The sequence below is a fragment of the Salmonella enterica subsp. arizonae genome (genome assembly GCF_008692845.1).
Classification (GTDB): domain Bacteria; phylum Pseudomonadota; class Gammaproteobacteria; order Enterobacterales; family Enterobacteriaceae; genus Salmonella; species Salmonella arizonae.
In genome coordinates this window covers 1-230,686 of sequence record NZ_VXJW01000006.1, presented here as the reverse complement: position 1 = coordinate 230,686, position 230,686 = coordinate 1, and the positions used below count along the sequence as shown (strand labels likewise).

The 230,686-nt window shown below is 51.9% G+C and carries 198 protein-coding genes, 2 tRNA genes, 16 pseudogenes and 1 other annotated feature (1 of these 217 cut by a window edge); of the genes and pseudogenes, 87 read left to right on the top strand and 129 right to left on the bottom strand.

Annotated elements, in window-relative coordinates; genetic code table 11:
- Positions 1-1,283 carry the 5' portion of a signal recognition particle-docking protein FtsY gene (ftsY, locus tag F4V61_RS13530; protein WP_001040603.1) on the bottom strand. Its footprint begins 181 nt before the window's first position, so only the first 1,283 of its 1,464 coding nucleotides appear in the window; its start codon is at positions 1,281-1,283; its stop codon lies beyond the left edge, outside the window.
- A 148-nt stretch (positions 1,284-1,431) separates the two neighbouring features.
- On the opposite strand from ftsY, the gene rsmD reads away from it, so the two are divergent.
- Positions 1,432-2,028, top strand: a complete 597-nt coding sequence (gene rsmD / locus F4V61_RS13525; protein WP_000753480.1) for a 16S rRNA (guanine(966)-N(2))-methyltransferase — start codon at positions 1,432-1,434, stop codon at positions 2,026-2,028.
- On the top strand, positions 2,018-2,287 hold the full coding sequence (locus F4V61_RS13520) for a DUF1145 family protein (RefSeq protein WP_000906761.1): 270 nt from the start codon (positions 2,018-2,020) through the stop codon (positions 2,285-2,287). Before rsmD ends, F4V61_RS13520 begins: the two co-directional genes overlap by 11 nt.
- A gap of 21 nt (positions 2,288-2,308) precedes the next feature.
- Here F4V61_RS13520 and F4V61_RS13515 read toward each other — a convergent pair whose 3' ends face one another.
- The gene (locus F4V61_RS13515; RefSeq protein ID WP_000042866.1) at positions 2,309-2,680 is read right to left on the bottom strand and encodes a DUF2500 domain-containing protein; all 372 of its coding nucleotides are present in this window, start codon (positions 2,678-2,680) and stop codon (positions 2,309-2,311) included.
- 141 nt (positions 2,681-2,821) lie between these two features.
- Between F4V61_RS13515 and F4V61_RS13510 the strand changes: the two genes are divergently transcribed.
- From F4V61_RS13510 to tcp, 3 genes are all read left to right on the top strand, one after another.
- Positions 2,822-3,448: a lysoplasmalogenase gene (locus F4V61_RS13510; RefSeq protein WP_080160969.1), complete on the top strand. Its 627-nt coding sequence runs from the start codon at positions 2,822-2,824 to the stop codon at positions 3,446-3,448.
- Positions 3,449-3,528: 80 nt separating this feature from the next.
- Entirely contained in the window at positions 3,529-5,727 is a 2,199-nt protein-coding gene (zntA, locus tag F4V61_RS13505; RefSeq protein ID WP_080160968.1) for a Zn(II)/Cd(II)/Pb(II) translocating P-type ATPase ZntA, read from the top strand.
- A 195-nt stretch (positions 5,728-5,922) separates the two neighbouring features.
- A complete protein-coding gene (tcp, locus tag F4V61_RS13500) occupies positions 5,923-7,566 on the top strand; it encodes a methyl-accepting chemotaxis citrate transducer (protein WP_038397449.1) in 1,644 nt (547 codons plus the stop codon).
- A gap of 23 nt (positions 7,567-7,589) precedes the next feature.
- Here tcp and tusA read toward each other — a convergent pair whose 3' ends face one another.
- A complete protein-coding gene (tusA, locus tag F4V61_RS13495) occupies positions 7,590-7,835 on the bottom strand; it encodes a sulfurtransferase TusA (RefSeq protein WP_038397893.1) in 246 nt (81 codons plus the stop codon).
- 169 nt (positions 7,836-8,004) lie between these two features.
- On the opposite strand from tusA, the gene F4V61_RS13490 reads away from it, so the two are divergent.
- Both F4V61_RS13490 and F4V61_RS13485 read left to right on the top strand, forming a co-directional pair.
- Positions 8,005-8,670, top strand: coding sequence for a 7-cyano-7-deazaguanine/7-aminomethyl-7-deazaguanine transporter (locus F4V61_RS13490; protein WP_024132095.1), 666 nt, complete (start codon positions 8,005-8,007; stop codon positions 8,668-8,670).
- A 72-nt stretch (positions 8,671-8,742) separates the two neighbouring features.
- The gene (locus tag F4V61_RS13485; RefSeq protein WP_058819698.1) at positions 8,743-9,300 is read left to right on the top strand and encodes a DcrB family lipoprotein; all 558 of its coding nucleotides are present in this window, start codon (positions 8,743-8,745) and stop codon (positions 9,298-9,300) included.
- 2 nt (positions 9,301-9,302) lie between these two features.
- Here the strand turns inward: F4V61_RS13485 and F4V61_RS13480 are convergent.
- A pseudogene (locus F4V61_RS13480) lies at positions 9,303-10,525 on the bottom strand (MFS transporter).
- Between the two features lie 88 nt (positions 10,526-10,613).
- Between F4V61_RS13480 and F4V61_RS13475 the strand changes: the two are divergent.
- The 3 genes from F4V61_RS13475 to nikR all read left to right on the top strand — a co-directional run bounded on the left by F4V61_RS13475 (position 10,614) and on the right by nikR (position 12,785).
- Positions 10,614-11,663, top strand: coding sequence for an AI-2E family transporter (locus F4V61_RS13475; protein ID WP_080160967.1), 1,050 nt, complete (start codon positions 10,614-10,616; stop codon positions 11,661-11,663).
- A gap of 51 nt (positions 11,664-11,714) precedes the next feature.
- Entirely contained in the window at positions 11,715-12,293 is a 579-nt protein-coding gene (gene acpT, locus F4V61_RS13470; RefSeq protein ID WP_000285801.1) for a 4'-phosphopantetheinyl transferase AcpT, read from the top strand.
- 90 nt (positions 12,294-12,383) lie between these two features.
- On the top strand, positions 12,384-12,785 hold the full coding sequence (gene nikR, locus F4V61_RS13465) for a nickel-responsive transcriptional regulator NikR (protein WP_012210843.1): 402 nt from the start codon (positions 12,384-12,386) through the stop codon (positions 12,783-12,785).
- A gap of 80 nt (positions 12,786-12,865) precedes the next feature.
- Here nikR and F4V61_RS13460 read toward each other — a convergent pair.
- Both F4V61_RS13460 and F4V61_RS13455 read right to left on the bottom strand, forming a co-directional pair.
- Positions 12,866-13,066: pseudogene (locus F4V61_RS13460) on the bottom strand (hypothetical protein); the annotation flags it as partial.
- A 287-nt stretch (positions 13,067-13,353) separates the two neighbouring features.
- The gene (locus F4V61_RS13455) at positions 13,354-14,550 is read right to left on the bottom strand and encodes an NAD(P)/FAD-dependent oxidoreductase (protein ID WP_000439217.1); all 1,197 of its coding nucleotides are present in this window, start codon (positions 14,548-14,550) and stop codon (positions 13,354-13,356) included.
- A 230-nt stretch (positions 14,551-14,780) separates the two neighbouring features.
- On the opposite strand from F4V61_RS13455, the gene pitA reads away from it, so the two are divergent.
- On the top strand, positions 14,781-16,277 hold the full coding sequence (gene pitA / locus F4V61_RS13450; protein WP_080160966.1) for an inorganic phosphate transporter PitA: 1,497 nt from the start codon (positions 14,781-14,783) through the stop codon (positions 16,275-16,277).
- Positions 16,278-16,396: 119 nt separating this feature from the next.
- On the opposite strand, the gene uspB is transcribed toward pitA, so the two are convergent.
- The gene (gene uspB / locus F4V61_RS13445) at positions 16,397-16,732 is read right to left on the bottom strand and encodes a universal stress protein UspB (RefSeq protein ID WP_000626192.1); all 336 of its coding nucleotides are present in this window, start codon (positions 16,730-16,732) and stop codon (positions 16,397-16,399) included.
- Between the two features lie 391 nt (positions 16,733-17,123).
- Here uspB and uspA point away from each other — a divergent pair, with 391 nt between their 5' ends.
- Together uspA and dtpB are read left to right on the top strand one after the other, a co-directional pair.
- Positions 17,124-17,558 carry a universal stress protein UspA gene (uspA, locus tag F4V61_RS13440; RefSeq protein ID WP_000331312.1) on the top strand — a complete coding sequence of 145 codons (435 nt, stop codon included), beginning with the start codon at positions 17,124-17,126 and terminating at the stop codon, positions 17,556-17,558.
- A 320-nt stretch (positions 17,559-17,878) separates the two neighbouring features.
- The gene (gene dtpB, locus F4V61_RS13435; protein ID WP_001098264.1) at positions 17,879-19,351 is read left to right on the top strand and encodes a dipeptide/tripeptide permease DtpB; all 1,473 of its coding nucleotides are present in this window, start codon (positions 17,879-17,881) and stop codon (positions 19,349-19,351) included.
- A gap of 97 nt (positions 19,352-19,448) precedes the next feature.
- On the opposite strand, the gene F4V61_RS13430 is transcribed toward dtpB, so the two are convergent.
- Complete coding sequence (locus F4V61_RS13430) at positions 19,449-19,952, bottom strand: RrF2 family transcriptional regulator (protein ID WP_012210840.1); 504 nt, start codon at positions 19,950-19,952, stop codon at positions 19,449-19,451.
- A 232-nt stretch (positions 19,953-20,184) separates the two neighbouring features.
- Between F4V61_RS13430 and F4V61_RS13425 the strand changes: the two genes are divergently transcribed.
- Positions 20,185-21,387, top strand: coding sequence for an NAD(P)/FAD-dependent oxidoreductase (locus F4V61_RS13425; protein ID WP_000553936.1), 1,203 nt, complete (start codon positions 20,185-20,187; stop codon positions 21,385-21,387).
- A gap of 27 nt (positions 21,388-21,414) precedes the next feature.
- Here the strand turns inward: F4V61_RS13425 and rsmJ are convergent, their stop codons facing one another.
- From rsmJ to F4V61_RS13410, 3 genes are all read right to left on the bottom strand, one after another.
- Complete coding sequence (gene rsmJ / locus F4V61_RS13420; RefSeq protein WP_038397444.1) at positions 21,415-22,164, bottom strand: 16S rRNA (guanine(1516)-N(2))-methyltransferase RsmJ; 750 nt, start codon at positions 22,162-22,164, stop codon at positions 21,415-21,417.
- 8 nt (positions 22,165-22,172) lie between these two features.
- Positions 22,173-24,215, bottom strand: a complete 2,043-nt coding sequence (gene prlC / locus F4V61_RS13415; protein WP_000184167.1) for an oligopeptidase A — start codon at positions 24,213-24,215, stop codon at positions 22,173-22,175.
- A 181-nt stretch (positions 24,216-24,396) separates the two neighbouring features.
- Positions 24,397-25,668 (bottom strand): acid phosphatase, encoded by a 1,272-nt coding sequence (locus tag F4V61_RS13410; protein WP_058344932.1) that lies wholly within the window; start codon positions 25,666-25,668, stop codon positions 24,397-24,399.
- Positions 25,669-25,878: 210 nt separating this feature from the next.
- On the opposite strand from F4V61_RS13410, the gene F4V61_RS13405 reads away from it, so the two are divergent.
- Positions 25,879-26,721 carry a 23S rRNA (adenine(2030)-N(6))-methyltransferase RlmJ gene (locus F4V61_RS13405; protein ID WP_038397441.1) on the top strand — a complete coding sequence of 281 codons (843 nt, stop codon included), beginning with the start codon at positions 25,879-25,881 and terminating at the stop codon, positions 26,719-26,721.
- A 104-nt stretch (positions 26,722-26,825) separates the two neighbouring features.
- Complete coding sequence (gene gorA / locus F4V61_RS13400) at positions 26,826-28,178, top strand: glutathione-disulfide reductase (protein ID WP_000160762.1); 1,353 nt, start codon at positions 26,826-26,828, stop codon at positions 28,176-28,178.
- A gap of 46 nt (positions 28,179-28,224) precedes the next feature.
- On the opposite strand, the gene fraE is transcribed toward gorA, so the two are convergent.
- The 5 genes from fraE to F4V61_RS13375 all read right to left on the bottom strand — a co-directional run bounded on the left by fraE (position 28,225) and on the right by F4V61_RS13375 (position 33,481).
- Positions 28,225-29,268: a fructose-asparagine asparaginase gene (gene fraE / locus F4V61_RS13395; RefSeq protein WP_000702754.1), complete on the bottom strand. Its 1,044-nt coding sequence runs from the start codon at positions 29,266-29,268 to the stop codon at positions 28,225-28,227.
- A 58-nt stretch (positions 29,269-29,326) separates the two neighbouring features.
- Positions 29,327-30,646, bottom strand: a complete 1,320-nt coding sequence (locus tag F4V61_RS13390) for an anaerobic C4-dicarboxylate transporter family protein (RefSeq protein ID WP_000498941.1) — start codon at positions 30,644-30,646, stop codon at positions 29,327-29,329.
- Positions 30,647-30,699: 53 nt separating this feature from the next.
- Positions 30,700-31,545 carry a fructose-aspartate kinase gene (gene fraD / locus F4V61_RS13385; RefSeq protein ID WP_000028443.1) on the bottom strand — a complete coding sequence of 282 codons (846 nt, stop codon included), beginning with the start codon at positions 31,543-31,545 and terminating at the stop codon, positions 30,700-30,702.
- A gap of 63 nt (positions 31,546-31,608) precedes the next feature.
- The gene (fraB, locus tag F4V61_RS13380) at positions 31,609-32,586 is read right to left on the bottom strand and encodes a 6-phosphofructose-aspartate deglycase (protein WP_077905518.1); all 978 of its coding nucleotides are present in this window, start codon (positions 32,584-32,586) and stop codon (positions 31,609-31,611) included.
- A 175-nt stretch (positions 32,587-32,761) separates the two neighbouring features.
- Positions 32,762-33,481, bottom strand: coding sequence for a GntR family transcriptional regulator (locus F4V61_RS13375; protein ID WP_000572573.1), 720 nt, complete (start codon positions 33,479-33,481; stop codon positions 32,762-32,764).
- Positions 33,482-33,807: 326 nt separating this feature from the next.
- On the opposite strand from F4V61_RS13375, the gene F4V61_RS13370 reads away from it, so the two are divergent.
- Positions 33,808-35,457, top strand: coding sequence for an alpha,alpha-trehalase (locus F4V61_RS13370; protein ID WP_000934254.1), 1,650 nt, complete (start codon positions 33,808-33,810; stop codon positions 35,455-35,457).
- Positions 35,458-35,469: 12 nt separating this feature from the next.
- On the opposite strand, the gene F4V61_RS13365 is transcribed toward F4V61_RS13370, so the two are convergent.
- Positions 35,470-37,059, bottom strand: coding sequence for an STY4199 family HEPN domain-containing protein (locus tag F4V61_RS13365; RefSeq protein WP_038397436.1), 1,590 nt, complete (start codon positions 37,057-37,059; stop codon positions 35,470-35,472).
- 279 nt (positions 37,060-37,338) lie between these two features.
- Between F4V61_RS13365 and F4V61_RS13360 the strand changes: the two genes are divergently transcribed.
- Complete coding sequence (locus F4V61_RS13360) at positions 37,339-37,689, top strand: glycoside hydrolase family protein (protein WP_001120245.1); 351 nt, start codon at positions 37,339-37,341, stop codon at positions 37,687-37,689.
- A gap of 11 nt (positions 37,690-37,700) precedes the next feature.
- Here F4V61_RS13360 and F4V61_RS13355 read toward each other — a convergent pair whose 3' ends face one another.
- Positions 37,701-38,303 (bottom strand): response regulator transcription factor, encoded by a 603-nt coding sequence (locus tag F4V61_RS13355; RefSeq protein WP_038397435.1) that lies wholly within the window; start codon positions 38,301-38,303, stop codon positions 37,701-37,703.
- 629 nt (positions 38,304-38,932) lie between these two features.
- Between F4V61_RS13355 and F4V61_RS13350 the strand changes: the two genes are divergently transcribed.
- The 3 genes from F4V61_RS13350 to F4V61_RS13340 all read left to right on the top strand — a co-directional run bounded on the left by F4V61_RS13350 (position 38,933) and on the right by F4V61_RS13340 (position 42,550).
- On the top strand, positions 38,933-39,832 hold the full coding sequence (locus tag F4V61_RS13350) for a LysR family transcriptional regulator (protein ID WP_024132094.1): 900 nt from the start codon (positions 38,933-38,935) through the stop codon (positions 39,830-39,832).
- 61 nt (positions 39,833-39,893) lie between these two features.
- On the top strand, positions 39,894-40,922 hold the full coding sequence (yhjD, locus tag F4V61_RS13345) for an inner membrane protein YhjD (RefSeq protein ID WP_000191283.1): 1,029 nt from the start codon (positions 39,894-39,896) through the stop codon (positions 40,920-40,922).
- A gap of 305 nt (positions 40,923-41,227) precedes the next feature.
- Entirely contained in the window at positions 41,228-42,550 is a 1,323-nt protein-coding gene (locus F4V61_RS13340) for an MFS transporter (protein WP_038397434.1), read from the top strand.
- Positions 42,551-42,652: 102 nt separating this feature from the next.
- Here F4V61_RS13340 and F4V61_RS13335 read toward each other — a convergent pair whose 3' ends face one another.
- Together F4V61_RS13335 and pdeH are read right to left on the bottom strand one after the other, a co-directional pair.
- The gene (locus F4V61_RS13335; RefSeq protein WP_058344925.1) at positions 42,653-44,713 is read right to left on the bottom strand and encodes an AsmA family protein; all 2,061 of its coding nucleotides are present in this window, start codon (positions 44,711-44,713) and stop codon (positions 42,653-42,655) included.
- A gap of 110 nt (positions 44,714-44,823) precedes the next feature.
- On the bottom strand, positions 44,824-45,591 hold the full coding sequence (gene pdeH, locus F4V61_RS13330; RefSeq protein WP_000595632.1) for a cyclic-guanylate-specific phosphodiesterase: 768 nt from the start codon (positions 45,589-45,591) through the stop codon (positions 44,824-44,826).
- A gap of 227 nt (positions 45,592-45,818) precedes the next feature.
- On the opposite strand from pdeH, the gene F4V61_RS13325 reads away from it, so the two are divergent.
- The gene (locus tag F4V61_RS13325; RefSeq protein WP_000037589.1) at positions 45,819-46,748 is read left to right on the top strand and encodes a sugar kinase; all 930 of its coding nucleotides are present in this window, start codon (positions 45,819-45,821) and stop codon (positions 46,746-46,748) included.
- 51 nt (positions 46,749-46,799) lie between these two features.
- Here F4V61_RS13325 and F4V61_RS13320 read toward each other — a convergent pair whose 3' ends face one another.
- From F4V61_RS13320 to bcsR, 9 genes are all read right to left on the bottom strand, one after another.
- Complete coding sequence (locus tag F4V61_RS13320) at positions 46,800-48,287, bottom strand: M16 family metallopeptidase (protein WP_001163175.1); 1,488 nt, start codon at positions 48,285-48,287, stop codon at positions 46,800-46,802.
- Positions 48,288-48,507: 220 nt separating this feature from the next.
- A complete protein-coding gene (dctA, locus tag F4V61_RS13315) occupies positions 48,508-49,794 on the bottom strand; it encodes a C4-dicarboxylate transporter DctC (protein WP_000858225.1) in 1,287 nt (428 codons plus the stop codon).
- Between the two features lie 157 nt (positions 49,795-49,951).
- Positions 49,952-51,958 (bottom strand): biofilm formation regulator HmsP, encoded by a 2,007-nt coding sequence (gene hmsP, locus F4V61_RS13310; RefSeq protein WP_001266341.1) that lies wholly within the window; start codon positions 51,956-51,958, stop codon positions 49,952-49,954.
- A gap of 159 nt (positions 51,959-52,117) precedes the next feature.
- Positions 52,118-55,660, bottom strand: coding sequence for a cellulose synthase complex outer membrane protein BcsC (gene bcsC, locus F4V61_RS13305; protein ID WP_080160965.1), 3,543 nt, complete (start codon positions 55,658-55,660; stop codon positions 52,118-52,120).
- Entirely contained in the window at positions 55,642-56,751 is a 1,110-nt protein-coding gene (bcsZ, locus tag F4V61_RS13300; RefSeq protein ID WP_080160979.1) for a cellulose synthase complex periplasmic endoglucanase BcsZ, read from the bottom strand. Before bcsZ ends, bcsC begins: the two co-directional genes overlap by 19 nt.
- A gap of 3 nt (positions 56,752-56,754) precedes the next feature.
- Positions 56,755-59,049 (bottom strand): cellulose biosynthesis cyclic di-GMP-binding regulatory protein BcsB, encoded by a 2,295-nt coding sequence (bcsB, locus tag F4V61_RS13295; RefSeq protein WP_080160964.1) that lies wholly within the window; start codon positions 59,047-59,049, stop codon positions 56,755-56,757.
- Positions 59,050-59,059: 10 nt separating this feature from the next.
- Entirely contained in the window at positions 59,060-61,684 is a 2,625-nt protein-coding gene (gene bcsA / locus F4V61_RS13290; protein WP_001275336.1) for a UDP-forming cellulose synthase catalytic subunit, read from the bottom strand.
- Positions 61,681-62,433 carry a cellulose biosynthesis protein BcsQ gene (gene bcsQ, locus F4V61_RS13285; RefSeq protein ID WP_000986110.1) on the bottom strand — a complete coding sequence of 251 codons (753 nt, stop codon included), beginning with the start codon at positions 62,431-62,433 and terminating at the stop codon, positions 61,681-61,683. The genes bcsA and bcsQ overlap by 4 nt, the downstream gene beginning before the upstream one ends.
- 11 nt (positions 62,434-62,444) lie before the next feature.
- Positions 62,445-62,633 carry a cellulose biosynthesis protein BcsR gene (gene bcsR / locus F4V61_RS13280; RefSeq protein ID WP_000282620.1) on the bottom strand — a complete coding sequence of 63 codons (189 nt, stop codon included), beginning with the start codon at positions 62,631-62,633 and terminating at the stop codon, positions 62,445-62,447.
- Between the two features lie 244 nt (positions 62,634-62,877).
- Between bcsR and bcsE the strand changes: the two genes are divergently transcribed.
- From bcsE to bcsG, 3 genes are read left to right on the top strand one after another with little or no spacing between them, the layout of a single operon-like run.
- Positions 62,878-64,449 (top strand): cellulose biosynthesis c-di-GMP-binding protein BcsE, encoded by a 1,572-nt coding sequence (gene bcsE / locus F4V61_RS13275; RefSeq protein WP_080152408.1) that lies wholly within the window; start codon positions 62,878-62,880, stop codon positions 64,447-64,449.
- A complete protein-coding gene (gene bcsF, locus F4V61_RS13270; RefSeq protein WP_000988321.1) occupies positions 64,446-64,637 on the top strand; it encodes a cellulose biosynthesis protein BcsF in 192 nt (63 codons plus the stop codon). Before bcsE ends, bcsF begins: the two co-directional genes overlap by 4 nt.
- Positions 64,634-66,313 carry a cellulose biosynthesis protein BcsG gene (gene bcsG / locus F4V61_RS13265; protein WP_080160963.1) on the top strand — a complete coding sequence of 560 codons (1,680 nt, stop codon included), beginning with the start codon at positions 64,634-64,636 and terminating at the stop codon, positions 66,311-66,313. The genes bcsF and bcsG overlap by 4 nt, the downstream gene beginning before the upstream one ends.
- 81 nt (positions 66,314-66,394) lie before the next feature.
- Here the strand turns inward: bcsG and F4V61_RS13260 are convergent, their stop codons facing one another.
- Positions 66,395-66,502 (bottom strand): type I toxin-antitoxin system toxin Ldr family protein, encoded by a 108-nt coding sequence (locus F4V61_RS13260; protein WP_000176739.1) that lies wholly within the window; start codon positions 66,500-66,502, stop codon positions 66,395-66,397.
- Between the two features lie 372 nt (positions 66,503-66,874).
- Between F4V61_RS13260 and F4V61_RS22420 the strand changes: the two are divergent.
- A pseudogene (locus tag F4V61_RS22420) lies at positions 66,875-67,027 on the top strand (PLP-dependent transferase); the annotation flags it as partial.
- 117 nt (positions 67,028-67,144) lie between these two features.
- Positions 67,145-68,443 (top strand): aromatic amino acid transport family protein, encoded by a 1,299-nt coding sequence (locus F4V61_RS13250; protein WP_079798643.1) that lies wholly within the window; start codon positions 67,145-67,147, stop codon positions 68,441-68,443.
- Positions 68,444-68,485: 42 nt separating this feature from the next.
- Here F4V61_RS13250 and dppF read toward each other — a convergent pair whose 3' ends face one another.
- From dppF to F4V61_RS13210, 8 genes are all read right to left on the bottom strand, one after another.
- Positions 68,486-69,499, bottom strand: a complete 1,014-nt coding sequence (gene dppF / locus F4V61_RS13245) for a dipeptide ABC transporter ATP-binding subunit DppF (protein ID WP_000103569.1) — start codon at positions 69,497-69,499, stop codon at positions 68,486-68,488.
- The gene (gene dppD, locus F4V61_RS13240) at positions 69,496-70,479 is read right to left on the bottom strand and encodes a dipeptide ABC transporter ATP-binding protein (RefSeq protein ID WP_001196447.1); all 984 of its coding nucleotides are present in this window, start codon (positions 70,477-70,479) and stop codon (positions 69,496-69,498) included. Before dppD ends, dppF begins: the two co-directional genes overlap by 4 nt.
- Positions 70,480-70,489: 10 nt before the next feature.
- Entirely contained in the window at positions 70,490-71,392 is a 903-nt protein-coding gene (dppC, locus tag F4V61_RS13235; protein WP_000084686.1) for a dipeptide ABC transporter permease DppC, read from the bottom strand.
- A gap of 9 nt (positions 71,393-71,401) precedes the next feature.
- Positions 71,402-72,421 (bottom strand): dipeptide ABC transporter permease DppB, encoded by a 1,020-nt coding sequence (gene dppB / locus F4V61_RS13230; protein ID WP_000938838.1) that lies wholly within the window; start codon positions 72,419-72,421, stop codon positions 71,402-71,404.
- A gap of 157 nt (positions 72,422-72,578) precedes the next feature.
- Positions 72,579-74,186: a dipeptide ABC transporter periplasmic-binding protein DppA gene (dppA, locus tag F4V61_RS13225; protein WP_058819689.1), complete on the bottom strand. Its 1,608-nt coding sequence runs from the start codon at positions 74,184-74,186 to the stop codon at positions 72,579-72,581.
- 701 nt (positions 74,187-74,887) lie between these two features.
- A tRNA-Pro gene (locus tag F4V61_RS13220) sits at positions 74,888-74,964 on the bottom strand.
- Between the two features lie 91 nt (positions 74,965-75,055).
- Positions 75,056-76,747 (bottom strand): kdo(2)-lipid A phosphoethanolamine 7''-transferase, encoded by a 1,692-nt coding sequence (gene eptB / locus F4V61_RS13215; RefSeq protein WP_012210828.1) that lies wholly within the window; start codon positions 76,745-76,747, stop codon positions 75,056-75,058.
- A 230-nt stretch (positions 76,748-76,977) separates the two neighbouring features.
- Complete coding sequence (locus F4V61_RS13210) at positions 76,978-77,682, bottom strand: autotransporter outer membrane beta-barrel domain-containing protein (RefSeq protein ID WP_038397421.1); 705 nt, start codon at positions 77,680-77,682, stop codon at positions 76,978-76,980.
- A gap of 156 nt (positions 77,683-77,838) precedes the next feature.
- On the opposite strand from F4V61_RS13210, the gene tag reads away from it, so the two are divergent.
- Positions 77,839-78,420 carry a DNA-3-methyladenine glycosylase I gene (gene tag / locus F4V61_RS13205; RefSeq protein ID WP_038397420.1) on the top strand — a complete coding sequence of 194 codons (582 nt, stop codon included), beginning with the start codon at positions 77,839-77,841 and terminating at the stop codon, positions 78,418-78,420.
- Positions 78,398-78,838 carry an N-acetyltransferase gene (locus F4V61_RS13200; protein WP_000619906.1) on the top strand — a complete coding sequence of 147 codons (441 nt, stop codon included), beginning with the start codon at positions 78,398-78,400 and terminating at the stop codon, positions 78,836-78,838. Before tag ends, F4V61_RS13200 begins: the two co-directional genes overlap by 23 nt.
- Here F4V61_RS13200 and F4V61_RS13195 read toward each other — a convergent pair.
- On the bottom strand, positions 78,807-81,140 hold the full coding sequence (locus F4V61_RS13195) for a molybdopterin guanine dinucleotide-containing S/N-oxide reductase (protein ID WP_079832549.1): 2,334 nt from the start codon (positions 81,138-81,140) through the stop codon (positions 78,807-78,809). The genes F4V61_RS13200 and F4V61_RS13195 overlap by 32 nt on opposite strands.
- A gap of 152 nt (positions 81,141-81,292) precedes the next feature.
- Between F4V61_RS13195 and F4V61_RS13190 the strand changes: the two genes are divergently transcribed.
- Complete coding sequence (locus F4V61_RS13190; RefSeq protein WP_080160962.1) at positions 81,293-81,955, top strand: OmpA family lipoprotein; 663 nt, start codon at positions 81,293-81,295, stop codon at positions 81,953-81,955.
- A 152-nt stretch (positions 81,956-82,107) separates the two neighbouring features.
- Positions 82,108-82,571, top strand: a pseudogene (locus F4V61_RS13185) (NAD(P)-dependent oxidoreductase); the annotation flags it as partial.
- A gap of 49 nt (positions 82,572-82,620) precedes the next feature.
- Here F4V61_RS13185 and F4V61_RS13180 read toward each other — a convergent pair.
- Positions 82,621-83,331: a DUF3053 domain-containing protein gene (locus F4V61_RS13180; protein ID WP_000190526.1), complete on the bottom strand. Its 711-nt coding sequence runs from the start codon at positions 83,329-83,331 to the stop codon at positions 82,621-82,623.
- Between the two features lie 437 nt (positions 83,332-83,768).
- Here F4V61_RS13180 and F4V61_RS13175 point away from each other — a divergent pair, with 437 nt between their 5' ends.
- The 3 genes from F4V61_RS13175 to cueP all read left to right on the top strand — a co-directional run bounded on the left by F4V61_RS13175 (position 83,769) and on the right by cueP (position 85,273).
- Complete coding sequence (locus F4V61_RS13175; RefSeq protein WP_000455790.1) at positions 83,769-84,059, top strand: HTH-type transcriptional regulator; 291 nt, start codon at positions 83,769-83,771, stop codon at positions 84,057-84,059.
- Between the two features lie 289 nt (positions 84,060-84,348).
- Positions 84,349-84,561 (top strand): transcription antiterminator/RNA stability regulator CspE, encoded by a 213-nt coding sequence (cspE, locus tag F4V61_RS13170; protein ID WP_000014593.1) that lies wholly within the window; start codon positions 84,349-84,351, stop codon positions 84,559-84,561.
- Between the two features lie 172 nt (positions 84,562-84,733).
- Positions 84,734-85,273 carry a copper-binding periplasmic metallochaperone CueP gene (gene cueP / locus F4V61_RS13165; RefSeq protein ID WP_080160961.1) on the top strand — a complete coding sequence of 180 codons (540 nt, stop codon included), beginning with the start codon at positions 84,734-84,736 and terminating at the stop codon, positions 85,271-85,273.
- A 371-nt stretch (positions 85,274-85,644) separates the two neighbouring features.
- On the opposite strand, the pseudogene F4V61_RS13160 reads toward cueP, so the two are convergent.
- From F4V61_RS13160 to F4V61_RS13120, 8 genes and pseudogenes are all read right to left on the bottom strand, one after another.
- A pseudogene (locus F4V61_RS13160) lies at positions 85,645-85,851 on the bottom strand (GNAT family N-acetyltransferase); the annotation flags it as partial.
- Positions 85,838-85,960: pseudogene (locus F4V61_RS13155) on the bottom strand (DUF1778 domain-containing protein); the annotation flags it as partial. The pseudogenes F4V61_RS13160 and F4V61_RS13155, both read right to left, overlap by 14 nt.
- 291 nt (positions 85,961-86,251) lie before the next feature.
- A complete protein-coding gene (locus tag F4V61_RS13150) occupies positions 86,252-87,064 on the bottom strand; it encodes an LPO_1073/Vpar_1526 family protein (RefSeq protein ID WP_001071989.1) in 813 nt (270 codons plus the stop codon).
- Entirely contained in the window at positions 87,039-87,251 is a 213-nt protein-coding gene (locus tag F4V61_RS13145) for a hypothetical protein (RefSeq protein ID WP_000895345.1), read from the bottom strand. Before F4V61_RS13145 ends, F4V61_RS13150 begins: the two co-directional genes overlap by 26 nt.
- A gap of 323 nt (positions 87,252-87,574) precedes the next feature.
- Positions 87,575-88,002, bottom strand: a pseudogene (locus F4V61_RS22415) (transposase); the annotation flags it as partial.
- Positions 88,003-88,266: 264 nt separating this feature from the next.
- Positions 88,267-90,336, bottom strand: a complete 2,070-nt coding sequence (gene glyS, locus F4V61_RS13130; protein WP_058344912.1) for a glycine--tRNA ligase subunit beta — start codon at positions 90,334-90,336, stop codon at positions 88,267-88,269.
- Positions 90,337-90,345: 9 nt separating this feature from the next.
- The gene (gene glyQ / locus F4V61_RS13125) at positions 90,346-91,257 is read right to left on the bottom strand and encodes a glycine--tRNA ligase subunit alpha (RefSeq protein WP_058344911.1); all 912 of its coding nucleotides are present in this window, start codon (positions 91,255-91,257) and stop codon (positions 90,346-90,348) included.
- A gap of 138 nt (positions 91,258-91,395) precedes the next feature.
- Positions 91,396-91,698: a YsaB family lipoprotein gene (locus F4V61_RS13120; protein ID WP_058344910.1), complete on the bottom strand. Its 303-nt coding sequence runs from the start codon at positions 91,696-91,698 to the stop codon at positions 91,396-91,398.
- Positions 91,699-91,866: 168 nt separating this feature from the next.
- On the opposite strand from F4V61_RS13120, the gene F4V61_RS13110 reads away from it, so the two are divergent.
- Positions 91,867-92,862, top strand: a complete 996-nt coding sequence (locus F4V61_RS13110; protein WP_079827432.1) for an acyltransferase — start codon at positions 91,867-91,869, stop codon at positions 92,860-92,862.
- Positions 92,863-92,884: 22 nt separating this feature from the next.
- On the opposite strand, the gene F4V61_RS13105 is transcribed toward F4V61_RS13110, so the two are convergent.
- From F4V61_RS13105 to xylA, 3 genes are all read right to left on the bottom strand, one after another.
- The gene (locus F4V61_RS13105) at positions 92,885-93,238 is read right to left on the bottom strand and encodes a YiaA/YiaB family protein (protein ID WP_079781297.1); all 354 of its coding nucleotides are present in this window, start codon (positions 93,236-93,238) and stop codon (positions 92,885-92,887) included.
- A 174-nt stretch (positions 93,239-93,412) separates the two neighbouring features.
- On the bottom strand, positions 93,413-94,867 hold the full coding sequence (gene xylB, locus F4V61_RS13100; RefSeq protein ID WP_079903607.1) for a xylulokinase: 1,455 nt from the start codon (positions 94,865-94,867) through the stop codon (positions 93,413-93,415).
- Between the two features lie 99 nt (positions 94,868-94,966).
- Positions 94,967-96,289: a xylose isomerase gene (gene xylA, locus F4V61_RS13095; protein ID WP_001149556.1), complete on the bottom strand. Its 1,323-nt coding sequence runs from the start codon at positions 96,287-96,289 to the stop codon at positions 94,967-94,969.
- A 362-nt stretch (positions 96,290-96,651) separates the two neighbouring features.
- Between xylA and xylR the strand changes: the two genes are divergently transcribed.
- Complete coding sequence (gene xylR, locus F4V61_RS13090) at positions 96,652-97,830, top strand: D-xylose utilization transcriptional activator XylR (RefSeq protein ID WP_038397417.1); 1,179 nt, start codon at positions 96,652-96,654, stop codon at positions 97,828-97,830.
- Positions 97,831-97,900: 70 nt separating this feature from the next.
- Here xylR and F4V61_RS13085 read toward each other — a convergent pair whose 3' ends face one another.
- Positions 97,901-98,725, bottom strand: a complete 825-nt coding sequence (locus F4V61_RS13085; protein ID WP_024132090.1) for a protein bax — start codon at positions 98,723-98,725, stop codon at positions 97,901-97,903.
- 316 nt (positions 98,726-99,041) lie between these two features.
- Here F4V61_RS13085 and F4V61_RS13080 point away from each other — a divergent pair.
- Both F4V61_RS13080 and avtA read left to right on the top strand, forming a co-directional pair.
- A pseudogene (locus tag F4V61_RS13080) lies at positions 99,042-99,323 on the top strand (alpha-amylase); the annotation flags it as partial.
- A 193-nt stretch (positions 99,324-99,516) separates the two neighbouring features.
- The gene (avtA, locus tag F4V61_RS13075; protein ID WP_000144375.1) at positions 99,517-100,767 is read left to right on the top strand and encodes a valine--pyruvate transaminase; all 1,251 of its coding nucleotides are present in this window, start codon (positions 99,517-99,519) and stop codon (positions 100,765-100,767) included.
- Positions 100,768-100,803: 36 nt separating this feature from the next.
- On the opposite strand, the gene F4V61_RS13070 is transcribed toward avtA, so the two are convergent.
- From F4V61_RS13070 to aldB, 3 genes and pseudogenes are all read right to left on the bottom strand, one after another.
- On the bottom strand, positions 100,804-101,277 hold the full coding sequence (locus F4V61_RS13070) for a 4Fe-4S dicluster domain-containing protein (protein WP_001078808.1): 474 nt from the start codon (positions 101,275-101,277) through the stop codon (positions 100,804-100,806).
- Between the two features lie 137 nt (positions 101,278-101,414).
- Positions 101,415-101,492, bottom strand: a pseudogene (locus F4V61_RS22410) (hypothetical protein); the annotation flags it as partial.
- 77 nt (positions 101,493-101,569) lie between these two features.
- Positions 101,570-103,108: an aldehyde dehydrogenase AldB gene (gene aldB / locus F4V61_RS13065; RefSeq protein WP_000183996.1), complete on the bottom strand. Its 1,539-nt coding sequence runs from the start codon at positions 103,106-103,108 to the stop codon at positions 101,570-101,572.
- 168 nt (positions 103,109-103,276) lie between these two features.
- Here aldB and F4V61_RS13060 point away from each other — a divergent pair, with 168 nt between their 5' ends.
- A complete protein-coding gene (locus tag F4V61_RS13060; RefSeq protein WP_080160959.1) occupies positions 103,277-104,158 on the top strand; it encodes an ROK family protein in 882 nt (293 codons plus the stop codon).
- 71 nt (positions 104,159-104,229) lie between these two features.
- On the opposite strand, the gene yiaY is transcribed toward F4V61_RS13060, so the two are convergent.
- The 10 genes from yiaY to F4V61_RS13010 form a co-directional block, all read right to left on the bottom strand.
- The gene (gene yiaY / locus F4V61_RS13055; protein WP_000741490.1) at positions 104,230-105,381 is read right to left on the bottom strand and encodes an L-threonine dehydrogenase; all 1,152 of its coding nucleotides are present in this window, start codon (positions 105,379-105,381) and stop codon (positions 104,230-104,232) included.
- 177 nt (positions 105,382-105,558) lie between these two features.
- The gene (selB, locus tag F4V61_RS13050) at positions 105,559-107,418 is read right to left on the bottom strand and encodes a selenocysteine-specific translation elongation factor (protein ID WP_080160958.1); all 1,860 of its coding nucleotides are present in this window, start codon (positions 107,416-107,418) and stop codon (positions 105,559-105,561) included.
- Positions 107,415-108,806 (bottom strand): L-seryl-tRNA(Sec) selenium transferase, encoded by a 1,392-nt coding sequence (selA, locus tag F4V61_RS13045; RefSeq protein WP_058344906.1) that lies wholly within the window; start codon positions 108,804-108,806, stop codon positions 107,415-107,417. Before selA ends, selB begins: the two co-directional genes overlap by 4 nt.
- Positions 108,807-108,904: 98 nt before the next feature.
- Positions 108,905-109,513, bottom strand: coding sequence for a glutathione S-transferase (locus tag F4V61_RS13040; RefSeq protein ID WP_000766676.1), 609 nt, complete (start codon positions 109,511-109,513; stop codon positions 108,905-108,907).
- 77 nt (positions 109,514-109,590) lie between these two features.
- Positions 109,591-109,884 carry a DUF202 domain-containing protein gene (locus F4V61_RS13035; protein ID WP_000522189.1) on the bottom strand — a complete coding sequence of 98 codons (294 nt, stop codon included), beginning with the start codon at positions 109,882-109,884 and terminating at the stop codon, positions 109,591-109,593.
- Positions 109,875-110,255: a YidH family protein gene (locus F4V61_RS13030; protein WP_000056963.1), complete on the bottom strand. Its 381-nt coding sequence runs from the start codon at positions 110,253-110,255 to the stop codon at positions 109,875-109,877. The genes F4V61_RS13035 and F4V61_RS13030 overlap by 10 nt, the downstream gene beginning before the upstream one ends.
- A complete protein-coding gene (locus F4V61_RS13025) occupies positions 110,239-111,120 on the bottom strand; it encodes a MurR/RpiR family transcriptional regulator (protein WP_000115714.1) in 882 nt (293 codons plus the stop codon). The genes F4V61_RS13030 and F4V61_RS13025 overlap by 17 nt, the downstream gene beginning before the upstream one ends.
- A 45-nt stretch (positions 111,121-111,165) precedes the next feature.
- Positions 111,166-112,029: an aldose 1-epimerase family protein gene (locus F4V61_RS13020; RefSeq protein ID WP_000455436.1), complete on the bottom strand. Its 864-nt coding sequence runs from the start codon at positions 112,027-112,029 to the stop codon at positions 111,166-111,168.
- A 9-nt stretch (positions 112,030-112,038) separates the two neighbouring features.
- Entirely contained in the window at positions 112,039-113,766 is a 1,728-nt protein-coding gene (locus tag F4V61_RS13015; RefSeq protein WP_080160957.1) for a sulfatase, read from the bottom strand.
- 13 nt (positions 113,767-113,779) lie between these two features.
- Entirely contained in the window at positions 113,780-115,318 is a 1,539-nt protein-coding gene (locus F4V61_RS13010) for a PTS transporter subunit EIIC (RefSeq protein ID WP_000088636.1), read from the bottom strand.
- A 290-nt stretch (positions 115,319-115,608) separates the two neighbouring features.
- On the opposite strand from F4V61_RS13010, the gene F4V61_RS13005 reads away from it, so the two are divergent.
- On the top strand, positions 115,609-115,950 hold the full coding sequence (locus tag F4V61_RS13005) for a hypothetical protein (RefSeq protein ID WP_232081985.1): 342 nt from the start codon (positions 115,609-115,611) through the stop codon (positions 115,948-115,950).
- A gap of 35 nt (positions 115,951-115,985) precedes the next feature.
- On the opposite strand, the gene F4V61_RS13000 is transcribed toward F4V61_RS13005, so the two are convergent.
- Both F4V61_RS13000 and F4V61_RS22405 read right to left on the bottom strand, forming a co-directional pair.
- Entirely contained in the window at positions 115,986-117,659 is a 1,674-nt protein-coding gene (locus tag F4V61_RS13000; protein ID WP_080160956.1) for an aryl-sulfate sulfotransferase, read from the bottom strand.
- 147 nt (positions 117,660-117,806) lie between these two features.
- Positions 117,807-117,923: pseudogene (locus F4V61_RS22405) on the bottom strand (hypothetical protein); the annotation flags it as partial.
- A gap of 546 nt (positions 117,924-118,469) precedes the next feature.
- Here F4V61_RS22405 and mtlA point away from each other — a divergent pair.
- The 3 genes from mtlA to mtlR all read left to right on the top strand — a co-directional run bounded on the left by mtlA (position 118,470) and on the right by mtlR (position 122,248).
- Positions 118,470-120,383 (top strand): PTS mannitol transporter subunit IICBA, encoded by a 1,914-nt coding sequence (gene mtlA / locus F4V61_RS12995; RefSeq protein ID WP_000093295.1) that lies wholly within the window; start codon positions 118,470-118,472, stop codon positions 120,381-120,383.
- 129 nt (positions 120,384-120,512) lie between these two features.
- Positions 120,513-121,661 (top strand): mannitol-1-phosphate 5-dehydrogenase, encoded by a 1,149-nt coding sequence (gene mtlD / locus F4V61_RS12990; RefSeq protein ID WP_024132088.1) that lies wholly within the window; start codon positions 120,513-120,515, stop codon positions 121,659-121,661.
- Positions 121,658-122,248: a mannitol operon repressor MtlR gene (mtlR, locus tag F4V61_RS12985; RefSeq protein WP_000983430.1), complete on the top strand. Its 591-nt coding sequence runs from the start codon at positions 121,658-121,660 to the stop codon at positions 122,246-122,248. The genes mtlD and mtlR overlap by 4 nt, the downstream gene beginning before the upstream one ends.
- 9 nt (positions 122,249-122,257) lie before the next feature.
- On the opposite strand, the gene F4V61_RS12980 is transcribed toward mtlR, so the two are convergent.
- Positions 122,258-122,467, bottom strand: coding sequence for a hypothetical protein (locus F4V61_RS12980; protein ID WP_001062564.1), 210 nt, complete (start codon positions 122,465-122,467; stop codon positions 122,258-122,260).
- A gap of 289 nt (positions 122,468-122,756) precedes the next feature.
- Between F4V61_RS12980 and F4V61_RS12975 the strand changes: the two genes are divergently transcribed.
- From F4V61_RS12975 to trmL, 5 genes are all read left to right on the top strand, one after another.
- Entirely contained in the window at positions 122,757-123,119 is a 363-nt protein-coding gene (locus tag F4V61_RS12975; protein WP_080160955.1) for a YibL family ribosome-associated protein, read from the top strand.
- A gap of 272 nt (positions 123,120-123,391) precedes the next feature.
- The gene (gene lldP / locus F4V61_RS12970; protein WP_080160954.1) at positions 123,392-125,047 is read left to right on the top strand and encodes an L-lactate permease; all 1,656 of its coding nucleotides are present in this window, start codon (positions 123,392-123,394) and stop codon (positions 125,045-125,047) included.
- The gene (gene lldR, locus F4V61_RS12965) at positions 125,044-125,820 is read left to right on the top strand and encodes a transcriptional regulator LldR (RefSeq protein WP_038397403.1); all 777 of its coding nucleotides are present in this window, start codon (positions 125,044-125,046) and stop codon (positions 125,818-125,820) included. Before lldP ends, lldR begins: the two co-directional genes overlap by 4 nt.
- The gene (gene lldD / locus F4V61_RS12960; RefSeq protein WP_001635973.1) at positions 125,817-127,007 is read left to right on the top strand and encodes an FMN-dependent L-lactate dehydrogenase LldD; all 1,191 of its coding nucleotides are present in this window, start codon (positions 125,817-125,819) and stop codon (positions 127,005-127,007) included. The genes lldR and lldD overlap by 4 nt, the downstream gene beginning before the upstream one ends.
- A gap of 64 nt (positions 127,008-127,071) precedes the next feature.
- Positions 127,072-127,545, top strand: coding sequence for a tRNA (uridine(34)/cytosine(34)/5-carboxymethylaminomethyluridine(34)-2'-O)-methyltransferase TrmL (trmL, locus tag F4V61_RS12955; protein WP_038397402.1), 474 nt, complete (start codon positions 127,072-127,074; stop codon positions 127,543-127,545).
- Positions 127,546-127,612: 67 nt separating this feature from the next.
- Here the strand turns inward: trmL and F4V61_RS12950 are convergent, their stop codons facing one another.
- A complete protein-coding gene (locus F4V61_RS12950) occupies positions 127,613-128,617 on the bottom strand; it encodes a LacI family DNA-binding transcriptional regulator (protein ID WP_001537635.1) in 1,005 nt (334 codons plus the stop codon).
- A 317-nt stretch (positions 128,618-128,934) separates the two neighbouring features.
- On the opposite strand from F4V61_RS12950, the gene F4V61_RS12945 reads away from it, so the two are divergent.
- Positions 128,935-130,131 carry an L-talarate/galactarate dehydratase gene (locus F4V61_RS12945; RefSeq protein WP_079781307.1) on the top strand — a complete coding sequence of 399 codons (1,197 nt, stop codon included), beginning with the start codon at positions 128,935-128,937 and terminating at the stop codon, positions 130,129-130,131.
- Positions 130,132-130,204: 73 nt separating this feature from the next.
- The gene (locus F4V61_RS12940; RefSeq protein ID WP_079827435.1) at positions 130,205-131,515 is read left to right on the top strand and encodes an MFS transporter; all 1,311 of its coding nucleotides are present in this window, start codon (positions 130,205-130,207) and stop codon (positions 131,513-131,515) included.
- Between the two features lie 82 nt (positions 131,516-131,597).
- On the opposite strand, the gene cysE is transcribed toward F4V61_RS12940, so the two are convergent.
- The 5 genes from cysE to F4V61_RS12915 form a co-directional block, all read right to left on the bottom strand.
- Entirely contained in the window at positions 131,598-132,419 is an 822-nt protein-coding gene (gene cysE / locus F4V61_RS12935) for a serine O-acetyltransferase (protein WP_001112111.1), read from the bottom strand.
- Between the two features lie 77 nt (positions 132,420-132,496).
- On the bottom strand, positions 132,497-133,516 hold the full coding sequence (gpsA, locus tag F4V61_RS12930) for an NAD(P)H-dependent glycerol-3-phosphate dehydrogenase (RefSeq protein WP_001076596.1): 1,020 nt from the start codon (positions 133,514-133,516) through the stop codon (positions 132,497-132,499).
- Positions 133,516-133,983 carry a protein-export chaperone SecB gene (gene secB, locus F4V61_RS12925; RefSeq protein WP_000003370.1) on the bottom strand — a complete coding sequence of 156 codons (468 nt, stop codon included), beginning with the start codon at positions 133,981-133,983 and terminating at the stop codon, positions 133,516-133,518. The genes gpsA and secB overlap by 1 nt, the downstream gene beginning before the upstream one ends.
- A 43-nt stretch (positions 133,984-134,026) precedes the next feature.
- Positions 134,027-134,278 carry a glutaredoxin 3 gene (grxC, locus tag F4V61_RS12920; RefSeq protein ID WP_001273795.1) on the bottom strand — a complete coding sequence of 84 codons (252 nt, stop codon included), beginning with the start codon at positions 134,276-134,278 and terminating at the stop codon, positions 134,027-134,029.
- An 85-nt stretch (positions 134,279-134,363) separates the two neighbouring features.
- A complete protein-coding gene (locus F4V61_RS12915; RefSeq protein ID WP_001156179.1) occupies positions 134,364-134,795 on the bottom strand; it encodes a rhodanese-like domain-containing protein in 432 nt (143 codons plus the stop codon).
- Between the two features lie 247 nt (positions 134,796-135,042).
- Between F4V61_RS12915 and gpmM the strand changes: the two genes are divergently transcribed.
- From gpmM to F4V61_RS12900, 3 genes are read left to right on the top strand one after another with little or no spacing between them, the layout of a single operon-like run.
- Positions 135,043-136,587, top strand: coding sequence for a 2,3-bisphosphoglycerate-independent phosphoglycerate mutase (gene gpmM / locus F4V61_RS12910; protein ID WP_000116580.1), 1,545 nt, complete (start codon positions 135,043-135,045; stop codon positions 136,585-136,587).
- A 33-nt stretch (positions 136,588-136,620) separates the two neighbouring features.
- A complete protein-coding gene (gene envC, locus F4V61_RS12905) occupies positions 136,621-137,880 on the top strand; it encodes a murein hydrolase activator EnvC (RefSeq protein WP_232081987.1) in 1,260 nt (419 codons plus the stop codon).
- 3 nt (positions 137,881-137,883) lie between these two features.
- Complete coding sequence (locus F4V61_RS12900; RefSeq protein ID WP_079903615.1) at positions 137,884-138,846, top strand: divergent polysaccharide deacetylase family protein; 963 nt, start codon at positions 137,884-137,886, stop codon at positions 138,844-138,846.
- Here the strand turns inward: F4V61_RS12900 and F4V61_RS12895 are convergent.
- The 3 genes from F4V61_RS12895 to kbl all read right to left on the bottom strand — a co-directional run bounded on the left by F4V61_RS12895 (position 138,833) and on the right by kbl (position 142,392).
- On the bottom strand, positions 138,833-139,867 hold the full coding sequence (locus F4V61_RS12895) for a glycosyltransferase (protein WP_080160953.1): 1,035 nt from the start codon (positions 139,865-139,867) through the stop codon (positions 138,833-138,835). The two genes, F4V61_RS12900 and F4V61_RS12895, sit on opposite strands and share 14 nt — an antisense overlap.
- A 293-nt stretch (positions 139,868-140,160) precedes the next feature.
- Positions 140,161-141,186: an L-threonine 3-dehydrogenase gene (gene tdh, locus F4V61_RS12890; protein ID WP_000646000.1), complete on the bottom strand. Its 1,026-nt coding sequence runs from the start codon at positions 141,184-141,186 to the stop codon at positions 140,161-140,163.
- Between the two features lie 9 nt (positions 141,187-141,195).
- Complete coding sequence (kbl, locus tag F4V61_RS12885; RefSeq protein ID WP_001213790.1) at positions 141,196-142,392, bottom strand: glycine C-acetyltransferase; 1,197 nt, start codon at positions 142,390-142,392, stop codon at positions 141,196-141,198.
- 202 nt (positions 142,393-142,594) lie between these two features.
- Here kbl and rfaD point away from each other — a divergent pair, with 202 nt between their 5' ends.
- The 4 genes from rfaD to rfaL are packed head-to-tail and all read left to right on the top strand — an operon-like array spanning position 142,595 to position 146,783.
- Positions 142,595-143,527 carry an ADP-glyceromanno-heptose 6-epimerase gene (gene rfaD, locus F4V61_RS12880; RefSeq protein ID WP_000587783.1) on the top strand — a complete coding sequence of 311 codons (933 nt, stop codon included), beginning with the start codon at positions 142,595-142,597 and terminating at the stop codon, positions 143,525-143,527.
- A 2-nt stretch (positions 143,528-143,529) separates the two neighbouring features.
- Positions 143,530-144,576, top strand: a complete 1,047-nt coding sequence (rfaF, locus tag F4V61_RS12875; RefSeq protein ID WP_000699212.1) for an ADP-heptose--LPS heptosyltransferase RfaF — start codon at positions 143,530-143,532, stop codon at positions 144,574-144,576.
- Positions 144,576-145,529: a lipopolysaccharide heptosyltransferase RfaC gene (gene rfaC / locus F4V61_RS12870; RefSeq protein ID WP_001264625.1), complete on the top strand. Its 954-nt coding sequence runs from the start codon at positions 144,576-144,578 to the stop codon at positions 145,527-145,529. The genes rfaF and rfaC overlap by 1 nt, the downstream gene beginning before the upstream one ends.
- 39 nt (positions 145,530-145,568) lie before the next feature.
- On the top strand, positions 145,569-146,783 hold the full coding sequence (gene rfaL / locus F4V61_RS12865) for an O-antigen ligase RfaL (RefSeq protein ID WP_080160952.1): 1,215 nt from the start codon (positions 145,569-145,571) through the stop codon (positions 146,781-146,783).
- Between the two features lie 116 nt (positions 146,784-146,899).
- Here the strand turns inward: rfaL and F4V61_RS12860 are convergent.
- From F4V61_RS12860 to F4V61_RS12810, 11 genes and pseudogenes are all read right to left on the bottom strand, one after another.
- A pseudogene (locus tag F4V61_RS12860) lies at positions 146,900-147,056 on the bottom strand (UDP-glucose--(glucosyl)LPS alpha-1,2-glucosyltransferase); the annotation flags it as partial.
- Between the two features lie 115 nt (positions 147,057-147,171).
- The gene (gene waaZ / locus F4V61_RS12855) at positions 147,172-147,981 is read right to left on the bottom strand and encodes a 3-deoxy-D-manno-oct-2-ulosonate III transferase WaaZ (RefSeq protein WP_000536005.1); all 810 of its coding nucleotides are present in this window, start codon (positions 147,979-147,981) and stop codon (positions 147,172-147,174) included.
- Positions 147,982-148,130: 149 nt separating this feature from the next.
- Entirely contained in the window at positions 148,131-148,829 is a 699-nt protein-coding gene (gene rfaY / locus F4V61_RS12850) for a lipopolysaccharide core heptose(II) kinase RfaY (protein ID WP_058344892.1), read from the bottom strand.
- 22 nt (positions 148,830-148,851) lie between these two features.
- Positions 148,852-149,862: a lipopolysaccharide 1,2-glucosyltransferase RfaJ gene (rfaJ, locus tag F4V61_RS12845; protein ID WP_079827437.1), complete on the bottom strand. Its 1,011-nt coding sequence runs from the start codon at positions 149,860-149,862 to the stop codon at positions 148,852-148,854.
- Between the two features lie 17 nt (positions 149,863-149,879).
- Positions 149,880-150,893 carry a lipopolysaccharide 3-alpha-galactosyltransferase gene (waaO, locus tag F4V61_RS12840; RefSeq protein WP_058344890.1) on the bottom strand — a complete coding sequence of 338 codons (1,014 nt, stop codon included), beginning with the start codon at positions 150,891-150,893 and terminating at the stop codon, positions 149,880-149,882.
- Between the two features lie 5 nt (positions 150,894-150,898).
- Positions 150,899-151,978, bottom strand: coding sequence for a lipopolysaccharide 1,6-galactosyltransferase (gene waaB / locus F4V61_RS12835; RefSeq protein ID WP_058344971.1), 1,080 nt, complete (start codon positions 151,976-151,978; stop codon positions 150,899-150,901).
- Between the two features lie 85 nt (positions 151,979-152,063).
- Positions 152,064-153,005 carry a glycosyltransferase family 52 gene (locus F4V61_RS12830; RefSeq protein ID WP_109462752.1) on the bottom strand — a complete coding sequence of 314 codons (942 nt, stop codon included), beginning with the start codon at positions 153,003-153,005 and terminating at the stop codon, positions 152,064-152,066.
- Between the two features lie 36 nt (positions 153,006-153,041).
- Positions 153,042-153,839 carry a lipopolysaccharide core heptose(I) kinase RfaP gene (rfaP, locus tag F4V61_RS12825; protein ID WP_000229820.1) on the bottom strand — a complete coding sequence of 266 codons (798 nt, stop codon included), beginning with the start codon at positions 153,837-153,839 and terminating at the stop codon, positions 153,042-153,044.
- A complete protein-coding gene (locus tag F4V61_RS12820) occupies positions 153,832-154,956 on the bottom strand; it encodes a glycosyltransferase family 4 protein (protein ID WP_001261574.1) in 1,125 nt (374 codons plus the stop codon). Before F4V61_RS12820 ends, rfaP begins: the two co-directional genes overlap by 8 nt.
- A complete protein-coding gene (gene rfaQ / locus F4V61_RS12815) occupies positions 154,953-156,023 on the bottom strand; it encodes a lipopolysaccharide core heptosyltransferase RfaQ (RefSeq protein WP_071820944.1) in 1,071 nt (356 codons plus the stop codon). The genes F4V61_RS12820 and rfaQ overlap by 4 nt, the downstream gene beginning before the upstream one ends.
- A gap of 182 nt (positions 156,024-156,205) precedes the next feature.
- Positions 156,206-156,394 (bottom strand): hypothetical protein, encoded by a 189-nt coding sequence (locus tag F4V61_RS12810; protein WP_058344887.1) that lies wholly within the window; start codon positions 156,392-156,394, stop codon positions 156,206-156,208.
- A gap of 36 nt (positions 156,395-156,430) precedes the next feature.
- On the opposite strand from F4V61_RS12810, the gene waaA reads away from it, so the two are divergent.
- Both waaA and coaD read left to right on the top strand, forming a co-directional pair.
- Entirely contained in the window at positions 156,431-157,708 is a 1,278-nt protein-coding gene (gene waaA / locus F4V61_RS12805) for a lipid IV(A) 3-deoxy-D-manno-octulosonic acid transferase (protein ID WP_000891590.1), read from the top strand.
- A gap of 8 nt (positions 157,709-157,716) precedes the next feature.
- Positions 157,717-158,196, top strand: coding sequence for a pantetheine-phosphate adenylyltransferase (gene coaD, locus F4V61_RS12800; RefSeq protein ID WP_001171889.1), 480 nt, complete (start codon positions 157,717-157,719; stop codon positions 158,194-158,196).
- A gap of 23 nt (positions 158,197-158,219) precedes the next feature.
- Here coaD and mutM read toward each other — a convergent pair whose 3' ends face one another.
- From mutM to radC, 4 genes are all read right to left on the bottom strand, one after another.
- Positions 158,220-159,029, bottom strand: a complete 810-nt coding sequence (gene mutM / locus F4V61_RS12795) for a bifunctional DNA-formamidopyrimidine glycosylase/DNA-(apurinic or apyrimidinic site) lyase (protein WP_058344885.1) — start codon at positions 159,027-159,029, stop codon at positions 158,220-158,222.
- A 97-nt stretch (positions 159,030-159,126) separates the two neighbouring features.
- Positions 159,127-159,294: a 50S ribosomal protein L33 gene (gene rpmG / locus F4V61_RS12790; RefSeq protein WP_001051798.1), complete on the bottom strand. Its 168-nt coding sequence runs from the start codon at positions 159,292-159,294 to the stop codon at positions 159,127-159,129.
- A gap of 13 nt (positions 159,295-159,307) precedes the next feature.
- Positions 159,308-159,544, bottom strand: a complete 237-nt coding sequence (rpmB, locus tag F4V61_RS12785) for a 50S ribosomal protein L28 (protein ID WP_001519051.1) — start codon at positions 159,542-159,544, stop codon at positions 159,308-159,310.
- Positions 159,545-159,760: 216 nt separating this feature from the next.
- On the bottom strand, positions 159,761-160,426 hold the full coding sequence (radC, locus tag F4V61_RS12780; RefSeq protein ID WP_000380122.1) for a RadC family protein: 666 nt from the start codon (positions 160,424-160,426) through the stop codon (positions 159,761-159,763).
- 175 nt (positions 160,427-160,601) lie between these two features.
- Here radC and coaBC point away from each other — a divergent pair, with 175 nt between their 5' ends.
- From coaBC to slmA, 3 genes are all read left to right on the top strand, one after another.
- A complete protein-coding gene (gene coaBC / locus F4V61_RS12775; RefSeq protein WP_164967348.1) occupies positions 160,602-161,822 on the top strand; it encodes a bifunctional phosphopantothenoylcysteine decarboxylase/phosphopantothenate--cysteine ligase CoaBC in 1,221 nt (406 codons plus the stop codon).
- Positions 161,800-162,258: a dUTP diphosphatase gene (dut, locus tag F4V61_RS12770; protein WP_000976080.1), complete on the top strand. Its 459-nt coding sequence runs from the start codon at positions 161,800-161,802 to the stop codon at positions 162,256-162,258. The genes coaBC and dut overlap by 23 nt, the downstream gene beginning before the upstream one ends.
- A 107-nt stretch (positions 162,259-162,365) precedes the next feature.
- Positions 162,366-162,962, top strand: coding sequence for a nucleoid occlusion factor SlmA (gene slmA, locus F4V61_RS12765; RefSeq protein WP_000818592.1), 597 nt, complete (start codon positions 162,366-162,368; stop codon positions 162,960-162,962).
- Between the two features lie 83 nt (positions 162,963-163,045).
- On the opposite strand, the gene pyrE is transcribed toward slmA, so the two are convergent.
- Positions 163,046-163,687 carry an orotate phosphoribosyltransferase gene (gene pyrE, locus F4V61_RS12760; protein ID WP_000806153.1) on the bottom strand — a complete coding sequence of 214 codons (642 nt, stop codon included), beginning with the start codon at positions 163,685-163,687 and terminating at the stop codon, positions 163,046-163,048.
- 78 nt (positions 163,688-163,765) lie between these two features.
- The gene (rph, locus tag F4V61_RS12755; protein ID WP_038397385.1) at positions 163,766-164,482 is read right to left on the bottom strand and encodes a ribonuclease PH; all 717 of its coding nucleotides are present in this window, start codon (positions 164,480-164,482) and stop codon (positions 163,766-163,768) included.
- Between the two features lie 125 nt (positions 164,483-164,607).
- On the opposite strand from rph, the gene F4V61_RS12750 reads away from it, so the two are divergent.
- Positions 164,608-165,471, top strand: a complete 864-nt coding sequence (locus F4V61_RS12750; RefSeq protein ID WP_000621354.1) for a YicC/YloC family endoribonuclease — start codon at positions 164,608-164,610, stop codon at positions 165,469-165,471.
- Positions 165,472-165,520: 49 nt separating this feature from the next.
- Here the strand turns inward: F4V61_RS12750 and F4V61_RS12745 are convergent, their stop codons facing one another.
- Positions 165,521-166,423 (bottom strand): LysR family transcriptional regulator, encoded by a 903-nt coding sequence (locus F4V61_RS12745; RefSeq protein ID WP_001050853.1) that lies wholly within the window; start codon positions 166,421-166,423, stop codon positions 165,521-165,523.
- Between the two features lie 73 nt (positions 166,424-166,496).
- Here F4V61_RS12745 and F4V61_RS12740 point away from each other — a divergent pair, with 73 nt between their 5' ends.
- On the top strand, positions 166,497-167,378 hold the full coding sequence (locus tag F4V61_RS12740; protein ID WP_058819826.1) for an HARLDQ motif MBL-fold protein: 882 nt from the start codon (positions 166,497-166,499) through the stop codon (positions 167,376-167,378).
- 250 nt (positions 167,379-167,628) lie between these two features.
- Positions 167,629-168,246, top strand: a complete 618-nt coding sequence (locus F4V61_RS12735) for a trimeric intracellular cation channel family protein (RefSeq protein WP_000924335.1) — start codon at positions 167,629-167,631, stop codon at positions 168,244-168,246.
- Here F4V61_RS12735 and ligB read toward each other — a convergent pair.
- Positions 168,243-169,928 carry an NAD-dependent DNA ligase LigB gene (ligB, locus tag F4V61_RS12730; RefSeq protein WP_080160951.1) on the bottom strand — a complete coding sequence of 562 codons (1,686 nt, stop codon included), beginning with the start codon at positions 169,926-169,928 and terminating at the stop codon, positions 168,243-168,245. The two genes, F4V61_RS12735 and ligB, sit on opposite strands and share 4 nt — an antisense overlap.
- Positions 169,929-170,184: 256 nt before the next feature.
- Here ligB and gmk point away from each other — a divergent pair, with 256 nt between their 5' ends.
- The 5 genes from gmk to recG all read left to right on the top strand — a co-directional run bounded on the left by gmk (position 170,185) and on the right by recG (position 176,297).
- The gene (gene gmk / locus F4V61_RS12725; protein WP_000046966.1) at positions 170,185-170,808 is read left to right on the top strand and encodes a guanylate kinase; all 624 of its coding nucleotides are present in this window, start codon (positions 170,185-170,187) and stop codon (positions 170,806-170,808) included.
- Between the two features lie 54 nt (positions 170,809-170,862).
- Entirely contained in the window at positions 170,863-171,138 is a 276-nt protein-coding gene (rpoZ, locus tag F4V61_RS12720) for a DNA-directed RNA polymerase subunit omega (RefSeq protein WP_000135058.1), read from the top strand.
- An 18-nt stretch (positions 171,139-171,156) separates the two neighbouring features.
- Positions 171,157-173,268 (top strand): bifunctional GTP diphosphokinase/guanosine-3',5'-bis pyrophosphate 3'-pyrophosphohydrolase, encoded by a 2,112-nt coding sequence (gene spoT, locus F4V61_RS12715; protein ID WP_000280481.1) that lies wholly within the window; start codon positions 171,157-171,159, stop codon positions 173,266-173,268.
- Positions 173,269-173,520: 252 nt separating this feature from the next.
- Positions 173,521-174,210 (top strand): tRNA (guanosine(18)-2'-O)-methyltransferase TrmH, encoded by a 690-nt coding sequence (gene trmH, locus F4V61_RS12710; protein WP_080160950.1) that lies wholly within the window; start codon positions 173,521-173,523, stop codon positions 174,208-174,210.
- 5 nt (positions 174,211-174,215) lie between these two features.
- Positions 174,216-176,297: an ATP-dependent DNA helicase RecG gene (gene recG, locus F4V61_RS12705; protein WP_080160949.1), complete on the top strand. Its 2,082-nt coding sequence runs from the start codon at positions 174,216-174,218 to the stop codon at positions 176,295-176,297.
- Between the two features lie 35 nt (positions 176,298-176,332).
- On the opposite strand, the gene gltS is transcribed toward recG, so the two are convergent.
- Complete coding sequence (gene gltS, locus F4V61_RS12700) at positions 176,333-177,538, bottom strand: sodium/glutamate symporter (protein WP_000462243.1); 1,206 nt, start codon at positions 177,536-177,538, stop codon at positions 176,333-176,335.
- Between the two features lie 227 nt (positions 177,539-177,765).
- Here gltS and xanP point away from each other — a divergent pair, with 227 nt between their 5' ends.
- The 3 genes from xanP (at position 177,766) to F4V61_RS12685 (ending at position 186,654) form a co-directional block, all read left to right on the top strand.
- Positions 177,766-179,157, top strand: a complete 1,392-nt coding sequence (xanP, locus tag F4V61_RS12695) for a xanthine/proton symporter XanP (RefSeq protein ID WP_080160947.1) — start codon at positions 177,766-177,768, stop codon at positions 179,155-179,157.
- A gap of 120 nt (positions 179,158-179,277) precedes the next feature.
- Positions 179,278-180,969: an AsmA family protein gene (locus F4V61_RS12690; RefSeq protein WP_080160946.1), complete on the top strand. Its 1,692-nt coding sequence runs from the start codon at positions 179,278-179,280 to the stop codon at positions 180,967-180,969.
- Positions 180,970-181,215: 246 nt separating this feature from the next.
- Entirely contained in the window at positions 181,216-186,654 is a 5,439-nt protein-coding gene (locus tag F4V61_RS12685) for an Ig-like domain-containing protein (RefSeq protein WP_080160945.1), read from the top strand.
- 71 nt (positions 186,655-186,725) lie between these two features.
- Here the strand turns inward: F4V61_RS12685 and yicI are convergent, their stop codons facing one another.
- Together yicI and F4V61_RS12675 are read right to left on the bottom strand one after the other, a co-directional pair.
- Positions 186,726-189,044, bottom strand: a complete 2,319-nt coding sequence (gene yicI / locus F4V61_RS12680) for an alpha-xylosidase (protein WP_080160944.1) — start codon at positions 189,042-189,044, stop codon at positions 186,726-186,728.
- 11 nt (positions 189,045-189,055) lie between these two features.
- Positions 189,056-190,438 carry a glycoside-pentoside-hexuronide family transporter gene (locus F4V61_RS12675; RefSeq protein WP_000834265.1) on the bottom strand — a complete coding sequence of 461 codons (1,383 nt, stop codon included), beginning with the start codon at positions 190,436-190,438 and terminating at the stop codon, positions 189,056-189,058.
- 287 nt (positions 190,439-190,725) lie between these two features.
- Here F4V61_RS12675 and F4V61_RS12670 point away from each other — a divergent pair.
- Positions 190,726-190,820 (top strand) — tRNA-Sec (locus F4V61_RS12670).
- Between the two features lie 228 nt (positions 190,821-191,048).
- Here F4V61_RS12670 and cigR read toward each other — a convergent pair.
- The 5 genes from cigR to F4V61_RS12650 form a co-directional block, all read right to left on the bottom strand.
- Positions 191,049-191,528, bottom strand: a complete 480-nt coding sequence (cigR, locus tag F4V61_RS12665) for an anti-virulence regulatory inner membrane protein CigR (protein ID WP_000044637.1) — start codon at positions 191,526-191,528, stop codon at positions 191,049-191,051.
- Positions 191,529-191,663: 135 nt separating this feature from the next.
- Positions 191,664-191,750 carry a magnesium transporter protection protein MgtU gene (mgtU, locus tag F4V61_RS22615; protein WP_253260563.1) on the bottom strand — a complete coding sequence of 29 codons (87 nt, stop codon included), beginning with the start codon at positions 191,748-191,750 and terminating at the stop codon, positions 191,664-191,666.
- Positions 191,751-191,762: 12 nt separating this feature from the next.
- On the bottom strand, positions 191,763-191,855 hold the full coding sequence (mgtR, locus tag F4V61_RS12660; protein ID WP_103143127.1) for a protein MgtR: 93 nt from the start codon (positions 191,853-191,855) through the stop codon (positions 191,763-191,765).
- Between the two features lie 20 nt (positions 191,856-191,875).
- A complete protein-coding gene (gene mgtA / locus F4V61_RS12655) occupies positions 191,876-194,602 on the bottom strand; it encodes a magnesium-translocating P-type ATPase (RefSeq protein ID WP_000131305.1) in 2,727 nt (908 codons plus the stop codon).
- A gap of 217 nt (positions 194,603-194,819) precedes the next feature.
- Positions 194,820-195,515: an MgtC family protein gene (locus tag F4V61_RS12650; RefSeq protein WP_012210793.1), complete on the bottom strand. Its 696-nt coding sequence runs from the start codon at positions 195,513-195,515 to the stop codon at positions 194,820-194,822.
- 507 nt (positions 195,516-196,022) lie between these two features.
- Here F4V61_RS12650 and F4V61_RS12645 point away from each other — a divergent pair.
- Together F4V61_RS12645 and F4V61_RS22400 are read left to right on the top strand one after the other, a co-directional pair.
- Positions 196,023-196,583, top strand: a pseudogene (locus F4V61_RS12645) (DMT family transporter); the annotation flags it as partial.
- Positions 196,573-196,785, top strand: a pseudogene (locus F4V61_RS22400) (recombinase family protein); the annotation flags it as partial. The pseudogenes F4V61_RS12645 and F4V61_RS22400, both read left to right, overlap by 11 nt.
- A gap of 194 nt (positions 196,786-196,979) precedes the next feature.
- Here the strand turns inward: F4V61_RS22400 and F4V61_RS12635 are convergent.
- Positions 196,980-197,660, bottom strand: a complete 681-nt coding sequence (locus F4V61_RS12635; protein WP_079827443.1) for a hypothetical protein — start codon at positions 197,658-197,660, stop codon at positions 196,980-196,982.
- Between the two features lie 133 nt (positions 197,661-197,793).
- Between F4V61_RS12635 and F4V61_RS12630 the strand changes: the two genes are divergently transcribed.
- Entirely contained in the window at positions 197,794-198,711 is a 918-nt protein-coding gene (locus F4V61_RS12630) for an EamA family transporter (RefSeq protein ID WP_079827444.1), read from the top strand.
- Positions 198,712-198,986: 275 nt separating this feature from the next.
- Here F4V61_RS12630 and F4V61_RS12625 read toward each other — a convergent pair whose 3' ends face one another.
- The 8 genes from F4V61_RS12625 to rbsK all read right to left on the bottom strand — a co-directional run bounded on the left by F4V61_RS12625 (position 198,987) and on the right by rbsK (position 207,932).
- Positions 198,987-199,439, bottom strand: a complete 453-nt coding sequence (locus F4V61_RS12625; protein WP_079828971.1) for a DUF1198 domain-containing protein — start codon at positions 199,437-199,439, stop codon at positions 198,987-198,989.
- Positions 199,440-199,600: 161 nt separating this feature from the next.
- A complete protein-coding gene (gene uhpT, locus F4V61_RS12620) occupies positions 199,601-200,992 on the bottom strand; it encodes a hexose-6-phosphate:phosphate antiporter (protein ID WP_000879181.1) in 1,392 nt (463 codons plus the stop codon).
- 142 nt (positions 200,993-201,134) lie between these two features.
- On the bottom strand, positions 201,135-202,463 hold the full coding sequence (uhpC, locus tag F4V61_RS12615; RefSeq protein WP_080160943.1) for an MFS transporter family glucose-6-phosphate receptor UhpC: 1,329 nt from the start codon (positions 202,461-202,463) through the stop codon (positions 201,135-201,137).
- A gap of 9 nt (positions 202,464-202,472) precedes the next feature.
- Positions 202,473-203,975: a signal transduction histidine-protein kinase/phosphatase UhpB gene (gene uhpB, locus F4V61_RS12610; RefSeq protein ID WP_079827447.1), complete on the bottom strand. Its 1,503-nt coding sequence runs from the start codon at positions 203,973-203,975 to the stop codon at positions 202,473-202,475.
- Positions 203,975-204,565 (bottom strand): transcriptional regulator UhpA, encoded by a 591-nt coding sequence (gene uhpA, locus F4V61_RS12605; RefSeq protein WP_000633682.1) that lies wholly within the window; start codon positions 204,563-204,565, stop codon positions 203,975-203,977. The genes uhpB and uhpA overlap by 1 nt, the downstream gene beginning before the upstream one ends.
- A gap of 74 nt (positions 204,566-204,639) precedes the next feature.
- Complete coding sequence (locus F4V61_RS12600) at positions 204,640-205,653, bottom strand: aldose 1-epimerase family protein (RefSeq protein ID WP_079827448.1); 1,014 nt, start codon at positions 205,651-205,653, stop codon at positions 204,640-204,642.
- Between the two features lie 11 nt (positions 205,654-205,664).
- A complete protein-coding gene (gene fucP, locus F4V61_RS12595; protein WP_000998360.1) occupies positions 205,665-206,981 on the bottom strand; it encodes an L-fucose:H+ symporter permease in 1,317 nt (438 codons plus the stop codon).
- 30 nt (positions 206,982-207,011) lie between these two features.
- Positions 207,012-207,932 carry a ribokinase gene (gene rbsK, locus F4V61_RS12590; protein WP_058344871.1) on the bottom strand — a complete coding sequence of 307 codons (921 nt, stop codon included), beginning with the start codon at positions 207,930-207,932 and terminating at the stop codon, positions 207,012-207,014.
- A 324-nt stretch (positions 207,933-208,256) separates the two neighbouring features.
- On the opposite strand from rbsK, the gene F4V61_RS12585 reads away from it, so the two are divergent.
- The gene (locus F4V61_RS12585) at positions 208,257-209,042 is read left to right on the top strand and encodes a DeoR family transcriptional regulator (protein ID WP_000448650.1); all 786 of its coding nucleotides are present in this window, start codon (positions 208,257-208,259) and stop codon (positions 209,040-209,042) included.
- A gap of 1 nt (position 209,043) precedes the next feature.
- On the opposite strand, the gene ilvN is transcribed toward F4V61_RS12585, so the two are convergent.
- From ilvN to ivbL, 3 genes are all read right to left on the bottom strand, one after another.
- Positions 209,044-209,334, bottom strand: a complete 291-nt coding sequence (ilvN, locus tag F4V61_RS12580) for an acetolactate synthase small subunit (protein ID WP_001171828.1) — start codon at positions 209,332-209,334, stop codon at positions 209,044-209,046.
- A 3-nt stretch (positions 209,335-209,337) separates the two neighbouring features.
- Positions 209,338-211,026, bottom strand: coding sequence for an acetolactate synthase large subunit (ilvB, locus tag F4V61_RS12575; RefSeq protein ID WP_079798670.1), 1,689 nt, complete (start codon positions 211,024-211,026; stop codon positions 209,338-209,340).
- 106 nt (positions 211,027-211,132) lie between these two features.
- Positions 211,133-211,231: an ilvB operon leader peptide IvbL gene (gene ivbL, locus F4V61_RS12570; RefSeq protein WP_012210789.1), complete on the bottom strand. Its 99-nt coding sequence runs from the start codon at positions 211,229-211,231 to the stop codon at positions 211,133-211,135.
- A 445-nt stretch (positions 211,232-211,676) separates the two neighbouring features.
- On the opposite strand from ivbL, the pseudogene F4V61_RS12560 reads away from it, so the two are divergent.
- The 4 genes and pseudogenes from F4V61_RS12560 to emrD all read left to right on the top strand — a co-directional run bounded on the left by F4V61_RS12560 (position 211,677) and on the right by emrD (position 214,217).
- Positions 211,677-211,791: pseudogene (locus F4V61_RS12560) on the top strand (hypothetical protein).
- Positions 211,788-211,877, top strand: a complete 90-nt coding sequence (gene tisB / locus F4V61_RS12555) for a type I toxin-antitoxin system toxin TisB (RefSeq protein ID WP_000117642.1) — start codon at positions 211,788-211,790, stop codon at positions 211,875-211,877. Before F4V61_RS12560 ends, tisB begins: the two are co-directional and overlap by 4 nt.
- A 92-nt stretch (positions 211,878-211,969) precedes the next feature.
- Entirely contained in the window at positions 211,970-212,830 is an 861-nt protein-coding gene (locus tag F4V61_RS12550) for a DMT family transporter (RefSeq protein ID WP_079827450.1), read from the top strand.
- A gap of 202 nt (positions 212,831-213,032) precedes the next feature.
- Positions 213,033-214,217 (top strand): multidrug efflux MFS transporter EmrD, encoded by a 1,185-nt coding sequence (gene emrD / locus F4V61_RS12545; protein ID WP_079798671.1) that lies wholly within the window; start codon positions 213,033-213,035, stop codon positions 214,215-214,217.
- Here emrD and F4V61_RS12540 read toward each other — a convergent pair.
- Positions 214,144-215,217, bottom strand: coding sequence for a cellulase family glycosylhydrolase (locus F4V61_RS12540; RefSeq protein ID WP_080160942.1), 1,074 nt, complete (start codon positions 215,215-215,217; stop codon positions 214,144-214,146). The genes emrD and F4V61_RS12540 overlap by 74 nt on opposite strands.
- Positions 215,218-215,404: 187 nt before the next feature.
- On the opposite strand from F4V61_RS12540, the gene dsdA reads away from it, so the two are divergent.
- On the top strand, positions 215,405-216,727 hold the full coding sequence (dsdA, locus tag F4V61_RS12535; RefSeq protein WP_079827451.1) for a D-serine ammonia-lyase: 1,323 nt from the start codon (positions 215,405-215,407) through the stop codon (positions 216,725-216,727).
- 56 nt (positions 216,728-216,783) lie between these two features.
- On the opposite strand, the gene F4V61_RS12530 is transcribed toward dsdA, so the two are convergent.
- From F4V61_RS12530 to F4V61_RS12520, 3 genes are read right to left on the bottom strand one after another with little or no spacing between them, the layout of a single operon-like run.
- Entirely contained in the window at positions 216,784-217,314 is a 531-nt protein-coding gene (locus F4V61_RS12530) for a radical SAM protein (protein ID WP_038397369.1), read from the bottom strand.
- The gene (locus tag F4V61_RS12525) at positions 217,311-217,673 is read right to left on the bottom strand and encodes a DUF202 domain-containing protein (protein ID WP_038397368.1); all 363 of its coding nucleotides are present in this window, start codon (positions 217,671-217,673) and stop codon (positions 217,311-217,313) included. The genes F4V61_RS12530 and F4V61_RS12525 overlap by 4 nt, the downstream gene beginning before the upstream one ends.
- Positions 217,663-218,010, bottom strand: a complete 348-nt coding sequence (locus F4V61_RS12520) for a YidH family protein (RefSeq protein ID WP_000703966.1) — start codon at positions 218,008-218,010, stop codon at positions 217,663-217,665. The genes F4V61_RS12525 and F4V61_RS12520 overlap by 11 nt, the downstream gene beginning before the upstream one ends.
- A 95-nt stretch (positions 218,011-218,105) precedes the next feature.
- Between F4V61_RS12520 and F4V61_RS12515 the strand changes: the two are divergent.
- Positions 218,106-218,554 (top strand): annotated as a pseudogene (locus F4V61_RS12515) (hypothetical protein).
- Positions 218,555-218,601: 47 nt separating this feature from the next.
- On the opposite strand, the gene F4V61_RS12510 reads toward F4V61_RS12515, so the two are convergent.
- Positions 218,602-220,095, bottom strand: coding sequence for a sulfatase-like hydrolase/transferase (locus tag F4V61_RS12510; RefSeq protein ID WP_038397367.1), 1,494 nt, complete (start codon positions 220,093-220,095; stop codon positions 218,602-218,604).
- Positions 220,092-221,807: a solute:sodium symporter family transporter gene (locus F4V61_RS12505; RefSeq protein WP_001056754.1), complete on the bottom strand. Its 1,716-nt coding sequence runs from the start codon at positions 221,805-221,807 to the stop codon at positions 220,092-220,094. Before F4V61_RS12505 ends, F4V61_RS12510 begins: the two co-directional genes overlap by 4 nt.
- 167 nt (positions 221,808-221,974) lie before the next feature.
- On the opposite strand from F4V61_RS12505, the gene F4V61_RS12500 reads away from it, so the two are divergent.
- Positions 221,975-222,838 carry an AraC family transcriptional regulator gene (locus F4V61_RS12500; RefSeq protein ID WP_038397365.1) on the top strand — a complete coding sequence of 288 codons (864 nt, stop codon included), beginning with the start codon at positions 221,975-221,977 and terminating at the stop codon, positions 222,836-222,838.
- 33 nt (positions 222,839-222,871) lie between these two features.
- Here F4V61_RS12500 and F4V61_RS12495 read toward each other — a convergent pair whose 3' ends face one another.
- Together F4V61_RS12495 and dinD are read right to left on the bottom strand one after the other, a co-directional pair.
- The gene (locus F4V61_RS12495; protein WP_080160941.1) at positions 222,872-224,533 is read right to left on the bottom strand and encodes a putative transporter; all 1,662 of its coding nucleotides are present in this window, start codon (positions 224,531-224,533) and stop codon (positions 222,872-222,874) included.
- A gap of 136 nt (positions 224,534-224,669) precedes the next feature.
- Positions 224,670-224,827: pseudogene (dinD, locus tag F4V61_RS22395) on the bottom strand (DNA damage-inducible protein D); the annotation flags it as partial.
- 196 nt (positions 224,828-225,023) lie between these two features.
- Between dinD and F4V61_RS12485 the strand changes: the two are divergent.
- Positions 225,024-225,770 carry an ADP-ribosyltransferase gene (locus F4V61_RS12485; protein ID WP_080160940.1) on the top strand — a complete coding sequence of 249 codons (747 nt, stop codon included), beginning with the start codon at positions 225,024-225,026 and terminating at the stop codon, positions 225,768-225,770.
- 311 nt (positions 225,771-226,081) lie between these two features.
- Here the strand turns inward: F4V61_RS12485 and ibpB are convergent, their stop codons facing one another.
- Both ibpB and ibpA read right to left on the bottom strand, forming a co-directional pair.
- Positions 226,082-226,510, bottom strand: a complete 429-nt coding sequence (gene ibpB, locus F4V61_RS12480; RefSeq protein WP_001246917.1) for a small heat shock chaperone IbpB — start codon at positions 226,508-226,510, stop codon at positions 226,082-226,084.
- Between the two features lie 108 nt (positions 226,511-226,618).
- The gene (gene ibpA / locus F4V61_RS12475) at positions 226,619-227,032 is read right to left on the bottom strand and encodes a small heat shock chaperone IbpA (protein WP_023186035.1); all 414 of its coding nucleotides are present in this window, start codon (positions 227,030-227,032) and stop codon (positions 226,619-226,621) included.
- Positions 227,026-227,099, bottom strand: a sequence feature (ROSE (Repression Of Heat Shock gene Expression) occurs in the 5'-region of heat shock genes and acts as an RNA thermometer to modulate expression.). It overlaps the preceding gene by 7 nt.
- Before the next feature lie 242 nt (positions 227,100-227,341).
- Between ibpA and F4V61_RS12470 the strand changes: the two genes are divergently transcribed.
- Positions 227,342-227,674, top strand: coding sequence for a YceK/YidQ family lipoprotein (locus tag F4V61_RS12470; protein WP_109462764.1), 333 nt, complete (start codon positions 227,342-227,344; stop codon positions 227,672-227,674).
- Position 227,675: 1 nt separating this feature from the next.
- On the opposite strand, the gene F4V61_RS12465 is transcribed toward F4V61_RS12470, so the two are convergent.
- The 3 genes from F4V61_RS12465 to dsbE all read right to left on the bottom strand — a co-directional run bounded on the left by F4V61_RS12465 (position 227,676) and on the right by dsbE (position 230,661).
- On the bottom strand, positions 227,676-228,902 hold the full coding sequence (locus F4V61_RS12465) for a DUF3748 domain-containing protein (RefSeq protein ID WP_000809931.1): 1,227 nt from the start codon (positions 228,900-228,902) through the stop codon (positions 227,676-227,678).
- A 167-nt stretch (positions 228,903-229,069) separates the two neighbouring features.
- Positions 229,070-230,107: a cytochrome c-type biogenesis protein CcmH gene (locus F4V61_RS12460; protein WP_080160939.1), complete on the bottom strand. Its 1,038-nt coding sequence runs from the start codon at positions 230,105-230,107 to the stop codon at positions 229,070-229,072.
- Positions 230,104-230,661, bottom strand: coding sequence for a thiol:disulfide interchange protein DsbE (gene dsbE, locus F4V61_RS12455; RefSeq protein WP_079903695.1), 558 nt, complete (start codon positions 230,659-230,661; stop codon positions 230,104-230,106). The genes F4V61_RS12460 and dsbE overlap by 4 nt, the downstream gene beginning before the upstream one ends.
- Positions 230,662-230,686: the final 25 nt, after the last annotated feature.

Below are 230,686 nucleotides of genomic sequence, written 5' to 3'. Positions count from 1 at the left end.
ACCGCTTCATGGAACAGTTTGGCCTGACTTACCGCGTTCTGCCCGGTGCTGGCGTCAATGGTCAGCATAACCTCATGCGGCGCCTCTTCGTCCAGCTTTTTCATGACGCGAACGATTTTTTTCAACTCTTCCATCAGGTGCGATTTGTTCTGCAAACGTCCTGCCGTGTCGGCAATCAACACATCCACATTACGCGCCTTCGCGGCCTGGATAGCGTCAAAAATCACCGAGGCGGAGTCCGCGCCGGTATGCTGGGCGATAACCGGAATATTGTTGCGCTGTCCCCAAACCTGTAGCTGTTCGACAGCCGCCGCGCGGAAAGTATCCCCCGCCGCCAGCATCACTGATTTACCCTGCTGCTCAAACTGACGCGCCAGTTTACCGATAGTGGTGGTTTTACCCACGCCGTTCACGCCAACCATCAGAATAACAAAAGGCGTTTTACCTTCAATAGTAAGCGGTTCGTCTACCTTCGCCAGAATCTCGCCCATCTCGTCTTTCAGCAAGCCATACAGCGCCTCAGCATCTTTAAGCTGTTTGCGGCTGGCGCCTTCCGTCAGGTTAGCGATAATTTTACGCGTGGTTTCCACGCCGACATCAGCGATGAGCAACTGCTCTTCCAGCTCCTCGAATAAATCATCGTCGATTTTCTTACCGCGGAACAGGCTGATAAATCCGGAACCGAGATTTTCTTTTGTTTTCAGCAGGCTGCGTTTCAGACGGGCAAAGAAACCTTCTTTAGTCGGTTTTTCTTGCTCCTGTGCGATCGCTTCCACCGGCGTTTCTTCTTCCGCCACAGGAACGACCATCACCGCGTCTTCCGTCGCCTGGGCTGCCAGCGCCTGCGCTTCCAGCTCTTCGTCGGTAAATTTCGCAGCTTTTTCGCCCTCTTCTTCCACCGCTTCAATAACTTCTACGGTTTCCGCTTCGGCCTGCCACTCTTGCGGCGAAATCGTTTCGACCTGCGCCTCTTCTACCGCTTGCTGAGACACGTCTTCCGGCAACGGTAGTTCTTCACGCTCAATGGCCGCCGCGACAACGGTCGGTTCTGGCTGCGAAGGCTGCTTTTCGCTTTCGGCAACCTGTTCCGTCACGTCCACGACTTCAGCGGCAAATGCCTCGGACTCCGCCTCGGTATGCGTTTTGGGCGCGTGAACCGCTGCCGCTTCCTCCACAACCGATTGTTTATCTTCGTTTTTTACTTCTGTCTCGTTTTCTGGTGCCTGCTCTTTTTGACCAAAGCCCAGCCAGGAAAAAAAGCCACGTTTTTTCTCTTTTGCCATTTGCGACCACACTCCCCGCTGTTGCTTCATGGCACAGCGTCAACGCTATGTACATAGCAGCTAAAAAAATGATGAAATAGTCTATCACTTAACTTAATTTACATCACCGCCTGGAATGACATGTAACGGGCGGTTTGAGCAATTACTAATGAAAAAAACAAATCACTCAGGCAGCGGCCAAATCCGCATTATTGGCGGGCAATGGCGTGGCCGTAAACTCCCGGTTCCGGACAGTCCCGGTCTGCGCCCTACCACCGACCGGGTGCGAGAAACGCTGTTTAACTGGCTGGCTCCCGTAATGGTAGATGCTCGCTGCCTGGATTGCTTCGCCGGCAGCGGCGCGCTGGGGCTGGAAGCCCTGTCTCGCTACGCCGCCGACGCCACCCTGCTGGAGATGGATCGCGCGGTTTCACAGCAGCTACAAAAGAACCTTGCTACGCTCAAGGCAGCCAATGCCCGCGTGGTCAACGCCAATACGTTGGCTTTCCTGGCGCAACCGGGAACGCCGCATCACGTCGTCTTTGTCGACCCGCCGTTTCGTAAAGGGTTACTGGAAGAGACGCTACAATTGCTGGAAACCAAAGGATGGCTGGCCGACGACGCGCTCATCTATGTAGAAAGCGAGGTGGAAAACGGTCTGCCGCCCGTTCCGGCGAACTGGGCATTATACCGTGAAAAGGTGGCCGGGCAGGTCGCCTATCGTCTGTATCAGCGCGACGCGCAAGGAGAAAATGATGCTGATTAATCTGGGGCGCTTGTTAATGCTCTTCGTTTGGGCGTTTTTGATTCTTAATCTGGTGCAACCCTTCCCGCGCCCGCTGAACATCTTCGTCAACGTGGCGTTGGTGTTTATGGCGCTGATGCACGGTATGCAGTTAGCGCTGCTGAAATCAACGATACCAAAAGATGGCCCGCAGATGACGACGGGAGAGAAAATCCGCATTTTCCTGTTCGGCGTGTTTGAATTGCTGGTCTGGCAGAAGAAGTTTAAGGCCCAAAAATAACGTTTGTTGCCGGATGGCGGCTTATCCGTTATCCGGACTACGGACAACAAACTCGACGAACCGCGTGCCCTTATAGCTCAGCGTTCCTTTATCCCCTACCGTTAAAGCATGATATTGCTGCGCGTCGAGGCGAAAAGTCATTTCCAGACCGCCGCTTTGCGGTTTAAAACTGACCTCATAGCGCATACTGACGCCCGCTGGCGTGACTTCCTGCTGACGCGAACGCCTGTCATTAACCGGCTTTTCCCGTTTATTGCTTACTACAACCTGTTTTTGCCGTAACGGCGCCGCATCATTAGCGGCTTTTTCTCGTCGTTGCTGAACGAAGCGAAACGACGCAGCAACCACGATTAATGCAATGATTACAATGAAGAAAAGTGGTGGTTTACTCATAATGTTAACCTGTCGGAAAATACGGAAATAAGCATACCCTGCCCGTTATGGTGTTGTCATCTGACCGTCACGGCCTCTACACTGAATAATAGAGCCGCAAGCATACCGTTTGCGAAAGAATAACGAATTCAAGGAATTAAGATGCTTTGGTCGTTTATCGCTGTCTGCCTGTCCGCATGGCTGTATGTGGACGCCTCCTATCGCGGGCCAGCCTGGCAACGCTGGGTTTTTAAGCCCGTCACATTATTACTGTTACTGTTACTGGCCTGGCAAGCGCCGATGTTCGACGCCATCAGCTACCTTGTGCTGGCCGGTCTGTGCGCCTCGCTGATCGGCGATGCGTTAACGCTCTTGCCGCGTCAACGCCTGCTGTACGCCGTCGGAGCATTTTTCTTATCGCATCTGCTCTACACCATTTACTTTGCCAGCCAGATGACGTTGTCGTTCTTCTGGCCGCTACCACTGGTGTTACTGATCGTCGGCGCGTTACTTATCGCCGTTATCTGGACGCGGCTGGAGGAGCTGCGCTGGCCGGTAGGCACTTTTATCGCCATGACGCTGGTCATGGTCTGGCTGGCGGGCGAACTGTGGTTCTTCCGCCCAACAGCGCCAGCCCTTTCGGCCTTTACCGGCGCGACGCTGTTGTTCATCGGCAATATCGTCTGGCTGGGTAGCCACTATCGTCGCCGTTTCCGGGCGGATAACGCGATTGCTGCCGCCTGCTACTTTGCCGGACACTTCCTGATCGTTCGCTCGCTGTACCTTTAAATAATAGTGCTTGACTCTGGAGTCCACTCCAGAGTGTATCCTCCGGTTAATGAGAAAATTATCATCAACCGGAGGACGTTATGTCGACCCCTGATGCCGATGGCAAAAAAGTCCCACCCTTTTCATCTTTCAGATTAGCCCCGGCTACACAGAAGGCCGATAGCTGTTGCTGTGAAGAACATTGCATAACCAGCGCGCCTGTTTCTACTGCCGTGGTGGGCACGCGCTATATCTGGAAAATCGCAGGTATGGACTGCGCCGCCTGCGCCCGAAAAGTGGAGAATGCGGTACGCCAAATCCGCGGCGTCAACCAGGCGCAAGTGCTGTTCGCCACCGAAAAATTAGTGGTCGATGCCGACGTCGACCTCCGCGCGCAAATTGAACGCGCTGTACAGAAAGCAGGTTATACCTTGCATAGCGAAGATTCACGCGACGCAGCGCCTGAATCTCGCCTTAAAGAGAACCTGCCGCTTATTACGCTGATCATTATGATAGCGATAAGCTGGGGGCTGGAGCAATTTAACCACCCGTTCGGCCAACTGGCCTTTATCGCCACCACCCTGGTCGGCCTGTATCCTATTGCCCGCCAGGTGCTGCGGCTGATGAAAAGCGGCAGTTGGTTCGCTATTGAAACGCTAATGAGCGTCGCCGCCATTGGCGCGCTGTTTATTGGCGCGACGGCGGAGGCGGCAATGGTATTGCTGCTGTTCCTCATCGGCGAACGCCTGGAAGGATGGGCTGCCAGCCGTGCCCGTAAAGGCGTCAGCGCGTTAATGGCGCTTAAACCGGAAACGGCTACCCGCCTGCGCCACGACGTGCGGGAAGAGGTCGCTATTAATACCCTGCGACCGGGCGATATTATCGAAGTCGCCGCCGGGGGGCGTTTACCCGCCGACGGTAAACTGGTCTCCGGTTTCGCCAGCTTTGATGAAAGCGCGCTCACCGGCGAGTCTATCCCTGTGGAGCGCGCAACGGGCGACAAAGTCCCGGCAGGCGCGACCAGCGTTGACCGTCTCGTCACCCTGGAGGTGCTATCTGAACCTGGCGCCAGCGCGATTGACCGTATCCTGAGGCTGATTGAAGAGGCGGAAGAGCGCCGTGCGCCCATTGAGCGGTTTATTGACCGTTTCAGCCGCATCTATACGCCAGTCATTATGGTCATCGCTCTGCTGGTGACGCTTATTCCGCCGCTGATGTTCGATGGCGGCTGGCAGGAGTGGATTTATAAAGGGCTGACGCTGCTGCTAATCGGTTGCCCGTGCGCGCTGGTGATCTCCACGCCCGCGGCCATTACCTCCGGGCTGGCGGCGGCGGCACGGCGCGGCGCATTGATTAAAGGCGGCGCAGCGCTGGAGCAACTGGGCCGTATCACGCAGGTCGCCTTTGATAAAACCGGTACGTTGACCATCGGTAAACCACGGGTGACGGCGATTCATCCGGCAAGCGGCGTCGGCGACGCTGAACTGTTGGCGCTGGCGGCAGCCGTAGAGCAAGGCGCTACGCACCCGTTGGCGCAGGCTATCGTCCGCGAAGCGCAGACACGCGATCTCGCGATCCCGACGGCGGAATCTCAGCGAACGCTGGCTGGCACCGGGATTGAGGCGCAGGTTAACGGCGAACGTATTCTGATTTGCGCGGCAGGAAAGCAGCCTGCGGCGGCGTTTGCCGGGCAAATTAGCGAGCTGGAAAACGCCGGGCAGACGGTGGTTATGGTGCTGCGTAATGAAACTGTTCTTGGCATACTTGCCCTCCAGGATACACTGCGTGACGATGCGCGCGACGCCATCCGCGACCTGCATCAGTTAGGCGTTAACGGCGTGATTCTGACCGGCGATAACCCGCGGGCGGCGGCCGCGATTGCCGGCGAGCTGGATCTGGCGTTTAACGCCGGGCTACTGCCGGAAGATAAGGTGCGGGCAGTCACCGCCCTTAACCAACAAGCGCCGCTGGCAATGGTGGGCGACGGCATTAACGATGCGCCCGCGATGAAAGCCGCCAGTATCGGAATTGCGATGGGCAGCGGTACTGACGTCGCGCTGGAAACGGCTGACGCCGCCCTTACTCATAACCGTCTGCGCGGGTTAGCGCAGATGATTACGCTGGCGCGCGCTACCCACGCGAATATCCGGCAGAACATCACCATTGCGCTGGGGCTGAAAGCCATTTTCCTGGTGACGACGCTACTTGGTTTTACCGGGCTATGGCTGGCAATCCTGGCGGATACGGGAGCCACGGTATTGGTGACCGCCAACGCGCTACGTTTGCTGCGTAAAAAATAATCTTCTCCCGCCCGGCGGCATCGTAGCCGCCGGGTTCTTCCCCGCAGTATTTCTTCCTTTTCGCATATTATTCACGCAAAAATTTTTTATTACTTATCAAATAATTAATCACAAATAAGGTGATTTGATGTAAGGTTAATTTTTATCCAACCGATATTGATCATACCGTCTACAAAATAAGGAATGTTAGGCACTATGAAAAATATCAAAGTCATCACCGGCGTTATTACGACGCTGGGCATATTTAGCGCCTTATTGCTGGTAACAGGAATACTGTTTTATTCCACCGTCAGCAGCGATCGGCTGAATTTTCAGAATGCGAGCGCATTAAGTTATCAACAACAGGAACTGGGCGGCAGTTTTCAGACATTGGTTAAAACCCGCGTCACCATTAACCGCGTGGCGATACGCATGTTAAAAAATCAGCGCGATCCCGCCTCGCTGGACGCCATGAACACTCTGTTAACCAACGCTGGCGTGTCACTAAACGACGCGGAAAAACATTTCAACAATTACGCAAACTCCGAAGCGATCGCGGGCAAAGATCCGGCGTTAGATGCCCAGGCGGAAGCCAGCTTTAAGCAGATGTATGACGTTTTGCAGCAGTCTATCCGCTATCTCAAAGCCGATAATTACGCCGCCTACGGCAACCTTGACGCCCAAAAAGCGCAGGATGACATGGAGCAGGTATATAAACAGTGGCTCTCTCAAAATACGCAATTAATAAAATTAGCTGGCGATCAGAATCAGAGCAGCTTTACCCAGATGCAATGGACGCTGGGGATTATCTTACTTATCGTGCTCGTCGTGCTGGCGTTTATCTGGCAGGGACTTCAGCGCGTTCTACTACGCCCGCTGCAACGGATTATGGCGCACATCCAGACTATCGCCGACGGCGATCTTACCCATGAGATAGAGGCCGAAGGACGCAGCGAAATGGGCCAGTTGGCCGCCGGTCTCAAAACGATGCAGCAGTCGTTAATCCGTACCGTCAGCGCGGTGCGTGATAACGCGGACTCTATCTATACCGGCGCAGGCGAAATTTCCGCAGGCAGCAGCGATCTCTCTTCCCGTACTGAACAACAGGCCTCGGCGCTGGAGGAGACCGCCGCCAGCATGGAACAATTAACCGCCACGGTACGGCAAAATACCGATAACGCCCGACAGGCGACCGGCCTTGCGAAAACCGCATCAGAAACCGCACGTAAAGGAGGACGCGTGGTGGATAACGTCGTGAACACCATGACCGATATCGCCGAAAGTTCGGAAAAAATTGTGGACATCACCAGTGTGATTGACGGTATCGCCTTCCAGACCAATATCCTGGCGCTGAACGCTGCGGTAGAAGCCGCCCGCGCTGGCGAACAGGGACGAGGATTCGCGGTTGTGGCCGGAGAGGTACGCACTCTGGCCAGCCGTAGCGCGCAGGCCGCCAAAGAAATTAAGGTGTTGATTGAAAACTCCGTGTCGCGCATTGATACCGGCTCTACACAGGCACGCGAAGCTGGGGAGACCATGAAAGAGATCGTCACCGCCGTGACCCGCGTGACCGATATTATGGGCGAAATCGCCTCTGCCTCCGATGAGCAAAGCAAAGGCATAGAACAAGTGGCGCAGGCGATATCGGAAATGGATAGCGTGACGCAACAAAACGCCTCGCTGGTAGAGGAATCCGCGGCGGCGGCGGCGGCGCTGGAAGATCAGGCTAACGAACTTCGTCAGGCGGTCGCCGCGTTCCACATCCAAAAACAGCCGCGTCGTGAGGCATCACCGACGCCGTTAAGCAAGGGCTTAACGCCGCAACCCGCCGCAGAACAGGCGAATTGGGAAAACTTCTAATCAGAATGAGATCTGCCGTGCGGTTAATGCGCTTTACGCAATAAATAGCGGTACGGCAGCCCCTCCGTCTCTTGCGCCAGCAGCTCGTGTTCCATAAAGGTACAGAACCCCGGAATGTCGCGCGTCGTCGCCGGATCGTCGGCGATAATTAACAATGTTTCGCCAGTTTGCATGTTGCGCACAGTTTTGCGCACCATCATTACCGGTTCAGGACAACGCAGCCCCAGGGCGTCAAGCGTATGGTCAGGGGAGAAAAACAGATCGCTCATCTTCGTCTCAATCGTAAAAAAACGGCGGTATTTTACGCCCATCTTCGTCAGTAAGCCAGGCAGGTTAACGATTGCGTGAAAATTAGCCATTGCAATGCCCGCGCAAAACAGTATTATGCGGCGGTTCTTTATTGGGTTCCCTCACCCCATCCAACAAAAAGGTCACAATATGACTCCGTTTACACAATCACAACGCATAAAAGCGTTGTTCTGGCTATCGCTATTCCATTTACTGGTGATCATTTCCAGTAACTATCTGGTGCAACTCCCCATCACTATTTTTGGTTTCCACACCACCTGGGGTGCCTTTAGCTTTCCTTTTATTTTTCTCGCCACCGATCTCACCGTGCGTATTTTTGGCGCACCGCTGGCGCGCCGCATTATCTTCGCAGTCATGATCCCGGCGCTGCTGGTGTCGTATGTGGTGTCATCGCTGTTCTATACGGGCGCCTGGCAAGGTTTCGCCGCGTTGGCGAACTTTAATTTGTTTGTCGCCCGTATCGCCGCCGCCAGCTTTATGGCCTATGCGCTGGGACAGATCCTGGATGTTCATGTGTTTAACCGTCTGCGTCAAAACCGTCGCTGGTGGCTGGCGCCGACCGCCTCAACATTGTTTGGCAACATCAGCGATACCCTTGCCTTTTTCTTTATTGCATTCTGGCGAAGCCCTGATGCCTTTATGGCCGAACACTGGATGGAAATTGCGCTGGTAGATTACTGCTTCAAGGTACTCATCAGCATTATTTTCTTCCTGCCGATGTACGGTGTTTTACTGAATATGTTGCTGAAAAAGTTGGCAGATAAATCTGAAATCTCCGCATTACAGCCAAGTTAAAGGTTCGGTTTCCGAGTTGTGATAAGATGAGCGAATGAGCCGTTATGGCCGTTTATCGAAAGGAAAAAGTCAATGCGCAATTTGGTTAAATATGCCGGTATTGGCCTGCTGGTTATGGGGCTCGCGGCCTGTGATAACAACGATACAAAAGCGCCGGCAGAAGGCGCCGCCGCAGAAAGTCAGGCCTCCGGGCAGCCTGTCAGCCTGATGCAGGGCAAACTCAGCTTCTCACTGCCGGCGGATATGACTGACCAGAGCGGTAAGTTGGGCACCCAGGCCAATAACATGCACGTTTATTCTGACCCAACGGGGCAGAAAGCGGTGATTGTCATCGTCGGCGATGATACCAATGAAGCGTTGTCGGTGCTGGCGAATCGCCTGCTTGAGCAACAGCGTAGCCGCGACCCGCAACTTCAGGTAGTCACCAATAAGTCTATTGAACTCAAAGGCCATACGTTGCAACAACTGGATAGCATTATCTCCGCGAAAGGCCAGACGGCGTATTCCTCCATCGTGCTGGGCAAAGTGGATAACCAATTGCTGACGATTCAGGTCACGTTGCCTGCGGACGATCAGCAAAAAGCGCAAACGACGGCTGAAAACATCATCAATACGTTAGTTATCAAGTAACCTTAAGACGATGATGCGCCCTCCGGCAGTGCAGACGGAGTCCGTTTTTTTAAGCGCCAGGTAAGCAATAGCGCCATCACTACCAGCCCGACCGCCGCCAGATAGATTACCGGCACGCCCGCCCAGGTCATCACCAGCCCTGCCAGCGGTCCGGTAATCCCCAAAGATATATCCATAAACACGGTATGGGTCGCCAGCGCCGCGCCCTGGTTATGCGGCGGCACCGCTTTGCGCCACCACGCCCTGCGCCGGAAAGACCAGCGAAAACCCCATACCAGTTATCAAAACGCCGATTTTCGCCATCCACGGCATGACTGCCGTCCCAACCAGTAACAGACCAATGATCTCCCAAAGCAATCATCGCTACATTCAATACGCCTAAGATATTGATACTTTTAAGAAAAGGCAAACGCGCGCCAACAAATGCGACGCTAAATAACGTGAGCGCAAAGGCGGCGCCATCCCAGCCTTTAGCATCATAAAATAAGGCAATAAACGTCGCGATGACGCCAAACCCTGCCGACGCCAGCGCCAGGGCCATACCATACAACCAGACGCGTCCCAGCACCGCGCGAAACGACAGCGGGTTGCCTTTGTTCGTCTTCACCGATGGGCGCGGAAGCGCCAACAACGCTACACCCATCACCGTTAGCGCCAGTCCCTGTAACCCGCCCCAGGCAAAACACAGCACGCCAAGCGGCGCGCCCATCGCCATTGCGCCGTAGGTGACGATACCGTTCCAGGAGATGACCCGACTACGCCGACGCCCCATAATGTCGAACCGGTGCCGGCAAAACTTTGCCCAATCCCCAAAATCACGCGACCAAGACCCAGTAACAATAAACTGATCATGGGCATGGCGCTGACGATACCCGCCAGCAGATAGCCGAGGCCGCTTAAAAAACAGCCGAATAAGCCAAAGACAACGATTTTTTTCGGTCCTAATACATCTGCATACCGCCCGGCATGAGGACGGCTTAACAGAGTAGCGAAGTATTGCAGGCTGATAATAAGCCCCGCCCAGAATGCGCTGAATCCCATCGTATCATGCGCATAGCCGGGCAAGACGGCGAGCGGCAGGCCGATAGTCAGATAGCAGGGCAAAGTTAAACATCACAATGGAGACAATACGCAGATTGAGGCGCAATCCATTTAGCGCCGGTTCAGCGACAGGTTCGGGCATGAGAATCGCCGCACTTTTACAACATGTTTTCATTTCTATCATGGTGCGTAGTGAAAATCAGTAGTGAGTTTCAGATTATCGGTATCAGGTCAGCCGCTACACTTAGAAAAAACACAACAAGGAAAACTTCATGACAACCGCTCAGTCCGACAAAACGGGTATGCATATTCTGCTGAAACTGGCATCCCTGGTCGTCATTCTCGCAGGGATTCATGCCGCGGCGGATACTATTGTACAACTCTTACTGGCGCTCTTTTTCGCCATCGTCCTTAATCCATTAGTGACTTGGTTTATTCGCCGGGGCATGAAACGCCCGCTGGCTATTACTATCGTGGTGGTCGTCATGCTGATCGTGCTTACCGCGCTGGTGGGCGTGCTTGCCGCATCGCTTAATGAATTTATCGCCATGCTGCCTAAATACAGCAAGGAGTTGACGCGCAGGGTCTTACATCTTCAGGAATTAATGCCCTTCCTGAATTTACATATGTCGCCGGAGCGTATGCTTCGCGGGATGGATTCCGATAAAATTATGCTCTTTACCACGACATTAATGACCGGCGTGTCGGGTGCGATGGCAAGCATTGTGCTGCTGGTGATGACCGTGGTTTTTATGCTGTTTGAGGTGCGACACGTGCCTTATAAGTTACGCTTCGCACTTAACAATCCACAAATCCATATTGCCGGTCTACACCGCGCCCTGAAAGGCGTCTCGCACTATTTGGCCCTAAAAACGCTGCTCAGTCTGTGGACGGGCGCGATTATCTGGCTGGGGCTGGCGTTAATGGATATTCAGTTTGCGCTAATGTGGGGCGTACTGGCCTTTTTGCTTAATTACGTTCCTAATATCGGCTCGGTGATTTCCGCCGTTCCGCCAATGATTCAGGCGTTGTTATTTAACGGATTTTACGAATGCGTACTGGTCGGCGCGCTCTTTTTGGTAGTTCATATGGTGATTGGCAACATTATGGAGCCACGCATGATGGGACATCGTCTGGGAATGTCCACGTTGGTGGTATTTCTCTCGTTGCTGGTCTGGGGATGGCTGTTAGGCCCGGTCGGTATGCTCCTATCCGTTCCGTTGACCAGCGTCTGCAAAATCTGGATGGAAACCACTAAAGGCGGCAGCAAACTGGCTATCTTACTGGGGCCGGGCCGACCGAAAAGCCGTTTACCGGGATGAGGCGACAGATGCTACAATCTCCCCTTCTTAATATGCAACGTTGGCCCTGATATGTACCGGATCGTTCTGGGAAAAGTCTCCACATTAAGCACAGGTCAGTTACCCGACGCGTTAATCGCTCAGGCGCCGCAGGGCGTTCGCCGGGCAAGCTGGCTGGCCGGGCGCGTGCTGCTTTCCCGTGCGCTCTCGCCGCTACCGGAAATAGTTTATGGCGAGCAAGGTAAACCGGCTTTTTCCACCGGAACGCCATTGTGGTTTAACCTCAGCCATAGCGGCGACAATATTGCTCTGTTACTCAGCGATGAAGGTGAAGTCGGCTGCGATATTGAAGTGATCCGTCCGCGCGATAACTGGCGATCGCTGGCAAATGCAGTATTCAGCCTCGGCGAGCACGCTGAAATGGAAGCGGAACGTCCGGAGCGGCAACTGGCGGCATTCTGGCGTATCTGGACGCGTAAAGAAGCCATCGTAAAACAACGCGGCGGCAGCGCCTGGCAAGTCGTCAGCGTGGACAGCACATTGCCCTCTGCGTTGTCGGTCAGTCAGTGTCAGCTCGATACGCTCAGCCTGGCGGTTTGCACCCCAACGCCGTTTACGCTGACTTCGCTGACGATAACGGAAGTGCAATGACACATTAATTTTCCCTCTGACACCGGACGTGTGTTACAAAATGCGGAGCCTCCCATGCGCCGACGCGCCATACCAAAAGGTTTAAGTCAGATGCAACGTGTCACCATCACCCTCGATGACGATTTACTGGAAACGCTGGACAGCCTGAGCCAGCGACGCGGCTATAATAACCGCTCCGAGGCGATCCGCGATATTCTGCGCGGCGCTCTGGCGCAGGAGGCCACCCAGGAACACGGTACTTACGGTTTTGCGGTACTCTCGTATGTTTATGAACATGAGAAACGGGATTTAGCCAGCCGTATCGTCTCCACTCAACATCATCATCATGAGTTATCCGTCGCCACGCTACATGTCCATATCAACCACGATGACTGTCTGGAGATTGCCGTCCTGAAGGGCGACATGGGCGACGTACAGCATTTTGCCGATGATGTTATCGCCCAGCGAGGCGTGCGCCATGGCCACTTGCAGTGTTTGCCGAAAGAAGATTAACGCCCCTGCGCCTTGCCGGAGGCGCTTCGCTTGCCCGGTCTACGCCCGCACGCTGATAGGCCGGATAAGACGGCGACATGTTATGCCATCGTCCCAATCGTTTTTCTGAAGCGTAATAGCGCTATCAGGAAGAACACGCCGCCTATCGCTAACAGAATCAGGAACTGCGGCTAAGCGATATTAAAACCTGCGCCGCGGTAAAGGAGGGTTGGGCAAGGCTGACAAAATGCGTCGTCGGTATGCACCGCCTGCGGGATACTTTCGCGCGGCGTGGAATCGCCGTAATCCCTGTTGTCTAACAATGCGTGTCACAAAGTCCGCCGGACACGCGCTCAGCGGAGGTTTCCATCTGGGATATGAAGGGAAAAGGGGCCAGACGACGAACAGTCACCAATAAAGCGCTCGCCGTTAAAGGGAGTGAATGATGTAGATACCCGAAAAAGAGGGAGTAATGTTGCCATCATCAGCATTCCTGGCCGTAAATGAAACACGCATACTCATAACTACCATAAATTGATACTAACACCTCTGTCCGGGATGTCTATTCGCTTATTATTTGTAATGGTACTTATCTTTTTGCCGCCAAATCCTGCGCGCAGGCCCAGGCGCTCGACCAGGCCCACTGGAAGTTATAGCCACCTAACCAGCCGGTGACGTCCATCACTTCGCCGATAAAATAGAGTCCCGGCACGCGGCGCGCTTCCATCGTGCGCGATGACAACTCGTTGGTATCCACGCCGCCAAGCGTCACTTCCGCTGTCCGGTAGCCTTCGGTGCCGTTGGGTTGCACCTGCCAGGCAGTAAGCGTGTCAACCAGCGCCTGCTGGTCGCGGACGTTCAACTGCCTGAGCGTTACATCCGGGATCTGCCCCAACTGTTGTAAACATTCCACCAACCGCTTCGGCAGATGCATCGCCAGCGTGTTCTTCAGACTCTGGTTCGGGCGCGCGTTACGCTGTTCATTGAGAACATCATCCAGCGAGAGGTCCGGCATTAAATTAATGCTCACCAACTCGCCCGGTTGCCAGTAGCTCGAAATCTGTAAAATGGCAGGTCCGGACAGCCCGCGGTGGGTAAAAAGCAGGTTTTCCCGAAATACCGTGCCATTGCGGGCGGTAATCACGCAGGGAACAGACACGCCAGACAGCGTCTGGAGCTGTTCCAACAGCGGCTTATGCAGCGTAAAGGGCACCAGCCCGGCGCGAGTCGGTAACACCTTGAGACCAAACTGCTCGGCAATTTTATAGCCAAACGGCGATGCGCCAAGCCCCGGCATCGACAGGCCGCCGCTGGCGATCACCAACTTTTGCGTAGCGACCGTCTCGCCGTTCAGCGCCAGCACGAAATCCGACGCCTCACGCGCGACGCTCACTACCTCGCTACGCAGGCGCATCGTTACGCCGCCTTTGTCGCACTCGGCAACCAGCATATCGACAATGCGTTGGGCAGAATCATCGCAAAAAAGCTGTCCCAGCGCTTTCTCATGCCAGGCTATCCCATATCTGCTGACCAGATCTATAAAATCCCACTGTGTATAACGGGCTAACGCTGATTTGCAAAAATGAGGGTTCTGGCTCAAATACGCAGCAGGATCAACATAAAGATTAGTAAAGTTGCAGCGCCCGCCGCCGGACATGAGGATTTTACGTCCTGGCTTCTTGCCATTATCGATGAGCAGCACGCGGCTACCCGCCTGTCCTGCCTGCGCCGCGCAAAACATGCCTGCTGCGCCAGCGCCTATAATAACGGCATCAAACCTTTCCACATGACTTTCCTCTCTCAAACCTGGGCGGGAATTGTAAAGTTTCCTCAGTGGTCGCACCAGCGCGAAAAGCGCCTGAAAATGGTATTTATCTGAAATATATAAGATAATTCTTTAGTGGCATAAAACAAAGCACGAAGTACATCAAAAAAAGTCTATATTTCACTTTGCCCGCGCCGCCAAAGTCACTGATAATGCGCCGCGTTCATGTCCTCAAAATGGCGTAACGTCCTATGCTACATTTGTTTGCTGGCCTGGATTTACATACCGGGCTTTTATTATTGCTTGCTCTGGCTTTTGTGCTGTTCTACGAAGCGATTAACGGCTTTCATGATACAGCCAATGCAGTCGCAACCGTGATTTATACCCGCGCGATGCGTTCGCAATTGGCGGTTATCATGGCTGCGGTGTTTAACTTTTTTGGCGTTCTGCTGGGAGGTCTCAGCGTAGCGTATGCCATTGTGCATATGCTGCCGACGGATCTCCTGCTCAACATGGGGTCCGCGCACGGCCTCGCCATGGTCTTTTCCATGTTGCTGGCGGCGATTATCTGGAACCTCGGTACCTGGTATTTCGGGTTGCCTGCTTCCAGTTCCCACACGCTGATTGGCGCGATTATCGGCATCGGTTTAACCAATGCGATGATGACTGGCACATCAGTGGTGGATGCGCTTAATATCCCGAAAGTTATCAATATATTCGGTTCCCTCATCATCTCCCCTATTGTCGGTCTGGTATTCGCCGGCGGTCTGATTTTCTTGCTGCGTCGCTACTGGAGCAGCACCAAAAAACGCGCCCGTATCCACCTGACGCCAGCCGAACGTGAAAAGAAAGACGGTAAGAAAAAGCCGCCGTTCTGGACGCGTATCGCGCTGATTCTCTCGGCTATCGGCGTGGCGTTTTCACATGGCGCGAACGATGGTCAGAAAGGCATTGGCCTTGTCATGCTGGTGCTGATTGGCGTAGCGCCTGCGGGGTTCGTGGTCAATATGAATGCCTCCAGCTACGAAATCACCCGTACACGCGATGCTATTAACAATGTCGAAACCTACTTTGAACAGCGTCCTGACCTGCTGAAAGCCGCCACCGGCGTTGACCAACTGATTCCGTCTCCGGAACCGGGCGCGACGGAACCGGCTGAATTCCACTGCCATCCGGCTAACACCATTAACGCGCTTAACCGTGCGAAAGGGATGTTGGCAAATGTGGAAAGCTACGACAAGTTAAGCATTGAACAGCGTAGCCAGTTGCGTCGCATTATGCTGTGCATCTCCGACACGACCGACAAAGTCGTGAAATTGCCTGGCGTAAGCAGCGATGACCAGCGGTTGCTGAAAAGGCTGAAGACAGATATGTTAAGCACTATTGAGTATGCCCCGGTGTGGATCATCATGGCGGTGGCGTTGGCGCTGGGTATTGGTACGATGATCGGCTGGCGTCGCGTGGCGACCACTATCGGCGAGAAAATTGGTAAAAAAGGCATGACGTATGCGCAGGGGATGTCGGCGCAGATGACGGCGGCAGTCTCTATTGGTCTTGCCAGCTACACCGGTATGCCGGTTTCTACCACCCACGTACTCTCCTCTTCAGTAGCGGGTACTATGGTCGTTGATGGCGGCGGATTGCAGCGTAAAACCGTGACCAGCATTCTGATGGCTTGGGTATTTACTTTACCGGCGGCGATTATTCTTTCCGGTGTGCTGTACTGGCTTTCCCTGAAAATTATTTAAACCAAATGTGCCGGATGGCGCTGTCGCTCATCTGGCCTACCAGGGTGAAATAACGTAGGCCTCTCATCCGGGAGGCTTGTCTAACACGAGCGGGCCAGGAAACTGGCCAGCTTTTTTGTTCAGTGCCAAATCATGAGCGCAATCAGACTCACCACCACCAAACCGCATAACGCGCTGGTCAGCAGAAACTGACGGCGCACGCGTTCACAACGGCGAATAAATTCTTCATCATGATGATCGCGATAGCGCTGAGCGTAGATATACCATACCAGGCGCATCTGTTTATTGGGCTGACCATGCGTGGTAAAGAAGCCGCCGCCATCGACATATTGATAGAGCAAAGGATCGCAACCACGAAGTACCACTAACAGTGCGCGTAGCGATGAGAAATAGCGCGCCATATTAACAATGCAAACGACACATAAAGCCCAGAATAGTGAGACGGTGCTTATCATATCTCCTCCCCGGCGACCTGCCCACGGATTCCTCCCCGGGACTACCGCTCCCCGATACCCTGCCAGACAATCAGTGAAAGAGTACTGCGAAAGCCGCCCGTGTTAGCGCTCCGCCTTCGGACGGCTCTTATACATATTGTAGGAGATCAGTTAATTTTTTTACCAGAAGGTTAATCACTATCAATACAATTCATTGAAAATTTTGTTTAACTACCTGGCAAGCAAGCCAGATTGACGGATTATCCTGGTCGCTATAATGTAAGGATAGTATCTATATGGTAAACGGCTGAGCTAGCCCCGCGCATATAGTTCGCAGGACGCGGGTGACGCGGCGGCATAAGAAACGCCAGTAGCTCAATGGTCATCGATAACTTATGGAAGGAGTAACACTATGGCTTATCAACACATTCTTATCGCAGTTGATCTCTCCCCGGAAAGTAAAGTTCTGGTTGAAAAAGCAGTCTCTATGGCGCGCCCCTACAACGCGAAAATCTCCCTGATCCATGTTGACGTGAATTACTCTGATCTGTATACCGGCCTGATTGACGTCAATCTGGGCGACATGCAGAAACGTATCTCCGAAGAAACCCACCAGGCGTTGACAGAACTGTCTACCAATGCTGGCTACCCTATCACTGAAACCCTGAGCGGTAGCGGCGATCTGGGCCAGGTACTGGTTGACGCCATCAAGAAATACGATATGGATTTGGTCGTTTGTGGTCATCACCAGGACTTCTGGAGCAAACTGATGTCCTCTGCGCGTCAGCTTATCAATACCGTTCACGTTGACATGCTGATTGTTCCGTTGCGCGACGAAGAAGAGTAATACGTACCGGCCGGGTGGCGGATAATACCTTATCAGGCCTATAGTCAAGCAGGTAAGCTTGAACCATCAGGCAAATTCCGGCAAGCAACAATAACGCCCGCTTATGTGGGCGTTTTTTTATTCCCTCTTTTCCACAGCTCTCAGTACATCATTTCATCACATCAAACATAATTAGTGTGATCCACTAATTAGTTTGCATATCATTTGTATAATAACCTATTAATCCGGTTAATAACCGCAGTCTATATCAGCAAGATTTTTCGGCGCGTTTTGTTATAGGCGCTCATACGTTTCGGGACGGCATTGAAAGGCGAAGGAATATGAATACAACTGCACCTACGGGATTGCTGCAGCAACCTCGTCCATTCTTCATGATCTTTTTTGTAGAATTATGGGAACGATTTGGCTATTACGGCGTCCAGGGCATCCTGGCGGTTTTTTTCGTTGAACAACTTGGCTTTTCTCAGGAACAGGCCTTTATTACCTTTGGCGCTTTTGCGGCGCTGGTTTATGGCCTGATTTCCATCGGCGGCTATGTTGGCGACCATCTGTTAGGGACTAAACGCACCCTGGTACTAGGGGCGATTGTGCTGGCAACAGGCTATTTTATGACCGGCATGTCGCTATTAAACCCCGATCTGATCTTTATTGCGCTGGGCACGATTGCCGTGGGTAACGGGTTATTTAAAGCCAATCCCGCCAGCCTGCTCTCTAAATGCTATCTTCCTAAAGATCCCCGGCTGGATGGCGCTTTCACCCTATTTTATATGTCGATTAACATCGGTTCTTTGCTATCGCTATCGCTGGCGCCGGTAATTGCTGATAAATTTGGCTATACCGTTACCTATAATCTGTGCGGCGCCGGTTTAATTGTTGCGCTTCTGGTGTACTTCGCCTGCCGTGGCATGGTGAAAAATATCGGTTCTGAACCGGATCATAAGCCGCTACGTTTTCGCAATTTGTTGCTGGTATTACTTGGCACCGTCGTCATGGTTTTCCTCTGCGCCTGGCTGATGCACAACGTTAAGATTGCCAATCTGGTTCTCATCGTCCTTTCCATCGTCGTGACCATTTTCTTCTTTCGCGAAGCGTTTCGTCTGGATAAAACTGGTCGCAATAAAATGTTCGTGGCGTTCATTCTGATGATTGAAGCCGTGCTGTTTTACATTCTGTATGCGCAGATGCCTACTTCGCTGAACTTCTTTGCTATTAATAACGTTCATCATGAAATTCTTGGATTCGCCATTAACCCGGTGAGTTTTCAGGCGCTGAACCCATTCTGGGTGGTTGTCGCCAGTCCGGTACTGGCAGCGATTTATACCCGACTGGGTAGCAAAGGCAAAGACCTGACCATGCCGATGAAGTTTACGCTCGGCATGTTCCTCTGCGCACTGGGTTTTCTGACCGCCGCCGCAGCCGGAATGTGGTTCGCCGATGCGCAAGGACTGACGTCGCCGTGGTTTATCGTGCTGGTGTATCTGTTCCAGAGTCTGGGCGAGTTGCTGATCAGCGCGCTGGGACTGGCAATGGTCGCCGCCCTGGTGCCGCAGCATTTGATGGGCTTTATTCTGGGGATGTGGTTCCTGACCCAGGCCGCCGCTTTTCTGCTCGGCGGTTATGTGGCGACCTTCACCGCCGTACCGGAAAACATTACCGACCCGCTGCAGACGTTGCCAATTTATACCGACGTCTTTAGCAAAATTGGTCTGGTAACGCTGGCAGTTGCAGTGGTGATGGCCATTATGGTGCCATGGCTAAACCGGATGATTAATACTCCGGATAGCGCCCGTTGAACGTTAATGCCGGATGGCGACGCAAAGCGCCTTATCCGGCCTACAGGCACCGATCGTAGGCCCGATAAGCGCAGCGCCATCCGGCATGCCATCATAATTAGCTTTTTCGCGCGTCGATCCACGCTTGCACTTCAATCACAAAAGTATCCGGCGCTTTACGATACATTTTACGCGCCAGATCGAGAATAGTATGTTGCTCCAGCGCCTCTTCCATGCGCTGCTGCGCCATATCCATCACTGAGCGTACGCCGCAAATCCCTTCGCAAGCCCATGCGGGGGGCTGTTCATCAAATACCGTCAGCCGCTGGCGAATCTCGCGGCATTCAAAAATCCGTTTATCACCGTCTATCGCGTTGACTACGTCGAGCACTGTAATATGCTCGGCAGGTTTGGCAAGCTGAAAACCGCCCCCCTTCCCTTCAATGCTACGCACCAGACCAGCCTTCGATAAACGGGTAAAAATCTTGGCCAAATAGTCATAAGGCACGCTTTGCAGGTCCGCAATCTCGCGAACGCTCATTTCTCGGGCATCTCCCTTACTGTCCACCATGCACATCAGACTATGGATGCCGTACTCAACCCCGGAACTGTAGAAAGCCATACTCTTATCTCAGCCAAATTGATTCTGAGTTATTTTAGCTTTTTCATCAATACCATGCCAGTTCATAAGAAATATCACATAATAAAATTAAAATTTATTATTTATTTTTCAAATGGATAATCATATTTTGCAAATATAAATGCAAAACACAAACAAAATGACATTGCTTCCTTTAACTAGGACCAATAAAATCCGAGTAAATAAATAATATTCGTTAACAGGTGAAACCAAAATGCATCAACATATTCTGATTGTAGGGGCGGGATTTTCCGGGATGTGGGCAGCGCTCAGCGCGGCTCGTCTGGTAGATAAATATCAAAGCGAGAACATTAAGATCACCGTCATCGCACCTCAGCCTGAACTACGCATCCGCCCCCGTTTTTATGAAAATGCGGTGTCAACGTTGGTTGCGCCACTTCAGCCGCTGTTTGATATCACCGGCGTTAACTTCCTGCGCGGAACGGTGCGGCAAATCCTTCCGGATTCAAAAGAGGTGAGGTGGACAGATGCCAGCGGCGAAACGCGCGTAAGCCGCTACGATCGCATGGTGCTTGCCAGCGGTAGCCACGTAGACCGCTCACAGGTGGCTGGCGCTCAGACACATGCCTTCGATCTGGATCAACTGGAAAGCGCGGCAGTTCTTGAGCGGCATCTGCAAGGCCTGGCTTACCAGGCTGAAAGCGAAGCGCGTAATACCGTGGTTGTGTGCGGCGGCGGTTTTACGGGTATCGAGATGGCGCTTGAACTGCCTGGTCGCCTGCGCGATATCCTCGGTGTCGATGCTAAGACAAGAGTAGTCGTAGTTGAACGCAGCACGGAACCGGGCGCATGCTATAGTGAAGCATTGCGTAACATCATCATTGAAGCCTCTGCGGAACTGGGCGTGGAGTGGATCGTTAACGCAGAAGTAGAAAGCGTGGATGCCGTCGGCGTGACGCTGAAAGATGGGCAGACGATTGCATCGCAGACAGTGATCTGGACGGTTGGCGTACAGGCCAACGGCCTGACGGCGCAGATTGACGCTCCGCGCGATCGCTTGGGGCGTCTGCATGTGAATACCGAACTTCAGGTGTCAGGTCACGAAGATATCTACGCCACCGGCGACGTAGCCTATGCCACGACCGACGATGAAGGCCATCACGCGCTAATGACCTGCCAGCATGCGATTCTGTTAGGCAAGTTTGCCGGTAATAACGCTGCTGCCAGCCTGCTCAAAGTCACGCCCCTGCCATATCGTCAGGAAAATTACGTTACCTGTCTGGATCTTGGCGCCTGGGGCGCAGTCTATACAGAAGGATGGGATCAACAGGTGAAACTGACGCGCGCCGAGGCGAAGAAACTCAAGATGTCGATCACCAGCGAGCTGATCTACCCGCCAAAAGCAGACCGCGCAGTGGCGTTTAAAATTGCCGATCCACTGGCGCCGTTTGTTTAATGGATATTGCCGGATGGCGTATCCGGTCTACGGCGTTCCCGCGTAAATATCGAACCGGTGGCCTTTGGTGACGATAGCGTTAGGCGTCGCGATATCCGCCAACGGCGGCGCATAATCGGGACGTTTAACCACCACGCGTTTGGTAGCCAACTGACGCGCCGGTTCCAGCAGCCCGTCGGCGTCTAAATCCGGCCCCACCAGCGACTGAAACACCCGCATCTCTTTTTTCACCAGCGCGCTTTTCTGTCGGTGAGGAAACATTGGATCGAGGTAGACCACCTGCGGGCGCGGAGTGATATCAGTCAGCGCCGTCAGGCTGGAAGCATGAATCAACTGTAAACGTTGCCGCAACCACGGGCCAATATCCGCATCGGCGTAACCGCGCGCCAGACCGTCATCCAGCAAGGCAGCCACCACAGGATTACGCTCCAGCATTCGCACGCGGCAACCAACGGAAGCCAGTACAAATGCATCGCGCCCCAGCCCCGCCGTGGCATCGACTACATCCGGCAGATAATCGCCCTTAATACCGACCGCCTTCGCTACCGCTTCGCCGCGCCCGCCGCCAAACTTACGTCGATGGGCCATCGCGCCGCCGAGAAAATCGACGAAAATGCCGCCGAGTTTTGGTTCATCGCGCTTACGTAGCTCCAGATGTTGCGGCGTCAGTACCAGCGCCATCAGGTTGTTTTCATCATGCTCCAACCCCCAGCGGGCAGCCAGAACAGATAAGGCGCCGTCTCCGGCGCCCGTTTCATCAAGTAAACAAATTTTCACGCGAACAATCAGCCCTTGATGCCGTAATGCGCCAGCATGGCATCGAGTTGAGGTTCACGACCGCGGAAGCGTTTAAAGAGCTCCATCGGCTCTTCAGAACCACCGCGAGTCAGGATGTTATCAAGGAACGACTGACCGGTATCACGGTTGAAAATGCCTTCTTCCTCAAAACGGGAATAAGCGTCCGCCGCCAGCACGTCGGCCCACAGATAGCTGTAATAACCTGCCGCATAACCGCCAGCAAAGATGTGGCTGAACGCGTGCGGGAAACGCCCCCATGTCGGTGATGGCACCACGGCGACCTGTTTTTTGATTTCAAAAAGCGTCTCAAGAATTTTCGCCCCTTGCTGCGGGTTAAATTCCGCATGCAGACGGAAATCGAACAGACCGAACTCTAGCTGACGCAGAATAAACAACGCCGCCTGATAGTTTTTCGCCGCCAGCATTTTATCCAGTAGTTCCTTCGGCAACGGCTCGCCGGTTTCATAATGGCCGGAGATAAACGCCAGCGCGTCCGGCTCCCAACACCAGTTTTCCATAAACTGGCTTGGCAGTTCGACCGCATCCCACGGCACGCCGCTGATACCGGATACCCCGGCAGTTTCAATGCGGGTCAGCATATGGTGCAGGCCATGACCAAACTCGTGGAACAGGGTGATCACTTCATCATGGGTAAACAGCGCGGGTTTACCGTTTACCGGACGGTTGAAATTACAGGTCAGATAAGCGACCGGCTTTTGCAAGGTGCCGTCCGCTTTACGCATCTGCCCGACGCAGTCATCCATCCACGCCCCGCCGCGTTTGTTTTCGCGCGCATACAGATCAAGGTAGAAGCTGCCACGCAGCTCGTGGTTCTCGTCATACAGATCAAAGAAACGAACATCCGGATGCCACACCTCCACATCAGTGCGCTCTTTCGCAGTAATGCCGTAAATGCGCTTCACCACTTCAAACAAGCCATTCACGGCTTTGTTTTCCGGGAAGTACGGACGTAACTGCTCATCGCTGATGCTGTAAAGATGCTGTTTTTGCTTTTCACTATAGTACGCGATATCCCACGGCTGCAGCTCGTCGACGCCGAACTCCGCTTTAGCGAAGGCACGCAGTTGCGCCAGCTCTTTTTCCCCCTGCGGACGGGCGCGTTTCGCCAGATCGGTTAAGAAATCAAGCACCTGCTGTGGATTTTCCGCCATTTTGGTGGCCAGCGATTTATGGGCATAATTTTCGAAGCCCAGCAGTTGCGCCAGCTCATGGCGTAGCGCAAGAATTTCTTCCATCACCGGACTGTTGTCCCATTTCCCCGCGTTTGGCCCCTGGTCGGAGGCGCGAGTGGAATAGGCGCGATACATTTCTTCGCGTAACGCCTGGTTGTCGCAGTAAGTCATCACCGGCAGGTAGCTTGGAATATCCAGCGTCAGCAGATAGCCTTGCTGCTCTTTCGCTTCGGCCTGCGCTTTAGCGGCGGCGAGCGCGCTTTCCGGCATCCCCGTCAGTTCGGCTTCGTCGGTGATCAGCTTCGTCCACCCCATCGTTGCGTCAAGCACGTTATTGCTGTACAGGTTGCCCAACTCAGACAGGCGAGTGGCGATTTCGCCGTAACGCTGCTGTTTCTCTTTCGGCAGACCTATGCCGGACAGTTCAAAATCACGCAGCGCGTTATCGACCGCTTTCTTCTGTGCGGTATTCAGCGTGGCGTAATAATCGCCGTCGCGCAGGTCGCGATACGCGTTGTACAACCCCTCATGTTGCCCAACCCAAGTGCTGTATTCAGACAGCAGCGGCAACGTCTGTTCGTAGGCTTCGCGCAGTTCCGGGCTATTTTTCACCGAGTTAAGGTGACTCACCGGGGAGAAGATTCGTCCCAGCGCGTCGTCTGCTTCCGCCAGCGGCTGGCAAAGATTTTCCCAGGTATACGGCGCGCCATGCGCCACAACGCCTTCTACCGTCGTCCGGCAATCGGCCAACGCTTTGATGACCGCAGGCACCACATGCTCCGGTTTAATTGCAGAAAAAGGCGGTAGTGAAAAAGACGTCAGTAATGGATTGGTCATATGCGCAGTCCCGTAGAAGAAGGTGAGTGGAGCGCGCTTTTGGCGCTCTCGCGATGAGATCTAGAATGGGGGATAGTTGGGGGAATTTCAATGATGGACAGTGAGCAGACGTGGGTATCGCTGCAATAAGCCGCCCCTTATACCTCATCCCGGCTTATGCCTGATAAGCCGGGTGATAGCGTTAGCGCGTTTTTCTTGCCATCTCGTAAGCAGCGGATAAATCCAGACGCTGCCAGAACTGTTGATCATCAGTCTCGCCCGATAACGGATATCCTGCCGGTAACGCCGTCTCTTCCATGAGCGCCTGGCGCTGTGCCGTCGAAAAATTCGGTAGCGCGGCCTGCAGCAAAACATCGGCGCCTTTTGGTACTTTCAGCGGCTGATGCTCGCTTTTCTGTTGCGGCAGGTTATAGGTCATGGTGAAACGGTAAAAAGTATGCATAGCCGGATCGCGGTACGGATCTTCTTTTTCGGTTGATGCCGCGCATTCAACAATTGTCGTACCACACTCTTTCATCAACGCCTCACGCAGTTGAATGCGAGCTTCGTTGAACAATGTTCGATAATGCGGATCGTTAAGATAGTGCGCGACATTACGCTGCGCGACCATACGCGCGCCGATCACATCCAGCGGATAGTGTACGCCGAGTACCAGGCGGGAATAGCCATAGCGCGCGCCGCGAATCACCAGCGCATCAAAGCGCTCCGGAAGCATTTCCGCCATCAATAGCGCATCCGTATAACCGACGTTCGTGTGACCGCTGGGGAAAGAAGCGCCATCCGCAGTATAAGGATGACCATCTTTTACCACCACATCGTCCGGCGTCAGATGGATAGTATTACCCGGTACCTGGAAAGGACGCGGATAGTGAAAATATTTTTTCGCCGCGCTGGTGCTAACTTCCGATGCTTTAATCAGCGCCGCCGCTTTGCCAAGCTCGCCTTTATCATAAGCGGTAAGAAATGCCCGTCCCAGCCGCGGCCCCATCGCACCGCTCAGGAAATAGAGATAGCCCACGCTTTCCGCATCCGCCAGCGCCTGGTGACGGGTATTAACATCGGCATCATGGTTAATCGCCGTTACCATCGCCAGATTGTCTTTCAATACCGCTTCCGGCAATGTATTGAAGGCGGAAAGCAGGGTAATTCCCACCTGTTGATTATCACTGGTCTGAAAATCATAACCGCTAGCCTGTAGCCAGGCAGTATCCGCCTGACCAGGATTCTGTTGCATCTGGATCAGATCGTCGCGGGTCAACGCTGCGCCATCGCCTTGTAATGCCTTGCGCAACTGTGCCAACCATTGAGACTCAAGGCTCTTAAAGGCGTCGCTCGTCGAGTTCGGCGTCACGCTTTTTGCTATTAACTCCGCCTGGGACAGGGAAATATCTTTCGCCAGTGCCGGCATCGCCAGCATCAGAGATGACGCCAGTACAGTAATGTGTAGTTTCATTATTGTTCCTTTCATTAAAAATAACGCCAGGTCAAAACCACTACGTTGCCCTCAGGCGATGCTGGCCTGCTCATTTGACGATTTGATGATACGAACATGTCTTGCAATACTTTCACAACAGGCGAAACAACATGGCGGTACGGGGGTAATCTGCGCGGATCTGCGGTAAACTATCGGTTAACTTGTTTACTTCCCGGAATATCTGCATCCATGCTCAGTTATCGTCACAGCTTTCACGCAGGCAACCACGCCGACGTCCTTAAACATACCGTTCAGAGCCTGATCATCGAGTCGCTAAAAGAGAAAGAAAAATCGTTTCTCTATCTGGACACGCACGCGGGCGCGGGGCGCTATCAGTTGTGCTGCGAACATGCTGAACGTACTGGAGAGTATCTGGAAGGTATTGCCCGTATCTGGCAGCAGGACGACCTGCCCGCCGAGCTGGAAACGTATATTGGCGTCGTAAAATATTTCAACCGCAGTGGGCAGTTACGCTACTATCCGGGTTCTCCGTTAATCGCCCGCCAGTTGCTGCGTGAGCAGGACAACCTGCAGCTCACGGAATTGCATCCCAGCGACTTCCCGCTTTTGCGCGCGGAATTTCAAAAAGACAACCGCGCCCGCGTGGAACGCGCCGACGGTTATCAGCAACTGAAAGCCAAATTGCCGCCGGTTTCCCGCCGCGGCCTGATTCTCATTGACCCGCCTTATGAAATTAAAACTGACTACCAGGCAGTGGTCAGCGGCATCAGCGAGGGTTATAAACGTTTCGCCACCGGTACATACGCGCTATGGTATCCGGTGGTGCTCCGTCAGCAGATTAAGCGCATGATTCATGATCTGGAGGCCACCGGCATCCGTAAAATCCTGCAAATTGAGCTGGCGATCCGCCCGGACAGCGATCAGCGCGGGATGACGGCGTCCGGTATGATTGTGATTAACCCGCCGTGGAAACTGGAGCAGCAGATGAACAACGTGCTACCGTGGCTACACAGCAGGCTGGCGCCGAACGGTCACGGGCATACCTCGATAAGCTGGATCGTGCCAGAGTAATCACAGCCATCGGTGGAAGCTTTCACTTTCAGGTATACAATCGCGAATATTTTGGCGGGTAGCGCAGAATCTATCCGCCCGACAACGCATATAAAGGAGCGGTCATGACCAAACACTATGATTACATCGCTATCGGCGGCGGCAGCGGCGGTATCGCCTCGATTAACCGCGCCGCCATGTACGGCCAGAAATGCGCGCTCATCGAAGCCAAAGAACTGGGCGGCACCTGCGTCAACGTGGGTTGCGTGCCAAAGAAAATCATGTGGCATGCCGCGCAGATTCGTGAAGCCATTCATCTGTATGGCCCGGACTACGGTTTTGACGCCACGATTAATCAGTTCGACTGGAGCAAGCTAATTGCCAGCCGTACCGCGTATATTGACCGCATCCATACTTCATACGACAACGTGCTGGGCAAAAATAACGTGGATGTGATTAAAGGCTTTGCCCGCTTTGTCGATGCCAAAACCATTGAAGTGAACGGCGAAACTATCACCGCCGACCATATTTTGATCGCTACCGGTGGCCGTCCGAGCCATCCTGGGATTCCAGGCGTGGAATACGGCATTGATTCCGACGGTTTCTTTGCGCTTTCTGCCTTGCCGGAGCGCGTCGCGGTGGTAGGCGCAGGTTATATCGCCGTTGAACTGGCTGGCGTTATCAACGCGCTGGGGGCGAAAACGCATCTGTTTGTCCGTAAACATGCGCCGCTGCGCAGTTTTGACCCGATGATTAGCGAAACGCTGGTTGAGGTGATGAACGCCGAAGGCCCGCAGCTACATACTCACGCAGTGCCGAAAGCGGTGGTGAAAAACGCCGACGGCAGTCTGACTCTGGAACTGGAAGATGGCCGCACTGAAAACGTTGATTGCCTGATCTGGGCCATTGGTCGCGAACCGTCGACCGACAATATTAATCTGGCGGCAGCGGGCGTTAAAACCAATGAAAAAGGTTACATCATCGTCGATAAGTTGCAGAACACGAACGTAGAGGGCATTTACGCCGTTGGCGATAACACTGGCGCGGTGGAGTTAACGCCAGTCGCGGTCGCCGCTGGTCGCCGTCTCTCCGAACGCCTGTTTAACAACAAGCCGGACGAGTATCTGGATTACAGCAATATCCCGACCGTGGTCTTTAGTCATCCGCCTATCGGCACTGTCGGTTTAAGCGAGCCGCAGGCGCGCGAGCAGTACGGCAACGAGCAGGTGAAGGTCTATCAGTCATCGTTTACCGCCATGTATACCGCGGTAACGACACACCGCCAGCCGTGCCGTATGAAGCTGGTCTGCGTCGGGCCGGAAGAAAAAATTGTGGGTATCCACGGTATCGGCTTCGGCATGGATGAAATGTTGCAGGGCTTCGCGGTGGCGCTGAAGATGGGCGCTACCAAGAAAGACTTCGATAATACCGTCGCCATCCACCCGACCGCGTCGGAAGAGTTTGTGACCATGCGTTAATATCTTGTGCGCCCACCTTAAAGGATGGGCGCACAGGCCTTCATGATTAATACGTACTGAAATAATTCTGAATCAATTCCGGCTTGTGCGTCTGAGTTAATGCCGTCATCAGCAATACCCGCGCCTTCGCCGGGTTGAGCGAATCAGACACCAGCCCTGGCTGTCCTTTATCCAGCGGTACTACGCCATTTCCGGCGCGGGAAGCGCGCACCACGATAATCCCGGCTTTCTCCGCTTTTTTAATCCCCGCGTCGCTGCGTACCGAGACCGAACCTGCGCCGGTTCCGGCATAAATAATACCGTCCGCGTGATGGGCGATCGCCGCATCATACATATATTCCGGGTCGTCCTGATAGCCATAAATAATCACCACATTGGGTAATTTTTTGATATTACGTACGTCAAAAACAGAGCGCAGGGTATGAATTTTTTCCACTCGCGTTTCGAACTGTGGCTGACCATTAACGATGACGCCCAGATAGCCCTCTTCCGGCGCTTTAAAGGTATCCAGAGTCGTGGCATTAGTTTTCGTCACAAAGCGCGCCGAACCAATTCGATCGTTTAAAACAACCATTACGCCGCGTCCCTTCGCATTCGGGTCAGCAGCCACCGTGACCGCTTCCAGCAGGTTCATTGCACCATCGGCGCTGATTGCCGACGCGGGCCGCATTGCAGCGGTAAACACCACCGGTTTGTCACTTTTCACAGTCAAATTAAGAAAGTAGGCGGTTTCATCGAGCGTGTCAGTGCCGTGAGTAATGACCACACCGTCAACATCGTCCCGCGCCAATAACGCATTCACCTTCTGTGAAAGTTTCAGGATAATATCGCTGGTCATATTTTCGCTACCAATATTCGCCACCTGCTCGCCGTCAACGCGAGCGATATTATTCATTTCCGGTACGGCATTTATTAATGTTTGCACGCCAAGTTCACCGGATTTATATCCCGCAGTTTGTGTATTATTTGCTGCCGTCCCGGCGATAGTACCGCCTGTCGCGAGAATAACAATATGTGGTAGTGACGTTGTGCTAAATACACAGTGGCTGATGAGCAGCAACACTGTGGCCATGAAAACCCTGATTTTCATTTTCTTCCTCTGAATTAAAAATAATAAGTGACGTGTGCTATAAAAACATTAATAACAATCAGGCCAGAACCATTTTTCCTATTAACAGCCCGACAATGACCGAGACAATCACGTTAACTAATCCCGGACGCATAAAACTATGGTTAAGCACATATTTGCCGATACGCGTCGTACCGGTATCGTCAAACGCCAGCGCCGCCAGACACTGCCCCGCCACCGGAATAAAGAAATAGCCGTTAACGGCAGGCCAGGAGCCGATTAATGCATAAGCGGGCAACCCTAACGCCAGCCCCAGCGGCAACAGAATTAACGTCGTTGCCGCCTGGCTGCTGACCATAGCGGACACGAAAAACATCATAATGGCGATAAGCCAGGTATGCTGTTGCAATAGAGTTTGCACTTCTGCCTTAATCAAAGCGATATGACCATTCACGAACGTCTCACTCATCCAGGCCAGGCCGAAGGCGCAGACAATCGCCAGCGCGCCCGCCCGAAATACCGTACCGCTGATAATCTGATCGACCTGCGGTCGGCATAACAACACAATCAGGCAGGCAAAAGAGAGCATCGTAATCTGGATAGCGGCGGACATCGAAAGCGGTTGTAGCCCTTTCGCTGTTTCCACCATTGGTCGCAGCGCCGGAATCAGTCCCAGCAGAACGATAACGATCGCACTGGTCAGAAATAATGCCACCGACAATTTGGCGCGCGAAGTGACCACCGTATTTTTGCTTTCTTTCTGCGTAGGTTTAATTAACCCTTCAGCAAGCCGACGTTGATATTCCGGATCGTCTTTTAACTCTTTTCCTTTATTAAAGGTCGCTATTGCCCCCATCGCTACGCCGATTAACGTGGCGGGTACGCAAATCATCATAATGGTTGAAATAGAGACGCCCAACGGCGCCATTAAACCAATCATCGCCGCCATGGCGGCAGATATAGGACTGGCGGTGATCGCCTGTTGCGATGCGATAACGGAAATAGATAAAGGACGTTCCGGTCGAATACCTGAATCCCGTGCGACTTCAGAAATAACCGGTAGCAAGCTATAAACGACATGCCCCGTTCCTGACATAAAAGTGAAGATATAACAGATAAACGGTGCTAATAACGTAATGTAACGGGGGTGACGACGCAGAATTTTTTCCGCCAGTTTGACCAGTAAATCCAGCCCGCCGGAGGCCTGTAAAGAAGCAGCCGCTAAGACAACAGAAAGAATAATCAGAATCACATCAATCGGCGGCGTAGAAGGCGTCAGGCCAAAAATAAAAACCATCACGCCGACGCCTAATCCGCCGATCATCCCCAAAAATACGCCGCCGATCCTGGCGCCTATCATTAGGGCCACAAGGATAATACATAATTCCGTCCAAAACATACTTCCTCCTGGGTTATCTGGAGTGAGTGTCGCTTTACATTGAGGGACGTAACCTACTGTGCAAACGGTTTACCAAAACCAAATGCACCGTAATGAGATAAAACCTGCGCCGCCGATTTCCCGCCCTGCCGCATGGCGCGTAACACGCTTTCTTTATCGGGTTCCGCCATACCCGATTGCAAAATGGAAAGCAAAAAACCGGTTAAGAAGGCGTCGCCTGCGCCCAGCGTATCGATAGGTTCGATATAAACAGGTTGCCACTCCAGATAATCCGCGCCGGAAAAATAATAAACTTTTTCATGCCCGCAGGTGGCAATAATATGCCGACAGCCATAGCGGTAAAGTTTATTTAGTTTTATTTTGATTTCATCTGGCGATAAACCGCTACAGGAGATAAATCCGTAATCTACCCACGGGCACACCTTTTCAAAATATTCGTCTGTACCGCGCCCGGAAAAATCAAAAGAGAGTAAGACGGTTTGTTGTTTAATTTTCTCCAGTTCCGATTCCAGGTGGCCGTTAATGCTGGAATGGACTAAGGTAAATTGTGATATATAGCGAAGATCGACGTCAGACAGACTAAAAGGATGTTCCCGCAATACGCCGTTTTTGTTGCTGGCGACAAATTGCCGATCGCCATGCGTGAGACGGATACAGGCATATCCATTTTCGCCGGTATAATGGCGGCAGTGAGAGATATCTATCTGTAGCTGGCGTAATACATCCTGTACGTGCCGCGCTGCGTCGTCATTGCCAAACGCCCCCATAAACGCGCTGGGGATATCTGCTAATTTCGCATAGACAGAAAAATTTAATGCATTACCGCCGGGGTACATGATACCGGAATGCAGGTATTTATCGACAACGTTGTCGCCAATACCCAATACGCTGATGCTCATCTTTATTCCTTGTTTGTCTTTACAATAAAAAGCGTCCCTGCTTTTTTATCCATCCTGATTTAATTAATATTCCACTTTCCACATATAGCGGCGCGTAGTTAACGGATGCTGGCGCACCTCAGCTAACGCCCGATTGTAAACGGGATAAACATTATTAAAGAGAGAGTGGTTAAAGTAATCAATAACCGTGGTTTTAATGGTCGATAACCCCAGCTCTTTCGCATCGACAACTTCAATCCGGCGGCCATATTTTTTCAGGAAGTTTAACGCGCGTTCATCCACCGCCCGCGTATTGCCCTCGGAAAACTGGAAGAAGAAAGGCGTATTCGCATCGGTAATTTCAAACGGCCCGTGGAAAAACTCACCGCTATGAATACAGGCGGAATGTATCCACTGCATTTCCATAAAGATACAGATGCTCTGTAGGTAGGCTGCGCCATAGCCCGCGCCGCTGGCGACGGTGTAAATGACTTTATCGTCTTTATATTCCTGAGCGAACGCCTGCGCGCGTTCCGCAACCTGCTCGCAAGCGCGCCAGACGATACGGTTGATTTTGCTGACGCCATCCTGAAAATCATCGTAGTGCGCGTACCCTTCCGTCTGCTGGAGCAGTTCGACCGCACTCAGCAGGCCTTTCATCGTTTTCTCTCCGGCAATATCTTTACCGTCGCCAAACGTGTACGTTTCCACATAGTCGCAGTGCGCCACCAGCGGTGAATCCATCACCCAGGTTAAACCAATGACCGGCGTGCCGTGCTGACGGGCGATTTCAGCCGCTTTAATTGTCTCTGGCGTATTACCTTTGTGGGAGGCGACAACCACAACGGCATTTTCTCCCAGCGCTACCGGCGGATTGTTAATAAATTCTCCGCTGTTATACAGACCGACAGTCAACGCTTTCGCTTCTTTTTCTAAAAATGCTTTCGCCGGATAGAACGCCGCATAAGAACCGCCGCACGCCACGTAATAGACGTGTTTAACGCCCCCTTTCTCTGCCTGGCCGGCCACAATATTGCTAACTGTCTCTTTCATACCCATCATGCTTTCCTCTGGTTCCATCAATGATACAGGCGAGGACTCGCCATAAATGACTCAAAATGTATTATCATTTTTATATGACATTTAAATACATTTGATCAAGATGAAAACCAAAAAAAATCGGGATCCGCGATCTGGATCCCGATTCAGCCTGCTCTCCGTTACCGTAACGCTGACATCATACGGTAAAGCGTATTTTATCGCCGACAATCAACTGTTGCGAAACGCAGGAGAGTTCTCCTTTGTTATCAATCATTTCACTTTTTATCAGGATCAGCGGATAACCCTCGTTGACGCCAAGATAATGGGCAACTTCAAAGCTCGCATAAACCAGTTCGATCATCTTACGAGAGTGGATAAACCATAAATGGTATTTCTCGCGTAAGCATTCATACAAAGAGTGATTATTAAGATCTTCTTCCAGCAAAAACGCGAAACGTGGGGGAAGATGTACGGTTTCCAGCGATACCGCCACATCGTCGGCATAGCGGATACGTTCAATGACGACCGCTTTTTCGCCATTGTTCATATTCAGTAACGCTTTTGTCTCATCGTCTACCGATTCAAAAACAGATTTGATGGTGCGTGACCCCGGGCGACGTCCCTGGGACTGGCATAACTCGCTGAAACTCATGATGCCGGTCATACTGCGCTGAAATTTCTCACTGGAGACAAAGGTGCCTTTGCCGGACACACGGGTCAGCAAATTTTCACGCGTCAGCGCATCCAACGCCTTACGGACCGTGACCCTACTCACCTGCCAGCGCGCGCTCAGCTCATTTTCCGTCGGGATCTGCTGGCCTGGTTTATACTCTCCACGCGCAATGGCCTCTTTTAAAGCGGCTTCAAGCTGCTTATAAAGCGGTTTGGCGCTATTACTGTCGGGTTGCTCGATCATTTGTATCCATTTGTATTATTTTAATGCCATAGCCTGTATTATAACTATTTATGTTACCTTTGCTTGTGAATCCACGCCATTCGGTTACCTAGTTATACCGCTGCTAAACGAATGTTCTGATTTTGGGGCTAAGGAAGGCGTCATGAAAACAAATTTTTCACAATAAGATTCAGTAAATTAGCTAACGATTTTTCTTATCGGACAAACGGTAAAGTGTGATCTATCGCACACTTTGCAACTCATGTATCGAAGCGAATGTCTACGCTTAATAGACACCCGGGCAACCCCCGTATCTTTTACGACGCAAGCCGGAGGTCCTTGTCATTATGCTCAACCAGAAATTAAACCCCACGCCCTCTGAAGATCTGACTATTGATGTCGATCTGCTTTATGAAACAGACCCGTGCGAGTTAAAGCTGGATGAAATGATCGAGGCGGAACCGGAGCCGGAAATGATCGAGGGGCTTCCGGCCTCTGACGCCCTGACCCCTGCCGATCGGTATCTCGAACTGTTCGAGCATGTACAGTCAACAAAGCTGTTTCCAGACAGTAAAACGTTCCCGGACTGCGCGCCGAAGATGGACCCGCTCGATATCCTGATCCGCTACCGTAAGGTCAGACGCCACCGCGATTTTGACTTACGCCGCTTCGTCGAAAACCATTTCTGGCTACCGGAAACCTTATCCAGCGAGTATGTCTCTAACCCCGAAAACTCGCTCAAAGAACATATTGACCAGCTTTGGCCTATACTGACGCGCGAACCGCAAGATCATATTCCGTGGTCTTCGCTGCTGGCGCTGCCGCAATCTTATATCGTGCCGGGAGGCCGTTTTAGCGAAACCTATTATTGGGACTCTTATTTTACCATGCTGGGTCTGGCGGAAAGCGGGCGCGAAGACTTACTTAAATGTATGGCGGATAATTTCGCCTGGATGATTGAAAACTATGGTCATATTCCCAACGGCAACCGGACCTATTACCTGAGCCGCTCCCAGCCGCCGGTTTTCGCCCTGATGGTAGAACTGTTCGAAGAAGATGGCGTGCGCGGCGCGCGGCGTTATCTCGACCATCTCAAAATGGAATATGCCTTCTGGATGGACGGCGCCGAATCACTGGCGCTCAACCAGGCTTATCGCCACGTTGTGCGGATGCCGGACGGTTCCCTGCTGAACCGCTACTGGGACGATCGCGACACGCCGCGCGACGAGTCATGGCTGGAAGATGTCGAAACCGCGAAACATTCCGGTCGTCCACCCAATGAAGTCTACCGGGATTTGCGCGCCGGGGCGGCATCCGGCTGGGACTATTCTTCACGCTGGCTACGCGATGCGGGCCGGCTTGCCAGCATACGCACGACTCAGTTTATCCCCATCGATTTGAACGCTTTTCTGTACAAACTGGAGAGCGCCATCGCCAATATTTCAGCGCTGAAAGGCGAACGTGACACTGAAGCGTTATTTCGCCAGAAGGCCAGCGATCGCCGCGCCGCCGTGAACCATTACCTATGGGATGACGAAAACGGTTGTTATCGGGACTATGACTGGCGACGCGAAGAAATGGCGCTCTTTTCCGCCGCCAGTATCGTACCGCTGTATGTGGGCATGGCGAATCATGAACAGGCCGACCGCCTGGCAAATGTGGTACGCAGCCGCCTGTTAACGCCCGGCGGAATTATGGCGACCGAATACGAAACTGGCGAACAGTGGGATAAGCCGAACGGCTGGGCGCCGCTGCAATGGATGGCTATCCAGGGCTTCAAACTGTATGGTGACGATATGCTGGGCGATGAAATCGCCCATAACTGGTTAAAAACGGTGAACCATTTTTATCAGGAGCACCATAAACTGATTGAGAAATACCATATTTCCGGCGGTACACCCCGCGAAGGCGGCGGTGGCGAATATCCGCTACAGGATGGATTCGGCTGGACCAACGGTGTGGTGCGCCGCCTGATTGGCCTTTACGGAGAACCTTAACCTGCTCCGGCCTCAGTGAATCGCATCATAAATGGCTGACTGAATTTTCAGCCATTTGTTATTGTCTGCGCTGGGTCGGGCCTGAGCGCGTAATCGGGCCTGCTCCGTATCGTACTCCTGGCGCGTTACAACGGCCGGAACGGTGCAAAACGTTTGCAAATAGGTTTTATGCATCGCGGTCAATGGCGCGCCGCTCGACATTGCGTGGCTTAACGTCGTGATAAATCGCCGGCAGGGTTTTACCTCATCCATCAACGCGGAATAACGCAACAACAGTTGTAACACCTCGGTATGTCTCGCCGCAAACGCCTGCTCCGTCCACGCGAGTTGCCAGTTCATTCCGCCCTGTAGGAACAGCGCCGTCACCCGCGTATCATTGCGATCTATCGCCGCCCGCATATTATACGTATCCCAGGTAATGCCCATATGGGTGATCGTTTCCCGCGCGGAGGGTGCCTCACGCGGCGGCTCATCCTGCGCAATCGCGGGAGATTGCGCGGCCCCGGAGCCTGGCGGCAGCGTGCTGAACAGCCAGAATGCGCCCGCCAGTATCGCCAGCGTCATTACGCAGACCCCGCCCCACAAAACGCCGGAAATCAGTTGATCACGTTCTTCAGGCGTGCGCGGCGGCCGTTTACGCGGCGGCTCTATGCTCTCGCTAATCTCATGCTTATCTCCCCCGGCCTGCCGATCTTTAAGCCGCGCGATTTGCCAGAAGTGCCGTAATTCCCGTTCATCCGCCAGCAGAAACGAAGCGGGATTCACGCGGGTACGTTTTTCGGCATAAGCGCGCTGGATAGGCCGAACGATTTGCTGATACTGAACGTTTAGCAGCATAAGCCGTGCTGAGGTGAGCGGCTGTCTGGCGATAACTTCGTTTCGCGCGAGGCGGCAATCATCCAGAAACATGCGCAGCGTCGTGCGCGGCTCGACGAACAGCGTCAACGCTGAGGCGTCATTAAAAATGCTGACGTAATGACGGGCAAATAATTTCTTATCGACCACCATGAGAGCCAGCTCGCTGAACAACATACCTTCCAGCGCGTGTTGATCTTCTCCCTGTTTTACCCACTGCCGCAAACGGTCCGGGCCGAAATGTTGTTTGAGGTAGTGATTCAGGGACGCCCGATCCGGCCATGCGCGCGCAATAAGCGCTTTTAACGTCAGTTCTATCGCCCGAAGCTGACGCTGCGCCTCAAGATGCGCCTCCTGGTCGGGCTCTTCCAGTTCAGTTTGATACAACAATAGCGGCTGTTGCTGACGTAGCTGTTCCAGCGAGGTGACAAAACGCAACGCGGCAATAAGTTGATTTTCACTGACCTCTTGCCCGCTATCATACTGGGGGACCTGCTGCTGAAGGTGACGCAGTTGCAGCATAAACTGACTCAACTGCGCGTCGTTTATCCGTAATTTTTTCGCCACCGCGCCCCAACCTCCCAGGTTAAGGCGCGCCTGCTCAAGCTGTTCCATGAACCACCGGGGCTCTTTTCCCTCTGCGGTATGAATACCAAGCAGCAGCAGTATTTCCATTGATGCCTGGCGGATAATCCCCAGGCTATGTTCAAAAGGCGCACATGTCGCCTGCGAAGCGCTATTCGTCATTATCTTCCCTAAAAGACGATCCCGCGTCGAGATCTTAGTGTTCTTTTAATTATGTTTTTTCATAGATATAACAGATTTAGTCACATTTCAGTGAGTTAATCTCAATCATTGCAAATTTATAAGAAGATCGGTTGCTAACCTAAAACATCAGCTTTTCATTCTGTCAACACGACGTTACGGTGAACGGCATAGACCTTTTCCCTGTCTGCGCCTGGCCGCCTGACCGCTAGCCACGCTTGCTGCACACCTTATAATCGCGCTTTTTATGAGAAAGACGCCATGCCGCACATTTCATCTCGCTTTAGTTCCGCCTGCATCGCGTTTATTAAACAGGGGCAGGGTCTGTCGCTGGAAAAGTATCGCGACCGGCAGGGTAAATGGGTGATTGGTTACGGGCATATATTGACGCCGGATGAGACGCTGACGTTCATTACGCCCGAACAGGCGGAGGCATTCTTGCTGGATGACCTCAATAACTGCGATAAACTGTTACAGACCTGCCTGCCGGAACTTCATGATCGGTTTCAACGTGAAACGCTTATTGCGCTGATGTTCAGCATCGGACACCAGCGTTTTTTATCATTAATCAATACGAGTGATATTTCACAATCTGGAATCAGCGTGCTGTGAATTTAACATCGTTAATTCGATTCATTTAACATCATGGCGGCCTGAGTACGATTTTTTACATCCAGCCGCCGATAAAGCGACTCAAGATGCGCTTTTACCGTCCCGGTACTAATATTTAACGCCCGACCAATTTGTTTATTTGATTCACCTGCGGCAAGCATCTTTAAAATTTCCCGCTGGCGGGCGCTTAGCGCTTTTATATCGCGAGACGCCAACTCCGTTGAATTTAACCAATCCCCCGGTAAAAACATCATCCCGCGAGAGACAGTATTGAGCGCAAGAGCAAAGGTTTCGGCATCAGAGTCACGTGGCACCACAGCCTGAACATTAAATTGCATCATTTCATGTAACCACCTTTGACTGCCTTCCATCGCTGTGATAATAATCCTCACCTCAGGAAATAGCCGTGCGGTTTTTTGTAACACCTCGCGGCAAAATTCAGCATCCAGGCCGCCATCCAGCATGACCAGCGCATCCGGCGCGCTTTCTACTTTTTGCCAGAGTTCTTCTGTCTGACAGACACTCTGAATACTTACTCCTGGAATACGCTGCTGCAAACTGATTTTCATTCCATGAATAAATATTGACTGCCTGTCAAACATGATTACCTGCATTACTTTTCTCCGCTTGGGTAAGATAATAGTCTCAAGATGAGGAAGGGTATTACCCGTAGGGTAAAATAAGAAGTCGCCATTTGGCATAGGCCATTTTACCGATAGCCATTGATTAAGAAAGAGAGAGGTTATGAATATTTACAGCTTCAACATCATGATTACAGAATTAGCTAAAATTAGCGATTTGACTTAAGGAACATCTTATTATCACAAGCGAACAACGTTAATTTGAATATTAATTTATAAGAAGAGTACGCCTGGCGCGCCACAAAGGAAATATCTGTCTCCCATCTGGTATGTTACAAAATATAAATTGGCACACCATGTTAAAAAATAGTCAGTCAGCCACGATAACCGAACGACAAGTCAAATACACTACCGTCTATGCACGCGCATTCTCCGTCCCGCCACCCCGCTTTTATCGACGCTTTCTACCGCCATCGTCTCGTTTGACGGCTGTTTGACGCTGCAACACCTGGCTGGAAGGGGATAAACCCGACGCGCAACGTTATCAAACGTATCAGTCACACGGACAATGATTGCGAAAGCGCCTATTAGATGCTAGAAAATCAATAAAATCGGCCGTTTAAGCGTCACTGTTTCAATAAAAATAATAATAGAGCCTGATGATGGATAAAATATATGCAATGAAATTGTTTATACACGTGGCGGAACGGGAAAGTTTTTCTCGCGCGGCAGAGGAGGTCGGCCTCCCCAAAGGCAGCGTTTCACGGCAGATACAAGCGCTGGAAAATCAACTGGGCACACGCCTGCTTCATCGCACCACCCGACGGGTACAGCTTACTCAGGATGGAATGGCTTACTACGAGCGGGCAAAAGATCTGTTGAGTAACCTGGATGAACTGGAAGGCCTTTTCCAGCCTGACCCAGCCAGCATCAGCGGTAAAATACGGGTAGATATACCGCCGGGTCTCACAAACAGCTTGATCATGCCGCGCCTGTCTACTTTTTTACATCATTATCCCGGCATTGCGCTGGAACTTTGTAGTAGCGATCGACAGGTTGATTTACTACGGGAAGATTTCGACTGCGTGGTGCGTACAGAGCCGCTACACGCGCCAGGGATACTGACACGCCCGCTTGGCAAACTCACCAGAGTGAACTGCGCCAGCCCACAATACCTGGCGCGTTTTGGGTATCCGGAAAGCCTTGACGACCTAGCCTTACATGCGATGGTGCATTATTCATTAACGCCAGGAATCTCTTCACCGGGTTTCTCCTTCGAAACCCCCCACGGTATGCAATGGGTAAAAACCGGCGGAATGTTAACCGTAAACAGTACGGAGACCTGGCATACGGCCTGTCTGGCAGGGCTAGGGATCATTCAGACGCCACGCATTACTGTGCGCGAGGCTTTACGCGCCGGAACGCTCATTGAAATTTTGCCGCAATATCGCGCCAGCCCATTGCCGGTGACGCTGCATTATCCCCATCGCCGTAATCTTTCCCGCCGGGTACATCTGTTTATGGTATGGCTGACTGAGACCATCAACAATGCCGCGTTTTAAGCATCAGCCAGGGAGAAGCTATACTGACATATTCTATTAATGATGAAGGACTACCGACCTGATGACGCAGGAAAATAACGTAAAACGCCCTATTCAGGAACTGGAGCACGATCCGATACAAAAAATAGAAACGCAGCCGCATGACCCGCCGGAAAAAAACGAAAAGGCAAATCAGGCGTTGCATTCCGTTACCACCCTGATGCAAAAAATTCAGCGCCAACCGATGGTGGCCCACCTCATTCGCGCGACCGAACGTTTTAACGATCGATTAGGCAATCAATTTGGCGCGGCTATCACCTACTTTTCGTTTCTGTCGATGATCCCGATAATGATGGTGTCCTTTGCTGCGGCGGGTTTTATCCTCGCATCGCACCCGAATCTGCTGGAAGATATTTTCAGCAAAATATTGATGAATGTGAGCGATCCTACGCTGGCGTCCACGCTTAAAAACACGATTAATACGGCGGTTCAACAGCGTACCACGGTAGGGCTGGTCGGACTGGGTATCGCGCTCTATTCCGGCGTTAACTGGATGGGCAACCTGCGGGAAGCGATTCGCGCCCAGTCGCGGGACGTCTGGGAGCGAACACCACAGGATCAGGAGAAAATCTGGCTCAAATATCTGCGCGATTTTATCTCGCTAATCGGATTATTGGTCGCTTTAATCATTACGCTTTCCATTACTTCCATCGCCGGTTCCGCCCAGCAGATGATCATCTCCGCCTTGTATCTTGACAGCATCGAATGGTTAAAACCGGCCTGGCATTTGATCGGTCTGGCAATCTCTATTTTTGCCAACTATCTGCTTTTTTTCTGGATTTTCTGGCGACTGCCTCGCCATCGCCCACGTAAAAAGGCGCTGATTCGCGGGACATTTATTGCCGCTATCGGTTTTGAAGTGATTAAAATCATTATGACCTATACGTTGCCATCGCTGGTGAAATCGCCTTCCGGCGCGGCGTTTGGTTCCGTACTTGGTCTGATGGCATTCTTCTACTTTTTTGCCCGCCTGACGTTATTCTGCGCGGCCTGGATAGCGACTGCCGAATACAAGGACGACCCGCGAATGCCGGGTAAAACACAACGCTAATCTACGGCTTGATGCCGGATGGCGCGCGTGGCGTCGTCATCCGGCAATACGAACAGGCACATCCTTCCGCCACATCCCATTTTTTTAGTATACAAATCCAATAATTAACTTTTGTTTAACCACAAACCAGTTTTATCATCCAATTTTAAAATTATGTGAAGCATTTCATAGAAGCGAAATTTCTGGCCTAAACATTATCCTCTTTTTGCACATTTTTTGACCACTTTTTGCTTTTGTTACACATTGAAATATGACTTTTGCTGTGCGTAATATGACTATTCGTTCGCCAAAAATAAGAAAATAGTATGCAAGCAACCGCCACAACACTCGACCATGAGCAGAAACATGTACCGGTAAACTCACGCAATAAAGTCCTTATTGCCTCGCTTATCGGTACCGCAATTGAGTTCTTCGACTTCTATATTTACGCCACCGCAGCGGTGATCGTGTTCCCTCATATCTTCTTCCCCCAAGGCGATCCCACCGCAGCAACGCTACAATCGCTCGCCACTTTCGCTATCGCGTTTGTGGCGCGTCCGATTGGATCTGCGCTATTCGGACATTTCGGCGACCGGGTAGGCCGCAAAGTCACCCTGGTGGCTTCGCTGCTGACAATGGGGATCTCAACGGTCATTATCGGTCTGTTGCCAGGCTATGCGACGATGGGTATTTTCGCGCCGCTGCTGCTGGCGCTGGCACGTTTCGGCCAGGGGCTGGGGCTGGGCGGCGAATGGGGGGGCGCGGCGCTACTGGCGACAGAGAACGCGCCGCCGCGTAAACGCGCGCTGTATGGCTCCTTCCCGCAGTTGGGCGCGCCAATCGGCTTCTTTTTTGCCAATGGCACCTTCCTGCTGCTCTCCTGGCTACTGACCGATGAGCAGTTTATGAGCTGGGGCTGGCGCGTGCCGTTTATCTTCTCGGCGGTACTGGTGATTATAGGCCTGTATGTGCGCGTGTCGCTGCATGAAACGCCGGTGTTTGCGAAAGTAGCCGCGGCTAAAAAACAGGTGAAAATTCCGCTGGGTACATTGCTGACGAAACATGTTCGCGTGACCATTCTCGGCACGTTTATCATGCTGGCGACCTACACACTGTTCTATATCATGACCGTCTATTCCATGACTTACAGCACCGCCGCAGCGCCGGTGGGGCTTGGCTTGCCGCGTAATGAAATACTGTGGATGCTGATGATGGCGGTGATTGGTTTCGGCGTGATGGTGCCCGTCGCCGGCCTGCTGGCGGATGCATTTGGCCGTCGGAAAAGCATGGTCATCATTACCACGCTTATCATCCTCTTCGCGCTGTTCGCCTTTACTCCGCTGCTGGGTTCAGGCAATCCGGCGTTGGTGTTCCTGTTCCTGTTGTTAGGTTTGAGTCTGATGGGGCTGACCTTCGGCCCAATGGGGGCGCTACTGCCGGAACTGTTTCCGACAGAAGTGCGCTATACCGGCGCGTCGTTCTCCTACAATGTGTCATCGATTCTGGGCGCTTCCGTCGCGCCGTATATAGCCACATGGTTGCAAAGCCACTACGGGCTGGCAGCGGTAGGGGTTTACCTGGCGTCAATGGCGGCGCTTACGCTGATTGCGCTGCTGTTAACCCATGAGACGCGTCATCAGTCGCTGTAATAGGGCGTTACCGAATCGCGCTACGTTTATCCGGCCTACGATGCGGGCATTACGTAGGCCGGATAAGACGCTTTGCGTCGCCATCCAGCGATACATGGCACGTTACTGCTTCATCTGCGTTAAAATCGTTCGACACTGATTGGCTTCGCCTTCAGACGGTGAGATTAGCGCCAGTAGCGCGGCGGCGGGCGTCACCAACGTCGCCAGCGCTGCCGCAACCGCGCCGCGCGCAATCAGCGGGCCGGGCTTCACGCCCGCCTGCGGATTTTTAAATGTCCCACGCACGTAAAGCGGCGATCGCAACGTGATAATGCGAATCCCTTTACTTTCCGGATCAATGGTTAAATCGATCTGTTCAGAGGCGAAACTCGCCGTACCGGTCACATTAATCAACGCATTTTCAGTATCGAAAGCAAAAAGTTGCGGTCGTGCCACGCCGTTCGCAATATTGAGGTTCGCCGCCGCGCAGTTGACCCGCACTTCGTCATCGCCAAAAATCTGCCCGACAATATAGTTGCCGACGTTCAGCCCTACGATCTCCATCAGGTTGCGGCTAATCAACCCGTCATTCATCAACAATTTGAGATTACCGTTACTGTTGCCAAGCAACGCGGCGACCGAATTGCCCGTACCACGAATATCCGCATCGCCGTTCAGTTCGCCAAGCGTTTTCTGCATCAGCTCCACATCCGGCATCAGTTCTTTAAGTTTCAGTCGACGCGCCTGGATATCCGCCCGCCCCTGCATCGGCTTTTTATTCCCTTCCAGATGAATATTGGACACAATACTGCCGCCTGCCAGACCAAACTTCAGCGGCTGTAAACGTAAGTCGGCGTTTTTCAGAATGATATGGGTCGAAAGATCGCTAATCGGCAGACTACCGCCATGCTCAATACGCCGACCTTTAAAACGGACATCGGCGTCCATGACATCCCATTTGTCGGTTTCGAAGCGATCGTAAGGCAACACTTTATCCGCTGGCTGAACACTCTTCTCCCCTTTATGCTGTTCAGAGCGTTTCGACTGCTCAGCGCCTTTCCCGGAATCCACGCCAATCAGCGGCCCAAGGTCCGCCAGTCGCAACTGGCGCGATTCGACATCGCCTGCCAGCTTAGGGCGTGGTTTACCGGTGGTATAGGTGAGAGAGCCGTGGATATCACTGTCGCCGATACGCCCGTTAAAGCCGCGATAATCAAATACCGACGACTTTTCGGCGTCAATTTTCGCCACCAATCGCCCATCAGTTTCAAACGGCGGCGTATCCGGCAGCAGCACGCCGGTTAAGTCATATAAATCGCCCAATGAATCACCGGAGAATTTAAGCCGCAGATCGACGCCGCCCATTTTCATCGGTTCGTTCACTACGCCGCTGAAAGCCACCCGCGTATTGCCAGAGCGGAAATCGGCCTGTACGGGAAAAGGCGTACTTTCGCTGCGTAGCGCCAGCATACCGCCTATTTTTCCCGTACCGGTCAACGGTTCCCCGTTATAACGTCCCTGCGCTTTCAGTCCGAAGACATAGTCACCTACGCTGGTTTTATCCTCTTTGCCTTTCGTTCCCGTCACCTCACTGAACGGCAACGGTTTGCCTAACGGATCGATCAGAATAGTGATATCCGCTTTGCTGACCTTATCATCGATCGCGATTCGCCCCTGGTCGAAGAGAATATTATCCAGCCGGAAGGACCAGGCGGAAGGTTTAGCATTGGGGTCCAGGTTCTCGTCCTGTGCGAGGTTAAAGGTCCAGTTATTGGTTTTCCCGGACAGGCGAATAAGACGCGCGTCGGGTTGCACCAGTTTGATCCACGGCAGCCAGACGGTTTTGGTCAGTAGCGCCAGAGGGGCAATCGTCGCTTCAACGCGCGGCAGATGCACCATCGTCACTTCAGGAATATCCGGCGGATTGCCGAGAATGATGTCTTCCGCGTGGACATGGGGCCACGGTACCCAGCTTCGCCAGCCGGTCTCCTGTTTTTGGCGTTCCCACACCACGCCTAAATCACCGCGAATAGCGAAAGGCCGGTTCAATTCGGTAGAGACTTTCTGGTTGATGGTCGGTTTGAGGCGGTTCCAGTCAAATGTTGCGATCAACACAATCACTATGACGATCAACAACAAGAAAGTCCCTGTAATAGCGGCGGTTATTTTGCCTGCTTTAGTCATCTGTTATTTCCTCACGTCTTCCCTTGCCTGTCCTAAAGATAGTCCAGCCAGACGAAAAAGGAGGATGACCGCGCCTCGTAATACCACGTATTACGGGGAACAGTCTGGCGTTACAGGGTCAGAATCACCTCTTCGAGCGATATCAGCGGCACGGGTCGGGAAAGGAAATAGCCCTGGGCGGCAAATGCGGGCGAGCGCTGTACATCACGCCACTCTTCCAGCGTCTCCACGCCTTCGACAATAATGCCGCGGCAGTAGCGGTTCATCAGTTGCAGCAGCAGAATAAACAGGTTTCGCCCTTCCGGCGTCTGACGCAGCATGACGAACAGATCCCGCGCCACTTTAATGTAGTCATACCGGACTTCACTCAGCGCCGAAAAGTTGGCCATACCAGTACCAAAATCATCCAGCCATAGCGGGCCGAACTCACACATCGAGGCGAAAGAGGAGTCTTTTGGCAAACGAATATGTTCGACCAGCTCGAAACGCAGCCAAGGTAAGCGCTCCATCGTTTCCAGAATGTCCGGCTGTCGTCGCATGGCAATCAGCGTAGGGCCGTCGACATTGACCGATGCCAATAAGTGATGGCGAGTGAAAAAATCTGTTTTTTGTTCAAGCTGATGAAGTTGCTCTTTCACTACTTCAATGCGGTGTTGGACCGCTAATTCCGCAAAATAACGATCCGGGGCAATACGTCTGGAAGGGTTATCAGGATGGGTAACGATTGTCAGAAGTTCTACTGCCATCAGACGACCATTCGTCTGATATATCGGCTGGTAAGTATAGGCACGCTCGCATTGCAGCCAATAGCGCCGTTCCTGCAAGTTTTCTATACCTGCATTAGGGACGCTTAACTGCTGGATAACCTGCTTTATCATCTCAGTTGTCCTGTTAATGGGAGTGTGACTGTCCGGACTCGTCAAAGGTTATCGGCGTTCAGGAAGAGAACTTTACCCCAGGTCCCCGGCAAATAAAAACCGTCATGAAAATCTCTCAGTAATACGTCATTGCTCAAAAAAATAATGGAACAACGTTTTAATATTATTGACCACTAAACATCCACAGCGCACACTAACGCTAATTTTTACAGATCAGGTTCACGACTATGTCTAAAAAGATTGCCGTGATTGGCGAATGCATGATTGAGCTGTCGCAGAAAGGCGCTGATGTTCAGCGCGGATTCGGCGGCGACACGTTGAATACCTCCGTTTATATTGCCCGTCAGGTCGATTCTGCCGCCTTGACTGTTCACTATGTGACGGCACTGGGTACCGACAGTTTCAGCCAACAGATGCTGGATTCATGGCAGGGAGAAAACGTCGATATCTCTCTGACACAACGTATGGAAAACCGTCTGCCAGGCCTCTATTACATCGAAACCGACGACACTGGCGAACGTAACTTCTACTACTGGCGTAACGAGGCGGCGGCGAAATTCTGGCTGGAGAGCGAGCAGACTGCGGCTATCTGCAAAGCGCTGGCGTCCTTCGATTATCTCTACCTGAGCGGCATTAGCCTCGCGATTTTAAGCCCGGCCAGCCGTGATAAGCTGCTGTCTTTATTGCGTGAATGCCGCGCCAACGGCGGAAAAGTGATTTTTGATAATAACTATCGCCCGCGTTTATGGACAAGCCGCGAAGAGACGCAGCAGGTCTATCAAAAGATGCTGGAATGCACCGACATCGCCTTCCTGACACTGGATGATGAAGACGCGCTATGGGGTAAAAAACCGGTGGAAGAGGTCATTGCCCGCACCCATACGGCAGGCGTACACGAAGTCGTGGTAAAACGCGGGGCGGACTCTTGCCTAGTTTCGACTCAGGGCGAGGCGCTCGTTGACGTTCCGGCGGTAAAACTCCCGAAAGAGAAAGTGATAGACACCACTGCCGCAGGCGACTCCTTCAGCGCCGGTTATCTGGCCGTTCGTTTAACGGGCGGTAGCGCGGCGGATGCCGCGAAACGCGGGCACCTGACGGCCAGCACGGTGATTCAGTTCCGTGGGGCGATTATTCCGCACGACGCGATGCCGCAGTAAGTATTTGCTTTTGCCCGGTGGCGCTGCGCTCCCCGGGCATAAAACAACAGGTTACTGCGCTGTCGGAATGTCCGACACTTCCGGATGCGCCTCATCCGTTTCAACAGCGGCGGCAGTCGCGGGGGCCATAATTTCATCCCACGTCGCCTTTAACGCCTTCATATTAAACTCCGGCTCGCCTTGCGGCTGTAGCAAAATTAACGCCATCTCCTGCGATAGCTGTTGGCGTAGATTCTGATTGAGCATATCGACGGTCAGTCTGTTGAGGAAATTCTGACGTAGCTTCTGATACTGCTCCGGCGCGATATCCACCACCTGATTCTGCAGCGAGCGCATACGCTGCCCAATCAATATGTTGGTATCGGTACGGGCATAAGTGGCGAACAACTTTTGCAGTTCGAGATTCTTTTGCGCCACCAGCGCAGTAAACTCCTCTTCCGACAGCCCCTTGTCGCGTACTTTCGCCAGTTCATTCGCCACCAGGCTCAAATTGTTATTGAGCTTATCATTAGGGGATTCAATATTGATGGCGCACTGCGCGCGCAGAAACAGAACCCGGCAGTCAAATCCCAGACCAATATCTTTCGCGTTATTTTTAGTTAACTCCTGCTGGATATGCCAGAACAGCGCTTCTCGCGCCAGATCCGCCTGCCAGTAGCGCAACAGCGCCGCCGATTCGCGAATCGGTTGCCACGGCGTATCCCACATAATGGATAGGCGATCCTGGCGTACCGCATCAGTCATAATGCTCACCGATTCCGCCCGCAACGGCGAAAGCGTCGGCACCGGGGCAGGCGTTTCACGTTTACCTTTCAACGTACCGAACGTTTTATTGATCTGCTCGGCGACGGAGCGTGCATCGATATTGCCGACAATGATCAGCGTCATTGCGTCCGGGGTGTACCATTTTTCATAGAAAGACTGAATCTTAGCTGCATCTACCGGCTGCTTTAACGGTTCCGCAGGATCGTGTCCTAATAACGCCGACCCTTTCAGCCGGTAACGCCACCATCCCTCTTTAGTATCTGCCGGCCACGTCGCGACCATATCTTCGCTGCTTAACGCATGATTTACCGTCACTGGCGTAATGGTTAATTTACCGGAAATGTTGGCCAGATAAGTCAATGCTTCTTTCAGCAGGTCGTTACGGTTATTGGGTAAACTGAGGTTATAGAGCGTGGAATCATAAGAAACAATAACGGGCGGCATGGGACGTTTAGGATCAACCCCCTGCTGCCATAAAGAACGTGCCTGCGCGGCGTCCAGACCACCGCTTTGCGTCAGCGCGATACGGGGAATCGCATGGCTGAATCCGCTCTGTTGCGTACTTTCGGTGAGCGAACCGGTATTAACCTGCAGACGAACTTCAATACGATCGCTGGGGCGCTGGGGCGTCGCCAACACTTGCCAATGTAACCCATTAGCCAGTGTCCCCTGCTGCCATGCCGGATCGGGCTGGAGCGCATCTGCCTGCACATAGCCGGCAGAGGCCAATATCAACAGACTGCCCGCTAAGAGTCGAATTTTTGTGCCCTGCATGTGAACCCCTGATCAACAATCCTGGTAATAAAAAGACAGCCCCGACAGAGGATGCCTGAATATGACGTAAAAACACTTCGTGTTAGACCGCAAGAACCTAAAAATGTCGCGGAAGAAGTGAAATAATCCCTAAGCATCATGCTGTATGCTTTGGGCACAGGGGTCAATTATGCGCAAACACCCGCAGTCCTGGAAGGGACTACGGGCATAAGTGGCGAGATTAGGATGAAATTTCGTGCGTTTTGCCATCCGGCGCACGATTATTAAGCACATCGTCCAGTTTTTGGCGATCTAACTCTTTCACCCATTTGGCAACCACTACCGTCGCCACGCCATTACCCACCAGGTTAGTCAACGCGCGCGCTTCGGACATAAAACGGTCGATACCGAGGATTAACGCTAGCCCCGCAACCGGTAAATGGCCCACGGCGGAGATAGTCGCCGCCAGCACGATAAATCCGCTTCCGGTCACGCCCGCGGCGCCTTTTGACGAGAGCAGCAACACGACCAGCAACGTTATCTGGTGGAAGATATCCATATGACTGTTGGTCGCCTGGGCGATGAACACCGCCGCCATCGTCAGATAGATAGAGGTGCCATCAAGGTTGAACGAATACCCCGTCGGGATCACCAGTCCAACCACCGACTTACGGCAACCCAGTTTTTCCATCTTATCGAGCATACGCGGCAGAGCTGACTCGGAAGAGGAGGTGCCGAGCACAATCAGTAATTCTTCACGGATATAGCGAATAAATTTAAAAATGCTAAAGCCCGTTACCCGTGCAATCGTCCCCAGCACCACCACCACGAAAAGAATACAGGTGATATAGAAGCAGATAATCAACTGCCCCAGTTGCACCAGAGAACCGACGCCGTATTTACCGATGGTAAAGGCCATCGCGCCAAATGCGCCAATCGGAGCCAAGCGCATGATCATGTTGATGATGCCGAAAATAACCTGCGAAAAACTCTCAATCACATTGAAAATTAGCTGACCTTTACTGCCCAAACGGTGCAACGCAAAACCAAACAGCACCGCAAACAGTAAGACCTGCAGAATATTGCCGCTGGCAAACGCGCCGATCACGCTGCCCGGTATGATATCCATCAGGAAGGCGATAATGCCCTGCTCCTTGGCCTGCGCGGCATAAACGGCCACGGCCTGCGCATCCAGCGTTGCCGGATCGACGTTCATCCCGGCGCCAGGTTGCACAACGTTGACGATGATAAGACCGATAATCAACGCAATCGTACTGACAATCTCAAAGTAAAGCAGCGCTACCGCGCCGGTACGGCCCACCGCTTTCATGCTTTCCATGCCTGCGATGCCCGTTACGACAGTACAGAAGATGACAGGAGCGATAATCATCTTAATGAGCTTAACGAACGCGTCGCCAAGCGGTTTCATTTGTGCGCCCAGTTCAGGATAGTAATGGCCAAGGAGAATACCAATAGCGATTGCTGTCAGGACCTGAAAATAAAGACTTTTGAACAGAGAGGTTTTCATAGAGTGTCCTTGAAGTAAAAACCACAGGTCTTGTAAGGTTATGAGTAACCTGCGGCCCTAAAATAACACTCACACAACATGACAGAAATGCACTCAGATCATAATTGAAACAAAAATGTTAAGAAGTTTGAGCTGGCTCGCACAAGCGTAACCTTTTTTAACTTTTGTAATCAGGATTTACGTGCGGCAGATACCGTTCTTCAAAAAGATCCGCGGGAACGGGACGGGCAAACAGGAAGCCTTGCGCCACGTCGACCCCAGCCTGTTCCAGCCACGCGCGCTGCGCCTCGTTCTCCACGCCCTCGGCTATCAATTGTAAATTAAGACTGCGGGCCATCAGGATAATCGCCGTCACCATATTGTGATCATCTGGTAACCCATCGACAAACATTTTATCAATTTTAAGGATATCCACCGGTAGCGACTTCATGTGCTGTAGCTGGCGCAGCCCCGCGTAACCCATACCAAAATCATCCAACGCGATACGCACGCCTGCATTACGTAACGGACGTAAGATGGCGACAGCAGCGTGCGGATCGTCGATGCGGCGGCTTTCCGTGACTTCAAGGATCAGAGTACCCGGTTGAATACGATAGCGGCTTAACAACTCAAGCAGCTCCGATACCATGCCAGGGTGCATCAGTTGTAACGCGGAAAGATTGACGGAAAGCGGCAATATCACGCCTCGCTCCTGCCAGGCGGCAAGCAGGCGACAGGACTCTTCCAGCACCCAATAACCCACCGTGACCATCAGACCACAGGACTCAATACGCTCAATCAGCCCCTCCGGTAATTCCCAGCTACCGTCCGGCTGCTGCATACGTAACAAGGCTTCGGCGCTTAATACGTTGCCGCCGCGCATCCCGACCTGCGGCTGTAGCCAAATCGCGAATTGATGGTTATCCAACGCGGTAAGAATATCGCTCTCTTCGGTAAGGCGCTGTTGAGCGGCCTCCATCTGCGCCGGATCAAAGAACTGAATCTGATTTTTCCCCTTTCGACGCGCGGTAAACGCGGCAGAGACGGCGCGACCATAAAGCTGTTCGGCGGTCAGATCGCCATAATACATCGCGATACCAATACTGCAGCTTGGGCGCAGTTGAATACGTTGGATGGGAAGCCGCTCATTAATGATAGTGAGTATTTGCTGACCTAAAGTGATGGCGTGCCACGGCTCTTTTACGCCGTGGGCGATAATGGCAAAGTCATAACCGCTGACCTGCGTAAGCACCATACGCGGCGCCAGCACCGACTTCAGCTTCTCAACCAGCGTCAGCAAGAGAATCTCCCGCTGCGTCTCTTTCAGAACGCCTGCCGTATCACGCAAAGTTTCACACGTCACGATGATAAGCGCGGTGGTCTGTTGGCGAGTAGCAACCTGTTCCAGCAGCCCCATTAAAAAGGCTTTATTGGGCAGATCGGAAACCGGAAACCGCATCGCGTTGTCCGTTTGCTCCGCGCTTTGACGCTGCATAAGCTGCTGGTTGAGGTTATAACTACGCACCAGCATTCCAATCTCATCGTCCTGATGCAAACGCGGCAACGCCAACTGATGTCCAATCAACTCCTGCTGCGGAATGTCGTTCAGCTCGCGGGCGATTTTACGCAGCGGATGCACGATCAGGCGGTTTACGCACCAGGCGATCGCCACCGTCAGCATCAGCGACAAAAGTAAGTAAATGGTCACTAACGTAGAGAGCGCGCTCATGACGAACTTATACATGCGGTACGAATCCGCCTGCAATACAAGGTAAGCCAACGGTTGAGGATTGGCCGGTCGCTCCAGCGAGTAAACCGGCAGAGAAATTTGTACCGGTAGTTCGAACAGACGCGTCACCATAACCGGGACGGGACGTTCAGGGATAAAGCGCTTGCGCAACGCCTGAAATTGATTTGGCAATACCACATCGGCGCGACTCACTACGCCCGCAGGTTTAATACTTTCCAGAATGGTTTCCGCGCCGGGGAGATCCGCTTTTAAAATAGCGGAAGAAAGGGGTTCCCGGACAGAGCGCGCGATGCTTTCCAGTTGCGTAGCCGTGTTGTAGCGGTTCTGCTGTACCAGATGGAATAGCAGAACAGTACAAAAGACAAAAATAAACACCATGACAACGGCCGCAACCATTGCCATCTGTTTAATTGTTAACGAGCGGCTGACGCGCAAATTGACTCTCCATGGATATCCCGGACTGCCGCCTGAGTATACCCGATTGCAGCGGCATTAAGAGAGGCTGTATCTGAAAAGGACTTTTCTGAATAACGATTAATTATAGCGCCTGATGGCGCTGCGCTTATCGATGCATAGATAGGCCGGACGCAATGATTACCAGTCGGCATAAGGCACCAGAGGCTGCGGCGGTAAATCCATATCCCCCTGCCAGCCTGCCGCGGAATAACGGACATACAGCAGTAGATGACTTGGGGTATAGTCTTTCGCCTGCTGAATATCGACTGCCGTACCAATAAACCAGTTGGCAGTAACCCGGCGTTCAATGAGCGCCCGCGCGGTATAACCAAATCCCTGGCTGCTGCCGCCGCCGTTGGTCTGGTCACGCGCATCCTCCTGATAATCCGCCGGGATCAAATTCATCAGCGGATAACGCGGCATGGTGCGGGTACGGGAGTGCGACCAGGATACCGAGCCGCCTAATTCCCACGACCAGTTTTCCGTGCGCTGCCGCCACATCACCGGCACCGCAAACGACAGATACTCCTGCGGGCTATAATAACCGCCCTGACCCAACGAGTAACCGCTCAAATCCTTATCGTAATGCCAGATCATATTATTCAGCCCGACGGTAACGCGGCGGTTATTCTCGTTAATCACCTTATAGTAATAACCGGTCATCCAGCGCACGCGCCAGTTATCTTCCACATTTTTACCACTCAACTGATCGCCGCTTAGCGACGCCCAGACACCGTTTGCTTCGCCTTTATCATAGCTGAGACTGACGCCGCCGCCGTTGGCCCGCACGCCGCCCCATTTGGTGCCGGTATTACTGCTGGCATCCTTTTGCCCGCCAAACGCCAGCAGCGAACTGGAGATCGGGCGACGGTGCGCGTTCAGGGTGTAACCCAACGGCCCGATATCGTCGCTATAGCTGACGCCGCCGACCACATCGACGACATTAAAACCCATCGGCGTCGTGCCGATATCCCAGCGCCAGGTCTCGTTCTGCCAGCCGACCGCCACGCTCGCGCCCGTATCGGCCTGGCTACGGTGTCCGCTGCATTTCTCCAGCGTACAGGTGCCCCAGTTATTATCGTATTTCCCGTCCGCATCCGTAGAGAAGTGACCAACATCCATATTGACCATATCAGTACGAAAGAACGCCCGCCCGTCCGACCAGGGCGCATCCACCTGAAGCATGGTAGTATGCGCTTTCAGATCGGAGTAGCCGCCAGTACCGCTCGATCCCCAATAATCGTGCGCCAACGTAACATTGAGATCCTGCTGACGGTACAACTCCGCCGCATCGCTACGCACGCCGCGTTTTAACCAGTCATCTTTTTCATCGTTGCGCGTCAGGCGGGTAAAAGTATCGTTATTCTGTGGACGAACCGGCGTAATCGCCGCCGCGACCATCGCATCTTTGTAGGTTTCCAGCGCTCGCTGCGGCTCGCCTGTTTGCGCCTGAAAACCGGCGGCGTCACGCAATACCATCGCGCTTTCCATTGATGGCGGCTGTGCTTTTGCCTGCGGCGCAATGCGGTTGAAGGTCCGCGCCGCCGCCGTGATATCGCCAAGCTGGAGCTGCGCCAGCGCGACGCGGCGCTGCATGTTAATAGAGGTGATTTGCGACGCAGGCAGCGCCGCCAGTTTAGCGCGCGCCGCGGCGTTATCGCCCTGTGCGATGTCGATTTCCACCCGCCCCAGCATGGCATCGACATTACCTGGTTCACGCGCCAGAACGGCGTCATAAGCGGCGCGAGCCGCCGCATTATCGCCACGCTGCTGCGCCCAGTCCGCCAACGTTAACGCAATGCGCGTAGAGGGCGGCTGCTGACGTAACAACACTTCCGCTTCGCGTTCTTTGCCGCTATCGCGCAAGCGGTTAGCGCTTGCCAGAGCCTGGTTACTTTGTAATCGGCCCGCCAGTTCCTGAATATTGCTGTTCCACTGGCTGGTTGGCAGGGTATTGAGATGCGCCAGCGCCGCCCGGTCCCGATCGCTGCCGGAAAGATAAAGCCCATAAGCATAGACCTGTTCCGGATCGTTTGGCTTCTGCTGCGCCAGAGAGCGCATTTGCGCATCGGCCTGGGCGTGCTGCCCGGCCTGCCACAGATCGCGTGACAGTCGGTACGTTACCCACACGCTCCCCGGATCTAATGCCAGTCGACGACGGTGCAGTTCTGCGGCCTGCGTCCATTTGCCCTCGCTTTCCAGCGTTTCCGCCTGCTGCGCCAGACGGTCATTTTCCAGACTGCGTTCGATATCGTCGATACTGCGTCGCTGGCTGGCGGAAAGAGAAGCGATAAACGCAGCGGCTTTTTGCGGCGACTGCTGACGATAGAGATTCGCCAGCCCGCGCACGGCATTAGTATTGCTGCTATCCATACGCAGCGTCTGCTGATAATAACGTTCGGCGGCGGCGTTATCTTTGCGCGCCATCGCCACATCCCCCAGCCCCAGCACCGCGTAGCTGTCGGTGTTATCCACCGCTCGCGCCTGCTGATAAAAACGCTCCGCCTGGGCCAGATTATTCGCTTTTAAGGCAGCGTCGCCCTGCTGAATTAACAGCCAGTAGCGATTGACCTTCAGCAGACTCTCCCACTTATCGCGGCTGCTGCTGTGCGGCGCCATCGCCAGCGCTTTTTCAAACTGCGCGACGGCGCGGGCGCGATCGCCGCGCTGTGAGTAGGCCTGCCCCAGCGCGCCGACTGCCTCGCTGTCGTCCTGCCGGGCGCTCACCGCCTGCTGCAATTGCGCAATGGCTTTGCCGCCTTCTCCGGCATTAACCGCAGCGATACCTTGCGTTCGCGCGCGAAATGCCGGGTCGGCCAACTGTTTTTGCTGCTCGCCAAGCTGGGTACGGGCGGCAGCCACACTATCGCCTTCGCTAAACTGCGTCAGATAGTCTTGTAACGCTTTTACGCTGGCATCGCTAACCGGGAGATCTTTTATCTGCTGATACCAGATGGCGGAGGCCGCGCCGCGTCCCGTACTGGATTTCGCCATCTGTTTTAGCACCGCGAATCCCTCATCGCGCCGCCCGCTGGCGAACAACAGTTGCGCCAGCGCATTTTGCAGAGCGTTATTACCCGGACTGACGGCATTGATTTTCTGTAGCTGTTTAATCGCTTCGTGACGGCGGGCGGGCAATTTCGCCACGGTCGTCCAGTATTCAACCGCCATTTCGCCCTCCGGCGGATAACCTTTAAACAGCTTATCGTAGCGGGCGATCGCTTGTTCAGTATGGCCGGTCGTCGCCAGTAAACGCGCCTCCTGCAAAGCCTGCCGTCCTTGCGGCGTGGAGAGCAGCATCGCGGTGCGGGAAGATTGGTACGCCGTTGAATCCGGCGCCAGTTGCGCCAGCCGGTCAAGCAACTTCTGCGCCCCGTCGCTATCTCCCTGCCGCAGCAGATAACGAAAACGGGCGGCGATGACCTGCGGATCATTCGGGTCGATTAGCTCCAGGCGATAGAGCGACTGACGGACTAAGTCCTCACGATGCGTGGCCTCTCCCAGCCGAACCTGCTCCAGCAACTGTTGCTGCGCGGAGGTCGCCGCGCCGGCAAGCGGTGTTAGCGCAATACCAAGCGATAAACCCAACAATGCCCGATAAACGCCCCTTTTACCGGGTAAGGCATTTCTACCGCCATCCGGCAAAAAGAGTTGCATGAGACTTAACGTGAACTTACGCATTCCTGGCCCCAGTCAGGTAATAATTCACCTTTAACGGTGAAGCGAAAACGGTGCTGATCCCATCCTTGTCCAAAGAGAGTCAGTACATAGTTGTAATAGGCATCGCTGCCAGGGAAATGGTCTGCGACCCGCTGCCGCTGCACGGCCTGGGCATCACGGTTTTGCAGGAAGGGCAGCAAGGCGGCGGAAAATCCGACCGGCCCCGTCCCCTGTGCGTTACCGCTGGCGACATCGACTTTCTCCGGCGGAACGCCGTTTTTCATCGTCAATGTCGCCATCGGTTTAAATTTCGCCAGTAAACGCGCTTTTTGCGGATCGCCGTCATGCATCATTCCCGCCCACAAATAGACGCGAATCGCATCGTAGCTACTGATAAGCGTTTTTTCCGCTTTCAACTGCCAACCCTGCTTTCTTTCATAACGCACCCAGTCCGGCGAGAAACCTTTCGGCGCGGTTTCCAGCAAAAGCCGCAAATTGGTTTCCCGTAGCGTCGACCACGGCGCGCCAAAACGGCTGAAGTATTGCGCCAACTGCGGCGGCAGATAGCTTGGGTTAAAACGCCAGCTATTCGCCTCGGCAAAGCCGATTTTGCCAGGTAGCAGCATTGAGCCCAGCCCCGGCACATTCACGACCTCTTCACGGGCGATGCGTTTTAGCAACGCCGAGCCCACCTCGGTATAACGCGTCTCTTTCCACAGACGACCGGCCTCCAGCAGCGACCATGCCATCCAGATATCGCCGTCGGACGCGGAGTTGCTGTCCAGCACCGACCAGGTGTCGGGATCTTTTTGCCCCCATAGCCAGGCGGGCAGATGTTCACGTAGCGATCCCTGCGCCAGATTGTTTTGCGTCCAGTTAAACAGTTGCGCGAACGCCGGTCGATCGTTCGCTGCCAGGGCAAAGAACATGGCGTAGCTTTGCCCTTCGGAGGTGGTAATTTTTCGCGCATCGCCCGGATCGATAACGCGCCCCTGCGGGCTGATGTAATCTTTCTTGAACTGTTCCCACGCAGGCCAGCTACAGGCCGCCTGCGCATTTATTGCCATCAGCATGACGATAATCGTTATCCATCCGCGCAGCATAGTCATCATGCATTACTCATGGTCAGAGTCGAGACGGCGGCGACTGAGAATACGTAGCAGACGCCACAATACCCACGCCAGTAATACCACACTGAGGGCCGCCAGTACCGCCAGCAGCACCGGGTGATTCGCCAGCGCATACCACAGCCGCTCAAACCACGGCAGGTGTCCGACGTAATAGATATCGCCAACGCGCAGACTGTGAACGCCGGACTCGCGGATCACCGCCACGGAACCAAACATCGCGGCGCGTTTACCGCTGTCATTCACGGCGTCGTTCAGTAGCTGGTAGCCGCGCGGGCTGTCAGCCAGCAGAGCAATCACGCTGCGCTGATCATTAAACGGCGACTGGAAGCCCACCACTGCCGCCATCGGGCCGCTGGCGGTGACGGTGGATTGCGCATCCGCCGCGCGATCGGCTTCATCCGGCATAATCGGCGGGAAAGCCGTCTGGCGCATCGGGGTTTTTACCCAGCTTTGTGTCGCCTGCACCAACAGATCGATACGCTTATCGTCTTTTAGCTTGTCCGGAATAGCGCCAATAATCAGCAGATCGGCGTCTTTGTCGGCTATCTGAGCGCTATCATCGGTGATTGTCAGATTAATTGCCGGGAAACCGGTCTGCCCGCCAATAGCGCCGACCGTATTCAGCAGCGTTTCCATTTGCGCTTCGGTTGGGGTCTTCGGCATCACCGCCAGCGTGTCAGACAGGTCGGCCATCCGGCTGAACGGGAAGCCGGCATTGGCGAACGCGCGTAGATCCGGCATTGCGATAAAGTGGTAATATTTCGAAAAATCGATAGTGGAGTCATCCCCTATCACCACATGATTCTGTACCGGCTGGAAGGTGATACAGTTATCCACCGACCCGCCCGGCATTGGATTCATATACTGGAAGTCAAAACGTAGCTGGTTCATCGCCCCCAGTTTTAGCGCCGGAATCGACACATCCGTTTTACCATCCAGCAACCCCTGAAGTACCGGCAAGCGCAACAGGAGTCGATTAGTTTCCTGCGTGCTGCTAAGGCTAAAAGCTTGCAGGAACTGGTTGTTCAGGCTGATATCCAGCCGCGAACTGTCTTTGGTCGGCGGCGAGGTATAACGGTAGTTGAGATCCATATCAATACCGTTGCTACGCAGCAAATAGAGGTCCGGCGGCAGATTCAAAGAAACGTTGATGGGCGCCGGCTCCAGCCCACTCGACTGGAGCTGCTCTTCATAGGTTTTCAGCTCGCCAAAAGTGACCGGGCGATCGGTACGCACCCAGTTCGGCGCATCATACGGTTTGCGCGCCAGCAGCGGTTTTACATCGTTGACCACCACGCTGGAACCACGGAAGAGAATATTCCCTTGCGCGATACCTTTTGCCGCCTGCAACAGATCTTTATCATCACGACCAAACACGACCAGCAACTTCACATACGGATTATCCGGATGGCTCATCATCTCGATAACCGGCGCGTTAACCGCAGGATGATCGCGCAGGAAATCGGGGCGTCGATCGTTGGTGGCGAACACGATCGCATTGCGATCCGGCAGGTGATTATACAACACCGGGAAGCGCTGACCGCGCCAGCCCGCCCGCGAGCCAAACCAGGACGCGACAATAGAAGCCGCCTGCTGCTGCGCCAGATCCGGCACGTCAGCAAACACCATCGGCAACGTCACCGGACGGTTATCCCGCGGATCGAAAAACGGCACCGGGAAGTGGGACAGATCGTTATTCACCGCCAGCATGCTATAGGTCAGATCCAGGGCGCTATTTCGCCCGATATCCAACCACAGAGTACTGCTGGCCGGGTTTTCACATACATCGCGATAGTGGCCGACGAACTCCAGCCGCACCCGGTTAAAGTCGGTAATAAACAACGGATTGATAGGTACCTGCGCCAGCGTCTTTTTCCCCAACTGCTCTTTTGTCACCGGCAGTACGCCCATCAGTTCATCATTGAGATAAACCTTGAGCTGCGACTGAACCGGCAGGAGCGACGGCGAGGGCGTATATTCCAGATTCAGCACCGCTTTCGACGCCACTTCATCGCTGCGCATACCAAATTCAATGCCGCCGTTAGGGTTAACGCCACGCAGCGCCATACTGCCCGGCGGCGGCGCGATTTGCGCGAAGGTCAGCTTGACCTCGCGCGAAGGCGCGGTTTGCGCCACGACTGGCGCCTGATTTGCGGGCGCAGGCTCGGTGGGTTCAGCATTTATCAATGGCGGCGTAGCAGGCGCCGCCGCCGTCATGAAAGCGGGAAACGCGCTTAATCCTATTACCGCTGCACAAATCCAGGACAATTTTCTTTTCATCGCATTATCATCATTGTTGAGCCTGAGCCATAACCCGATCCGACGGCTGTATCGCCGCTTGCCGCTCCGGGCGACGCGGAATAAACGATACAATCCAGGCAATTAACGCCGTCAACGATCGGAAAATTACTTTTACTGAAGGCGGCGCGAACTCCGCGAGATGGCGATAGCCGCGGAAGCCCAGCTTCAGAATATCCAGCAAGCTTTCCAGCGGCTTATCTTCCGGGAAGCTATCTTGCCAAAGCGCCCACGTATCGGCGCGAGCGAAAGTACACTGAACAAAATCAATATGTTGTTTGGTGGTGAGCGGCATCAGTTGCAGCCCGACCTCATTGCCCGTTACGCGCACCACCTGCGTTGGAAAGACATACTCCTGCTGCCCGCGTTTAAGCAACAGGTTCACTTTCTGTCCTTCCAGCACCTGCGCCTGACCATTGATCTTGATGCCTAACCCGCCATCGGAGAAGTCATGCACGGTACAGGAGAACAAATGGCCATCTTCGCGGGCGATGGCCCCAGGCATGGCAATCTCTACCCGATGCGCACGCCTGACCTGTTTACTTTCTACCGAAACCGCAACCGCGCCGCCGAGAATGACCAGGTTGTAGAAGACCCACACCAGGCTAACGATGACGGTCAGCGTTTCATTTTCCGGCCCGTAATAGTATCGCCATACGCCCGCCGCCACGCCGAGCAGGTTAAGCAAGACAAGGAAGATATACGGACGCGAGATGACCCAGTCGACGTACTTCTCTTCCACCAGCCCGCCTTTCGCCGTGACGTTAAATTTCCCTTTGTGCGGATTGATCAACGCGACCAGAGTCGGCGGCGCGATATACCATGCCAGTACCGTTTCATAGATTTCGCTCCAGAAAGAGTGACGATACTTGCCCTGAATCTTCGAGTTAGTCAGGCTGGCGTGGATCATGTGCGGTAAAACAAATAGCGCAATCATCAGCGCAGGCGCATAAATGATATAGGCGTGCAGCAGCAGAAAAGCCAGCGGCGCGGTCAGAAAGATCAGGCGCGGAATGCCGGACAAGAAATGGAACATCGCATTGAGGTAGCACAGCCGCTGCGCCAGTTTTAAGCCTTTACCAAACAGCGGGTTATCGAGACGGAAAATTTGCACCATGCCCCGCGCCCAACGAATACGCTGCCCGATATGCGCCGACAGGCTTTCCGTCGCCAGCCCCGCCGCCTGCGGAATGCGCATATACGCTGAGGTATAACCTCGCCGGTGCAGCCGGAGCGAAGTATGCGCATCTTCCGTCACCGTCTCAACGGCGATACCGCCAATTTCATCCAGCGGCTTACGGCGAATCACCGCGCACGATCCGCAAAAGAAAGTGGCGTCCCACATATCGTTACCGTCCTGCACCAGTCCGTAAAACAGCGTGCCTTCGTTAGGCGTTTTACGAAAACGTCCCAGGTTGCGCTCAAACGGGTCCGGGGAGAAGAAATGATGCGGCGTCTGCATCATCGCCAGTTGTTTCTCTTTCAGGAACCAGCCCATCGTCATTTGCAAAAATGAGCGCGTCGGCACATGGTCGCAGTCGAAGATCGCCACAAACTCGCCTTTCGCGTGTTTTAGCGCATTGTTGATGTTGCCGGCTTTGGCGTGTTCATGCGTGGCGCGGGCAATGTAATGCACGCCAACGTGGCGGGCAAACTGACGAAATGATTCACGCCCGCCGTCATCAAGAATCCAGATATTCAGCTTGTCTTTCGGCCAGTCAATGCCCAGCGAGGCGTAAATGGTATTTTTTACAACGTTAAGGTCTTCGTTGTAGGTCGGCACAAAAATATCCACCGTCGGCCACTGCGACATCTCCTTCGGCAACGGCACCGGTTGACGATTCAGCGGCCACACCACCTGGAAGTACCCCAGCACCAGCACAATCCAGGCGTAGGTTTCCGCGAAGAGCAAAATCAATCCGCACACCAGACTTACCGGGTCGTCCCAGTTTAGCGTCGAGGTATAACGCCACCAGATATAACGACAGGAGACCGTCAGCGACAGCACGATGAGCATCAGCGCGGAAAACCGTCCCGGCATACGTCGTACCAATAGCGCAACGCCCCACAGCAACACCAGGAAGATAAATTGCGATAGCGGGTTAAATGGCTGGGTAATACAGATCAGCGCCAGTATCAGCGAAAAGGTGACGATAACGCCGAGAATAAAACGTCGGACGCCGTTGCTAAGATGTCCCAGCTCTTTTTCCTTTTCCAGGTGCGTTGTCTTTTGGCGCACCCGTTCCGGTAAGGTATCCATCCATTGATGGTAACGTCCCCGAACGCCCTGCAAGCGCGCAAATGACCGCCAGCGCGGTTCATGACGTTCTTTAGCCGACGAGATCATTACCAGCCAGAGGGTCTGAATGAGATATCGAGCCGGGTCCAGCGGGCGCGGGCGGGCGGCGTTAATATGCGGATAAAGCGCTTTATGCCCGGCGCGAATACGCTGCCAGCGCGGATGCTCAAGCGGAAACACTATCCACGCCAGAATCGTCCACAGGCAGCCGAGCGCTGCGCTAAATGGCGACGCGCCGTGGCGGCGGTAACCCTGATAGCGCTCGCTCAAACGCGCGCTAACCGGCGGGATAAGCAGCCACCGGGAAAGGGCGCTCATAACGGGCTCCCGGCGGACGTTTTGTCGCCCGCATCGTGCAACAGGCACCAGTTCGCCAGCGTTAACACCTCTTCGGCGGCCAACGAATCGCTGCGATATTCGCCTAACGGTTGCTTCGACGCCATGCACTCCGCCATCGCTTCATCGCGATGGATCACGACAGGCAGTAATCGGCGCTGGCTTTGCAGCCAGACCTGGTACAGATCGTCCTGTAACTGGCTGCCGATACGTAAATCATTGATCAGAATATGCGCTCCGGCAGGCAACGCCTGTTGATGAAGGCGAATATGGCAGTTGGCGTCAACCCGGGCTATCGCCAGCGTATGGTCGCAGAGGCTCACCAGCTGCCGTGTCAGTGGTGACGCGCCGTAGGGTAAGTCCAGTAAAATCCAGCTATAACGCCTGCTCGCTTTCAGCGCCTGGATAGCAGATCCGATCTCTCCCAGCGTCTCCTGCCAGGCCTGCGGATTTTCCCGCTCTTTCGCGGTGAGCTGTCCAAACGGCAGCAGATCAAGCTGCGAGGTATAACGTAACCCGGCATCACGCCAGTCCTGGCCGTCCAGCAACGATCGCGCCCAACCGCCCTGATGGACGAAGTCGACGTTAAACGACATGCGCAGCAGGTTATCGGGGCTGGCGTCAATCACCAGGACATTTTCCCCTAAGATTTGTAACGCCCAGGCGAGTGCTGAGGTGATAGATGTGGTTCCCACCCCACCGCGCACGCCCTGCAATCCCAGAATCGCCATTCATGGCTTCCTTAATGTTGTTGCGCAAATTCAGCCAGGAGCGGCCATCTTTTAATCGCCGTCGCCAACTGTTCGCGCTGGGAAATATCGGTATAATCTATTTCAGGTAGTGAAAACGCTTGGCTTAATGCCAGAAAATCATTTTGAAAAGTGTAGCCCAACGTTGGATCGGACTGAGCGCCAGGTTCATTGTTATACATTCTGGTTGCTCCCTTTTAAATATTTCTAACTGGCAGCGTTACGCCCCGTCGTCAATACGGGAGAACGCTAATTTTTCGCCTTTCCGTGACATCATTTATAATGTGTAAAAATGCAAAGCGCAGAGTTACAGGGCATCCTGCCGGACAAATTGATTCACATGCTAAATCTGATGCGTTTTAATTTCAATGTTAGGTTTATTTCTGTGCTTTCGCTAGTAAACTGATAAATAGTTAAAATAATGACATGAGGGACACTGTGGACCCTGTATTTTCTCTCGGCATCTCATCATTATGGGATGAACTGCGCCATATGCCAATCGGCGGTGTCTGGTGGATTAACGTCGATCGCCAGCAAGATGCCATCAGCCTGGTGAATCAAACGATTGCGTCACAAACAGAGAATGCAAACGTTGCCGTCATCGGCATGGCAGGTAATCCTGGCAAAGTCATTAAATTAGATGAATCTCACGGGCCGGATAAAATCCGCTTATTTACCATGCCGGTCTCAGAAAAAGGGCTATACTCTTTGCCTCACGATTTACTTTGTTCTGTAAACCCGACGCATTACTTCTTCATTCTTATTTGTGCAAATAATACGTGGCAAAATATTACGTCAGAAAGCCTGCATAAATGGCTGGAAAAAATGAATAAATGGACTCGCTTTCATCACTGTTCATTGTTAGTTATTAACCCTTGTAATAATAGTGATAAACAGTCCTCGTTGCTGATGGGCGAGTATCGTTCACTTTTCGGCCTCGCCAGTTTACGTTTTCAGGGTGACCAACATTTGTTCGACATTGCCTTCTGGTGTAACGAAAAAGGCGTCAGCGCCCGACAGCAGTTATTGCTCTGTCAGCAGAACGAACGCTGGACGCTATCCCATCAGGAGGAGACGGCAATTCAGCCGCGTAGCGACGAAAAACGCATTCTCAGCCACGTCGCCGTCCTTGAAGGCGCGCCGCCGCTCTCGGAACACTGGGCGCTTTTCGACAATAACGAAGCGCTATTCAACAACGCGCGTATGGCGCAGGCCGCGACGATTATTTTTTCGCTGACGCAGAATAACCAAATCGAACCGCTTGCTCGTCGCATCCATACTTTGCGGCGCCAGCGGGGAAGCGCGCTGAAAATTGTCGTGCGTGAAAATATCGCCAGTTTGCGCGCCACCGATGAGCGCCTGCTGCTGGGTTGCGGCGCCAACATGATCATTCCCTGGAACGCCCCGCTTTCACGCTGTCTGACGCTTATTGAAAGCGTGCAGGGGCAGCAGTTCAGCCGTTACGTACCGGAAGACATCACCACGCTACTGTCGATGACGCAGCCGTTGAAACTGCGCGGTTTTCAGCCGTGGGATACCTTCTGCGATGCCGTTCATACGATGATGAGCAACACTCTGCTCCCCGCCGATGGGAAAGGCGTTCTGGTCGCGCTGCGTCCGGTGCCGGGCATTCGGGTTGAGCAGGCGTTGACATTATGTCGGCCAAACCGAACCGGCGATATTATGACCATCGGCGGCAACCGTCTGGTGCTGTTTTTATCATTCTGCCGGGTGAACGATCTGGATACCGCGTTAAACCATATTTTCCCTTTGCCCACAGGCGATATTTTCTCTAATCGTATGGTCTGGTTCGAAGATAAGCAAATCAGCGCGGAGCTGGTGCAAATGCGCTTATTGTCGCCGGAACTGTGGGGAACGCCGCTACCGCTGGCGAAACGCGCCGACCCGGTCATAAATGCCGAACACGATGGTCGCATCTGGCGTCGTATTCCTGAACCCCTGCGCTTGCTCGACGACACCGCGGAGCGTGTATCATGATGACCATCAGCGATATCGTGCAAATTATCCTTTTTTGCGCGCTGATTTTCTTTCCGCTGGGGTATCTGGCGCGTCATTCGCTACGCCGTATCAGTGACACTACCCGGCTGTTATTTGCCAAACCTCGCTATGTAAAACCAGCCGGAACTCTGCGCCGCGCTACGAAAGTCAAGGCAGACAAAAAATGACTCAACATACTCAAACTCCCTCAATGCCTTCTCCGCTCTGGCAATACTGGCGCGGTCTTTCCGGCTGGAACTTCTATTTTCTGGTGAAATTTGGCCTGCTGTGGGCAGGCTACCTGAATTTTCATCCTTTACTGAATCTGGTATTCATGGCGTTCCTGCTGATGCCAATACCAAAATATCGCCTCCATCGGCTACGCCACTGGATTGCTGTTCCGGTCGGCTTCGCGCTGTTCTGGCACGATACCTGGCTGCCCGGCCCGCAAAGCATTATAAGCCAAGGTACGCAGGTGGCGGAGTTCAGCTCCGGTTATATGCTCGATCTGATTACCCGTTTTATTAACTGGCAAATGATCGGCGCCGTCTTCGCACTACTGGTCGCCTGGCTATTTTTGTCACAGTGGGTTCGGGTCACAGTGTTTGTGGTCGTCATCATGGTATGGCTGAACGTCCTGACATTAACCGGCCCGGTTTTTACGCTGTGGCCGGCAGGCCAACCAACCGATACAGTGACGACGACCGGCGGTAATGCGGCCGCTACCGTCGCGACAGCAGGCGATAAGCCGGTCATTGGCGATATGCCTGCGCAAACCGCGCCGCCGACGACCGCGAATCTGAACGCCTGGTTGAACACCTTCTATACCGCGGAAGCAAAGCGGAAAACGACGTTCCCTGCGCAGCTTCCGCCTGACGCACAGCCGTTCGACCTATTGGTAATCAATATTTGTTCGCTTTCCTGGTCGGATGTCGAAGCGGCAGGCCTGATGTCACATCCGCTATGGTCGCATTTTGACATTTTGTTTAAACACTTTAATTCCGGTACGTCTTACAGCGGCCCGGCGGCCATTCGTCTGCTGCGCGCCAGTTGTGGTCAACCATCGCATACCCGGCTTTATCAGCCAGCCGATAACGAGTGTTATCTGTTCGATAATCTGGCGAAACTGGGCTTTACTCAGCATCTGATGATGGATCATAACGGCGAATTTGGCGGCTTCCTGAAAGAAGTTCGCGAAAACGGCGGTATGCAGAGCGAGCTGATGAACCAGTCCGGCCTGCCGACCGCCCTGCTGTCATTCGACGGCTCGCCGGTCTATGACGATCTGGCGGTACTGAACCGCTGGTTGTCAGGGGAAGAGCGTGAAGCCAACTCCCGTTCCGCGACCTTCTTTAACCTGCTGCCGTTACACGACGGCAACCACTTCCCCGGCGTCAGCAAAACGGCGGATTATAAAATCCGCGCGCAGAAACTGTTCGATGAACTGGACGCCTTCTTTACCGAGCTGGAGAAATCCGGGCGTAAGGTGATGGTAGTGGTCGTACCGGAGCACGGCGGCGCGCTGAAGGGCGACAGAATGCAGATCTCAGGCCTGCGCGATATTCCCAGCCCCTCCATCACCAACGTCCCGGCGGGCGTGAAATTTTTTGGCATGAAAGCCCCGCATGAGGGCGCGCCGATTGATATTAACCAGCCGAGCAGCTACCTGGCGATTTCCGAACTGGTCGTACGCGCCGTGGATGGTAAGCTCTTTACCGAAGACAGTGTGAACTGGAACAAGCTGACCAGCAATCTGCCGCAAACCGCGCCGATTTCAGAAAACGCCAATGCGGTGGTGATTCAGTACCAGGGTAAGCCCTACGTTCGTCTGAATGGCGGCGACTGGGTGCCTTACCCGCAGTAAACCGAAAAAGGCCGCAAGGTTTCCCCTGCGGCCTGGTTCGGGCGCATGTTGCCATTACGGCGGACAGACGCTCAAAACGCGCTACTTCCTGTCACGTAGCCAGTTGACGATCAAACTGGCGATAATGCCAGCAATGATCGGCGCCGCCAGATCGTGCCAGAAGGCCACGCCCAACTGCGTAAGCGTCATATAGCCGCCTTGTTGCAATGGCAACCGTTCGCGGCTATCCTTAAAGTGTTTGGGTTCAAGTTAGCCCCCGTCAGGTTGCCAGGTTTATACCAGTCAACGTGCGGGGGTTTTCTCTATCCAGCAACCTATGCCGCCGGGGATCAAGCCCCCGCAACATTGCGCCTCACCGGGTACACCCAGCTTGCTGCTGATATTACGGTAAAACACCCGCCCCGGCACGGCGCTAACCTGCAATCTGCGTGACGCTTCGCAGACGACTACTTTTATTTGCCAGAATACATTCAGCATTTCTGAGGCTGGCAGTCAGCCGCTCAATTCTGTAAATTATGCCTCCTCGCGGCCAGTCCCGGTGATACCGAAACCCTCGTTCAGCATCCTGCGTCTATGACATATTCGCCTGTTGCGCCAGAGGAATGGCTAAAAGCAGGTATTACCGACGAACTTATCCGTCTTTCAGCGGGACCTGAAGATCCCGACGATATTATTCATGACCTTGAACGCGCCAGCAGAAAAGCAGCATTCTGACGATTGCGCGGCGAACCGCTGTCACCGGTTTGCCGCATCGGGTATCAAGGCACTATAGCCTGGTTATAGGCAGCATTCTTTATGAGAGAGCTACGTATATTTTGGGCAGGGGGCTCTATGCAGGACGACACATTACAATTAAATAACAGTAAAGCAACGACCACACCGCTTTCAACGAGATTACCGTTTACAAAATATGATTTTGGCTGGGTACTCTTATGTATCGGTATGGCGATCGGCGCCGGTACCGTCTTAATGCCAGTGCAAATCGGTCTCAAGGGGATCTGGGTTTTTATTACCGCTTTTATCATCGCCTATCCCGCTACCTATATTGTGCAGGATATTTATCTAAAAACGTTGTCTGAAAGCGAAACCTGTGACGATTATACCGACATTATCAGCCACTATCTTGGCAAAAACTGGGGCGTTTTTCTCGGCGTAATCTACTTTCTTATGATTATTCATGGGGTGTTTATTTACTCCCTGTCGGTTGTTTTCGACAGCGCCTCCTATATAAAAACCTTCGGCCTTACTGAGGCTGATCTTTCGCAGTCTATTATCTATAAAGTTGCGATTTTCGCCGTGCTGGTCGCGATTGCCTCCGGTGGGGAAAAACTATTATTTAAAATTTCCGGCCCGATGGTGGTGGTGAAAGTCGGGATCATTCTGGTATTCGGTTTTGCGATGATCCCGCACTGGAACTTTAGCAATATTTCCGCCTTTCCCGCCGCATCGGTTTTCTTTCGCGACGTACTACTCACTATCCCATTCTGCTTCTTTTCTGCGGTCTTTATTCAGGTGCTAAACCCAATGAACATCGCCTATCGTAAGCGCGAGCCTGACCGTGTGCAGGCCACCCGGATGGCGATTCGCACGCACCGCATTAGTTATATTACGCTGATTGCCATTATTCTCTTTTTCTCGTTTTCATTTACTTTCTCCATTAGCCATGAAGAAGCGGTGTCAGCATTTGAGCAGAATATTTCCGCCCTGGCGCTGGCAGCTCAGGTAATTCCTGGCCAGATAATCCACATTACCTCTACTATCCTCAATATTTTTGCCGTACTTACCGCATTCTTTGGTATTTATTTAGGTTTTCACGAAGCGCTTAAAGGTATTGTCCTGAATGTATTGAGTCGCGTTATGGATATCAAAAACGTCAACCCACGGTTACTGACCTCAGGAATCTGCGTCTTTATCGTTATCACTCTGGTTATTTGGGTTTCGTTTCGCGTCTCGGTACTGGTCTTTTTCCAGTTGGGCAGCCCGCTTTATGGTATTGTCGCGTGTATCATTCCCTTTTTTCTCATTTATAAAGTCACGCAACTGGAAAAATTACGCGGTCTGAAAACCTGGCTTATTTTGTTATATGGAATATTGTTGTGTTTGTCGCCGTTATTAAAATTGATTGAATAGCGACGGAAAGAAGACCGGAATGGTTCCGGTCTTCTTCGGGAATTACAGTGCCGGCTTCTGCGAATTTTCGTCCTGATCGACGGCAAAGCAGGCCACCAACTGGCCGCCGTACTCTTTGAGCTGCGGCTGCAACTGCGTACAGGGCCCGAAGCGGCGGCGGCAGCGGGCGTTGAAGGCGCAGCCCGGCGGCGGATTCAGTGGACTCGGCAGCTCGCCCGTCAGCTTGATACGCTCACGGCGATCGTCCGGATTCAGCCGCGGCGTAGCAGAGAGCAACGCCTGGGTATACGGATGACGTGGATTATTAAAAATCTGCTCTTTGGTCCCTTTCTCCACGCAGCGGCCTAAGTACATTACCATCACTTCATCGGCGATGTGTTCCACCACCGACAGGTCGTGCGAGATAAAGACATAAGACAGCCCCATATCCTGTTGCAAATCCATCATCAGGTTCAGCACCTGCGCGCGCACCGACACGTCGAGCGCGGAGACCGGTTCATCGGCAATCACTACGTCCGGATCAAGCATCAGACCGCGGGCGATAGCGATACGCTGGCGCTGACCACCGGAAAACATATGCGGATAACGGTCGTAGTGCTCGGTTTTCAGCCCCACCTTCGCCATCATCGCCAGCGCTTTTTCACGACGCTGCGCTTTACTCAGGCTGGTATTGATCAGCAACGGCTCTTCCAGAATTTGCCCCACTTTCTTACGCGGGTTTAGGGAACCGTAGGGGTTCTGAAACACAATCTGGATTTTCTGCCGACGCAGCTTCTGCGCATGCGGATCGTGTTTGAGCAGATCCTGCCCCTGATAGTACAGCTCGCCGCCGGTTGGCGTTTCAATCATCGTCAGCAGACGGCCCAGCGTGGATTTTCCACAACCGGACTCCCCCACTACGGCCAGCGTTTTACCGCGTTCGAGGGTAAACGACACGCCATCCAGCGCTTTCACCAGTCGTTCCGGAGAAAAAATCCCCTTCTTTACCGGGTAGTGTTTTTTCAGGTCGATAGCCCGCAACAGCGGCTGTTGCAAGGTGGCCTCATGCGTACTCATAGTGTGGGCCTCCCGGCATCATCGAGTGGGTAGTGACATTTTGACTGACGTCCATCGTCCAGTTGGTTGAGAGCAGGTTCTTCCGCACGACATCTGTCCGTGGCGTAAGGACAGCGCGGGTTAAGCAGACAGCCCGTCGGGCGGTCATATTTCCCCGGCACCACGCCCGGCAGCGAAGCCAGACGCGCTTTATCTTGCGCAAATTCCGGCAACGCGCGTAGCAGTGCCTGCGTGTAGGGATGTCTCGGCGCACGAAAAATATCCTGCGCATCGCCGGTTTCGACCACCTGACCGGCGTACATGACGATAATTTTGTGCGCCGCTTCCGCCACCAGCGCCAGGTCATGGGTAATGAGCACCAGCGCCATGTTCTCTTTTTGCTGCAACTCCAGCAGCAGTTCAATGATTTGCGCCTGAATGGTCACATCCAGCGCCGTGGTCGGTTCATCGGCAATCAACAGCTTTGGTCGACAGGCTATTGCCATCGCAATCATCACGCGCTGACTCATGCCGCCGGAAAGCTGGTGCGGATAGACATCCAGACGCGAAGCCGGATCGGGAATGCCCACTTGGTTCAGCAGGTCAATCGCTCGCTGACGACGGGTTTTCTTGTTCCCGCCCTGGTGTACCTTGATGGCTTCCATAATCTGAAAGCCAACGGTATAGCAAGGATTGAGGCTGGTCATCGGGTCCTGGAAAATCATCGCCACTTCAGCGCCCACCAGGTTGCGACGTTCCTTCTCGGAAATGCGCGTCAGATCCTGTCCGTTAAAGAGCAGGTTTTCCGCCATCACGCGGCCTGGGTAATCGATAAGCCCCATAATCGCCAGCGAGCTGACGGATTTGCCGGAACCGGACTCGCCGACAATGCCGACCACTTCGCCCTGCTTCACGCTGTAGCTGATGCGGTCGACGGCTTTGAACGGTGTCCCTTCGTCGCCGAAATGCACCGATAATTGATCTATATTTAATAACGCCATCTCGAACCTCTTACTGCTTCAGTTTGGGATCGAGCGCGTCACGCAGACCGTCACCCATCAGGTTAAATGCCAGCACCGTCAGCAGAATCGCCAACCCCGGGAAGGTCACGACCCACCAGGCGCTTTGCGCGAACTGCAACACGTCAGAGAGCATGGTCCCCCACTCCGGCGTTGGCGGCTGCGCGCCCATGCCAAGAAAGCCGAGGGCGGCCATATCGAGAATGGCGTTAGAGAAACCCAGCGACGCCTGAACGATCAGCGGCGCAAGGCAATTCGGGAAAATATTGATGAACATCTGACGCATTGCGCCTGCACCTGCCACGCGAGAGGCGGTGACATAATCGCGGTTCACCTCTACCAGAACCGCCGCACGGGTTAAGCGGACATAGTGCGGCAGCGCTACAAATGTCAACGCCAACGCAGCGTTGCCGATGGAGGGGCCGAAGATCGCCACCAACACCAGCGCCAGCAGCAGACTCGGCAGGGCCAGCATGATATCGACAACACGCATGATAATGTTATCGACAAGACCGCCGAAATAGCCCGCGACTAGTCCGAGGACAATTCCCATCACCAGCGACAGAACGACCACCAGACAGCCGACCAGCATTGAAAGACGCGCGCCATACATCAGGCGCGAGAGTACATCGCGGCCGACATCATCCGTTCCCAGAATATGCGCCCAACTGCCGCCTTCCTGCCAGACCGGCGGCACCAGTAGCGCATCGCGGAACTGCTCCGCCGGGTTATGCGGCGCAATAAAGTTGGCAAACACCGCAATCAGAATCATGATGATGACATATGCCAGTCCAACGACCGCGCCTTTATTGCGTTTGAAATAGTGCCAAAACTCCCGCAATGGCGTCATGGGTGCCGGTGCGGCAATAACATTATTTTCAGTAACCTGTGACATGATGGCCCCTTACTTCTTATGCCGGATACGCGGGTTCACCACGCCGTACAGCAGGTCTACCAGCAGGTTGACGAGAATAATCATCGTCGCTACCAGTAACACGCCGCCCTGAACTACCGGATAATCGCGGCGCTGCAGCGCATCGATCAGCCAGCGCCCCAGACCGGGCCATGAAAAGATGGTTTCTGTCAGAATCGCGCCTGCCAATAACGTTCCCACCTGCAAACCAATCACGGTGACAACCGGCAGCATCGCGTTACGCAGAGCATGGATGATAATGACCCGCATCCTTGTCAGACCTTTGGCGCGCGCGGTACGGATGTAATCCTCCCCCAACACTTCCAGCATTGAGGAACGGGTCATACGCACAATCACGGCCAGCGGGATCGTGCCGAGCACTATCGCAGGCAGGATCATATGCGCCAGCGCATCAATAAAGTTACCCTCTTCGCCCCAGATAGCGGTGTCGATCAGCATAAAGCCAGTCAACGGATTGGTGTCATCAAGAAACACCATATCGCTCACACGCCCGGAAACCGGCGTCAGGTTCCAGTGGACGGAGACCAGCATGATCAGCATCATGCCCCACCAGAAGATAGGCATAGAGTAGCCGGTCAACGCCAGGCCAACGGCAGTATGGTCGAAAATGGAGCCGCGTTTGACGGCAGCCAGCACGCCAACCGGAATCCCCACCGCAGTGGCGAAAATCATGGCGCAGACGCCAAGTTCCAGCGTCGCTTTAAAGCGAGGTACAAACTCGTCCCACACGGGGATTCGGCTTTTCAAGGAAATACCTAAATCGCCATGCATAACCCCCCAGATATAATGGAGATATTGCTGCCACATCGGTTTATCAAGACCGAGTTCAGCCAGCAGTTGAGCATGACGCTCAGGGGAGATGCCTCGCTCACCCGCCATGATCATCACCGGATCGCCGGGGATCATATGGACAAAGGCAAAGGTGAGAAGGGTAATACCGATAAACGTCGGGATGACGAGTCCCAAACGTCGGAGAATGAACTGCAACATAACCCGGATTCTCTCTCATGACGCACGGACTGGAACCGTGAGTCTGTATTGCTCACAAATCTTATCCCACTCAAAAACAGCCGAGGAGCGAAGCATAGTTGCCGGATGGCGCTACGCTTATCCGGTCGACAAAGGCCGGGGCGTAGCGCTATTTTAATTATTCGACAGAGACGTTTTCGAAGTGGTGCTTGCCTAGCGGATCAACCACATAGCCTTTGACTTCTTTACGCACTGGCTCATAAACCGTGGAGTGAGCGATGATCAGCGCTGGCGCCTGGTCATGCATCACAACCTGGGCCTGTTTATAGAGTTCAACACGCTTGTTGTGGTCATCGGTCGCACGCGCTGGCTGAATCAGATCTTCAAACGGCTTGTAGCACCATTTTGAATAGTTAGAGCTTTGCTGCGCGGCATCGCAACTGAACAGAGTGGCGAAGAAGTTATCTGGATCGCCGTTATCACCGGTCCAGCCCATCATCACCGTCTGGTGCTCGCCATCTTTAGCACGCTTGAGGTATTCGCCCCATTCATAGGTGACGATTTTGGCCTGAACGCCAATTTTCGCCCAGTCCGCCTGGATCATTTCCGCCATACGGCGCGCGTTCGGGTTATAGGGTCGCTGTACCGGCATCGCCCACAGATCCAGGGTGAAGCCTTTTTCCAGACCGGCTTCTTTCAGCAGCGCCTTCGCTTTTTCCGGATCATAGCCGTATTCTTTAATATCGTCGTTATAGCCCCACATCGTCGGCGGGATCAGGTTTTTCGCGGCAACGCCCGCACCCTGATACACGGCTTTGATGATCGCCTCTTTATTCACTGCATAGGTCAACGCCTGGCGAACTTTGACGTCATCCAGCGGTTTTTTCTGTACGTTATAGGAGAGATAGCCAACGTTCAGACCCGCCTGCTCCATCAGATTGATGTTTTTATCCTGCTTCATACGGGCGATATCAGCCGGGTTCGGATACGGCATCACCTGACACTCATTTTTTTGCAGTTTAGCGTAACGCACGGAAGCGTCAGGCGTAATGGAGAAAACCAGGCGGTCAATTTTCGGCTTCGTGCCCCAGTAGCCGTCAAAGGCTTTGTAGAGAATGCGGGAGTCTTTCTGATATTGCACCAGTTGGAACGGGCCAGTGCCGACTGGGTTCAGATCCACTTTTTCCGGCGTACCGGCTTTCAGCATGTTGTCGGCATACTCTCTGGAAAGAATGGAGGCGAAGTCCATGGCTAAATCAGCAACGAACGGCGCTTCCGGACGCGTCAGTACAAATTGTACGGTGTGATCGTCTACCTTCTTCACTTCGCTAATCAGATCCGGCAGGCCCATGCCTTCAAAGTATTCATAGCTGCCGCCAGACACTTTATGGTACGGGTTCTGCTCGTTTTTCTGTCGGTCGAAAGAGAACACGACATCATCGGCGTTAAGCTCGCGCGTGGGTTTGAAATCCTTGCTGGATTGCCATTTCACCCCTTTACGCAGGTGGAACGTATAGGTTTTACCGTCTTCGCTGATATCCCACTTCTCAGCAAGCCCAGGGACCACTTCCGTGGTGCCGATTTTGAATTCCACCAGGCGGTTGTAAATTGGCACCGAGCTGGCGTCATAAGTGGTGCCGGAAGTAAACAGTTGCGGGTTGAATCCTTCGGGTGATCCTTCTGAACAATAAACCAGAGTTTTAGCCTGTACGCTTGCTGCAACGGTCATGGCTATCAGGCTCAAACCAAGCTTCAGCATCCCTGACTTCTTCAAGGAAATACTCATTCTTCTGCTCCAATTGTGATGTATATTGTTTTGCCCTTTGCAGTGGCTTTTACCGCCCGGCCTTTTTTGTTTTTTACCTGGTCAGGTCAGTAGTGAGAGGTGAGGATTCCGTTCGCATAAACGACTGAGTTGCAGTGCGGATTCTCCATAAAATGCCCCTCATTCCCTACAATCTGTCAACAGAATGTCAAAACGTCAATACAGGTAACCAGCTTTTACAACAACGGTGAGAATTAACAAACAAAGATTAAAAAAAGTTCAGAAGGGTATTTTCAGCAGGGAAATTTGTGCTACGCCGGAGTCGTCAGAATAATTACCTTAATATTTAGAAACATTTAGTGTTTAACTTTTATGTCGTAAACGCAAAAATTTTTAAAATATGGCGTATATATGAGTGATTAATACCATGTACGTTAAAGCGTACAGCGAAAAATGCCAGGTACGGCAGCCAGTAACGCAAAAAGTGACTTACGCAAACGGCGGCGAAAGCAATGGAATATATCAGCAATTAGCAAGTAGACACCAGGAAGTGGGGGCGAATTTTTTATCAGTCCATTCAACTCGTTCCGCCCGTAGGCCGGATAAGGTGCTTGCGCCGCCATCCGACGATGTCAGGTTTGGTACAGTAAGTTGCCTAATGACGCTTCGCTTATCACGACTACAACGAAAAAACCCTGCTCACTGAGCAGGGTTTCTAAATTTGGTCGGTGATAGAGGATTCGAACCTCCGACCCCTTCGTCCCGAACGAAGTGCGCTACCAGGCTGCGCCAATCACCGAATTGCGGGCGCATCTTACTGCTCAGGCGCACGCCCGTCAATCCCTTAGTCGCAAAATACGATTTAATCGGCGAGAAAGTCGGCAGACGGCTTACTCCGCGACGACTTTCTGCGCATCGGGAATATGGCACCAGTTGTTGTTCTGGTTAATGCCGCCATTCGGCGATGTATACCCCAGGCAACCCATTATCGTGTCGTACAGCTCCACATGACGCCGAGGCACTTTGATCTCCGCCTGTTGTTTCAGGTGAGCGAACATCTGCGCATGCTGCGGATTGGCAAGATATTTATCCGACATCCATACCAACATCGGAACGCGGAACTGCTCCGGCGGCGCCATGTTGCGCGGCGTACCGTGCAAATGTTCACGTTCGTTAATCGACTCTCCGTGATCGGCTGCGTAAAACACAATCGCTTTTTTATCACGTAGCTTTTCGAACACGCTGGTAATAAAGTGATCAACATAGGTCACGGAGTTATCGTAAGAGTTGATCATCTGCGCTTTCGTGCAGCCGCTATCGACTCCTATACACTCAGGCTTCCACTGAGCGTAGCTGCGCGGATAACGTTGCGTATAGTTAAAATGCGACCCCTTGGTATGCAGAATAATCAGATGCTTACCATCCGGATTCCGGGCAAGTGAGTTCTGCATCTCATCAATCAACAGCATGTCATCAACCGTTTTACCACGGTTACGCGGCTCCGCGCCGATCTGCTCGCGGTAGGAGATATTATCCGCCATGGTATTGCTATAGAACCACATCTCGCTCTGCATGGCGTACAGATCGGAAGTGAACCCAAGCTGTTTGAGTACGGCAAAAACATTCTGCTCTTTTAGCGTACGCTGCGGGTTATTATCAGCCCCGCCTTCCCGTACAAACATACAGCGTAAAGAAAGTTTCGTCGCGGTATCGCAGGAATACCCCCGGAACGCCGCCAGATTTTTTTCCTGCGCTAGCTTCGGCGTGGTGTTGCGCTCGTAGCCGAAAATTCCCATGTGATCCCAGCGGGTGGTTTCACCGATAATGAAAACAACATAGGTGTCATCATTATCCTTTGGCGCAACATAGGTAAATTTCTTTGCCGGGTTTATTAATGAATTATTGTCCGATGACTCATCCACCTGTGCCCAGGCATACAGTCCTAGCGCAGATAACCAGTTTGAGGGCAGATAGGAGTTCGCCACCACGCCGCCATAGCTGGGTAAATCGATTCCTGTCGCCCGTTCAACCTTTTTCTGCTGGACGTCCAGCAAGCGGATAGGCGCCCACACCATCACGCCAGCCAGTACCACCGCAGCGGCGCTGCGAAAACGCTGCCCCGGCGTGCGTAACTGTCGCAACAACGTATAGCGACAGCGGTTACTCCAGATAAAAATCAGCGGAAGCACGCTCACGGAAATCAGCCACAATACGAAGTGCAGACCCACCACCTCTTTCGAGAGATCGATGTCGGTGGTCATAACAGACGCAATAATGCCGTAGCCAATCACCACATTTAGGAAAGTCATGTAATAACTGGCGCCAGCGGAAAACAGCACCACCAGCGTGGCCAGCACGCGCCAGACGCGTCGGCCAAATAGCGAAAGAAGACGGAGTAAGAAGAAAGTCACCAGCACCGTGGCGCCAAGTTCGACAACCGCGGAGATTCCCTTCCAAAGGGTAAATTCTTGCGCATAGCTGCCGAAACGGCGGTAAAACACGGCGCAGTTCATAAACAGGCCGATATAGAGCGCAAGCAAGAAACTAAGTTTCTGCTGCGTCATTGATTTAATGTATCTCATGCAAACAAACCCTGGGAATCGGGATAAAAACGACCTGTACAACGATTCTTTAATCAAACAGGTAAATATGCGGCTAATGCAGATGTGAGAAAGTCTACCAGCGCGGCTAAGTAGACCACAGGAAGCGCAAAAAGTGTCTATAGAGAATGTGATTGACCTAGATATTTTTGTAAATATATAGACAGGGTATTAGCCGAACTTCTAATAAACCCAGACGGCGGTTTATCTCGTTAAAAGCGGGCGCTCACCCCCAGGGTATATAAATAATCGCTATCCGTAGCGCTATTTTCCGCCTGGGAAAACGCCGCATACGCCGCCAGGTGCGGGTTCAGCAGCACGTCCGTGCCTACGGTGACATCCAGCCAGTTTCCCTCCTGATTTACTGCGGTCATACGGCTCAATCCAGACTGCGCTTTCCAGATATTTTCCCCAAACTGCTGGTTATAGCTGATTTGCGCCCAGGGACGGATATCGCCGAACTGCGAGTTTACCCGCCATCCTATCGTACTGACGCTGGCATGCCATAACGGATCGGTGAATGCTAATGTCGTCGCGCTATCGCCATATTCGTTATACATTGATGAAGTCGAACCGTCGTAATGCAGCGCCGCTACCGGCCCGGTGGTCACACGCCTGGAAAGCGGAAAGTTCCAGCCCATACTGATACCGCTGGTCGCATCAAGCGGGGTTTCATCCGCCAGGCTAAGTACCGGACCAACCGTATTCTGCGTAGACTGAATGCGTTCGGCCAGAATGTCGTTGTAATTCGGTTGGTGATCGCTGTCCCAGGTATAGCGTTCCGTCGTATGCCCCGGAGCCGCTTCAGCGATATATTCTTGTTGCCAGGCATACGCAGTATTGATAAAAAACGAACAGGCCACAAGGCCCGCCAGACGACGCAATGTCCGGCAACCACGGCGTTTTTTTACAATCATCAACGCGACTCCAGAGTAGAGCCGAATTCGGCGATATTATTGTCATTGAATGAAGGATGTCGGGCATTAGCCCTGTATTAACTATTGTCCTTTTAGCGGGTCCGTCAAGACGGGTTGAAGAAAATTTTCGCGGTAACCACAATAACGAGGAAATCTATGCAGCGTTGCGGCTGGGTCAGCCAAGAGCCCCTTTATATAGCCTATCATGACAACGAGTGGGGCGTACCGGAAACTGATGGCAGAAAATTGTTTGAAATGATCTGTCTTGAAGGTCAACAGGCCGGTTTATCCTGGATCACCGTGCTTAAAAAACGGGAGAACTACCGCGCCTGTTTTCATCAATTTGACCCGGTACGCATCGCAACTATGCAGGAGCAGGATATTGAACGCCTGCTGCAGAATACGGGGATTATACGACATCTCGGGAAAATTCAGGCTATTGTCAGCAACGCCCGCGCCTGGCTTGCGATGGAGCAAAACGGCGAACCTTTCGCCGATTTTGTCTGGTCATTCGTTGATGGCCAGCCGCAGATCACACAGGCAGCCAGTCTGGATGAGATTCCCACCTCAACACCCGCGTCCGATGCGCTTGCTAAGGCATTGAAAAAGCGAGGTTTCAAGTTTGTCGGTACGACTATCTGCTACTCCTTTATGCAGGCGTGCGGACTGGTCAACGACCATATTACCGGCTGTTTTTGCCATCCGGGAGAAAAACATGATTCGCAAATCCCAGAGTGAGGACATGGCGTCTATTCTGGCGCTGTGGATGAAAAGTACCATTTATGCCCATCCCTTTATCGAAGAACGTTACTGGCATGAGAGCGAAGCGATTGTGCGCGATGTCTATTTACCCGCCGCGCAAACCTGGGTATGGGAGGAAAGTGGGCAACTGAAAGGCTTCGTTAGCGTGCTGGAAGCCTGTTTTGTCGGGGCGCTGTTTGTCTCCCCCGACGCGTTAAGACACGGCATTGGTAAAGCGCTTCTGGAATATGTACAGCAACGTTTTCCTCTGTTGAGCCTTGAGGTTTACCAGAAAAATCAATCAGCCGTAAACTTCTACCATGCGCTCGGTTTTCGCATTGAAGATAGCGCCTGGCAGGAGGATACCTCCCATCCCACCTGGATTATGAGTTGGCAGGCGGATCAAATGCCGTAAGCGGTAGCGCCGGGCCGGTATATTTCTCGAACCACACCAGCGCGGTGTTGCCCGCACAACCGTTACCCAGCCGTGAGCTGGCAAGATCTTTTGTCAGGATGTTTACCGCGCCGTTTTTACATATACCGCCTGCGGTAGGTTCAGGATCCGGCCATGCGCCTTCGTGAATACAGACGACGCCGGGGCGAATCCCTTCGGTAACGACCGCGCCCGCCAGAATCTGCCCGCGATGATTCCAGACGCGTACCGTATCGCCGTCGATGATTCCACGCGCTGTCGCATCCTGCGGATGAATCGTCATTGGTTCACGTCCGGCTACCGCATACCGCTCCCGTAACGAACTGTAGTTAAGCTGGCTATGCAGGCGATGCGCCGGATGCGCGGAAAGTAGCTGAACCTGTCCCGCGTCGGCGTTCCCGTGCCACTCATCCGGCACAAGCCACATTGGATGGCCGGGGCAATCTGCGTAACCATAACTGGCAATGCGCGCAGAATAGATTTCGATTTTGCCGCTGGCCGTTTTTAGCGGATGATTATCAGGATCGCGGCGAAAATCCGCGAAGCGCACAAACTGCGCGTTGGCGGGATTTTCCGGCATCTCCAGTAAACGGTTAGCCTGCCAGAATGCGCTAAACGGTGGTAACGTCACCCCCTGACTGGCGCCACGCTGGGCGGCAATATTGTAGAAAGTTTCCAGCCACGCCAGCTCGCTTTTTCCCTCTGTAAACCGTGCGTAACCGCCAGATTCCCATCGTTCGCTCAGTTCAGCAAACACATCGAAATCATTTCGCGCTTCATACTGCGGCAGCACAACCTGCTTCATCGGCGCCAAATGCTGATGACTATAGTCGCCGGTCATGGTCAGATCGTTACGCTCATAGCTGGTGGTCGCGGGCAGAACAATATCCGCGTGTTTTGCGGCGGCCGTCCAGAAACATTCAGAGATGACAACCAGATCCGGCTTTTGCCACGCGCGAATCAGACGGTTGGTATCCTGATGATGGGTAAAGTTCGCGCCGCCCGCCCACCAGATAAAACGAATATCCGGGAAGCGACGATCCATACCATTGTGCTGGTAAAACCCACCGGGGTTTTCCAGCGCCTCGACGATACGCGCCACCGGTATTTTATCTACCGCATCAACGCCGCCTGTGATGCTCTCCTGCATCGATGCTAACACAGCGGCACGACGCGTCGGATTGCCGCCGTTGGCAAAGTGATAAGAAAAACCAAACCCGCCGCCTGGCGCGCCAATTTGCCCCAACATCGCGGCAAGCGTGACGATCATCCAGTGCTTTTGCTCGCCGAATTGCTGGCGCTGCATTCCCCAACCGGCCATCAGCATGGTGGTATTATGGTGAAATATTTCCGCCAGTTCACGAATTTTCCCTGCAGAAACGCCACAAATTTCCGCCGCCCATTCCGCTGTTTTAGCCGTACCGTCGGTCACGCCCAACAGATAGTCGGCGAAGACGTCATAACCCGTCGTGCAGCGGGCAAGGAACGCCTCATCCTGCCAGCTATTTTCCACCAGCGTATGGGCGATCCCCAACATTAACGCCACATCGGTGCCCATATGCGGGGCGATCCACTCCATCTTATCGCCAAAAAAGTCGACGCTTTCCGATCGCATCGGATCGATGCAGATCAGACGCTTACCGCTTTTTCGCAGCGCCGCAAAATACTCAAGTCCCTGTTCATCCGAGGCGTTCCAGGCAATTTTCAGAGTATTAAGCGGATTCGCGCTCCAGAGCACCACGACGTCGCTGTGTTCCAGCACCACCGGCCAACTGGTCTGTTGCTGGTAAACTTCGTTGCCGCCCACGACATAAGGCATGATAGCCTGTGCCGCGCCGGTGGAATAATCGCCAAGATGGCCGGTATACCCTCCCGCCAACGCCATGTAACGCTGCAATAGCGTGGCCGCTTTATGCAATACGCCATTTGAGCGCCAACCGTAGGAACCGGCGAAGATGGACGAAGGTCCATAATTTTCGCGAATACGTTTGTGCTGAGCGTGGATCAGATCCAGCGCGTCATCCCAACTTACGCGAACAAACTCATCCTGCCCGCGTACGCCTTGCGGCTTATCGGGAGAAGCCAGAAACCCTTTACGTACCATCGGGAAGCGAACCCGCGTTTTACTATACACCTGCTCATGCACAACGGTTTGCAGGGAGTTTTGGTGTGTCGTCGGGAGTTCGCCATATGAGGCAAAAATGCGTTCTCCGTCGGTTTCAACGCGGACTGGCCCCCAGTGTGCAGCGGTCAATACCGAATGGCGCGATGGTGCGTGGGTCAAGGTTCGCTCCTGAATCATTGGGGTTATTTAATTTACCAGTCAATGTTACTTACAAATTTCAGAGTTTTCCCTGGAATTTTCTTCATGTGCAGACGTCATAATCAACCGCCACGGTCGCTGTGGTAACAATAAAAAAGTGATAAGGATTTAAGATGAAAAAACGTGTATTTGTGATTGCTGCCATCGTGAGCGGCGCCCTGGCAGTATCTGGCTGCACAACAAACCCTTACACCGGCGAACGCGAAGCAGGTAAATCCGGCATTGGCGCGGGTATCGGATCGCTGGTCGGCGCAGGTATCGGCGCGCTCTCCTCCTCTAAAAAAGATCGCGGTAAAGGCGCGCTGATTGGCGCAGCGGCGGGCGCAGCGCTGGGCGGCGGCGTCGGTTACTACATGGACGTACAGGAAGCGAAACTACGTGACAAAATGCGAGGCACAGGCGTAAGCGTGACGCGAAGCGGCGATAATATCATTCTGAATATGCCGAATAATGTCACCTTCGACAGCAGCAGCGCGACGCTGAAACCGGCAGGCACCAACACGTTGACCGGCGTGGCGATGGTACTAAAAGAGTATCCCAAGACCGCCGTCAATGTGGTGGGCTACACCGACAGTACCGGCAGCCACGATCTGAATATGCGCCTGTCGCAGCAGCGTGCCGACTCCGTGGCCAGCTCGCTGATCACGCAGGGCGTCGACGCCAGCCGCATCCGTACCAGCGGAATGGGCCCGGCGAACCCGATCGCCAGCAACAGTACGGCAGAAGGTAAGGCGCAAAACCGTCGCGTCGAAATTACCTTGAGTCCATTGCAATAAACCACTGTGCCGGGTAAAGCGATACTGCTTTACCCGGCACGCATGACTCCCTCGCCAGACCGGATAAACGTCGCCTTATTCGGTATTCATTCATCCTTCACCACGACACGGCTGCCGGCAGAGTGGAAATCGGCTGGTCGATCATTACTAAGCCTGTTCTTTACAACGCTCGCCGGCGGCATCAGGAGGCGGAAGACCGGTTTAACGCCCGCTACTGCGATCTGGATACGTTGTTGCAGGAGGCCGATTTTGTCTGCGTGGTCCTGCCGCTAACAACAGAAACGCGGCATCTGTTTGGCGCCAACCAGTTTGCCAGAATGAAATCGTCCGCCATTTTCATTAATGCCGGACGCGGCCCGGTAGTTGATGAAAACGCGCTGATTGCCGCGCTGAAAAACGGTGAAATATATGCGGCAGGCCTGGATGTCTTTGAATACGAACCGCTATCCGTGGATTCGCCGCTGCTGGGCATGTCTAACGTCGTCGCGGTGCCGCATATCGGCTCGGCAACACATGAGACGCGCTACAATATGATGGCCTGTGCGGTGGATAATTTGATTGATGCGCTGCAGGGAAAATAGAGAACAACTGCGTGAATCCGCAGGCGGCGGGTTAATACTACAGGCCCGATAAGCGCTGGCTTGCGCTTATCGGGCAGAGTGTCATTACTGGGTTGCGTTTACCGCCGCCGTCCAGGCCTGATTAAACGCCTGATGCTGCGAGGCCAACGGCCCAATCAGCGCGTTATATTGGCTGGCCTGCTGTGAGGTCGGAAACTGAATGCCGTTCGCGACAAAGCTCACCTGCTCGCCCTGTTGCGCAATAAAATCGCCTACTTGTACCAGTTGCTGCGTAAAGATCTGCGCCGCCGGGATCAGCGGTTGCAGAGCATCTGCCGGCACGGTGACCACTTTTTTGTAGACCTGATCGAACACAGGTTTCAGCTCATCGGTCTGTTTTAGCGCGCCATGCGCGGCATCAGCCTGCAATTTTGCGTTCTGCAACTGTTGCGCCAGTACGCCTAACGAACCATTTGCCTGCCGCAGCGGCTCACGTTGCGTCATATAATCCTGCGGAACGCGGATGGCGTTAACGCTATCGACCACCGGGCGCAGACCGGAATCCATCGCCTGGTTTACCTGCTGCGAGTAGCCGTACAGTATCGCGTAATCAGACACGAACGGACCAAACTGTTTTTTTTGATCGGCCGTCAGCGTTGGTAAACGCTCTCCGCTACGCATTGCTGTATTCTGCAGGAAATCGACAAACGCTTTGCGCTGATCGCCTTCTTTATCAAAACACCCGCTCAGGCTAAACACCATTAATAACGCCACAACAGGCGCAAACCAGCGAGAGCAGGACTTACCTGTCGCCATTGTTAATACTCCTTTCACCCAAAAATGCGCACAACGACACCTGCGTGCCCGACGGCTTACAAGGATAGTCCAGGTCAGGCTTGCAGGATACCCTTTCCACGCGATCTTATAGTGGAAAATTACGTTTATCTGCATCAGCGCTTAATTTGTTATTTTATTGTTAATTTTTGACTTGGCACTTCGATAAAAAGCGCGGCAAGAAAGCTTTCCAGCAAGTAATGAAATATTTTTTAATCTTTACAATTGTTTTGTGAAAGACGGATATATCTTGCTGGATCAAATTGTTAGCTCCCTAAAAGTCACGTCGCGCAAGTCATCGAAACGACTCGATAACGCTTCCTGACGACGCGTCTCCCCCCACCCGGAATTTTCCTGACTATTCTTAATAGGCTTCGATGCATTTCACGATCCCGCTGTGTGATTTACAGGAGTTCTCAATGGAATATAAAGATCCGATGTTTGAGCTGCTGAGCAGCCTGGAACAAATTGTTTTTAAAGATGAAACGCGAAAGATAACCCTGACGCAAAAACCCAATCCTTTTACCGAATTTGAACAGTTACGGAGAGGAACGGGGCTAAAAACAGATGAATTCGCCAGAGCTCTGGGCGTAACGGTTGCCATGGTTCAGGAATGGGAATCGAAACGCGAAAAACCCACGCCAGCAGAGCTCAAGTTGATGCGCCTGATACAGGCGAACCCACGATTAAGTAAGCAATTGATGGAGTAACTTTTACCACTTTCTGTTTTAACGGTCCTGCGTAGGGACCGTTTCCCCCACACAATTCTCGCCCCCGGAGAAATAAAGTAAAATAAAAGTTGCATCGCCCGGCATTACATGAGTTAATGTGTCCAACGGTTTGACGTACAGACCATTGAAGCAGTTTAGTAAGGCAAGTCCCCTTCAAGAGTTATCCATTAGATACCCCTCGTAGTGCGCATTTCCTTAACGCTTAAAAAATCTGTAAAGCACGCCATAACGCCGAAAGGCACACTTATTTTTTAAAAGGTAATACACTATGTCCGGTAAAATGACTGGTATCGTAAAATGGTTCAACGCTGATAAAGGCTTCGGCTTTATTACTCCTGATGATGGTTCTAAAGACGTGTTCGTACACTTCTCCGCAATTCAGAACGATGGTTACAAATCTCTGGATGAAGGTCAGAAAGTTTCCTTCACCATCGAAAGCGGCGCTAAAGGCCCGGCAGCTGGCAACGTAGCCAGCCTGTAAGCTTAAAAAGCTCAGAATTGAAGATCCCTGCCTGATGGCGGGGATTTTTTTATTCCAATTTCCCCCTCTCCCCCTGCATAACTTTGCATTACTTTACCCTGCGTCCCTTTGACCTTTCCCTTAGGGGAACCCCTATAGTGGGCAAGGATATTGTTCACAAGGAATTGAAGTTATGTCGAAAGCATCATGGTTATTACTTTTGGGTTTATGCGCCAGCGGCTCCGCGCTTGCGGCATCCTCAGAATCCGCTTTTCTGGCGCAACACGGGCTTGCGGGAAAAACGGTTGAGCAGATCGTGGATACGATTGATCAAACGCCGCAGAGCCGTCCTTTGCCTTACTCCGCGTCGATTACCAGTACCGAACTCAAATTATCTGACGGAGAGCAGATTTATACGCTACCGTTAGGCGACAAATTCTATCTCTCTTTTGCGCCCTATGAATGGCGGACACACCCCTGTTTTAACCACAGCCTTTCCGGCTGTCAGGGAGAAATGCCGAACACGACTTTCAATGTAAAAGTGACGGATAACAAAGGTGATGTCATCATGCAAAAAGCGCTGAGGAGCTATCAAAACGGCTTTATCGGCGTCTGGCTTCCGCGCGACATGGAAGGAACGATCGAAGTGAGCTACAACGGCAAAACAGCGTCACATGCTATTGCCACAAAAGGTGACAGCCAGACCTGCCTGACGGAATTACCATTACGTTAAAAAAATGCCCGATAACATAATGGGTTATCGGGCCTATAAAACGCCAACAAGATAAAATTAACAGAGTGCCTTGAGAATGCATAGCGCCACAAGAATGGCAGAGGTGGGCTCACTTTGTACTGACCCCAAAAACCTGGACAGATTAACCGAGGCATCAGCGAAAGAGTCCATTTAATACATGGGCTCTTTTTTGTTTCTGGCTATAACTAAATAACATTGTCCGCAATCGAATTATCCATTCCGTTGCTTTCTTGCATCACGCGGATTCCTGTCTCATCAATATTTTGTTCGTCGTATTCTTCCTGAATTTAACCTTAGACGTTCTATCAAATTATCGCTTATAGCGATTTGAACATAACAGTCTTTGCATTCTATTGAGGGAGCCTAAGGAACAATGTTCGCTGCTGAGTTTGTGATGATTTGAAACCATGGTGAATGTAGAAATTTTTGGCTTCTTCGGTAAGTGCATGAACCATGATTGCACGTACACCAATATTCTCGGCAACCCGATAGCAACGAAGCACTGCATCATGAAGTAAATCAGCACCAAGCCCTTTTCCATGGAATGAAATCTGTACGTGACTTGTGAAGGATTTCCGCAGCTGCATCAATGAGCGCCCGCTGCGATTCCTTAGCTCTAAGGTTAAGTTGAACATCTGATTTCATGAGACACCCTTTGTATAGCATTTGCTTTACAAGAATAGCACAACCACCATGTATAGCAAACGATATACATCAAGTCGTCGTTTTTCATTTTTTGAATACTGATGTCCGCTTTGTGCCATGAGCGGATGTCAAGCACGTCTAAGAATGTTAATAGATGGCGAACATATCATATTTCAAAAATTGAATGGACCAATTTTCCTGATATTATATAAACTTGTTAGGGCTGCTGCAGTAGCCCTATTTTATAAGATAAGTAGAAATAGACAACATCCCAAATATACTAATCGGCATGGATCTAGTCAATGCTAAGATTTACTGTAAAAAATCGCGCAAATTCATTGAAGGAAATATTTTTGCCAGCATTTTGATGGCTATTACTTGGCCCGGTGTAGTGAGCGTGAGTTGGTGCAAGTCTTTTTGATCATAGAAATTTAAAGCTTGATACATTCTCGGATATTTCAATTCTGCATCAATCCCTTGTAGGTAATTATTTTTTTCCTTCATACCTTCAAAGGTATTGCTTCCCATAATATTGACGTAACTTCCCACCCCAATAGAGGCCATTGTCTTGAGTTTCGAACGTGACATATCGTCACCTCGCGACAAAAAATGATCATAGATTAAGCCATAAACATTATCAACTTCAGCAGGGTTACTCCAAGTAAGTGATTGAATAAAATGCAATGCTGGCAAGATTGCTAGCATATCACTAGTTAATTTTGGTACCATCTCCACTGCCGCTTCAATACAATTATCTATGTAGTCAGTACTGTCTTTTTCGATTCTGGATTCCAACAATTCGGCCAATAAATCGATATCTATTTTGGTACCTTTTCTTGCAACACCTTGAACTGCGTTGTTAAATGTACTTTGTACATCGGGCTGAGCAAGTTTTTCTACGCTGATTTGATCAATCTTTGAATCAATTTTTTCGAATGTCGCCTTGACTAATGCGTCAACATTTTCCTTGGCTGTTGAGGCAGCAATAGCTTCGAGTCTTGGGAAATTTTCTGTTAGCAATAAATTAAATAATCGTTCACACTCAGCAAAGCTGATTCCTTGAGTTAAGTTTCCCGCAATCTGTATTACAGTCGAATTTTCATTTGCTTGAGCTTTTTGATTCATTATCCTTTCCTCCTTGAAAATCACCTCCAACCTGAATAACTATGCCTCCGTTGACTTTTGCTTTTTGGGAAATTGACTTATTTTTTAGTACTTTTTTCCCTCCCCAAATTAATGACAGGATCGCTAGAAGTACTCCGAGGTATGTAGCCCAATCAGTACCTATGTGGTTATTTAACCATTCAAGCATACCAACACTCCTTTTTTATTTAAAAAAAAATCAATGTATTACTCGCATTTGCCATTGAATTTAGCAAAAACACTAAGTATTTGAAAGCATTTTGGAACCTTAATTTTTATATTAAACTATTCAATGATCAAGAGTAAAAATCCCTACTACTAGATAAAATCTTGGCTTTGAAAGCCTAAATGTGTACACGGTTTACGTGCTTTTTAAGCTACTGCCACCTTGACCTGTCACTGGCGAAGTCCGCTTATCGCTTATAGCAGACATTTGCGTGAGCGTATCCACCGACGTTCAGGTTTCCTGATAGCATCCCTGTACAGACCTTGTTAATTTCTGCCTGGATAGCTCTTTAGGCGGTATTCAACCGGGCTGAGTACGTTAAATCTAAGGCTAATTCGTCGGGTATTGTAGTATCATATGTAATCCTCAATAGCTATCTTAAGTTCATCAATATCCTTAAATTTACTGGTGTAAAAACTTTCTGATTTTAAAGTCCCGAAAAAAATTCTGCACAGGCATTATCAAGGCCGTTGCCTTTGCGGGACATACTTTGGATGATGCCAAACTCTCGTAACTGATACTGGTACCATTGATGACGGTATTGCCAGCCCTGATCTGAATGAAGAACCGGATTGGTACTCGCATCAAGTCTGGCAAATGCCTTCATGAGTATGTCATCGATCATCGGCATGGTTGGACGTTCTGAAATACTGCAGGAGATCACTTCGTTATTGAAGAGATCAATAATGGGTGCTGTGCACTTTTGATTTATAGTCAGGTGGAGCTTTTCTCTCTCTGCCTTTTGGTGAATACCTGAGACAAACAGTCTCAAGCACCCGCAGCTATTCTAACGCCAATATCCGTACCGCCAGCGTTAATGTATTCCTGAAATATTTTTTGCCAATCAATAGAAATAACCGCATCTATGAGTTACAGAATTATTAGCGAATCGACTGATACTATTTATGTTATAAAAAAACCTGCCCGAGAGCAGGTTTTTGTTTAATTAACTGAACGCTTATTGCAGTAACGAAATATCCGCAACCTGCAGGAACAGTTCGCGTAGTTTCGACAACAGCGTCAGACGGTTGATACGGATATCTTTCTCTTCCGCGTTGACCATTACATTTTCGAAGAATTCATCCACCGGAGCGCGCAGAGCGGCCAACTCAATCAACGCTTCCTGATAACGGCCATCGGCAAAGTACGGCTGAAGCTTATCACGCAGCACAACCAGATGTCTGGCCAACTCAATTTCCGCCGCTTCTTTCAGTACGGAGGCGTGGACGATATCATTCAGCGGCTCAGTGGCTTTCGCCAGGATGTTGGAGACGCGCTTGTTCGCCGCCGCCAGCGCAGAGGCTTCTTCCAGGGTACGGAAGTGAGACACCGCCTTCATGCGGGCATCAAAATCAGCCGGACGGGTCGGACGACGCGCCAGTACCGCCTGGATGGTATCAACGGTGTAGCCTTCGTCCTGATACCAGGCGCGGAAGCGACCCAGCATAAAATCGATCACATCATCGACTACATTGGCGTTGGTCAGCTTATCGCCATACAGACGTACAGCCTCTTCCGTCAGCGTTTGCAGATCAAGAGCGAGGTTTTTCTCAACGATGATGCGCAGCACGCCCAGCGCGGCGCGGCGTAACGCAAACGGATCTTTGTCGCCTTTCGGATGCTGACCAATGCCGAAGATACCCGCCAGGGTATCCATCTTATCAGCGATTGCCAGCGCGCAGGCCACCGGGTTTGACGGCAGGTCATCCCCGGCAAAACGCGGCTGATACTGTTCGTTCAGCGCCACGGCAACATCTTCCGCTTCGCCATCATGGCGCGCGTAGTGCATCCCCATCACACCCTGAGTATCGGTGAACTCAAAGACCATGTTGGTCATCAGATCGCACTTGGACAGCAGGCCTGCGCGGGTGGCGTGGTTCACGTCAGCGCCAATCTGACCGGCAATCCAGCCCGCCAGCGCCTGAATGCGATCGGTCTTGTCACGCAATGTACCGAGCTGTTGCTGGAACAGGACGGTTTGCAGACGCGGAAGATGGTCTTCCAGGCGTTTTTTGCGGTCGGTATTGAAGAAGAACTCAGCATCCGCCAAGCGTGGACGAACTACTTTCTCGTTACCGGAAATGATTTGTTGCGGGTCTGTCGACTCAATGTTGGCGACGAAGATAAAGTTCGGCAGCAGCTTGCCCGCGTTATCATAAACCGGGAAATACTTCTGGTCGCCCTTCATGGTGTACACCAGCGCTTCGGCAGGCACAGCGAGGAATTTTTCTTCGAATTTCGCCGTCAATACCACCGGCCATTCCACCAGCGAGGCGACTTCTTCCAGCAGGCTTTCGCTCAGGTCGGCATTGCCGCCAATCTTGCGCGCCGCCTCTTCCGCATCCGCTTTGATTTTAGCTTTACGCGCTTCGTAGTCCGCAATAACTTTGCCGCGTTCCAGCAGAATTTGCGGGTACTGATCGGCAGTATCGATGGTGAACTCCGGCTCGCCCATAAAGCGATGGCCGCGAATCACGCGGTCAGACTGAATGCCCAGAATAGTCGCCGGAATAACGTTATCGCCCAGCAGCAGGGTCACGGTGTGAACCGGACGCACGAAGTGAACGTCGGACGCGCCCCAGCGCATCAGTTTCGGAATAGGCAGTTTCGCCAGCGAGGTGGCTACCATGTTCGGCACCAGCGCTTCGGTACTTTCGCCCTTCACGTGGGCGCGATACAGCAGCCATTCGCCTTTGCCGGTCTTCAGACGCTCGGCCTGATCAACGGTGATCCCGCAGCCGCGCGCCCAGCCTTCTGCCGCTTTGCTCGGTTTGCCTTCGGCGTCGAACGCCTGAGCAATCGCCGGACCACGTTTTTCGACTTCGCGATCGGGCTGAGATTCAGCAAGATTCGCCACTTTCAGCGCCAGACGGCGCGGGGCGGCAAACCATTCAACCTTGCCGTGCGCGAGGCCAGCGTTATCCAGCTCCGCAGTAAAGTTCGCAGCAAAGGACTCCGCCAGGCTGCGCAGGGCTTTTGGCGGCAGCTCTTCAGTGCCGATTTCCACCAGAAAAGTTTTCTCAGACATGGCCGCCTCTTATTCCTCTTTGTTGCACATCGGGAAGCCGAGGGCTTCACGGGAAGCATAATAAGCTTCCGCCACTGCTTTGGTCAGGGTGCGAATACGCAAAATGTAGCGCTGACGTTCAGTGACGGAAATGGCTTTACGCGCATCCAGCAGGTTAAAGCTATGGGCGGCTTTCAGAATACGCTCGTAGGCCGGGAGCGGCAGCGGGTTTTCCAGCGCCAGCAGTTGCTGCGCTTCTTTTTCATACTGCTCAAAGCAGGTGAACAAGAAATCCACATCGGCGTATTCAAAGTTATAGGTGGACTGCTCCACTTCATTCTGATGGAACACGTCGCCGTAAGTGGTTTTACCCAGAGGGCCGTCGCTCCAGACCAGATCATAAACGCTGTCTACGCCCTGGATGTACATTGCCAGACGTTCCAGACCGTAGGTTATTTCCCCGGTCACAGGTTTACATTCCAGACCACCAACCTGCTGGAAGTAGGTGAACTGCGTCACTTCCATGCCGTTCAGCCACACTTCCCAGCCCAGCCCCCAAGCGCCCAGCGTTGGGTTTTCCCAGTTATCTTCCACGAAACGGATATCGTGAATGGTTGGGTCCATACCCAGTTCTTTCAAAGAACCGAGGTACAGCTCCTGAATGTTCTCCGGAGACGGTTTAATCACCACCTGAAACTGATAATAGTGCTGTAAACGGTTCGGGTTTTCGCCATAGCGACCATCGGTAGGACGACGAGAAGGCTGCACATAGGCAGTCGCCATCGGCTCTGGCCCCAGCGCGCGCAGGCAGGTCATTGGGTGAGAGGTTCCCGCGCCGACTTCCATGTCCAATGGTTGAACAATGGTACAGCCCTGGCGAGCCCAGTAATCCTGTAAGGTCAGGATCAAGCCCTGGAAGGTCCTGGTATCAAACTTTTGCATATTATTTCGTGCTGGATACGTGTGGATTTAAAGGAAGGAGCCAGTATACCCGCTGGATGCGAGATATACAGTATGAAACAGGTTTGTTTAGCGAAAAATGCCCGGATTCGCGGTATCACACCTCACCAGAGGCGGCTTTTACCGCATAGAAAGATGTAAAAACTGCCCATCTGCATCAAAAGAGCAGACAAAACTCTCTTTACGGAAGGTATTACCACGCATTTCATAGCTCCCCTGAAACTGTTCGAAGCCGGTAACATCAATTTTCTGTGCGTCAGTATTGTAACGTCGCGCCGCCTGATTTTTACACAAGGCTTCCATATCCAGCGTGCGTGTCGGACTAACTTTACTTTGCTGGGCTTTCTGCGTCGGCGGTTGCGTCTCTGTGCATCCCACCAACGCGATGGCTATCATCACAGGAAAGAAATACTTCATCGTCATTTTTATTACCGTCTGGTTTGCCGATCAGTCTTATTATTATTAAGGTTTGTGGTTAACAGACGCATTGTGCGAATCTCCTTACGCCATCACAAGGTGTAGCGTAAAAAGTCAGATTTTTCCAGTTCGCCACCGCGCTGGAACCCTATTGAAACGGAAGCTGAGGAACTGATGCAGCCTAAAATTAACTGGATTGATAACCTGCGAGGGATCGCCTGTTTAATGGTGGTGATGATCCATACCACAACATGGTACATCACTAATGCCCACAGCGTCAGCCCGTTAAACTGGGATATTGCGAACATCCTGAATTCGACTTCGCGAGTTAGCGTTCCCCTGTTTTTTATGATTTCAGGCTATCTTTTTTTTGGCGAGCGAAGCGCGCAGTCGCGGCATTTTTTACGTATCGCCCTCTGCCTTATCTTTTACAGCGTTGTCGCCCTGATTTACATTTCACTTTTTACCTCGATCAACGCCGAGCTCTCGCTAAAAAATTTGCTGCAAAAACCCGTGTTTTATCACCTGTGGTTTTTCTTTGCGATTGCGGTGATCTATCTGGTATCGCCATTAATCCAGGTAAAAAATGTGAGCGGCAAAATGCTCCTGACGATGATGATGGTCATTGGCATTATTGCTAATCCGAATACTGTGCCGCAGAAAATAGGCGGCGTTGAATGGTTGCCCATCAACCTGTATATCAGTGGCGACACGTTCTATTACATTCTCTACGGTATGCTGGGACGCGCCATTGGAATGATGGAGACGCAAAAGCAATCGCTGACGCTTATCTGCGCCGCCCTGTTCATCATCGCGGTATTTATTATTTCTCGCGGCACATTGCATGAATTACGCTGGCGTGGAAATTTTGCCGATACCTGGTATCTGTATTGCGGCCCCATGGTGTTTATTTGCGCTGTTTCACTGTTCACGGTGGTTAAAAATAAGTTGAATGCGCGAACTTTACCTGGACTGGGGCTTATCTCCCGCCACTCGTTGGGTATTTATGGTTTTCACGCGCTGATTATCCATGCGCTACGCACCAACGGACTGGAATTAAAACGTTGGCCACCGTTGGATATCGGGTGGATTTTTTCCGCTACGGTGGCAGGAAGCCTGCTACTTTCCATGCTGTTACAGCGCATTGATAAACAGAAATGGGTCAGCTAAACAACGATGATGGCTCCGGCCATCATGCATCATCACTATAAGTCGCGTAAATATCCGTTCCGTAGAGACTGAATCCCAGCGCCACCAGACAAAGAATTTTCAGCGCTCCTGCCAGTTCCAGATTAAATACGCCGACCGCGACCATACCAACGCCAAGCAGCAGCAAATATTTGCAACGAGAAAGCAGGCGGTCATTACCCGTATGTTCCTGGCGAATTAAGAGCGGAAAACCGCACATAACCATTGCCGCAAAAAAATAACCCTTTTCGCTTAATGTATGACAGGCTGGCCAGAGTCCCACCAGGTATACCACTGCACCGACGACTAACATTCCCAAACCGAGTACCCGTTTTCTACGCGTAACGTTATCGTCCATATCACTCTCCTTGTGGTTGAGTGAAACACATTAAGCGAAGAAATAGCGATGAAAAAGGCACCTGCTCAGCAATAATATAAAAATCAGAAAACACACATACTTTCTTCAATATAACTCAACAGAATCAATAATTATGAAAAATGCCTTTCAGCCAAAACCGAAAGGCATTCTGACTTATGACATCAACGGCAACAGTTGCAGATAGAGTCGGCGGAAGGTTTCACGACGCTGTTGATAAACCGTATGACGCTGCACATCAGGGTAATGTGCCTGCTCCAGCGGCAACTGCGGCAGCATATCGGCAAGCGGCATCTGTCTATTTACCGCAATTTGCGCCAGACGCGCCGCGCCCAGCGCCGGCCCTACATCGCCGCCAGTACGATAATCAAGCTGTAGCCCGCTAATATCAGATAGCATCTGACGCCAGTATTCGCTGCGCGCCCCGCCGCCGATAAGCGTCACGCTGGCGGGTCTGACGCCACAGGCGTGAACCGCATCCATGCCGTCCGCCAGGGCATATCCCACGCCTTCTAACACCGCACGCGCCAGTTCCGCCGGGCCGTGCTGATGGGTTAAACCAAAGAAAACGCCTTTTGCCTGCGGATTATTGTGCGGCGTGCGCTCGCCGGAAAGATACGGCAAAAACCAGACCGGATCGGTATGCTCATCCGCCTGCTGTGCGGCGGCAATTAGCGCCGGCACGCTCGCCTGCCCGGTGAGTTTAGCCGCCCAGTCCAGACAAGAGGCGGCGCTCAACATCACAGACATTAAATGCCAGCGTTCCGGCAAGGCATGGCAAAAACTATGTACTGCGCTTTCTGGTTTACTGAGAAAGCCGTCGCTGACGGCAAAATAAACACCCGATGTTCCGAGCGAGAGTATCGCCTGTCCGGCATCGATCATCCCTACGCCAACCGCGCCTGCCGCATTATCGCCGCCGCCCGCAACCACGGGTACTGATGGCATTCCCCATGCGCTGGCTACTTCCGGCAGCAACGTTCCGGTTATTTCACTACCTTCAAATAGCTCAGGCATCTGCTGTCGGGTTAAATGACAAGCGCTGAGCATAACGTCGCTCCAGTCGCGCTTTTTCACGTCCAGCCACATCGTTCCCGCCGCATCCGACATATCGCTGGCAAAGACGCCCGTCATTCGCAGCCGCAGAAAATCTTTCGGCAGCAGGACCTTATCTATCTGGCGGAAAATATCCGGCTCGTGGCGCTGCACCCATACTAATTTGGGCGCGGTAAAACCGGGCATCATCAGATTACCGGTTATCGCACGCGACTGCGGCGCCTGTTTTTCCAGCCATGCGCACTCTTCGCTACAGCGTCCATCGTTCCATAAGATCGCCGGACGCAGAACCTGCTGTCGGCTATCAAGCAACGTCGCGCCATGCATTTGTCCCGCGATACCCAACGCCCGAACGCCATTTAACGACTGTTGCCGACCTAAACTTTTGACCGCGCGATCCGCCGCCTGCCACCACTGCTCTGGCTCCTGCTCGGACCATAAAGGATGGCGACGCGATACAGTCAGTTTTTCAGTATGCGTAGCCAGCACATCGCCCTGCTCATTCAACAGGATGGCCTTTACACCCGATGTACCAAGATCGATCCCGATATACATATTGTGGGTTCCTTTACTGAAAGCGCCCGGCAGCGCTACGCTTACCGGGCTATCAACCACCACTGGCCGGGCTAACGCAGAGTTCCCCGACAAATATATTTATTTATCAAATAGATAACGGTTAACCAGATTTTCTAACAGTTCCTGATGACCGCTTTGATGTACCGGTGCCAGGTTGTGCTGCTCCGCATACTGCGCCAGCTCGCCTAAGGAGAGCTGCCCTTTCAGGATTTGCTGTCCCAGTTCGCCATTCCAGCCGGCGTAGCGCTTCGCCACGCGTTTATCCAGTTCGCCGTCTTCGACCATACGCGCGGCGATTTTCAGCGACAGAGCCATTGTATCCATCGCGCCGATATGACCGTAGAACAGATCGTATTTATCGGTACTCTGGCGACGGACTTTGGCGTCGAAGTTGAGGCCGCCCGTGGTGAACCCGCCCGCTTTCAGAATTTCGTACATCACCAGCGCGTTCTCTTCAACGCTAATGGGGAACTGATCGGTATCCCAGCCCAGTTGCGCATCGCCGCGGTTGGCGTCAACGGAGCCAAAAATACCCAGCGCGATAGCAGTGGCGATCTCATGGTGGAACGAGTGGCCCGCCAGCGTCGCATGGTTCGCCTCAATATTCACTTTGATCTCTTTTTCCAGACCGAACTGTTTAAGGAAACCATAGACCGTTGCAACATCATAATCATACTGATGTTTTGTCGGTTCCTGCGGTTTCGGTTCAATCAGCAGCGTCCCCTGGAAACCGATTTTATGCTTGTGCTCGACCACCATTTGCATAAAACGGCCAATCTGTTCGCGTTCCTGGCGCAGATCGGTATTCAGCAACGTTTCGTAGCCTTCGCGTCCGCCCCACAGTACGTAGTTTTCGCCGCCCAGTTTATGCGTGGCGTTCATTGCCGTTACCACTTGCGTCGCAGCCCAGCTAAAGACATCCGGGTCCGGATTAGTAGCGGCGCCTGCGCCATAACGCGGATTGGTAAAGCAGTTCGCCGTTCCCCACAGCAGTTTTACGCCGCTCTGCTCCTGTTTTGCCGCCAGTACATCCACCATCTGCGCGAAGTTGTTTTTATACTCTTTCAACGACGCGCCTTCTGGCGACACATCCACATCATGGAAGCAATAAAAAGGCACATTCAGTTTATGGAAAAATTCGAACGCCACGTCCGCTTTGCGTTTCGCCAGTTCCAGGGCTTCACCCGGTTGCTGCCACGGACGATTAAACGCTCCCACGCCAAACATATCCGCGCCGTTCCAGCAGAAGGTATGCCAGTAACAGGCCGCGAAACGCAGGTGATCTTCCATACGTTTGCCTAAAACCAGCTCATCGGGATTGTAATGACGAAATGCCAGCGGGTTAGTCGATTGAGGGCCTTCATAGCGAACGCGATCGAGTTGGTCAAAATAAGCCTGCATAGTGAGCTCCATAATCAGATAATACGGCAAGTAAACGACATAGCGTCATACTGGAATTTCCTGATTTATTGCTCAATTACGTTATTTCACACCGCTATTGAGAGAATACCCAAATGTGCTCTGGCTCTCAAAATAACGCTGAAAACCGCAGGAGAAAAAAGCGATCGCGCTCGAATCCTGGAAAATAAACAAAAAACCGTAATACGTAGATAAGAAATGACAATTGTCATCCGCCGTTTGCTGTGATGAATTTCGCATAACGCTTCAGGCGCGAAATAATTTGCCATCATTCGCCAGGCCGTTATGTCAGCCGTTTTGATAGTATCCACGAGTCCGGTTTCACTTTTGCAGGATATATCCTCATGTTTGATAAACGTCATCGCATTACTCTGTTATTTAACGCGAATAAAGCCTACGACCGTCAGGTAGTGGAGGGCGTGGGTGAATATTTACAAGCCTCACAATCCGAATGGGATATATTTATTGAGGAAGATTTCCGCGCCCGTATCGATAACATTAAAGAGTGGCTAGGCGACGGCGTTATTGCCGATTACGATGATGACCATATCGCGCAATTATTGGCCGATGTCGACGTACCGATTGTCGGGGTCGGCGGTTCTTACCACCTTGCTGAAAATTATCCCGGCGTTCATTACATCGCCACCGATAACCATGCGCTGGTTGAAAGCGCTTTCCTGCATTTAAAAGAAAAAGGCGTCAACCGCTTCGCGTTTTACGGCTTACCCGCCTCCAGCCGCAAACATTGGGCGGCGGAACGGGAATATGCCTTTCGCCAACTGGTCGCCGAGGAAAAATACCGTGGCGTAGTCTATCAGGGGCTGGAAACCGCGCCGGAAAACTGGCAGCACGCGCAAAATCGTCTCGCCGACTGGCTTCAGACGCTGCCGCCGCAAACCGGCATCATTGCCGTGACGGATGCCCGCGCCCGTCACGTATTGCAGGTCTGCGAACATCTGCATATTCCGGTGCCTGAAAAACTTTGCGTTATCGGCATTGATAACGAAGAGTTAACCCGTTATCTGTCACGCGTCGCGCTTTCTTCCGTCGCGCAGGGGGCGAGGCAAATGGGCTATCAGGCGGCGAAACTGCTGCACCGTTTGCTGGCGCGTGAAGAGATGCCTTTACAGCGCATTCTGGTGCCGCCGGTGCGCGTCATTGCGCGCCGCTCGACAGACTACCGCTCCCTGACCGATCCGGCGGTTATCCAGGCGATGCACTTTATTCGTAACCATGCCTGTAAGGGCATTAAAGTCGAGCAGGTGCTGGACGCGGTTGGGATTTCACGTTCAAACCTGGAAAAACGTTTTAAGGAAGAGGTTGGCGAGACGATACATGCCGTGATCCACGCCGAAAAGCTGGAAAAAGCGCGTAGCTTGTTGGTTTCCACCACGTTGGCGATAAACGAAATTTCGCAAATGTGCGGCTACCCGTCGCTGCAATATTTCTATTCGGTGTTTAAAAAAGAGTACGACACCACGCCTAAGGAGTATCGCGACCTGCATAGTGAAGTGTTGTTGTAGTTGCCGGATGGCGGCTTTCCGGTCTACAGATCGCTTTGTAGGCCTGGTAAGCTGCCTCCGGCATACAGAATTACATATGCGCGGCGATCAGGCGCTGGTTGTCCTGATACATTGCGAACAGATAGTTGTTATAGCGCGCCCCTTGGGTAGAATACCCCTTCAGCTTATGAATCATCGCCGTGGCGGTGACTTCCTGATCCGCCTTACGCAGTTGGGCGCGCGACTTACGGAAAGAGGAATAAGCCGGATGCGTGTTCAGGTTGGTGACATAAGCGCTAACCGATTCCTTAACCGACGCGAATTGCGAATAACCTTTCACCTTGCCTGGCGCATTGGCACAATGCCCTTTCGCGCACTTCATACCGAACAGGTTATTGTTGCTACGCGCCAGCTTAGAGGTTCCCCACCCGCTTTCCGCTGCCGCCATCGTCGCCACCATACTGGCTGGAATAATGTCGACACGCTCCAGCAACGTATTCCACGGAATACGACGCGTGTTGCCGGACCAGCGCACTTTATAGCGCTTTGCAATATCTTTCATACGCGCGCGTTCAGACGGCGACCAGCGGTTCTGATACTGTTTTGAAATTAGCCAGTTACGGTCCGCGGTAATAGCGGCATTTTGGCTGGTGATGTAAGGCATAACGGTCCGGAGAAATGCTTTCTTTCTGGGGGTTCCGGAAGGGTATTTTCGCAAATCAGGAAGTGAACTACTCTTTGCACTATTGCGAGAATACTCTTGTTTACTGCTAACCTGTTTATAACTTGTCTCGGTTACGTGGGACTTTTGACTCGTTTGCATTGCGTGCGTCTTTGCCAGCACCTCACCCGAAAATACGATGGTGAGTAACATAAGAATCATTGCCCCATATCGTCGCATGGGAGTCAATATCATTAGGTCTCCTGGTCGGATTGATTCATTCCAACACCTTTTATTTTTCACGAATTTAAGGCACGAACCCCAAATTCTAGCAAAAATAGACTTAAAAAGCACCTCATGGAATAGTCTTAATCCGAAACTATGTCATTGATTAACGATAACCAACAGCAATCATGCCAATAAAATGTGTCGCTTATCGCAAATAGACGCGTTTTTTTTGCGCCTCGTCGCTCACCCTCGCGCCTCCTCCTGCGTGACTCGCTGTCTGGGAGGCGTTCATTCGCCTAAAAACCAGGCACCCTGATGAATATTGCCCACAAAGGATAGCGTGATGAAACTTGCCGCCTTCGCTCTGACGCTGATACCTGCAATCGCGTTCGCCTCATCATGGACCTCGCCTGGCTTTCCAACGTTCTCGGCGCAGGAAACCGGACGCTTTACCAGCCAGTCCGCGTTAACAAAAGGTACGCGCGCTTTAACGCTACACATTGACCAGCAATGCTGGCAGCCCGCCGATGCCATTAAACTCAACCAGGTGTTGTCGTTAAAACCCTGCGAAGGCGCGCCGCCGCAATGGCGTCTATTTAAAGATGGCGACGATACCGTGATGGTCGTCTGGGCGGGCCGCCCTAATCGTGACGCTACCGGAATCTTCGCGCGCCGGTAGCCTCTTCAAAATAAAAAACCAACCTGGAAAAAATTTGTAGCATAAAACATCAATACCACCGCTACCCTCTCATTTGCGCCCCGCCATTTGTAGCGTTATGGTTATCCACTTTGACAGACAGTTCGATAGATCACCCTTTATGACATTTTCACTTTTCGGCGATAAATTTACCCGCCATTCAGGCATTACCCGCCTGATGGAGGATCTCAACGACGGTTTACGCACGCCAGGCGCCATCATGCTTGGCGGCGGTAACCCGGCGCACATTCCTGCCATGCAGGATTATTTCCAGACGCTACTGGCAGAGATGGTAGAAAGCGGCAAAGCCGCTGATGCGCTTTGTAATTATGACGGTCCACAGGGAAAAACGGCGCTACTGACAGCGCTGGCCGCACTGCTACGTGAAAAACTGGGATGGGATATCGAACCACAGAATATTGCGCTGACAAATGGCAGTCAGAGCGCGTTTTTCTACTTGTTTAATCTCTTCGCCGGACGCCGCGCCGACGGCAGTACGAAAAAGGTGCTATTCCCGCTCGCGCCGGAATACATCGGCTATGCGGATTCCGGTCTGGAAGACGATCTCTTCGTCTCGGCGCGCCCTAATATTGAGCTGCTGCCGGAAGGTCAGTTTAAGTATCACGTCGATTTTGAGCATCTGCACATCGGTGAAGAGACAGGGATGATTTGCGTCTCGCGCCCGACCAATCCAACAGGTAACGTCATCACCGACGAAGAGCTGATGAAGCTGGACAGACTGGCGAATCAGCATCACATTCCACTGGTGATTGATAACGCTTACGGCGTGCCGTTTCCTGGCATTATCTTTAGCGAGGCGCGCCCGCTATGGAACCCAAATATTATCCTGTGCATGAGCCTCTCGAAACTGGGGCTGCCTGGCTCTCGCTGCGGCATTATCATCGCCAATGATAAAACGATTACCGCCATTGCCAACATGAACGGCATTATCAGCCTTGCGCCCGGCGGCATAGGTCCGGCGATGATGTGCGAAATGATTAAGCGTAACGATCTGCTGCGGCTGTCGGAAACGGTTATCAAATCTTTCTACTATCAGCGCGTTCAACAGACGATTGCGATCATTCGCCGCTACTTGCCCGAAGAACGCTGCCTGATTCATAAACCGGAGGGCGCTATATTTTTGTGGCTGTGGTTTAAAGATCTGCCGATTACCACCGAGTTGCTCTATCAGCGCTTAAAAGCGCGCGGCGTGTTGATGGTGCCGGGCCACTATTTCTTTCCCGGTCTGGATAAACCCTGGCCGCATACTCACCAGTGTATGCGGATGAACTACGTGCCTGAACCGGACAAAATCGAGGCGGGGGTAAAAATTCTGGCAGAAGAGATAGAATGCGCCTGGCGTGAAGGCTGACGGCTATTCCGGCCTTCGCACAGGCCGGAACGACGTTCAGAACGGTTGAGAATAGAGGCGCTGGCGCTGCACTTGTGTTGCGTCAACGCACTGTAACGCTCTGGTCGGGCAGGCTTCCACGCACGCTGGCCCCGCTTCCCGATGCCAGCAAAGATCGCATTTAATCGCCTGTGCGCCTGATGCGGACGCCACCACGGTCATCGCGCCAAACGGGCAAGCCAGCATACAGCTTTTACAGCCGATACAGCGTGATGGCGTCACGAAGATATGTCCCCGATCGCGGTGAATAGCCTGTACCGGGCAAACATTCGCGCACGGCGCATCCTCACACTGATGGCAGACCGTCGCCGTGGTGAGGCTATCCTCTTTTATCACCCGGATACGCGGCACAAAGTCCGCCGTCTTCACCGCCGCGCTATTCTGCTGTTCCTGATGCGACACCACGCAGGCGACCTCGCAGGTACGACATCCGATACACGCCGACGCATCCGCCATAATAAACCGGTTCATTGTTCTTCCCCTGCGTTAAAACATCAGAATGCCAGAGAGCAATTCCCCGCCGCTTTGATCCCACTACGGAAACGGACAAATTTTGTCAGATACCTGATAAAACCTGGCGGACTGTTTTATTCTCGAACGGTAAATCCCAGCTCATCGCACATCGCTGGTAAACCGGTAATGGTATTGCGGGTCAGCGGCTGGATCAGATCTATATGGCTTTCCCAGCGCGTAGACCTGATAAGCACAGAGCACTGTTATACCGGCTATCTGCCGGGCGCTACTGCCCGGCAGGAGAACACCATTAAAACAGTCCCAACGGCTTATCGGAATAGCTTACCAGCAGACATTTGGTCTGCTGGTAATGTTCAAGCATCATTTTGTGAGTCTCACGGCCAATGCCGGACTGTTTATATCCGCCGAACGCCGCATGTGCCGGGTAAGCGTGATAGCAGTTCGTCCATACGCGCCCGGCCTGAATCCCGCGCCCCATTTTATACGCCAGCGAACCATTACGGCTCCAGACGCCTGCGCCGAGGCCATACTGCGTATCGTTAGCGATTTCCAGCGCCTCCTCCATGGTTTTAAAGGTGGTTACCGCCAGCACCGGGCCAAAGATCTCCTCCTGAAAGACGCGCATGTTATTCTTACCAAACAGGATAGTGGGCTCAAGGTAATAGCCCTCTTTAAGTTCGCCATCCAGTTCCTTGCGTCGCCCACCGGTCAGAATATCGGCCCCCTCTTTTTTACCGATATCGATATAATTGAGGATAGTCTCAAGCTGGCCGTGAGAGACCTGTGCCCCCATCTGCGTACCGCTATCCAGCGGGTTCCCGCTGCGGATATTCTCCACCCGGCGAATAGCGCGCTCCATAAAGCGCTCATAGATGGATTCCTGGACCAGCGCACGGCTTGGACAGGTACATACCTCGCCCTGGTTAAAGGCAAACAGGGCAAACCCCTCCAGCGCTTTATCAAAAAACGCATCTTCCTCATCCATTACGTCAGCAAAGAAGATATTTGGTGATTTACCTCCTAACTCCAGAGTCACTGGAATAATATTCTGCGTGGCGTACTGCATGATCTGTTGACCTACTTCCGTCGAGCCGGTAAACGCCACCTTCGCGATACGTTTCGAGGTCGCCAGATATTCGCCAATCTCGCCGCCCGCGCCGTTAACTACGTTGACGACGCCCGGCGGTAACAGATCGCCAATGACTTCCATTAACAGCAGAACGGAAAGCGGCGTCAGGCGTGCCGGTTTAAGCACCACGCAGTTGCCCGCTGCCAGCGCTGGCGCCATTTTCCAGCTTGCCATCAACAACGGAAAGTTCCATGGGATTATCTGCCCCACGACGCCAAGCGGTTCATGAAAATGATAGGCTACGGTTTCGCTATCAACTTCGCTGATTCCGCCCTCCTGAGCACGTATGCAGGAAGCAAAATAGCGGAAGTGATCGATCGCCAGCGGTACGTCGGCAGCGCTGGTTTCACGAATCGGTTTACCGTTATCCCAGGTTTCCGCTGTCGCCAACAGTTCGAGGTTTTGTTCCATCCGATCGGCGATCTTAAACAAGATAGCGGCACGGTCTTGTACTGACGTATGCGCCCACTTATCTTTCGCCTTATGCGCGGCGTCGAGCGCCAAATCAATGTCTTTTTTACCGGAGGAAGCGACTTCACACAGCGGTTGGCCAGTCACTGGCGTCAGGTTTTGGTAATATTCGCCCCCGGCGGGCGCAACCCAGTTACCGCCAATAAAATTGTCATAGCGGGCTTTTAACTTCAGTGGGTACCCGTATTCACCTGGCTGAATACGCGTTGAAGGGGGATTGTTCGTCATGACCAACTCCTTATTGTAAAGGTACTCCACAAGGGTAGACGGTACTGGTGAATTTTTCGCCAATGGTTTCCCGCTTTACGACAGCAATCACGAATTACTTTCCTTTACGTTTCTCCGTCTGGTTTTAGCCATACTAAACAGGTGCCTGTTTAACGTACGGAGAACACTATGCAGCAATATATCGGTATTGATGTAGGAGGAACTCACGTCAAATATGGCGTGATTAACAGTGACGGCGAAGAATTAACCCATCATCAATTCGATACGCCAGAGGACGCCTCTACGTTTACCCACAAGTGGCAGGATATGGTGGCACGTTGCCAGCAGGATTATGACATTGCGGCAATCGGGGTCAGTTTCCCTGGCCATATTAACCCCCATAACGGTCATGCGGCGAAAGCGGGCGCGCTGGCTTACCTGGATGACGTCAACCTGATGGAGTTGTTCAGCGGGCTGACCGATCTGCCTCTGGTCGTGGAGAACGACGCGAACTGCGCGGCGCTGGGCGAAATGTGGCGAGGCGCCGGGCGGCATTATGAAAATCTGGTCTGCATTACTATTGGAACCGGCATTGGCGGCGGTATTATCGTCGGGCGAGAGCTGTGTCGCGGCGCGCATTTCCATGCCGGTGAATTCGGCGTCATGCCGGTCGGCAATAGCGGCGAAAGTATGCATAAAATCGCGTCGACCAGCGGATTAATGGCGTCGTGCCGCCAGGCTCTGGCGCTGCCCGCTGAAGAGATGCCGCCTGCGGATGTGATCTTCGAACGAATGGCGACCGATGTTCATCTGCGTGAGGCGGTCAATGACTGGGCGCGTTATCTGTCACGCGGCGTTTACAGCGTGATCTCGATGTTTGATCCGGGCGTGGTGCTGATCGGCGGAGGAATAAGCGAACAGGAAAAGCTCTACCCGCTCCTGACGCGGCATCTTGAAACGTTTGAAATGTGGGAGGCGCTCCAGGTGCCGATTCAGCCCTGCCAACTGGGAAATCAGGCGGGCAGGCTGGGCGCCGTCTGGCTGGCGCAGCAAAAGCTCGACCGAAGCTAAAGTGTTACGCCTTATCCGGCCTGCATCGTCTACGCAGGCCCGGTAAGCGTCCGCGCCACCGGGCAAAAGCGTTACATCGCCGCGCGATAAATTTCCACAATCTCATCGTGAGTAGCCTGAATCGGGTTCGTCAGGCCACAGGCGTCTTTGAGAGCATTGGTCGCCAGAACCGGGATATCCTCTTCCTTCACGTTTAGCTCACGCAGTCCTGCCGGAATATTGACTTTCTGCGACAGTTGGCGAATGGCCGCCACACATGCCTGCGCGCCCTCCGCTTCGTTCATGCCTGATACATCGACGCCCATCGCCGCTGCGCAATCACGCAGGCGAGCCGCCGCCACCTGGCTGTTAAATACCTGCACATGCGGCAGCAGAACTGCGTTACATACGCCATGCGGTAGGTTGTAGAAACCGCCAAGCTGGTGCGCCATAGCATGAACGTAGCCCAACGACGCATTGTTAAACGCCATTCCCGCCAGGAACTGCGCATAAGCCATCGCTTCACGCGCCTGGACATTGCTCCCCTCTTCAACCGCAACGATCAGATTTTCCGCAATCATCGTTACCGCTTTCAGTGCACAGGCGTCGGTAATAGGCGTTGCCGCAATGGAAACATAAGCTTCAATCGCGTGGGTTAACGCATCCATACCGGTCGCCGCCGTCAGGGACTTCGGCATACCAACCATTAAAGAGGAGTCGTTGACAGAGAGTAGCGGTGTAACATGTTTATCGACGATGGCCATTTTAATATGCCGCTCTTCGTCGGTGATGATGCAAAAACGGGTCATTTCAGACGCGGTGCCGGCGGTCGTGTTAATCGCAATCATCGGCAACTGCGGTTTCGCGGAGCGGTCAACGCCTTCGTAGTCGCGAATATCGCCGCCGTTTGCCGCCACCAGCGCAATACCTTTCGCGCAGTCGTGCGGGGAACCGCCGCCCAGCGAGATAACGCTGTCGCAGCCATTTTCTTTCAGAAGCTTCAACCCGGCCGCCACATTGCTGGTAGTAGGGTTAGGCTGCGTACCATCATAAATTACGCTAAAAATATCACGTTTCTGTAGCGCTTTTTGAATATCGCCCGCCATCCCTAATTTTGTCAGCATGGCATCCGTGACAATTAATGTACGGCGAAAACCATATTCCGCCATCGTATTCATTGCGTCCTTTAATGAATCGGCACCAATTACATTCACGGAAGGAATAAAAAATGTTGAAGCTGCCATAATACTGTCCTTAATTACCTGAATAAGGCGCAAAGAATACGGGCGAAATTACCCTAATAATATGATCGCGGTAGCTATTTTAAGAAGCCAGAAAAATAAAAAGCACATCAGGTTCATTCCCTGATGTGCTTTTTATAAATCAACTCAATAATTGTATTTATTCATTTCTTATTTAAATTAAACATTGCATTCTTTTTGTTGAAATAATAACGCATCACGTAATAAATGATCATTCCCACGACGACGTGTAAATCCAATCCGGTCAAAATATTCAAGGATCTGAATAGCCAATTTCCGCCCTACATTCAGCCTATCGCGAAAATCCGCCGCGCAGGTCGATCCTCTCTCTTGATCCAGCTCGCGGATCATATTGGCGAAAGCGACAATCCGATCGTTACGATAGTACCGATCTTTGACGATCGCGGTAATGATGCCTTGCTGTGCCGCCTGCCGCAGCGCCAGCCGCATTAATTGTTCCTCCGTCCCGGTCTCTCTCGCCAGATCCCGTACCCACCAAGGCTCATCGCCAAATAACGGCTCGACTTTTTGCCAGACGGCCTGCTGCTCATCGCTAAATCCCGCTTTATGATCCGGCAGATGCAACCAACCGTGATGGCTATGAATCAGGCCGTCGTCGCGCATCCGCTCGATCAGCATCAGGACCAGCGCTTCATCCTCCATCGGCAGGGCCATGCGGCGTAAACGCTCGCGTCCCGGCCCCGGTTCATCGCGGTGCTGTTCGTGGTAGGTCGCCAGCGTATCGAGAATTTTACGCTGCCAGCGGGCGGCGACGGGCGCGCTTAACAGATTGTCTCCGGCCTGGATAAAACCATGCTGCTCAATAAGTTGACGCATACCGGGATGATTAAGCTGGCGCGCCCAACCGAAATCCGGCAGGTTGACGGCGCCGCGTTCCAGATGAATGGCCAACGCCGCGCTATCGTCCTTCGCGGCGGCAAGCGTTGAAAGCCACTGCAAATAATCTGGCTTACGTTTACCGCGACGCGGCGCGTTAAGCGTCACCACGCGCGCGCCGGCAAGGGTGGCGCGTGCGGAAATATCACGCAACACCAGTCTGTCATTATCGGCCAGCCACAACGGCGTATCAAAAATCAGCTCTGCCAGCGCGCCTTCCAGCAAAGAGACGCGACCAGTCACATGGCTGGCGGCATGGTGAATATGTAGCGGTTGCCATTGGGAAAGCGGCGCATGAAGCGCCAGAGAAACGATCACCCGGGAAAAAGCCTCCCCCGCCGGCGCATCGGAAAGCAGCCAGTCGCCGCGGTTAAGCTGCTCCTTCTCCGCATCGCCCGCAATATTGAGCGCAATACGTTGCCCGGCATACGCATGGTCGGTGGGCTGATTTTGCGCGTGTAGACTTCGTACGCGCATCGGCGTATTAACGCCGGTCAACCATAGCGTATCGCCAACTTTCACTTCTCCGCTCAGCGCCGTTCCTGTCACTACCAGCCCTGCCCCTTTCACCGTAAACGCACGGTCGATAGCCAGGCGGAAGCGATGCTGCGCAGCGTGCAAACGTGCGGGAAGTTGCTGTAAATGGGCGCGAAGGACTGCAATACCGCGTCCTTCATTGGCAGCGGTGACAAATAAAACGGCATCGGCGAAACCATAGTTGTCAAGCGTCGCCAGTACCTCTTCACGAACTTCACGGATACGCGCCTCGTCCACGCGATCGGCTTTGGTCAGCGCGACGGTGAGCTGAGGATTACCCGTCAGTTGCAGGATCTGTAAATGCTCGCGCGTTTGCGCCATAACGCCATCATCACAGGCGACCACCAGCAAAGCGTGATCGATACCGCCTACGCCCGCCAGCATGTTGGAGAGAAATTTTTCATGTCCGGGCACGTCGATAAAACCCAGCACACGACCATCCGGCTGCGGCCAATAGGCATAGCCCAAATCGATAGTCATACCGCGTTTTTTCTCTTCCGGCAGGCGATCGGCATTGACCCCGGTAATCGCCTGGAGCAACGTCGTTTTACCGTGGTCTACGTGTCCGGCAGTTGCAATAATCATTTCAGCATCATCTCCATAAACCGGCTTTCGTCTTCAAGACAGCGCATATCCAGCCATAAACGGCCATCATAAATTCGGCCAATGATCGGTACAGGCAACGTGCGCCAATGGGCCGCCAACGCCTCCAGCCGGCTACCGCGCCCGTCGTGCGGGGTAAAGGTCATGGCGGCGCTGGGGAGGCGGTCTACCGGTAATGAACCGCTACCGATTTGCGACAGGCAGGGCTTAACCTCCAGCATAAATTCGTCGCCGTAACGCGCTACCAGCCGCGCCTGTAACCGTTGCGCCTGCTCGCGAATTGACGCTTCACTGCGGGTTAACAGACGCAGCGTGGGTAATTTCTCCGACAACGCCTCTGGGTGCAGATACAGACGTAACGTCGCCTCCAGCGCCGCCAGCGTCATTTTATCCGCGCGCAGAGCGCGTTTCAGCGGATGGCTTTGCAGTTGGGCAATCATCGCTTTTTTGCCGACGATGATCCCAGCCTGCGGCCCGCCCAGCAGCTTGTCGCCGGAGAAACTCACCAGACTGACGCCAGCGGCAATTAACTGCTGCGGCATCGGCTCCTTGGGTAAGCCATATTGACTCAAATCTACCAGCGAACCGCTGCCCAGATCCGCCACCACCGGAATATCCAGCTCTCGCCCGATTTCCGCCAGCTCGGCTTCCTCTACCGCTTTGGTAAAGCCTTCAATGCTGTAATTACTGGTATGCACCTTCATCAACAGACCGGTATTTTCATTTACCGCCTGACGATAATCTTTCGCGTGCGTCCGGTTCGTGGTGCCCACTTCGTGCAGCGTACAGCCCGCCTGGCGCATGACATCCGGGATACGAAACGCGCCGCCGATTTCGACCAGTTCGCCACGCGAAACCACCACCTCTTTGCCGCTGGCAGTCGCCGCCAGCATCAGCAATACCGCTGCTGCATTGTTATTGACGATACAGGCGTCTTCCGCCCCGGTTATACGGCATAACAGCGTCGCCAGCGCCCGGTCGCGATGCCCCCGCCCGGCGCCGTCCAGATCGTATTCCAGCGTTACCGGCGCGCGCATCGCCTGCGTTACCGCATCAATCGCTTCTTGCGCCTGCCAGGCGCGGCCAAGATTGGTATGCAGCACCGTCCCCGTCAGGTTAATGACCGGGCGCAGCGCGCTTTGCGCCGCTTTTTCCAGCCGAAGGTTTGCCTCTTGCGCCCAGTCTGCGCACCAGTCGGGAAGCGTCTGCGTATTCCGTATGACGTCGCGCGCGTCGTCGAGCATTCGCCTAAGCAGATCAACCACCTGAGTATGGCCATACTGATCGCACAGAGAAAGAAAGGCGCTATCGTGCAATAAGCGATCGATAGCAGGGAGCTGGCTGTAGAGTGTACGCGTTTCGCTTGTCATGAAAATGCCCGGCGGTTGGTGGCCCTCTCCTGGCTGGAGAGGGATATCGACATGAGGGGGATTGTAACGTGAGTTTGCTCAGGCGGACATAATGCGCGTCAAGCCTTCGGCGCTTCGGTGCGGGCAAAGCTTTCGCGTTGAAAAAGCGTTTCGACCAGCTTGACCAGGTGGTGGCGGCCAACGCACCAGCCCGGCGCGACCCGGCGGAAGTTGAGATAGCCTACCGCACAGGCAATCGCGATGGTCGCCAGATTCACTGTATCCGTTTTTAATGTCCCGTCGGTCAGATAGCTTTCTAGCATATCCAGACTGCGGTTAATTTTTTCCCGCTGGCGCAGCAGTTCCGTTTCCGATTGCTGCGCTACCGGACGCGCCTGTTCGCGCACAGAGACCAACGCGGCATCCATAATGCCGTCAGCCAACGCTTCTAACTGACGCACCCTGAGCGATGCCAGAGGATCGGCGGGTAACATCGCAGGGGCGATACCCTGCAGCTCAATATATTCCGCAATAATCGGCGAATCGAACCAACATTCCCCTTTCTCCGTCACCAGCGTCGGCACCTTGCCCAGAGGGTTGTACTGCGCCACGCCATTATCCGCCTCGTAGGGTAGTTCGTTAACAAATTCAAAGGTGATACCCTTTTCCAGCAACAGAATGGAAATTTTGCGCACAAAAGGGCTGGTATAGCTGCCGATGAGTTTCATGCCGTGTCCTTTTTGCCAACAAAAAATTAAACGAAACCTTACCCAGCAGGTGAGTAAGGGTCTTCAGCAAGTATGGCTCAGACGCCAATAAAAAGGCGAAAAATGAAGAGCAATCCCAACACCAGGCTGCTGGCAACAACAGAGAATGAGACATATAGCTGATTTTTATAGCGTTGATCCAGCAGGACGAGTAGTGCGCAACTTATCAGTAGGAGACCAGCAACCGCATAAGGCCATTCGCCATAATGAAACCAACTCCGCAAGGTTAAAAAAGCAGGGATCAGCATCGAAAATGCTGTACGTCGCCAGGACAGCTCGGTACGTTCAGGCTGTAAGCCGGCATCGCGGATAGTTTGAACCTCTAGCCCCACAACATTACCCCAAGTAATAGCGCCATGATGATAAGAAACAGGGATAGCGCACAGATAAAACGGCTGTAATACAACTGCTGGTCAAGACGCATCGCATACTCGTTATGCCGCCAGCGACGCCACGCCTGCCCACCAAGTACCGCCCCAGCGACGACAAGACATAACGCCAGAGAGTGCCTTAAAAACGGAGAGGAAAGTTGTGGAGAAAACTGTTCGATCCCTACCGCCCCTGCCATTAATGCGAGCGCCGTGCGGATCCAGGCTAAAAACGTTCGTTCATTGGCGAGGGTAAAACGATAATCGGGTTTTTTACCCGCCAGCCACCATTTACCAGCAGGTTTTGGAGCAAAGTCATTATCCTGAAGACTCACGTTTAATCCTTTCTTTTATCAAAATTTCTTTTATCGATAAGCCAGTCATACCACTGTCGCGCAGATTGTGGCGCGTAATTTCGGTACATAAGAACTCAATAATAAAAAGCTGAGAAATACGCGTTGAGATAGAATCTCCCTGCATAGGACCTGCTTCTCCGCTGGTCAGCCAGAAAGTGTTGGCAAGTTCATTAAGCGGTGAGTGAGGACTATGTGTGATCGCCAGCGTATATGCGCCTTTTTTCTGCGCAAGGCGAAACGCGTTAACTACTTCCGGCGTCTCTCCGGAGTGTGAAAATGCTACGACCAGGTCATCCCTTTTCAGATTGGCGAGTTTTAGCGTCATCGTGAAACGATCGGTAAAGGCGTCTGAATCAATGCCCAGCCGATTCATTTTGTCGCGGGCTTCGAGCGCCGCTAATCCTGATGCGCCAAACCCAACGAACATAACCCTGCGGGCAGAAAGAAAACGCTCTACCACTGGCTTGACGATTTTCATATCCAGCAGCCCTATCGTTTCCCTGGCTGAGGTTTCAATAGTCAGAGCAATTTTCTGCGCCACATCATTACGTGAATCATCAAGAAAAATGTCAGGAGAAGAGGGTAACGATAAATCATTTTCCGCCAACAGTTCCCGTTTAAGATCCGCTTTCAGATTAAGCAATCCACCATAGCCAACTTTCTTGCAAAAACGCACGATGGTCGCCTCGCTGACGCCAATTTCCTGTGCCAACTTTTTGACAGGAAATTGCACCACGAGCCCCGGTTGTTGCAGGATATAACCGGCGATTTTTGCATCAGTTTCCCCCAGACTACCGAGAATATTGGCAAGATATACGCGCACGTTTTCTTTATTCACACTCATTACGGGCTCCCCTGACCGTGAGATAAGTCAGGTAGTTTATCCCGCTTATTGTTCGGTGTCTGCCGGGAACCTGACAGAGATCCAATGGCGATGTTGCTCGCCCGAACGCAACCATTGAATGCCGCGTTTATGGGCGACCTGCCCATCAAAATGCGGATCATCCGTCGTCCCGGATAACGCCTCGACACACAGCAAATCTGCGCCAGGCACGCCCCACAGCGCAAGCCAGGGCGAGCTGGCGGAAAACACGATCTGCTCATGTCCCAGGGGCGAACACACCGCCCATTGATTCTCCTCACCCGGAACTAAATAGACTGCTCCACTAACAAACGTCTGCGGCTGGAGCTGAAAAAGTGTCGACGTGGCGGGTGTCCTGGGGATCTCCAGCGTTCGGTTAACGGTGGGAAAAGGCCCCTGACAAGGATGGTTGAATCGCACCTGCCAGCCAGGTTCACTGGCTACCGGCAGCGCGAAACCCGGATGCCAGCCAAGCGAGTAACCCCATGCCTGATGGTCTTCGTTAAGCACCTTCCAGGTGACGTTCAGCCCCTCATCCTCTAATGACCAGTCAAGTTGAATACGCCATTTGAAAGGCCATACCTCTCGCGTGTCATTGTTATCGCTAACCTCAAGCCGCAGGTGTGTAGCATCATGTGCCAGGCAACGAAACGTTTGCTGGCGTAGAAAACCGTGCGCGGAAAGAGGGAAAAAGCGCTCATCCTGCCATAATCCGCCGTGAATCAATTGCCCTACCACCGGAAAGAGCTGCGTCGCCGAGTTATTCCACACCCCAGGCTGGGGTTGCCATATCCAGTTGCGCTGGCGATGTTTGTCCCAAAGCAGCGTCAGCTCCGCGCCGATGTCCCTGACCATCATCCGAAAACGGGCATTTTCTAAATACCATTCCATATCGGCGCCTTAGGCAGTACGTAATAACAGACGCGTCTGGTAAACCATCGCGCGATGCTTATCACCATGGAATAAGGTATCTATAAGTTTATAGATGTCCGCCTCCTCAACTGGTTTATCATGGCGTAGCGTGAAGGCATCCGCCGCGCTATTGCGTATCAGAAAAGACAAGGCCTCAGCCACACCGGGATGCGCACATTCATAACCGTTGCACTTTTGCTTCTGGCGGCAGGCGAAATCTGCATCACGCTCAGGAGATAGCGGGTCCAGTTCAAAACGGGTATACAGCTCTGGCGGCGCATCATGCTGTTGCATCAACGGGATCATGGCGCTGGCATAGCGATGAGACAGCGCTTCATCGTTGAGTGGGTGACATTGTTCGGGATCGTTCTTAAGGTCGAAAAGCTTATCGCCAAACCGCCACGGATTAAGATAACCAAAGGTCGCCGGTATTTGCATCACTTGGGTCCCTTGGGTGAAATCAAAGCCAGGGTGAATGCGGATATCCTTCAGCTCATCAATTTTGAACGGACTGTCAATGCGCGTCGGCATCAGCGTGTATTCATACAGATTCGCTTTATGTTGCTCACGCGGGCATCGCATATAGACGTACTCACCGTCGGTGATGTTGATATGACCACCGAAATAACCAAACAGAGCATAATCACGAACAGGCTTATCACGCTCAATGGCTGAGCGAAGCGGTTGTCCGGTCATTGTTGCCGGTCTGGGTATCTCAAAATACTCCATCAGAGTAGCGGGGATATCCACGGTTTGCGCCAACGCCTGACGTCGGACACCGCGTATTTTGCATCGCGGGTCACGGATGAAAAACGGTGTATTGGCGATCTCGTTATACACCGGCATGATGTTTTTACCCCACCATTGATGCTCGCCCAATAAGAAACCGTGATCGGTACAGACAATAAATAGCGTGTCATCCCACAAATTGAGCGCCTTGAGCTTATCCATCACCTGTCCAAGGTAATCATCACACATAGTGATCAAGGCCTGGTAGAATTTGCGGACCTTTTCATCATCCTTACCGCCCGGCGCACCGCAGTAATAAGGAACCCAACCATCAAACTCTTCCGGCTTACAGCCGTATTGCGTGAGATATTTTTCCGGGACAAAAAAGGGTTCATGCGGATCAAAACATTCAATTTGCAGAAACCAGTTATCCTGCTCACAGTTGTTTTGAAGGAACTCCATCCCGGCGCTTATCGTACGATGAGTAAAATGTTCCTGTTGGGTTGGCATGGCCGCTCGATTGATCAGATCCTGGGTCATGCGCCCAGCACGGCGGCGTAGCGTTTCTTCATCTTCATTGCCCTGCCAGCGAATCACTGGTTTCTCTACCTGTCCTTTCCAACAGTCGCCCTCCTGACCGCGAATAAATTCAAAGGTGGAGTAGCGCGTGTGGTAGGTCGCCCCGCCATCTCGCCAGTAGTGCTTATGGTCAGTCACCATGTGTGTATGCACGCCATGCTGACGCAGCGCCTGCATCGCGGAAAAGTCAAACGGCTCCAGCGGCCCCCAACTGCGATGCAGGAAGTTGTAGCGTCCCGTATGCAGTTCACGGCGGGCTGGCATGCAGGGCATACTGCCGACATAGAAATTATCGAACTGCGCAGACTCCTGAGCCAGGCGCGTAAAGTTAGGCGTGATTGCATCGCCGCCATAGGGGGCAAGATGATTGCGCGTCAGGGTGTCAAACATCAACATAACTGCTTTCATAAGACATCTCTCTTTATGAACCGATAAATTCTTCAACTTCGTTTTTAATCAGCGTGACATGTGGGCCATACACAACCTGTACTCCCTGACCGCGAATAAAAGCGCCTTTACTCCCCAAGGACTTAAAGCGCTCCAGATTAACCTTTTCCGGCGTATTGACGGTTATACGTAACCGCGTAGCACAGCAGTCAACATCAGCAATATTATTGCGACCGCCTAATGCCTCAACAATGCCCGCAGCGCGCGTATTGCTGCCCACGTCAGCGGTGACGATATCTTCAGATTCATCTTCCCGACCTGGCGTTTTTAGCTGCCGCCACTGGATCAAAAAACGGAACGTGAAGTAGTAGACGCAGAACATGACCACACCCAGCGGGAATATCATTATCCAGTTTGTTTTGGCATTACCTTGCAGTACGCCGAAGAGTAGAAAATCCACCAGCCCGCCAGAGAAGGTCTGCCCAACGGTAATTTCGAGAATATGCGAGAACATAAACGCGAAGCCGGTTAACACGATATGCACCACATACAGCAGCGGCGCACAAAACATAAAAGCGAACTCCAGCGGTTCGGTAATACCCGTTACAAATGCAGTTAACGCCGCGGAAAGCATCAGGCTGGCGACTTTCTTTTTGTTCTCAGGTTTTGCGCAGTGATAGATAGCCAGCGCGGCGCCCGGCAGGCCAAACATAAAGTCAGCAAAGCGCCCGGCCATAAAGCGTGAAACGCCGATGTAGTACTGCGTGACTGAAGGATCGGCCAATTGAGCGAAGAAGATTTTCTGCGTGCCTTCAACAACGTGTCCATTGACGACCGCTTCACCACCGACGCTGGTTAACCAAAAAGGCATATAGAAGAGATGATGAAGGCCGAGGGGGATCAGACACTTGAGGATTATGCCGTAGATCAGCGTACCGAGATAACCCGTGCTTTCCACCAGAATGCCGAGGTAAGAAATACCAGCCTGAATATGCGGCCACACCCAAAACAAGACGATGCCAAGAAAAATGGCGAAAAACGAGGTCATGATAGGCACAAAGCGTGAGCCGCTGAAAAATGCCAGCATATTAGGCAACTGCGTTTTACCATACCGACCATGCACCCATGATGTCAGCAAACCACACATTACCCCACCCAGAACACCAGTTTGCAGCGTGGTAATGCCCAAAACGCTGGCTTGCCCTACGGCGGCTAAATTCTCTGTCGCCAGCGTGCCAGTCAAAAGCAATAAGGCGTTGATGGCTTTATTCATCATCAGAAAACACAGCACGGCCGCCAGTCCGGCAGTCCCTTTGTCGCTGCGCGCTAGGCCAACGGCAATTCCCACCGAGAACAACAGTGATAAATTGTCAAAAACCACACTGCCGCACAGGCGCATAATGGTAAAAATCGCCTGAACGATTTCGTTGTTCAAAAAAGGGTAAGTCGACACCGTAATGGGGTTGGTAAATACGCCACCGAATCCCAGTAACAAACCGGCGGCGGGGAGAATAGCGATAGGTAACATAAACGACTTACCCAGATTCTGTGCTCCAGAAAATAACCTGCTCATACGAATCCCTGATATTGGTAAATGAAGTTTTAATTTCACGAATATAATTATTTAATGAAATTATTGTTCCAACCATTCGCTCACTTTGTCAACGAAAGACGCTGAAATAGTGACGCTCGTCACCAAATATTTTCTGCCGCCGTAACGGAGAGTTGTATGCAGCGCCCTTTTAACTTGATGGGAAAGTTTTTACTTATCAATGGAATACGTTTTTTATTACTGGTTTATCTGAGGACAGGATATGGCGCACTGGAACCGCCACAGCCGTAGCGCCATATGGATGAAAAGATATGGATGAAAAGATGGGGAACATGACATCAGTTAGTACATCGCCGCGCATCCCACTAACGAAATTGGATTTACCTGGCAAGGCGGCGATGTCGATTGTTGCGACCACTATGTTTACCCTGAACATCATCCGGGGAGTTTACGCTGCGAATGGCGATTCACCTGTCATGGTGGTTACCCTAAGCATCGTATCTGTTCTGCAGCTCATCGCTGGCATAACCTGTGATTATGAAGGTTATAAAGCGATGTTCAGTCATATGGCCCCTTATATGCGATTTATGGCGGCACAAATACAGCGTCAACAACCGCCTGCCGCCATCATGGAATTTCCCTCGACACTTTAAAGTAAGCCAAATAGGAAGAAAACATCCCGGTTCGATTAAGCAGAATAAATATTTATGTTTTCAGGATACATTGGGGCACGGGTTGCTTTAAAATTGAAGTAAACAAAATAAGGAGTTAACTCCCAAGAAAATTCCATTCCCCAAATAATCTCTTTTGTTTCTTTCAGAACTTCATAAACACAAGCGTGAGGATAAATATCATTAAGGATAAGCTCATTATCAGGATCGCCATAATGTGTACCCACGTTGATGCCTTCACCATTCAGGCAAATTCCCCCCGCATTGACGATATAGGTAGTATCATGATCGCGCACGCTACCAACGAATGAACCATAGTGTCCGCTTCCGAGTTCTTGTCCAAACGTCCAAACTTTCTGAATCGTCATAGTGCTACGATTAATGCGATAACGTGAGCACTGTGAATAATTTGAGGAAGCCGGAACAGCCAGTGTCTGATCATAACTGCGATAGTTACCATTATTAAAAATGATATAATCTGCAAGGTTATCATCTTCCGGCTGATCGGCGGGGATTGAAACAGAATGCTGCCCCCAGTTCCAAAACTCCAGATTAGCAGTAGTATCATCAATAATGTTTCCATTCTCATCAATAGGTGTTAGCAATTTACTCTGGTAAGCCTCGACCCAATTATCATGAGGACCCATAATCCAGTTAATATCATCTAACTCTAATGTATGATCGAGTTCTGCGGCTGTCTGCATAAAAGAAATTATAGCATCCTGATGACGCCCTGAAACAATAAAGCTCTGGTTTCTTACGTCATAAACAGAACGGTTATTATGAAACCAATCTTTATCGTCATTATCACTTTGTGCATTCACATTAGGAATAGCCACGCGTGTAGTATCCAGCACTTCACGCATTCTTAACTGATAAACAGTATCTGAAGATTCGGGATAATTGATAACTTCCGACACATCCATGACAAAGTTATCAGGATGAGAATCATCCTCGGTAGTAATCAGTAATTGACCGTTATCGAGTTCGAACCAATCATGATGCATACGGGAAGTTAAAATAGTTTGCTTCAGGCATCGTCCCAGTATATCTACTTCACGAAGTTCATAAAAACCGAAACTGATAAGAAAATTACCGTTTGCTAGACGCTCAATATCCGACCATTCAGAATTAACATAGTCCCCCTGTAAAATCCAGCGTACGTTACGTTTACTGTCTACACCAAAAATATAGGCGGACTGCGGGGCCATAAACGTAAGTCCTTCTGCCATAAGATCAAATTTTTCTGTATATTCGAAATTTTCTATTTTGCCTAACACTGGCATTAATACAGGGACGTCAGGTAAAGCTTGTGTTTGAATAGTGTAATTTTTAGTTTCAACGGTGCCATCTTCATAACTTACTGTAACATCAACCTTATTAGCGCTATCAGGATAAAGACCTGCAATAGGTATAAAATGATCCAGATGCCATTGACCTTGCTTAGAAAAATCAAAAGCGATATCTGTTTGTGTATCACCAATACCTATCGTAATACTAATTTGCGCTGGACTCTCTGTTCTAAAACAAAGTAAAGCTGAAAGCATATTGCACCGATAGGGGTCGGTAATAATTAAAGGAGTATCAATGGTAGGAGCAAATTTATTATATTTCATATGAATTTGCTGCCAAGCAGAATCATGTTCTAACTTCAGATTGCGGAGAATCGTTCGTGTTGTATTACCAGACATATAACCACCTTGTTAATTACGTAAATAAGTCACCAGTACGTTCGTATATAGATGATATTTAACCTACGCCTGAGACCGTAATAACAGAAATAAAACAATATAAAATAACCATAACATTCAGAATTTATATTTCTCCTTCCGAAGAAATCAATGATCAAGGCAGAAATAGTACATCCAACTGGTCATACGCAGCAGAACTTTGCGCATCACCGAAACATGGCTGAAATGGTCGAAGTAGCCCGCCACTTGGGCGTAAACTCCATTTAGAAACCTATTTGCACCGGATTCATGCTAATAGGCGTTTCCGGATGGCAGGCAGCCGATGCAATGCTGGCTGATATTTTTAACATAATTCGGGTTGGCGAGTTTCGCCATTACACTAACTTAACGTTTTTCACGACGAGAGGTTGCTCGATTACATTGCAAATTGCTGTCAGGCGAAGAACGTGTCCAGAATCGCTTTAACGCGCTGGCCACCAAAAATATCCTGTGATTAAGATCACAAAAATTCAACAAAGCACCAAAATAAAAATGTGAAACATATCACATAAAATTGTCATTTAAGGTCTGAAAATCGGATTAGTTGTTTTTTTACACAGTAAATTTGCGATCAACATCACATCAATTACCTCCCTACCCCCTATATTTATGTGATCTAAATCACACTAACTACCACTGTCTGGACAGTTGAACGATTCAGTGCCAGATTGCGCAGTATCTACACTACAGGGTCCGGCTACCTCTGCCGCTACATTAACAAACCTCGGGCTTTTCAGCCTGCGCGAGAGCAACATAAGAAGGGGTGTTTTTATGTCATCCGATATTAAGATCAAAGTACAAAGCTTTGGTCGATTCCTCAGCAATATGGTGATGCCTAATATCGGCGCGTTTATCGCGTGGGGTATTATCACCGCATTATTTATTCCGACAGGGTGGTTGCCTAACGAAACGCTGGCGAAACTGGTCGGTCCGATGATCACCTACCTGTTGCCGCTGCTGATCGGTTATACCGGCGGTCGTCTGGTTGGCGGCGAACGCGGCGGCGTGGTGGGCGCTATCACTACCATGGGCGTTATCGTCGGCGCGGATATGCCGATGTTCCTCGGCTCTATGATCGCAGGTCCGCTGGGCGGATACTGCATTAAGAAATTCGACAGTTGGGTAGACGGTAAGATCAAATCCGGTTTTGAGATGCTGGTGAACAACTTCTCCGCTGGCATTATCGGTATGATCCTCGCCATGCTGGCGTTCCTCGGCATTGGCCCGGCGGTTGAAGTTCTGTCCAAAATTCTGGCGGCGGGCGTTAACTTCATGGTGGCGCACGATATGCTGCCGCTGGCATCCATTTTTGTTGAACCGGCGAAAATCCTGTTCCTCAATAACGCGATTAACCACGGTATCTTCTCGCCGCTGGGTATCCAGCAGTCCCATGAGATGGGTAAATCCATCTTCTTCCTGATTGAAGCTAACCCGGGTCCGGGGATGGGCGTCCTGCTGGCGTACATGTTCTTCGGTCGCGGCAGCGCTAAACAGTCTGCGGGCGGCGCGGCAATTATCCACTTCCTGGGCGGTATCCACGAGATCTACTTCCCGTATGTGCTGATGAACCCGCGTCTGATTCTGGCGGTAATTCTCGGCGGTATGACCGGCGTATTCACCCTGACCATCCTGAACGGCGGTCTGGTCTCTCCCGCCTCTCCGGGTTCCATTCTGGCGGTCCTGGCAATGACGCCAAAAGGCGCTTACTTCGCTAACATCACTGCCATCGTGGCGGCAATGGCGGTCTCCTTCGTGGTCTCTGCGATTCTGCTGAAAACCAGCAAAGTGAAAGAAGAAGATGACATTGAAGCGGCTACCCGTCGTATGCATGACATGAAAGCGCAGTCCAAAGGCGCCTCTCCGCTGGCGGCTGGCGATGTCACCAACGACCTCAGCCATGTACGTAAAATCATTGTCGCCTGCGATGCCGGTATGGGTTCCAGCGCGATGGGCGCAGGCGTGCTGCGTAAGAAAGTACAGGATGCGGGTCTGAGCCAGATCTCCGTCACCAACAGCGCCATTAACAACCTGCCGCCGGATGTCGATCTGGTCATCACCCACCGCGATCTCACCGAGCGCGCGATGCGCCAGGTACCGCAGGCGCAGCATATTTCGCTGACCAACTTCCTGGATAGCGGCCTGTACACCAGCCTGACCGAACGTCTGGTTGCCGCACAGCGCCACAATACCAATGAAGAGAAGGTCCGCGATCATCTGAAAGACAGCTTTGAAGAGGGCGATAACAACCTGTTCAAGCTGGGTGCGGAGAATATCTTCCTCGGACGTAAAGCGGCCACGAAAGAAGAGGCGATTCGCTTCGCTGGCGAGCAGTTGGTGAAAGGCGGCTACGTACAGCCGGAATATGTCGACGCGATGCTGGAACGTGAAAAACTCACCCCGACCTATCTGGGCGAGTCTATCGCAGTGCCGCACGGTACGGTGGAAGCGAAAGATCGCGTACTGAAAACCGGCGTGGTGTTCTGCCAGTATCCGGAAGGCGTGCGCTTCGGCGAGGAAGAAGATGACATCGCGCGTCTGGTCATCGGCATCGCCGCTCGTAATAATGAGCATATTCAGGTGATTACCAGCCTAACTAACGCTCTGGATGACGAGTCCGTGATTGAACGTCTGGCGCACACCACCAGCGTCGATGAAGTGCTGGAACTGCTGGCAGGTCGTAAGTAAGTTCTGTTTGCCCGGTGGCGCTATGCTTATCGGGCCTATGGTTTCCTCTCCCGCAAGGGAGAGGGTTAGGTTGAGGGGAAAGCCTCACCCCAGCCCTCTCGGGTAAAAACATTAATGAAGGTTAATACTATGAAAGCATTACATTTTGGCGCAGGTAATATCGGTCGTGGCTTTATCGGCAAATTGCTGGCTGACGCGGGGATACAACTGACGTTTGCGGATGTCAATCAGGTGGTGCTTGACGCCCTGAATGCCCGTCATAGCTATCAGGTTCATGTTGTGGGTGAAAATGAGCAGGTGGATACGGTTTCCGGCGTTAACGCGGTAAGTAGCATCGGCGATGAGGTGGTGGAGTTGATTGCCAGCGTCGACCTGGTGACGACCGCTGTCGGCCCGGTGGTGCTGGAACGTATCGCTCCGGCTATCGCTAAAGGGCTGGCAAAACGTAAGGCGCAGGGCGTGGATGCCCCGCTGAATATCATCGCCTGCGAAAATATGGTGCGCGGCACCACGCAGCTCAAAGGTCATGTGATGAACGCGCTGGCGGATGGCGATAAAGCCTGGGTTGAACAGCACGTCGGTTTTGTCGATTCCGCCGTTGACCGTATCGTGCCGCCTTCCGCTTCCGCCACCCATGACCCGCTGGAAGTAACGGTAGAAACCTTCAGCGAGTGGATCGTCGATAAAACCCAGTTTAAAGGCGCATTGCCGACCATTCCGGGAATGGAGTTAACGGATAATCTGATGGCCTTTGTCGAGCGTAAGCTCTTCACGCTGAACACCGGTCATGCTATAACCGCGTACCTCGGCAAATTAGCCGGTCATCAGACCATTCGCGACGCTATTCTCGATGAGAGTATTCGCGCGGTGGTTAAAGGCGCGATGGAAGAAAGCGGCGCGGTGCTGATCAAACGCTACGGTTTTGATGCCGACAAACATGCGGCATACATTCAGAAAATCCTCGGTCGTTTTGAAAACCCGTATCTGAAAGATGACGTCGAACGCGTAGGCCGTCAGCCGCTGCGTAAGCTCAGCGCAGGCGACCGTCTGATCAAGCCGCTGCTCGGCACCCTGGAATATGGTCTGCCGCATGTGAATCTGGTGAAAGGGATCGCGGCGGCGATGCATTTCCGTAGCGATGAAGATCCTCAGGCGCAGGAGCTGGCGGATATGATTACCGAAAAAGGCCCGCTGGCCGCGCTGGCGCAAATCTCCGGGCTGGATGCCAATAGCGATGTGGTGGCGGAGGTGGTTAACGCATATAACGCGACCAAATGATGCAGAACCCGGCGCAGGTTAGCCTGCGCCCGGATAACAGATTGTCAGATATGCAGGCAATAATGGAACAAACCCAGGCCTTTGAAAATCGTGTGCTTGAGCGTCTGAATGCTGGCAAAACCGTACGGAGCTTCCTGATCACCGCCGTCGAGTTATTGACCGAAGCGGTGAATATTCTGGTGCTTCAGGTGTTTCGCAAAGACGACTATGCCGTGAAATACGCTGTGGAACCGTTGCTGGACGGCGACGGGCCGCTGGGCGATCTTTCGGTACGTCTGAAACTTATCTATGGTCTGGGCGTACTCAGCCGCACCGAATATGAAGATGCGGAGCTGTTAATGGCGCTGCGCGAAGAGCTGAATCACGACGGCAATGAATACGCCTTTACCGACGATGAGATCCTCGGGCCGTTTGGCGAGCTGCACTGCGTCATGGCGCTACCGCCGCCGCCGCATTTTGATACGTCCGACGCGGCGCTATACGCCATGCAAATTCAGCGCTACCAGCAGGCGGTGCGTTCGACAATGGTCCTCTCCCTGACCGAGCTGATTTCTAAAATCAGCTTAAAAAAGGCCTTTCAAAAGTAAATCCCGCCGTTAGCCTCTTTCTTCTTCTTTTGGTCGGTACAGCCGCCGGTAATATTCCAGGCGCTGCAAAAAAATGGGCGCGCTCTCCGGCGGCACTTCGGAAGGAACATAGTTATACGGCGGCGTTTTATTCAGGTACTCACGGAACGCCTGGCTGGACGCCATAAAATCGACGGCTTTATCAATAAGAAGTGGTACGCTCTCACCTATTTTTGCCATGATAGATCCTCCATGGGTGACCCGCGTTTAATTCCCGCGGCCGCTTATTTGAGTTTAGGATCGATTTAGCATGGTCATTGAGGAAAATGTGCTTAATCGCTTTTCTTACCAGCAAAAAGGCGCTTCGTCTTTTCTTTCGAAAAAAGGACTTTATTCTCAAATAGATAGATAAATTATTAGTGGTATAATGCTTATCGTAACTGATTATCTTTATGCCATGAGTTGTGAAGAATCGCCCACTGCGCGCATACTATAGGGTATCTACCCCATTTCTGTCAGAAGCTATCCAATGAAAGAAGTCGAAAAAAACGAAATTAAACGCCTGAGCGATCGTCTGGACGCTATTCGCCACCAGCAGGCAGGTCTCTCGCTGGTTGAATCCGCTGATAAATATGCGGAGCTGGAAAAAGAAAAAGAGACACTGGAAGCAGAAATCATCCGTCTGCGCGAAGTACACAACCAGAAACTGAGTAAAGAAGCGCAGAAGCTGATGAACCTGCCGTTTCGCCGCGCCATCACTAAAAAAGAGCAGGCCGATATGGGCAAACTCAAAAAAAGCGTACGCGGTCTGATCGTGGTGCACCCGATGACGGCGCTGGGCCGGGAAATGGGGCTCAAAGAGATGACAGGCTTTAGTAAAACGGAATTCTAAACATTGACCGGGCGGCGCTTTCGCTTACCCGGTTCTTCCCTTCTTACTGGCCGGGCTATTGGCCCTACCAATCCCTACCGAATCCGACCAATGGTTCACATTTCATTAAATTAACTCTACACTACCGTTGCCAATAAGTAACACTTGGTTAACTATTCGTTGTCATTATCCATACACAACAATATTGGCAGGACCACTTTTACACATAATGTGACCCAACGAGATGAGCAAAGATTCATCCCATTATGCGTGTGGTTCTCAGGAGACCTGCAATGAATCTCTGGCAACAAAACTATGACCCGGCGGGTAATATCTGGCTTTCCAGCCTGGTAGCATCGCTCCCGATCCTATTTTTCTTTTTCGCCCTGATTAAGCTCAAGCTAAAAGGCTATGTTGCCGCCTCGTGGACGGTGGTTATCGCACTCGCCGTCGCGCTGCTGTTCTATAAAATGCCGGTGGATCACGCGCTGGCATCGGTCGTGTATGGCTTCTTCTACGGGCTATGGCCGATTGCCTGGATCATTATCGCCGCGGTCTTCGTCTATAAAATTTCGGTAAAGACCGGGCAGTTTGACATTATCCGCTCGTCAATTCTGTCGGTGACGCCCGATCAACGCCTGCAAATGCTGATTGTCGGCTTCTGCTTTGGCGCGTTCCTTGAAGGCGCGGCGGGTTTCGGCGCGCCGGTGGCGATTACCGCCGCGCTGCTGGTAGGGCTTGGCTTTAACCCGCTATATGCGGCAGGACTGTGCCTGATTGTAAACACGGCGCCGGTCGCATTTGGCGCAATGGGAATCCCGATTCTGGTTGCCGGACAGGTCACCGGCCTGGACAGCTTTGAAATCGGTCAGATGGTCGGTCGTCAGCTACCGTTCCTGACCATTATCGTCCTGTTCTGGATTATGGCGATTATGGACGGCTGGCGCGGCGTGAAAGAAACCTGGCCTGCGGTGATGGTCTCTGGCGGTTCATTTGCTATCGCCCAGTATCTCAGCTCCAACTTTATCGGGCCGGAACTGCCGGACATTATCTCTTCGCTGGTCTCTCTGGTGTGTCTGACGCTGTTCCTCAAACGTTGGCAGCCGGTGCGCATCTTCCGCTTCGGCGATATGGGCGCGTCGCAGGTCGATCAGACGCTGGCCCGCACCCGCTATACGAAGGGGCAAATTGTTCACGCGTGGTCGCCGTTCCTGTTCCTGACCGCCACGGTCACTCTCTGGAGCGTACCGCCGTTCAAAGCGCTGTTTGCCCCCGGCGGCGCGCTGTATGACTGGGTAATTAACGTTCCGGTACCGTATCTCGATAAACTGGTCGCCCGTATGCCGCCGGTCGTACACGAAGCGACCGCTTACGCTGCGGTGTATAAATTTGACTGGTTCTCCGCCACCGGCACTGCGATCCTGTTTGCCGCGCTGTTGTCTATCGTCTGGCTGAAAATGAAACCCTCAGCCGCAATCCAGACCTTTGGCAGCACGCTGAAAGAGCTGGCGTTGCCGATTTACTCCATCGGCATGGTGCTGGCGTTCGCCTTTATCTCGAACTATTCCGGGCTTTCTTCTACGTTGGCGTTAGCGCTGGCGCACACCGGCGGCGCCTTCACGTTCTTCTCGCCGTTCCTCGGCTGGCTGGGCGTTTTCCTGACCGGCTCGGATACCTCGTCTAACGCGCTGTTTGCCTCCCTACAGGCTACCGCTGCGCAGCAAATCGGCGTCTCTGATGTGCTGATGGTGGCGGCGAATACCACTGGCGGCGTAACCGGGAAGATGATCTCGCCGCAGTCTATCGCTATCGCCTGCGCGGCGGTGGGACTGGTAGGGAAAGAGTCCGATCTGTTCCGTTTTACCGTCAAACACAGCCTGATCTTCACCTGTATGGTGGGCGTGATCACCACGCTTCAGGCCTATGTTTTAACCTGGATGATTCCGTGATTGTAATGCCAAAACGCCTGTCAGACGAGATTGCCTCTCGTGTGCGGGCGCTGATTGAAGAACAAAACCTGGAGGCGGGAATGAAATTGCCCGCCGAGCGCCAGCTAGCTATACAGCTTGGCGTATCACGCAACTCTTTACGCGAAGCGCTGGCGAAGCTGGTCAGCGAAGGCGTGCTGGTGAGCCGTCGCGGCGGCGGGACATTTGTCCGCTGGCAGCACGAAACCTGGTCTGAACAGAATATCGTGCAACCGCTGAAAACGCTGATGGCGAACGATCCAGACTACAGTTTCGACATCCTGGAAGCCCGCCACGCCATTGAAGCCAGTACGGCCTGGCATGCCGCTATGCGCGCCACCGCCGCCGACAAAGAGAAAATCAGAATCTGCTTTGATGCGACGCTCAGCGAAGACCCGGATCTCGCCTCCCAGGCCGACGTGCGCTTTCATCTGGCGATCGCGGAAGCCTCGCACAATGTGGTGCTGTTGCAAACCATGCGCGGTTTCTTCGACGTCCTGCAATCCTCCGTCAAACAGAGTCGCCAGCGTATGTATCTCGTTCCGCCCGTATTTTCAAAGCTGACGGAACAACATCAGGCGGTAATGGACGCCATTTTGGACGGTGACGCCGACGGCGCGCGTAAAGCGATGATGGCGCACCTCAGTTTTGTCCACACCACCATTAAACGATTTGATGAAGACCAGGCCCGGCAGGCACGTATTACCCGCCTGCCCGGCGACCATAATGAGATGACCAGGGAGAATAAATCATGATTATTTCAGCAGCCAGCGATTATCGCGCCGCAGCTCAGCGCACGTTGCCTCCTTTCCTCTTCCACTACATCGACGGCGGCGCGTATGCGGAATATACCCTGCGCCGAAATGTGGAAGACCTGTCGCAAGTCGCTCTGCGCCAGCGCGTGCTGAAAAATATGTCCGATTTAAGCCTGGAAACGACCCTGTTTAACGAAACGTTGTCGATGCCAGTGGCATTAGCGCCGGTAGGTCTGTGCGGCATGTACGCCCGTCGCGGCGAAGTACAGGCCGCCGCCGCCGCGGACGCAAAGGGTATTCCGTTCACCCTTTCCACCGTCTCCGTCTGTCCGATAGAAGAAGTAGCCCCCACGCTTAAACGCCCCATGTGGTTCCAGCTCTACGTATTACGCGATCGTGGTTTTATGCGCAACGCGCTTGAACGTGCGAAAGCGGCGGGCTGCTCCACGCTGGTCTTTACCGTGGATATGCCGACGCCGGGCGCGCGCTACCGTGACGCCCACTCCGGGATGAGCGGCCCAAACGCGGCCATGCGCCGTTACTGGCAGGCGGTCATGCACCCTAAATGGGCGTGGGATGTCGGTCTGAACGGTCGTCCGCATGATTTAGGCAATATTTCCGCCTATCTGGGTAAACCGACCGGCCTTGAAGACTACATCGGCTGGCTGGCAAATAACTTCGATCCGTCCATCTCCTGGAAAGATCTGGAGTGGATACGCGAATTCTGGGACGGCCCAATGGTGATCAAAGGGATCCTCGATCCAGAAGATGCCCGCGATGCGGTACGTTTCGGCGCTGACGGTATCGTGGTGTCGAATCACGGCGGCCGCCAGCTCGATGGCGTGCTCTCTTCCGCCCGCGCCCTGCCCGCCATTGCCGATGCGGTGAAAGGCGATATCGCCATTCTGGCGGATAGCGGGATTCGTAACGGGCTGGATGTCGTGCGTATGATTGCGTTGGGGGCCGATACCGTACTGCTGGGTCGGGCCTATCTCTACGCGCTGGCGACGGCAGGAAAAGCCGGCGTCGCCAACCTGCTGGATCTGATCGAGAAAGAGATGAAAGTCGCCATGACTCTGACCGGCGCGAAATCGATTAGCGAAATCAGTGGAGATTCACTGGTGCAGGAACTGGGGAAAAGTTTGCCCGCCGCGCTGGCGCCAATGAGCAAAGGCGATGCCGCCTGAACGCCTGGCGCGTGAGAGCCCGCTAAATTTCTGCTATTCTGCCCCCCGCATTTAAGGGGGCATCATGCTTAACATCGTACTCTTCGAACCAGAAATCCCGCCGAATACCGGCAACATCATCCGTCTTTGCGCCAATACCGGCTTTCGTCTGCATATCATCGAACCGATGGGGTTTACCTGGGATGATAAGCGCTTACGCCGCGCAGGGCTGGACTATCACGAATTCGCCGCGGTTCAGCGCCATCACGATTATGCCGCCTTTATCGCCGCCGAAAATCCGCAGCGCCTGTTTGCGTTGACGACAAAGGGTACGCCCGCCCATAGCGCCGTAAGCTATCATGATGGCGATTATTTGATGTTTGGCCCGGAAACGCGCGGCCTGCCCGCCAGCATTCTCGATGCGTTGCCTAAAGAGCAGAAGATTCGCATTCCGATGATGCCGGATAGCCGTAGCATGAACCTGTCGAATGCGGTGTCGGTGGTGGTGTATGAAGCGTGGCGCCAGTTAGGATACTCCGGCGCGGTATTGCGGTCGTAATATATTCAATGCCGGATGGCGGCTAACGCCTGCTCCGGCCTGGCCGATCCCGATGGCATGTTCCCGTTTATGCGGACTCTCGCTCAATCAAATGAAAACCAATATCCACAATAGCTTCTGCGCACGGTTTCTGTTCAATACGATCGGCCAACAACGTAGCGGCGCGCTGGCCAATGGCGCGTCTGTCAACGCTTACGGTAGTAATTGACGGTCGATTGCTGGCGGCAAAATCAAGGTCGCCAAAACCAATAACCGCTAAATCATGCGGGATGCGCAAACCACGGCTTTCCGCCTCCATCATCGCCCCCTGTGCCAGGGTATCAGAACTGCAAACAATGACATCAAACGTCCCTTCGTCAAAAAGCTGGCTTAAACCGCTGCGCCCCAGCGAAAGCGATGCCGGAAGGGGGACATCTACCTGCGGTACGGCATGAATAGCGTGGCGTTGAAGAACACTACATAACCCCTGCTTACGTTGCGCGGCTCGGCGATCGGCAGTCCACAACAAGCCGGGACGACGATAGCCCTTACTCAGAAGATACTCCCCCGTCGCCTGCCCGACTTTTTCATGGGAAAAACCGACCAGCATATCAAGCGGCGTGGGCGTTAAGTCCCAAATTTCCACCACCGGAATAGCCGCGTTCAGGATGACCTTTTTCAGTTCTATCGTGTGATGGATCCCGGTAAGCACCACGCCATCGGGGCGGCGGGAAAGCAGTGTCGCCACCAACTCCGCTTCCGTTTGTTCGGTATATCCCGCCACGCACAGCAATATGTGATATCCGCGTCGGGCCAGTTCATCGCTCAGCGACTGGATGGTATCGACAAACATGTTGTTGTTAATTTGCGGCACGACGACAGCGATTAATTTACTCCGTCGCGACGCCAGACCACCGGCTAACGCGTTGGGTATGTAGCCTGTGACGCGAACCGCCTGCATGACTTTCTCAACCGTTTTGGGGCGAACCAGTTGTGGCGAATTCAATGCCCGGCTGACTGTCATCGGAGACAGCCCGGCGCTACGTGCTACATCTTCCAGCGTCGGCGCACGAGGTGATTTGGTTCTCTTCACGTCTGATGCCCCTGCAAAGATTGGCTGATTTATCCGCGCATTATTCATCATGCCTGCGGCTATTGCCAGCTTCGCATCAGGAAAGGCCGTAAATACAGTAGCTTATCAAGCTCAGTCATTACAAAATGATAGCGCCATCATTTTGTATTATGCATTTCCCCAGATATTTTTGGATCGTGATCCATTTTGCAATAAATCCTGCTTTTTATACGACATATGTGATCAAATGTTCAAATCAACATCAACTTTCTGGATCCTGCGCTCGCTTAATAATAAAAATGTTAGCGCAATCATTTTGTGATTATCAGGAGAAAAAAATGGCTTTAAGCACGAATTCCGACGCCGTAACGTATGCAAAAGCGGCGAATACCAGAACCGCGGCAGAAACCGGCGATCGTATCGAATGGGTGAAGCTATCACTGGCTTTTCTACCGCTGGCGACGCCAGTGAGTGACGCGAAGGTACTGACCGGTCGCCAGAAACCTTTGACCGAAGTGGCAATCATCATTGCCGAAATCCGCAGTCGCGATGGCTTTGAGGGCGTTGGTTTTAGCTACTCCAAACGTGCTGGCGGCCAGGGTATTTATGCTCACGCCAAAGAGATAGCCGATAATCTACTGGGCGAAGATCCCAATGATATCGACAAAATATACACTAAGCTGCTGTGGGCCGGAGCCTCGGTGGGGCGTAGCGGGATGGCGGTACAGGCTATCTCCCCTATCGATATCGCCTTATGGGATATGAAGGCTAAACGTGCCGGTCTGCCACTGGCAAAACTGTTGGGCGCGCACCGCGACTCCGTTCAGTGTTACAACACCTCAGGGGGGTTCTTGCATACACCGCTCGATCAAGTGCTGAAAAATGTGGTGATTTCCCGCGAAAATGGCATTGGCGGTATTAAGTTGAAAGTCGGACAACCCAACTGCGCTGAGGATATTCGCCGCTTAACCGCAGTACGTGAAGCGCTTGGGGATGAGTTCCCGTTAATGGTTGACGCTAACCAGCAGTGGGATCGCGAAACGGCTATCCGCATGGGGCGTAAAATGGAACAGTTCAATCTTATCTGGATTGAAGAACCATTAGATGCTTACGACATCGAAGGCCACGCCCAGCTTGCTGCCGCGCTGGATACGCCTATCGCCACCGGGGAAATGCTGACCAGTTTCCGGGAACACGAGCAGTTGATTCTGGGCAATGCCAGCGATTTCGTTCAGCCAGATGCGCCGCGTGTCGGCGGTATCTCTCCGTTCCTGAAGATTATGGATCTGGCGGCGAAACACGGGCGTAAGCTGGCGCCGCACTTTGCGATGGAAGTACACCTGCACCTTTCCGCAGCGTATCCCCTGGAGCCGTGGCTGGAACATTTCGAGTGGCTGAACCCATTATTCAACGAGCAACTTGAGCTGCGCGATGGCCGCATGTGGATTTCCGATCGTCATGGTCTGGGTTTCACGCTCAGTGAACAAGCGCGCAGCTGGACACAATTAACATGTGAATTTGGCAAACGCCCTTAACCCGACTGGCGGGAATCCGTCCCGCCTCTCTTACCTTACAGGATGCATTCTGCCCTTATCTGAGGAGTAGATAATGAACACAATAATAAAGCGCACAAAAGTGCGTCATACCATTCTTATATTTTTATTTCTTGCTACCGTATTTAATTATGCGGATCGCGCAACTCTATCCGTAGTTGCCCCAATAATGAGTAAAGAATTAGGTTTTGATCCGGAAGCAATGGGCCTGGCCTTCTCCTCATTTGGTATTGCCTATGTCATTATGCAACTACCCGGCGGTTGGCTATTAGACCGCTACGGTTCACGACTGGTTTACGGTTGCGCATTGATTGGCTGGTCGTTAGTAACCATGTTTCAGGGAACGATCTATCTGTATGGCAGCCCATTAATTGTACTGGTTATTCTACGTCTGCTGATGGGCGCGATTGAAGCACCTGCCTTTCCGGCGAACAGTCGTTTAAGCGTACAATGGTTTCCCAATAATGAACGAGGTTTCGTTACTTCAGTTTATCAGGCTGCGCAATATATCTCTCTGGGCATTATCACCCCGCTAATGACGATCATTCTGCATAATTTAAGCTGGCATTTTGTCTTCTATTATATTGGCGCTATTGGTGTGATGCTCGGTATATTCTGGTTAATGAAAGTCAAAGATCCGATGCACCACCCAAAAGTTAATCAAGCGGAAATTGACTATATTCGTAGCGGTGGTGGCAAGCCCTCTCTGGGCTGTAAAAAGGAGCCGCAGAAAATAACGTTCGCGCAGATTAAAACCGTCTGTGTTAACCGGATGATGATCGGTGTTTACATCGGGCAATTCTGCGTCACCTCTATCACCTGGTTCTTCCTGACCTGGTTCCCGACCTACCTGTACCAGGCGAAAGGCATGTCGATTCTGAAAGTCGGTTTTGTGGCCAGTATTCCAGCCATTGCCGGTTTTATTGGCGGCCTGCTCGGCGGCGTGTTCTCCGACTGGCTGCTCAAACGCGGCTATAGCCTTACCATCGCGCGGAAACTGCCTGTTATCTGCGGTATGTTGCTCTCTTGCGTAATAGTGATCGCCAACTACACCTCTTCAGAATTTGTGGTCATTGCGGCGATGAGTCTGGCCTTTTTTGCCAAAGGGTTTGGTAACCTGGGCTGGTGCGTACTCAGCGACACCTCGCCGAAGGAAGTTCTGGGTATTGCCGGCGGCGTATTTAACATGTGCGGCAATATGGCAAGCATCGTTACGCCGCTGGTCATCGGCGTGATTCTTGCCAATACTCAGTCGTTCGACTTTGCCATTTTATACGTTGGCTCGATGGGACTTATTGGTCTCATTTCATATCTGTTTATCGTCGGCCCGCTGGATCGCATCACGCTGACATCATCCGCAGCCTGATTGTCCACATTGCGAATTCTTCGCTCCGCTGTTCCGGGATTGCACTCCATCGGAACAGCGTTTTTTAGTTGTACCGCGCAATTCAGATGCCGTCGCCATACTCAAACGTATGGTGTATCCCGTTGAAATGCTGGTCCATATCCATCGACGGCTTATCGCTGCCCGGCTTGCCGACAATACGCGCCGGAACGCCTGCGGCGGTAGTGTGCGGCGGGACAGGCTGTAAAACAACGGAACCTGCGCCAATTTTCGCGCCGCGCCCCACCTCGATATTGCCGAGAATTTTCGCGCCGGCGCCAATCATCACGCCTTCGCGGATTTTAGGATGGCGATCGCCGCTGGTTTTCCCGGTACCGCCCAGGGTGACGGATTGCAGGATCGACACATCATCCTCAATAACCGCCGTCTCCCCCACCACAATACCGGTGGCATGGTCGAGCATAATCCCGCGGCCAATTTTCGCTGCCGGGTGAATATCCACCTGAAACGAGACCGAAATCTGATTTTGCAGGAAGATAGCCAGCGCGCGGCGACCTTTATTCCACAGCCAGTGGCCGATGCGATAGGCCTGTAGCGCATGAAAGCCTTTCAGATATAACAGCGGCGTGGAGTATTTATCCACCGCCGGATCGCGAGTGCGCACTGCCTGAATATCGCAGGCTGCCGACGCGATCATTTCCGGGTCGGCGGCATAGGCTTCTTCAACCACTTCACGGATAGCGATAGCGGGCATGATGGGCGAAGCCAGTTTATTTGCCAGCATATAGCTCAGCGCACTGCCCAGATTTTCATGCTTGAGTAGCGTGGCGTGATAAAAACTGGCCAACATAGGCTCACAGTCAGCTAAAGCGCGGGCTTCAGCTTTAATATTCTTCCAGACGATTTCCAGTTCTTCACACGGCATGGCTTACTCCAGACGGGCAGAAAACGACCAACCCGTTCTGTGCGGGTTGGGTCGTTTATGCGAACAGTTCCTTACGGCTAGTGGCGACTCAGCTCTTCCTTGCGGGCGCGACCTAATAACGTTAATGCTGCCTCGCGCGCGTTTTTTCCGCAATACAATACTTGATAAATTTCCTCGGTTATTGGCATTTCAACACCAAAACGGTGCGCCAATTCACGAACTTCTTTCGTATTGCGATAGCCTTCGACCACCTGGCCAATCTTATCCTGCGCGCCTTTAACGTCCATGCCCTGGCCAAGCATCATGCCAAAGCGGCGGTTGCGCGACTGGTTGTCGGTACAGGTCAGCACCAGATCGCCTAAGCCCGCCATCCCCATAAAGGTGGCGGGATCGGCGCCAAGCGCTGCGCCAAGCCGCGACATTTCGGTCAGTCCACGCGTGATTAGCGCCGTGCGGGCGTTCGCGCCGAAGCCGATGCCGTCAGACATCCCCGCGCCAATCGCAATCACGTTTTTCACCGCGCCGCCCAGCTGCACGCCGATAAAATCCGCATTGATATAGACGCGAAAACTTTTTCCGCAGTGCAACAGTTGCTGGAGATCGTCGGCAAAGGTCTCATCGGTTGAGGCCAGCGAGATTGCCGTCGGCAAACCCGCCGCCAGCTCTTTAGCGAACGTCGGACCGGAAATCACCGCCAGCGGGATTTGATCGCCTAACGCCTCGCGAGCGACATCCTGCAACAGGCGCCCCGTTTCCGCTTCCAGGCCTTTGGTCGCCCATACCAGACGCGCATCCGGACGCATCAGCGGTTTAATCTGCCGCAGCACGTCGCTGAAAACATGGCTTGGCACCACCACCAGAATGTTACGACTGGCCGCCAGCGCGGTTGCTAAGTCGCTTTCCAGGTGTAACGTATCGGGAAAAGGCACATCGGGAAGGAACGCGACGTTGCAGCGATCGTGCTCCAGGGTCGCGATATGTTTTGGGTCGTGGCCCCACAGGACAACCTGGTGGCCGTTTCTCGCCAGAGTGATGGCGAGAGCGGTGCCGTACGAGCCGGCACCGATGACTGTCATTGACGCATTACTTTGGTTCATCAGGCATCCTGATGTTCTTCAGTACCTTCGCCAGCCTGCTGCTGCAAATAGTTCATGAACAGCGCATCAAAATTGACCGGCGCAAGGTTCAGTTGCGGGAACGTACCGCGTGAAACCAGGCTGGTGATGCACTCGCGAGCATACGGGAACAGAATGTTCGGGCAGTATGCGCCCAGGCAATGCGCCATCTGAGTACCTTCAATACCGCTGATGGAGAAAATACCGGCCTGCTGAACTTCGCACAGGAACGCGGTTTCTTCCCCCAGGGAAGCCGTTACGGTAACACGCAGCACAACTTCATAAACGTCATCCGCCAGTTGGGAAGATGCCGTATCAAGATCCAGTTTAACCTCTGGCTGCCAATCTTTCTGGAAAACATGCGGTGCGTTTGGCGCTTCGAAAGAAACATCCTTGGTATAGATACGTTGGATCTGGAAAGCCATTTCAGTGTTATTTTGTTCTGACATGTGTAAAACCCTTTAGTGTTGTCCTTAAATACTTGAGTACGCCTTAACGCAACAGCGGATCCAGTCCACCACGCGCATCCAGCGCATACAAGTCGTCACAACCGCCAATGTGCTGTGCATCAATAAAAATTTGCGGAACCGTCGTTCGGCCACTACGTTTGATCATCTCTTCACGCTTCACGGCGTCGCCGTCAATCGCAATTTCCTGGAAACTCACGCCCTTGCTGTTTAACAGCGCCTTTGCGCGATGGCAAAACGGGCAGGTTGCTTTGGTGTAGATTTCAATATTGGCCATGACTTCGCTCCTGTTTTTTACCCGATGGATTTCATGTCGAAGCAAGGGCAAGTCATTCCCCTTGCGTCATGAAAACGACGGGTGATCACTTACCGCGCACCAGAGGCAGATTCTCGCCGCTCCAGCCTGCTACGCCTTCTTTCAACACAAAGACCTTTTCAAAGCCGGCTTTTGTCAGCGCGTTAGCGGATTCCTGGCACTGCATACCAGAACCGTCGACCACGATAATCGGCTTGTCTTTGTGCTTTTCCAGTTCGCCAACATTGTTGGCTTTGATTTCGCTCGGCAGCAAATTGGTCGCGCCAGCGATATGGCCCTTACGGAAATCATCACGTTGACGTAAATCCACAACAACGGCGTCCTCTTTATTGATAAGGCGCGTGGCTTCGCCGCGTGTAATCACCTTAACTTTTGAAGTCAGACCTTTGAACGTGGTAAATAAAACCGCCACCAGTAACGCAATCCAGGCGATACTCAGTATGGGATGACGGCCAACAAATTGCATAATTTCTTGCATGGGGGGTAACAACTCCCGACGTAGTGATTAAAAAACCAGGAAAGGAGTATACCTGCGCAGTGGCGCAAATACAGCCAGAGCGTGCACTGGAATGCATTTTTGCGGGGCGCTACGAAAAAAAATCACGCTATTACTTGCCTTCTCACGCCAGCGCGATCTCTTTCTTTGATCTTCTGAGGCTATTTTATCGATTCAGCTGTAGTAAAATTACGCAATTATTTTGTCTATTGAGTATGAGGTTGTCGCAATGTCGGTTTCTAAAAAACCTATGGTACTGGTGATTCTGGATGGCTACGGCTACCGTGAAGAACAGCAGGATAACGCTATCTTAAACGCCAAAACCCCAGTGATGGATGCTCTGTGGGCAAAACGTCCGCATACCCTGATCGACGCATCCGGTCTGGAAGTGGGTCTGCCTGACCGCCAGATGGGCAACTCCGAAGTGGGTCACGTCAACCTGGGCGCGGGCCGCATCGTTTATCAGGACCTGACGCGTCTGGACGTTGAAATTAAAGAACGTACTTTCTTTGCTAACCCAGTCCTGACCAATGCGGTAGACCAGGCGAAAAACGCCGGTAAAGCGGTTCATATTATGGGTCTGCTGTCCGCGGGCGGCGTCCACAGCCACGAAGATCACATTATGGCGATGGTGGAACTGGCCGCAGAGCGCGGCGCAGAAAAAATCTATCTGCACGCCTTCCTCGACGGTCGCGACACGCCGCCGCGCAGCGCTGAAGCCTCGCTGAAAAAATTCGAAGACAAATTCGCCGCGCTGGGCAAAGGCCGCGTGGCGTCTATCGTCGGTCGTTACTACGCTATGGACCGCGACAACCGTTGGGATCGCGTGGAAAAAGCGTATGATCTGATGACCCTGGCCCAGGGCGAATTCCAGGCGGATACCGCTGTGGCTGGCCTGCAGGCCGCTTACGCGCGTGATGAAAACGATGAGTTTGTCAAAGCGACCGTTATCCGCGCCGAAGGTCAGGCCGATGCGGCGATGGAGGACGGCGACACGCTGATTTTCATGAACTTCCGCGCTGACCGCGCGCGCGAAATTACCCGCGCTTTCGTTAACGCTGATTTCGACGGCTTTGCGCGTAAGAAAGTGGTTAATCTGAACTTCGTGATGCTGACCGAATACGCCGCCGATATCAAAACCGTCGTAGCTTACCCGCCCGCTTCTTTGGCGAACACGTTCGGCGAGTGGATGGCGAAAAACGATAAAACCCAACTGCGTATTTCCGAAACGGAAAAATATGCGCACGTAACCTTTTTCTTTAACGGCGGCGTAGAAGAACCGTTTGCTGGCGAAGAGCGCATTCTGATCAACTCACCGAAAGTGGCCACTTATGACCTGCAACCGGAAATGAGCTCTGCAGAATTGACTGAAAAATTGGTCGCGGCGATCGAAAGCGGTAAGTACGACACCATCATTTGTAACTATCCAAACGGCGATATGGTCGGTCATACCGGCGTGATGGAAGCCGCCATCAAAGCGGTGGAAGCGTTGGATAACTGCATTGACCAGGTAACAAAAGCGGTTGAGTCCGTTGGTGGACAACTGCTGATTACCGCGGACCACGGCAACGCGGAGCAGATGCGAGATCCGGCGACCGGTCAGGCGCATACCGCCCATACTAACCTGCCGGTGCCGCTGATTTATGTCGGCGAGAAAAACGTGAAGGCGATCGAAGGCGGCAAACTTTCAGACATTGCGCCTACCATGCTGTCGCTAATGGGGATGGAAATCCCGCAAGAGATGACTGGTAAGCCGCTGTTCATCGTGGAATAATCCCTCCCCATGAGGGGAAAGGCGATTAACACTATTCAACAGGCCGTGAAACCAAGAACATTTTCAGTCAGGCCTTTGTTCTACGCCAGCGTACTTAGCGCTGGCGTATTGTTGTGCGCCTTTTCCGCCCACGCGGATGACCGTGACCAGCTCAAATCCATTCAGGCCGATATCGCCGCGAAAGAACGCGCCGTACGCCAACAGCAACAACAGCGCGCCAGCCTCCTGGCACAACTGAAAGCCCAGGAAGAGGCCATCTCGGCCGCGGCGCGTAAGCTGCGCGAAACGCAAAACACTCTGGAGCAGTTAAACGCGCAAATTGATGAGATGAACGCCTCAATTGCCAAACTGGAGCAGCAAAAGGCCATCCAGGAGCGCAATCTCGCCGCGCAACTGGACGCCGCTTTCCGCCAGGGCGAACACACCGGTATTCAGCTTATCCTTAGCGGAGAAGAGAGCCAGCGCGGGCAACGCCTGCAGGCCTATTTTGGCTATCTGAACCAGGCGCGCCAGGAAACTATCGCCGAACTGAAACAGACACGCGAACAGGTCGCCTCGCAAAAAGCCGAGCTGGAAGAGAAGCAAAGCCAACAACAGACGTTGCTGTATGAACAGCGCGCTCAACAGGCGAAGCTGGAGCAGGCGCGTAATGAACGTAAGAAAACGCTTGCCGGACTGGAGTCGTCTATTCAGCAAGGCCAGCAGCAGTTAAGCGAACTGCGCGCCAACGAATCGCGCCTGCGCAACAGTATCGCGCGGGCGGAAGCGGCGGCCAAAGCGCGAGCGGAGCGTGAAGCCCGCGAAGCGCAGGCGGTACGCGACAAGCAGCAGGAAGCCTCGCGTAAAGGCACCACCTATAAGCCGACCGAAAGCGAACGTTCGCTGATGTCCCGTACTGGCGGGCTGGGCGCGCCTCGCGGTCAGGCATACTGGCCGGTACGCGGCCCGATATTGCATCGCTATGGCGAACGACTGCAGGGTGAGCTACGTTGGAAGGGGATGGTTATCGGCGCGTCGGAAGGTACCGAAGTCAAAGCCATTGCTGACGGCAGGGTGATTCTGGCGGACTGGCTGCAAGGCTATGGCCTGGTGGTGGTCGTAGAGCATGGTAAAGGCGATATGAGCCTTTACGGCTATAACCAGAGCGCGCTGGTCAGCGTAGGCGCGCAGGTGCGCGCCGGACAACCGATCGCCCTTGTGGGCAGCAGCGGCGGTCAGGGTAGGCCATCGCTTTATTTTGAAATTCGTCGCCAGGGTCAGGCCGTCAATCCACAGCCGTGGTTGGGAAGATAAGTTTTGCCTCAGTTTCGTCGCACCATCCTCACGCTGGCCACTTTGCTGGCGTTTGCACAACCCGTTTTCGCCGGTAAGCTCGCCATCGTGATTGATGACTTCGGCTATCGCCCGCACACGGAAAATCAGGTTCTGGCGCTGCCACCAGACATCTCCGTCGCCGTACTGCCCAACGCGCCGCACGCGCGCGAAATGGCGACCAAAGCGCACAATAGCGGGCATGAGGTGTTAATCCATCTACCGATGGCACCGCTAAGCAAACAGCCGCTGGAGAAGGATACGCTGCGACCAGAAATGAGCAGCGATGAGATCGATCGCATTATCCGCGAGGCGGTAAAAAACGTGCCGTATGCCGTCGGGCTTAATAACCACATGGGCAGCGCAATGACTTCCAGTCTGTTCGGTATGCAAAAAGTGATGCAGGCGCTGGAACATTACAATCTCTATTTTCTCGACAGCATGACGATTGGCAATAGCCAAGCGATGCGCGCGGCATCCGGTACGGGTGTGAAAGTGATCAAGCGCAAAGTGTTTCTCGACGATACCCAAAACGAGGCGGATATCCGCCGTCAGTTTAATCGCGCTATCGAACTGGCCCGTCGCAACGGTTCCGCTATCGCGATTGGTCATCCGCATCCCGCAACGGTTCGCGTGCTGCAACAGATGGTTTATCGCCTGCCGGCGGATATCACCCTGGTACGCCCAAGCAGCCTGCTCAACGAACCGCAGGTAGATACGTCCCGACCTGATTTGACGCCGCAGAAAATTGACGCGCCGCGCAATCTCTTTCGCGGCGTGAAGGTGTGCAAGCCGAAAAAACCGCTGCAACCGGTCTACGCTACGCGCTTTTTCAGCGTCATCGGCGAGAGCATTACGCAAAGTTCCGTGGTTGCCTGGTTTCAGCACCAGTGGCAAGGCTGGGGGAAAATCGCCGCGCCTAAAAACGTGAGCGCTAAGACAGATTGAGCGCCTTACGGGCCATACGACGGTGCGACAAGGTTTTGTCGCGCCATTGCCACAGCCGGAAAGACCAGAGCAGCGTCTGATAAGCCGCTTTCGCGCTGCGGACGTTAGCCATCATCCGTCTATATATGCCAGAAGTAAAAATTTCGGCAATCATACGCTGACGGGTCAAAATATCAGGCTCTTTACGTACCGCATGACAAACGCGTAACGCTTCCCAGGTAATTTGCTGGCGAAACTCCGGGTAAATCGGAATACGACGGGCATAATCACGATTGAGCTTTTCTAATAATCGCGTAATTTTAATATAATGCCGCTGATAATTAAGATTTTTATTGCCTTGTCTTTGCAAACGGCTTACCGAATTATCATGCAGGAAATATTTATATAATGATTGTTCGGTATAACGTACGCGCGTGGCATTAAACATAACTTCCGTCGACCATAATATATCCTGATGATGCAGTCCGGGAACGAAAGTAATATTGTTATCGATAATCAGCGCACGTCGATAAACGCCCATCCAGACAACATGCGTCCAGCGCCGCGAGGCCAGCGCCATACGCAACCAATCCGGTCCGCTTAATACCCCGGTGGAACACAGACGATCGGTCGGAATAGATTGCCAGGCGTGCCCGGTTTTTCGGGCGCACCAGTCCGCATTACACTGCGCAACGTCCAGATCGTCGTTAAGCGCCATGGTCATCAGCGTTTCATACATCTTCGGGTAGACCAGGTCATCCGCATCGACAAAGGCGACGTAATCGCCGGTCGCCGCTTGCAGGCCAAGATTACGGGCGACAGATGCGCCGGCATTTGCCTGATGAAGCAGTCGAACATGCGGGTAATGTTCCGCGTAATGTTTTGCTATCTCAACGGAATGATCCGTCGATCCATCATTCACAATAATAATTTCCAGCGCCGACCACGTTTGCGCGATTAACGACGCCATGCAAGCATTAAAATCAGCTCCCGCATTATATAATGGGATAATGATACTCACTTTGGTTTTACTATTTTTCATAACGATTACCAGAAAAACCTGAATTTACCCTGCCTTTATACTGTGGCTCTATTAAGAAACTATTAAGCTGCCATGATTTATTTTCGCAGTAAAAAGCAAGAACAAAGCTCAGGGTAGAGCGTTACGTTAGCGAGTAAAATAAGATTAAAGCGCAATTACGAATGCTTGATGACCATGACAATTCTTTACGGCTTTCCAGATTTTCCCTAATAAAAAAGGTTGGCGAATGACACCAACCTTTTACGATGAAACGTATACCAGACCCGATAAATATCATCGGGTCTCTACGCGTATTAATCCCAGCTCAGAATGACTTTTCCTGACTGGCCTGAACGCATGGCGTCAAAACCTTTCTGGAAATCATCAATAGAGAAACGATGGGTGATAATCGGTGACAGATCCAGCCCGGATTGGATCAACGCCGCCATTTTGTACCACGTTTCGAACATCTCACGACCGTAAATACCTTTAATGAACAACCCCTTAAAGATGACTTTTGTCCAGTCGATAGACATATCTGCCGGCGGGATCCCCAGCATCGCAATACGACCGCCGTGATTCATGGTGTCCAGCATGGTACGAAACGCCGGCGGCGCGCCGGACATCTCCAGACCCACATCGAACCCTTCGGTCATTCCCAGCTCCGCCATGACATCGGTCAGGCTCTCTTTCGCGACGTTGACCGCGCGGGTGACGCCCATTTTACGCGCCAGCTCCAGACGGTATTCATTGACGTCAGTAATTACCACATGACGCGCGCCGACATGTTTCGCCACCGCGGCGGCCATTACGCCGATTGGCCCCGCCCCAGACACCAGCACATCTTCGCCAACCAGATCGAAAGACAGCGCCGTATGCACCGCATTACCAAACGGGTCAAAAATAGAGGCTAAATCATCAGAAATGTTATCCGGGATTTTAAACGCATTGAACGCCGGGATGACCAGGTATTCCGCAAAACAGCCGGGACGGTTGACGCCCACGCCGGTTGTATTGCGGCACAGGTGAGTGCGACCGCCGCGGCAGTTGCGACAATGACCGCAGGTAATGTGTCCTTCGCCGGAGACGCGATCGCCGATGTTAAATCCTTTCACTTCCTGACCGATGCCGACCACTTCGCCGACATATTCATGCCCCACGACCATCGGAACCGGGATGGTTTTTTGCGACCACTCATCCCAGTTATAGATGTGAACGTCAGTGCCGCAGATGGCTGTTTTACGGATTTTAATCAGCAAATCGTTATGGCCGACTTCCGGTTCCGGAACGTCGGTCATCCAGATGCCCTCTTCCGCTTTCAGTTTGGATAACGCTTTCATCTTACATCCTCAGGCAATCACGCCCAGTTGTTTACCAATACGCGTGAACGCGTCTACCGCGCGCGTAATTTGCTCAGGCGTATGCGCCGCAGACATCTGGGTACGAATACGCGCCTGACCTTTTGGTACGACCGGATAGAAGAAACCGGTAACGTAAATGCCTTCTTTTTGCAGCTCGCGGGCAAATTTCTGCGCGACAACCGCATCTCCTAGCATCACCGGGATGATGGCGTGATCCGCGCCTGCCAGCGTAAATCCCGCGGCAGACATCTGCTCGCGGAACTGCCGCGCGTTCGCCCACAAGCGATCACGCAGTTCCGCGCCCGCCTCCACCATCTCCAGCACTTTAATAGAAGCCGCCACGATCGCCGGAGCCAGAGAATTGGAGAACAGATACGGGCGGGAACGCTGACGTAGCCACTCAACAACCTCTTTACGCGCCGCGGTATAGCCGCCGGATGCGCCGCCTAACGCTTTGCCCAGCGTACCGGTAATAATATCTACGCGGCCCATTACGTCGCAGTATTCATGGGAACCGCGACCGTTTTCACCGACAAAACCTACCGCGTGAGAATCATCAACCATCACCAGCGCATCGTATTTATCGGCCAGATCACAGACGCCTTTCAGATTGGCGATGACGCCATCCATTGAGAACACGCCGTCGGTGGCGATCAGGACATGACGCGCGCCGGCTTCACGCGCCTCTTTTAGCCGCGCTTCCAGCTCAGCCATATCGTTGTTGGCGTAGCGATAGCGCTTCGCTTTACACAAACGCACGCCGTCAATGATAGACGCGTGGTTCAGTGCGTCGGAGATAATGGCGTCTTCCGCTCCCAGCAACGTTTCAAACAAGCCGCCGTTAGCATCGAAACAGGAGGAGTACAGAATCGCATCTTCCATGCCGAGGAAGCTTGCCAGCTTCTGCTCCAGCGCTTTGTGGCTGTCCTGGGTGCCGCAGATAAAACGCACGGACGCCATACCGAAACCGTGGCTGTCCATGCCCGCTTTTGCGGCATTAATCAGCTCAGGGTGATTCGCCAGCCCGAGATAGTTATTGGCGCAAAAGTTAATAACATGGCTTCCATCCGCCACGGTGATATCCGCCTGCTGCGCAGACGTAATAATGCGCTCTTCTTTAAACAATCCTTCCGCCCGGGCGGTTTCCAGATCGTTGGTTAACTGTTTGTAAAAATCCCCACGCATTGCGATTCTCCAGACTGGGCAAATTTCAGCACATATTACCCAAAGCTATACGTTGATACGAGATGACGCATCATCACTTCTTTAAAATGCAGCATAAATCACGCGTATCCTCACGAGTTATCAGTGAATGGATGAATAGTGATATGATAAGAGCATTCATGTCTGAGACAGTCTCTGACACCATAATTCAAAGGTTACAGTTATGATCATCGTTACCGGCGGCGCGGGCTTTATCGGCAGCAATATCGTTAAAGCCCTGAATGATAAAGGTATCACCGATATTCTGGTGGTGGATAACCTGAAAGAAGGCACCAAGTTTGTGAACCTGGTGGATCTGAACATTGCTGACTATATGGATAAGGAAGATTTCCTGATCCAGATTATGTCCGGAGAAGAGCTCGGCGATATCGAAGCTGTTTTCCATGAAGGCGCCTGCTCTTCCACCACCGAGTGGGACGGCAAGTATATGATGGATAATAACTATCAATACTCCAAAGAGCTGCTGCACTATTGCCTTGAGCGCGAAATCCCGTTCCTCTACGCCTCTTCTGCCGCCACCTATGGCGGTCGCACGTCTGATTTCATCGAATCGCGCGAATACGAAAAACCGCTTAACGTTTACGGCTATTCTAAATTCCTGTTTGATGAATACGTGCGTCAGATCCTGCCAGAAGCTAACTCGCAGATTGTCGGTTTCCGCTATTTCAACGTCTATGGTCCGCGTGAAGGCCATAAAGGCAGCATGGCAAGCGTCGCATTTCATCTAAATACGCAGTTAAACAACGGCGAAAGCCCGAAACTGTTTGAGGGCAGCGAAAACTTCAAGCGTGACTTCGTCTACGTGGGCGATGTGGCCGACGTTAACTTGTGGTTCCTGGAAAGCGGCAAGTCCGGTATCTTTAACCTGGGTACAGGCCGCGCGGAATCTTTCCAGGCCGTCGCCGATGCGACGTTGGCATACCATAAAAAAGGCAGCATTGAGTACATTCCGTTCCCGGATAAGTTGAAAGGTCGCTATCAGGCGTTTACGCAGGCGGATTTAACCAATTTGCGCAACGCAGGCTACGACAAACCCTTTAAGACCGTCGCCGAAGGCGTCACGGAGTATATGGCTTGGCTGAACCGCGACGCGTAAGTATGAAAATTCTGGTTATTGGCCCGTCCTGGGTGGGCGACATGATGATGTCGCAAAGTCTCTATCGCACGCTCAAGGCGCGCTATCCCCAGGCGATAATCGACGTGATGGCGCCAGCCTGGTGCCGCCCGTTATTATCGCGTATGCCGGAAGTTAACGAGGCGATACCCATGCCGCTGGGCCACGGCGCGCTGGAAATCGGCAAACGCCGCAGATTGGGCCATAGCCTGCGAGAGAAGCGCTACGATCGCGCTCTGGTACTGCCAAATTCGTTTAAATCGGCGTTGGTTCCTTTCTTTGCCAATATTCCGCATCGTACCGGCTGGCGTGGCGAAATGCGCTATGGCTTGCTGAACGATGCGCGCATACTTGATAAAGACGCCTGGCCTCTGATGGTGGAACGCTACGTGGCGCTGGCCTATGACAAGGGCGTGATGCGCACAGCGAAAGATCTGCCGCAACCGCTACTTTGGCCACAGCTCCAGGTTAGTGAAGGTGAAAAGTCGCTGATATGCAGCGACTTTTCGCTATCCACTGAACGTCCTCTGATCGGCTTTTGCCCCGGCGCGGAATTTGGTCCGGCAAAACGCTGGCCGCACTATCACTACGCCGAACTGGCAAAGCAACTCATTGACGAAGGCTATCAGGTCGTGCTGTTTGGCTCGGCAAAGGACCATGAGGCCGGAAATGAAATCCAGGCGGCGCTGAATAGCGAGCAGCAGTCATGGTGTCGCAACCTGGCGGGGGAAACCCAGTTGGAACAGGCCGTCATCTTGATAGCCGCCTGTAAAGCCATCGTCACTAACGATTCCGGGCTGATGCACATTGCGGCGGCGCTCGACCGCCCGCTGGTCGCGTTGTATGGCCCGAGTAGCCCGGATTTCACGCCGCCGCTGTCTCATAAGGCCCGGGTGATTCGTCTCATTACGGGTTATCACAAAGTTCGTAAAGGCGATACGGCGCAAGGCTATCACCAGAGCCTGATCGATATCACGCCGCAGCGGGTTCTGGAAGAGCTTCATCCGCTGTTGTCGGAAGAGGGCGTTTAATGCGGGTTTTGATCGTTAAAACGTCATCGATGGGCGATGTATTACATACCCTGCCTGCGCTTACCGACGCGCAACAAGCGATTCCAGGGATTCAATTTGATTGGGTTGTCGAAGAAGGGTTTGCGCAAATTCCGTCCTGGCATAGTGCTGTCGATCGCGTGATTCCCGTCGCTATTCGGCGCTGGCGCAAGGCCTGGTTTTCCGCGCCCATCAAAGCGGAACGCACAGCTTTTCGTCGGGCGGTATGCGCATACCAATACGACGCTGTGATTGATGCGCAGGGGCTGGTGAAAAGCGCTGCGCTGGTGACGCGTCTGGCACACGGGATAAAGCACGGTATGGACTGGAGTACCGCCCGCGAACCGCTGGCCAGCCTGTTTTATAACCGTAAATACCATATCGCAAAGCAACAACATGCTGTTGAACGGACGCGCGAGCTGTTCGCCAAAAGTCTGGGATACGATAAACCGCAGTCGCAGGGCGATTATGCCATCGCAAAACATTTTCTGCATGGCCAGCAGGCGGTCAGCGATCCGTATGCGGTGTTTTTACATGCCACGACTCGCGATGATAAACACTGGCCGGAAGCAAACTGGCGCGAGCTTATCGGCTTGGTGGGCAACACCGGGTTACGGATAAAACTTCCCTGGGGCGCGCCTCATGAGGAGGCCCGTGCTAAACGACTGGCCGAAGGCTTTGACTATGTGGATGTGTTACCGCGCATGAGCCTGGAGGAGGTCGCCAGAGTGCTGGCTGGCGCAAAATTTGTCGTATCGGTTGATACCGGCCTGAGCCATCTCACCGCCGCGCTCGACAGACCGAATATTACGCTATATGGCCCAACGGACCCTGGGTTGATTGGAGGTTATGGGAAGAACCAAATGGCATGCTGCTCACCAGAACAAAATCTGGCGAATTTAGATGCCACAAGCGTATTTGGAAAGATTCATTAAAGAGACTCTGTCTCATCCCAAACCTATTGTGGAGAAAAGATGCTAACCACATCATTAACGTTAAATAAAGAGAAATGGAAGCCGACCTGGAATAAAGGGCTGGTTTTTCTTTTTGTTGCCACGTATTTTCTGGATGGTATTACGCGCTATAAGCATTTGATAGTCATACTTATGATTATCACCGCGATTTATCAGGTCTCACGCTCCCCAAAAAATTTTTCTCACCTTTTCAAAAATAGTGTATTTTATAGCGTAGCTGTATTATCGTTAACTCTTGTTTATTCCGTACTCATATCACCAGATATGAAAGAAAGTTTCAAAGAATTTGAGAATACAGTGCTAGAAGGTTTCTTATTATATACCCTATTAATCCCCGTATTATTAAAAGATGAAACGAAAGAAACGGTTGCAAAAATCGTACTTTTCTCTTTTTTAACAAGTTTAGGATTACGTGCGTTGGTAGAAATAGTCCTTTATATTCAGGACTACTCCAGGGGAGTGATGCCGTTTACAAACTATGACCATCGACATATATCTGATTCGATGGTATTTCTGTTCCCGGCATTATTGAATATCTGGCTATTCAGAAAAACGTCGCTCAAACTTGCTTTCTTTGCGCTGAGTGCTGTCTATCTGTTCTTAATGTTAGGTACTCTGTCGCGGGGAGCATGGCTGGCGGTTTTAGTCGTGGGCGTTTTGTGGGCGATTTTGAACCGCCAGTGGAAACTAATGGGCATTGGCGCTGCCATATTGGTTATTGCTGGCGCTTTGGTTATCACCCAGCAGATCCATAAACCGAATCAGGATCGGCTATTATATAAATTACAGCAGACAGATAGCTCATATCGTTACACTAACGGAACCCAAGGCACCGCGTGGATACTGATCCAGGAAAACCCGTTTAAGGGCTACGGCTATAGTAATGAAGTTTATGACAGTATTTATAATAAACGCGTAGTCGATTATCCAACGTGGACCTTTAAAGAGTCTATCGGCCCACATAATACCATTCTGTACATCTGGTTTAGCGCTGGCATATTGGGTCTGGCGAGCCTGGCCTATTTATATGGTGCTATTATCAGGGAAACAGCAAGCTCTACCTTTAAAAAAGTAGAGATAAGCCCCTACAATGCTCATCTTTTGTTATTATTATCTTTCATCGGTTTCTATATCGTTCGTGGAAATTTTGAACAGGTCGATATTGATCAAATTGGTATCATTACCGGTTTTCTGTTGGCGCTAAGAAATAAATAAGAAAACGCGCTGATACCGTGAAAGGTATCAGCGCGTTTTCTATCGTCAGTATTAAATCACTTATCAAACCAGATTTTCATTTGTTCTTCGAAACACTGCGCGATATTTTCCCAACTCTATTTTGAAAACACAAGGGCCTTTGCATTTTCCGCATCTGGGGACGTTGCTTATCGGCAAGCACACGGTTAATATCATTAATCATGCTGTCGCTCGACATAAGTTCTGCGAGGTGATAGCCATTATGCCATCTAACACAAACCCGCAAATCCCTCCTTAATCGCAGTAAATATGATTTTTTTGGAATCATAGTAGCTTTAATCCAGGATAGTTAGCATTACAGAAAAGAAAAGCGTACCGAAAGCAACACAAAATAGTGAGTTTTTAGTATTTATACAATTTTATCGTAATATATTTCATCCTCAATTTCTGAGGCCTTAATATATGGAATAATATCGTAATGTATTGCAGTATCATCTGATAAATTAAAGATATTTAAATCACTGACATTTTTTCTCATAAAAGTAAAAAATGGTAGTATTTTAAACAAGTCTTTACTTAGCTCAGACGGCATAGGGCCGGAAGCTTCGTCATAGAAACGTGGACAACTCCCCGTTAAGTCAAGCCCAGAACATATAATACGATTGTACTTAAGAGAATAGGCAACCTGGATGGCGGTATAAGCAATAGTATGACAAGAGCAATAACCGATACTAATATCTTTGCTAAACCCAGTCAGTCGTCCTCTTTTTGAGAAAGGAACTGATATAAGTAATGCTTTATAAACCTGCTTAAGGAAATTGAATTTAATTTTCTTTAAAACGCCCCCTTTTTCTCTGCGATAAAAAGAGCGAATAATTAAACAATTCTCTTGAATGTATTTTTTATCATCTTCTCCCGCCTGCTCGTATACATCAAGGTTAACAATAGTAAACTGACTATTGCTGCTAAATTTATAAAAATCTTCGCGCCGGCGATGGAGAAACCGAACATCCGTCAGGAGATACAAAAATGGCTTGACATTATTGTTTAGCAAATATTGAACAGAACCATTGACGGCAATGACATCTTTCATTCGTAACAAAGACAACGGCGTCTTTCTGGATGTAGGACCAGAAAGAAAAATAATACAATCTTCAGCCGTTCTTTTCGCAATAAGTTGCAGAACATCGGCGTGAGTTATAAATTTAACGCTGCCCATAAAAAATTTGTATGTTTACCATGCAACCTATAAAGGAATGTTATAATTAATTTCTAATATTACATCTTAAATCTCCTCCAGTATGTCACAACACTACTGCAAATAAAAGGCAGCCTGTTCCTTAAATTAAACTAAACGTGCTACATTGATCAGCGCTTTTCCTTACCTTTAATGCGGCGAAGGAAATTTCGGATTTTTTTCTTATAAATCAATAAGTAAAAACCGAAATCTTTCACATTATTTTTTATTCCATAATGTCTTTCTAAATCAATACGATCCTTTGCTTGCCGTTGTCTCGAAGGTCTTTTTCCCGATAAATCGATGATTCTGATCTCATTACCTTGTAGAATAAAGTTTCCTTTATGGGGATCGCCTGAAACCATACCATGCTGGTGCAAAGAAAATATTGACTGCTTGATTTTTTCTCTCACCCCATCAGAAATTTCTGGCATATCAACAAGTTCAACACCTTCGATATACTCAATCAGCATAACGTATGTTTTTACGTAGCGTAATGTTTTGATTTCCGCCAGCAGGTAAAAATCATTAAGCGCTTCAAACCCTTCACGCCGAACACGATCTGTTTGACGAAACAGATTTTCATAGTAATCTCCTTTTACCAACGATTTGAAGAAGCGTTCAGTGCTTTTTACTTTTGGACTAAATACTTTAAGAATATATTTTCCATAATCTGTATCAATCAATACAACTTTTGTATCTTCTATATTACGAAAGACTTTAATAACACGGTGATTATAAGATAAAAAATCTTTGAAGATATCAATATATTTTTTGTCGTCATTTTTGACAAAAACAGTATAATGTTTAACCTTTTTTTCAGTAATCATAATGGAGGTTTAGGGAAGGGAATTATTTGTGAAAAACTTTTCGATAAAGATATGCGCTTCCAGCCAAAAGGCCTTTGAAGTAATGACCCTGCACGAAAAGATGCTTATAACGTTTTTTAAATTCAACTATTGTACGAGCATCTTTTCCAGGAAAATCTTTCCATGGTGAGTTCAGGCGTGCATTTTTATAATAAATAACTGAAGGATAATTTGCCCAGGCATGCCATGGTTTGGTAGCCCCAGTATAATGAATTAAAATAGTACTATCATTAATTATATTGGTATATTTCTTATGTGATTTGTCTTTTAACTCACTTTTGATTGTATATATAGTATTATACGGTCGCGGCAGGTAAACGACCTTATCCTGTAAAAGAATATTCAAAACATCCTGATCGGGATATTTAAAAGAATCAGCCTCTTTACCCGCCAGGAGTAAAAATGCCTTTTCTGTCAAGGTATTCTCTTTCCATAATTTCAAGTTAACAAAAACCACGCCTGAGTTAAAATAATCACCTTGTAAATTAAATGCTTCTAATCTTTCATTTACCCTATTCTGGATTGAATCAACATCTTTAACGACCGCAGCAATCTTCTCTGACAGATCAAGTCGTAGAAGATCTTGCAAAGAACCTTTGCATACAATATCGGCATCTAAATAAAGTAATGTGTTGATCTTCCCGCTGAGATAATCGAAAGCGAATAAACGAAAATACATTGCTCTCGACCATACTTTAGTTTGAGGCAATATTTCAAGACTTTCGACTTTAATAAGATAAAGAGAGATCTTAATGTGATACTGTACGGCTAAACGCTCTACATTATTAAGGAAACACGGGGAATATGAATCACAAATAATATGAAAAGCGAGTGGGATATTATTGTTTAATAATACTGAAGCGATTGACACCCCCACACCATCAAGATAGTTTTCGTCAACGCCATAAGAAATGTTTAATACGTTATCATCATTATTATTACTTTCATCAAAAACTTTATATTCAGCTATTTCTATATCAGGAAATGAATCCATTACATCACCTATAGTTTTTATTCAAGAAGTTTACGTTTAAAGTAAGCTATATAATAAGCTATACCAGAAGTATAACGCTTCTGATTAAACATATGCTTCGCCGCATAGCGTAATTGATGGCTAGTGACTGGATTTAAAAGTGCATAATCAGACCATGGAGAATTAAGCTTAGCCTGTAAAAAATATTGTGACACAGGATAGGCTCCCCAGCTATGCCAGGGTTTCGTTGGCCCTATATAATGAACAAATACAGTATCAGCATTAACTGGATTAATAACTGAATCTTTTAATTCATAGTTAAGACTAAATTGCGTATTAAAATTTTTATCGACAAAACGAGCTTTATTAACTAGTAATATATTTAATACATCCTGATCAAGGTGCGTTATGCGTTGTACTACCTCCGGATCTTTTAGCATTTCAATCGCTTTCTTAGAAATATTTTCTGCCGTCCAAAGAGGTATATTAATTAATATAAAGCCGGCATTAAAATAGCCAGAAACCAAGCCTGGCGTTGCCAGACTAACCGAGCGCTTAGTCCACCATTCCAACTCGCCTTCAGCCACGACTGCTGCAATCTCATTTTCAGCGAAATTAAGATCAATAAGTTTCTGAATACTTCCTTTACATGCGATATCTGCATCCAGATAAAGCACTTTATCTGTTTTATCTGAAAAATAGTCGGCAATAATGAATCTAAAGTATGTTGCATAGGTCCAGTTTTTTGTACTGGGTAGCGATTTTAATCGCTCACAATCTATTAAATAGATAATGATCTGCGTAGCGTACTGTTTTGCTAATGCTTCAAATCGCTGCCGATCTTCAGGGCCAAAGGAATCGGTAAAAACATGGAAAGCTAACGCCTTCGCTGGATTAGCAAGGAGTATAGATGCAATAGAGACACCACAGCCAAAAAGAAAGTTTTTATCAATCCCATAAGCTATATTGAGTTTATTAGCATCACTATGTTGTGTATAGTTATAATCTAAAGTCTGTTGAATGACTTCTTCTTCAAAATATTTTCTGCTCATAGTGATCACTTTTGTAATTTCGAGAATAGCGCATTTTTAAAATTTTTAAAATATAACATATCGTAAAACCTCTCAATCGTACCCGGAATGATAGCATGCTGATATTGTACTTCACCGGAAATAACTTGATTCAGATGTCCTACAAAATCATCTATAGCGCCCGGAGCGTAAAGTTCACCATTTATACCTGGTTTAATCATATCGCGTGGACCAGACATACAATCAGAACTAATACACGGAATTCCATATGACATTGCTTCCAGCAGGGTCATAGGAAATCCCTCAAATGCAGAGGTAAGTAGCAGCGCGGTGACATTTTTTACTTTTTGTTGTACAACGACCCATGGCGCGCTTTGCCAACCATACCAGATAACACGCTGCTCAATACCAAGCTCCCGGCTATAAGCCTGACATCTTTCATAATCTGAGCCATCACCAATAATATGTAGCTGCCATTCCCCTGTCGTACGAGCTAAACCATCAAATAAATCTTTAACTCTTTTCTGTCCTTCAAATTTAAGACGCCCTACATAGAGAAATACAGCGGGTTTATCTCGTTCAGGCGGTGGCACAATGATTGTTTTAATAGAGACAGGATTATAAACGACGCTAATATCTTGCGCTGAGATACCCCGTGCCATCATCTGTTCTTTAATACCACTACTGATGGCCAGATGATAATCCGCGTACGTTATACATTCTGCATGTTTTTTATGGTCGAGCGAAAAATGCGGCCACGAGAAAATAATAAACTGTTTACCACTTTTCTTTCGTGCTTTATTGGCATAAAGACATGAGATGACATCAATACATATCACAATATCCGGTGACGTTTCTTTCAGCCACTGACTAAAATTATAAACATGCTTAGCTCGACGAAGAAAACTTAATTTTATATTTGAGAGTGATTGCGCATATTTAATCTCTTTTAGCCATGCTTTATCCATTTTGTCATTACGACAAAAGAAAAACGTTTCACAGTTGATTTTCGGAGAGCTATTTTCAAACGTATGGATAACGTTGCTAATAACGGTTTCCATCCCTCCGAAGCCAGATACCGCTTCGCCAATAAATGCTATTTTCAATGAAGTCACCATTTGCTGACACTCATGTTATTCGGCCTCCTTCACTTTTAAAATACTGTAAGAACAAACCCAATCAACACTATATTTATACTGAGACCTGATTAAAATCGAACCCCAGTCCATGATTAAAGCTATCTTTTAGAAAAGGGCTGGTTATTTTATAGTTTTTGATAGTTGAGATATTATTTAGGTTATATTGAACTGTGCTATTAAATCCATATATCTCTAATGACATCCCTTGCTCCAGATATTCTAAAATAATGTCCTCGGCTATCATTTCAGAGTTAACATTCAATACACCATTAAACTGATGAGAGTCATATCGAGGGTGAGGAATATATATATCAACCGCTTCTTTTTTAATAAACCGCTGAAGATGCTGAAGAAAAACACACTCATCTTCTTTATTTTTTAACGCATCAGTATATACAGTTCCCAATAATACTTTTTTAAAACCATTATTCGTATCAGGAAGACCGTTATGGTGTACCAATATAATTCCTTCGGTCTTTTCAATTATGTTGGTTCTATTAGGAAATAGAGTATAATGTTTTGCGTCTAACTTTAATATTTCATCTTTATGATATTTACGCCCCATCAGCTTTCGTATTAACTTCGATGTGGCGCTTATATTCTTATTTTCATACATTATGCTTTTCTGATTGATATTATTTGTACCATCATCAAAAGTATTTATTTCAGAAAAAGAGATACACGATAAAATATGGTGTATAAGCGGGACATGAAAATTCGCAAAGAAAACGGTATGATATTCCTTGGCATATGATTCCATGATTTTTTTAGCATACCGTGTTCTATGAATCGTTTTAAATGCCGCAAATTTTGAAACCTGAGAGACTATGCTTGAGTGCCGACATAACGGTTGGATTTTTTTTAAATAGTACTGATTTTTTACGTTATGCACATCGCCAATAAATAAAATATCAACACTCTTCAACTGCTCTTTTTCTATAATTGACCGCGCAATGAGCAATTGTAAGTTAGTCATGCATATGAAAAGGAACATACAGCCTCTATGCTATTTATAAATACAGAATTTATATTACAGATTTTTTCTTATTGTTCTTTCTTTAATTCGAGCGGCTTTAACATCCGCCTGATGAATCAACCCCGATTCTTTTTGCAAAATCTCTCGCAGGGGGAGAGAGAAATACTCACGCATAAACCGGAATATATCTCGCTGAGTCAGGCCAATATTCATTGAAGAGAAATAAAGCCCAATTAAATCTTTATTACGCCAGCGAAGGGGAACTCGCTGGCGTATCTGCGCGCGATGCAGATCGATTACGGAGATCTTTAAATCCTCTTCGCGGCCAGTAAAAGGCAAATGTAGCAGAAAGTGGCAAATATAACAGTCGCGATGGTTAATTCCTCCAGTGTGCATTTTACGCACCATGGTCGCAACACGCTTAATGATCATTCTCTTCACCTGCACGTCCGGTGGATTAACAACCCAGTCAGCACAGTAGTCTTCAAGGCTAACAGTGGGCGTTAAATCTTCGGTGATAATAAATGATGTCCTGGTTAGCGGGTTTACGCCTTTTTCACCAAAACCAACGCCGTGCATTGTATCTACACCCAACTCACATAGACGGTGAATGGCGTGCCACTCTCTGTCAGCGCCAAGAACAGGCATACGTAACGAAATCAGGTTCTTCACAATTTCTTTCAGAGAAGTGCCTTTATGCCACTTCAGGAAATAGCTTTTGCCGTCCAGCTCAAATCGCAACGTTCGGCGCGTCTCCAGCTCTCTGAACACTTCGCCCTGTAACGTTTTCACTTCCTCAAAAGCATCTTTGCCGCGCCATAGAGTGGTTAACGGCGCTTTCAGCTCAACCATCTAAATCACCTGTAATAATATCCGCGGCCTTCTCCGGCAAGCTGTATAAATCTTGGGTATCAGCATAATGCCGCGCATTTTCTGCCCAAGCGCTACGTAAGGAAGGCTGTGTCAACGCTTTGAGTAAAATCTCATTTAGCGCTTCCTGACGGAAAGGTTCAGCAATCGCTTCGCCACAGTTTGCATCCATAACATAGTGCGCATAACCGCACACCGCGGAGGTTAATACAGGCAAACCAGCAGTAATGGCTTCCAGCAAAACAATACCAGCAGCCTCCTGATAGGCTGGATGCAGTAAAAGATCGGCTGCCGCCATTAATTCCGCGATATCATTACGTCCGGAGAAAAAATGCACATTCGTGCCGACGCCGCTTCTTTCAGCCAGTGCTGCAAACTTCTTCGGCTTATCCTGCCCGACAACATAGAGCACCGTATTTTGCCGTAAAGATTCGGGTAGCGATGCCAGCGCTTCAATAGAGCGATCCACACCTTTACGGGTGAAGTCAGACCCTACTTGCAACAGTAATTTTTGCTGTTCTGAGATCCCGTTTTTCTGACGATAGATTTGACGGCTGTTCGGGATCTGTTGGCTATATTTTCTGTCCGGGTAAATCCCCGGAGGAAGAATATAGAAACGTTCCGCTTCAGTCTGATAATGTTTTTGGAAATCAGCAAGCTGCTTATTTGTCAGCATCAATAGTTGCGTCCGCTTGCCGTGTTCAAACGTGGCGCGTTCAAAAGCAGCATAATGCCGGTAGCGTGATGTCAGACGATAGAAAAAGCCTTTTTCCTGTGCGACTTTTTCGGCATAACACACATCTGCGGCATAATACACATCAAGGCCCGGCATTTTATTGAACCCAACAACCCGATCGACAGGGTGATCGCGTAAATGATGTTGCACCCAGGCGTAATATTCTGCGTTACGACCGTGATTTGTCCGGGATTTAACAGGCACGCGGATTAATTCAAAGTTATCCGGGCACTCTCCTTCCCAGGTCTGAGCATAAACACGAACCTGATGTCCACGCGCCGCCACGGTTTGGGCAATGCGCATAAAATCACGCTGCAGACCGCCAAAAGGGAAATATTTATATAAGCAAAAAGCAACTCTCATACCAGGCTGTCCAAATCTATTGGGCGTGCCTCATGCGGCAGCATTTTTTCCGTCGCAGCGATCACATCCTCAGCCGGAATAACGGAAAGGTATTTTTTATTCCGATCAAGCTCATGCCGTTCAGGCATCGGCTCATAATTCCCCGCCCAAAACTGAATCATGTCGTCGGTCCAGGGACGCCAGAACACATGATCCGTCGCGCCGAAAAGGCAAATGACCGGAGTTTTGACTGCGGCGGCGATATGGCCTGGGGCCGAATCAACGCCGATAAACAGATCCGCATGGTCAATCAACGCGCCCAGTTCCGGAAAGCGAGTTTTACCTGCCAACCCTGTAACAGGTATGGTTTCACAGCCGCGTGCAATATCATCCACGCAGGCTATCTCGTCTGTGGCCGGGCCTGACGTCAGTACAACCTGGTAGCCACGACGCTGTACTGCATCAATAACCCGGGAGAATTTATCGTTATCCCAGCACTTAAATAGTTGCCGTGCCGTAGGCTGAATAACGACATATTGTCGGGTCACGCCAAGTTGTTTGAGCTGTTGTCGCATGTTTTCCCAATGTTCCGGACGATAGCTCATGGTGGTTTCCGTCACATACCGCTTTAGCGCTAACGGCTTTAGCGCAGATAACGTACGCTCAACAGCATGATCTCCCGCATAAGGTACTAAATGCGTAAAGCTCTTTTTCCATAAAGCAGACTGGCGATTACCGAAATCCTGCGAGATTTTTATTTTTGCGTCTAAAAAACGTACAATAAGCGCCACACTCCATTGATCGGTGAGATTGACGACCAGATCATACTGGTTAGCACGCAATTTTTTGATCAGCGATAGCGCGTTTTTAATCTGCTCTTTTGTTCCCGCGCCTTTGTTACTGATGCCGTAGAGCGCATTAATCTCCGGGTTTTCCGATAATATCGGTATGGTGTTCTGGTAAAGAAGCACATCGATTTTTGCATCGGGATAATTCTGCTTCAGCGTACTGATGACTGGAGTGGTAAGTAACATATCTCCATGAAAACGCATTTTTATAATCAGAATTCTTCGAAACGGCTTTTCCACAAGCGACTCTTTGGTTGAAATTGTCCGGATAAATAAGCAGAAAAAAGCACGCTACCGCCCCAGGCTTCACAGCAACCTGAAGGCTAATACCGCACTCATTTTAGATGTGCTAGTGTAACACTTCTTTCGCAGCAATCCGATATGAATAAATTTTATACACAATCTTTTTTTTAATTATAAATTCAAAGAGATATTAACTTACTCCCCAATTTTGAATGGTCATTCCAATTCCCTGGGGCGGCAAAAACGGCAAATTGCAATAGATTGCGTAAAAATGCAAAAATAATGAGGATCTGCTTTTGAATCCCCGCTTTTGAGTCAATTTGGCGCAAAAACGGGAAAAGTAATGGTAAAGCCCAGGCTAAATACATAGAATCCCCAGCACATCCATAAGTCAGCTATTTACTATGCTCGAATTGCTTTACACCGCTCTTCTCTACCTTATTCAGCCTCTGATCTGGATACGGCTTTGGGTGCGTGGACGTAAAGCGCCGGCCTATCGTAAACGCTGGGGTGAACGCTACGGATTCTACCGCCGTCCGTTGAAACCGGGCGGAATCATGCTACATTCCGTCTCGGTGGGAGAAACTCTGGCGGCCATCCCCTTGGTCCGCGCTCTGCGTCATCGCTATCCCGATCTGCCTATTACCGTAACGACCATGACGCCGACCGGTTCGGAACGCGTCCAGTCCGCCTTTGGCAGCGATGTGCAGCACGTTTACTTGCCTTATGATTTGCCCGATGCGCTCAATCGTTTCCTCAATAAGATTGACCCTAAGCTGGTATTGATCATGGAGACGGAGCTCTGGCCGAATCTGATTGCTGCGCTACACAAACGTCATATCCCGCTGGTTATTGCTAATGCGCGGCTTTCCGCCCGCTCCGCCGCGGGTTACACGAAGCTTGGCAAGTTTGTCCGTACGCTCCTGCGCCGTATCACTCTGATTGCCGCGCAAAACGAAGAAGATGGCGAACGCTTTGTGGCGTTGGGCGCGAAGAACAACCAGGTCACTGTTACCGGTAGTCTGAAATTTGATATTTCAGTTACGCCACAACTGGCGGCTAAAGCTGTTACGCTACGTCGACAGTGGGCGCCGCACCGCCCGGTCTGGATCGCTACCAGCACCCACGATGGCGAAGAGAGCATCATTATCGCCGCTCACCAGGCATTATTACATCAATTCCCGAATTTATTACTGATTCTGGTGCCTCGCCATCCGGAGCGTTTCCCGGATGCTATCAATCTTGTGCGCCAGGCAGGGTTAAGCTACACCACTCGCTCTTCGGGCGAAGTACCGTCCGCCAGTACCCAGGTCGTGGTAGGCGATACTATGGGCGAATTAATGCTGCTTTATGGGATTGCCGATCTCGCCTTTGTCGGCGGGTCGCTGGTTGAACGCGGCGGTCATAACCCGCTGGAAGCCGCCGCTCATGCGATTCCGGTACTGATGGGCCCATACACTTTTAACTTTAAAGATATTTGCGCCCGTCTGGAGCAGGCGAGCGGACTTATCACTATTACCGATGCGGCTACGCTGGCAAAAGAAGTTTCTTCTTTACTGACCGACGCTGATTATCGTAATTTCTACGGACGTCACGCAGTTGAAGTGCTGTATCAAAATCAGGGCGCGCTCCAGCGTCTGCTGCAACTGTTGGAACCTTATCTGCCACCGAAAACGCATTGAGGGCTGTCATGCAAAAGCGGGCGATTTATCCGGGCACATTTGATCCGATTACCAACGGTCATCTTGATATTGTGACGCGCGCAACGCAGATGTTCGACCATGTCATTCTAGCCATCGCCGCCAGCCCCGGTAAGAACCCCATGTTTACCCTGGACGAACGTGTGGCGCTGGCGCAAAAAGCGACCGCGCACCTGAGTAACGTAGAGGTGGCAGGCTTTAGCGATCTGATGGCCAATTTCGCCCGCGATAGACAAGCGAATATCCTGATTCGCGGTCTGCGCGCAGTCGCGGATTTTGAATACGAAATGCAGTTGGCGCATATGAATCGCCATCTGATGCCGCAACTGGAAAGCGTTTTCCTGATGCCGTCCAAAGAGTGGTCTTTTATTTCTTCGTCGCTGGTCAAAGAAGTGGCGCGACATCAGGGCGATGTGACCCACTTTCTACCGGACAATGTGCATCAGGCGCTGATGAATAAGTTGAAATAAGTATCCTTGCTGGGCCTGGCGTTTTACTTCTGACAGTGACGGCAATAGAACGTCGCACGCTGTGCGTGTTTGGTTGCGACTACCGGCGTACCGCATACCCGACACGGCTCGCCTTTGCGCCCATACACCTGCAACTCCTGCGCAAAATAGCCCGGTTTTCCATCACTTTGCAGAAAATCTTTCAGAGTTGTCCCACCTTGTTCGATAGAACGCAGCAAAACAGCTTTAATCACCCGCGCCAGCAGGTCGCACTCCTCTTTCGAGAGTGACGACGCCAGACGATCAGGGTGGATACCAGCGGCAAACAGCGACTCACTAGCGTAGATATTCCCCACGCCGACCACCAGCTTGTTATCCATCAGCCAGGGTTTAATCGCCGTTTTCCTCTTCGCGCATTTCTGCTGCAAATACTCGCCATTAAACTCATCGCTTAGCGGCTCCGGTCCCAGGTGCGCCAGCACATTATGCCCTTCCAGCTCTTTGGTCCATAGCCAGGCGCCAAAGCGGCGAGGATCGGTATAGCGTAGAATTTTGCCATTGCTCATCACCAAATCAACATGGTCGTGCTTTTCCGCCGGCTGCGCTTCCGACAGTATCCGCAAGCTTCCCGACATCCCCAAGTGAATGATTATCCAGCCGTCAGGTAGCTCCAGCAGCAGATATTTGGCACGACGCTGAACGCTAAGGATGGGCGTATCGCTCAGGCGATAAATTTCGTCTGAAACCGGCCAGCGCAGACGACCGTTGCGGATATGGGCGTGCAGGATGGTGGCGCCAACTAAATGGGGTTCAATACCCCGGCGGCTGGTTTCAACTTCTGGTAATTCAGGCATAGCGTCTCCGGCTGTGTGGCAGGTCTCATTAATATGGGGACGGCCAGAAAACAAAAAACCCCGCCGAAGCGAGGTTTTTGTTACATCAAAGCGAGAATTATTTGATTTTCGCTTCTTTGTAGATAACGTGCTGACGGACAACTGGATCGAACTTTTTCAGCTCCAGTTTTTCCGGTTTAGTACGTTTGTTCTTCGTAGTGGTATAGAAGTGACCAGTACCAGCAGAAGAAACCAGCTTGATCTTCTCACGAATACCTTTAGCCATGATTTATTTCCTCTTAGTACTTTTCGCCACGGGCACGCAGTTCAGACAGAACTGTTTCAATGCCTTTTTTATCGATGATACGCATACCCTTAGCAGATACACGCAGGGTGACAAAACGCTTCTCGCTCTCAACCCAGAAACGGTGAGAGTGCAGGTTAGGCAGGAAACGGCGTTTAGTCGCGTTCAGTGCGTGGGAACGGTTGTTACCGGTCACCGGACGCTTGCCAGTAACTTGGCAGACTCGGGACATGTCTATTCTCCAAAAATCAAATTAGCTCGAGCTTCGTATGGGGTATTGGCGCCTCGTCAGGCTGTAAAGCCTGGTCACGGCGGTTCTAAGTGAACCCCCGATTGCCAGGCCCAAATGCCAAACCCGAGATTCTCAAAGGTGGCGTAGTATACGCTGACCCGGCGATATGCTCAAGTCCCGAACAGACAAAGATCCCGATGGATCGCCCAAAGTACCTTAAATCCAGCCGCGCTCAGCAAAAGAAACGTACTCTCCACGCCCAATTATCAGGTGATCGAGCACCCGGATATCCATAAACTGGCAGCACTTTATCACGCGATCGGTGATATGTTTATCCGCTTTACTCGGCTCCGCGCAGCCGGAAGGATGATTATGCGCCAGAATGACCGCCGAGGCATTGAGTTTAATCGCTTCCCGGACAATCTCACGCGGATGCACCTCGACGTGGCTAAGCGTTCCGGAAAACAGGCGGCTGTGCTGGAGCACGCGGTGCTGGGCATCGAGAAAGATCACCAAAAAGATCTCACGCTCCTCGCCCGTCAGTTGGCTTTGCAGAAATTCCAGCGTCATTTCCGGGCTGAGCAACGCATCTTCCTCATTCATGCGCACGCTGTAATAGCGCCTTGCCAACTCAGCAATGCCTTTCAACTGCGCGAATTTCGCCAGGCCGATGCCATTTATGCCGCGAAACTGCGCAAAGTCCGCCGACAGCAGGCCATAGAGCGACCCGAAGCGCTGTAACATCTCTTTTGCCAGTGTTATGACATCTTTTCCCGGCGTGCCGGTACGTAAAAAAAGCGCCAGCAGCTCCACGTCGCTGAGGGAAGCAATGCCGGATCTGAGCATTTTTTCACGCGGTAATAATTCGTCCAACGTATCCATCCGCGTACCTCCTTTTTAAGGAAGCAGCATAGTGGCACAGCCTTTGGGAGAGATCGATGCCCCGATTTTGTTCTTGCGTAGCGCCTCGCAAAGCGAATCGCAGGCAGAGACACGACGCCGTAGAGATTGTGATAAAATAGCCGCCTTTCGAAGTCACCCAACAGGAAAGATCATGATGAGCCTGGTCGGTAAAAAAATTGTTCTCGCCGTTAGCGGCGGTATCGCTGCGTATAAAACGCCGGAGCTGGTGCGCCGTTTACGTGAGCGTGGCGCTGACGTGCGCGTGGCAATGACCGAAGCGGCAAAAGCCTTTATTACCCCTCTGAGCTTACAGGCTGTGTCGGGTTATCCCGTATCCGACAGTTTGCTTGACCCTGCCGCCGAAGCCGCGATGGGGCATATCGAGTTGGGGAAATGGGCCGACCTGGTTATTCTTGCCCCTGCGACCGCCGATCTGATCGCCCGTGTAGCATCTGGTATGGCTAATGATTTAGTCTCCACTATCTGCCTGGCGACGCCAGCCCCGGTGGCCGTTCTTCCGGCCATGAACCAACAAATGTACCGCGCTGCCGCCACACAACATAATCTGGAGGTGCTTACCTCTCGCGGCCTGTTCATTTGGGGGCCGGATACCGGCAGTCAGGCGTGCGGCGATGTAGGCCCGGGCCGAATGCTGGACCCAGTCGTTATCGTGGATAAAGCCGCCGCGCATTTCTCTGCTGTCAACGATCTACAACATCTTAATATCATGATTACGGCAGGTCCAACGCGCGAACCGCTTGACCCGGTGCGTTATATTTCCAACCACAGCTCCGGTAAAATGGGCTTCGCTATTGCGGCGGCCGCAGCGCGTCGCGGCGCGAATGTCACGCTGGTCTCCGGTCCCGTTTCGTTACCGACGCCGCCTTTTGTACAACGTATTGATGTCATGACTGCGCTGGAAATGGAAGCGGCTGTTCAGTCCGCCGTTCAGCAGCAGCATATTTTCATTAGCTGCGCCGCCGTGGCCGACTATCGCGCAGAAACTATCGCCAGTAAAAAAATCAAAAAACAGGCGGCGCAAGGTGATGAATTAATAATAAAAATGGTCAAAAACCCGGATATTATCGCCGGGGTGGCCGCGCTCAGTCAGCATCGACCCTACGTTGTTGGGTTTGCCGCAGAAACGAATAATGTGGAAGAATACGCCCGGCAAAAACGTATCCGTAAGAACCTTGACCTGATTTGTGCAAACGATGTTTCACTTTCAAATCAAGGATTTAACAGCGACAACAACGCTTTACACCTTTTCTGGCAGGATGGAGATAAAGTCTTACCGCTTGAGCGCAAAGAACTCCTTGGCCAATTATTACTCGACGAGATCGTAACCCGTTATGATGAAAAAAATCGACGTTAAGATTCTGGACCCGCGTGTTGGTCAGCAGTTTCCGCTGCCGACTTATGCTACTTCTGGTTCTGCCGGACTTGACCTGCGCGCCTGTCTCGACGGCGCCGTAGAACTGGCGCCTGGTGCAACGACGTTGGTGCCTACCGGACTGGCCATTCATATCGCCGATCCCTCGCTGGCGGCAGTTATGTTACCGCGTTCGGGCCTGGGCCATAAACATGGTATCGTGCTGGGCAACCTGGTCGGGCTGATTGATTCTGATTATCAGGGGCAACTGATGGTTTCAATCTGGAACCGCGGTCAGGACAGTTTTACCATTGAACCGGGCGAACGTATCGCGCAAATGGTGTTTGTTCCGGTCGTTCAGGCCGAATTTAATCTGGTGGAAGCATTTGACGCCACCGAACGTGGCGAGGGCGGCTTCGGTCATTCTGGCCGTAAGTAAATTTTACGCATCCCAATAACGTCATAATACAGCCGCAAACGGTGAGTTTGCGGTTATAGCGTGGGTGCTCGCCTGGCAAGTGCTTATTTTCAGGGGTATTTTGTAACATGGCAGAAAAACAAACTGCGAAAAGGAATCGTCGCGAAGAAATACTTCAGTCACTGGCGCTGATGCTTGAATCCAGCGATGGAAGTCAACGCATTACGACAGCAAAACTGGCGGCCTCGGTCGGCGTTTCCGAAGCGGCGCTATACCGCCATTTTCCCAGCAAGACCCGCATGTTCGATAGCCTGATTGAGTTTATCGAAGATAGTCTGATTACCCGTATCAATCTGATTTTAAAAGATGAAAAAGACACCAGCGCGCGTTTGCGGCTGATTGTGTTGCTGATTCTGGGTTTTGGCGAACGCAACCCTGGCCTGACGCGCATTCTTACCGGGCACGCGCTGATGTTTGAACAGGATCGCCTGCAAGGGCGCATTAACCAGCTTTTTGAACGCATCGAAGCGCAGCTCCGCCAAGTGCTAAGAGAAAAAAGAATGCGTGAAGGCGAAGGCTACGCGACGGATGAAAATCTGCTGGCAAGCCAGCTATTGGCCTTCTGTGAAGGTATGCTCTCGCGGTTTGTGCGTAGCGAATTTAAATACCGTCCAACGGACGATTTCGATGCCCGCTGGCCGTTGATTGCCGCCCAGTTGCAGTAACCCTTCTTGCCGGATAACGGCTTCGCCTTATCCGGCCTACAGAAACGTAGGGCAGGTACGCGTCTCGCCACCGGGCAATTCACTTACACCCCAAACTCTTCCCAGTATGCCCGTACAGCCGCCAGGTGCTCCGCCATCTCAGGTTTCTCTTCCAGATAAGTAATGAGATCTTTCAGCGTAATAATGGAAATCACGTTACATCCATAGTCGCGTTCCACTTCGTGAATCGCTGAAATCTCACTGCGGCCGCGTTCCTGACGATCCAGCGAGATCAGCACGCCTGCCAGCGTGGCCCCGTGCGCCTGAATAATCTCCATAGACTCGCGAATCGCCGTACCTGCGGTAATCACGTCATCCACCAGCATCACGCGGCCCCGTAGCGCACTGCCCACCAGATTTCCGCCTTCGCCATGATCTTTTGCCTCCTTGCGGTTAAAGCAGTACGGCAGGTCTTTATCGTGATGTTCCGCCAGCGCAACCGCTGTCGTCGTCGCGATCGGAATACCTTTGTATGCGGGACCAAACAGCAAATCGAATTCAATACCGGAATCCACCAGCGCTTCGGCATAAAAACGACCTAACAACGCCAGGTCGCGCCCGGTATTAAACAGCCCGGCGTTGAAGAAATAGGGGCTTTTGCGCCCGGATTTCAGCGTAAACTCGCCAAACTTTAGTACCTGCTTGTCAAGCGCAAACTCAATAAACTGGCGCTGATACGGTTTCATCGATTCGCTCCTCTTCTTACTATCATCATTTACGAAATTCACGGACAAAAAAAAGGCGACCTCTCAGTCGCCTTAAAATCAATTTTCTAACGCCGCCTTCTGCGTCGCCACAATGGATTCAATTCCCCCTCTGGCTAACGCCAACAACGTGAGAAGTTCTTCATGGCTAAACGGCTCGCCTTCTGCGGTGCCCTGCACTTCAATAATGCGGCCGTCTTCAGTCATCACGACGTTCATATCGGTTTCTGCGGCGGAGTCTTCGACATATTCCAGATCGCATATCGCTTCGCCGTTAACGATACCTACGGAAACCGCCGCCACCAAGCCTTTCATCGGATTGGTTTTCAGCTTACCGTTTGCAACCAGCTTATTCAGCGCATCCGCCAACGCCACGCAGGCACCGGTAATAGACGCTGTACGCGTACCGCCATCGGCCTGGATAACATCGCAGTCCAGCGTAATGGTAAATTCGCCAAGCGTTTTCAAATCGACTGCCGCACGCAGCGCACGCGCGATCAAACGCTGAATTTCCATAGTACGGCCGCCTTGCTTACCCTTAGCCGCTTCACGCGCGTTACGGGTATGGGTAGCGCGAGGTAGCATGCCATACTCAGCAGTGATCCACCCCTGGCCTTGCCCTTTCAGAAAGCGTGGAACGCCCTCTTCAATAGAGGCGGTACACAACACTTTGGTATCTCCAAATTCGACCAGTACCGAGCCTTCAGCGTGTTTTGTATAGTTACGGGTCAGGGTTACTGGACGCACCTGATTAGCGCTACGGCCTGCTGGACGCATATTGAGATCTCCGGCTTAAAACGAATATGGCTGCGCATTATACGGACTTCCGATGGTTATTCCTATCATGACAATGCCTGGATAGCTATAATCCCCTCATCTCTCCTTTAAAAACGGGAATATCTATGATCCGCAGCATGACCGCCTACGCCCGGCGTGAAATCAAGGGTGAATGGGGTAGCGCGACCTGGGAAATGCGCTCGGTAAACCAGCGTTATCTGGAAACTTACTTTCGTCTGCCGGAACAGTTCCGTAGTCTTGAACCCGTCGTGCGCGAACGCATTCGTACACGCCTGACGCGCGGCAAAGTCGAATGTATGCTGCGTTTTGAACCCGATGCCAGCGCGCAAGGCGAGCTTATTCTGAATGAAAAGCTGGCGAAACAGCTTGTTAGCGCCGCAAACTGGGTCAAAATGCAGAGCGACGAAGGGGAAATCAATCCGGTTGATATTTTGCGCTGGCCAGGTGTCATGGCGGCGCAAGAGCAGGATCTGGACGCGATTGCCGCAGAAATTTTAGCCACGCTGGACGGTACGCTGGATGACTTTATCGTCGCGCGCGAAACGGAAGGCCAGGCGCTGAAAGCGCTGATTGAACAACGGCTGGAAGGCGTCAGCGCCGAAGTAGCGAAAGTCCGCGCGCATATGCCGGAAATCTTGCAATGGCAGCGTGAACGCCTGGTCGCGAAGCTGGAAGATGCTCAGGTTCAGTTGGAAAACAACCGTCTGGAGCAAGAGCTGGTGATGATGGCGCAGCGCATTGATGTGGCGGAAGAGCTGGATCGTCTGGAAGCGCACGTCAAAGAGACTTACAACATTTTGAAGAAAAAAGAGGCGGTAGGTCGCCGTCTGGACTTCATGATGCAAGAATTTAACCGTGAGTCGAACACCCTGGCCTCCAAATCCATCAACGCTGATGTAACTAACTCCGCTATTGAATTAAAAGTGTTGATCGAGCAAATGCGCGAGCAAATTCAGAATATCGAGTAATTCTGGCGTTCAACATGCCACAGAGCCCGCATTACGCGGGCTTTCGCGTTTATTGGTAGTATGTTTTTAATTTCCGGCGAATGGCCTCAATAAGGCGTCGCTTCCACTCTACCGTCGAAGCCCGATACTGCATAAAAATAGCGCCTTCCGCCTGCTCTCCGGCAAGCGGCAGGACAAAAAGACCGCGCTTATCGGATAAATTTTCATACCAGGGGCGCGGTACAATAGCCATCAGCGGCGCTGACTGGACAGCAGGCGCAAGCTGGCTGTAGTCATGACAAACAAACGCCAGCGGGCGTTCAAACCCGGCGCGAGTCTGCTGCCTGTCCAGTTCGTTGTTCTCTTTTGACCACGGCAAACAGTAAATGTACTGATAATGCTGTAGCTCATCAAAATTCAACGCTGCGGCATTCTCCAGGCGTGAACGCAATGGCATCCCATAAACCGCGATCAGACGCGTAGTACCCACCCGTTCGTAATGCAGGGCGCTGACCTGCTTTTGATGGTCGCCAATTGCCAGCACCAAATCAACCGAGCTGTCCAACAGTTCATCTCGCCAGGGGCGGCGGGCAAAAGGAAGGCACTCTATTACCGCCTGATGAAGATGGCCTTTCTCCGCGAGAACGGGCGTAAGCAGCGCGTTCAATGCGGGAGGAATCACCACCCGGAAACAACGGGAGCCGTTCTCTTTATCGCCAAACAGCTCCTCATTAAGCGAAACAAACACTGGCGTCAATTTGTCGCGCAGCGCCTGTGCATAAGGCGTAGGAATCTGGCGGTTCCCTTCCCGTCGAAACAACGGATCGTGTAGCGCATCGCGCAATCTCATGAGCGCATGACTTACCGCAGAAGGCGATAAAGCCAGCTTTTGCGCCGTTTTCCCCGTCGAGCCTGTCTCCAGCAACACATACAATACTTTTAACAGGTTCATATCCATTTGCAGCAAGTTCATTAAACGTCTCTCTTATTGAACCTGGCTAAATTACTGCCAGGTATACTGCGGGCGCTTCAATCAGGAGAACATTATGAATCGCTATGCATTATTCTTTGTATGTATATTTTCAACATCAGCACTTCCTGCAATGGCAGCATTAGATCGTTCACAACCGTTATCACCCGCGCCTCCGTTGTCATTGTTTAAAGCGTGGGCTAAACCTATTGAGCCGTTTCAAATCACGGAAGGCGTGTGGTATGTCGGCACAGAAAATCTCTCTTCTATTCTGCTGACTACCCCGGCAGGGCATATTCTTATTGATGCGGGGTTAGATGAAAGCGCGCCGCAAATTAAAGCGAATATTGAAACGGCAGGATTCCGCCTCACCGACGTGCGCTATCTGCTGAACAGCCATGCGCGGCTGGATCAGGCGGGGGGAATGGCACGCTTGAAAGCGTGGAGCGGCGCACAATTGGTCGCCAGCCAACCTAACGCCGAGCAGATGGCGAGGGGGGGACGGCAGGACTTTGCGCTTGGCGATGCGCTCCCCTTTCCGCCCGTCACCACTGATAAAATTATCCACGACCGGGAAAGCATCAGCCTCGGGGGGATAACCGTGGCAGCGCTGTTCACGCCTGGGCATCTGCCCGGCGCAACCTCCTGGCGCGTAACGCTCCGCAACGGCAAGACGCTAATTTACGCCGATAGTCTCGCCACACCCGACTACCTGCTGATTAACAACAAAAACTATCCTGACCTGGTTACTGATATTCAGCATAGCTTTAAGACACTGGCCGCCCAATATGTTGATATCTTTATTGCCAACAAAGGCGACCGCTTTGGTCTACTGGAAAAACGACAGCAGCTTCGCAACGGCGATACACAGGCATTTTTTGATCCCAATGGGTTGCAACAGTATGTGGAACGCTCGCGTCAGCGCTTCATCACACAACTTACCGCACAGCAGCCATAATGTAATGACGAACCGGCGGCACGCCCAGGCCGCCTTTCACATAATTTATCTAATTCAAAAATGGAAAATATTTTATAAATAAAACTGCAAAAATGGAAAACAATGTATTGATATTTATCATAAAAAATCATTTATTATAAATTTAAAATTATTACTTAATTTTATTAAAAATGAGATACCTTAGAAAATCTCAATCGTGATACAGCGCACAAATCGTTAATCTTCGCCCCCAGTAAATCAGGGGGAAATCATGCTATTGCACGTTCTTTATTTAATTGGCATCACTGCCGAAGCCATGACGGGCGCACTCGCTGCTGGTCGTCGTCGCATGGATACATTCGGTGTAATTATTATTGCTACCGCTACCGCGATTGGCGGGGGTTCGGTTCGCGACATTCTGCTCGGTCACTATCCGCTAGGTTGGGTGAAGCATCCCGAATATGTCATTATTGTGGCGACAGCCGCTGTATTAACCACGATTGTTGCTCCCGTCATGCCCTATTTACGCAAGCTTTTCCTGGTACTTGACGCGCTGGGGCTGGTGGTTTTTTCCATTATTGGCGCTCAGATAGCCCTTGATATGGGCGAGGGACCAATTATCGCCGTGGTGGCTGCCGTCACTACCGGCGTCTTTGGCGGCGTACTCCGCGATATGTTCTGTAAACGTATCCCGCTGGTGTTTCAAAAAGAGCTATATGCAGGCATCTCGTTCGCCTCGGCGGTGCTCTACATTGCGCTACAGCACTACGTCATGAATCCGGATGTCGTCGTTATGTCTACGCTACTGTTTGGTTTTACTGCAAGGTTATTAGCGCTACGTCTTAAACTTGGCCTGCCGGTATTTTATTACCGCCATGAAGGACACTAAGTCCCGAATCCGGGAATATGCTGAGCAGCCAGCCATCTGCTCAGCGCTTTGATCCGGGGATTATCCCGCCAGTCGCTAACTCTCCCGGCGCGACGCTCGCCTGTCGCTGGCAACTGACGCCAGTGTTGATCTGTTCGCATTAATAACTGCTCCCATGAACGGTCGCCGCTGGCCTGTAATGCGGCTTGTGTTAAAGGGATATCCATCGCCATGACCCAACGGGAAAACGGCTGTCGGCGCGCCAGGTTAAATTGCCGCCAAATCAGCTCGCTTTTTCCTTTAGCAAAGCCTGGCGTGTTTGCTATTTCCGCTGGCGTCAGTGCAAGCCAGGAGAAGATATGCTCAAAGCGATGCGTCTGATGCAAAGCCCGCCAACTGGCTTCACCCACTCCATCCAGCCCCAACGCCGCCCGTGAACCCAACCATACCAGCCTGGAGATAAACTGTTCCTGACACGTTGCCGAAGCGTAAAAGCAGGTCAGCGAGTTGAAATGATTACCAGGCGGCACAGGCTTACTCCGCTCACGACTCCGCCAGACGACCTCATCAAGCCGGGGAATGCCTTGCCCTGCCAGACTCACCAGGATCTGATCGCCTGGCGCTATATCCCACGCTTCCCAGCGTTTGACAGAACCAATATTGACCCGCTTAACCCGCTTATCATCCAGCATAACGGGAACAAGCGATGCTATTACGCTAATTTTGCCGCTTTTCCCCACCGAGAACTGAATAGCGCTCACCTGCGCGACCTGCGCGACCGGCGGATATTTCCATGCCGCCAGCCAGTCACCCTGTCCTGGCCGCCAGTGCTGTGATGAAGGTTCTTTAGCCATGCGTATTACTACGCCATCTGTCACAAAGGGTAGCGCCGACGTCAGCCATGACCGGCGCGCCCGTTCGACCTCGCTGGCATTTTTTACCATCTGTGAATATTTCTGCGTCAGGCTGAATCCGGCCTTAGCGAGCTGGCTTAATCTTTCGGTCATGTTTGCCGGACCGTCCGGCCACGCCCAAATAAAAATGCCCAACGAATTCAGCGCCGAGGTATTCTTCTGGCGCATTAACATCCCTGCGACTTTTGAGCGCGCATTCATCCCGCCCATTCGTTGCTGGATATGTCCCTCGAGCTGTAGAAAAATTTCGCCCTGCAACACCGCGTTGGCAAGCGCGCCTCGTGTTGTCTGCGGTATGGAGGAGATCTGGCGAATTTTTTGCGTCCAGTCCTCACCTTGTAGCCCATTGCCCCGGCTGATAGCCCTGGTCAGTTTACCGTTCTGATAAACCAGCGTTACCGCTACACCATCCACTTTTGGTTGTACCCAAAACTCGCTGCGCCCGCGCATCCACTGCGCTACCGCCTGCCGGTCCGCGAGTTTACGCACGCCCGTATGCGCAACAGGATGCGTTGTTGTACCGTTTAGCGGCGGTGAAACCGGAGTAGATGAAACATCCTGACCAACACAGCGTTGCCACTGAACCAGTTTTGCGCTGAGCTGATCGTACACGCTATCGTCAACCGCGCTAACACCTTGTTTCCAGTAAATGTCATTCCAGTCAGCGAGCTGTTGCTGCAAACGGGCGATTTCTTCAATTGTCCTTGCTGACGGCCAGACCGGGCAAATCGCCCCACTCTGCGAATGCCACAATAAAACTCCCCACACCATGCTTTTCCATACTCCCATCACAACCTCCCTTGTACATTGCCCGGCAGGTATAGCGCTTCAGAGAATAAAAACCGAGAGGTAAAAATGCATCATCCGAGCCGCTTTCCAGATTTTTTGGCAGGTTGCTGCAACGACGCGATAAAAGCGGAAAAAGGGACGCAAAATGCAATAATCTGGCGCAAAAAGTGTGACAAAGACTACGTCGCATAACGGCGATGTGTATAATAAGCCCGTATCAAGGCTCTATTTCGATAATCACATACGTAAGATACTCATGGCTCAAGGTACGCTTTATATTGTTTCTGCCCCCAGTGGCGCGGGTAAATCCAGCCTGATTCAGGCTTTATTAAAAACCCAACCGTTGTATGACACCCAGGTTTCCGTTTCACATACCACGCGCGCGCCGCGTCCGGGTGAAGTACATGGCGAGCACTATTTCTTTGTCAATCATGACGAGTTTAAAACCATGATTGGCAGGGAGGCGTTTCTGGAGCACGCGGAAGTGTTTGGCAATTACTACGGCACTTCTCGCGAAACCATTGAGCAAGTGCTGGCAACCGGCGTCGATGTTTTTCTGGATATCGACTGGCAGGGCGCCCAGCAAATTCGCGAAAAAATGCCGCAAGCACGCAGCATTTTTATTTTGCCGCCGTCAAAGATCGAACTGGATCGCCGTTTACGCGGTCGCGGGCAAGATAGCGAAGAAGTCATTGCCAAACGAATGGCGCAAGCGGTTGCAGAAATGAGCCATTACGCCGAATATGATTATCTTATTGTGAATGACGACTTTGATACCGCGTTAAGCGATTTGAAAACCATCATTCGCGCTGAACGTCTGCGTATGAGCCGCCAAAAGCAGCGTCATGACGCTTTAATCAGCAAATTGTTGGCAGACTGAACCCACTTTCAGTATCATGCCCAGTCATTTCTTCACCTGTGGAGCATTTTAAGTATGGCACGCGTAACTGTTCAGGACGCTGTAGAGAAAATTGGTAACCGTTTTGACCTGGTACTGGTCGCCGCGCGTCGCGCTCGTCAGATGCAGGTAGGCGGAAAGGATCCGCTGGTACCGGAAGAAAACGATAAAACTACCGTTATCGCGCTACGCGAAATCGAAGAAGGTCTGATTAACAACCAGATCCTCGACGTCCGCGAACGCCAGGAGCAGCAAGAGCAGGAAGCCGCTGAATTACAAGCCGTTACCGCTATTGCTGAAGGTCGTCGTTAATCACAAAGCGGGTCGCCCTTGTATCTGTTTGAAAGCCTGAATCAACTGATTCAAACCTACCTGCCGGAAGACCAGATTAAGCGTCTTCGGCAGGCGTATCTCGTTGCACGTGACGCTCACGAGGGCCAGACACGTTCAAGCGGTGAACCCTATATCACACACCCGGTAGCGGTAGCCTGTATTCTGGCCGAGATGAAACTCGACTACGAAACGCTGATGGCCGCTCTGCTACATGACGTGATTGAAGATACCCCCGCCACCTACCAGGATATGGAACAACTTTTCGGCAAAAGCGTTGCAGAACTGGTAGAGGGGGTGTCGAAACTTGATAAGCTCAAGTTTCGTGATAAGAAAGAGGCGCAAGCCGAAAACTTTCGCAAAATGATTATGGCGATGGTGCAGGATATCCGCGTCATCCTCATTAAGCTTGCTGACCGTACCCATAACATGCGCACTCTGGGCTCGTTACGCCCGGATAAACGTCGCCGTATTGCCCGTGAAACCCTCGAAATCTACAGCCCGTTGGCGCACCGTTTAGGTATTCATCACATTAAAACCGAGCTGGAAGAACTGGGTTTTGAAGCGCTGTATCCCAATCGCTATCGCGTAATCAAAGAAGTGGTAAAAGCTGCGCGCGGCAACCGTAAAGAGATGATCCAAAAAATCCTCTCTGAAATCGAAGGACGTTTGCAGGAAGCGGGGATTCCATGTCGCGTCAGCGGTCGCGAAAAGCATTTATACTCCATCTACTGCAAGATGGTGCTCAAAGAACAGCGATTTCATTCGATCATGGATATCTACGCATTTCGCGTGATCGTTCATGACTCCGACACTTGCTATCGCGTACTCGGCCAGATGCACAGCCTCTATAAGCCGCGTCCGGGACGCGTTAAAGACTATATCGCAATTCCAAAGGCGAACGGTTACCAGTCTTTGCATACCTCGATGATCGGCCCGCACGGTGTTCCTGTTGAAGTCCAGATCCGTACCGAAGACATGGACCAGATGGCGGAAATGGGGGTCGCAGCGCACTGGGCGTATAAAGAGCACGGCGAGACCAGCACCACGGCGCAGATCCGCGCCCAGCGCTGGATGCAGAGCCTGCTGGAGCTACAACAGAGCGCCGGTAGCTCGTTTGAATTTATCGAAAGCGTAAAATCCGACCTTTTCCCGGATGAAATTTACGTTTTCACCCCAGAAGGACGCATTGTCGAATTGCCCGCCGGCGCGACGCCGGTGGATTTTGCCTATGCAGTCCATACTGACATCGGTCACGCCTGCGTCGGCGCGCGTGTCGACCGTCAGCCTTATCCGCTGTCGCAGCCGCTTAGCAGCGGTCAGACCGTCGAAATTATTACCGCGCCGGGCGCGCGTCCAAATGCCGCATGGCTGAACTTTGTCGTCAGCTCTAAAGCGCGCGCTAAAATTCGTCAGTTGTTGAAAAATCTCAAGCGTGACGACTCCGTAAGCCTGGGGCGCCGTCTGCTCAACCATGCTTTAGGCGGCAGCCGTAAGCTGGCGGAAATTCCGCAGGAAAATATTCAGCGCGAGCTGGATCGTATGAAGCTGGCAACGCTTGACGATTTGCTGGCGGAAATCGGTCTCGGCAACGCGATGAGCGTAGTAGTCGCGAAAAATCTGCAGCAAGGCGAAGCCGTGGTGCCAACCGTCGCGCAATCGAACCATGGTCATCTACCGATTAAGGGTGCTGATGGCGTACTGATCACCTTTGCCAAGTGTTGCCGTCCAATACCTGGAGACCCAATCATCGCTCACGTCAGCCCAGGTAAAGGGCTGGTGATCCATCATGAATCCTGCCGTAATATTCGTGGATACCAGAAAGAGCCAGAAAAGTTTATGGCGGTTGAATGGGACAAAGAGACGGAACAGGAATTCATTACCGAAATCAAGGTAGAAATGTTTAACCATCAGGGCGCGCTGGCTAACCTGACGGCGGCGATTAATACTACCACCTCCAATATTCAAAGCCTGAATACTGAAGAGAAAGATGGCCGCGTCTATAGTACCTTTATTCGCCTTACCGCGCGCGATCGCGTACATCTGGCGAATATCATGCGCAAAATCCGCGTGATGCCAGACGTCATTAAAGTCACCCGTAACCGAAACTAATTTTTTACACAAAATCATTCGCATTGCATCACAAAGCGCTAGCGCTGGCCCCGAAGGGGTGAGGCGATAAGCCGAATAACGCGGCAAGCGAATGAGTACCCAGGAGCGGACAGAAGTACGTAACTGGGATGAATGACAAATCCGTCAGGAACAGATTTGAACACCGCAAAGCAGGGGCCCGCAGGGCGAGGCTCATGGACGTGCCGAGTAACTAGCAGCTAACGCCGAGGCAATTTGAAGGATGAAGTGTAAATGAATGCACAACGTTATGCGCGAATATGCGAAATGCTCGCCAGGCGTCAGCCTGATCTGACGATCTGCATGGAGCAAGTCCACAAACCTCATAACGTTTCTGCAATCATTCGTACCGCAGATGCCGTTGGCGTCCATGAAGTCCATGCTGTCTGGCCAGGCAGCCGGATGCGCACCATGGCTTCAGCGGCGGCGGGCAGCAACAGTTGGGTACAGGTGAAAACTCACCGTACCATTGGCGATGCGGTAGCGCATTTGAAAGGACAGGGAATGCAGATTCTGGCAACTCATCTTTCAGACAAGGCCGTGGACTTTCGCGAAATTGATTACACGCGCCCGACCTGTATTCTGATGGGTCAGGAGAAAACCGGTATTACTCAGGAAGCATTAGACCTGGCGGATCGGGATATCATCATTCCTATGATCGGCATGGTACAGTCGCTGAACGTTTCCGTCGCCTCCGCGCTCATTCTTTATGAAGCCCAGCGCCAGCGGCAAAACGCGGGCATGTATCTGCGCGAAAACAGCATGTTGCCGGAAGATGAACAGCAGCGCCTGCTGTTTGAAGGCGGCTATCCGGTGCTGGCGAAAGTCGCTAAACGTAAAGGTCTGCCTTATCCCCGCATCAATCAGCAGGGCGAAATCGACGCCGATGCTGACTGGTGGGCGACGATGCAGGCGGCAGGGTAGTCACCATGTCAGGCCGCTTGTTAGACGCTGTTCCGCTCAATTCCCTGACAGGCGTCGGCGCGGCGCAAAGCAGTAAACTGGCAAAAATCGGCCTGCATACCGTCCAGGATTTGCTATTACACCTTCCCCTGCGTTACGAAGACCGCACCCATCTCTACCCGATTGGCGAGCTCCTGCCTGGCATCTACGCTACCGTTGAAGGTGAAGTACTGAACTGTAATATCACCTTTGGCGGACGCCGGATGATGACCTGCCAGATTAGCGACGGTTCCGGCATTCTTACCATGCGCTTTTTCAATTTTAACGCAGCGATGAAAAACAGCCTGGCGACGGGACGACGCGTGCTGGCCTACGGGGAAGCGAAGCGCGGCAAGTATGGCGCAGAGATGATCCATCCGGAATATCGCCTCCAGGGCGATCTCAGCACGCCAGCGTTACAGGAGACGCTCACACCGGTTTATCCCACCACCGAGGGCGTGAAGCAAGCGACACTACGCAAGCTTACCGATCAGGCGCTGGAACTGCTCGACACTTGCGCTATTGCCGAACTACTGCCGCCAGAACTGGCGCAGGGCATGATGAGCCTGCCCGAGGCGCTACGTACGTTGCATCGACCACCGCCAACGCTCCAGCTCGCCGATTTAGAAACCGGCCAACATCCGGCGCAGCGACGGCTTATTCTTGAAGAGTTACTGGCGCACAATCTCAGTATGCTGGCGCTTCGCGCAGGCGCGCAGCGCTATCACGCTCAGCCGCTAAGTACAAACGATACCTTAAAGCATCAACTGCTGGCGTCGTTGCCATTTAACCCCACCGGCGCGCAGGCGCGGGTGGTGGCAGAGATCGAACGCGATATGGCGCTTGATGTGCCAATGATGCGTCTGGTTCAGGGTGACGTGGGTTCCGGTAAAACGTTAGTTGCGGCGCTTGCCGCCTTGCGCGCCATTGTCCACGGTAAACAAGTCGCGTTAATGGCGCCGACCGAGCTGCTGGCGGAACAACATGCGAATAACTTCCGTAACTGGTTCGCGCCGCTCGGTATTGAAGTCGGCTGGCTGGCCGGTAAGCAAAAAGGTAAAGCGCGCATGGCGCAGCAAGAAGCCATCGCCAGCGGGCAGGTGCAAATGGTGGTGGGCACGCATGCTATTTTCCAGGAACAGGTACAATTTAACGGCCTGGCGCTGGTTATCATCGACGAACAGCACCGCTTCGGCGTTCATCAGCGTCTGGCATTATGGGAAAAAGGCCAGCAGCAAGGCTTTCATCCGCATCAGTTGATTATGACCGCAACGCCCATTCCTCGTACCCTGGCAATGACCGCCTATGCCGATCTCGATACCTCGGTGATTGATGAACTACCACCGGGCCGTACCCCCGTCACCACCGTCGCCATTCCGGATACCCGCCGCCCTGAAATTATCAACCGTGTGCGCAATGCCTGTACAACCGAGGACCGTCAGGCCTACTGGGTATGTACGCTGATTGAAGAGTCCGACCTGCTGGAAGCGCAGGCGGCGGAGGCCACCTGGGAAGAGCTCAAGCTGGCGCTACCGGAGTTGAATATTGGCCTGGTACACGGACGCATGAAGCCCGCCGAAAAGCAGGCCGTTATGCAACGTTTTAAGCAGGGTGAAATGCATCTGCTGGTCGCCACCACAGTCATTGAAGTGGGGGTCGATGTTCCTAACGCCAGCCTGATGATTATTGAAAACCCGGAGCGGCTGGGACTGGCGCAGTTACACCAGCTCAGAGGACGCGTTGGCCGTGGCGCGGTCGCCTCGCACTGTGTGCTGCTCTATAAATCACCGCTGTCGAAAACCGCGCAGAAGCGTTTACAGGTATTGCGTGACAGCAATGACGGTTTTGTGATTGCGCAAAAAGATTTGGAAATACGCGGCCCAGGGGAATTACTGGGCACCCGCCAGACGGGGAATGCCGAATTTAAGGTTGCGGATTTATTGCGCGATCAGGCCATTATTCCCGAAGTTCAGCGTATTGCCCGCCATATTCATGAACGTTATCCACAACAGGCAGCGGCGCTGATCGAGCGCTGGATGCCGGAAACTGAACGCTATTCTAACGCCTAGTGAGCGCGGCGGTTTTGATGCCGCCGCACAAACCATTATTGCGCGAAAATCGGTAACAGCAGATACAGCTTAATCACCAGCGCATTGACAATATCAATAAAAAACGCGCCGACCATCGGCACGACGAGAAACGCCATATGCGAGGGGCCAAAACGGTCGGTAATCGCCTGCATATTGGCAATGGCGGTAGGCGTTGCGCCCAGGCCAAAACCGCAATGTCCCGCCGCTAGCACCGCCGCATCGTAGTTTTTCCCCATCATGCGCCAGGTGACGAAGATCGCGTACAACGCCATGAAGATGGTCTGTACTACCAGAATCGCCAGCATCGGTAGCGCCAGCGACGCCAGTTCCCACAGCTTCAGGCTCATCAGCGCCATTGCCAAGAACAGAGACAGACTCACGTTCCCCAGCACCGAAACAGCGCGTTCAAATACGCGATAAAAACCCGCCAGCGCCAGACCATTGCTGAGGATCACCCCAACAAACAGCACGCAAACGAAGACTGGCAGTTCAAGTACCGTTCCCGCCAGTAGCTGCGCTACGATTTTGCCAACGGTCAAGCAGATAGCAATCAGGGCGATGGTTTCGATCAGTACCAGAGAGGTGATCATGCGGCCTACATCCGGCTTTTCAAAGGCCGTAGGCACGGCCTGATCATCAGGCATTCCATCCGGCGTCGTGGAGTGTTTTACCAGATAACGCGCTACTGGGCCGCCAATCAATCCGCCCAGTACCAGGCCAAAGGTTGCACATGCCATCGCAACCTCTGTGGCATTAGCAAAGCCATAACGTTCAATAAACAGCTTACTCCACGCCGCGCCGGTACCGTGCCCACCGGACAGCGTAATCGATCCGGCAATCAGCCCCATTAATGGGTCCAACCCCAGCAGACTCGCCATGCCGATACCAATGGCATTCTGCATCAGCAGCAATCCGACCACGACAATCAGGAAGACGCCAACAACGCGTCCCCCCTTCCGCAGGCTGGCAAGGTTGGCGTTAAGGCCGATCGTCGCGAAAAACGCCAGCATCAGCGGATCGCGCAGGGTCATATCAAAGTTGACCTCCCAACCAACGCTTTTTTTCAGCACCAGTAAAGCAATAGCGACCAGTAGCCCACCTGCCACCGGTTCCGGAATCGTATATTTCTTCAGTAAGGAGACAGACTGGACCAGCTTGCGACCCAGTAGCAGCACCAGCGTTGCTGCGACAAGGGTCGATAAGGTATCGAGTTCAAACATTTAAAGCTCCTGTAGTGCGCTTTGACATGTGCGCACAAATCATTTCCTGAGTCAGTTTTTTAGCTCTTTGTGAGTTGTCGGCATGGATTTTAAGCAGAAAAAGGAAAAAAGTTATATAAAAAGGTGCATTTATCTTTTTTAAATCTTAAGAATATCCGCTCGCAATCGTTTGCTTTTAACACTCGGTCAGATAAAATCACCGCTTTTCCATCACGAGAATGTGCCTGATGTCCGTTAACGCCATCGAGTCGGCAGATGCGCAACCGGTTGCGCAGACGCAAAACAATGAATTGATTTACCGCCTTGAAGATCGCCCGCCGCTCCCTCAAACCTTTTTTGCCGCTTGTCAGCATCTGCTGGCGATGTTTGTCGCGGTAATCACGCCAGCGCTGTTAATCTGCCAGGCGTTGGGTTTACCGGCGCAGGATACGCAGCACATCATCAGTATGTCGCTGTTCGCCTCCGGCGTGGCCTCTATTATTCAAATCAAAGCGTGGGGGCCGGTAGGATCGGGGCTATTATCCATCCAGGGAACCAGTTTTAACTTTGTCGCTCCACTGATTATGGGCGGTACCGCGCTGAAAACCGGCGGCGCGGATGTCCCGACGATGATGGCAGCACTGTTCGGCACGCTAATGCTGGCAAGCTGCACCGAGATGGTGCTTTCTCGTATTCTACATCTGGCGCGCCGGATTATCACGCCGTTAGTCTCCGGCGTAGTCGTGATGATTATTGGCCTGTCGCTGATTCAGGTGGGATTAACCTCCATCGGCGGCGGCTACGCCGCAATGAGCGACAACACCTTTGGCGCGCCGAAAAACCTGTTGCTGGCTGGGGTCGTCCTGGCCATTATCATCTTGCTTAATCGTCAACGTAACCCCTACCTGCGCGTGGCTTCTTTGGTTATCGCAATGGCGGCAGGCTATCTTTTGGCCTGGTTTATGGGCATGTTGCCTGAGAATAACGCTCCGATCTCGCAGAACCTCATCATAGTGCCGACCCCGCTGTATTATGGTCTGAGCATCGACTGGAACCTGCTACTGCCGCTGATGCTGGTCTTTATGATTACCTCGCTGGAGACTATCGGAGACATCACCGCCACGTCTGATGTCTCCGAGCAGCCGGTGTCCGGCCCCCTGTACATGAAACGGCTAAAGGGCGGCGTGCTGGCTAACGGCCTGAACTCATTTGTTTCGGCAGTATTTAATACGTTCCCGAACTCCTGTTTCGGTCAGAACAACGGTGTGATTCAGTTGACCGGCGTCGCCAGTCGCTATGTGGGATTTGTCGTCGCGCTGATGCTGATTGTGCTCGGCCTGTTCCCGGCGGTAAGCGGTTTTGTGCAGCATATCCCAGAACCGGTGCTCGGCGGCGCCACGCTGGTAATGTTCGGCACCATTGCCGCCTCCGGGGTGCGTATTGTCTCCCGTGAACCGCTTAACCGCCGCGCGATTCTGATTATTGCTCTATCGCTGGCCGTGGGTCTTGGCGTTTCTCAACAGCCGCAGATCCTGCAGTTCGCGCCAGAATGGGTGAAAAACCTGCTCTCATCCGGGATTGCCGCTGGCGGTATCACGGCTATCGTTCTGAACCTGATTCTCCCGCCGGAAAAACCGTAAACACTATGCGGCGACGACCCGATTCGTCGCCGCTGTAATGCTCTTTCACCATTCCTGTCTTGAGGATTGCACGTAAATCGTGCATAAATCCCCTATGTGCATTTCACGGGATGGAAGACCATGAAATTGATTGGTAGGTTGCTTCTCTACGTGCTGATCGCCTGTTTAGTGGTGATTTTCGGCTTTTATTTTCTGCTGCAAACGCGCTGGGGCGCGGATCGCGTCAGCAACTGGGTATCAGAGAACAGCGACTATCACCTCACATTCGACGTGATGGATCATCATTTTTCCGCCCCATCCCATCTTTTACTGGAGAATGTGACCTTTGGCCGCGATAGTCAGCCTGCCACCCTGGTTGCAAAAACCGTCGATATCGGTCTGAGCATTCGCCAGTTAACCGCGCCGCTTCATGTCGACACGATTCTGTTACAGGATGGTACGCTGAATATTTCAGTGCAAACCGCGCCTTTCCCGTTTGAGGCTGACCGTCTGCAACTTCGCAATATGGCGCTAAATAGTCCCAGCAGCGACTGGCGGTTGAGCGCCCAGCGCGTTAACGGCGGTATTATGCCCTGGCGACCCGAAGCCGGTCAGGTATTAGGCAATAAAGCCGAGATTCAACTAAGCGCAGGTTCGCTGACGTTAAACGACGTTCCCGCCACTAATGTGCTTATTGAAGGCAGTATCGACCATAATCAGGTGATGTTAAACACCGTCGGCGCCGATATGGCGCGCGGAGCGTTAACCGGCGTCGCCCGGCGTAACGCTGACGGTAGTTGGGTCGTTGAAAATCTGCGGCTGAATGATATTCGGCTACAAAGCGATAAATCCCTGAGCGAATTCTTAGCGCCGCTTACCACGATTCCATCATTGCAGATTGGTCGTCTTGAAGTGACGGACGCCAGCCTACAAGGGCCAGACTGGGCAGTCACCGACCTTGATTTGAGTTTGCGCAATCTGACCCTGCGTAAAGAGGACTGGCAAAGTCAGGAAGGTAAATTATCAATGAATGCCAGCGAGTTTATTTACGGTTCGCTGCACTTTCTCGATCCGATCCTGAACGCCGAATTTTCACCACAGGGCGTTGCGCTACGTCAGTTCACCACCCGATGGGAAGGCGGTATGGTCAGAACGTCCGGTAACTGGTTGCGTGATGGCAAAGCGCTGGTGCTCGACGATACCGCAATCGTCGGTCTGGAATACACGTTGCCGGACAACTGGAAACAGCAGTGGATGTCCCCCCTGCCAGAATGGCTACATAACGTCACGCTGACTAAATTCAGCCTTAGCCGTAACTTGGTCATTGATATTGATCCTGGTTTCCCCTGGCAGCTCACGGCGCTGGACGGCTATGGCGCGAATCTGCAATTGGCGAAAGATCGCCAGTGGGGGATTTGGAGCGGGATCGTCACGCTTAACGCAGCGGCTGGCACATTTAACCGCGTGGACGTACGCCGCCCCTCCGTGTCCCTGTCGGCAAATTCCAGCTTGATTAATATCAGCGAGCTGAGCGCTTTTACGGAAAAGGGCATTCTGGAAGCCACAGCCAGTATTTCACAACTGCCACAGCGCCAGACGCAGGTCAGCCTCAACGGACGCGGCGTGCCGGTGAATATTCTCCAGCAATGGGGATGGCCAGCGCTGCCGATTAGCGGCGATGGCAATATCCAGCTCACGGCCACAGGTAATATACAGGCAGAAACTCCGCTAAAGCCAACGGTGAATGGAAATATAAAAGCAGTAAATATGGATAAGCAACAGGTGGTGCAAATTCTTCAGGGTGGCATAGTGGAAACTAATTCATCCCACTAATAAAATTTAGCCTATCAATTTCCATGTATCCCTTTGGCTGTAAGATCAAGGGGATACCTTCTGTGTCAATCCTCCAGCCAACTAATACATTACTCTTATATATAAAATTAGATACAGCTATAAATTAAAATAAAATTAATTTACACACAATAATTCCTAAATAAACAATTTCGCAAACCCCGAATATAATACCCATCCATATATATGAATATAAAACCATTCTGAAATCATGGAAGGGCTTCAGCTATGCGAATATACTTAAGACTCACCGCGTATTTCCAGTTAGTTATACAAGTAATTTTTTTATTTGTAAACTCGTTTATTTTTTCTTTCCCGGCACATGCAGCCACAAATCCTGACACCAATCAAAAAAAACCAACGACAGAGATAACCGCCCAAAGTACGGCAAAAAAAGAGGAGGATGAAGCAGGGAAAAATCTTGCTGCGATACTTTCCAGTACAGGATCAATGTTAAGCCAGGATAATAAAACTGATGCGCTAATCAACTCAGCTATTAATAACGGTTCCGCCTATGTCACGGGCCAAATTCAGCAATGGCTGCAACAGTTTGGTACGGCGAAGGTGAATTTAGGCCTGGATAAAGATCTGTCGCTGGATAACGCCAGCCTGGATCTTTTGCTTCCCCTCTACGACGATAAAAAACAAAATCTGCTCTTCACTCAATGGGGGGGAAGACGTGATGATGACCGTAATATTATCAACGTGGGTATGGGTTATCGTTATTTCGCCGACCGTTGGATGTGGGGTATTAATACATTTTATGATCGACAGATATCTGATAACGCTCATGAACGGTTAGGAATAGGGGGCGAACTGGGCTGGAATTATTTTAAACTCAGCGCCAATGGCTACAAACGCCTGTCTGGATGGAAAGATTCCTCTGAATATGAAGATTACCAGGAGCGCGTCGCCAACGGGTATGACATTCGCGCTGAAGGTTACTTGCCCGCCTGGCCACAGTTAGGCGCCCAACTTGTGTGGGAACAATACTATGGCGATGACGTCGCGTTATTTGACGATAGTGAAGACGATCGTCAGCGTAATCCCTATGCCGTAACCGCCGGGGTTAATTACACGCCTTTCCCGCTTGTTTCCATCGGCCTTAACCAGAAAATGGGTAAAGGCAACCACAATGACACCCAAATTGATTTAGCCGTAAACTGGATGCTTGGGTCATCGCTAAAATCACAGTTAGACAGCGACGCCGTGAAAGCACGTCGTACCTTACTCGGTAGCCGCCTCGATTTAATCAATCGCAATAATAATATTGTGCTGGAATATCGTAAGCAGGATCTGATCTCACTGAAAGTGCAGAATAAAGTGACTGGCACAGAATCCGAGACCCTTCCTGTCAGCGTCAACGTGAAGAGCAAATATCCGCTTGATCACATTAGCTGGGAAGACGACAACCTGGTGAAAAACGGCGGCAAAATTAGCGAAAACAATGGATCATGGTCAGTCACGTTGCCGCATTATCAGCAAAATAGCGGTGAGAAAAATCTATATGTCGTCTCTGCTACCGCCTGGGACAATCAGGGCAATAAATCTAATGCCAGCCATATGACTGTAGAAGTCAGCGGTTTCGATCTTCACCAGATAACGAGCGCCACTACGACTACCAGCGCTACGCTGCCAGCCGACGGCGTCAGTACCACGCAGGTCACTGTAACGGTAACGTCGGGTAACGGCGAAAAAATTACCGGCCTTGCCAACGACCTTAGCGCACAACTGATGCGCAGCAATTCTTCAAAGGGGCTGGCCGCCGATACCGTTCAAGAAAAGATCAGTGCTTTCAAAGAGCAGAGCCCCGGCGTTTACGTCAGCACATTTACCAGCGGCACCCTCGCCGGCGTCGTAACGGTACAGCCTTATTACAATCAGACCAGTAAACTTAGCAGTACGACCATTACGCTTACACCAGTAAGCGATACAGCTCGCTTTGCCACGTTAAGCGCATCAAAAACAGCGGCGCTGGCGAACGCGCGGGATGTTATTACGCTTACCGCGCATGTCGTCGATGCTGCAAATAATTCGCTTCAGGGCGTAGCCGTTCACTGGGCAACGGTGAACCCGAAAGCGGTGCTCTCTGCATCAACAAGCAATACTGATGCTCAGGGGAACGCTACCGTTTCACTAACCAGCAGCGAAATTATGAGCACTACCGTCAGCGCGCAGCTTGATAATGGCCAAAAGCTCGACAGCGAGACGCTCCAGTTTACTGCCGATTCCAGCAGCGCGACGGTAACCGGGGTGGAAGTCGATAAAAAAGTTGCCCGTGCGGATGGTCAGGACACTATCACTGTTCAGGCAACGGTAATGGATGCAGAACAGCACCCGCTGGCGAACCAGCCAGTAGACTGGGCAATCAGATCGGCCGCAAGCTCTACACATCTGTCTGATAAACAAAGCAATACCAACGAAAATGGTGTAGCGACCATTACTCTTACCTCTGCAAAAGCCGGACAAGGCATTGTTACCGCCTCTACGGGAAACAGTGAGCCAGTGGAATCAGAGACCCTGACCTTTATGCCGGATGTGAAAAGTGCGACACTGAGCGCCATTACCGCAGATAAGACGGCGGCGCAGGCCAACGGCGCAGATGCCGTCACACTAAGCGTTAAGGTAGAAGATGCTAACCATAACCCAATACCCGGCGCGCAGATAAGCTGGACAACAACAAGCGCCACCGCCATCCTGTCTGCCAGCGACACCAGTACCGATGCAAAAGGTAACGCCAGTATCAGCGTCACCTCGACAACCGTCGAAAATGTTTCAGTTGTCGCCACCATGAAAGAGCAAGCCCAGACATCGCCGGATTTACAATTTACCGTCGATAACGCCACGGCGGCAGTAGAATCGCTTAACGCCGATAAAACCCAAGCCGTCGCCAACCAAAACGATTTTATCACTCTTACGGCGCGGGTCGTGGATGCCAACGATCATCCTGTTCCTGACAGCCCGCTGAAATGGCAAATTGTAGAAGGGCAAGCCACCCTTAGCGCAACGCAGACCACCACCGATCAACAGGGTAGCGGTAGCATCACATTAACCTCCTCAACTCAGGGCAACGTGGTGGTTTCCGTCAGCGCAACCGCTGGTGACGCGGTAAATTCACCGGCACTTCTGTTCATTGCGGATACCGCCACGGCGAAGGTCAGCGACATCACGGTGGACAAATCCCAGGGCGTTGCCAACGGTAATGATCATATTACCTATACCGCAATCGTTACGGATGCCTCCGGTAACCCGGTCAAGGATCAGGAGGTAACATGGAATGCGACGCCGGCTACCGCAAATCTGTCGTCAGCAACGTCTACTACCGACAGCAACGGTAATACGTCCGTCACCATCACCACCCTGAAGGCCGGTAGCGTCAATGTCACGGCACAGGCTGGGGCCAGCCCGGCGTGGAACGCACCGACCACAACCTTTGTCGGTGACAAGGCAACTGCGCAAATCCTGGACTTGAAGACGAATAAGAGCACAGCGCTTGCTAACGGCACCGACAGCATCACTTTTACAGGAACCGTGATCGACGCCAATAACAACGTGCTTGAGGGCGTTAATGTGGCCTGGGCTGTAACCCCGACGACGGGCGTACTCTCTACCACAACGAGCGCATCCGGTAGTGACGGCAAAGCGTCCGTATCGCTCACGTCCAGCCAGGTAGAGAGTTACCAGGTTACCGCAACGGTAAACGGCAAGGACGAAACGTCCGGTAATGTCTCATTCACCGCCGATAGCGCCTCGGCTTCCCTCACCTCGCTGACGTCCGATGAAACGAGCAATCTGATCGCCGGGAACGGCAGCGCAACGCTAACCGCAGTAGTGCAGGATGCGACCGGCCATCCGATCGCTGGCGCCGTCGTGAACTGGTCATCCGATAATACTACTGGCAATTTCAGCGAAACAACGTCCACGACCAACAGTGAAGGTAAAGCAATTGTTACCTTTAGCGGTACGCACGCGCAACTGACAACCATTACTGCCAGCAGCGTAAATAATAGTCAGAAGACGGTTCAGGTTACGATTGCGCCAGATACTCAGAGCGCGCAACCGGTGACTGTAGTGGCAGATAAACACGGTGCGATTGCCAACGGTGCAGATACCGTGACGTTAACCGCAACCATCCAGGATCAATATGGCAACTTCATTAACCAGGGCGATGTCGCGTGGACAATCAGCCCGGAGGCCAGCTATCACCTCTCGGCAAATAACCAACCGACGAACAATGAAGGGCAATCCATCGTCACGCTTGCATCGGATGATGTTGTCTCCTGTAAAGGGACGGCAACCTTTAATGGCCTTAGCAAGTCGACAGCAACCATACGTTTTACTGCGGACACAACAACAGAAAAAGTCGATACGTTGAATGCCAGCAAAACGGAAAATGTGGTAGCAGGAAAAGACACTATCACGCTTGAAGCGACGGTTACGGATGAGAATGGGCACCCGGTTGCGGATACCACCGTTCACTGGGGAACCGATAACAGTAGCGGCACCTTCCAGCCAGGGGACAGCAGCGTAACCGACAGCAATGGCGTAGCCACCGTGACCTACTCAGCGACCAAAGCCGTTCCAACGCTTATTGGCGCAGGTATTAACCAGTCTGAAAAAACCATTACAGTGAATTACATCGGTAATGCTGACACAGCAAAACTATCGAATATTAAGCCGGATAAAACCAAAGCTGTCGCTGATAACACCGAGCTGGTGACCTGGTCTGTCGATGTAAAAGATGCGAATGGCAATATTCTGCCCGGTATCTCTGTAAACTGGAGCAGTGACGACCCGGACCTCACGCTGGCAGCCAGCAGCAGCGTCACCAATGAGCACGGCGTGGCAACCATCACGGGCCGCACTCTTAAAGCGCGCGATGCGGTGGTGAAAGCCACACTCTCTGCTGGCGGGCAGATGCTCTCTGCCGCCAAAGTGACCTTCATTGGCGACGCCAAAACAGCAATGCTGATGTCACTAAATGTAGATAAGTTCAACGTCCTGGCTAACGGTGGGGATGCCGCCACCTATACTGCTTACGTTGAAGATATCAACCACAACATTGTGCCGGATGCGACCGTCAGTTGGCGGACAACAATGAACAAGCTTTCTTCCGGGACAAGTAAGACCAACTCATCCGGGAAGGCAACCGTGAAGCTAAGCGGTAACGGCGTTGGCATGGTAACGGTCACAGCGACTATCAATAATTCGTCGATGTCGAAGAGTGGCGTCAAGTTTATTAACGTCATTGAAGATACATGGTATGTCAAATCCGGTTCATCAACTTACACGTCCAGCGCGATTAAAGGTTACCCGGATCTGGGCTTTGTCGTCGCCTCGCCAACAACTGGCCCAACCTACCTGGAGTGGAGTCCTACCGGCACGTCGAAAGTAACAACGCCCGTTACGCTGATTGATGACGCCGGCCAACAATATACAGTCAATCTTAAAGGCAACCGAACCTCTGATTGTTCGACGCGTCCGCTTAACGCAGCCGTTGGTTGCAGCAGTTCGGCGGGATACAAGGCGCAATTTACGTGGAATATCAACGATAACAAAAGCATACCGCCTGGGCATTACACCGGTCTTATCCACTTCTATGGTAAAGACTGGCATACCGCTTGGGCATTTGAGTATCGCTTAACGATGGATTTAACGATTAACTAAACATGAAAAAGCCCACCTTATACCGGGGTGGGCTTTTTGCGATCCGTTAAAATGCTCCTTGAGGCACGCTCTTAAAGATGGATCACAACCTCATTTTTCTGCGTTTTCACAACAATTCCCCATTCACTGCTACTGTATGAACCACCCTCTACGCCGCTAATCTGCGCAATATTACGCAGGCATAGCGTCCAGTTGCGCGCCTCACCCTTGCCTTTCACATTAAAAGTGTTGCCCACACGCGCCACCTTGAGCGTAAAGATCACCGAACTATCAGCCGCAGGCACTTCGCAGATCGCTTCGCGCCCGTCTTCCAGATGGAAAAGCTGGAATTCAGTTCCTTCATGCCAGGCGTAATCGGGCTTCTGGCTATTGTTGCCCAGCGCCAGCAGTGTATTGTCACGCACGTACACTGGCAGGCTCAGGAAATCATGCTGCTGTTTATGCCAGCGGCTACCCTGCACTTCGTCATTGCGCCACAGGTGCGTCCAGCGTCCCTGTGGCAGATAAAACTGGACGTCGCCCGCCTCAGAGAATACCGGCGCAACCATCACGGCATCGCCCAGCATATACTGACGGTCGAGATAATCGCACGCCGGATCGTCCGGGAACTCCAGCATCATGGCGCGCATCATCGGCGTACCCGCTTCGTTGGCGCGCGCCGCTTCCCGATACAGATACGGCATCATCCGGCACTTCTGCTCGGTGAAGTAGCGCACCACGTCGCAGGATTCCTCGTCATAGGCCCACGGCACACGATAAGATTTGCTACCATGCAGACGGCTATGGCTGGAAAGCAGCCCGAACGCGCACCAACGCTTGTAGACATGCGTTGGCGCGGTATTCTCAAACCCTCCGATATCGTGGCTCCAGAAGCCAAACCCTGACAGGCCGATAGACAGCCCGCCGCGAAGACTTTCCGCCATCGATTCATAGTTGGCATAGCAGTCGCCGCCCCAGTGTACCGGGAACTGTTGCGCGCCCACCGAGGCGGAACGGGCAAACAGCACTGCGTTGTCTTCGCCAACGGTATCTTTTAGTACGTTCCACACCAGTTCATTGTAGATATACGCATAATGGTTATGCATTTTCTGCGGATCGGCGCCGTCGAACCACTGGACATCAGTCGGAATACGCTCGCCAAAGTCGGTTTTAAAACAGTCGACGCCGATATCGACCAAGCCTTTCAGCTTGTTGGCATACCACTCGCAGGCTTCCGGGTTGGTGAAGTCGTAAATCGCCAGCCCCGGTTGCCACTTATCCCACTGCCACAAGGAGCCGTCCGGACGTTTAAGCAAATATCCCTTCTCTTTTAGCTCCCTGAAAACAGGAGACTTTTGCCCAATATACGGGTTGATCCACACGCAAACTTTCATCCCTTTCGCTTTCAGGCGGCGAATCATCCCTTGCGGATCGGGGAACGTCACCGGGTCCCATTCAAAATCGCACCACTGAAAAGCTTTCATCCAGAAACAGTCGAAGTGGAAAACATGCAGCGGCAGATTGCGCTCGGCCATGCCGTCGATAAAGCGGTTGACCGTCGCTTCGTCGTAATTGGTGGTAAACGACGTGGTCAGCCACAGACCAAACGACCAGGCGGGCGGCAGCGCCGGACGACCCGTAAATTGGGTATAGCGGTTGAGTACCGCTTTTGGCGTCGGACCGTCGATGACGAAATATTCCAGATACTCGCTCTCGACGCTGAACTGTACTTTGGAGACTTTCTCGGAGCCAATTTCAAACGACACGCACTGCGGATGATTCACCAGCACGCCGTAACCGCGATTGGTCAGATAAAATGGGATATTTTTGTACGATTGCTCGGTGCTGGTGCCGCCGTCGCGGTTCCAGGTATCCACCGTCTGACCGTTGCGCACCAGTGCGGTAAAACGCTCGCCAAGCCCGTAGACGGTTTCGCCCACGCCGAGATCCAGACGCTCAAACATGTAGTTGCGCCCGCTGTTAGAATCCTGCACATAACCATTATTTTTCAACTGGCTGCCGGTAATACGCACACCGTTGCGCAGAAAATCCAGTGACCAGAACTCGCCTTTGATGACGCGCACGCTCAGGCTGCCGCTCTTGAGTTCGGCAAATTCGGCGTTGTTCTGCATCTCCACTTTTATATCCTGCAAGATGTTGAGCGGATAATACGGACCGTTATCCAAAGCGCCCTGGAAGTGCTCCATCCGTACGCCTATCACGCCTTCCTGCGGCGAGAAAAAGCGCAGGGTAAACAACGGGGTATCCAGTTGCCAGGTTCGTTCACGGACATCACGCGGCGCGGCATAGACCACCATTTCATTCCCCTGCTGTTCAACGTCGAACACCTGAACCGGGTGAATCAAATTAAGGCCAGGCTGGATCAGCCAGTTTCCGTCGCTAATTTTCATGGTCTGTTCCTTTAGTTCTGCAATTCTTTATGGGTAACTTCTTGTTCTTTACGGTGTGCGCCCTGCGCCAGTTGTTCCAGAATAGCTTTCAGGAACGGGCTTTTCAGGGTGTAGTAACGTTTAGCGATCGCGGCGCTCAGCAGATAACAGATGGCCGGGACGAGAGTGAACAGAGCGATGATAATGCTGATGGTGGCGCTATTTTGCGTTTTCGCCGCCGCATTGTAGCCGCCGCCTGCCAGCATCCAGCCAATCAGCGCGCCGCCAAACGCCAGGCCCAGCTTGAGCACAAACAGCGTGCCGGCAAAGCTAATCCCCGTCAGGCGTTTGCCGTTGCACCATTCTCCGTAGTCGACGGTGTCAGACATCATTACCCACTGGATAGGCGTGACCAACTGGTGCAGCACGCCAATCACGAAGATAAAGACGAACATAGCGATTGTGGCGTGCATCGGCACGAAGAACATCGCCGCGCTGATTACTGCGAGCAAGGCATTGGTCCACCAGAAGACACTCACTTTGCATTTCCAGTCGGTCAGCGGTTTCGCCAGCGCCGAGCCGAACAGGTTGCCGACGCAATAGGTGGTGAGGAAGACGACAAATACGCCCGGTTTGCCCAATATCCAGGTGACGTAATACATCATCGCCCCGCCGCGCACGCATACCGCCAGAATATTCAGGATGGTAAGCAGGCCGACAATGCGCCACTGGTCGTTGTGCCAGATATCACGCAGGTCTTCCCGCATGGAGGTATGGGTGGCGGGCGCTTCAACGCGCTCTTTGGTGGTAAAGAAGCAGAACGCCAGCATCAGGAACGCCACCACCGAGAGCACCGCGATCCCTCCCTGGAAGCCCAGCGCCTTATTTTCCCCGCCAATCAGTTTCACCAGCGGCATCATCAGTACGGTGGAGAGCATCCCGCCTGCCGTCGCCAGTACAAAGCGCCAGGATTGCAGGGAGATACGCTGCGTTGGGTCATTGGTGATCACGCCGCCCAACGCGCAGTAAGGGATGTTGACCACGGTATACAGCAGAGTTAGCAACGTATAGGTGATGACGGCATAAATCATTTTGCCATTCAGACTAAGATCCGGAGTGCTGTAGGCGAGGACGCAGACGATGCCAAACGGCAGCGCGCCAAACAGCACCCAGGGTCGGAACTTGCCCCAACGAGAGCGGGTACGGTCGGCCAGCAGCCCCATGCAAGGATCTGAGATGGCATCCAGCGCACGCGCCAGTAAAAACATGGTGCCGACAAAACCGGCGGGAATACCGAAGATATCGGTATAGAAGAACATCATATATAACATGACATTATCGAAAACGATGTGGCTGGCGGCGTCGCCCATGCCATAACCAACCTTCTCCTTAACGGAGAGAATCTCACTTTTCATTACGCATCCTTAACGCTCACAACGCTCACTGATACCGGTTACCGTTCTTGTAAACCTTCCCTGCGAGCGCGAATATTCCGTTATTTGGTTATCAAATTACGATTCTTGTTTTCTGTGATCAGGGTAGCGCCAAAAAGTGTGATGAAATGTAACTAATGGATTTTATGGGGATTTATATGAAACCGATCATGGCAGAATGAAAGGGAAGTTAAAAAAGCGCGGGAGGGGATGTGGAAACGCCAGGAAGTAGCTATAATGCGCGCGCCTCCATGTAGCAATCGAGGTGCGGAAGATCGTCGTCTCCGGTGAGGCGGCTGGACTTCAAATCCAGTTGGGGCCGCCAGCGGTTCCGGGCAGGTTCGACTCCTGTGATCTTCCGCCAAAACATATTATTTTTCTGAAAGACTCCCCAAAGCAGAGACTCGTTCTGGTAACCCTTTATTGAAATCTTTCCTAATACAAAAAATCAATCTCAAATCAATAAGCTACCCAGCTAATGCGACTTCTGTGAGTCATAAAAACGCGCAAGTCTCGCTTACATGTTCAGTTTATTATCGGATGGCGCTCGCGCTTATCCGACCTACCGCGCCGGGTATTAGCGCTTGCGCCATTAATCAAACACGCCATTAATAATCGCCGTGACCACCGCAGTACTGAGCGCGATCAGCACCAGGTTATCCCCAATGATTTTCCACTCATAGCCCGGATAATAAGGTAATTGTCCCAGCATAGACGCTGGTACCCTTTTTTTAGCGATGCCTGGCGGCAGCGGCTTTCCTCTCGCCAGATTTTTCGCAATCCCCGGCGGTAAAGACTGATAACCCGTCAGCCCTAAATTCACTGCCAGTTGCCGGGCGACAGCGTAGCTAATATCCGATTCGACGTGATCCGGTTTACCACCATTTTTAAAGCGTTCCGTTTTTTGCCTGGCGTTTCCTTTATGTCCGTTACCATTATTACCCTGATTAGCCGCGTTATTACCATGTCCGCCGCCATTGCCGTTTCCAGGATTCGCCAGTACAGGCGTAGCGCTCAGGAAAAATGTAACCAAAGTCGCCAGGACTACCGTTAAACCACGACGTTTGCTCATGATATTACCCTTCGGATATGGGGATATTATGAACATAGCGCTCCGCCAGAAAAAGAACAATTCTGACGATTCTTATTTAATATGCGCTTCACATGGCAAACACCGCTTTTGTTTAGCGGTGTTTGCCAGTGCGCGTTATCTTATCCAGATAGTCAACAGAATCAGTACAATGGCTATCAGGAGGATCTGAAAAAAGATTTTGTCCAACCCTCTTTTTTGCATGGCATCACCTCGTTATAAAACGATTTGCCAGAGGGCTAAAAGCAACACCAACAGGCTCATCAGTAAAAATATCAGCGCGATGATTTTATCGGATGAATGATTCATCAAGGCGCCCTCAGATAGCATTAAAACCATTGACCAAAGCGTTTGATATAAAAGCGCTTCATTCCTTGCGCCACCAGACAGTAGCTCAGTAATGTCGCTACCAACCACGGGAAGTAGCTGAGCGGCAGCGGCTCCAGTCCAACCATCGCGCCTAAAGGCGAGAATGGGATATAAACGCCTATCGCCATAATCAAACCGGTCGTCAATAATACCGGCAGCGTCGCCCGGCTTTGGATAAACGGTATTTTCTGCGTCCTTAGCATATGCACGACCAGCGTTTGCGAGAGCAACCCCTCAATAAACCAGCCGGACTGAAAGAGCGCCTGCGCCTCTACGTTATTAGCCGCAAAAACGTACCACATCAGCGCAAAGGTTGTGATATCGAAAATAGAAGACGTTGGGCCAATCCATAGCATAAAACGACCGATATTTTTCGCGTCCCATTTACGCGGCTTACGCAGAAACTCTTTATCCATTTTGTCCCACGGCAACGACAACTGCGAAATGTCGTACATCAAATTCTGGATCAACAGATGAATCGCCAACATTGGCAAAAACGGAATAAACGCGCTGGCCACCAGTACTGAAAAGACGTTGCCGAAGTTGGAACTGGCTGTCATGTTCAGATACTTAATAATATTGCCGAAGGTTTCGCGCCCCTTAATAACGCCTTCTTCAAGCACCATCAGATCTTTTTCTAACAAAATAATATCTGAGGACTCTTTAGCGATATCAGCGGCGCTGTCGACGGAGATGCCGACATCCGCGTCACGAAGCGCGGGGGCGTCGTTAATCCCGTCGCCAAGGAAGCCTACGGTATGGCCATTTTTCTGTAACGCTTTCAAAATACGTGTTTTTTGTAACGGCGTTAGCCGGGCGAATACCTCGCGCTTTTCCACTTCAGCCTCCAGCTCGACGTCCGACATCGCCTCAACCTGGGTTCCGGTCAGGATGTCATGCGCATCAATGCCCACTTCCAGGCAGATACGCGCCGTCACCACCGGATTATCGCCAGTGAGCACTTTGACCGCCACACCGTTATCACGCAGCGCGGAAATGGCTTTTCCGGCGCTCTCTTTCGGCGGATCGAGAAAAGTCAGCATGCCTTCAATCGTCAGCTCTTTCTCATCTTCCGTACTCAACGGCCGATGCGCGGCGGAGCCATCCAGTTTACGCGTCGCGACCAGCAATACGCGAAATCCCTGCGCATTGTAATCTTCTGTTTTTGCCAGTAGCAGTTCACGCCGCGTCTCCGTCAGCGGCACCACACGGTCGCCTTCGCGAAGATGAGTGGACGCCATTAGCATCTCTTCGACAGCGCCTTTACAGATAAGGCTTTTATCGCCATATTGTACATCTTCCACCAGGACGGATACCCGGCGGCGTACAAAATCGAACGGCAACTCATCAAGTTTAGCGAAACGCGTTTTTGTCGATGGCGCGATGCGGCCCTCGCCAAAACGCAGTACGGCGCGATCCATCACATTTCGTGCGCCGCTCTGGCTACTACTATTCAGCCAGGCCAGCATCAATACCCGACTGTTTTTTACACCGTCCACATCCAGGTGATGTTCCAGAAAAATGTTGTCCTGGGTTAAGGTACCGGTTTTGTCCGTACACAACACATCCATCGCGCCGAAGTTCTGAATAGCGTTCAGGCGCTTAACTATCACTTTGCGCCGCGACATCGCAATCGCGCCTTTCGCCAGATTCGAACTGACGATCATGGGCAACATTTCCGGCGTCAGCCCCACAGCCACCGCCAGCGCGAACAACGAAGCCTCTACCCAGTCTCCCTTACTGAAGCCGTTGATTAGCAGGACAACCGGAACCATAACCAGCATAAAGCGTATCAACAGCCAGCTCACACTGTTGACGCCGCGATCAAAAGCCGTCTGGGTACGTGTGCCGACAATCGACTTCGCCAGGGAACCGAACCAGGTGCGGTTCCCTGTCGCCACCACGACCGCCTGCGCTCTGCCACTGGTCACATTCGTTCCCATCAGACAGATATTGCCCAGATCCAGCAAACTTTTATCTTTGTCAGGCAATTGCTCACTGTCTTTGCCAGTGACATCGGCCATCACATCGTATTTTTCAACGGGCAACGACTCACCGCTGAGAATTGACTGACTGATAAAGAGATCACGGGACTCCAGTAGCCGAACGTCCGCCGGTACAAGATCGCCCGCAGCCAGGAAAACCACATCGCCCGGCACCAGCTCTTCAATGGGAATCTCTTCCTGCACCGCGCCGATATTCCCCGGTCCACGACGCGATACCGTGGCGGTAGTACGAACCATCGATTTCAGCGCCTGTGCTGCTTTGTTAGTGCGAAACTCCTGCCAGAAACGCAATAATCCGCTAAGACTCACCATCGTCAGAATAATCAGCACGCCAGTGAGATCGGTCTCTTCGCCGCGGCGTAGCGGCAGCCAGTAGTCGGTGACAAAACTCACGGCGGCAAGCGCCATCAGAACGTAAATAAATGGGTTATTGAATGCCTGCAGAAGCTGAATGAGCACCGGAGGAACCTGCTCATGCGCCACTTCATTACGTCCATACACTTTCAGCCGTTCACTTGCCTCCTCCGTAGTAAGCCCCTGATGATGGCTATTTAGCCGCGCCAGCGTCTGTTCCGGGCTATGAAAAGCTTCCGCTTCGATCGGAAATACTTTTTTATGCTGCTTATCATTTTCTGACGCCGGGCGATTGAGCTTCCGGTTTTCAATGTTCATGTCAGTCATGATGAATCCTCAAAATTAAGGTGTGGTGTTTCCTGCATATCACTCCCATGGAATAATAAATTCACGGTTTGAAGGTGAATGCCCTGGGAGAATTCTCTATGCCTAAAAAAGGTTATTGCTCACTCACTATTTTGAGTGGGTTTTATTTTGTGTGTTCGGGAATATCCATCATTCCCTCCTTATACGCATTAGCGTAACGTTAAGATTAAACAAATTATTACTGTTCGTTAACACTCCAGCGAATAGCGGTGATATTATCGTTATCACCTATTCTGGATATAATAAGCTCTCGCGCTTTAAGATAATCAGCATGACCAACAAGCTCAGCATGAATTTCTTTATAGTCCTGTTCCTGAGCAGGAACGGAACCTAACCCCTGTAAGCAGATCTCTGCCTCTTTTACAATATTCAGTAACCACTGACGAACCGCGCTCTCATGTTCTTTATTAAAGGTTACTTTCAGGATATAATGTTTTTCTTCCTCGAATGATATCGGAAGTTGATTTATACGTTGCGCCGCTTCACGCAGTAAAATATTGGCGCAAAGAATAATGATTGTCGCCACCAGCGCATTTTTGAACTGACCTAAACCGCATAACACACCGATGCCCGCTGAACACCATAGCGTTGCCGCGGTGTTCAGTCCGCGCACATTCATCCCTTCGCGCATGATAACGCCCGCCCCCAGAAAGCCGATACCAGAGACAATCTGCGCTGCAATTCTCCCGGGACTGTCTGGCGATGTCGTCACCGAGCTCAGAATAAAAACGGCAGCGCCTGTCGCCACCAGCGCATTGGTGCGTAGTCCCGCCATACGTTGACGCCACTGTCTTTCCGCGCCAATCAGCGCTCCCAATAGCATAGCGGTGAGTAGATTTGAAATATAAGGAAACATCAACATACGTTCCTCCATGTTTTTTGGAAGAATAAGTACGTGCTTTATTTAGCACACGACAAATTGTTGCCTTAAGGCAATTAGCGTCGTGTTGACGGTGGAGGAAATAAAGCGTGTTTAAACATTAACATGACGATTACCTCGCGACAATGCGCGTAGTTGTAACATTCTTGGGATGACAATCGTCACAAGGGGAGATTGCTGCCCGCCGGTTCGGCAAGCAGCGCAGGAATAGCGTGCGTTAGCTTGCCAGATGATTTAAGTAAAAGTGACTGTCCAACATATTACTCCTGCATGAATTTGCGCTTATTATAGTCAGTCAATATGTTCCGTAAAGTGCAAAGGCGGGTTTAGTGACGATTTGTTTAAGTTTGTGAGCTATTTTATTATGACAAAAAAATGACAATATTATGTCAATAACAGGTTCGTCTGAAATTATTGCACAATAAATTCCTGCGTAACACCAGCGATAGCTCTGCTATGATGTCTGCACGCCCAAAAATAAAACAACATGACGAGGAAAAAATGGGTTCTACCAGAAAAGGAATGCTGAACGTACTGATTGCCGCCGTATTGTGGGGAAGTTCAGGCGCTTGCGCGAAGTACATCACGGAGTAAAGCCGTATGTCGTCACAGTTCCTGACAATGACACGTTTGTTATTCGCTGGGCTGATCCTGGTAATGTTCTCCTTTATGCATGGCGATAAAATATTTTCGATTCTTAAAAACCGCAAAGACGCTCTGAGTCTGCTGATTTTTTCCGTGGTGGGCGCGCTCACCGTTCAGTTGACCTTCCTGCTCACGATTGAAAAATCCAATGCCGCCACCGCGACGGTACTGCAATTTTTATCGCCGACCATTATTGTGGCGTGGTTTGCATTAGCGCGAAGAACACGACCAGGCATTCTGGTCTTAACCGCCATTCTTACATCGCTTATCGGCACTTTTTTACTGGTGACGCACGGCAACCCAACGTCGCTGTCGATCTCTTCAGCCGTGCTGTTCTGGGGTATCGCCTCCGCGTTTGCCGCCGCCTTTTATACTACCTGGCCTTTCAGACTGATCGCCCAATACGGCACGCTGCCAGCGGCAAAAACAGGGAATTGAACGCGCACATACGCAGGGTAGATACCGGGGAAAACAGGCAGATCAGGAACGGCATCAGAAAGTAATGTACTACCGGCAGGTAAAAAAACTCAGCATCCGCGAAACGGCAGACGCGACAGGCTACATTACTTCCCAGGTTTGTCGCATTCAGGCTCTCTATAAAGAAGTGGCTCCTGATTAAAAAACAGCCTTAACGTACAATAATTTTCGATATTTAAACTGACCAAATACAGGTCAGCTTTTGCGCCGCAAGCGGCGGGGCATCAGGCCGTAGCTAATATTTTTACTGCCGGATGAAAGGCCGCAATGCAGCCTTTTAAGGCTTTATCATATAACTTATAAAGTGTAGTAGGAATAAAATATAAGCGTGATAAATTAAATTAACTCTTTAGGTTTGTTTCCGTAATATACAAAATTATCAAAATCCTCATGTCGGTATGTGTCATGACGCTCATAAAAATTATAAACTACAGATAATTTTTGTTCTGTTATAGTGGGTTCACTGTCATGAAGTGTTTTTCTTCCCTGCATGACAAGGAGTGCTCCCTTTCTTGCAAATATTTTTTTATGTTCAGTCCATGTTTCTTTCCTGGCAGGGTGACTTCTGTTAATTTGCATACGTAATGGAGCTTCGTTGTTATCTGTCAGAAATAACAGAACAGCTATTCCGTTAGTGTCATAATGTAAACCCAGCGCTCCCCCACCGGGTGGATATGCTTTAATATTTATATCTGATAAAGAATATGGGGAAACTATCGCGTCCGTGCAGGTGATCAAACTAATTAGCGGAGTGATTGCGTGGTAGATTGCATTTAATTCCGGTAAATGTGCCCTGACATCCGGACCTTTAAATATATGATGGTTATAAACCCTACCCAAGTCAGATACAGCATCATTACCTAAACCAGAATGATTAACGTGGTCAACTAATCCCTGGGCTATGATAGTATTAACGCGATCGGTAAGGTTATCACATATTTCAGCTGGGATTAGCTCCTCAACTACGGTGGCTAAGTTATAGAAATAGTTGTGTCTGTGTTTTTGAATATCGAACACTTTATACCCATCCTGTAGATTGTGTTGCGGTGGATACCATTGTTATAGTTTTGTTATATCAATGTGCTTTTTGTGGTATTGTGATGCGTGCAAATAAACAATATTACAACAAATCTATGTGTTAGGATGAAAAATGAGCAAAAGACTTGACTTGTTTGTTGGCTTTTTAGTGACAGTTCTGTGGGGTGCTAATTTTACTGTCATTGAGCTGGGTTTGAGGGATCTTGATCCCTTTATTTTAACCTTTTTAAGGTTTACATTTTGTGCTTTTCCGTTAGTGTTTTTTATTAAAAAACCGGAAGGCATATCACTGATAAGTATTGCACTGTACGGAGTTATTTTTGGTGTCGGGTTATGGTGGGTCGTTAATTTTGCTATGTTTAATGGACTGTCTGCTGGACTTTCATCTGTATTCCTTCAGTTTAGTGCATTTTTCACGATCGTTTTAAGTTGCTTTTTCCTCGGCGAGAAAATAAATAAAATACATATTTCAGGAATTGTTATAGCTTTTGTTGGCTTAATTATGATTATTCATTTTTCAGAGGAATCCTCCACAATTAAAGGAGTGTTTTTTGTGATAATTGCAGCCATGTCATGGGCCGTCTGTAACATTATCGTGAAGTTAACTAGGCCTGCCAATATGATTGCGTTTATTGTATGGTCAAGCTTGTTCTCTGCGCCTGCTGTGTTAATAATGACAGTTTATGTCAAGGGATGGGGAGGGGTATTGTCAATACCGGACGATATCACGGTGGGTTCTTCTTTCTCTGTTCTGTTTCAGGCATATATAACCACAGTTGTTGGTTATATGATCTGGAATAATCTGATGAAGAAGTATCCGGCAACTGAAGTTGCACCATTATCACTTTTTGTTCCCGTTTCCGGGGTGATTACATCCTATTTATTTTTAGATGAAAGGCTGAGTGTTCAGCAACTTATTTCAGTGATAGTTGTCATCACAGGTATTTTCATTTTCTTGAATTCGGCAAGGATCATTAAGCTCATGAATTCTCAAAGCAACGCTGAGTCTCAAAAATCAACTATACGTTAGTTTCAAAAAAAGCCTGCAATGCGCTGAGGAATCCCCAGTAATGAGTGGGTAAAAAAAGACATGCATAGATCTACTGATTGTGCAACCGATTCAATGAGATCACATCTATGCCTGCAACGGTGGCGGCTACGCTTTATCTGGCTTACGATGAATAGCGTCTACAGGCCGGATATAAGCGCAGCACCATACGGCAGTCAAACGTTGCCCGCCGCCCCTGCCAACCTCATTCATCTCGTCTTTTGTTAACAAGATGCATTGTATGCAGGTGAGTAGTATCAATGCAGCCAGTAGACGCCCTCTTCCGGCTGAAAAAACGCGTTATAGCGCAGTTGAAACGCGTTAATCTCCTGCATATCGGGCTCCATTTCGCGCAAAAAGCCCAGCGCCAGCCGTACCTGTGTATCAGTGATCGGCGCGGCTAAACGCGATTTTTGCAACAGCCGATGCCACCGCTGCAAATTCTGATCGCCGCCATCAATAATCACGATTTGCCAAATCAATAACACCTGAGCGGCATTTTGCAGATGCAACTCATCAGGGCGATGCAGATACTGTAAAAATTCGCCGCCCGCCGCTTTTCCCATCTGATCAATCATTGATTCTATCGGCACCACATCAATATTCAAACGTTCACTCAGGCGGCGAATCGCACGGCGGGTATCCGACGTCAGCACCCGGAAACCCACAATAAACACCACCACAAACGTGGCCAGAATCAACCAAATCATGCGCACATCCGTCACCAAACAGGATGCCCATCATAACGGGAAATTTACGGCTGTCGACGGTCTACAGGATTTATCGAACCGCAAAACGTGGATACCTGGCCTACGCGAAGCATAAAAAAGCCCGGCGTTAAGCCGGGCAAAACGTTACCAAATGCACACATTTAAGCGATATTGACTTGCTGAATTTTTTTCTCACGGCGGATTTTGCGCTCTTCCATCACGGCGACCATCGCCATCAGGCAGATACAGCCGATCGCGGCGGCGTCCAGCGCGGCGAAGGTGCCCGCCCAGCCGGTCAGACCAAAAACGGGGGTGCCGTCGGCAATCATGCCCAGACCCAGCTTGGCAAAGCTATCGCCGATAAGATAAGCGAAGGTTCCCTTGATACCGTCCGCAGCGCCGATGGCTTTTTTCGGTACGAAACCGACTGCCGCCACGCCAATTAATAGCTGCGGCCCAAACACCAGGAAACCGAGCGCGAACAGCGAGGCCAGATAGACATACTGGTTGCTGGCGTGCTGGTAGACGCCGAGGGTGGCGATGATTAACGCCAGCGCCACACAGGCTACCAGCGCACGACGACCGTTCGCCAGGTCAGAGAGCCAGCCCCACAGCAACGTGCCGACCAGCGCGCCCACTTCAAACAAGGTAAAGCCCTGAATCGCCACCTCTTTCGAAAGTTTCAGTTCCTGGAAGGCGTAGACGGTTGACCACTGGTCGATACCAATACGCACCACATACAGGAAGATATTGGAGAAGCACAGCAGCCAGATCACTTTGTTTTTCAACACGTATTCAACAAAGATCTGCCACTTGGTCATTTCGTTTTCTTCAGTCTCTTTATCCTCTTCGCTGATCTCTTCGCCGAACAGTTCTTCAGCTTTACCCAGGCCGTAAGATTCCGGGGAGTCGCTGCCAAAACGCAGGCCGATAAAGCCAACAATCAGCGCGATAATCGACGGGAAGATAAACATGCCGATGACGTGACCGTCGAACAGGTAGTTAGCGCCGAACAGCGCCACGCCTGCCGCGCCTGCGCCGCCGAGGTTGTGGGAGATATTCCAGAAGCCGAGAAAGGTGCCGCGTTTACGACGCGGAGTCCATTTGGTGATGGTCGAGTAGCTGCACGATCCGCCGGTACTCTGGAAGAAACCGCTCAGGGCATAGAAAGCGATCATCAGAAACAGACTGGTTGACCCCGCGCCCATACTGGCGCTGAAGCCGAGCATACAGATAGCGGAGAGGATCAACATAAACGGTAGAAACTGCTTGGTATTTTTACCGTCAGCGTAGTAGGAAACCAGCGTTTTCCCCACGCCGTAGGTGATCGAGAAGCCCAGGCCAATCATCCCCAGCTCGGTCATGCTCAACCCGTAGGTAGAGATCATGTCGTTCTGCGCGATGTTAAAGTTTTTGCGGATCAGGTACATGGTCAGGTAGCCGATAAAAACCACCAGATAGGACTGCATGAACGGCTTGAACCACATTTTACGCCGCACATCGAGCGGCAGATCCAGGGTCGGCTTGCGCACCTGGTTTAAGAAGGCCAGCATGGATTACTCCTGAGCTAATTTTTATACCTGCGAATGGCAGGCATTGTAAAAATCCACAGGAAAAGTGGCCTGCGACAGCGTCCAGGCAAAACCGGGAAAATTTCTTAGTTTTGCCCCATTCAGCGCAAAAAGGTGAGGTGCATCACGCTTCGCTGGTCTCGCGTGGGGCCTGGGCGTTCAGAAATGGCAGCAGCAATAGCGCGGAGATCCCCGCCGCGATGGCGATGACCGCGAAAAAACCGGTCCAGTGCCAGATCTCCAGAACTTTCGCTAACGGCCAGCCGGAAAGTGACGCGCCGAGATAGGCGAACAGGCCGACAAAGCCGGTGGCCGCGCCCGCCGCCTCTTTATGCGAGCACTCCGCCGCCGCCATGCCAATGAGCATCTGTGGGCCGAAGACAAAGAAACCGGTGGTGAAGAAACAGGCCGCCTGCATCACGTAGCTGGCGAACGGCATCAGCCACAGCGACCCCACAGAGAGCAAAATCCCGGCGGCGAAGATTAAATTCATCGGTCCGCGGTTGCCGTTGAAGAGTTTGTCCGAGCCCCAGCCCGCCACCAGCGCGCCGATAAATCCGCCCAACTCAAACATCGATACTGCCGTGTTGGCCGTCACCAAATCCACGCCCAGCGTCTCGGACATATACAGGTTGCCCCAGTCGTTAATCGCCGCGCGTACCACGTACACTAAGACATAACACAGCGAAAGCAGCCAGATATAAGGATTCAACAGCACATATTTAGCGAGGATTTCTTTGCGGCTTAGCCCCGCGCCCTCTAGCTGTTGGGCGACTTCCAGCGCATCGTGCCGCCAGTCGCCTACCGGCGGTAAACCAATCGCCTGCGGACGGTCGCGCAGCCGCCAGCAGAGGACCATGCCCACCCCGATGGCAAGCAATCCGGCCACCATCATCCCGACGCGCCAGCCATAATGCAGGGCGACAGCGGCCATGACGAGAGGGATCAGCGCCCCGCCGACATTATGCGCGGTGTTCCATAACGCCCACCAGCCGCCGCGCTCGGTACGCGAGTACCAGGCGGTCAGCAAACGGGCGCAAACCGGCGATCCAAACCCCTGGAAAAAGGCGTTCAACGCCCATAGCAGAGCAAAGGCCCACAGCGAGGTCGAGAAGCCGAACAGAATATTCACTACGCCGGTCGCAATCAGCCCGATGCCCATAAAATAGCGGGCGTTAGAGCGATCGCTAACGATGCCGGAAACAAATTTCGACACCCCGTAGGTGATGTAAAACAGCGTCGCCAGCAGGCCGATATCGCTGCGGGTCAGAATGCCGCTGGCAAGGATTTCCGGCGCGGCGGCGCTAAAGCTTTTACGGGTGAAATAGAACAGCGCGTAACCCAACCAAATGGTGATCAGGATGTGCCGCCGCCAGTAGCGATAGCGGGCGTCAACCTCGTGCTTATCGGTGATGAGCGGCGCGTTAGCCGGGGCTTTTAAAAACGAAAGCATTATCCTTCCTTAAACGTAACGCTGGGGCAACGAGACGCTTATCCGCGTACCGTGGGTACAAGAGATGGTTAGCGTCCCGCCGAGCGCCGACACGCGTTCGCGCATTCCGGTCAGGCCGAAGCCCTGCTGGTGAGAGCCCGGCGGCAGGCCGCTGCCGTCATCCTCAATCACCAGCATCAGCCGCTCGTCCTGTTGCCAGCCCTGTAACGTCACCGCGCTGGCATTGGCATGTTTTACGATGTTATTCAGCCCTTCCTGACAGACGCGAAACAGCGTCACGCGCTGACTTTCGCTCAGCGCCGTTTCGTCAATTCGCCAGTCGAGGTGGCTGACAATACCGTGGCTTTCCAGCTCCATTTCGCGCAACAGCGAGCGGATGGCCTGCGCCAGCGTTAAGTCGTCTAACTGGCGCGGGCGCAAGCGCCCCAGCAGGCGACGCACGGCGTCATACACGCCCAGCGAAAGCTGCTCGATAAGTTGCCCGCTCTGCTTCACGCCGCCGTTATCCGCCGCCAGCCGTTGTACAATGCCCGCCTGGGTACGAATCGCGGTGATGGTCTGCCCGATGTCATCGTGCAGCTCACGCGCAACATCGCGCCGCACGCTCTCTTCGGTCTCCAGAAGACGCTCCGCCAGCCGATGGTTGCGCGCCAGCTCCTTTTGCAACGACTGGTTCAGCTCGCGCAGGCGCTGAATGCCCGCGCCAAGCAGTAGCCCGGTCAGGCTTTGCGCCAACAGCGAAAGTAATAAATCGACGGGATGATCGTGCCAGGTCTGGCTGGCGATCAGCGCGATAGCGTTCATCAGCGTAGCAATGAGCGCGCCCTGCCAGCCATAATGCCAGGCGAGCGCGATAATCGGCAACGCCAGGCAGAACGGCGTGAAGCGCGAAAGTTCAGCAGGTAAACCCAGTTGCAGCCACAGACTGACGATAAACAGCAGCAGATACCAGATCAGATGCCGCCCGCGCCAGTTTACCGGCTGCGATACCAGCGATGGTCCCAGCGGTAGCCAGGTAGTGCTGGTGAGATAGTGCCAGAAAACCAGGCAGATGGGGGCCAGCGTCAGACCACCCGTGAGGGTCAGCAGTAGCGCGTTCCATGCCGCTTCCCCCTGCCCCAGCCAGGGCAGGGATTGCAGTAGCGCCGCGGCGGTGAGGGCCGCGCCCTGAAGCAATAACGTGCGCCAGTCGCGCTGATGGCGGTAACGTGAGGTTAGCGCCACGGGCAGTAGCGTCAACACACTACCGAGCATCAAAAGCGGCAGATGGGCGAGCGCGACTTCCTGCGCCAACCAGTACACCAGCAGCCACTCCGCGCCAAGCAGCACGGGCCAGTAGCCGCGCGGGCATTGCAGCATCAACCCCAGACGCAGGCCAAACGGAAACAACAGCGCCGCCAGTTCCGGACGTTCCACCAGATGCAGGCTGGCGCTCCACAGGCAGAACCACGCGGCGGAGAAGATAAAAAAGCAGGCAACGACAGTGATTAAACGGGAAAAAAGGGTGTTCATTACCAACCGTCAAACATGCGATGCGCCAGTTCAACGTCGTTACTGACGCCTAATTTTTCCAGCAGATTCGCGCGATGGACGTGCACCGTTTTTGGCGACAGCCCCAGCTCGGCGGCAATCTCTTTTACCGCCATACCCTGGGCGAGTTTTTCCGCCACCTGACGCTCGCGTTTGGTCAGCGGATCTTGCCGACCTGCCGCCAGTTTCACGGCAATATCGGGGGTCAAATAGCAGCCGCCCGTCGCCACCGTATGCACCGCGGCGATCAGCTCATCCGGACTACAGCGTTTAGAGAGAAAACCGCGCGCGCCGGCGTTCAACGCCTGTTCCACCAGCGCCGGGCTATCGTGAACCGAGAGCATGATCGTCGCCATCCCTTTTGGCAGTTGGCTTAGCAACTCCAGTCCGGAAATATCCGGCATCGAGATATCGCAGATACACACCTGTACGCCGCGCCCCGGTAAGCCTGCCAACGCTTCGCGCCCGGAACCAAACTCGGCGACCACCTGCAAATCAGGTTCCATCCCCAGTAGCTGTGCAAAGCCGGAGCGGACGATAAGGTGGTCGTCGATAAGGGCAACGGTGATCATGAGTTCTGTCCTGATGGGTAAAAAAAACGCGCTTACCTTAACGATAAGCGCGCAGCTGTTCAAGCCTTGAGCGGTCAGACAATGCCTGTCGTGACGGTAAATGTCCGGGTTTGCTGCGGTTCCAGTTGAAGCAAGGTTCCATTTCGCTGCGCCGCGAGAAAACCTTCAGGCCGACAGGTCGCGGGCAGGGCAAAGGCGGCAACCTGCTGATCGCCGTTATAAAGAATCCAGCGGGTCACGTAATTCAGCTCCGCGCTGGCGAAACGTGTCACGAACGTGGTGCCATCAGGCGCGATCATGTGGAACTCTGGGGTATCCGCGTACTTGTCCAGTTCATCGGCAAAGAACACGATTTCCGGGTCGTAAAAGCCAGGCGCGTTGAGCGTTGCCAGCGAGGCTTCACCCTGCAAAAGTCGCTGATTAAACGCCAGCCACCGCTCGGTAGGCTTAACATGCGCCGGAACCGACTCGCGTAGCGTCAACGCGGTATCCGGAATATTCTGGCGAAACGTGGCGTTCGGCACATAGGCATAGTTCATGTGGCACATGTACTGTAGCGGCATGGCGACTGAAGCCAGGTTAGTCACTGCCATCTGAATATCAAACAGCGCGCTTGCTTTACGCATCACCACCGCAGGTTGCGCCTGATAATGATGACCGAATCCCATCACATATTCATAACGGCCGGTCACGCGTAAACTGTCGCCGTCTAACTCCAGCCAGGCGTCGTCCATGGCCGCGCAGGGCATCTCGCCGTGCAGCGGATGTGTATCTTCTGGCGACGGGCAGCCATTCGCCAACAGTCCGGAATGGAAAGCAAAGCAACCATACGTCGCCACCACTTCCGCAGCCGGCTTCGGCTGGCGGAACATGTTGCGCATAGTCAGGTCATGACCGTCAAACTGCGCGTCCCAAATCATCTGCCCCATCCAGGGCAGAATCACCAGATGACCGCGGCTGTTTTGTATTTTCAATCCTTCCACGTCGCTGGCGTAACGAAACGCCGTAACCGTAAAATCGTCATCTTCCAGCAGGTTACGCGGCTGCTCGCTAAAGAGCTCCCGCCATAAAGTAATACGTGTTGTCATGGTTTCTCTCCTCAGGACGCGGCGACTTCAGCCAGGTTGCCGCGCACTTTGCTTTCGCGCCAGAAGTAAACGCCAACGTAAACAAAGCACAGCATGGAAACCAGGAATGAGAGCTGTAGCGAGTGGAACATGTCCGCCACGTAGCCCTGAATCGCCGGAACCACCGCCGCGCCGACAATCGCCATCACGATGACCGCTCCCGCCATTTCGGTATGTTCGTTATCGACGGTATCGAGCGTTCCGGCATAAATGGTCGCCCAGCAGGGGCCAAACAGGACGCTGACCAGCACCGCCACGTATACCGCGCTAAAGCTTGGCGCCAGCGCCACGTAGGCCAGGAATAGCGCGCCGATAACAGAGTAAAGCATCAGGACTTTTTCCGGGTTAAAGCGCGTCATCAGAATGTTGGCGATAAACTTGCCGATAAAGAAGCAGGCGAAGCTGTAGACCATAAAGGTAGAAGCATCGCGCTCATTGATATCGCCTAACTCCAGCGCCAGACGGATAGTGAACGACCAGACCGCCACCTGCATTCCCACATACAGGAACTGCGCCACAATACCGCGACGGAAACGGGCGTTGCTGGCGAGATAGCGTAGCGTATCCAGCGCCGAGGGGCGTTTATGACTCGCGGTTTGCGCGACTTTACAGGTCGGGAAACGCGTCAGCAGGAACAGTACCATCACCACCACCAGAACCATAATCATGTATTTATAGGGTTCCAGAGTGTTTTCCAGCATCAGTACCTTGAAGTTGTGGACTTGCTCGGCATTCATGCCCGCCATCTGTTTTTCCAGGCTTTCCCCTTCGGAAAAGACCAGATATTTACCCAATAAAATTCCTGCCGCCGCGCCGATCGGATAAAAGGTCTGGCTGATATTCAGCCGCAGCGTTGCGTAGGCTTTTGGCCCGATCATCGAACTGTAGGTATTCGCCGCCGTTTCCAGGAAACTCAGGCCAATCGCAATGGCGAAAATCGCCGCGAGGAACATGGTGTAGGTCGCCATGTGCGACGCCGGGAAAAAGAGCGTACAGCCGACAATGTACAGCGTCAGGCCGATAAGTATCGCCACTTTATAACTGGTTTTTTTAATGACCAGCGAGGCCGGAATAGCAATTAAAAAATAACCGCCATAAAAGGCGCTTTGTACTAATGCCGAAGCAAAGTTGCTCAGCGAAAATACACTTTTAAATTGCGTAATCAGAATATCGTTTAACGCGGCTGCACATCCCCATAACGGGAATAAACAGGATAACAAAATAAACTGGAACAGAGGGGTCTTATTCAGATACCCATCGGGCATCTGAACGATGTTTTTATCGTTCATAGTGCTACCTTTAACAGTGCAGGGTGATTATTATTCGTTCAACGAAAGATACTCATTAAATTGCTCAATGCTTGGATAAGAGGATTGGGTGCCTTTCCCGGTGACGCTGAAAGCGGCAAAGAGGACGGCTTTTTTCATGGCGGCTTCCACATCTCCGCTCTGGACATAGTAATGCGCGAAACAGCCGATAAAAGCATCGCCCGCGCCGCTGGTATCGACAGCATTAACGTTAAACGCCGGAACGTGTACTTCCTTGTCACGCGTCATCCATAGCGCGCCCTTTTCGCCCATCGTAACAATAATATTATTCAGCCCTTTATCCACCAGCGAACGCGCCGCCGCGCGAATACAATCGCTGGAATCAACCGGCATACCCGTTAATATTTCCAGTTCGGTTTCGTTGGGTACAAAGAAGTCGCATTTACAGGCATAAGACATATCTAATTCCCGTAATGCGGGCGCAGGATTTAATAACACTTCAATCCCGTGTTTCTTGCCAAATTCTATTGCGTGGTAAACCGTTTCAAGCTGAACTTCCAGTTGCAGAATAATAAGCTGGCATTTTTTTAAATCTTCCGCCGCGCGATCGATATCTTCCGGCGAGAGAAACTTGTTTGCGCCTTTGATGATCAGAATGCTGTTGCTGGAATTGGCATTGACGAAAATCGGCGCTACGCCGCTGCTGGTACACGGTACTTTTTCCACATACGTCGTGTTGATACCCCAGGATTCGAGATTACGAATGGTGTTGTCGGCAAAAATATCGTCACCCACTTTGGTCAGCATCAAGACTTTTGAATTGAGCTTAGCGGCCGCCACAGCCTGGTTCGCCCCTTTTCCGCCGCAGCCGATTTTAAACGCTGGCGCTTCCAGAGTTTCCCCTTCTTTGGGCATCTGGTTGGTGTAGGTGATAAGGTCCACCATGTTAGAGCCAATAACCGCGATATCCATATTACTCCCTCTCAGAAATCGTCACACGGCAATGATATTAAAATAACACTATCATGTTATTTCCGTATCATTTGTGACTCTGATCGCGATTAGAGGATCATTTTTCCGGTTACTTAGTGAACACCCCCAGGCAGAACATACGCACAACGAATCATTCCTTTTGTTACAATTCACTGAAATTTAAATATTTATTATTAAAAAACGCGAATAAACCCACTTTTATTTCCTGACGGCCAGACGTATAGTAATGCTACACTGTGATGTTCTCAGAAACACATAAATGTTACTGAAGGAACATGACAATATGATTTGCGGAGAGGGTGAATGGAGACCAAGCAAAAAGAACGTATCCGACGCTTGATGGAGTTACTGAAAAAGACCGATCGAATCCATCTGAAAGACGCCGCGCGGATGCTGGAAGTTTCAGTGATGACCATTCGCCGCGATCTCAGCCAGGACGATGAACCTTTACCGCTAACGCTGCTCGGCGGCTATATCGTCATGGTAAATAAACCTGCGTCTTCAACTAATACGCCGTTGCCGGCGGACAAGCCGCATCATCGGGACGATCTTCCCGTTGCGATCCTGGCCGCTGGACTGGTGCGTGAAAACGATCTGGTCTTTTTTGATAACGGACCGGAAATGCCATTAGTCATTAACATGATACCGGATGATATTACCTTTACCGGAATTTGCTACTCGCATCGGGTATTTATCGCGCTTAATGAGAAGCCTAATGCCACGGCGATTCTGTGCGGCGGCACCTATCGGGCCAAGAGCGATGCCTTTTATGATGCCAATAATCCTTCGGCGCTGGACTCGCTCAATCCGCGCAAAGTGTTTATTTCCGCCAGTGGCGTACATGAGCATTTTGGCGTGAGCTGGTTTAACCCGGACGATCTTGCCGCCAAACGTAAAGCGATGGAGCGCGGTCTGCGCAAAATTTTGCTGGCGCGTCACGCCCTGTTTGATGAGGTCGCGCCTGCCAGCATTGGTCCGCTTTCTGCCTTTGATGTCCTGATTAGCGATCGCCCGTTACCGACAGATTATGCCGTTCACTGTCGAAATGGTTCCGTCAAAGTCATCACGCCTGATTCGGAAAGTGAATAATTTACTCAAAAAAGACGGCAATTTTATTGAACATGGTGGGATCGGACTGGTTTCGCACCACCTTCGCCACATCTTCCAGTTTATCGATCTGGCTTATCATCTGTTCAAGCCGCTGATCGTCATTGACCAGAAGCCAAATGCGGCTCTGATCGCTACCCTGAATCGGCAGACAGAGAATGCCCTCAACGTTGAAAGCTCGCCGGGCGAACAGCCCGCAGACGTGGGTCATCACGCCAGGATGGTTGCGAACGGTCAGTTCCAGAATAACGTTCTCATGTGATTGTTTCTGCATGGCTTATTCCCCCACCATCTCTGTATTTGCCGCGCCAGGCGGCACCATCGGATACACTTTTTCTTCCGCATCAATACGCACATGGATTAACGCCGGTCCCGGACGACGGATGATAGCCTGCAACGCCGTCTGCGGATCGGCTTCGTTATTCAAATCACAGGTATCCAGACCAAACCCGGCGGCAATCTGCATAAAGTTGATGCTTCCCGGATAGGTCGCCGCAAAGACGCCCTGCTTATAGAACAGGCTCTGTTGCTGATGAACCAGTCCCAGCGCGTCGTTATTCATCAGGATGATTTTCACATCCAACTGATTTTCGCTGGCGGTAGCCATCTCCTGAATGTTCATCATCAGACTGCCGTCGCCGGAAAAACACAGCACCTTGTGGTCCGGATTGGCCAGCGCCGCGCCAATCGCTGCGGGCAGACCAAACCCCATGGTGCCCAGCCCGCCGGAGGTCAGCCACTGACGCGGGCGGTTAAGCGGGTAAGCCTGTGCGGTCCACATCTGATGCTGTCCGACGTCAGTGGTAATAATCGCGTTGTCGTCTACACAGGCGGCGACCGCATTAATCAGTCCATAGTGGCTAAGTGGGTTATTTTCCTGGGGAATGCAGCAGGGGAATTCTTGCTGCAAATCCGCAACCAACTGATGCCATGCTTCTCGCGGCTGTGTCTCGATCTGGGGAATTAACTGCGCCAGTACATCATCGACATCAGCCTGAATAGCCACATGCGGCTGCTTAATTTTGCCTAACTCTGCGCGATCGATATCCACGTGAATGATTTTGGCATTCGGACAAAACTGTTCCGTTTTGCCAATCGCCCGGTCATCAAAACGCGCACCCAGGACAATCAGCAAGTCGGCCTCTTGCAGGATGAAATTGGTGCTGCGAGCGCCATGCATCCCCAGCATTCCTAACGACAGCGGATGCGCCTTCGGCAGCATCCCCAGCGCCATTAAAGTCATTGTCGTCGGCAGTTGCGCTTTTTCCGCCAGTTCGCGCACGCGAGCCGGCGCATTGATCACGCCGCCGCCCAAGTACAGTACCGGACGTTTCGCCGCGTTAATCATCGCGGCGGCCTCACGGATACTCTCCGCGCTAAAATCCGGTGAGGGTGATTTTTCTGCCGGCGGCGGCAACGCTTCCAGTTCTATTGTCGCTGTCTGGACATCTTTAGGAACGTCTATCCACACCGGGCCGGGACGCCCCGACTGCGCCAGACGAAAAGCATCGCTCATCACCTGAGGCAACTCATTAACATTCCTGACCAGATAGTTGTGTTTGGTGATGGGGATAGAGATACCGTAGGTATCCACTTCCTGAAACGCGTCAGTGCCGATCATGGACGCCGGAACCTGCCCGGTAATGCAGATTAACGGAATGGAATCCAGGCGCGCATCGGCAATAGCCGTGACCAGATTGGTTGCGCCCGGCCCGCTGCAGGCCATACAGACGGCAGGTTTACCCTCCGTTCGCGCCATACCCTGCGCAATAAACCCCGCGCCCTGTTCGTGGCGCGCCAGAATATGACGGATTTGCGTGCTTTGGCTTAATGCGTCGTAAACGGGGAGGATCGAACCACCGGGAATGCCGGTGACGATACGAATCCCCTGGCGCTCCAGAAAATGAACAATAAATTCCGCGCCCGTAACGCGCTGAGGTATAGATGTTGTGCCCGAACTTGCCATGCTCCATTCCTTTTATTCTGAGCCGACATTCCGGGAGGGTCTCTTAAACGAAAAACCCCGCCCGGTTTGCGCCGGCGGGGTTTTGGAATCGTGTGTGTTCCGGACCCTACGGCGCATTGCCGACCACCACCACCACACGCACGACGACCACTGCGCGAGATGGCGCAGTTCTTAGTAGGGTCGCGTTCAGTATGGAAGGGTTCATTAGGGGCCTTGTCTGTTTGTCATTAACAGGTTTTATACAAGCACAGCGCTTTCAGCATGACAACGGAAAATTTTTCATCTGCACAAAAATGCGTCAGCGATCACATTTTTCTGTCCGCCCTGAAAACAAAAACCTCGCCGAAAAAAGCGAGGTTTTTACAGAGAGATGCGGGTGGTAGCCGCGAAACACACTGTGTTATGTCAACAGCAGAAGTATACGCGTTCTGTGCAGAACGCGCAATTTCGGCGCGAATTTTGATGTATTTGAGTATGGATCAGAAGCTTTATTCTGTCTATAAATTACTGTTAATTTATACAGTATTTAACTATAATGTCTTTGACACAATGTGTTATGCGGGGGCCGCATCGTAAACCGGCGCAACGAAGTCCTGGCTGAAACGGGTGGTGCCGTCAGCGCCTTAACTCCCTCGTGAGCACACTGTGTTATGTCAACACGCACAATATTCCTTGTAAAAGGGATCGCGTGCGCAACAGCTGACAACAGGCAGCGGAAAGGTACGTCGGCTGGCAGTGCTCCTTAACCACAGGAGACGCGTATGAGCGTAGTGGATATCACCATTCTTATCCTGAAACTCATTGTTGCAGCACTGCAACTGCTTGATGCTGTTCTGAAATACCTTAAGTAATTCAGATTCAAGCCGCACCGAAGGGGAGCGGGCAACTGCTCCCCTTTCACCTTATCCGCTGGTCTTTCGCTTCCCGGGTATGTTACGTTTTTATGACATCCTCAACGACGCCTGACGCTATGACCCTTTCCGTTTTCTGCATTTTGCTGTTCGCCGCGCTGCTACATGCCAGCTGGAACGCCATTGTCAAAGCGGGAAACGATAAGCTCTACGCCGCGATCGGCGTTAGCGGTTCCGCGGCGGTCATGGCATTGATCCTTTTGCCCTTCTCGCCGCAGCCAGCTCACGCCAGTATCCCTTTTTTAGCGGCCTCTACCGCGCTCCAGGTGGTGTATACCGTCCTGGTGGCGAAAACGTATCAGGTCTCGGATATGAGCCAGACCTATCCCCTTATGCGCGGGACCGCGCCGCTGCTGGTGGCGCTAGTTAGCGTTCTTTTTCTTGGCGACAGCCTGTCGCCAATGGCTTGGGTCGGTATCGCAGTGATCTGCACGGCGATACTCGGTATGGCCTGTAATGGTCGCGCCAGCTCTCAACGCGGTATCGTACTGGCATTAACTAACGCCTGTTTTATTGCCGGGTATACGCTGGTGGACGGTACCGGCGTGCGGCTCTCAGAAACGGTTCTGGGCTATACGTTATGGTCATTTTTTCTCAACGGCGCCTGCCTGTTAAGCTGGGCGATGATTGCGCGGCGGCGGGAATCGTCGCGTTATCTGGCGCAACAGTGGAAAAAAGGCATTTTTGGCGGGATTGGCACGATGGGATCTTATGGGCTGGCGCTATGGGCCATGACCCAGGCGCCGCTGGCGGTGGTCGCCGCGCTGCGTGAAACCTCAATTTTGTTCGGCGCGCTGATAGCCTGGCTGTTACTTAAAGAGAATGTCGCCGGGCTGCGTCTGGTGGCGGCAGGCGGGATTACCGTCGGGGCGATTTTACTCCGCCTGTCATGATTGCCCAATAACAGCCGCAGACACAACATATTCTCGGCAACATTTGTTGCCGCTTTTGTTTACATATCCTGCCGTTCCTTCGTCTGCCATTGCTGGTCGCCGTCTGGCCTTCTTTTTCTGGTGTGGTAGATTCCTCTCGCATTTATGGGAATGCGTAGCAAGTTATTCTTATTTTTTCTTTTTTTGAAAAGTAATCAGCGAAATGAAAAGGCAGAGAAGCGTCAATTTGTTGTTGATGTTGGTGTTACTGGTGGCCGTAGGGCAGATGGCGCAAACCATTTATATTCCCGCCATCGCCGATATGGCACAAGCGCTAAACGTCCGGGAAGGCGCCGTCCAGAGCGTAATGGCTGCTTACCTCCTGACCTACGGCGTCTCGCAACTGTTTTACGGCCCGCTTTCCGACCGGGTTGGGCGCCGCCCGGTAATCCTCGTTGGCATGTCTATTTTTATGGTAGCGACCCTGATCGCCATGACCACGCATAGTTTGACGGTGTTGATTGCCGCCAGCGCCATGCAAGGGATGGGAACCGGCGTTGGCGGAGTAATGGCGAGAACGCTCCCGCGCGATCTGTATGAAGGAACGCAACTTCGTCACGCCAATAGCCTGTTAAATATGGGGATTCTGGTCAGCCCGCTGTTAGCGCCGCTGATTGGCGGTCTGCTGGACACCCTGTGGAACTGGCGCGCTTGTTACGCTTTCCTGCTGGTGCTTTGCGCTGGCGTCACCTTCAGCATGGCACGCTGGATGCCGGAAACCCGCCCCGCCGGCGCGCCGCGCACACGGCTGATCGCCAGCTATAAGACGCTGTTTGGCAACGGCGCATTTAACTGTTACCTGCTGATGCTAATCGGCGGGCTGGCTGGCATTGCGGTCTTTGAAGCCTGTTCCGGCGTGCTGATGGGAGCAGTATTAGGTCTCAGCAGTATGGTGGTAAGCATTCTGTTTATTCTGCCGATTCCGGCGGCGTTCTTCGGCGCCTGGTTTGCCGGACGCCCGAATAAACGCTTCTCAACCCTGATGTGGCAGTCAGTTATTTGCTGTCTGCTGGCAGGCCTTATGATGTGGATTCCCGGCTGGTTTGGCGTGATGAACGTCTGGACGCTACTCATCCCCGCCGCGCTGTTTTTCTTCGGCGCCGGGATGTTATTTCCACTGGCCACCAGCGGCGCGATGGAGCCGTTTCCGTTCCTCGCCGGCACCGCTGGCGCGCTAGTCGGCGGGCTGCAAAATATTGGTTCCGGCGTACTGGCGTGGCTTTCGGCAATGCTGCCGCAAACCGGTCAGGGCAGTCTGGGATTGTTGATGACCCTTATGGGATTGCTGATCCTGGCGTGCTGGTTGCCGCTGGCGTCGCGGATATCACATCAGGGACAGACGGTTTAACGTTCCCCTTGCCGGGCGTTTCACATTCCGGCGCGATCATTGCATTGAGCAATGGTTCCTGCGCCGGACGCCACGCCCCTTCTTCGCCGTCATAAAACTGAGTGTCCGCGTTTATCGCATACGGAATATGCGCTTTTTTCAGCTCGCAGGCCATAAAACGGGCAAACGCGAACTGTGAAGCGACCGGCGTAATTTTTATCGACTCTCCCGGCGCCCATCCGCCCACCCAGCTTGCATGGCCGGTCTTATGCTGCCAGCGAACCGCAGCGTTAATCCGTGCCCGAATCGCCGCTTTTTCCGCCGCCGTGCCTGACGTCCACGGATATTTACCGCCGCTTTTCAGTGGTCCCCACGGGAAGATGTGCCACTCCGCCAGTACATAGTTCTGGCTTTGCGCCGGCAGTTTAAGCGCCGACAAATCCTCCGGCGCGGCGCGCATTCGGGGGGCGACGAAAATCATACGTTGTGGGTCAATGGCGTGAATCAGGCGGATGGTTTTGTCATATACGCGATTCAGCGACGCCATATTATGATTCAGTTTGTCGGCAGGCTCATAAATGAGATCGAACCCCAGAAGCGGGGATGTCTGGCCAAAATAGCGCGCGACCACGCTCCACCAGTTGATCAGCTCCTTTTCATGGCTGGCGCTGGGATCGGTTTTATACGCATCCGCCTGATAGGCAATAATGGGTATGACGCCATAGTATTCGCAGGCTTCTACCAGCTTACGCAAATGAATGAGGCGCGCTTCCGTCGGCGCGCCTGCCACACGGATACGAACATGGGTTAACCCTTTTGCCTTAAAATCCCGCACTACCAGCGGATCAAACTCGCGGATACCCCGTTCCGTTCGCGCCCAGTCAACATCCATCCCAACGCCAAGCTGATGCGTATAGCGCGCCGCCGTCAAAGGCATCGGTCTCGCATAGACGACCGCGCTGGTCAGCATGAGAGAGGCAATAAGCGGTTTAAACACGACGCCCCCTAAAATTTTTACCACGGTGATAGCACGTATTTAGCATATTCTCTCCCGGCAGGTGTAGCGGCAAAGCGTAATAAATCTTCACGCCTGTTCCTGCAACCAGCGAATAAATGCCTCGATTTTCGGCCACTTTTATCGCATCGGCCGTTGCACTGGCTGGCACATTCCTGCTTTCCTTTATCATCTGATCGTAAAGAGACGTACTATGGAAAACATACAAAAGCTCATCGCCCGGTATCCTTTGGTCGCGGATCTGGTCGCCCTCAAAGAAACCACCTGGTTTAACCCGGGCGCTACCTCTCTTGCACAAGGGCTACCGTATGTCGGCCTGACGGAGCAGGATGTAAACGCCGCCCATGATCGTCTGGCGCGCTTTGCGCCGTATCTGGCAAAAGCGTTTCCGGAAACCGCCGCCGCTGGCGGAATGATCGAATCTGACATGGTCGCTATTCCGGCCATGCAAAAACGGCTGGAAAAAGAGTATGGACAAACGATCGATGGTGAAATGCTGTTAAAAAAAGACAGTCACCTGGCGATCTCTGGTTCCATTAAAGCGCGCGGCGGGATCTATGAAGTCCTGACGCATGCGGAAAAACTGGCGCTGGAGGCAGGTCTGTTAACCACCGACGATGACTATAGCGTGTTGCTTTCGCCGGGATTTAAACAATTCTTCAGCCGGTACAGTATCGCCGTCGGTTCAACCGGTAATCTGGGACTGTCGATCGGTATCATGAGCGCCTGTATCGGTTTTAAAGTGACGGTACATATGTCTGCCGACGCCCGCGCCTGGAAAAAGGCGAAGCTGCGCCGCCACGGCGTGACGGTCGTGGAATACGAAGATGATTACGGCGTAGCGGTTGAGCAGGGCCGTAAAGCAGCGCAGGCCGATCCAAACTGTTTCTTTATCGATGATGAAAATTCCCGCACGCTATTTCTGGGCTATGCGGTAGCGGGTCAGCGCCTGAAAGCGCAGTTTGCGCAGCAGGGACGCGTCGTTGACGCCAGTCACCCGCTGTTTGTTTATCTGCCGTGCGGCGTTGGCGGCGGCCCTGGCGGCGTCGCCTTTGGTCTGAAGCTGGCATTTGGCGACAACGTACACTGTTTCTTTGCCGAACCCACCCATTCGCCCTGTATGCTGCTTGGCGTTTATACCGGTCTGCACGATGCCATCTCTGTACAGGATATCGGTATTGATAACCTGACGGCGGCTGACGGCCTGGCAGTAGGTCGCGCTTCGGGCTTTGTTGGCCGGGCAATGGAGCGTCTGCTTGACGGCCTGTATACCCTGGACGATCAAACAATGTATGACATGCTGGGCTGGCTGGCACAGGAGGAAGGAATTCGACTGGAGCCATCAGCTCTGGCGGGTATGGCCGGACCGCAGCGCATTTGCACCGCCGCCGCGTATCAGCAAAGGCATGGATTCAGTCAAACGCAGCTTGGCAACGCGACGCATCTGGTGTGGGCAACAGGGGGCGGCATGGTGCCGGAGGATGAAATGGAACAATACCTGGCGAAAGGACGCTAATGCTCGCTCAGTGCCGGAAAGACGGCAGCGTCATCCGGCACATTAGCGCCACGACGTCAACGCAGCATCGCCATCAGCTCCTCCGGTGAACGATGCTGCTTCAGTAAATCCCGCATCACCCGCATATGCGGCGAGGAATAATTAAAAAAGGCCTGATAGCCCTCGCAAAGCCGATTTTTTCCCTGGCTATTCCGATGCTCAGGGCATCCGCCGCCGCAAAATCGCAATAAGGAACACTTCTGACATTCAGCACTTAATGGTGCCGTTTCCGGCGCTTCAGCGCCGTTCCTGCCGCCGCACCACTGCTGTAGCGTCTCATCAAAAAGGCGAACCGAAATGCGCTGTATATCTTCACGTACCCAGATATCAAATACGCTATTTAAAAACCGCCCCCAGTCTGCTGAACACAATGAATCCTCGGTTAAAATTCCGTTCCGGTCATGTTCCAGCAAGGGGATAAAATGGACATTGCGAATGCCGAGCCGTTGTAAGTTACGGTACAGTTGCTGAGGTTGCTGGCTATTCTGGCGATTTATGACGACCTGAATCTGGTCATTACTCACGACAATATCCTGACGTCCTGTCATATAAAATCCCCGATAAATGCAATAAGTTGGCGAATATGGGTAACAGCAAACAGGATTGCGAGCGACAACACCGCGAGGGAGATCAAAAATTTGTCACGCACGACATGAGTTTCGGAAAAATCGCTATGCGCGACATCCATCAAATTACGACTAAGGGTATAGCGCCAGAGAATCACCGCCACTATCGCCAGAACACTGATTGACACCCAGAACAGGAACCCAGCCTGATGCCAGTGATGCCTGATGGCTAACGCCATTAACGCCCCGTATCCCAGCAGTGTACGAAACCAGGCCAGCGACGTGCGTTCCGGTTGCAGCCCCGGATCGTTCTGTCGACGGGCTTTACGACTATCCGGCATACAGCACCAGCCCCATCACAATCACCGCGACAATCATCAAAATAACGCTGATGATCAACAGGCTATGGGTATAGGGCATGTCCTCTTTCAGACGCATCGCTTTTTCATTACGTAACCAACGTAGATAGCCATAAATCGCCAGACCGCCCGCAAACAAACATAACAATAACGCCAGCAGTTCACGGATCACTGGCGTGGCAAAATCCGGCGCAAGCTGGTCAAGTCCAACGCCTGCCGCCAGAAATCCCAGCGAGGTGCGAATCCACGCCAGAAAGGTACGCTCATTTGCCAGTGAGAAGCGGTAATCCGGCGCTTCTCCGAGGCGGGAAATCTTCATCAGGACTCCTTTTCACTGCCGCGGCTTGGTGATTTTCAGAACTACGAACGCCCTGTGGCTGTTATATTTTGCGTCATCCAGCACAGGGAGGTCAGATGGACATCATATCGCAAAACAAATGTAGCTCACTGGGAATGCTTTTCGGCGCTATTGCGCTGATTCTTGGCATTTCCATTTCTCTTTTGGCCCCTTCGCCTCCCCGCCGCCCAGACTGGAGAGCGTGATTGCGGAACAGGTCTCCGCTGTCAAAAAAGGGATTATTGCCGGCTTAAAAGGGGAGACCCCCTCCGTGGCCGCGCAAAAAAACACCGTTGATATCGACAAAATACTGGATAACAGCGGGATTGCGCTTGCCGTCATCGCCCTGGTTTGCGCGTTTATAGGCGGCATGCGCAAAGAGAACCGCTGGGGTATCCGTGGCGCATTAATCTTTGGCGTAAGTACGCTCGCGTTTCACGCCCTGCTCTTTGGCATTGGAATCATCTGCGCCATTATTTTGCTGATCCTGGTATTTTCTTTCCTCAGCGGCGGCTCCCCCATTTAGTCCATTCACGCCAGGCCCGGTAAGCGTAGCGCCACCAGACGTTTTGCTCAGAACTTCTGTTTCTTGTCTTCCACTTTCACGCCCTGCGTAGGCAGTCCCGTGTCGTAGTCGCGCACCACCGGCGAATAGCCGTCTTGCGGACGCGGGCGAAAAGCGCCCATCCAGCGCGGCTGCGCGTCTTTACGCCACGGGCGCAGGCTCCACTGATAAGTCCGGAACGGATCACGAATTTTGTCCATATAATCGAGCAGCGCGTCGTGCATCTGGTCGCGAACATTGACGAATTCGGGGGCATCAATCAGATTATGCAGCTCATCGGGATCATTATATCTGTCATAAAGTTCATCGCTGGTAAACAGATTCAGCACCAGTTTATAGCGGTCAGTTACCCAGCAGCGTACCGGAATAAACCCGCCGAAGCTGTCATGCTCAATTTCATAGCGGTTGAACTCTACCATCACGCCGCGCGACGGTTTGGCGGCAAGCAGGTTTTCGCCCGGCAGAATCTCTGGCTTTTCAATTTCCGCCAGCGCCATCATCGTCGGCAATAAATCAATATGGCTCACCGGCGTGTTGATCTGGCGAGCTTCTCCCTGCGGCGCGCGAATAATTAGCGGGATACGGGTAATGTCATCGTACATCGCTGCGCCTTTGCTGATAAGCCGGTGCGCGCCCATCATTTCGCCATGATCGGAGGTATAAATCACCCAAGTATTTTCCCGCTGCTGCGGCGTGAGCGACTTCATTACCCGGCCAATCTGATCGTCGACAAAATCATTACAGGCAAAATAGAGCGGATGGCGGTAGCGGCCATCTTCACCGACCGGCGACGGCATAGCCTGCGCCCACAACCGGTGATGTTCAGGTTTATCGACAAGCGAGTCATGCGCCTTTGCGCCCAGGTCGTAGTAAAAATCCTGATATTTTTCCAGATACTCAGCCGGGCAGGTAAAAGGATGATGCGGTTCATCATAGGAGATCACCAGCAGAAAGGGCGTTGCCGATCTTTCTGGCCGCTGAAGAAAATCGACCGCCCGATTGCTGATACGGTGCGCCCAGGTAAAGGTTTCATCAATATTATTGGCGCGTAAATCGTCGATGCTGTTCAGCCCGTTCCGCCACAAACCGATCTCTTTATCCGTCAGTTCCGCAAGATACCTGGCGCCGTCATACCAATAATCGGCGTCCCATTCTGGCGGACATTCGCCGGTGCCGAAGTAGTCATGCCCGTCCAAATGCCATTTACCGATATAACAGGTGTGATAGCCGGCATCTTTAAAATAACGCCCCATCGTGGAGATGTTTTTTCCCGGCGCGATATTGTTCGTCCACGGGCCGGACTGGTTGGCGTAAATGCCGGTAAACAGCCCGGCCCGCGCCGGCGTACAAACCGGCGAACAGGTATATGCGGAATTAAAGCGGATACCTTCCGCTGCCAGATTATCTATATTGTTCGTATTCAACGACTTACCACTATAGCACCCCACCATATTGGTAGCCTGCGTATCGGTCATGATGAACAGAAAATTAGGCCGAGTCATGCTTCATCCTTCGCGTTAGAGAGACATATTGCAGTCGCAGAACGACGCGCCTGCCAGTTGCTGTAAAACAGATACACCACGACCGCCGCGGTGATACCGTAGCTGAAGATCGTCAACCATTGGGTACTGTAGCCCCCAAATTGCGCCAGGCCGGAATAGACGCCAACCATCGCAAACAGAATGCCAACGGCGGCGATCTTCGCGTTCTTCCACGGTTTCATATCCACCGCAAACGCATCCTGAAATTTGAAGGGCGTGGCGCGCGGCGCAATCGCGCCGATCATCAGCATCACGACGACGTTGATACAGAACGTGCAGGCCAGCACATAGAGAAAGTGAAAATCAAACTTCACCAGATAATTGATGGTGATATAGCTAACGATGCCGATCCCCATTGCGACTTTGGCGGCCAACGCCGGAATGCGCGGAAAGAAGAAGCCCATAATGATAATGGTGACCAGCGGTACGTTATAAATCCCGTTCAGCTGTTTCATCCAGCTATAGAGCCCTTCCGGCGCATTAGCGATCCACGGCGCGACCAGTATTGAAATTATCGCAATAAACAATCCAAACTGGCGTCCAACGCGGACCAGGCGCTCAGGCTGCGCATTTTCGTTAATCACGCGACGATAAATGCCCATGCTGAATAACGTGCTGGCGCTGTTTAAAAAACCGTTAAACGTGCTAATAACCGCGCCAAATAAAACCGCGCCGAAAAAACCGACTAACGGCGTGGGAAGGACGTTATTCACTAATGTCGGATAAGCCATATCCGCTTTCGGCAAATCCTGGTAAAGGTGAAAAGCGATTAAACCTGGCAGAACCAATACCAGCGGATCGAGCATTTTCAGGACGGCGGTCAATAACGCGCCCTTCTGTCCTTCCGCCAGGCTTTTAGAGGCCAGTGTACGCTGAACAATGCCCTGATTCGTACACCAGTAAAAGGTATTTACCAGGATCAGTCCGGTAAACGCCGCGCCAATCGGCAGCGGGTCGGAGGCGCCACCAATAGAGTTTAATTTTTCCGCGTGTACGGTGGTGAGCTGTTCGATACCCTGGAGCAGGCTGCCTTTTCCCATCGCGATCAGGCCAAAAACAGGGACCAGCAAACCGCCAATGACCAGCCCGATGCCGTTAATAGAATCCGCGACGGCCATCGCCCGCAGCCCGCCGATGACCGCGTAAATAATGCCTGCCAGCCCCAGCAGAATCACCAACAGCCAGATTGCCGCGCCATGTGAAATATTCAGCGACTCGCCGATATGAAACAAGCTATTAAGCGCCAGTGCGCCGGAATAGAGCACAATCGGCAGGAAGCAGACGCCTGTCGCGATCAAAAAACAGAAATCGATAATAATACGCGTCGTTTTGTCATAACGCTCTTCCAGAAAATCGGGAATCGTGGCGATCCCGCGCTGTAAATAGCGCGGCAGGAAAATTAACGCCAGAAAGATAAGCGTCACGGCGGACGTGACCTCCCAGCCCATTACCGACATCCCACTTTTATAAGCCTGTCCGGACAGACCGACCAGTTGTTCGGTAGAGAGATTGGTCAACATTAACGATGCGGCAATCACCGGCGCTTTTAGCGAACGTCCGGCAAGAAAATAACCCTGTTGGGAACCAGTATCCGTTTTACGCACCTTCCACCAGGTGACTATCGCCACCAGCAGCGTAAAGCCGACAAAGCTCAAAATTTGTAGCATATTCATTTCATAGCCCTTTTTTTCATTATGTCCCGGTAGCGGTAGGGGCAGCACGAGGTATTACTTACCGGGTCAGGCAGTCGAATTTCTTAAAATACAAACATGATATCCCTGAACGGCTGGTTTTCTGTTAAGTTCAGGTTACTGGCATAATTCTCCGGCGGGATAATAAAATGAATGGAAATTTGCAAAGTTCGCATGTAAAAAACGAAACTACGTATAATATTCCGCTACTCATTAACGAAAATGTGATCTCCAGCGGAATTTCATTGATTTCGCTATGGCATACCTACGCCGACAAACATTACCGGGTTATCTGGCCCCGCGATAAAAAGAAGCCTCTAATCGCTAATTCCTGGATCGCTGTTTATACCGTACAGGGCTGTGGAAAGATCTTACTTAAAGACGGCGAGCAAATAACGCTAAATGGAAACTGTATTATTTTTTTAAAACCTACCGACATCCAGTCTTATCACTGCGAAGGATTGGTCTGGGAACAATACTGGATGGAATTCACGCCGACCAGCGTGATGGATATTCCTATTCGGCAACAAAGCGTTATTTATAATGGTGAAATTTATAATCAGGAGTTAATGGAGGTTTCGCAATTAATTACCGCAGCGGAACCCATTAAAAATAATCTGGCGGTCGCATTTCTCACTAAAATAATCTATCAATGGATTTGTCTTATCTGCGCTGACGGCAAAGCGGACCCGCAGAGAATACAAATTGAAAAGTTACTGGCCGCACTACACGCCAGCCTACAACGGCGCTGGAGCGTCGCGGAAATGGCGGCGGCGATCCCCTGTAGCGAAACCTGGCTACGCCGCCTGTTTTTACGTTATACCGGTAAAACCCCGAAAGAATACGTCATGGATGCCCGACTTGAACTGGCGTTATCACTGTTAAAGCAAGAAGGAAATACGGTAAGTCAGGTAGCCGATACGCTTAACTTCTTTGACTCATTCCATTTCAGCAAAGCGTTTAAACATAAGTTTGGCTATGCGCCGTCGGCGGTATTGAAACATGCGAAGTAAAATGCCGAATGACGACGCGTAGCGTTTTATCCCTTATCCTATTCCCCAGAAAATCACCGCCAGCAGTTGCGGCGTAATAATACGCAGAAACATCACTAACGGATAGACGGTCGCATAAGAGAGCGCCGCCGCGCCGCTGGTCGCGTGCAGGTTGTTGGCAAATGCCAGAGCGGGCGGATCGGTCATAGAGCCAGCCAGCATTCCGCACAGCGTGAGATAATTCATTTTGGCAAAAATTCGTGCCAGCAAACCAACGGTAATAAGCGGAATCGCGGTAATAAAAATACCGTAGCCAATCCAGCTTAATCCTTCGCCCTGCGTCAGCGTATCGACAAAATTGCCGCCGGATTTAAGCCCAACTACCGCCAGAAATAACACAATGCCTAACTCACGCAACGCGAGGTTGGCGCTCGGCGGCATAAACCAGTACAGCTTGCCAATACTGCCGATACGCCCCAAAATTAGCGCTATAATAAGCGGCCCGCCAGCCAGTCCCAGCTTTAACGCCACCGGAAATCCCGGTACAAACAACGGGATTGACCCAAGCAGAACCCCTAATCCGATGCCGATAAACACCGGCAGCATCTGCACCTGCTGGAGTTTTTGCTGTGCGTTGCCGACCACATTGGCTACCGCATCAATCGAGGCAGGACGCCCCACCAGATTGAGAATGTCGCCAAACTGCAGGCTAGCGTCGCTGCTGGCGACCAGCTCAACGCCCGCGCGGTTAAGACGGGAGATAACCACGTCATAACGCTCTTTAAAGTGCAAATCGCGGATACGTTTGCCGAGCACTTTTTCGTTGGTGACAACCACACGCTCGACGCGTAAATCTGTGCCGCGCGTCGACAACGAGGTGTCCACTTCCTTGCCGATCACCAGTTGCGCGTTATGCAGGTCGGTAGATTGGCCGACGAGGTGCAGCAGGTCGCCTGCCTGGATAATCGTCCCCGGCGACGGCACCATCAGCGTGTCGTCGCGTTTCAGGCGTGAGCAAATGATTTTATCGCTGTTCAGGATCGGCACATCCTGGATAGCCATATTATTGAGGTTCGGATTCTCGACACGGATATTCATTGTTTGAATTAATGAATGACCGTTAGCGAGAGAGGATTCGTGCTTCTGCGCCTCCGCCTCGACGTTAACGCGAAAAATCAGCCGCATCAGCCACATGGTGAGCAAAATACCGCAGATGCCAAACGGATACGCCATCGCATAGCTCATCCCCATCTGATCCACCAGATCCATTGGCGTTCCCAGATCGCGCAGGATTTGCTGACCCGCCCCTAACGCAGGCGTATTGGTGACTGCGCCGGAGAAAATCCCCAGCACCACCGGCAGCGGAATAGCGAAAATTTTATGCAGAATCGCGGTGACCAACCCACCCATAATCACAATCAGAACAGCAAACAGATTGAGGCGCAGCCCGGAAACGCGCAGCGAGGCGAAAAACCCCGGCCCCACCTGTATTCCGATGGTATAAACAAAAAGGATCAGGCCGAATTCCTGGATAAAGTGCAACATATCGCCGCTCAGCGTCATCCCTGCCTGATCGACAAAGTGACCGACGATAATACCGCCGAACAGGACGCCGCCAATACCAAAGCCGACGCCGCGCACTTTGATATTGCCAATCCATAACCCGACAACCGCCACCAACGCCAGAACGCTGACTGTCAATGCGATATCACTCATCTTGTCTTCCCTGTGAGTAACATTTCAATTTATAGGGATTATGACTGAAGCGTTAAGGTATATATATAGCATGGCGCACATTCTCGTGTTACAAAACCGTTCTGACACCGTTACTTATAGCTCCACGTACCCATAATTCCTCGCGTAAGGATCTAAAAACATCATCATCCGCTAGTTCCTGGCGTCGAATCTGTACAGCAAAGTAGTAAGGTTGTCCTGCTACGATAACCGATTTTGAAGGATGCCATTTTGCACAACCCAACAGCAGGCATCGCAGGGTAAATGGATATCTTTAGAATTCGATTTTCCTCTGAACATACCTTTATTACAGTATTTTCTGTCCACGTTCATGCCCGATTCACTGAAGTTTACACTCATTTCTTCGATTAATTTTATAAATTAAAGCCATATTACCCGCTTCTTCGTTATACTACTGAACAATTGGACAGGGTCAGTACGTGTCCACAATACTGATTGCGGAGAAGATTAAATGAAAGCCATTTCGTTAAAGACATCCTTCGATGACATTCATATCAGAAAAAGCACATCAAATAGTGAACATCAAACTTTTTGGCAAAAAATTCTCTCTTTTGATGGATATCCTGAGCATGCAATAAAATTATCATCCTCTTTTAATGAAATTGTAAAAGTAGACAGTAGTATATCTGCTGAAGAAAATGAAGCGCTTGAAAATTACGTCGGAAACTCTTGGGAATATATAAATAAATACCTTATCAACAATGAAGGAAATGATTCCACTCTTCATCTGGAGCGAAAAGCAACCTTAGAAAAATTAGTAAATAAAATGCCGCTGTCAAATCTTGATTTCTATAGAGCCGTTAGAACAGATGGCAGAAGTTTTTTTTCCCCTCTTACTTGCAAACTGGAAAATAGATTAATAGAAACCGGTACCATCCTGATAAACAAAGGATTCTTATCATTCACCAACAATCCATACTCTTTAAAGGCTTTTTCTGGTGATACTATTACCGGGGAGGTTGAGAACAACTGCATTATATATAAGCTAACAGGCGGTGTTAAGTCAATATCGAAAATATCTCCTATTGATGAGTTTGAGGGAATAGTTCTTCCTGGCAGCTTACTTGAAGTGAAACATGCACGAAATTTAAATATTAAAATAAAATCAGGCCATCTGCGGAGTATATGGCTTATAGAGCTTGAGAAGGCGCCATTATCGTCCAGTCCTCATTTTGACTTCTACGGCAAACCTGTATGATTGCTGGTTTGCCTGGTCCCATATAACTAAAAGAATAATTAATTTTTCATAACCATAGCAGGGTAATTATATTACTGTTGATGGAAATGTGGTTTTTGTAACAGTTATCTTCGATATTACTGATAATGTACCACCCGGCAGCATAAATGCCGTGCGCTATTATCGATAAATAGCTGTCAGGCTGAAATGAAACAAATGACATCGTCAACCGGGAAAGGGGTGCATCGCTCACATTTCCCATCATAATAGGGGAAGTCTCTACGCGCACAAAAAAGCCCCGCCAACTCTGGCGGGGCAAGGCAAGGAGCTAATTAGCTATTTAATGCGGAGCGTTCATTAATGGCGATACGCTGCGGCGGAATGGTTTCTGGCTCGTTGCGGGTTAAATCGATATGCAACAAGCCGTTGGTAAACGTCGCGCCGGAAACTTCCATATTTTCAGCCAGCGTAAAACTCAGGCTAAAAGGTTGCATGACCAGACCCTGATGTAACCATTTCGGCTCTTTTTCCGGCTGTTCCGGCGTGCCTTTCACCGTCAGACGCGTGCCTTCCAGTTGAATATCGAGATCTTCCTGACGGAAACCAGCTAACGCAAGGGTAATGCGATAGTGGTTATCGTCGCTTTTTTCGATGTTATAGGGCGGGAAGCTCTGGCTTTCACCGCTGTTTTGCAACGCATTGGCCAGCTTGTCAAAACCGATCCATTGACGCAGCAATGGGGATAAGTCGTAGTTACGCATAATCATTTCTCCTTCTAAGAAGCGAGTTTTACCTTCACACTTCACATGTGAATATGCTCCCTGACGGCGAGCATGGGATGACAGGCCGCGCAACGCGGCCCGACGGAATTAGTTAATTTCGATACGGCGCGGTTTGTTCGCTTCCGGAATCACGCGCTCAAGTTCGATATACAGCAGCCCGTTGACCAGGTTTGCGCCGCGAACGTGAATGTTCTCCGCTAACTGGAACTTGCGTTCAAAGTTACGTTCGGCAATGCCCTGATACAGGTAAGTACGTTCTTTCTGGTCATCCGCATGAGCGCCTTTTACCACAAGTAAATTATCCTGGGCGGTAATGTCCAGTTCGCTTTCAGCAAAACCGGCAACGGCAATAGCGATGCGGTAGTGGTTTTCGTCTACCAGCTCAACGTTGTACGGCGGGTAGCCGCCATTACTTTGGCTCTGGTTATTTTCAAGCAGGTTAAACAAACGGTCAAAACCAATGGCAGAACGGTACAGCGGGGATAAATCAAAGTTACGCATAATCATTAGCTCCTGAAATCAGCGAGAATGTCCGACCTTCCATCATGGACAGGTCAGGATTGCCAGGACACCCATCAGGCGTGTCCTTCTATTCACTACGTCTTAAAAATGGGTCTGAATACGTACTTTTCAAGTATTTTAATCCGACTTTTTTTTGCAGTTTACTGGCTATTGCATAGACTGGTTTGGACAGCACTGATTGTTAAAGTGCGATGACCGCCACAGTGCCACGTCCTGGTGATGTTATTTTTAGCAACGGATCGCTATAACTCATCATGCCAATACAGACAACCAACAGATGAATGAGTGATGATAAAAAACGTGTTGTTAACGCTGTTAATATGGAGTGGAATGCTTTTATTAGGCGGTTGTTCAAGCGTCATGACGCACACTGGCGGAAAAGAAGGAACTTACCCTGGTACTCGCGCCAGCGCTACGATGATCGGTAACGATGAGACAAACTGGGGCACAAAATCGTTGGCTATTCTGGATATGCCGTTTACCGTCGTGATGGATACGATTCTTCTGCCGTGGGACATCTTTCGCAAAGACAGTTCGGTAAGATCGCGCGTTGAGAAAAGCGAGGAGGAGACGAAAATGACAAATACCGTCATCCCCCCTGCGAAGATGCCCTCTCCCTGATTTATCGCCCGGTTTCCGTCACCCATAGCTGACGGAAACCTTTCACCTCTTCCATCCACGCGATGTAGCGCCCATCCGGTGAAAAAACAACGGCGTCCGCAGAAGGCGGGTTGCCGTGCCTGGCGGTTAAAAAGTCGATCTTCCCACTCTGTGCGTCGCAGCAGGCAATCCGGTTTTCCAGTACCAGTCCCAGCCATTTCCCCGACGGGTGCCAGTTAAACGCTGACTGCACGCCAGTCGCATGATGCGTTAACTGACAGGGCTCGCCTCCCTGCGGCGACATCAGCCACAGTTGCGCTACGCCGTTATCGTCCCGCATCAAAAAGGCAATCAACGTCGCCTGCGGATTACTGCGGACCCAGTGGCGTGGTTCGTTAGTGAGCCCAGGGTAAACACGCTGGTGAGTAAAGGTAAGACGCCGCTGAACTACGCCCAACGGCGGCGATGGCATCGTTGATTCGGTTCCTGTCAGCGGCGTGTCGCCTGCCTGTTTCCACCCGTTTTCATGACACGGTAAATCGACAATAAACAGCTCCGGGACTTTTTTGCCCGTCAGCGACAGCGTATCGCCAATAAAGGCGATCTGGCGGTTGCCCACCCAGCCCTCTTCATAGGCGCGGTTAATGTCATCGCTGCCAGGTCTCGGCGCAGGCGTCGTGCGGCTAACCAGTACGCACCAGTGGCTACCGCTGTATTCGCGCGGATGCTGAACCGGCACCGTAACCGGCCCATACGGCACGGCCACGCCGACATTACGCAGATCCAGCGCCGGATCTCGCTCATGCAGAACGTGGTCATTATAGGTAAAACTCACTAGCTCGCCGTTCGGGCTAAACACATGGACATGGCTGCCGCCGCGCAGCGCGCCGGGAGTATACGGTGCTGTAATATCCATCGCATCCAGATTAGTCACGCCCCCCGACGTTGCAATAACGCCCCGGCGGTGGTGAAAATCGTAATGCCACGTCTCATCAGGGTTTTCAGGGCCGTGAATAAATACATAATGATTGTCGACAGGATGCACCGTCGCCACGCCGACATGCGCCCCCTGCGCGGCGCGATAAATCACCTCCACTTCGCCGGTATACACATTTACGCGCTCAATGGTCTCGCCCGTAAATGACGCGCCTGAAGGCCGCACATCAAAGACCAGCCACTGGCTGTCAGGCGTCCAGGTATTGGTGTTGGTAAGCTGGTGATGGCGCGGCGTAAAGGTGATTTGTTTCATGGGATGTCCTGATACGAGACGATGACCGCCATCATACTTCACACGGGCTTCACTTTCAGGCTTTAGCGTATTGCCATTTCACAGCAAGTGGCGCATGGCGACGCCGCTTACTGGACCTGCAGGGTTCATCAAGGCCCGGTAAGCCGCGTCACCGGACCGTCAGGGCATTATTTCTCCTGCGCCAGCGCCTGCCGGATACTGCGCTCAATCACCGCCCGCCGGGGGTCGGCCGCCGGCAGCAGTTTCAGCATCATCTCCCAGGCCGCCACCGCCTCGCCAAAGCGCTGCTGCTCAAAGGCGTTAAACGCATACAGGCTTAATACCCGGATGTCCGTGTGGTCGCTTCTCACCAGCCGGCGCAGCAACTCCCCGCCGCGGCGGTTATCTTCCGGGTCGGACGAGCGCGTCAGCGCCTCCGCATAGCCCAGCGCCGCATCGCGGTTTTTCGGATCCAGCCGGTAAGCACTGGCATAGGCCTCCGTCGCCGTGCCGGCGTTACCTGATGCCATGCCGGTACGCCCCAGCATGATCCAGCCTTCAGCGTTGCCGGGGTCGCTTTGCAGGCGGGTACGCAGCCCCAGCGCCAGCCGCGCCATCTCCTCTTCATTAAGCGGCTGCGCCTGTGGGTCCAGCGCCCGCGCCAGCAGCCCCGGCGTCTGCGCCGTTGCCTGCTGCCAGTTCCTGACCTGCTGATAGCTGCCGGTCTGTGAGTAACTGATGGCGGCCACGACCAGCGCAATAACCACGCCCGGAAGATACATCCCCACGCCTGCACGTGGTCCCGCCGCAGGAATGTCGCCGGCAAAGACGTCCTGTTTGATACGCACCCGCCGGCGCGTGCGGGCGACGATTATCCACCCGCCCGCCACGATGGCGGCCAGCGGCAGCACCCACAGCAGCACCGTCAGCGGGGTCAGCGGCGGGTCGTAGGTGACAAAGTGGCCGTAGCGCGCCACCATGTAATCGATGATTTCCTGGCTGCTCTTCCCCTCCTGCATCAGGTCATACACCCTGCGGCGCATGTCGGTGGCTATCATCGCGTTCGAGTCCGCAATGCTGTTATTCTGGCATTTCGGACAGCGCAGTTGCTCAGTAAGCTGGCGGAACTGCTGCTCCTGAGCTTCATCTTTAAACGGCATCACATCAATGGTCGCCAGCGCTGAACCGGAGACAAGCAGCATCAGCGCGCCCAGTAAGAATCTCATTGCCCGGCCTCCTTACTGTATTTATCCCAGAGCGGCCTGATTTCACTCTCCCATACGCGATCGTTAAGATCGCCGGCATGACGGTAACGAATGATCCCTTTGCCGTCGATGAGGAAGGTTTCCGGCGCGCCGTAAACGCCTAAATCCAGCCCCAGCATCCCGTCGCCATCAGACAGACTCAGCGCATAAGGGTTACCCAGTTCCCTGAGCCAGGCAATCGCCTTCGCCCGGTCGTCTTTGTAATTCAGGCCGACTATCCGGATCCCCTGCGCGGCCAGCCGGTTCAGGTACTGATGCTCGGCGCGGCAGGCCGGACACCAGGTGGCCCAGACGCTAAGCAGCACCGGTTTCCCCTGCGTCAGCACCTCCGCCTGATAGTACTGACCCGGTGTCTCCAGCGATTCCAGGCGGAACGCCGGCACCGGCTTCCCGGTCAGCGCCGACTCCAGGGCCGTCGGGTCATCGCCTTCCGCGTTACGCGCCAGCTGCCACAGCAGCGCCGCGGCAATCAGCAGGAAAATAAGTAACGGTAATAACAGTACGTTGCGTTTCATCCGGCCTCCGGCAATGGTTTACGGC

What these genes read in the sequence shown, in the direction of transcription:
- rsmD (WP_000753480.1), top strand. Translation starts at nt 1,432, where the DNA reads ATGAAAAAAACAAATCACTCAGGCAGCGGCCAAATCCGCATTATTGGC.
- F4V61_RS13520 (WP_000906761.1), top strand. Translation starts at nt 2,018, where the DNA reads ATGCTGATTAATCTGGGGCGCTTGTTAATGCTCTTCGTTTGGGCGTTT.
- F4V61_RS13515 (WP_000042866.1), bottom strand. Translation starts at nt 2,680, where the DNA reads ATGAGTAAACCACCACTTTTCTTCATTGTAATCATTGCATTAATCGTG.
- F4V61_RS13510 (WP_080160969.1), top strand. Translation starts at nt 2,822, where the DNA reads ATGCTTTGGTCGTTTATCGCTGTCTGCCTGTCCGCATGGCTGTATGTG.
- zntA (WP_080160968.1), top strand. Translation starts at nt 3,529, where the DNA reads ATGTCGACCCCTGATGCCGATGGCAAAAAAGTCCCACCCTTTTCATCT.
- tcp (WP_038397449.1), top strand. Translation starts at nt 5,923, where the DNA reads ATGAAAAATATCAAAGTCATCACCGGCGTTATTACGACGCTGGGCATA.
- tusA (WP_038397893.1), bottom strand. Translation starts at nt 7,835, where the DNA reads ATGAGCGATCTGTTTTTCTCCCCTGACCATACGCTTGACGCCCTGGGG.
- F4V61_RS13490 (WP_024132095.1), top strand. Translation starts at nt 8,005, where the DNA reads ATGACTCCGTTTACACAATCACAACGCATAAAAGCGTTGTTCTGGCTA.
- F4V61_RS13485 (WP_058819698.1), top strand. Translation starts at nt 8,743, where the DNA reads ATGCGCAATTTGGTTAAATATGCCGGTATTGGCCTGCTGGTTATGGGG.
- F4V61_RS13475 (WP_080160967.1), top strand. Translation starts at nt 10,614, where the DNA reads ATGACAACCGCTCAGTCCGACAAAACGGGTATGCATATTCTGCTGAAA.
- acpT (WP_000285801.1), top strand. Translation starts at nt 11,715, where the DNA reads ATGTACCGGATCGTTCTGGGAAAAGTCTCCACATTAAGCACAGGTCAG.
- nikR (WP_012210843.1), top strand. Translation starts at nt 12,384, where the DNA reads ATGCAACGTGTCACCATCACCCTCGATGACGATTTACTGGAAACGCTG.
- pitA (WP_080160966.1), top strand. Translation starts at nt 14,781, where the DNA reads ATGCTACATTTGTTTGCTGGCCTGGATTTACATACCGGGCTTTTATTA.
- uspB (WP_000626192.1), bottom strand. Translation starts at nt 16,732, where the DNA reads ATGATAAGCACCGTCTCACTATTCTGGGCTTTATGTGTCGTTTGCATT.
- uspA (WP_000331312.1), top strand. Translation starts at nt 17,124, where the DNA reads ATGGCTTATCAACACATTCTTATCGCAGTTGATCTCTCCCCGGAAAGT.
- dtpB (WP_001098264.1), top strand. Translation starts at nt 17,879, where the DNA reads ATGAATACAACTGCACCTACGGGATTGCTGCAGCAACCTCGTCCATTC.
- F4V61_RS13430 (WP_012210840.1), bottom strand. Translation starts at nt 19,952, where the DNA reads ATGGCTTTCTACAGTTCCGGGGTTGAGTACGGCATCCATAGTCTGATG.
- F4V61_RS13425 (WP_000553936.1), top strand. Translation starts at nt 20,185, where the DNA reads ATGCATCAACATATTCTGATTGTAGGGGCGGGATTTTCCGGGATGTGG.
- prlC (WP_000184167.1), bottom strand. Translation starts at nt 24,215, where the DNA reads ATGACCAATCCATTACTGACGTCTTTTTCACTACCGCCTTTTTCTGCA.
- F4V61_RS13410 (WP_058344932.1), bottom strand. Translation starts at nt 25,668, where the DNA reads ATGAAACTACACATTACTGTACTGGCGTCATCTCTGATGCTGGCGATG.
- F4V61_RS13405 (WP_038397441.1), top strand. Translation starts at nt 25,879, where the DNA reads ATGCTCAGTTATCGTCACAGCTTTCACGCAGGCAACCACGCCGACGTC.
- gorA (WP_000160762.1), top strand. Translation starts at nt 26,826, where the DNA reads ATGACCAAACACTATGATTACATCGCTATCGGCGGCGGCAGCGGCGGT.
- fraE (WP_000702754.1), bottom strand. Translation starts at nt 29,268, where the DNA reads ATGAAAATCAGGGTTTTCATGGCCACAGTGTTGCTGCTCATCAGCCAC.
- F4V61_RS13390 (WP_000498941.1), bottom strand. Translation starts at nt 30,646, where the DNA reads ATGTTTTGGACGGAATTATGTATTATCCTTGTGGCCCTAATGATAGGC.
- fraD (WP_000028443.1), bottom strand. Translation starts at nt 31,545, where the DNA reads ATGAGCATCAGCGTATTGGGTATTGGCGACAACGTTGTCGATAAATAC.
- fraB (WP_077905518.1), bottom strand. Translation starts at nt 32,586, where the DNA reads ATGATGGGTATGAAAGAGACAGTTAGCAATATTGTGGCCGGCCAGGCA.
- F4V61_RS13375 (WP_000572573.1), bottom strand. Translation starts at nt 33,481, where the DNA reads ATGATCGAGCAACCCGACAGTAATAGCGCCAAACCGCTTTATAAGCAG.
- F4V61_RS13370 (WP_000934254.1), top strand. Translation starts at nt 33,808, where the DNA reads ATGCTCAACCAGAAATTAAACCCCACGCCCTCTGAAGATCTGACTATT.
- F4V61_RS13365 (WP_038397436.1), bottom strand. Translation starts at nt 37,059, where the DNA reads ATGACGAATAGCGCTTCGCAGGCGACATGTGCGCCTTTTGAACATAGC.
- F4V61_RS13360 (WP_001120245.1), top strand. Translation starts at nt 37,339, where the DNA reads ATGCCGCACATTTCATCTCGCTTTAGTTCCGCCTGCATCGCGTTTATT.
- F4V61_RS13355 (WP_038397435.1), bottom strand. Translation starts at nt 38,303, where the DNA reads ATGCAGGTAATCATGTTTGACAGGCAGTCAATATTTATTCATGGAATG.
- F4V61_RS13350 (WP_024132094.1), top strand. Translation starts at nt 38,933, where the DNA reads ATGGATAAAATATATGCAATGAAATTGTTTATACACGTGGCGGAACGG.
- yhjD (WP_000191283.1), top strand. Translation starts at nt 39,894, where the DNA reads ATGACGCAGGAAAATAACGTAAAACGCCCTATTCAGGAACTGGAGCAC.
- F4V61_RS13340 (WP_038397434.1), top strand. Translation starts at nt 41,228, where the DNA reads ATGCAAGCAACCGCCACAACACTCGACCATGAGCAGAAACATGTACCG.
- F4V61_RS13335 (WP_058344925.1), bottom strand. Translation starts at nt 44,713, where the DNA reads ATGACTAAAGCAGGCAAAATAACCGCCGCTATTACAGGGACTTTCTTG.
- pdeH (WP_000595632.1), bottom strand. Translation starts at nt 45,591, where the DNA reads ATGATAAAGCAGGTTATCCAGCAGTTAAGCGTCCCTAATGCAGGTATA.
- F4V61_RS13325 (WP_000037589.1), top strand. Translation starts at nt 45,819, where the DNA reads ATGTCTAAAAAGATTGCCGTGATTGGCGAATGCATGATTGAGCTGTCG.
- F4V61_RS13320 (WP_001163175.1), bottom strand. Translation starts at nt 48,287, where the DNA reads ATGCAGGGCACAAAAATTCGACTCTTAGCGGGCAGTCTGTTGATATTG.
- dctA (WP_000858225.1), bottom strand. Translation starts at nt 49,794, where the DNA reads ATGAAAACCTCTCTGTTCAAAAGTCTTTATTTTCAGGTCCTGACAGCA.
- bcsC (WP_080160965.1), bottom strand. Translation starts at nt 55,660, where the DNA reads ATGCGTAAGTTCACGTTAAGTCTCATGCAACTCTTTTTGCCGGATGGC.
- bcsZ (WP_080160979.1), bottom strand. Translation starts at nt 56,751, where the DNA reads ATGATGACTATGCTGCGCGGATGGATAACGATTATCGTCATGCTGATG.
- bcsB (WP_080160964.1), bottom strand. Translation starts at nt 59,049, where the DNA reads ATGAAAAGAAAATTGTCCTGGATTTGTGCAGCGGTAATAGGATTAAGC.
- bcsA (WP_001275336.1), bottom strand. Translation starts at nt 61,684, where the DNA reads ATGAGCGCCCTTTCCCGGTGGCTGCTTATCCCGCCGGTTAGCGCGCGT.
- bcsQ (WP_000986110.1), bottom strand. Translation starts at nt 62,433, where the DNA reads ATGGCGATTCTGGGATTGCAGGGCGTGCGCGGTGGGGTGGGAACCACA.
- bcsR (WP_000282620.1), bottom strand. Translation starts at nt 62,633, where the DNA reads ATGTATAACAATGAACCTGGCGCTCAGTCCGATCCAACGTTGGGCTAC.
- bcsE (WP_080152408.1), top strand. Translation starts at nt 62,878, where the DNA reads ATGAGGGACACTGTGGACCCTGTATTTTCTCTCGGCATCTCATCATTA.
- bcsF (WP_000988321.1), top strand. Translation starts at nt 64,446, where the DNA reads ATGATGACCATCAGCGATATCGTGCAAATTATCCTTTTTTGCGCGCTG.
- bcsG (WP_080160963.1), top strand. Translation starts at nt 64,634, where the DNA reads ATGACTCAACATACTCAAACTCCCTCAATGCCTTCTCCGCTCTGGCAA.
- F4V61_RS13260 (WP_000176739.1), bottom strand. Translation starts at nt 66,502, where the DNA reads ATGACGCTTACGCAGTTGGGCGTGGCCTTCTGGCACGATCTGGCGGCG.
- F4V61_RS13250 (WP_079798643.1), top strand. Translation starts at nt 67,145, where the DNA reads ATGCAGGACGACACATTACAATTAAATAACAGTAAAGCAACGACCACA.
- dppF (WP_000103569.1), bottom strand. Translation starts at nt 69,499, where the DNA reads ATGAGTACGCATGAGGCCACCTTGCAACAGCCGCTGTTGCGGGCTATC.
- dppD (WP_001196447.1), bottom strand. Translation starts at nt 70,479, where the DNA reads ATGGCGTTATTAAATATAGATCAATTATCGGTGCATTTCGGCGACGAA.
- dppC (WP_000084686.1), bottom strand. Translation starts at nt 71,392, where the DNA reads ATGTCACAGGTTACTGAAAATAATGTTATTGCCGCACCGGCACCCATG.
- dppB (WP_000938838.1), bottom strand. Translation starts at nt 72,421, where the DNA reads ATGTTGCAGTTCATTCTCCGACGTTTGGGACTCGTCATCCCGACGTTT.
- dppA (WP_058819689.1), bottom strand. Translation starts at nt 74,186, where the DNA reads ATGAGTATTTCCTTGAAGAAGTCAGGGATGCTGAAGCTTGGTTTGAGC.
- eptB (WP_012210828.1), bottom strand. Translation starts at nt 76,747, where the DNA reads ATGAGATACATTAAATCAATGACGCAGCAGAAACTTAGTTTCTTGCTT.
- F4V61_RS13210 (WP_038397421.1), bottom strand. Translation starts at nt 77,682, where the DNA reads ATGATTGTAAAAAAACGCCGTGGTTGCCGGACATTGCGTCGTCTGGCG.
- tag (WP_038397420.1), top strand. Translation starts at nt 77,839, where the DNA reads ATGCAGCGTTGCGGCTGGGTCAGCCAAGAGCCCCTTTATATAGCCTAT.
- F4V61_RS13200 (WP_000619906.1), top strand. Translation starts at nt 78,398, where the DNA reads ATGATTCGCAAATCCCAGAGTGAGGACATGGCGTCTATTCTGGCGCTG.
- F4V61_RS13190 (WP_080160962.1), top strand. Translation starts at nt 81,293, where the DNA reads ATGAAAAAACGTGTATTTGTGATTGCTGCCATCGTGAGCGGCGCCCTG.
- F4V61_RS13180 (WP_000190526.1), bottom strand. Translation starts at nt 83,331, where the DNA reads ATGGCGACAGGTAAGTCCTGCTCTCGCTGGTTTGCGCCTGTTGTGGCG.
- F4V61_RS13175 (WP_000455790.1), top strand. Translation starts at nt 83,769, where the DNA reads ATGGAATATAAAGATCCGATGTTTGAGCTGCTGAGCAGCCTGGAACAA.
- cspE (WP_000014593.1), top strand. Translation starts at nt 84,349, where the DNA reads ATGTCCGGTAAAATGACTGGTATCGTAAAATGGTTCAACGCTGATAAA.
- cueP (WP_080160961.1), top strand. Translation starts at nt 84,734, where the DNA reads ATGTCGAAAGCATCATGGTTATTACTTTTGGGTTTATGCGCCAGCGGC.
- F4V61_RS13150 (WP_001071989.1), bottom strand. Translation starts at nt 87,064, where the DNA reads ATGAATCAAAAAGCTCAAGCAAATGAAAATTCGACTGTAATACAGATT.
- F4V61_RS13145 (WP_000895345.1), bottom strand. Translation starts at nt 87,251, where the DNA reads ATGCTTGAATGGTTAAATAACCACATAGGTACTGATTGGGCTACATAC.
- glyS (WP_058344912.1), bottom strand. Translation starts at nt 90,336, where the DNA reads ATGTCTGAGAAAACTTTTCTGGTGGAAATCGGCACTGAAGAGCTGCCG.
- glyQ (WP_058344911.1), bottom strand. Translation starts at nt 91,257, where the DNA reads ATGCAAAAGTTTGATACCAGGACCTTCCAGGGCTTGATCCTGACCTTA.
- F4V61_RS13120 (WP_058344910.1), bottom strand. Translation starts at nt 91,698, where the DNA reads ATGACGATGAAGTATTTCTTTCCTGTGATGATAGCCATCGCGTTGGTG.
- F4V61_RS13110 (WP_079827432.1), top strand. Translation starts at nt 91,867, where the DNA reads ATGCAGCCTAAAATTAACTGGATTGATAACCTGCGAGGGATCGCCTGT.
- F4V61_RS13105 (WP_079781297.1), bottom strand. Translation starts at nt 93,238, where the DNA reads ATGGACGATAACGTTACGCGTAGAAAACGGGTACTCGGTTTGGGAATG.
- xylB (WP_079903607.1), bottom strand. Translation starts at nt 94,867, where the DNA reads ATGTATATCGGGATCGATCTTGGTACATCGGGTGTAAAGGCCATCCTG.
- xylA (WP_001149556.1), bottom strand. Translation starts at nt 96,289, where the DNA reads ATGCAGGCTTATTTTGACCAACTCGATCGCGTTCGCTATGAAGGCCCT.
- xylR (WP_038397417.1), top strand. Translation starts at nt 96,652, where the DNA reads ATGTTTGATAAACGTCATCGCATTACTCTGTTATTTAACGCGAATAAA.
- F4V61_RS13085 (WP_024132090.1), bottom strand. Translation starts at nt 98,725, where the DNA reads ATGATATTGACTCCCATGCGACGATATGGGGCAATGATTCTTATGTTA.
- avtA (WP_000144375.1), top strand. Translation starts at nt 99,517, where the DNA reads ATGACATTTTCACTTTTCGGCGATAAATTTACCCGCCATTCAGGCATT.
- F4V61_RS13070 (WP_001078808.1), bottom strand. Translation starts at nt 101,277, where the DNA reads ATGAACCGGTTTATTATGGCGGATGCGTCGGCGTGTATCGGATGTCGT.
- aldB (WP_000183996.1), bottom strand. Translation starts at nt 103,108, where the DNA reads ATGACGAACAATCCCCCTTCAACGCGTATTCAGCCAGGTGAATACGGG.
- F4V61_RS13060 (WP_080160959.1), top strand. Translation starts at nt 103,277, where the DNA reads ATGCAGCAATATATCGGTATTGATGTAGGAGGAACTCACGTCAAATAT.
- yiaY (WP_000741490.1), bottom strand. Translation starts at nt 105,381, where the DNA reads ATGGCAGCTTCAACATTTTTTATTCCTTCCGTGAATGTAATTGGTGCC.
- selB (WP_080160958.1), bottom strand. Translation starts at nt 107,418, where the DNA reads ATGATTATTGCAACTGCCGGACACGTAGACCACGGTAAAACGACGTTG.
- selA (WP_058344906.1), bottom strand. Translation starts at nt 108,806, where the DNA reads ATGACAAGCGAAACGCGTACACTCTACAGCCAGCTCCCTGCTATCGAT.
- F4V61_RS13040 (WP_000766676.1), bottom strand. Translation starts at nt 109,513, where the DNA reads ATGAAACTCATCGGCAGCTATACCAGCCCTTTTGTGCGCAAAATTTCC.
- F4V61_RS13025 (WP_000115714.1), bottom strand. Translation starts at nt 111,120, where the DNA reads ATGAGTGTGAATAAAGAAAACGTGCGCGTATATCTTGCCAATATTCTC.
- F4V61_RS13020 (WP_000455436.1), bottom strand. Translation starts at nt 112,029, where the DNA reads ATGGAATGGTATTTAGAAAATGCCCGTTTTCGGATGATGGTCAGGGAC.
- F4V61_RS13015 (WP_080160957.1), bottom strand. Translation starts at nt 113,766, where the DNA reads ATGAAAGCAGTTATGTTGATGTTTGACACCCTGACGCGCAATCATCTT.
- F4V61_RS13010 (WP_000088636.1), bottom strand. Translation starts at nt 115,318, where the DNA reads ATGAGCAGGTTATTTTCTGGAGCACAGAATCTGGGTAAGTCGTTTATG.
- F4V61_RS13005 (WP_232081985.1), top strand. Translation starts at nt 115,609, where the DNA reads ATGGATGAAAAGATGGGGAACATGACATCAGTTAGTACATCGCCGCGC.
- F4V61_RS13000 (WP_080160956.1), bottom strand. Translation starts at nt 117,659, where the DNA reads ATGTCTGGTAATACAACACGAACGATTCTCCGCAATCTGAAGTTAGAA.
- mtlA (WP_000093295.1), top strand. Translation starts at nt 118,470, where the DNA reads ATGTCATCCGATATTAAGATCAAAGTACAAAGCTTTGGTCGATTCCTC.
- mtlD (WP_024132088.1), top strand. Translation starts at nt 120,513, where the DNA reads ATGAAAGCATTACATTTTGGCGCAGGTAATATCGGTCGTGGCTTTATC.
- mtlR (WP_000983430.1), top strand. Translation starts at nt 121,658, where the DNA reads ATGATGCAGAACCCGGCGCAGGTTAGCCTGCGCCCGGATAACAGATTG.
- F4V61_RS12980 (WP_001062564.1), bottom strand. Translation starts at nt 122,467, where the DNA reads ATGGCAAAAATAGGTGAGAGCGTACCACTTCTTATTGATAAAGCCGTC.
- F4V61_RS12975 (WP_080160955.1), top strand. Translation starts at nt 122,757, where the DNA reads ATGAAAGAAGTCGAAAAAAACGAAATTAAACGCCTGAGCGATCGTCTG.
- lldP (WP_080160954.1), top strand. Translation starts at nt 123,392, where the DNA reads ATGAATCTCTGGCAACAAAACTATGACCCGGCGGGTAATATCTGGCTT.
- lldD (WP_001635973.1), top strand. Translation starts at nt 125,817, where the DNA reads ATGATTATTTCAGCAGCCAGCGATTATCGCGCCGCAGCTCAGCGCACG.
- trmL (WP_038397402.1), top strand. Translation starts at nt 127,072, where the DNA reads ATGCTTAACATCGTACTCTTCGAACCAGAAATCCCGCCGAATACCGGC.
- F4V61_RS12945 (WP_079781307.1), top strand. Translation starts at nt 128,935, where the DNA reads ATGGCTTTAAGCACGAATTCCGACGCCGTAACGTATGCAAAAGCGGCG.
- F4V61_RS12940 (WP_079827435.1), top strand. Translation starts at nt 130,205, where the DNA reads ATGAACACAATAATAAAGCGCACAAAAGTGCGTCATACCATTCTTATA.
- cysE (WP_001112111.1), bottom strand. Translation starts at nt 132,419, where the DNA reads ATGCCGTGTGAAGAACTGGAAATCGTCTGGAAGAATATTAAAGCTGAA.
- gpsA (WP_001076596.1), bottom strand. Translation starts at nt 133,516, where the DNA reads ATGAACCAAAGTAATGCGTCAATGACAGTCATCGGTGCCGGCTCGTAC.
- secB (WP_000003370.1), bottom strand. Translation starts at nt 133,983, where the DNA reads ATGTCAGAACAAAATAACACTGAAATGGCTTTCCAGATCCAACGTATC.
- grxC (WP_001273795.1), bottom strand. Translation starts at nt 134,278, where the DNA reads ATGGCCAATATTGAAATCTACACCAAAGCAACCTGCCCGTTTTGCCAT.
- F4V61_RS12915 (WP_001156179.1), bottom strand. Translation starts at nt 134,795, where the DNA reads ATGCAAGAAATTATGCAATTTGTTGGCCGTCATCCCATACTGAGTATC.
- gpmM (WP_000116580.1), top strand. Translation starts at nt 135,043, where the DNA reads ATGTCGGTTTCTAAAAAACCTATGGTACTGGTGATTCTGGATGGCTAC.
- F4V61_RS12895 (WP_080160953.1), bottom strand. Translation starts at nt 139,867, where the DNA reads ATGAAAAATAGTAAAACCAAAGTGAGTATCATTATCCCATTATATAAT.
- tdh (WP_000646000.1), bottom strand. Translation starts at nt 141,186, where the DNA reads ATGAAAGCGTTATCCAAACTGAAAGCGGAAGAGGGCATCTGGATGACC.
- kbl (WP_001213790.1), bottom strand. Translation starts at nt 142,392, where the DNA reads ATGCGTGGGGATTTTTACAAACAGTTAACCAACGATCTGGAAACCGCC.
- rfaD (WP_000587783.1), top strand. Translation starts at nt 142,595, where the DNA reads ATGATCATCGTTACCGGCGGCGCGGGCTTTATCGGCAGCAATATCGTT.
- rfaF (WP_000699212.1), top strand. Translation starts at nt 143,530, where the DNA reads ATGAAAATTCTGGTTATTGGCCCGTCCTGGGTGGGCGACATGATGATG.
- rfaC (WP_001264625.1), top strand. Translation starts at nt 144,576, where the DNA reads ATGCGGGTTTTGATCGTTAAAACGTCATCGATGGGCGATGTATTACAT.
- rfaL (WP_080160952.1), top strand. Translation starts at nt 145,569, where the DNA reads ATGCTAACCACATCATTAACGTTAAATAAAGAGAAATGGAAGCCGACC.
- waaZ (WP_000536005.1), bottom strand. Translation starts at nt 147,981, where the DNA reads ATGGGCAGCGTTAAATTTATAACTCACGCCGATGTTCTGCAACTTATT.
- rfaY (WP_058344892.1), bottom strand. Translation starts at nt 148,829, where the DNA reads ATGATTACTGAAAAAAAGGTTAAACATTATACTGTTTTTGTCAAAAAT.
- rfaJ (WP_079827437.1), bottom strand. Translation starts at nt 149,862, where the DNA reads ATGGATTCATTTCCTGATATAGAAATAGCTGAATATAAAGTTTTTGAT.
- waaO (WP_058344890.1), bottom strand. Translation starts at nt 150,893, where the DNA reads ATGAGCAGAAAATATTTTGAAGAAGAAGTCATTCAACAGACTTTAGAT.
- F4V61_RS12830 (WP_109462752.1), bottom strand. Translation starts at nt 153,005, where the DNA reads ATGTTCCTTTTCATATGCATGACTAACTTACAATTGCTCATTGCGCGG.
- rfaP (WP_000229820.1), bottom strand. Translation starts at nt 153,839, where the DNA reads ATGGTTGAGCTGAAAGCGCCGTTAACCACTCTATGGCGCGGCAAAGAT.
- F4V61_RS12820 (WP_001261574.1), bottom strand. Translation starts at nt 154,956, where the DNA reads ATGAGAGTTGCTTTTTGCTTATATAAATATTTCCCTTTTGGCGGTCTG.
- F4V61_RS12810 (WP_058344887.1), bottom strand. Translation starts at nt 156,394, where the DNA reads ATGTATTTAGCCTGGGCTTTACCATTACTTTTCCCGTTTTTGCGCCAA.
- waaA (WP_000891590.1), top strand. Translation starts at nt 156,431, where the DNA reads ATGCTCGAATTGCTTTACACCGCTCTTCTCTACCTTATTCAGCCTCTG.
- coaD (WP_001171889.1), top strand. Translation starts at nt 157,717, where the DNA reads ATGCAAAAGCGGGCGATTTATCCGGGCACATTTGATCCGATTACCAAC.
- mutM (WP_058344885.1), bottom strand. Translation starts at nt 159,029, where the DNA reads ATGCCTGAATTACCAGAAGTTGAAACCAGCCGCCGGGGTATTGAACCC.
- rpmG (WP_001051798.1), bottom strand. Translation starts at nt 159,294, where the DNA reads ATGGCTAAAGGTATTCGTGAGAAGATCAAGCTGGTTTCTTCTGCTGGT.
- rpmB (WP_001519051.1), bottom strand. Translation starts at nt 159,544, where the DNA reads ATGTCCCGAGTCTGCCAAGTTACTGGCAAGCGTCCGGTGACCGGTAAC.
- radC (WP_000380122.1), bottom strand. Translation starts at nt 160,426, where the DNA reads ATGGATACGTTGGACGAATTATTACCGCGTGAAAAAATGCTCAGATCC.
- coaBC (WP_164967348.1), top strand. Translation starts at nt 160,602, where the DNA reads ATGAGCCTGGTCGGTAAAAAAATTGTTCTCGCCGTTAGCGGCGGTATC.
- dut (WP_000976080.1), top strand. Translation starts at nt 161,800, where the DNA reads ATGATGAAAAAAATCGACGTTAAGATTCTGGACCCGCGTGTTGGTCAG.
- slmA (WP_000818592.1), top strand. Translation starts at nt 162,366, where the DNA reads ATGGCAGAAAAACAAACTGCGAAAAGGAATCGTCGCGAAGAAATACTT.
- pyrE (WP_000806153.1), bottom strand. Translation starts at nt 163,687, where the DNA reads ATGAAACCGTATCAGCGCCAGTTTATTGAGTTTGCGCTTGACAAGCAG.
- rph (WP_038397385.1), bottom strand. Translation starts at nt 164,482, where the DNA reads ATGCGTCCAGCAGGCCGTAGCGCTAATCAGGTGCGTCCAGTAACCCTG.
- F4V61_RS12750 (WP_000621354.1), top strand. Translation starts at nt 164,608, where the DNA reads ATGATCCGCAGCATGACCGCCTACGCCCGGCGTGAAATCAAGGGTGAA.
- F4V61_RS12745 (WP_001050853.1), bottom strand. Translation starts at nt 166,423, where the DNA reads ATGAACTTGCTGCAAATGGATATGAACCTGTTAAAAGTATTGTATGTG.
- F4V61_RS12740 (WP_058819826.1), top strand. Translation starts at nt 166,497, where the DNA reads ATGAATCGCTATGCATTATTCTTTGTATGTATATTTTCAACATCAGCA.
- F4V61_RS12735 (WP_000924335.1), top strand. Translation starts at nt 167,629, where the DNA reads ATGCTATTGCACGTTCTTTATTTAATTGGCATCACTGCCGAAGCCATG.
- ligB (WP_080160951.1), bottom strand. Translation starts at nt 169,928, where the DNA reads ATGGGAGTATGGAAAAGCATGGTGTGGGGAGTTTTATTGTGGCATTCG.
- gmk (WP_000046966.1), top strand. Translation starts at nt 170,185, where the DNA reads ATGGCTCAAGGTACGCTTTATATTGTTTCTGCCCCCAGTGGCGCGGGT.
- rpoZ (WP_000135058.1), top strand. Translation starts at nt 170,863, where the DNA reads ATGGCACGCGTAACTGTTCAGGACGCTGTAGAGAAAATTGGTAACCGT.
- trmH (WP_080160950.1), top strand. Translation starts at nt 173,521, where the DNA reads ATGAATGCACAACGTTATGCGCGAATATGCGAAATGCTCGCCAGGCGT.
- recG (WP_080160949.1), top strand. Translation starts at nt 174,216, where the DNA reads ATGTCAGGCCGCTTGTTAGACGCTGTTCCGCTCAATTCCCTGACAGGC.
- gltS (WP_000462243.1), bottom strand. Translation starts at nt 177,538, where the DNA reads ATGTTTGAACTCGATACCTTATCGACCCTTGTCGCAGCAACGCTGGTG.
- xanP (WP_080160947.1), top strand. Translation starts at nt 177,766, where the DNA reads ATGTCCGTTAACGCCATCGAGTCGGCAGATGCGCAACCGGTTGCGCAG.
- F4V61_RS12690 (WP_080160946.1), top strand. Translation starts at nt 179,278, where the DNA reads ATGAAATTGATTGGTAGGTTGCTTCTCTACGTGCTGATCGCCTGTTTA.
- F4V61_RS12685 (WP_080160945.1), top strand. Translation starts at nt 181,216, where the DNA reads ATGCGAATATACTTAAGACTCACCGCGTATTTCCAGTTAGTTATACAA.
- yicI (WP_080160944.1), bottom strand. Translation starts at nt 189,044, where the DNA reads ATGAAAATTAGCGACGGAAACTGGCTGATCCAGCCTGGCCTTAATTTG.
- F4V61_RS12675 (WP_000834265.1), bottom strand. Translation starts at nt 190,438, where the DNA reads ATGAAAAGTGAGATTCTCTCCGTTAAGGAGAAGGTTGGTTATGGCATG.
- cigR (WP_000044637.1), bottom strand. Translation starts at nt 191,528, where the DNA reads ATGAGCAAACGTCGTGGTTTAACGGTAGTCCTGGCGACTTTGGTTACA.
- mgtU (WP_253260563.1), bottom strand. Translation starts at nt 191,750, where the DNA reads ATGCAAAAAAGAGGGTTGGACAAAATCTTTTTTCAGATCCTCCTGATA.
- mgtR (WP_103143127.1), bottom strand. Translation starts at nt 191,855, where the DNA reads ATGAATCATTCATCCGATAAAATCATCGCGCTGATATTTTTACTGATG.
- mgtA (WP_000131305.1), bottom strand. Translation starts at nt 194,602, where the DNA reads ATGACTGACATGAACATTGAAAACCGGAAGCTCAATCGCCCGGCGTCA.
- F4V61_RS12650 (WP_012210793.1), bottom strand. Translation starts at nt 195,515, where the DNA reads ATGGAGGAACGTATGTTGATGTTTCCTTATATTTCAAATCTACTCACC.
- F4V61_RS12630 (WP_079827444.1), top strand. Translation starts at nt 197,794, where the DNA reads ATGAGCAAAAGACTTGACTTGTTTGTTGGCTTTTTAGTGACAGTTCTG.
- F4V61_RS12625 (WP_079828971.1), bottom strand. Translation starts at nt 199,439, where the DNA reads ATGATTTGGTTGATTCTGGCCACGTTTGTGGTGGTGTTTATTGTGGGT.
- uhpT (WP_000879181.1), bottom strand. Translation starts at nt 200,992, where the DNA reads ATGCTGGCCTTCTTAAACCAGGTGCGCAAGCCGACCCTGGATCTGCCG.
- uhpC (WP_080160943.1), bottom strand. Translation starts at nt 202,463, where the DNA reads ATGCTTTCGTTTTTAAAAGCCCCGGCTAACGCGCCGCTCATCACCGAT.
- uhpB (WP_079827447.1), bottom strand. Translation starts at nt 203,975, where the DNA reads ATGAACACCCTTTTTTCCCGTTTAATCACTGTCGTTGCCTGCTTTTTT.
- uhpA (WP_000633682.1), bottom strand. Translation starts at nt 204,565, where the DNA reads ATGATCACCGTTGCCCTTATCGACGACCACCTTATCGTCCGCTCCGGC.
- F4V61_RS12600 (WP_079827448.1), bottom strand. Translation starts at nt 205,653, where the DNA reads ATGACAACACGTATTACTTTATGGCGGGAGCTCTTTAGCGAGCAGCCG.
- fucP (WP_000998360.1), bottom strand. Translation starts at nt 206,981, where the DNA reads ATGAACGATAAAAACATCGTTCAGATGCCCGATGGGTATCTGAATAAG.
- rbsK (WP_058344871.1), bottom strand. Translation starts at nt 207,932, where the DNA reads ATGGATATCGCGGTTATTGGCTCTAACATGGTGGACCTTATCACCTAC.
- F4V61_RS12585 (WP_000448650.1), top strand. Translation starts at nt 208,257, where the DNA reads ATGGAGACCAAGCAAAAAGAACGTATCCGACGCTTGATGGAGTTACTG.
- ilvN (WP_001171828.1), bottom strand. Translation starts at nt 209,334, where the DNA reads ATGCAGAAACAATCACATGAGAACGTTATTCTGGAACTGACCGTTCGC.
- ilvB (WP_079798670.1), bottom strand. Translation starts at nt 211,026, where the DNA reads ATGGCAAGTTCGGGCACAACATCTATACCTCAGCGCGTTACGGGCGCG.
- ivbL (WP_012210789.1), bottom strand. Translation starts at nt 211,231, where the DNA reads ATGAACCCTTCCATACTGAACGCGACCCTACTAAGAACTGCGCCATCT.
- tisB (WP_000117642.1), top strand. Translation starts at nt 211,788, where the DNA reads ATGAGCGTAGTGGATATCACCATTCTTATCCTGAAACTCATTGTTGCA.
- F4V61_RS12550 (WP_079827450.1), top strand. Translation starts at nt 211,970, where the DNA reads ATGACATCCTCAACGACGCCTGACGCTATGACCCTTTCCGTTTTCTGC.
- emrD (WP_079798671.1), top strand. Translation starts at nt 213,033, where the DNA reads ATGAAAAGGCAGAGAAGCGTCAATTTGTTGTTGATGTTGGTGTTACTG.
- dsdA (WP_079827451.1), top strand. Translation starts at nt 215,405, where the DNA reads ATGGAAAACATACAAAAGCTCATCGCCCGGTATCCTTTGGTCGCGGAT.
- F4V61_RS12530 (WP_038397369.1), bottom strand. Translation starts at nt 217,314, where the DNA reads ATGACAGGACGTCAGGATATTGTCGTGAGTAATGACCAGATTCAGGTC.
- F4V61_RS12525 (WP_038397368.1), bottom strand. Translation starts at nt 217,673, where the DNA reads ATGCCGGATAGTCGTAAAGCCCGTCGACAGAACGATCCGGGGCTGCAA.
- F4V61_RS12520 (WP_000703966.1), bottom strand. Translation starts at nt 218,010, where the DNA reads ATGAAGATTTCCCGCCTCGGAGAAGCGCCGGATTACCGCTTCTCACTG.
- F4V61_RS12510 (WP_038397367.1), bottom strand. Translation starts at nt 220,095, where the DNA reads ATGACTCGGCCTAATTTTCTGTTCATCATGACCGATACGCAGGCTACC.
- F4V61_RS12505 (WP_001056754.1), bottom strand. Translation starts at nt 221,807, where the DNA reads ATGAATATGCTACAAATTTTGAGCTTTGTCGGCTTTACGCTGCTGGTG.
- F4V61_RS12500 (WP_038397365.1), top strand. Translation starts at nt 221,975, where the DNA reads ATGAATGGAAATTTGCAAAGTTCGCATGTAAAAAACGAAACTACGTAT.
- F4V61_RS12495 (WP_080160941.1), bottom strand. Translation starts at nt 224,533, where the DNA reads ATGAGTGATATCGCATTGACAGTCAGCGTTCTGGCGTTGGTGGCGGTT.
- F4V61_RS12485 (WP_080160940.1), top strand. Translation starts at nt 225,024, where the DNA reads ATGAAAGCCATTTCGTTAAAGACATCCTTCGATGACATTCATATCAGA.
- ibpB (WP_001246917.1), bottom strand. Translation starts at nt 226,510, where the DNA reads ATGCGTAACTACGACTTATCCCCATTGCTGCGTCAATGGATCGGTTTT.
- ibpA (WP_023186035.1), bottom strand. Translation starts at nt 227,032, where the DNA reads ATGCGTAACTTTGATTTATCCCCGCTGTACCGTTCTGCCATTGGTTTT.
- F4V61_RS12470 (WP_109462764.1), top strand. Translation starts at nt 227,342, where the DNA reads ATGATAAAAAACGTGTTGTTAACGCTGTTAATATGGAGTGGAATGCTT.
- F4V61_RS12465 (WP_000809931.1), bottom strand. Translation starts at nt 228,902, where the DNA reads ATGAAACAAATCACCTTTACGCCGCGCCATCACCAGCTTACCAACACC.
- F4V61_RS12460 (WP_080160939.1), bottom strand. Translation starts at nt 230,107, where the DNA reads ATGAGATTCTTACTGGGCGCGCTGATGCTGCTTGTCTCCGGTTCAGCG.
- dsbE (WP_079903695.1), bottom strand. Translation starts at nt 230,661, where the DNA reads ATGAAACGCAACGTACTGTTATTACCGTTACTTATTTTCCTGCTGATT.